We start from the raw sequence: 230,686 nt of genomic DNA, 5'->3' as shown, positions 1-230,686 counted from the left end.
GCGAAGGTGACGTTGGGGTCGTCCGGGGTGCCCGGCGGCTGTGCGGGCTTCTCCAGAAACTGGGTGATCTTGCCGTTCGCGTCGCTGTCGATGCAGCCGAACGCGAATGCCTCGCTCCGCGGCACCCGGATACCTGCCACGGTGACACCGGCGCCGGAATCGATGTGCTGCTGCACCATCTGCTCCGGATCCATCCGATACACGTGGTCGGCTCCGAAGACCACGATGTACTCGGGGTCTTCGTCGTAGACGAGGTTGAGTGACTGGAAGATTGCGTCGGCGCTTCCCGTGTACCAGCGCGGACCGAGTCGCTGTTGAGCCGGCACCGGAGTGATGTACTCCCCCGCGAAACCGGACAGGCGCCAGGTCTGCGAGATGTGTCGGTCCAACGAATGCGATTTGTACTGGGTCAGCACGCAGATCCGGAGATAGCCGGCGTTGACGAGGTTGCTCAGAACGAAGTCGATGAGTCGGTAGGCGCCGCCGAACGGGACGGCCGGCTTGGCTCGGTCCGCGGTCATAGGATAAAGGCGTTTACCTTCACCCCCGGCAAGCACGATTCCGAGTACGTGCGGTTGTGTCCTCACGTGCCCAACCTATCCGCACCGGATGAACCTTGCTAGCAGTACACGCGCTTCGGCGAAGGAATGTAGGTTGACAGCTGTGCGCGTGGCAATGATGACGAGGGAATATCCGCCTGAGGTCTACGGCGGGGCGGGTGTGCACGTCACTGAACTTGCAGCCCAATTGAATGCGCTGTGCGAGGTGGACATCCATTGCATGGGCGCTCCCAGGGATACGGCGCAGGTCCATGACCCGGATCCAGCCTTGGCGGGCGCGAACCCCGCGTTGACGACGCTCTCCGCGGAGTTGCGGATGGCTGCTGCTGCAGCCGGGGCCGATGTCGTGCACTCGCACACTTGGTACACCGGCCTTGCCGGGCATCTCGCGGCCGAGCTGTACGGCGTCCCGCACATTCTCACGGCGCACTCGCTCGAGCCCCGGCGGCCGTGGAAAGCCGAGCAACTGGGCGGCGGATACCGCATCTCGTCATGGTCGGAGAAAAACGCCGTCGAATACGCAGACGCCGTCATCGCAGTGAGCGAAGGCATGGCGAAGGATGTCCTGGACGCATATCCGCGCCTCGATCCAAGTCGAGTTCACGTGGTGCGCAACGGAATCGACACCGCGAAATGGCACCCCGGCCCTGCGGCCGATCCGTCGGATTCCGCGCTGGCAGAGATCGGCGTCGATCCGAGCAGACCGATGGTCGCGTTCGTCGGACGCATCACCAGGCAGAAGGGCGTGGGCCACCTGATCGCGGCGGCCCATCACTTCGATCCGTCGATTCAGCTGGTCCTCTGCGCGGGCGCGCCGGACACACCGGAGATCGCTGCGGAAACGGAGCGCGCGGTCGCCGAACTGGCTCGGCAACGTTCCGGTGTGTTCTGGGTTCGAGACATGCTGCCTACCGAAAAGGTTCGCGAGATTCTGTCGGCAGCACGAGTGTTCGTATGCCCGTCGGTGTACGAACCGCTCGGGATCGTCAACCTCGAGGCCATGGCCACCGACACCGCCGTGGTCGCATCCGATGTCGGCGGAATTCCCGAGGTGGTCGTCGACGGTGTGACGGGCCGGCTCGTGCACTACAACTCGTACGAGCCACAGGTTTTCGAACGTGCCCTCGCGGACACGGTCAACGAGGTCGCCCTCGACCCGGACACCGCGAGCGCGATGGGCACGGCCGGCAGGGCGCGGGCCGTCGCCGAATTCTCGTGGACGGCCATCGCACACCAGACCATGGAGGTCTACCGGGCTGCGCTCGCCGCCCGCGGTCACACCGCGCGGTAGATCCCGACTGTCACCGACGCGGTGACCTCGACGCGGTCCGGCAGATCTCCGATGGCGGTGTCTCTCGCGGCGTCGGTGGTGTGCCGCGCCGACGGCCCCATCTCGACGAGGTTCCGGGCGTCGGCGTGCGTGAGCAACATCGGAAACTCGAGCACGCTCTTGGTAACCGATTCGAATCGGCCGGACAGCGTATCGCCGAGCCGCCGAGCCTTGTCCTCGTCGACGCCGATGAGTCCGAGCGGGCCGATCAGCTCCCGTTGGTGACGTTCGGTGGGAGTCACGACGACGAGTGTGCCGCGGGGCGCGAGAACGCGGTGCAGCTCGGCCGCATTGCGTGGGGAGAACACACACGTGACTGTGTCCAGCACACCCGACCGCACCGGCAGCCCGTGCCAGACATCGGCGACGACCGCACCGACCCGTGGATGCGCGCGGGCGATCCGTCTGGCCGCAGCCTTGGACACGTCGACGCCGATCCCGCGCCCACCGGTGTGCTCGAGGACAGCGGCGAGATAGTGACCGGTTCCGGCGCCGACCTCGAGAATGCTCCCGCACTTCCCCACTGCCGCAACCACCGCGTCGACAATCGGATCGAAATGGTGCCCGTCGAGGAAACGAACCCGCGCGGCCAGCATCTCAGCAGAATCCCCGGTGATCTTTCCCGCGCTGCCCGGCAACAAGCTGACGTAACCCTGCCTCGCCACGTCGAAGGTATGGCCCCGGTCGCACAGCACGGCGCCGTCCTCGGTGTCCAGATCGGCGCCGCAGTGCGGGCAAGCCAGCAGATCCATCACATCGGAGAGCATCGACTCACCACATCACGACTGTCCACATCACAAAGCCCCGCCTGCCGGTTCGGCAAGCGGGGCTCGGCGTCGAATAACAAGCAGTTAACCGGTGACGCCCTTCAACTCTTCACCGAGGGCAGCCGCCTCGTCAGGGGTGAGTTCGACGACGAGGCGCCCACCGCCTTCGAGCGGTACTCTCATGACGATCCCTCGTCCTTCTTTGGTTGCTTCGAGGGGACCGTCACCGGTCCGGGGCTTCATCGCCGCCATCCTCTGCTCCCTCCAGATCTGCGCCACCAGCTCGAGCGCGTCGGCAAAATTTGATGCTCTCGCCCGCGGCGAGAAATGTTCTCCCGTCTATTCTTCCCTATCGCCGCTCATACCGGGAACTGGAGTCGGTATTCGTAGGCTCGACGAGACAACCCGACAGGTGATCGTCGACCATTCCGGTGGCCTGCATCAACGCGTAGGCCGTGGTGGGCCCGACGAAGCGCAGCCCCCGACGCCTGAGCTCTCTCGCCATCGCCGTCGATTCCGCGGTAATTGCGGGGACCTCGGCGGTCTCATGCAGCCTGCGCACACGGGGCGTGGGGGCGAAAGACCAGAGCAGGGCGTCGAGGCCCGGTTCATCCAGTTCTACGATGACGCGAGCGTTCCCGACCGCGGCTTCGATTTTCGCCCTGTTGCGCACGATCGAGGCGTCGTTCATGAGGCGCTCGATATCGGCTTCACCGAACCGGGCCACTTTCTCGGGGTCGAACCCGGCGAACGCCGCCCGAAAGTCCTCCCGCTTACGGAGAATCGTGATCCACGAGAGCCCCGATTGAAACGCCTCGAGACTCAGCCGCTCGTAGAGGGCGTCTCTGCCGTGGACGGGCCGTCCCCATTCGGTGTCGTGGTACTCGCGGTAGAGATCGTCCGGGACGGCACCCCACGGGCAGCGGGGCCTGCCATCCGGGCCCGCAACAGCTGTCACTGCTCAGTCGTCGCTTTCCTCGGCGCGGCCGTGCTTGCCGTGCGCGCCCAGTTCCTCGAAATTGCCCGGGCCGTCCACGGCCGCGAGCCGTGATCGGAGCAGGTCGATTTCGGCACCCAGTCGGTCGAGCGCCCAATCGACCTCGCTCTGGTTGTAACCACGCAGACTCTGCTGGAAGCGAAGCATTTTCACGTCGTCTCCGGTCACGCCCTCGGCGGGCAGTACCGTCGCCGTCGTGCCGTCCGGGAGCGGCGCCAATTCTTCACCGCGTCCGAACACAGCACTTGCCACGAAGAAGAGCAGGGCTGCGATGACCGCGATGATGATGACGTACAGCAGAAGCGTCAGCATGGCACGATGATCTCACGCAGCCCTGCCCGTCACATACGCAAGCTGTCTATCGCGGGGCGGTCGGTGAGTGAGACCTCCGTCGAGAACGAGACGAACGAGTCGCCGTCGACCCGGAACTGCGTCAACCCGGCGCCCGAGTCGACCATCCCGCAACGATTGAGCATGGTCCCGACGATCTGACGGCTCATCGCCCCCAGCTCGACGAGCGGGCGATTGCGATGCTTGCGCACGCCCAGATTCACCTGGCCGATAGCGCTGAGCCCGAGCCGGTCGTAGGTGTCGAGCAACAGCCCGATCTCCACGCCGTATCCCGGCGCGAAAGGAACTGCGGACAAGAGCTCTCGTGTACCCGCGTACTCCCCTCCGAGCGGCTGGATGACGCCCGTCAACTCCGGTCGCATCGCCGCGAGCATGGGACGCGCGACCAGCTCGGTGACACGCCCTCCGCCGTTGGCGTCCTCGCTACCACTTGTCCGCAGCGGGCGACGGTAATAGCCCTTCACCAGATGGATGCCGTCACCCATCAGCAGAGGCCCGAGCAGCTTCGGCACGAACGCCGGATCGGGATTGATCAGATCCGAATCGACGAAGGCGATGAGATCGCCCGTCGAGGCCGCGACGGCGCGCCACAGCACCTCGCCCTTGCCTGCCACCGGATCGAGACCCGGGATCGCTTCCTCCCGGCTGATGACGCGTGCGCCGGCGGCCGTCGCCCGCTCGGCAGTGGCGTCGGTGGATCCGGAATCGAGCACGATGAGCTCGTCCACGAGTCCGCCCAACAGGGGGTGGATGGTGTCCACCACGGCCGCGACGGTTTCTTCTTCGTTGAGCGCGGGCAGAACCACAGAGACGGTGCGGCCGGCTTTTGCGGCTTCGAGTTCCGCGAGCGACCACGACGGTTCGTCCCAACGATTCGAATCCGCCCAGGATTGCATCACTGATGTTCGGTCGGCGAGTGTCATGCGAGCCCCCTTGTGGTTCGCCTCGGCAACCTCGTCCCCTGTATCGCCGCCACCATGTCCACGACTCTTCTGGTCGACGCCACCTCGTGCACCCGGAACATTCGGGCGCCGCCTGCTGCGGCCAATGCTGTCGCTGCCAATGTTCCCTCCAACCGGTCGGCCAGTTCCACCCCTAGAGTCTCCCCGATAAAGTCCTTGTTGCTCAGCGCCATGAGCACTGGCCACCCGGTGTTTACAAGAACGTCCACGCGACGCAACAACTCGAGCCCGTGATAGGTGTTTTTGCCGAAATCGTGAGTCGGATCGATGAGAATCGAGTCCGTACGGACGCCGGCTGCGACTGCTTTCTCGGCCGCCGCGGTCACTTCCGCCACTACATCGGCGACGACATCGGTGTACCGAACTCGATGCGGCCGAGTCCTGGGCGTTGCGCCACCGGTGTGCGAACAGACGATTCCGACGCCTTCCTCGGCCGCGACACCGACGAGATCGGGATCGGCGCCGGCCCAGGTGTCGTTGATCAGATCGGCGCCCACCCCGACCGCGAGGCGAGCGACTTCGCTGCGCCAGGTGTCCACGCTGATGAGCAGGTCCGGGTAGGCAACTCTGATCGCCTCCACGAACGGAACGACGCGGCGGATCTCCTCCGCCGCGTCGACGAGCACACCCGGTCCCGCTTTGACTCCCCCGATGTCGACCATGTCGGCACCCTCTGCGACCGCCCGATGAACCGTCGCCATTGCGGCGTCGTCGGTGAAGTTCACACCCCCGTCGTAGAACGAGTCGGGAGTGCGGTTGACGATCGCCATGACGAGGGCACGGTCGCCGGCCACCGGCTTACCGCAGAGGGTGCTCATACATTCATGGTTACACGCTGTCAGTGACGTGGTGCCTTACCTGCGGCCACCTCGTCGACGAATCCCTCGTAGGCCTTGTCGTAACCATGGGACTTGCCGCGCAACACATAGAGCTCGCTGTTCGAGTCGTCGCTGTATCCGAGTTTGCGCAGTTCGACTTTCTGCTTCTTGAACGTCGAGGTCTGCTCGAGGCTTTCGACGATGCGGACGAACAGCGGGACCGCGTAGGTCGGCAGCTTGTCGTACAGATGTTCGGCGAGTGCCTGGCCGTCGAAGGTATGGCCGTCGCGGAGCGTCACCGCGGCCATACCGGCCTTGCCGTCGGTGCCCTCGATGTCGACTCCGTAGACGACGGCGCCGTCGACGGAACCGTGTCCGCCGAGCGCGCCTTCCACCTGGGTGGTCGCGACGTTCTCACCCTTCCATCGGAAGGTGTCGCCGAGTCGGTCGACGAATGCGACGTGCAGCCAGCCCTGCTTGAGGACGAGGTCGCCGGTATCGAACCAGGCATCGCCGGACTTGAAGCCGTCACGGACGAGCTTCTTCTCCGTGGCCTCGTCGTCGGAGTACCCGTCGAACGGTGCACGGGCGGTGACCTTGGACAGCAGCAGACCGACCTCGCCGGTGGCGACCTTCGACAGCTTGCCGTCGGAGCCACGCTTGGCCTTGCCGCTTTCGTCGTCGTACTCGACGACTGCGTACGGCAGCGGGCACACGCCCGCGGTCTTCTTCACGTTGAGCGCGTTGACGAACGCGATGTTGCACTCGCTGGCGCCGTAGAACTCCGCGACCCGAGAGATACCGAAGCGCTCGGTGAACTCTTCCCAGATCTCTGGACGAAGTCCGTTGCCGACCACGAGCTTGACCGTGTTGTCGCGATCGGTGGGCTTCTCCGGCTGCGTCAGCAGGTAGCGGCACAGCTCACCGATGTAGGTGAAGGCGGTTGCCTTGTTGATCGCGATGTCGTCCCAGAACCTGCTGACCGAGAACTGCTTGCCGATGGCCATGGTGGCACCGCCTGCGAGCACGGACGACAGCGTCACCGTCAGGGCGTTGTTGTGATAGAGCGGTAGGCAGCAGTAGATGACGTCGTCACTGCGCAGGCGAACGCCCATGTTACCCAGGCCGGACATCGACTTGAGCCAGCGGAAGTGGCTCATCAAGCTGGCCTTGGGCATGCCGGTGGTGCCCGAGGTGAAGATGTAGAACGCCTTCTCCTTGGCCTGGATCTCGGCGGTCACGGACGGATTGGCGGTGTCGGCCTTGCTCGCCAGCTCGGCCAGCTCCTTCATCGGCAACACCGACCCGACCTTCGGCTCCGAGTCGAGCGAATCCAGCGCCTCACGCGCGTTCTCGTCGAGCACCAGAACCTTGGCATCGAGGATGCCGAGGCTGTGCTCGAGGACGTCGCCACGCTGGTTGTAGTTGAGCATTCCGGCGACCGCGCCCAACTTCACCGCGGCCAGGGCAGCGAACAACGCCTCCGGACGATTCTTGCTGAGCACACCGACGACGTCGCCGCGCTGGACACCGCGTTCGGTGAACACGTTCGCATACTGGTTGACCAGTGCATTGGCATCGGCGTACGAGGTCGATACGCCTTCGAAACGTACGAAGGGATGGCTACCGTTCTTTGCTGCCGCGTCCTGGAACACCTGACCGATCGAGGCCTTGTGATCGGGTTTGCGAGTGAAACCAGCAAGACCCTTCAGCAGACTCGGCAACTCCGTCACCATTTTCGGCAACGCGACCGCGAGATCGGCCACTCCAATTTTCTGACGGGCATCGACAGCCATGAGCTCCCCTTATGTGCGATGTGAGATTAGTTACCCTACTCCAGAGTAACCTGGGGCGAACAGGCGTCGAGCGCCGCTTCCACGCTGTCCACCCTGACCAGGGTGTCGAGCGCTCTCTGCTGGACGAAACCGGTCGAGGCGAGACCGTCGACCCAGTTCAACAAACCATCGAAATGGTGCACCGGATCGAGCAGAACCACAGGTTTGGCGTGCATCCCCAGATACCCCGCCGTCCACGTCTCGAACAGCTCTTCCAGGGTGCCGATACCGCCCGGCAACGTGATGAACGCGTCGGCGCGGTCCTCCATGATTCTCTTTCGCTCACGCATGGTGTCGGTGACGATCAACTCGTCGGCGTCGACGTCGGCGACCTCCCGATGCACGAGCGCCTTCGGAATGACCCCGACGGTCCGGCCGCCCGCGGCGCGGGCCGACTCGGCGACGGCGCCCATCATCGACACGTTGCCGCCGCCGGACACCAACTGCCAACCACGGCCCGCGACCGCAGTGCCGAGTTCACGGGCCAGCTCGATGAACTGCTCGTCCACCGGCCCGGACGCGCAATAGACACAGACACTCCAACTCACAGAATTTCCCCCGTCGTTTCCACAACGATGCGGACGGCCTCGTCGACGCTGTCGGTGCAATGGATCAACTCGAGATCTTTGTGCGATACCTTGCCCTCGGTCACGAGGGTGTTCTTGATCCACTCGATGAGACCGGACCAGTAATCGGTGCCCAGAAGAACGATGGGAAAACGCGTCACCTTGCCGGTCTGCACCAACGTGAGTGCCTCGAACAACTCGTCCAGGGTGCCGAATCCCCCCGGCAGGCAGACGAATGCCTGCGCATACTTCACGAACATCGTCTTGCGGACGAAGAAATACCGGAAGTCGATGCCCAGGTCGACCCACTCGTTGAGCCCCTGCTCGAACGGCAGCTCGATGCCGAGGCCGATGGAATAGCCGCCCGCGTCGCACGCTCCACGATTGGCACCCTCCATGACACCTGGACCGCCACCGGTGATGACCGCGAAACCGGCCTCCGCAAGGGCCGCCCCCAGGTTGCGTGCCCGCTCGTATTCCACGTGGTCCTGCGGCGTGCGAGCCGAACCGAATACGGTAACCGCCTTGGGGACCTCGGCCAGAGCGCCGAACCCCTCGACGAACTCACTTTGGATACGCATGACGCGCCACGGATCGCTGTGGATCCAGTTTCCTGGGCCACGCCGATCGAGTAGTCGCTGATCCGAAGTCGAAGTCTCGGTATTGCGTCCTCGACGCAGAACCACCGGACCTTTTCGCCGCTCGGAGTTGCTAAGCGCGTCTGCGTTCTGCTGGTCCATGCGCACAGGCTATCCGGCGGTGAGATAGCCCCGAAGGACGCGGGTGACGTCGGTGATCTGCGCCGTAGGCACCCGCTCGTCCCGCTTGTGGGCGAGGTTCGGATCACCGGGGCCATAGTTCACCGCAGGAATTCCGAGCGCCGAGAAACGGGAGACATCGGTCCATCCGTACTTGGCGCGGACATTGCCGCCTGCGGCGTCGATCAGCGCCGCTGCCGCAGGGGCATGAAGTCCCGGTAGCGCACCGGCCGATGCGTCGGTGATTTCGAAGCCCAGACCGAGACCGTCGACGACCTCGCGCACATGGTCGAGAGCCTGCTCGACGCTCCGATCCGGCGCGAAACGGAAGTTGACGTCCAGCTCGGCTACATCGGGAACAACATTGCCTGCAACGCCACCTGCGATCCGCACGGCCTGGAGCCCCTCGCGATAGACGCAGCCGTCGATATCGACGTCCCTGGCCTGATAGCCCGCAAGGCGGTTCAGCACAGCACCGAACTTGTGAATAGCGTTATCGCCCAACCACGACCGCGCACTGTGCGCCCGCGTACCGCCTGCCGTCAACCGCACTCGCAAGGTGCCCTGACACCCAGCCTCGATGAATCCCCCGGTGGGCTCCCCCAGAATCGCGACGTCCGCCTGCAACCATTGCGGCAGCTCACGTTCGATCCGACCGAGCCCGTTCTTCGTCGCTTCGATTTCCTCGCAGTCGTAGAACACCAACGTCACATCGTGCGCCGGCTCGGCGATTGTCGCGGCCAGATGCAAAAACACCGCATCTCCCGACTTCATGTCGACGGTGCCGCACCCGTGGATGACATCACCCTCGGCGCTCTCGAGTTCACGACGACTCGGCACGTTGTCGGCGATCGGAACGGTATCGAGGTGCCCGGCCAGGATCACCCGACTGCGCAACCCTCGATTCGTGCGAGCCAGGACGGCGTTACCGTTGCGGACGATCTCGAATCCCGTGGTCTGCTCGCGCAGTGCGGCCTCGACGGCATCGGCGATGACGGACTCATCCTGCGACACGCTCGGAATATCGACCAACGCCGCAGTCAGGTCGATCGGGTCGGCGTGCAGATCCAGCGGGGGGTACGAGGTCACCCGAACAGAGTAATGCCCCGTATCCTCGATATCTGTGAGCGCACAGGGAGCATCTGCAATCGGAATTGCCAACATCACCACCGACGGAGTCGTCCTCGACACCTGGTTCCCGAGCCCGGAGCTCGGGGAGTTCGACGAGGCCGGCACCACGCGCCTCGAGGGCAGCGACATTCCCGACGAGTTCGCGGACCTGGTCGGCGCCGACGCCGCCCGCGGTGTCGAGGTCGTCGCAGTACGCACCACGATCGCCTCCGTGGAGGACAAGCCGCTCGACGCCCACGACGTCTACCTGCGCCTGCACCTTCTCTCGCACCGCCTGGTTGCGCCGCATGGAGTCAATCTGGACGGCCAGTTCGGCTTCCTCGCCAACGTCGTGTGGACAAACTTCGGACCAGCCGCAGTGGACGGGTTCGAAAAGGTACGCGCACGCCTGCGGGCCCGCGGACAGGTGACCGTCTACAGCATCGACAAGTTCCCCCGGATGGTCGATTACGTCGCCCCATCGGGTGTACGTGTCGCCGACGCCGACCGTGTCCGCCTCGGCGCGCATCTCGCGAGCGGCACCACCGTCATGCACGAGGGCTTCGTCAACTTCAACGCCGGCACGCTCGGGAACTCGATGGTCGAAGGTCGCATCTCGGCAGGCGTCGTCGTCGGCGACGGCTCCGATGTGGGCGGCGGCGCATCAATCATGGGCACGCTCTCCGGCGGCGGCAAGAACGTCATCTCCGTCGGCAAGAGTTGCCTGCTCGGCGCCAACTCGGGCCTCGGCATCTCGCTCGGAGACGACTGCGTCCTCGAGGCCGGCCTCTACATCACCGCGGGCACCAAGGTAACCGGACCCGACGGCACCGTCGTCAAAGCTGCCACGCTCAGCGGCAAGAGCAATCTGCTGTTCCGTCGCAACTCCGTATCGGGCACCGTCGAGGTAGTGCCGTGGAAGGGAACCGGCGTCGAACTCAACGCCGCATTGCACGCGAACGACTGACCCGGCCGTTCGGTCAGCCGATCTTCTTCAGGGACTCCAGAGTCTGCGTCACCGCACGCGCCGCCTCGGCACCCTTCTTCTGAAGATGATTGGCGAAGAACTCGTTGTGATCGGCGTGCTCATGGAAGTGGTGCGGGGTGAGCACGACCGAGAACACCGGCACATCGGTGTCCAGTTGCACGCGCATCAACCCGTCGATGACGGCGGTCTCGACGAACTCGTGGCGGTAGATGCCACCGTCTACGACGAGCGCCGCCGCGACGATCGCCGAGTACCGGCCGGTCCGCGCGAGTCGTTGCGCGTGCAACGGGATTTCGAATGCGCCCGGCACCTCGTACGTGTCCACATCGGAGCCGAACTCGGACACGAAACCCTGCCGCGCACGGTCGACCAACTCGCTGTGCCACGTCGCCTGGATGAAGGCCACAGTTCCGAGCATCTCGTTCGTCATGCCCTGATGCTAGTCGCCGAGAAGATCGAGAGTTCTTTCGTCCGGACGTCCGCCGAAGTATTTCTTCAACACCGATCCGAAGACGGCACTCTGCGGATCGGCTTCGGCGAACAAAGTCATCGACGAGTGCAACTTCAGGTCGTCTGGATACCCGAATATCTCGCCCACTTTCCTGCCTTCGATCTTTGCCACCAGAGACGACGCTTGCAGCAATCGTGGTCCCAGAACCTCGTGCGATAGATACAGTTTCGCCTCGCCGAGGTCGGCAATCGCGAAGTGCTGCGCGGTCGGACTGAGACCGAGACCGGCGAGCTGAGGGAACACGAACCACATCCAGTGTGTCTGCTTGCGTCCGGCCTTCAACTCGCCGCGAACTGTGGGCCACACGGGGTCCTGTGCGTCGATAAACCTCTGCAGGTCGTATTCGCTCATTCCGCCATTGTCCTGGTGTATCGATTACTCCTCGACACCGATGGCCTCGCGATCCACAGGCATGGCAAGCGTCGTGAGATCGCCGTCATCGGCGGATCTGATCACGACAGGCATATGCGCAGCGCTGATGTCGATCATCACTTCCGGCCCGACCGCGGAGGCAAGCGCCGGATAGAGCGTGGTCATCGCGAAAGACAGCTCCACATCCGGACCGGTCACGGTCGCGGCGAGTTCGGCTCCGGCAGATTCGGACACCGCGGCTACCGTCACCCGGCCTGCCTCGACTGTGACAGTGCAGAACTCGTGCTGATGATCCTCCAGCGCTCGGATCAGCGAGTTGCGTGAGATGACCACCCGGGTGACGACGGGCGGCAACCCGTCGAGCATGGCACGGTAGTCGGGAAACGAGTCGGCAAGGACACGGCAGCGCTGCGCCGCCTCGCTCTCCGGGACGAATGTCACCCCTGCCTCGCCGACGGACAGTTGCAGCCGGTGATGCCGCCGAACCATCGGAAGAATCGTGCGCAGGTCATCACCGTCGACGACGGCATCCCATGTCGATCGAGCATCAGCTTCGACCGACAGTGTTCGCGTCGACAACCGGAAGCGGTCGGTCGCGGTCAATGTGATGGTTGCGGTAGATAGTTCGAGATTGACCCCAGTGAGGATCGGGTGGTCGCGGTGGTGCGCGGTCGCGGTCAGTATCTGGTCCACCGCTGTGGCGAAAACGGGTCCGTTGATGGTGATCATGGTGGGGCCTTTCTCGGGGTGGAGGGATGCATCCAGTTCGGCGGCGGTGCTTCGAGCCCGCTGAGCATCGGCTTTCAGGTTGTCGACGTGTTGGTCGATAGCCGTTCGGTCACCGGCCAAGACAGCTGCGATCTTGTCGAGGGACATGCCGATTTCTCGAAGACGCCGGATGGTCACGGCTCGCTCGATCTGGTCCTTCGAGTAGTAGCGGTAGCCGGAAGATCGGTCCGTACTCTCCGGCACCAATATCGACCCGTCCGAATAGAACCGCAGTGCGCCGGGTGTCAGACCTGTTGCTCGCGCAAATGCACCGATCGTCATCAATTCTGGCGTGGCACGCTCTGTTGCAATCACCTCTTCATCATCGAGGTTCGTGTGGCCCGAAGGTCAAGTGCGCGCTCATAGTTCGGGTGGGTCGAAGTAGTGGTTGCCGTGTGGGTCGGTGGTGTGGATGACGTCATAGGGGAGTTTTTCGGTGGTCCAGAGTTTGCTGGTTTTGAGATTGTGGTGGGTGCGGCAGTAGGGGGCGAGGTTGGCGGCGATGGTCCGTGTGGGGGCGTGGTGGGGTGCCGCAGGTGCAGGTGCATTGCGGTGTGTGGGCGGTCGATCCTGACGGTGGTGGGGTCGATGGGTTCGGTGGTGGGTCGGGGTCGGTGAGATCGGTGAGGGTGTCGAGGTATCGGCGGCTGGTGGTGAAGATGATTTGCCAGGTGGCGTCTCGGGCGAGGGTGCGCAGGGTGGTGGGGTCGAGGGGTCCGTAACCGTGGAGGTAGGCGTTGCGGTTGTGCAGGCCGAGGATTGTTTCGAGGTCGGCGGTGATGTGGATGAGGGGGCGGCTGGCGGTGACGGTGGCTCCGTAGGGGTGACGGGTGGAGTCCGGTACCGAGGAAGTGGGCTGCGGCGGTAGTGCTCGCCCGCATGGGCAGTGCCCTGCCCCAGACCTGGAGCCCGACCCGGACTCACCACCGGAACCTCTGCCTTCGCCCGAGCCACTGCCTTCGTCCGGGCCACTGCTTTCGTCCGGGGCACTGCCTCCGCCTGGGTCGTTGCTGTCTCTGGCCGGGTTGCTGGGTGTGTCGTCGCTGTTCTGCTCGCCGGTGTTCTCGTCTGTGTCTGTGTCTGTGTAGGGGTGTTGGGCCTCGCAGTGAGGGTGTGTGCAGAGGCAGGTGAGGTGTCCGCCGCGGAGGAGGGCGGTGAAGGCGTCGGCGCGTCGGGTGTCGAGTGGGCGGGGGTCGAGGCCGCAGACGCGGGTGCATTCGGTGTCGAGGAGGGCGGTGAGTTCGGCGGCGTCGTGGGCGCCGAGGACCGCTGACATGCGGGCCATTCCTCGTGGGAGGTGACTGACGCGCACTTTTTTGGTGGTGGAGGCGGCGCGTCGGCGGGCGCGGGTGTCGAACTCGGGGTCGAGGGCGGTGATCATGGCGTCGATTTCTTTGCCGAGCCGGGTGGGGGTGAAGTGGCGTGTGGCGGTGATGATGTCGGGTTCGAGGGCGGCGATGACGGTGGCGGGTGCGCCCAGAGTGTGGTCTCGGATAGTGCGTAGAACCTCGAGGCTGATGGTGCCGGCGGTGAACATCTCGCGGTAGACAGGCCTGCTTCCCCACCAGATGTTCAGGTGTGTTTCCACGGTGCCGGCGGGACGGGTGGTGGCGGCTGCGATCTCGGCGATGGCGGAGGTGTGGGTGATGCGTTCGACGTCGAGGCGGGCGGGGATGGTGCTGGGGTCGATGTCGTTGATGCGGGTGTCGTAGAAGTGTGCGGCGGCGGTGATGGATGCGGCGAGGGCGGCGTTGGCGGCGCGGTGGGCGGCGACGGTGTCGCTGAGCAACCCCGCAATTGGGTCGGGTTCGAAGTCGAGGTCGCGGAGTAGGTCGTTGTCGATGCTCACTCGATGGTTCACCCCGATCTCGGCACATGCTCGAACGTTTGTTCGATTACCGAGAATGGTAGAGCACCCCACCGACAGAAACCTGACGCCGGTTCGGGCTGCGCACAGCCGAGAAGTCCGTTGCCTGGTTAGTGTTCGGAGACGACAAATCCCATTCAGGCCGGATGGATGCGCCGCAATCCGAACCATCTGCGGTCAGACGCCAGTTCAGACGTACTGCGGCCAGTTCTTTTCCTGCGGCACGGCACCCACCGAACCAGCCGGTACATTCGAGGCATGAGCATCGACTCCCCCGCCCGTCCGCGGCGGCGAACCGGCCGCCTCATCGCGGGAGTTCTTGCGGTGGTGGTCGTGATCGTCGGCGCGGTCCTGTGGATCGCTCCGAGTCGATATTTCCCGTGGGACACCGCCGCATTCCCCGAGGTGGACACCTCGACCTTGACCGCAGAGCAAGCAACGGTCGTCGATCTGCTTCGCCTCGAGCACGAGCGGCAACGGCCGGGCACCTTCTATTCCGAGGGCGTCGAGCAAGCGTGGTGCGCCAATTTCGTCAGCTGGATCATGCGCGAGGCCGGCCAGCCGCTGAGCAATCCGAACTCCGGAAGCTGGCGCATCCCCGGCGTGTACACGCTCACCGAGTTCTACCAGCAACAAGAGAGATTCGAACCGACCGGCTACGAACCGAGCGTCGGAGACGTTGTTCTGTACGACAACAGCAGCTGGACCGGCCAACACACCAATATCATCGTTGCGGTCGACGGTGACACCGCGACGACAGTGGGCGGCAACGAGTTCGGCAAGATCCGCGTACACACCGTGGACGTCCAGTCCGATTCCGCGATAGTCGGTTTCGGGACCTTGGCCTGATTTCAGCCCAGCTGCTTCTTCTGCACTTTGCCCATGGCATTGCGAGGTAGGGAGTCCACCACACGTACTTCTCGCGGCCGCTTGTGCATCGACAACTCCGAGGCCACCAGGTCGATCAGCACTCGCTCCTCGACACCGGACCCGACGACGAAGGCAACTATTCGCTGACCGAGGTCCTCGTCCGGTAGGCCGACCACAGCGACCTCGTCGACACTGGGATGCGCCAGCAGCACTGCCTCGATCTCGCCCGCGCCGACGCGATATCCACCGGTCTTGATGAGATCGGTCGATGCCCGTCCGACGATGCGGTGAAAGCCGTCGGGCTCGATCAGGGCGACATCTCCGGTGTCGAACCAACCGTCCTCGGTGAAGGACTTCGACGTCGCCTCTGGGTTGTTGAGGTACCCGTCGAACAACATGGGTCCCCTGACCTGAAGTGCCCCGATCGTTTCCCCGTCGTGCGGCAGGATCTCCCCCGACTCGCCACACAACCGCGTTTCGACGCCTGCCACCGGCGTTCCGACGGAGCCTGGCCGTCGTTCACCGTCGGCGCGGGTACTGATCGTGATGAGAGTTTCGCTCATGCCGTAGCGCTCGATCGGCGCCTGCCCGGTGAGTTCGCGAAGCCTGTCGAACACAGCAACCGGCAGCGGCGCACTGCCGGAGACCAGCAGACGCGCATGTGAGAGGGCTCGCGCCGAGTCCTCGTCGGCAGCAATGCGCGACCACACCGTCGGAACCCCGAAGTACAGCGTTCCTGCCGCAGCGGCATACCGTTCCGGCGTGGGTTTGCCGGTGTGAACCACCGGGCTCCCCACCCGAAGTGGCCCCAGAATGCCGAGGATCAACCCGTGAACGTGGAAGAGCGGAAGGCCGTGCACCAACGTGTCTTTCGACGTCCACTGCCAGGCCTCCGCAAGCGCGTCGAGACCGGCCGCAATTGCCTGCCGTGAGAGCAGCACGCCCTTCGGCGGACCGGTGGTGCCCGAGGTGTACAGCACGAACGCGATGGACGACGGATGCGGATCGGGGTAACTGTGCCACGACCGCGCGTGCTGGCGGACGGGTAGCACCTGCAGACCCGCGGTGTTCTCCGGGGCGTCACCCAGCCAGGCTTGCGCGCCCGAATCACGCAGGATGTGCTCGACCTCGGCCACGCCGGCATCCGGTGGCACAGGAACCACCGTCACACCCGCGATGAGGCATCCGACGACGGCGAGGACAGTCTTGACCGACGGGGTCGCCAGCACAGCGAGCCGCTCAGCCTGCGAGATCCGCTCGGCAACCGATGTCGCGGCGCCGAGAATATCGCCGCGTGAGAGGGAAATATCCCCGATTGTCACGGCGTCGGGGATGTCGTGTCCGCGGGCGACGGCGAGTGGATTCAAGGAACGAAGCAGCACATGGTTACCGTACAGACATGGATGCCGACGGAATCGACACCGGCGACTACGCCGAGTACATGACGGTGGCGGCCGGGGATCTTCAGCCTGGTGTCTACCTGATCGGGACGGATGCCGAGCACGATGACGACATCGAAGAAGAACTCGAGCGCAATCTGGACACCGCTGGCATCGACGAGGACGAGGACGACCCCGATGCCGCACACGTCTCCGACGGTGCACCGCGGCTCGTGTACTCGGTGCAGTCCGATGACTTCTGGACGCGAGTGGAGCTTGCCGACCTACGTGCGTCACAGCTGTACGAGGAAGCCCATGCCCGCAATCCCTCGGAGAACGCCGAACCGAAACGCTTCACGACGGTCGAAGCTTTCGGCAGCACCGAGCTCGTCTACATCCTGCGCATCAGACGTGGCGGCTGGGACATCGGCTAGTGCATATCCCTAGAACGACGACGCGACCGTACCGACGCCGAGTGCGGCGAGAATTCCCGCGCTGATGCGGTCCAGCCAATCGGTCACCTTGGGGCGTCGCAGGAGTGCGACGGCCCGCGACGCGACCACGGCGAACGCACCCATGACCAACGCCGCCACGACCACTTCGACGATGCCCAGTGTCATAGCGCCGGCGAACGTCACGACGGTCAGAAATTGCGGCACCACGGCCAGGTAGAACAACCCGACCTTCGGATTGAGCGCACACGAGAGAACTCCGGCACCGAATGCCGAGCGGACCGAGGCCGCCACCGGAGTGATCGATTCACCGTCGACCTTCTTCTTGCGCCGGGTCCTGAGTGCACGCACACCCAGGTACAGCAGGTAGAGCCCGCCGAGGATCTTGATGACGCGGTAGGCGGTGGCGGATTGCTCGACGATCGCAGCCAAGCCGACCGCGACCAGCGCCGCCCAGAACAGACCACCGATGGCGACCCCCATCGCCGCCGCCAACCCGGGACGGAGTCCTCCGATGCTGTAGCGAAGCACGAGGAACGAATCCGGGCCCGGCAGGATTGCCAGCAGGAAGCACACACCGGCGAAACTGAGCAGCAGGCCGAGAGACATGCGGGAATGGAACCACCCGGGCCGAGCCACCGCAAACTGTATATTTCGGCGAGGCCGCCTACCTCGAAGACGAATCTTCCGACTGTGCTGCCAACGCAAGGCAGAAGACGAATGCACCGGTAGCGGCAAAGGCCCAGCCCGGCGGATCACTGATGCCGAGTATCCGAAGTCCAACTGTGATTATGAGGAGCACCAAGATTTGAATGGCGAACGCTGTCCCATATCTGAGCAGCAGAGATCTCACATTCCGAGCAGAGAACTTTTGCACTAAGGCGCCAAACGCTCCGCTGCGGCGTGGATGCGTTCGTCGGTAGCGGTCAACGCGATACGGACGTGCTGCGATCCGGATGGGCCGTAGAACTCGCCTGGGGCGGTCAGGATGCCACGCTCGGCGAACCAGTCGACAGTAGTGCGGCACGGTTCGCCGCGGGTGACCCAGAGGTACAGCCCGGCCTCGGAGTGCTCGACGGTGAATCCGGCTCTCTCGATGGCAGCCTTCAACTCGATTCTTCGCGCGCGGTAACGCTCGCGCTGCATCTTCTCGTGCTCGTCGTCGTTCAGCGCGGCGGTCATCGCCGCCTGCACCGGCAGGGGCACGATCATCCCTGCGTGTTTGCGTACCTCGAGGAGGTCTTTCACGAGTGACGGGTCTCCGGTGACAAAGCCCGCTCGGTAGCTCGCCAGGTTCGAGGTCTTCGACAGCGAGTGCACTGCGAGCAGATTCGTATGGTCTCCGTCGCAGACGCGAGGGTCGAGGATCGAGACGGCTTCGGCGTCCCAGGTCAGTCCGAGGTAGCACTCGTCGGAGACGACGACGGCGTCCCGTTCACGTGCCCATGCAACGACCTTGCGCAGGTGCTCGATCGGAAGCACCTTGCCGCTGGGGTTGGACGGTGAGTTGATGAACACCAGCGCGGCGTTTTCCGGGCCGAGCCGGTTGAGACCGTCGGCCCGGGTGATACGTGCACCCGCGAGCAGTGCACCGACCTCGTAGGTCGGGTAGGCCAGTTCGGGGATGACGACGAGATCGCCTGCGCCGAGTCCGAGGAGCGTCGGCAGCCAGGCGATCATCTCCTTGGTCCCGATGGCGGGGAGGACCGCGTCGGTACCGATGCCCGTGACACCGTAGCGACGCCCGAGCGCGTCGACGGCGGCCGTGCGCAACTCGACGGTACCGATGGTGGTCGGGTACCCGGGTTCGGCGGAGACGGACGCCAGTGCGTCGCGGATGATCTCGGCAACCGGGTCGACGGGTGTGCCGACCGAAAGATTCACGATGCCGTCAGGGTGCGCCTGGGCTGTGTTCTTGGCGGCCGTGAGCGAGTCCCACGGAAAATCGGGCAGAGAGGCCGCGACCGAAATTCTGGCCACTCTCAGATCTCACCCATCAGGACTCGCCCATGGGAGGCAGTGCCTTGATGAACGGCGGATCGTAATCGACCTTGCCGAGCTTGCCGGCTCCACCGGGTGAACCGAGATCGTCGAAGAAGTCGACGTTGGCGCTGACATATCCGTTCCACTGGTCCGGAACATCGTCCTCGTAGAAGATTGCCTCGACGGGGCAGACCGGCTCACACGCGCCACAGTCGACACACTCGTCCGGGTGGATGTACAGCATTCGACCACCCTCGTAGATGCAGTCCACCGGGCATTCTTCGATGCACGCCTTGTCCAGTACATCCACGCACGGTTCTGCAATCGTGTAGGTCACTGCTGCCCTCTGCCTTTCGCATAGTCGATGCCGTAGTCCCGCTGGCCTTCGAGCGCCCTGAGCATCTTAGTATCGCGACGAAGATTTCAGGCAACCAGTGCAGGGTGTCCTCACTTGCTGAGGCGCGCTGTCGGAATGGTCTCGTGGTCCGCCACCCATCGGCGTCCCTGCTCCGCAGCCCGAGACAGTGCGCCGCGTTCGCCGAAGTAGCTGGCGACTCCACCGACCAGCGGGATCGCCGAGATCATGCGGAACACTGCCCTGCTGTGCGGCCGCTTGGCCAGTTCACTCGACACATCTCTGAGCACTGAAGCAACGTCCCACATCGCTCGCAGTAATGCGAACGGACCCCAACCGCGCTCGGGCTTCGGCTCTTCCTCGGCCTCGGGTGTATCCGGGGCTGATGGGTCGATCTCACGTTCGCACAGCGCCGAGGCCAACAGTTGCACATGCGCCGACCGATCGGTGACGCCGGCCTCTCGCGCGACTGCGACCAGCACCATGGCCTGGTTGGCAAAGCCGAGGAGGTCCTGCAGCGGCAGCCTGTTCATCAGTACTCCGAACACGCCGGGGAATGCGACAGCGACAGTGTTGAGCGCGCCGATACGTGCGACCCACCAGTCGGAACGGGCGTCGGAGTCGAGCTTCTCCCACGCCTCGGTACCCGGAAAATCTGTGGCGTTCAATGCCGAAGCGAGCGCCCCGAGCACTTTGTCTACGACGGAATCGTCAGCGGTCGCAGTTCTGTGAGTGCGTGCTTTCAGGCCCAGGGGGTCGCGGGCGGCGAGGACGTCCAGCACTGGGTCGATGATGGCGACGGCCCGATAGAGGGCAGAGGCGACGGTGCGATCGTCCATTGCCATCAGAGAAGTCCCACTGCGGGGACGCGGTCCACGAGACCGTAGGTGGTGGTGCGTTCGCGGGCCGACCGGCCGATGCCTGCCGCGATGTCGTGCAATTCGGCCACGGTCTTCTCCGAACCGTTCTGACTGCCTGCCATGCGTGAAATCGTCTCCTCCATCAGGGTTCCACCGAGGTCGTTCGCTCCCCCGTTCAACATCACCTGTGTACCCGTGGTGCCCAATTTGACCCATGACGTCTGGATGCTGTCGATCCGGCCGTGCAGCATGATCCTGGCCAGCGCGTGGACGGCGCGGTTGTCGCGATTGGTCGGGCCGGGACGCGAGGCACCGGCGAGATACAGCGGCGAGCTCTGGTGCACGAACGGCAGCGGCACGAACTCGGTGAACCCACCCGTTCGATCCTGGATTCGTTTGAGCACGTTCATGTGCCCCACCCAGTGCGACGGGTTGTCGACGTGGCCGTACATCATCGTCGACGACGAGCGCAGTCCCACCTCGTGCGCCGTGGTGACCACTTCGATCCATTCGGCTGCGGGTAGCTTGCCCTTGGTCAACACCCAGCGCACCTCGTCGTCGAGGATCTCTGCCGCCGTTCCCGGGATGGTGTCGAGCCCCGCGACCCGCAGTTCGGTCAGCCAATCGCGGATGGACTGCCCGCCCCGCGATGCCCCGTTGACGATCTCCATCGGGCTGAAGGCGTGCACGTGCATCGACGGCACACGCTCCTTCACCGCCCGCACCAGATCGGCGTAGCCGGTGACGGGCAACTCGGGGTCGATTCCGCCCTGCATGCACACCTCGGTCGCGCCCGCGGCGTGCGCTTCCCAGGCGCGGTCGGCAACCTCGGCGGTAGAGAGGGTGAAAGCGTCGGCGTCGCCTTTGCGCTGCGCGAACGCACAGAAGCGGCAGCCCGTGTAGCAGATGTTGGTGAAGTTGATGTTCCGGTTCACCACGTAGGTGACGGTGTCTCCGTTGACCTGCTTGCGCAGATCGTCGGCCAGCGCGGCCACCGCGTCCATACCGGGCCCCTCGGCTGTCGCCAGCGCGAGATATTGCTCGTCGGACAGTCCCGCAGGATCTTTCTCGGCAGCTGTCAGCGCTGCCACCAGATCGCGGTCGACGCGCTCGAGGCCGGCAAGATCGCGGACCTGTTCACGAATGGACTCCCAGTCGCCGAAGGCATTGGCCAAGTCCGAACGGGTCTCGGTGTTTCGGCCGTCGGTGTCGATCTCGGTGTTCAGATCGACGCGGCCGGAGGACACCCATTCCTCGTCGGGTTCCTGCCAGGGCAGTCCCGTCGGTGTCACCTCGGCGCGCGCCATCCCCGTCTCCGGATCCGTCAACGCTCGCACGTGCGCTGCGATGCGCGGATCGATCCACGGCGACCCGGCGAGCACGTACTGAGGTTGCGCCGCTGTGCGTTCGACGAGGGTGTAGCCCGCTGCCGAGCTGAGCTCGGCGAGGGTGTCGAGGTTGGGCCACGGGCGCTCCGGATTGACATGGTCGGGGGTCAGCGGAGAGACACCACCCCAATCGTCGACGCCGGCTCCGAGCAGAGCCGCGGTCTCCGCCGCTTCCACGAGGTTCGGCGGCGCCTGAATCCGCATCGCCGGTCCGAGCAGGAGACGGGTCACGGCGATGGTGGCGAGAAATTCTTCCAGTCCCGCGTCAGGTGTGCCACGCATCGCAGTGTCGCTCTTGGCCAGAAAATTCTGCACGATGATTTCCTGCACATGCCCGAAAGCTTTGTGTGCCTTCCGGATAGCCATGATCGACTCGGCGCGGTCGCGGATAGTCTCTCCGATGCCGACGAGAATGCCCGTCGTGAACGGGATGCTGAGCCGTCCGGCGTCGGTCAGCGTCCGTAGCCGGACCTCGGGGTCTTTGTCCGGGCTGCCGTAGTGGGCCTGCCCTTTTTCTTCGAACAGACGCCGCGAGGTCGTCTCGAGCATCATGCCCATCGACGGTGCGACGGGCTTGAGCCTGGACAGCTCCTGCCACGACATCACCCCCGGGTTCAGGTGCGGCAGCAGACCCGTCTCCTCGAGCACCTTGATCGCCATCGCGCGCACGTAATCGAGCGTGGAGTCGTACCCGCGCGAATCAAGCCACTCCTTCGCCTCCGGCCAGCGATCCTCGGGCCTGTCACCGAGAGTGAACAGTGCTTCTTTGCAACCGAGTTCGGCGCCCTTGCGGGCCACCTCGACGATTTCGTCGGGGTCCATGAACAGGCCGTGGCCCCCAGAATCGACGCCAGCGCGAATCTTGCCGGGCACCGTGACGAACGTGCAGTAGTGGCACTTGTCCCGGCACAAGCGTGTGATCGGGATGAACACCTTGCGCGAATAGCTGACGGTCTTGTCCCGACCCGCCTCCAGCAGACCCGCATCACGAACCCGCGAAGCCGACGCCATCAGATCCACCAGATCCTCGCCCCTGGCGTGCAGCAGCACGGTGGCCTCGTCGACGTTGAGAGCGACACCTTCACGGGCGCGGCGCAGAACGCGACGCATGGCGGACGGGGCGGGAGCTTTCTCTTCATCGCGTGCAGTTACAGATGCGGGATCGGGCAGCATGGTCACCAGTCGATCATGCTCCTCCGACACTCGGGCGTGCCACCGGAGGGGGTAGTACCACTACGTTGTAGGCATGATCACGATGACCGACCCAGCGTGGCGTCCGAGTCCCCGTGCGAAGCAATTGTGGGCGATCAATGCAGCTCTGATGTGGCTTCCGCTGTTCTTGGCTCAGCTCGTGTGGGCGGTGATCATCGGTGATGTGACGACGTGGCCGCACGTGGCCGTGTTCGCAGCGTCCGTGGTTGTGGCCGCCGCGCACATCATCGTCGTGCCGGTGTGGCGGTATCGCGTGCACCGCTGGGAAATCAGCGACTCCGCCGTGTACACGCGAACCGGCTGGTTCGATCAGGAACGACGTATTGCGCCTATCTCGCGGGTACAGACGGTCGACACCGAGCGCGGTCCCATCGATCGCATGCTCGGCCTCTCGACGGTCACGGTGACCACCGCGTCGTCCGCGGGCGCGGTCAAGATCACCGCACTGGACAAAGATGTTGCCGACAGGACAGTCGCGCAGCTCACCGACATCGCCGGACGGACCCTGGGCGACGCAACGTGAGTACCGACCCCGAACTACTCGCCGCCGAGGAGCAACAGCCCTGGCTACGTCTCGACAAACGGATGCTGCTCGTCCATCCCGTGACCGAGGCCGTCAAGGTCCTGCCGATTCTGCTGGTGTCGTTCGTCGTCGGCACACAGAGCGGCAATCATCTATGGGGCCTGGGCGTTCTCGTTCTGGTGCTCGTGTTCGCGGTGCTTCGCTGGTTCACCACCAGCTACCGCATCGGCCCGGTCCACGTGCAGCTCCGCTCCGGGGTGTTCCAGAAGAAGCTTCTGTCGGTGCCGCGTAGCCGAATCAGGTCCGTCGACATCGAGGCCGGCGTGCTGCATCGGATTCTCGGGTTGTCGATCCTGCGCATCGGCACGGGCCAGCAGGCCGACCAGGGTGAGAGGTTCGAGCTCAATGCCCTCGACGCCACGGCAGTGCCCGAACTCCGCGAGCTGCTGCTGCAGCGCGTGACCCGTGCATCCGACATTCCTGGGACGCCGCCGCCCGTCGAAACAGAGATCGCGCATTGGCGAACGTCCTGGGTGCGGTACGCGCCGTTCTCGTTCACCGGAGTCGTCACCATCGCCGCTGCAGTCGGTGTGCTCTTTCAGTACGGCCTCGGCGAACGCCTCGCCGACTCGACGGTGATCTCCCAGGGCATCGACTCAGCCGAGCGGCTCGGCATCGCGGTGGTCATCATCTTCGGCCTTGTCCTCCTGCTGATCGTGGCGAGCCTGTTCGCCTGTGCTCGATATCTGATCGCATACGGCAACCTCACGGTCACCGACGACGGCACCCGCCTGCACGTGGCGCACGGCCTACTGCGGACACGATCGACGACGCTCGATCGAAACCGGCTCCGTGGAACGTCGCTTTCCGAGCCTCTGCTCCTTCGGGTTGCGAAGGGCGCGAGGCTCGATGCCATAATGACGGGCGTCAGCGCAGAGAAGAAGGAATCCTCGCTGCTCCTTCCCCAGGCACCCGCGGACGAGGCTCGACGCATGATGACCGTCGTGCTCGGCGAGGCCGGCATGCACGCCGATGCACGCAAGCCGTTGCAGTCCCACGGCCCAGCGGCCCGGCAGCGACGCTACGTCCGCGCAGTCGTCCCCGTCCTCGTGTTGGCCGCCGGTCTCGGCGTCGCCAGGGCTTTCGGGGCACCGATCCCGCCGCTGGTATGGGCGACGACGATGCTGTTGCTCATCGGGGCAGTACTCGTCGGGTGGGATCGCTACCGCAGCCTCGGTCATGCAGTGCTGCCGGGCTGGCTGATCACCCAACACGGCTCGCTCGACCGCAAGCGGCACAGTGTGGAGGCCGCGGGCATCATCGGTTGGACGGTGCGGCAGACCTTCTTTCAGCGACGCGCCAGTGTGGCGACCATCGTTGCTGCCACGCCCGCCGGCGTCGGGCACTACGAGATACTCGACATCCCCATCGAGCAGGCATGGGCACTCGTCGAGGGCGTCACACCGGGCGCGGGAGACATATGGGCGCGGTGACGAGTATCGAGGAACTCGATGCTGCCATCAGCTCGTGCCGCGCATGCCGCCGACTCGTGCGCTGGCGTGAGAAGGTCGCCGCCGAGAAGCGACCTAGCTCGCGCGACGAAACATATTGGGGACGAGCAGTACCCGGATTCGGTCCACCGGACGCGAGCATGCTGATCGTCGGCCTCGCCCCAGCCGCACACGGCGCGAACCGCACAGGACGCATGTTCACCGGCGACCGCAGCGGGGACGTGCTCTATGCCGCGCTGCACGCCGTCGGACTTGCCAGCCAGCCCACCGCAACACACATCGACGACGGGCTCACCCTGAGGGGTGTGCGCATCACCGCTCCGGTGCATTGCGCTCCCCCGGACAACAAGCCCACCGTCGCCGAACGCGATCGCTGCCGCAAATGGCTCGACACCGAACTCCGCCTGCTGAAGCCGACACTACGATCGATCGTCGTGCTGGGCAGTTTCGGGTGGCAGTCGCTGCTACCCGTTCTCGGCAGCAACGGCTCGGAGATACCGCGGCCACGTCCGAAGTTCGGTCACGGTGTCGAACTACAACTCGGCACCGTCCGGTTGTTCGGCAGCTTTCACGTCAGTCAACGCAATACATTCACCGGGCTGCTGACCCCGTCGATGGTCGAGGACGTGCTGCGGGCCGCGGGTTCGCATGCGGGGCTTCTGTAAGGCTTTTCAGTCTCCACGAAAATAGGAGCAAACCCGGGGGCAGCAGCCCACCGAGCAGCAAGAAGCCCGTCCGCCAGTCCGCGAGGAGGAGGACATCCCCGCCTGGGCCACCGAACATGCACAGCAGTACAGCTGCACCCCAGCCGATCAGTGGCGATGCGATGGCCAGCGACGTATCGGCGACCTTGCGCGCGGCGAACAAGAGCATCACGTTCGCGATGCCCGCCAGCAACGCACTCACAGGGAACGGCACCGGACCGAGATACGTCGGAAGGAAGAAGACCGCCAGAATTCCGCAAAGGAAGCCGTCGAAGATGAGTACGGCGAGCGTTGTCCTGGACACGAGGACGACAGCATTGGATGCGGCCTTCGAGATCATGCACCAATACTGACGTATCGAACCCGGTCAGGAGATCGGCGGGTATCCCAGAGCAGTCAGCAGATTGCTGAGCGCGGAGGCCATGTCCGTCAGCCCCTGCTGGTAGAGCATCTCGTGATGCGGGAAATCCGGCTTCAGCGAATCGACGAATGCGGCAATGGCGTCCTGCACGCTCCAGTTGTACATCTGTATTCCACCCCTGCTGTCAGCCATCCGGGACATCACCTGTTCAGTGATCCACGTCATACTCTAGTACGCCAGAGAACAGGTCACGTTCCCTACCCCGCTCATCCACCTCGCCCAGCTTGCCCTGCACCAGAACGTACTGCTCGTCCGGCAGAATCGGCTGCACGATGTTGTTCGACAACGCGTAGTCCACACCCGACGGCGCCACGGCCACCTGCGTCGCATGAGCGCGCAGCGCATCGCGCTTGCGGGCGAACACAGCGCGCACATCGACCGACGTCGTGATGTCGCGCTCCGGGATACTCGGCAACTCTCCTGGCTCGGGCATCCGCCATCCCGCCGGTATTTCCGCGATCGACGCGAGAGAGTCACGAAGCTGGTTCTCACCGGTGACCGTCCAGTACAACTTCTGCGGCGTCCACGGCTCGCCTGCCGCGGCGAGCACGTCACTGCCTGCGACCTCGAACGCCTCGGTGACCAGGGTGTGCACGTGCCGATGGTCGGGATGCCCGTAACCACCTGCTGGGTCGTATCCGACTACGACGTGCGGACGCACTGCACGGACCGCCGCGACCATGGCCGAGAGCACCTCGTCGTGGTCGGCATTGACGAAGGCACGAGGGTTCGACGCCGCCGCGGTCCCCTCCATCCCGGAATCTCGCCAACGGCCCGCTCCCCCTAGGAATCTCGGCGGGCGAGCACCGAGCGCGTCCAGCGCCCTTGTCAGTTCGAGTATCCGGTAGCCGCCCAGTTGATCGGCCTGATCGGCGACGAGACCCGCCCACCGATTGCCGATCACTTCGCCTTCCTCGCCCAGCGAGCACGTCAGCACCGTGACCTCTACTCCGGCCTGGGCATAGTGAGCGATGGTCCCACCGGTGGTGATCGTCTCGTCATCCGGATGCGCGTGAACGAGCAAGAGTCTCACTTGTTTTCGACCCTCGTCCAGTAGGCCACGTCGTCGAAGATGCCAACCTCGATCGGCCCTGTCAGCGACGCACCCTCCACGTCGGCCCCGATCGCGACAACAGAGGAATCCTGCACGATCGGCAGGACCGCCGACAGGTTCCACAGTTTCGACTCCGCCTCGGCGACAAGCAACTCGGCCGAAAGGTCACCTGTCAGAGCATGCTCGAGCGAATCCTCGAGTTCAGGCACGCACAGACCCGACAGGTTACTCGGCGCCCCCAGCGGACCGATCGCCTCGGGCTCGGACTCGGGGTCGGACTCGGGGTCGGTGGACGTCGCTGCGCTGCAACCGAATCGGGAGGCCATGATGGTCGCGGGATCGGATCCGACAGCCGTCCAACCGACCACCGCGTCGACTTCTCCCTCGGTGACCGCCGAACCGTACAACTCGTCCGGCGCGAGCGGCGTCACCGTCGCGGCGATACCGGCACCGGCCAACTCGTCTGCGGCGGTGTTGGCGACGGCGAGTGCGGTCGCGTCGTTCTCGACTGCACCGATCGCGAACTCGACTGCAACACCGTCTTTTTCGAGAACACCGTCCACCGAAAGCACGAACCCGGCCTCCCCGAGGAGTGTCATCGCAGCTTCGCGACCGATCGGCGCGGGCGCGGTCGGTGAGTACCATCGGTCCGAGGGACTCGAAAGTTGCGCTCTGGCTGGAAAGTTGGCGGAACCCGATCCGGCGGCAACCGTCGCGAGCAACATCGGGTCGATCAATCCGATGACGCCGCGCCGGACGGCCGGATCCGTCAGTAGGGGCGCGCGACCGTTGAGCGTGAAATCAAGCACCCGCGGCTGAAATCTCATGTCCGTGCGGACACCGGGAATAGCGGAAAGCTGCGCCTCCGTCGCACTACTCGCCCGTACCTGAGCGAGCTGAGCATCCTTCGAACGCAGTGAATCGGCAAGCTGGGCCGGCGTACCACCACGCCTGAGCAGGATCGAATCCGCCAGCGCCGGTTCACCCCAGAACCGATCGTTGCGTTCGAGCAGAATCTCGTCCCGTCCCTTGTCGAGAGAGTCGATCTTGAACCGATTGGCCGACACGGGGACGTTGTCGGTCAGCCCCGTCGTGAATCCGCCCGGTGAATCCTTCAACAGGTGACTCGGCAACAAATCCGTGAAGAGCCTCTGCCAGTGCGGGTACGGCGCGCGGAACGTCACGTTTACTGTTTTTCCGCCACCGGCCGACGCGACGTTGTCGATGAGGGCATATCCGGCCGGGTCGACGACACCGGGCTGCGAGATCATCTGCTGCCACAGGTAATGAAAGTCCTCGGCCGCAACGGGCGCACCGTCCGACCACTGCGCCTCGGGGCGAAGCCGGTAGGTGACCGTGAACGGTGCTTGCGAGGTCACCTCAGCCGAGATGAGCACGGCAGGATCGAGCAGCATGATCGTCGCTGCCGGATCAGCCGGATCCAGGGCGGGCCGAAACGGACTCGGCAGGACCAGCGCGCTGACGGCGGATGTTGCGGGCGACTGGTCGGCGAGAAGGTGCGGGTTGAATCCGATGCCGATGTCGTCGACGGCCACCACCACGAGGTTTTCACTCTCGACCACGGGGGCAACCGTCGTCGTGGTGACGGTCGGCTCGCTCTCGACCGGGGGCGGCGGGTCGGCTGTGCATCCCGCCAGGAGCAAAGCGGCGACACCGACAGCGGTAGCGCGCCGAGCAGTCGAACGCACCTGCATAGTGCTACTGCTTCGCACCGGGCCGCTCCTTCGTCGAGGCTCGTGTTCGCGTGGTCCGTACACAAGACGGACCACGCGAACACTTCGCATGAGTAGCGAAGTCTACAGAGCAGCCTTGTCGCGCGACTTGCTGCGCGAACGCTCGCGCGCACGCTCATTGGAGTCCAGGTGCACCTTGCGCACACGCACGACCTCGGGGGTGACCTCGACGCATTCGTCGCCCGCGCAGAACTCCATCGCCATTTCCAGGTCCAGCTTCTTCGGCTTCGCCAGGGTCTCCATCACGTCGGCGGAGGACTGACGCATGTTGGTCAGCTTCTTCTCTCGCGTGACGTTGATGTCGAGGTCCTCCTGACGCGGGTTGATGCCCACCACCATGCCCTCGTAGGTGTCGGCACCCGGCTCGACGAAGAACGTGCCACGGTCCGCGAGCTGGATCATTGCGAACGGCGTCACGGTGCCATTGCGGTCCGAAACGAGCGAACCGGTGTGGCGGGCGCGGATCTCGCCGGCCCACGGCGCGTATCCGTGGAACACGGCGTTCGCGATTCCGGTGCCGCGCGTATCGGTGAGGAAGTCCGTGCGGAAGCCAATGAGGCCACGCGAGGGGACGATGAACTCCATCCGAACCCAGCCGGCGCCGTGGTTCGTCATCTGCACCATCTTGCCCTTGCGCGCGGCGAGCAGCTGCGTCACGCCACCGAGGTACTCCTCCGGGGTGTCGACGGTCAGCTCCTCGAAGGGCTCGTGCAGCTTGCCGTCGACCTGCCGGGTGACCACCTGCGGCTTGCCGACAGTCAGCTCGAAGCCCTCGCGACGCATCTGCTCGACGAGGATGGCGAGCGCGAGCTCACCACGACCCTGCACCTCCCAGGCGTCGGGCCGGCCGATGTCGAGCACCTTGAGCGAGACGTTACCGATGAGCTCCTGGTCCAGACGGCTCTTGACCATGCGGGAGGTCAGCTTGTGTCCGCTGACCCGTCCGACGAGCGGGCTGGTGTTGGTGCCGATGGTGACCGAGATGGCCGGCTGGTCGACGGTGATGCGCGGAAGCGCGACCGGATTCTCGAGGTCGGCAAGGGTGTCACCGATCATGATGTCCGGGAAACCGGCGACGGCGACGATATCGCCTGCGACGCCCTTCTCACCCGGCACGCGCTCGACGCCGATGGTGTTGAGCAGCTCGGTGATCTTGGCCTTCTGTACGACGGGCTCGCCGTCGACCTCACGCATCCAGCTGACGGTCTGGCCCTTGCTGAGCTGACCGTTGTGGATACGAACCAGGGCGAGGCGGCCGAGGAAGGCCGACGCGTCGAGGTTGGTGACGTGGGCCTGCAGCGGAGCGTCGACGTTGCCCTTGGGAGCGGGGACGTAGTTGAGCAGAACCTCGAACAGCTCGTCGAGGTTCTCGGCGTCGGGAGCGTTGCCGTTCTCGGGCTTGACCTTCGATGCCTTGCCCTCGCGACCGGAGGCATAGAGGACAGGCAGGTCGAGTGCCAGCTCGGCCGCCTCGGAGGCCTCGTCGTCGAGGTCCGATGCCAGGTCCAGCAGCAGGTCGTGGCTCTCGGAGACGACCTCCTCGATGCGCGCGTCGGGACGGTCCGTCTTGTTGACGACCAGGATCACCGGAAGCGAGGCGGCGAGCGCCTTGCGCAGCACGAAGCGGGTCTGCGGCAGCGGGCCCTCGGAGGCGTCGACGAGCAGGACGACACCGTCGACCATGGACAGTCCGCGCTCGACCTCACCGCCGAAGTCGGCGTGGCCGGGGGTGTCGATCACGTTGATGACGGTGATGGTTCCGTCGGCGTTGCGTTTGTGGACGGCCGTGTTCTTGGCCAGAATCGTGATGCCTTTTTCTTTTTCGAGGTCGCCCGAGTCCATGACGCGGTCGATCGCTTCGGCGCGTTCCTCGAACGCTCCGGACTGCCGGAGCATGGCGTCGACCAGCGTGGTCTTGCCATGGTCGACGTGTGCAACGATGGCTACGTTGCGGAACGTGGTGGTGGAATCGATGTTGTCTGCACTGCTTGGGGCACTCACGCGAAAAATTCTCCTGGGTCTAATGCGGGCTCTTGTTCGCTAGCGGGCTTATGTCGCTAGAGAAGCGCGCTGCACCGCGAGATTCTCGCGACCGGCCGAGTTTACCCGCTGGCACAGGGTGACCTGCACCACGCAGTAGTCTTGCCCGTAAGTTCACCCAAAGTTATCGAAATCCGGAGTAGTTGCATGGGCAAGGTCAAGGCCAAGGACGTTTCGGGCCTCAAGCCCAAGAAGAAGTGCTGCCGCAAGAAGACGCGATGCATCACATGCCCCGTCGTCATCATGCGAATGAAGAAGCTCGAAGCGTCCGGGGCCAGCAAGAAGGAACTCAAGAAGGGTCTCGAGCACGCCCGGGGGAAGTGAGTATGTCGAGCAGTTCGGGCATCCATCCGCGATCTGCCTCGACCAGGTCGATTTCGCGCAGGCCGTCGGCGTCGACCCACCTGAGATCGGAATGCTCCAACGGCGCCGGCGTCCCCGAGACCAGTTCGACGCGATAGGCCCGCAGTATCGATGCGCCCGGCAGCGCCACTTCTCCGCCCAGTGGTTCGGTCACCGCCGTCTCGACGCCGAGTTCCTCCCGCAGTTCACGTTCGAGCGCACTTTCCTCGGACTCGCCCGCTTCGACCTTGCCGCCGGGTAGCTCCCACCGGCCGGCGAGCTCCGGCGGGGAGGCGCGCTGCGCCAGCAGCAGTCGGCCATCGGAGACGATTGCGCCCGCGACGACCACTCGCTGATCGGCCGTTTCAGTCATGCCACCACTTTCGTTCGTGTCACTATCGCTGCATGAGTGAACTTCTTACCAACTCCGAGATCGACGACGCCCTCACGGACCTGCCCGAGTGGGCCCTCGCCGGCGACGCGATCACCCGCACAGTCCAGGCACCGACATTTCCGGCGGCGATCGATCTGGTGGCGCGCGTGGCTGCTTCCGCGGAGGCGGCCGACCATCATCCGGACATCGACATCAGGTGGCGGAAGCTGACGTTCACACTGTCCACCCATTCTGCGGGTGGACTCACGGTGAAGGATGTGAATCTGGCGCGAGAGATCGATTCTCTGCTTTCTGCCCTTTGAGTCGTCCTCGTCCCAGACGGATCGTCCAGCCGTAGACCAGCAGTACTCCCACCATGTCCACGGCGCCGAGCCATGCCAGCAGTCCGGGCCGAGAGACGAGCCAGATCGACTCCTGGAAGAAGCTCAGAATCCATGGGATGCCGACGACGACGGCAACGAGCCAATATCCGGCGACCAGTCGGGTTCCCAGCAGATGCCGGTCCGGTCCGTGCAGCAGCCACACGAGCAGCGGCAGCACCCATACCCAGTGGTGGGACCATGAGATCGGTGACACCGACAGTCCCAGCAGTTGGACCACGAGCAACGTTCCGAGTCGATCATTCGTACGGAGCGCCCGCCAGGCGAAGAACGCGAGAACGCTCACTGCGAGCACGCCGACAAGCCACAGCACAGACGAATCGATGTCGCGTCCTGCGATGCGACTCATCGCTCCACGCAGGGATTGGTTCCATACCGAGCCGACTGGGCCGATGCGGTCGGCGTCGCCCAGTAGCTCGGTGAAGTAGGTGCCCGCCTGCCGGCCCAGCACCAGGTAACTGATGGCGACGGTCGCGCCGAACGCGACGGCGGAGAAAGCGGCGGCCTTCCACCGTTTCGTCGCCAGGAAGTACAGGCCGGTGATCGCGGGGGTCAGTTTGATTCCGGCGACGAACCCGACGATGCCCCCGGCGATCCACCAGCGCGTGCTGCGGATCGCCACGATGGCGGCGAGTGCCAGGAAGACGTTGACCTGCCCGTAGTCGAGTGTGGTGCGTACGGGTTCGGTCCACAGCGCCAACGCCGTCCACAGCATCGCCACACGCGTCCAGTCGGTCGTGCTCCCAACCGCATCCGGCCTGAAGTCGAGGACGAGTCCGATGGCGAGCCGGATCAGCAGGAACATCGCCGCCATCGTCGCGAGCTGCCAGCACACGCCGACGATCGTGAACGGCAGGTAGTGCAGTGGGAAGAACACCAGGGCAGCGAACGGTGGGTAGGTGAAGGGGAGCGGGAAATCCGGTGTCTTTTCCGCGTAGGTGAACTCGTACAGGTTGCCTTGCAGGAGGGCCGCCGCCCCATCCACGTAGACGTGCAGGTCGACGAGGTTCATGCCGTTGGGCGTCGCGAAAGCCCACACAAGCCGCGTGATCACGGACAGGGCGAGCAGGAACGGGGCGTATCGAACCAGGCGGTTCACTTCTTCACAGCTCCCGTTTCAGTGTGCGTTGGGCCGATTGCGCGGAATCGACGGCTGAGCCTATAAGGCAATTGTGAAATGGCCCGAACAGGTGCCCCAGCGGGGGTCGGAATTCCCACATTCACGTATCACGAATAACATTTGTATCACCAACCACACTGATCACTTCCGTAACAGGCTACTGTCCACTTGCGGTGAACGCTGGTACCGGCTGTACAACGTCGAGTCGGATACATAGAGTGACCCCTCGAGCCAGCAACCGATTCACGGCCCGCTTTTCGATCAGGATGGGGAAAACAAGTGTTACGTAACGGTGTAACGCGCAGGACCGTCACAGCCCTAGCAGTGGCAGTCGCCGCCGCGCTCGCTGTGCCGACCGTTGCGTCCGCAGAACCAGCACCACCCGCAGTGGAACTGCCTCCTCTTTTCCTCCCCACTCCTGATCAACCGCTTCCCGACTACGCACAGGTCGAAGCACTCGCCGCGTTCGCGCCGGCCATCATGGGTGCCGCAGCGGGGCCGGCCGACGCCGCTCCCACCACCCAAGCCGATCTGCTCGCTCAGGCACGCATGCTCTTGGAGTCCTCTGCACTACCCGAGCAGGTCAGGTCCATCCTCGAGCGGGTCATCACGTTCCTCGACGGCTCCGGCGGCGGCGGCCCGGAGATTCCACCCGCGGACGGCCCGGTCATCGCGCAGTTCCTGTACCCGACCATCGGCAAGGGATGCATCTCCGATTCCGCCGATTCCGTCGGCACTGCACTCGCTGTGCCGGGACCGGCAACCCTGCCTCCCCCCGGCCCCCCGGCCGGCCAGGCGGGCTTCGTCTTCACGGCCCTCGGAACGCAACCCCTCGCGCAGACGCAGGAAGCGCCGCTGACCGTATCGTGGCTCAACCTGGACAACCGCCGCACCGGCGCTGTGGACCTGACCGGCGCTGCGAACATCAACCCCGGAGGGCCCGCAACTCTGTCGACCATCGCCGACACCGGCCCAGGTCGCGTTCTTGCGGTCGTCTCAGGATCGATCACGACCCAGTCGAAGGAAGATCCGACAGCACCGGCTCGCTCCTGCAGCTTCCTGCCGACGATCGGGACCGTTTTCGTACCGTGAGCGTCTGACCGATAGCACGGGTAAGGTCTGCTCGTGCGCAGACCTCTGGCTTTCGTCGCGATCGCATACGCGTTCGCAGTAGCGATGCTGGGCACGACGATGCCCACCCCCGTGTACTCGCTCTACCAGGCCGAATTCGGGTTTTCCGTCTTCGTAGTCACGATCATCTTCGCCGCCTACGCACTCGGGGTGTTGGCAGCACTTCTCGCGTTCGGCCGATGGTCCGATTCGCTGGGCCGTAGACCGATGCTGCTCGCCGGCATCGGTCTCGGTATCGCCAGCGCAATCGTGTTCATCAGCGCCGGCTCCCTCACTGCGCTGTTGATCGGACGAGTCCTCTCCGGGCTCTCCGCCGGAATCTTCGTCGGGACCGCGACGGTGACGCTGGTGGAACTGGTACCGGACAAGTGGCGCTCCCGGGCTCCATCCATCGCCACCGCAGCCAACATCGGCGGACTCGGCCTCGGCCCCCTGCTGGCGGGCCTGCTCGTCCAGTACATGCCACAACCGATGCGTCTGACTTTCGCAGTCGACATCGCGCTGCTGCTGGTCGCCGCCATTGCTGTGTACTTCGTTCCCGAGCCGGTCGCTGTGGCGCGCGGCGCCCGCCCACACATGCAACGACTGTCCGTACCCGCTCCCATACGAGGTACCTTCGTTCGCGCCGCGACCGGTGGTTTCGCAGGTTTCGCCGTACTCGGCCTGTTCACGGGCGTCTCACCCGGGTTCATGACGCAGGTTCTGGGGATCGACAATCATGCCGCGACCGGCGCCGTGGTCTTCGTGATCTTCGCATCTTCCGCGGCCGCCCAGATCGGCCTGCGCGGCCTCGGCGATACCTTCGCACTCCGGGCCGGGTGTATCACGCTGGTTGTCGGCGTTGCTGCGCTCGGAGTGTCACTGCTACTCGAATCTCTGCCGCTACTCGTCATCGCCGCGGTGGTGTGCGGCGTCGGTCAGGGCGTCACATTCAGCAAGGGGATGGCCTCGATCACGGCCGAGCTTCCCACCGATCGGCGCGCAGAGGTGACCTCGACGTTCTTCGTCGTGCTCTACATCGCCATCTCGGTGCCGGTCATCGGAGCCGGTGCCGCGGCCAATGCCTGGGGGCTCGTCACCGCGGGAGTGGTGTTCTCGGCGGCTGTAGCCGCGCTGGCCCTGATATCGCTTGCTCTGCTGTTACTCGAGTCCAGGGACTTTCACGAAGAAAAGGCGTCGGAGAACAGCTCGTAGAAATAGCCGGCGATCAAATAAATTACATCGATGAGATTCATTCGATTACCCTCTCAGGCCGCGGACCACTGACCGTAATCGGAGGCAAGAATGACATTGATGTCGACGGTGACCCCATCGATTTCGTCTTTGTCTATTCGGACCTGATGCAAATGCGCACTGGGGTGCCGATATCCCTTCGGCGTTCCCCAATTGTGCTGCCAGTACCACTGACCGAGACCGGCGATCGAGGCCAGTTCGATGGTGGGTGAGTTTGCGTAGATGCCGGTGTTCTCCGGGCCCACAACAGACTCCCACCCCAGGATGTACGGCGCGATCATGGTCGCGAACTCCACCGCGGTGGGATTGTCGTCGATCGAGGCGTAGATCGGCCGATTCGCCGGACCGCCGGCAGCCGTGTGCAGTTCGAGGCCCCGCTTGGCATGTTTGACCCCCGCCGCGTAGCCACCCCTCCAATCGGAGGTGTCCCCCTTGCCGTACTGGTAGTTCGACACCACCTCGAGACCTGCCGCCGCGAGGGCGTCGGCCTCGGACTCCTTCAGCGGCTTGCCGATCATCCAGTCGGCGCCCGGCCGACGATCCGAGACGTACCGGACCGCACCGAGGTGGCCGGCCGCAGCAATTGCCGCCGCTGACGGAACACCACCTGAGTAGTCGACGAGAGTGCCCAGTCCGTCCGCTCGTGCCGCCGTCGAATTCACGGCAGCCAGACCCATTGCCGCGGCCGAACCGACCGCGGCGTACTTGAACAGCTCTCGTCTCGAAACGTGCACGGTGCAATCCCCATATCGATCGATCGGTCACCTCGGCGTGTCGCGCACAATTCGATCGGTGACGCTGGTAGCTTGGCGCGTTTCGCTATTGCACCACAATCACTTGGGTATCGCTAGTCACATCACTCGCACAGGTGTCACACGACCCATCCGCCCCACGCTCGCCAATTCGGCCGTTCCCCTACTGTGGAGTCGACAGCAGACACGATCGAAAAGGAGTTCCAGATGGGCGTCACGCTGGCCAAGGGCGGAAACGTCTCGTTGTCCAAGGAAGCACCCAACCTCACCGCCGTGTCCGTCGGTCTGGGTTGGGACGTACGCAACACCACCGGCGGGGACTTCGATCTCGACGCGAGTGCGATAGGGCTGCGCGCCGACAAGAAGTCCGTGGGTGATCAATTCTTCGTCTTCTACAACAATCTGCGGTCCCCGGACGGGGCCATCGAGCACACCGGAGACAACCGCACCGGTGAAGGCGAAGGTGACGACGAGAGCATCAACGTCGACCTCACCGCCCTCTCACCCGAGGTCGAGTCCATCGTCTTCCCGGTATCGATCCACGACGCCGACGTCCTGGGGCAGAACTTCGGGCAGGTCATCAACGCGTTCATCCGTGTCGTCGACCGCGCTGACGGCCGCGAGCTCGCGCGATTCGACCTCACCGAGGACGCCTCCACAGAAACCGCCATGGTGTTCGGCGAGCTGTACCGGCGCGGCCAGGAGTGGAAGTTCCGCGCCATTGGTCAGGGGTATGCTTCCGGCCTGGTGGGGATCGTTCGCGACTTCGGGATCAGCGCAAGCTGACGTATCGATTGAATAACCGTGCCGCCTTCTCCTTGGAAAAGCGGACATCGGTGTGGCCCCATCACCACATCAGTAACTTCGGCCACATCAGTCTCAGGAGTCACACAATGTCTCGTCGTCTCAGTCGTGCAGCGGGTGCAGTCGCACTGTCCTGTGCCGCACTCCTCGCCGTTCCGGCAACAGCCGCCGCGGACCCCGCTCCAGTCTCCGATCCGCTGTCGCAGGCCGTGGCAACACTCCAGGGGCAGGGCGATTCGACCGCTCTCGCAGCTGCCGAGGCGATCTCGAACTCGCGCACCGAGGTTGCCGACCCCGTGGACGCCAACCCACTGGCAGCACTCGAGACCGCCAATCGGATCCTGACCGACGCCGGCATCACGCCGTTCTTCTACCCGACTGCGGCAATCAACTGCTCTGCAACACCCGGCGCACCGTTGGGAATCGTGCCGGGTGTCGCAGGCGGCGCGGCCGGGCCGTGGCCCAACCTCAGCATCCCGACGCTACCCCCGCTCAACGCGGTGGAAGCTGGCGAGACGATGTTCGCATTCGTCCCAGCCGGAATCATCGACGACTCGGGTGACAAAGCCGGTATGCAGGTTGCCTGGTTCAACGTCAACACCCTCCAGGGTGGATTCGCCGAGATGGGCGGTGCCACCAGCGAGCTCGTCGACGCCATCCTCGACAACCTCGACGTTCTGCCCGTCGTGAAGGAACTGGCGCGTGGACCGATCACCGAAGCGTTGGCCGCTCTGCCATCCGCAGGTGCGCGGGCGGTGCCGGTCGAAACCGGATCGGGCACCGTGCTCGCAGCCGTGTTCGGCAACGTCACCCACAACACTGCCGACGGTGCGAAGACTTGCTTCTTCTTCCCGACGGTCGGCTTGGTCAACGTCGCCTGATTCGAAACCTCGTATCACCTGTGCCGCCGCGTCGAAGTCTCACGCGGCGGCACAGTTCGTTGCATCCCACTGACGCTCAGACGTACTGGATTTCGTCGAAGATCCCGAACGATCAGTTTCTGCTCTACTGCTTCGACACCGACAGCACCGCCGAGCCCGTTCGCAGCGAGGTGCTGCGCAATGCCGCAGATATCGAACAGTTGCAGCTTCGAATCGCCGACGTCCCACTCGATCTCGGATACCCGCGGACGAGATCGATGCGTCTCGACGCCGCGCATGTGCTCGATCACGGACAACCCGGCGACTGGGGTGCGTGCCTGAGCGAGCTCGGCACGTTGCTACGGGAACAGCTCGATCAACACGAAACAACCTGGCGGCTACACCTTTTCACCGCTGTCACTGGTGCACCTCGATGCACCGGTGCGGCTCTCGTTGCGGTCCTGCAGATCTCACACGCGCTCGGTGACGGCAGGGTCGCGTCGTCACTTGCACGGCGACTGTTCGGCGACGCCGACACTGCTGTCTTCGACCCACCGGCACGTGGACGGTTTCGTCCCATCGAGTTCATCCGAAGATCGCGGCGTGCACACGAACTCGATCAGCGCCTCGCTGCCGACACCGATGCCGGGAAAGTACCGGCTCAGGCACCGCCCCGGCCGAGAACCCGACTCAACGTCGCCCCCTCCGAAGCAGTATCGATCCGCACGGTCGTTCGCGATCGCGCCGATCTCACGGCCCCGGGCATCAGTGTCACAGCCGGCGCACTCACCGTCGTATCGGCGGCCCTGTCTCGATACCTCGAAACACACGGTGACCGTGTTCCGTCCGACCTCGGCGCCGAGGTGACCATCGCAAAACCCGGTGAGCGCTGCGCCCGCAACCACTTTCGCAATGCCGGGGTCGGACTCTTCCCCGAGACGGACGACCTGCTCGAACGCGCCGGTTCGATCGCCGCTGCACTGGCCGATCGCCGCGCGCGAGCCGAGCATCCGGCAATGGCGGCGGGCGCGCTGGCAACCGAGATGGTTCCCGCCGTCCTGCTCCACTGGGGAGTTCGGCAGTTCGACGCCACCGCCGTACCCGATGCCGTCACCGGGCACACCGTCGTATCCAGTGTCGCTCGGGGTGCGGCCACTCTGCGGCTCGGCGGCGGCCCGGTGCGGTTCACCGCGGGCTTCCCCGCGCTCTCCCCCGTCATGGGACTCACCCACGGTGTACACGGGATAGGAGACACGGTGACTTTCGGGATCACCTCGGCCGCGTCGGCCGTGCCCGACCCCGATGTCTACGAAACGATCCTGCGCGAGGCTGCCGACGACGTTGCCGGCGCATTCGGCTGATTGCCAGACTCTTCTCAGCATCGACAGGGTGCGGGTCTCAGATTCCTCGATCACAGTTGGGTCATGACGCACATGACAGTCCTGGCGGTGGGCGGCACTGGCGAATCTCACCCCGACGACCACCGGACAGTTGTCACCGGGCTTCTCGGCAGCGTGACGACCCACCTCGACGATCGGTTCACGTCCAGGTGGGTGGGCTACCCCGCGTCCTACGGACCTGTTGCTGTCGGTGGCCTGAGCTATCGGCAGAGCACCCAGGCCGGTGTCCGCAGGCTGATCGCCGCGATTCGGCGAGCGGACGGGCTCGTGGCGTTGATCGGTTACTCACAGGGATGTTCGGTGATCAGAGAACTGCTCGGCATGATGGCGACGGGAACCGTCTGGTTGCCCACCGTCGTCACCGCTGGGCTGATCTCGGACCCTCAGCAGCCCGCCGGGGTCGTCGCCGGCTGCTCCGGCAGTGGCGTCGCCGGTGACGGACCGGCCGTACCGGCGTCGGTGGAGGTGATGTGGATCGGACACCCCGAGGACATGATCTGCAACGCCAGCGAGGACAGCTACATTCGCGACATCGCGGACATCACCCGCTTCATGTCGTTTCGGACACCGAAGCTGTGGCTGAGGCAGGTCTGGGCGTTGCTGCGCAGCAATGGCTTCCAGAATGCCGCCAAGACACGACTGTCACCTCGCCAATGGGTCACAGATGTCCGACGGTTGCGCGTCGCGGCCCGTGAGCTGGGTGGCTACCTGCCTCGCACCCTCGCCTGGCGAGGGATGCGGGTGGCCAACCCGTCGGGCGACCGGCACATCGCCTACGCGAGCGAGCCACTCGACAAGAGTGGACTGACTGGTTGTCAGATCCTGGCCCAGTGGCTCCAGGTGAACGCCACCTTCGGACACTACGAACTTGTAGCGTGATCAGGCCTTCTCTGCCTCGATCTTCATTTTGGCGAGGCCCTTCTCGAAGTCTTTGCCGACCAATTTGTCCATCGGGAAGACCTTGCCGACGAGTCGGAAGAACAGATTGTTCTTCCCGGTCATCGCCCAGGTGACCTCGGAACCGTTCGGCCCCGGCTCGATGGTGAAGGTAGTGACGTTCTGAGCTTTGAACGGTTTGGTGAACACCAGGTCCAGTACGACGATCTGGCCGGGCTTCGAATCGGTGATGACCATGCTGCCCGCACCGGCCTTCCGATTGCCGGACCAGGCGTACGACGCACCGACGCCCGAATCCGGACCGGAGTAGGTGCGCTTCAGCTCAGGATCGGCATCTTCCCACGGCGACCAACTCCGCCAGTTCTGGAAGTTGTCCAGCAACGAATGAATCTTCTCCGGCGATGCCTGGATCACCGTCGAGCGTTCGACCAGGAAGCTGCTATCCGATGCCATGAGCGAATGATAGTCAGTCGCGCCGACACAGGCAGAACAAGTGGCCGACCGGATCTCGGAACACCGAGAATCCCGCGTGGTTCTCGTTGCCTTCGATCTTTCTCGCGCCGATACCGAGGACGTACTGCTCGGTCGCGTCCATGTCGTCGACGACAAAATCGAGGTGGATCTTGATTCCCTCGGAGGGCCACTCGATCGGGACGAAGTCGGCGGCCTTCTGGAATGCAAGGCGCAGTTCACCCGGGCCCTGCAGCACTGCCCAGTCGCCCTCGGATCGGGTGATCTCCCAGCCCAGTACCTGCTGGTAGAACTCCGCGAGCGCGGCGGTGTCGGGGCAGTCGAGAACGGTGTAGTCCATGTCGATCTTCGGGGCTGTCATATTCCCGGACATTAGCCGCTCAGCATGAATGGCACATTGCAACGGTTAGACAGTTGCAATGTGCCATTCATGCCGGAGCTTGCGGGCTTATGCGGGGCTACTGACCCAGGGCAGGCGCGAACGTGGTGAACCACGCGTCGTGCAGGTGCTCTTCCCAGAAGTTCCACCAGTGCGTGCCGGTGCCGGTGATGCGAACCTGGGGGTTGTTGCCCGTACCGCGCAGCGCGGCGACGTACGCGCGGCTGCTCAGTCCCGACGCGGTCTCGAGCGGGACCATCTGCGCGAACTTGACCGGGTCGAAGCTGGCACTGACGGGGTTGACGGTCGGGTCGGTGAGCGGCGATCCGGTTCCGGCAGAAACGAACACGGAGGTGTTACGCAGTTTTCCGACGTTGAGCAGTGGGTCGTTCGCGAGCCACGACGCCGACGGCCATGCGCCCCACATGTTGCGAGCGTTTCCGCCCATCTCGCCGACCGAGACCTGAATGCCCTGCGCGTATCCGGGGCTGCTGGCCGAGGGGTAGCCGCTGAACGAGGCCACTGCCTTGTAGAAGTCGGGGTGATTCGCGGCGAGGTTCAGCGCAGACGTGCCGCTCATCGACAGGCCGGCGACCGCGTTGTTGACGCCGTCGCTGCCGAACTGGGCAGCCATGACCGGCGGGAGTTCCTGAGTGAGGAAGGTTTCCCACTTGACGACGCCCAGCTTCGGATCGGGGCGCTCCCAGTCGGTGTAGAACGTGCCGCCGCCGCCGAACGGGATGACGACGTTGACGTGCTTGTCGGCGAAGAACTGCTCGACATCGGTCTCGATGAGCCAACCGTTGTTGTCATCGGGTGCGCGGAGGCCGTCGAGCAGGTAGATGGTCGGCGCGGGGCCGTCACCTGCTGCCGTCAAGACCTTGACGGGGATGTCCTTGTTCATCGCGTTCGAGTGAACGTAGATGAGTGCGGAGTCCGCTTGCGCGACGCCGGTGCCCACGAATGTGGCAGCGAACGCTGCGATCAGTACGGTCACGACACCCAGCACGAGGCTGCGCGCACGAGAGAACAACATCAAAGAATCCCTATCGTCCGAATCTGATCGACCTTCGGTGGGAGGGTAACAGGGAAATAACGGTTTTGCGTGGCCTGGATCAGACCATCCACCATGCTGCGTAGGGCGGAAGCCAGACGCGACCGTCGTGCAAGACCACGCTGTGTTCGGAAAGCACCTCGTGCGGATCGGTGAGCCCCAGCTCGAGCAGTCGGTCGTACGGGAATGCTCGATGTTCACTTGTGACATTGAACACACCGACCAAAGTGCCGCTCGGATGACGTCGTACCAACACCAGGAGTCCATCCTCGGTGTCCGTCAGTACCTGCACAGGGGCTTCGGAATGCAGCATCGGCAACCCTCGGCGCACCCGCGCGATGTGCGCGATGCCGTCGAATGCTCTCTGCGCGTCAGTCCCCTGCTGGAGGCGTCGGGCACGGTCTTCATCGGTGACGCGGGGACGGTGCACCCACCTGTTGTCGTTCTCGTGACCTGGTTCGCTCGCCCAGTTCGGGTCGCCGGGTGAGGCGATCTCGTCACCGCTCCACACGACGGGGATGCCGCCCCACGCGGCGACGATCGCGTGGGCCAGGAACATGCGCGCGAACGCACCGTCGGCATCCTTCCTCGACGGCCCCAGCCCGCTCAACGCCGCCGAAGTCCCACTGATGCGTCGATCGCCGGTATCCGGGTTGTACTGAAACACCAGACCCTCTGCCCAGGATCCATCGAAATCGCCCGAGTACCAGTCCGCCAGAAAGTGCCGATGCCCGGCGCCGGTCACCCCACGGGCGGCGGCGTCACCGTCGTCGATGGCCCAGCCGATGTCGTCGTGGCACCGTACGTACGTCACCCAGGTGCCACTGGGCGGCGTCGGCGGCAGTGAAGCGAGTGCGTGAACAGCCAATTCGCTGCTGCCCGAGGCCAACATGGACCAGATGTGCACCATCAGCGAGTTGTGATAGGCGATGTCTGAGACCCTGCCGGTGTGGCGGCCGAGGCCCAGATACGGCATCAGGTCACGAGGACCGACGATCGCCTCGGCCTTGAACAGCGTTGCGGGAGCAGCGAGCCGGCATGTGGTGCGTAGTGCCTGCGTGATCGCGTGGACCTCGGGCTGGTTTTGACAATTGGTACCGAGTCGCTTCCACAGAAACGCGATGGCGTCGAGACGAAGCACCTCGATACCCAGGTTGGCCAGGTGCATGACGATTCCGGCGAACTCTTCCAACACGGCGGGGTTGGACCAGTTCAGGTCCCACTGCCACGCGTTGAACGTCGTCCACACCCACTCGTCGAGTTCGGTGTCGAGAGTGAAGCTGCCGGGCGCAAAATCCGGGAACACCTCGGGAAGGGTGCGCTCGAATGAATCTGGGGTCTCCCGGTCGGGGTAGATATGAAAGTAGCTGCGATATCTCTCATCACCCCCACGTGCCTTCTCCGCCCATTCATGTTCACGCGCAACATGATTGAGAACCAAATCGACAACGGGGCTGATCCCGCGGGCCCGCAGCGTCGTCGCGAGATTTCGCAGATCCTCGTTGGTGCCCAAATCCGGTCGAACCGAGTAGAAATCCTTCACGGCGTACCCGCCGTCATTGTCACCCTCACGTGGTGTGAGCAGCGGCATCATATGCAGGTAGGTCACGCCCAGATCGGCGAGATGGTCGAGCCGCTCCCCCAACCCCTCCAACGTGGTGCCGTAGCGGTCGACGTAGCAGGCGTACCCGAACATGTTGGGGCGCTGAAACCAATCGGGTTGCAGGAGCCTGCGCTCGTCCAAACGATGGAGGTCGTCGGAGCGTTCGGCGAAACCCTGCGCTGCGATGGCGACGAGATTGGCGGCGACCGCGTCGGGCTCGTCGTACAGGGCGGTGACAGCATCGTGCAAGTCGGGCCACCACTGCTCGAGTCGGAGCTCGAACGTCTCGCGCCGATGGGCGGGCATGCCGGCGAGAATGTCCCGCACCTCCGGAGTCATGACTGCATCATGACACGGGTTGCATTGCCAGATTCCTGATCTGCCGGGAGAGTGCGATGCCTTGGATTTTCCGGGACAGAACGCCGCTATATCCAGGACTGATCGCACCTGGTGAAGTAGCGTTCGGAAACGTGCCACCCAGTCTTGTTTCCGTCATCATCCCGGTGTACGACGGCATGCCCCAACTCGACTTGCAGCTCGAAGCCCTCGCGAATCAAGACTACGACGGTGAGTTCGAGGTCGTCGTCAGCGACAACGGCGCGAACGGCGATCTTCGTCGGCACCTGGACGAACTGGGGTTGAAACTGAGTGTTCGGTGGATCGACAGCTCCGGCGAGAGAGGGGTCTCGAACGCGAGGAATATCGGCATCGACGCTGCACGAGGTCAGTTTCTCGCTTTCACCGACCATGACGACGCGGTACACCCGAACTGGCTGAGTGCACTTGTTCGCGCGGCCGAGGACTTCGATGCAGTCGGCGGTGGGGTCGATGTATGCACACTCAACTCGGATGAAGTCGCGACGTGGCGGTCACTGCCACCACCCGAAAAACGATTCGAAACGCCGTACTTGCCCTACGCATGCGGCAACAACTTCGGCATGTGGTCCAGAGTTGTGGACAAGGTGGGGTACTTCGACGGGCAATTCCTCGGCGGAGGTGAGGATGTCGACTACTCCTGGCGCATCCAAGAGGCAGGGTTGACGCTGGGCCACGTCCCCGATGCAGTGGTCGCATACAGGCTGCGTACCACCTTGCGCGCGTCGTTCGTACAGGGAATGCGCTACGGGTGGACGTCCGTGGAATTGACTCGCAAGCACAGCGTCCACGGTTGCCCCAACCCGTCGGCTCTGCTGCAAGTGCCGGCCCATGTGGCGACGATCCTGTATCTCGCGACGGTCAGAAATCCATGGCTTCCGAGAGCACTGAACCCGCCACCACGCGGGCTGTGGGCTCATCTCATCGGGCAACAATATGGCGCACTGAGAATGCGGTTGCAACTCCTGGCCCGAGGACACAAGCGTTGACGAGTGAACGCTGGCTCGGCGAGCGCACAATGTGTTGGTGAAGATCACCGACGAGCAGCGCCGGGCACGTCTCGTCGCACGCCAGTTCGCGAGCGCGTCAACCGTAGAGGACGTCGTTTCGTCTGTACTGGCCCTGCACGCAACCGACCCGGCGTCGGTGTACCTGTCGGTTCTCGCGCGCGCTCGATCACTGACGATCGAGGACGTTCGGGCCGCAATGTATACCCGTCGTAGTCTCGTTCGCCTCATGGCGATGCGTCGGACCATGTTCGTCATCGCCCATGACGATGTTCCGACGGTTCATGCCGCGGCCAGCCTCGGCGTCGCTCGCACGATGCGAACCCGGCTGCTCAAACAGGTAGCCGCCGGGCCGACCGAGCCTGTTGTCGACGACGTCGACGCGTGGGTCGCCGCGGTGGAACGGGACACCGAGGCTGCGCTGCGGGCCGCCGGAACCGCTACCGGCGCGGAATTGTCCAACGCTGTTCCCTTGTTGAAGACCGCGTTTCTACCGACCACCGACAAGGTGTACGACGTCAAGCGCTATGTCACCTCCGAGGTGCTGACGATGATGGCCGCCGAGGGCCGCCTGGTCCGCGTCGAACCGCGCGGGGCATGGACCTCGCGGCGGCATGCATGGGCGCCGATCGAACACTGGTGGCCCGAAGGAATTCCCGTTCTGGACGAGGCCGAGGCGCGTCGCGACCTGGTTCGTCGGTGGCTCGAGGTGTTCGGACCGGCCACGTTCGACGACCTGCAATGGTGGACGGGGTGGAACAAGACGCAGACCCGCGCCGCTTTGGCCGGGTTGGATCTCGTCGAGGTCGAATTGAGCGTGGGCGAAGGGATGATGTTGGCAGGGACTGGTTTTGATGATGCCTTCGATAGTTCAGGACCTTCGGTGATGCTCTTGCCTGCATTGGATCCGACGGCGATGGGATGGAAGCACCGCGACTGGTATCTCGGTGATTACAAGAAGCCGTTGTTCGACACCTTCGGCAACATCGGGCCGAGCATTTGGGTGGACGGACGCATCGTCGGTGGCTGGGCCGTCAGCCCCTCCGGCGAGGTGGTGACGGAGTTGTTCGAAAACGTCAGGCCGGCTGAGGTTGCAGCCGAGGCCGGGCGGCTGACCGATGTGCTCGACGGCTCGGCGGTGGTCCCCAGCTTTCCCACACCGCTGGAGAAGCAGTTGCGGGGGAGATAGCTCGTTGCGGCGCAGCTGCGATGCCGAGGGTGTTGTATCAGTTGCGGCATGATTGCCTCATGACGCAGCAAGCGCTCGAATCGATACGAGACGAGTCTCGTGCGGTGATGCGTCGTCACACGGCTCCTGGAGATCGCGTCGCTCTTCTGGATTTTCCCAGCTACGACAACGCTGGTGACTCCCTGATATACGCGGGTGAAACCGAATACCTGGAGGAATCAGGGGTCCGCGTCGAGTACATCTCGGACCTGAACACTCACGACGATGCGCTGGCCAGGAGACGAGTAGGCACAGGCACCATTTTCCTGCAAGGCGGGGGCAACTTCGGTGACCGTTGGCCTGCACATCAGGAGTTTCGCGAAAGGGTGGTCGCCCGGTTCCCGGACAGCAAGATCGTCGGTCTCCCCCAGGGCATGGACTACGCCGATTCCGATGCCCTGAAGAGGACCGCAGCGATCTACGCGGCACATCCGGATCTCACGCTGTTGCTGCGCGAGAAGCGTTCGTACGACATCGCGCTCGCAAGCTTTCCTGACAACAATGTCGAGTATTGCCCTGACATGGCATTCGGAGCCGAGATCGCGAACAACCCTGGCGATTGCGCTGTCGATGTCGTGAAACTCCTTCGCGTAGATTCCGAGAGGCTCGATCGCGGAGCCGTCGACATCGACGCCTCGTCAGTCCAATTCGACTGGGGCCTGCGCGGCAAGGACTTGGCCATATGGCAGGTGATTACGCTCCCGACGAGAATTGCCTCCAACTTTCCCAAGACCACCCGGCTGCTCTACCCGGCGCTCGCCCGCTCCTACCCACGGGCCGCGGCGCTCAATCTCCGTGTAGCTCAACGGATTCTGAGCAAAGGTCGGGTCGTTCTGACGGACAGGCTGCACGCCGCTGTACTGGCCGCAATGATGGGCAAGCGGGTCGTCGCGATGGACAACGCGAACAAGAAGGTGTCAGGCATTTACAGCGCCTACCTTCACCGATTCGACAACGTTCGCTTCGCGGCGACAGCAGCCGAAGCCGCCGAGCTGGTAGCCGAGGCTGTAGCGGACAGCCGATAGCGCGAGGTGTCAGCTAGACGTTGAACCTGAACTCCACGACATCCCCGTCGACCATGACGTAGTCCTTGCCTTCGATACGGACTTTGCCCGCGGCCTTGGCTGCGGCCATGGATCCGGCGTCGACGAGGTCCTCGAAGCTGACAACTTCGGCCTTGATGAAGCCACGCTCGAAGTCGGTGTGGATGACGCCAGCTGCCTGCGGTGCCGTGTCGCCCTTGTGGATGGTCCAGGCGCGCGCTTCCTTCGGCCCGGCTGTGAGGTAGGTCTGCAGTCCGAGGGTGTGGAAACCGGCGCGGGCCAGGGCGTCGAGACCCGGTTCGGTCTGTCCGACGCTTTCGAGCAGCTCGGCTGCGGACTCGGCGTCGAGTTCGAGGAGCTCGGATTCGATCTTCGCGTCGAGGAACACTGCATCCGCCGGGGCGACGGAGCGGGCAAGTTCGCCCACCTTCACGTCGTCGGTGAGGACGGCCTCGTCGGCGTTGAAGACATACAGGAACGGCTTGGTGGTCAGGAGCTGGAATTCTTTGAGCAGTTCGAAGTCGAGCTTGGCCTGCGCCGAGAACAGCGTCTTGCCCTCGTTGAGCACTGCCTGCGCGGCGATGGCGGCGTCGAGCGCGGGTTTGCGGTCTTTCTTGATCCGCGCTTCCTTCTCCACGCGCGGGATTGCCTTTTCGAGCGTCTGCAGGTCCGCGATAGCGAGTTCGGTCTCGATGACCTCGATGTCGGCGGACGGGTCGACGCGGCCGTCGACGTGCACCACATCGTCGTCGGCGAATACACGAACGACCTGACAGATGGCGTCGGCTTCACGGATGTTGGCGAGAAACTTGTTGCCCAGCCCGGCACCTTCGGATGCACCCTTGACGATGCCGGCGATATCGACGAACGACACCAGCGCGGGCACCAGCTTCTCGGAACCGAAGATCTCGGCGAGCTTGCCGAGCCTCGGATCAGGAAGCGGAACCACACCGACGTTGGGCTCGATGGTCGCGAACGGGTAGTTCGCGGCCAGCACGTCGTTCTTGGTCAGCGCGTTGAAGAGGGTGGACTTGCCGACGTTGGGCAGTCCGACGATTCCGAGGGTGAGGCTCACGGTCTATGGAGTCTACTTTGACGTGGCCATCAGTTCGGACAGTGCCCGGCCTGCGCCAACCGCCGATGCACCGAGCGGACTGAGCTCCACATGATCCGCGCCCTCATCGAGGTGCTGGTGCACGCGCTCAGCGATGTCTTGGGCGGTGCCCCAGGCCACGACTGCATCGACTAGTCGGTCACTGAGGTGGTCGATCTCGTCATCGGTGAAGCCCATGCGGAGGAAATTCTGTCGATAGCCCGCAACCCCCGTCAAGAAAGACAGTGGTTCGCGCGCAGTTCGTCGAGCGCTGTCAGGATCGGTGTCGAGCACGACGAACTGGGAGATGACCAGCACAGCATCGCCGAGAATCGCCCTGGCCTGGGCCGTGTAGTCGGGCGTCACGAGCAGCGCGATCGCACCCGCGGCCCTCCGCCGCGCCATCTCCAGCTTCTTGGGCCCGAGGGCCGCGAGGAGAGTGCGGTCGGCGGGAACGTCGAGTTCGTCGAGGTAGGTCTCCAAGCGCGCGAGAGGCCTGGCGGTTTGCGGGCCACCGAGCCCGAGGACGAAGCGGCCGATTGTTCCGAGTCCGAGTGTGTCCATGCGTCAACGCTAAAACCTCGAGCATTGTCGAGGTCAAGTCCGCATGTGAGTGGAAATACGTGTCCTGCTATGTATTTCCGCGCACGTGCGCGAAGCGCCTACCAGGTGCTCGTATTGATCAGGATCGCGAAGAACACCACATAGAAGGCAATGAGCACCACGAAAAACGCGACCCACACCCACAGTGCGATTTGCCCGAGCTTCTTGGCCCGATCCGACGCGTACTGCGCACCCTGAAAATCGCCCATTGCCCAGCGCGGATAGACGTTCGAGGAGTGAGTGAAGGCCGAGAACGCGAGCGGCCAGAAGAACAGCACCGCCGCCACTGCCCATCCCACGTTGGACGGCGGAGGCGGTGGCGGCGCGTACTGCTGATACGGCTGATTCGGGTCTGTCATGGACGCAGCGTAGTACCTACTTACGCGGTTGTCTTCAGCGTCGATGTGGCCTCGGCCAAGGTGGTCAGAGCATCCCAATCCTCGTTTGCCACCGCGGCGGCCGGAGTGAGCCAAGAACCCCCGACGCATCCGACATTCGGCAGCGCCAGATACGTCGACGCATTGGCGGTGGAGATTCCGCCCGTCGGGCAGAAGCGTGCGGCAGGGATGGGTGAGTGAATGGACTTGAGGAAGTTCGCACCGCCGGAGGCCTCGGCCGGGAAGAACTTGAGTTCGGTGTACCCGGCCTCGAGGAGCGTGAGCACCTCCGAGACGGTCGCAGCGCCGGGCAGGTGCGGCAACCCGGTATCCCTCATGGCCTTGGTCAAAGCCGGGGTGCAGCCCGGTGACACCAGGAACTGAGCGCCCGCATCGGCAGCCTGCTTCGCCTGCCCCGGCGTCACGATTGTGCCTGCGCCGATCAGGATCTCGGGAACCTCCGCAGCGATGCGCTCGATGGCGTCGAGCGCCACGGGAGTCCGCAGGGTCAGTTCGATGACCGGCACTCCACCCTTGACCAGGGCGCGGGCGATCGGTACGGCGTGATCGAGGTTGTCGATGACGACGACGGGGATGACGGGAACGCGGTCGAGCAGAGATGCAGTCAAGTTCTTGCCTTTTTCTAGAGTCAGTGGGGGTCAGCGCATCACGAACATGGCGCCCTCGTCGGCTGGGCCGACCATGGCGCGCATGCCGGAGAACAGGTCGCGGCCGGTACCGGCCCATTCGTCGTCGGTGAGCACCCGGCCGGTGACCGGGCGAGCCTCGAACTCGCCGAGGGGAACGCCGATGTCGAGCGTGCCCGTATTGGAGTCGAGCGTGATCATGTCACCGTCGAGTATTTTCGCGATCGATCCGCCGTTTGCGGCCTCGGGCGTGAGGTGAATTGCGGCAGGCACCTTTCCGGACGCGCCGGACATGCGGCCGTCGGTGATCAGTGCGACGCGGTAGCCGCGGTCCTGCAGGATGCCGAGTGCCGGGGTGAGCTTGTGCAGCTCGGGCATTCCGTTCGCCTTGGGGCCTTGGTAGCGCAGCACCGCGACGAAGTCTCCTTCGAGCTGCCCGGCCTCGAACGCTGCCAGGAAGTCCGCCTGGTCGTCGAAGACCTTGGCCGGCCCGGTCACCGCGCGATGCTCGGACGCCAGAGCTGATGTCTTGATGACGGACTTGCCGATCGGACCGGTGAGCATCTTCAGTCCGCCGTCGCGACTGAAAGGCTCGTCGGCTCCGCGCAGCACGGTGTTGTCGCCACTGATGCGCGTGCCCTCGTGCCACATGACGCCGTCACCGTCGAGCTTGGGCTCTTGGGTGTAGCGCTGCAGTCCCCTACCGGCGACGGTGTCGACGTCCTCGTGGAGCAGACCGGCGTCGAGCAGCGACCCGATGACGAAGCCGAGCCCGCCGGCGGCGTGGAAGTGGTTCACATCGGCTTTGCCGTTGGGGTAGATGCGCGCCATGAGCGGCACCACTGCAGACAGCTCGGACAGATCCTGCCAGGTCAGCGTGATACCTGCGGCCTTGGCGATCGCGACGAGATGCATCGTGTGATTGGTCGACCCGCCGGTGGCCAGCAGCGCGACGCATCCGTTGACGATCGCCTTCTCGTCGACCAAGCGTCCGACGGGCGTGTACTGATCACCGAGAGCCGTCAGACCTGTCACGACGTGTCCGGCCTCGCGAGTGAGGGCGTCGCGCATCGCGGTTCCCGGATTGACGAACGAAGACCCGGGTAGATGCAGGCCCATGACCTCCATCAGCAGCTGGTTCGAGTTGGCGGTGCCGAAGAAGGTGCACGTGCCGCTGCCGTGGTACGACGCAGCCTCGGCGTCCAGCAGTGCTTCACGTCCCACCTTGCCCTCGGCGTAGAGCTGACGGGCTTTCGCCTTCTCCCCGTTCGGAAGCCCGGAGGTCATCGGACCGGCGGGGACGAACACCGCGGGTAGGTGACCGAAACTCAGCGCGCCGATGAGCATGCCGGGGACGATCTTGTCGCACACACCGAGCATGAGGGTGGCGTCGAACATGTCGTGCGAGAGGGCTATGGCCGTGGACATGGCGATGATGTCGCGGCTGAAGAGCGAGAGCTGCATGCCCTCACGCCCCTGGGTGATGCCGTCGCACATGGCGGGAACACCACCGGCGAACTGTGCAATGCCGCCCGCGTCGATGACCGCCGCCTTGAGGGTGGCTGGGTAGGACTCGAAGGGTTTGTGCGCGGACAGCATCTCGTTGTAGGCGGAGACGATCGCGATGTTCGGTTTGACCATGCCGCGCAGCGCCTGCTTGTCGGCCTTGCCCGATGCGGCGAAGCCGTGGGCGATGTTGGCGCAGGCGAGGCGGCCGCGGGCGGGACCGGCGTCTGCTGCAGTGTCGATTCGATCGAGGTAGGTGGCCCGTTCGGACTGGCTGCGGTCTGCGATGCGGTCGGTGACCTGACGCAGGACCGGGTGGATTGTGTCCATGAGGTGTTCCCCTTTTCGGTCTCAACGGCCAGCCTAGGGCCACTTAGGTGTGCGCACAACCCAACTTATGTATTTGAAAGTTATAAGTGGGTGAACTTGCGTTGTTGCCGCAACAGTTGCGAATTGATTGAATGGCAGATATGCGACCGCCCCTTCCGAGCGCCCCACCTGCGACAGCGGGTGAAATCTTCGCGCTCGTGCGGGACGGCGAGGCCGACACACGAGCCGAACTCGGCAAGATCACCGGGCTCTCCCGCTCCGCGATCGCCTCGCGAGTCGCCGCACTCACCGCGCTCGGCCTCATCCTCGAAACCGAGGACACTCAGTCCACCGGGGGACGCCCGCCGGCGCGCCTGTCCTTCGACGTCGACGCCGGCATCGTCCTCGCCGCCGCCATCGGACGCAGTCGATCGCAACTCGGCGTCTTCACCCTCGGCGGAGAATTTCTCGCCAACGACACCGTCGATCAGGAAATCGGCGTCGGACCGAGTGAGCTGATGCCACAGATCACCAAACGCCTCGAAGCGCTCATCGATGACACCGGACGCCTCGGCCACCGCATCCTCGGCGTCGGACTCTCCATTCCCGGCACCGCGGACACCGCCCGCGGCTGCAGCCTGGATTCGCCCATCATGCACGGCTGGGACGGCGTTCCCCTGGCGCCGTTCTTCGCCGACACCACCTCAGCACCCGTCTTTCTCGACAACGACGCGAACGTCATGGTGCTCGCCGAGCGCCGCGACAATCACACGCACTTCAACGATGCACTCCTGGTCAAGGCGTCCACCGGACTCGGCGCGGGCATAGTGGCAGGCGGGGTTCTCCAGCGCGGATCATTGGGCGCCGCAGGCGAATTCGGCCATACCAAAACCGCCGCAGCTGCGGGCGTCGCCTGCCGGTGCGGCGACAGCGGATGCCTCGAAGCCATCGCCGGCGGCTGGGCCCTCGTGCGGGCCCTGCAGAACCAGGGCCGCAGCGTCGGGCACATCCGGGGTGTTGTCGACCTCGCGATCAGCGGTGACCCCGAGGCCCGACGCCTCATCCGCGACAGCGGTAGGCACATCGGTGAAACACTCGCCGGGGCGGTCAATCTGCTCAACCCCGAGGTACTCATCGTCGGCGGGGACATGGCAAAGGCCTACGACATCTTCGTGGCGGGTCTGCGTGAAACCGTCTACGGCAACGCAACCGCGTTGGCCACCCGCGCGTTGACCATCCAAGCCACCACACATGGCGATCACTCGGGCGTGATCGGCAGCGCCGCGATGGTCCTGGACCAAGTATTGAGCGCGCGGGCCGTCGACCAGGCACTCGGCGCCTGACGACCGTGTCCGATTTCCGCTGGATACGGGCACGCGGGAATGACACAGTAGAGCTCATGGAGTTGGATTTCGAGCGGTGCTACCGGGCCGTGTCCGCGCGCGACACACGGTTCGACGGCCAATTCTTCACAGCCGTGCGCACGACGGGAATCTACTGCCGCCCTTCGTGTCCGGCAGTGACCCCCAAACCGCAGAACGTCTCGTTCGTACCGACCGCAGCGGCAGCCCAACAGAACGGCTACCGCGCTTGCCGACGATGCCAGCCCGATGCCACCCCCGGGTCGCCGCACTGGAATATCAACTCCGATCTCACCTCCCGCGCGATGCGACTGATCTCCGACGGAGCCGTCGAACGCGGCGGCGTCGAATCCCTCGCGCACACGCTCGGATACTCCAGCAGACAGCTCACCAGGGTGCTGACCGCGCAGATCGGCGCGGGACCACTCGCCCTCGCACGCGCACATCGCGCGCACACCGCGAGGACGCTGATTCAGACGACCACGATGTCCATGAGCGACATCGCCTTCGCGTCCGGGTTCTCCAGCGTTCGTCAGTTCAACGACACCGTGCGCGCTGTCTTCGCCGTCAACCCGACGACGTTGCGTGAGGAGGCCACGCGCAAGAAGACCGTTTCGAGCAGCGGCACAGTGACGGTCCGCCTCCCCTATCGACAGCCGCTGGACAAGGCCTGGCTCGAATGGTTCCTCCGCGGTCACGTGGTGCCAGGTCTCGAGACTTTCGACGACGAGTCGGGTCTGTATCGCCGTTCGCTGCGTCTGCCGCACGGGCATGCCGTCCTCGGGATGCGTATCGAGGACGGATACGTGGAGACCACGATGAGCCTGCAGGATATGCGGGATCTCGCCCCCGCCGTCGCCCGTGTCCGTCACCTCCTCGATCTCGACGCCGACCCGGTGGCCGTGGACTCTGCGCTGATGCAGGATTCGGCGTTGGCACCGAATGTCCGCGCCCGCCCAGGAATCCGCGCACCGGGAAGCATCGACGGCGACGAGATGCTCATGCGCACGATGATCGGTCAACAGATCTCGTTGCGCGCCGCCGCGACACACACCGCTCGCCTCGTCGACGCCCTCGGCACCCCGATCGACGATCCGCTCGGCGGCGGAATAACCAGACTGTTCCCCGGCGCCGACGCGATAGCCGAACGCGGACACGAGGTTCTCGCCGGGCCGAGTGCGAGAGTGAAGGCGATCATCGGCGTCGCCGATGCCCTCGCGAGCGGCAAAGTGGTTCTGCACGCAGCGATGACACCCGAGGAACTCGAAGAAAGCCTGCTTGCGCTGAAGGGAATCGGGCCGTGGACGGCACGCTACGTCGTCATGCGAACACTCGCCGACCCCGATGTATTGCTCGATACCGACCTCGTCGTGCGTCAGGGCGCAGACCGCCTCGGTATGCCGCTGACCGACTCGCACCGCTGGGCACCATGGCGTTCCTACGTCTCGATGCACCTGTGGAACATCGAACTCGAAAGTAGAGGAAAATGATCGCCACTCACGCCACCGTCTTCACTCCGATCGGACCGTTCACCACCATCGTCGACGCCGACGGAGTGGTTCTCGCGTCGGGATGGACTGCCACCGTCGACGATCTCACGCCCCTGATACACGCGACGTTGCGTCCGAGGTCCGTGCGTGAAGCGGCCGATCTGGGTGCGGTCACCGAAGCGGTGGTCGCCTACCACCGCGGCCGACTCGACGCCATCGACGACGTCCCCGTCGCCCAGCAGTCCGGGGAATTCCTCATGCATGCCTGGAAGATTCTGCGCGAGGTACCTGCCGGGTCCCCCATCACCTACTCGGAGCTCGCGGCACGCTCCGGTCGGCCGGCGGCGATCAGGGGCGCAGCGTCCGCCTGCGCGCGAAACGCCGCAGCGTTGTTCGTACCGTGCCATCGGGTGTTTCGGGTCGGCGGCGCACTGGGCGGCTTCCGGTGGGGCCTGCCTGCCAAGACGTGGCTGCTCACCCACGAATCCAGCGAACGCTGACAGGGCCGAGCATCTGCTCGGTTGGCAGGTATGTAGCTGGACGCCGGGCATAGAGTCATTCGGTGATCCGAATGCTTCACCCGCGCAGTGACCTGCAGAGGAATTTGTGACATGACCGAACAGTCGGCGTCGAACGGTAGAACTGGTCGCGATCGGGGTGACCTCATCGGTGCGGGCGGACTGTGGTTGGCGAAGTGGTCGCTCATCCTCGTCTCCGTCTCTGCCGGAGCGTGGGTTGTGGGTTGGCTTATCTCAGCCCTGTGGGTCGTCGTGCTGCCGGTGCTGCTGGCGATCATCGTTGCCACGGTGTTGTGGCCACCGACCAAATTGATGATGCGAGTCGGGTTTCCGCGTGCCGCGTCCGCTGCCACGGCGCTGGTCGTGTTCTCCCTCATCGTCGTCGGGGTGGTCACCCTGATCGTGCCGTCCGTCGTCGATTCGACGCCCGAACTCGTCGACAAGGCATCGGACGGGGTGTCTCAGGTACAGAACTGGCTCAAGGGTCCGCCGGTCAACCTCCAGGACGAGCAGATCGACACTGCCGTCTCCACGATTCTGGAGCGGTTGCAGGACAGCGGCGCCGCAATCGCCTCCGGCGTGTTCAGCGGGGTGTCCACTGCCGGTTCGATTCTGATCACTCTCACCCTGATGCTGGTGCTGACCTTCTTCTTGCTCAAGGACGGCGTCAAGTTCGTTCCGTGGCTGCATGGAATGACCGGCTCTCGCGTCGGCCGTCACTTCTCCGAGGTGCTGGGCCGTATGTGGGTGACGCTCGGCGGATTCATTCGCACCCAGGCGGTCGTCAGTTTCGTCGACGCGTTCTTCATCGGCCTCGGTCTCGTTCTCCTCGGTGTGCCGTTGGCGCTCGCGCTGGCAACTATCACGTTCATCGGCGGCTTCATCCCCATCGTGGGTGCGTTCGTCGCGGGTGCTCTGGCAGTGTTGGTCGCGCTGGTGGCGAACGGGCTGCCGACGGCGTTGATCGTGCTGGCGATCGTCGTCGTGGTGCAGCAGCTCGAAGGAGATGTGCTCCAACCAGTGATGCAGAGCCGCAGCATGAATCTGCATCCGGTCATCGTGTTGCTCGCGATCACCGGCGGCGCATCGGTGTTCGGGATCGTCGGCGCATTCCTCGCGGTGCCCGCAGCCGCAGTCGCCGCAGTGCTGATTCGCTACCTTTCGGAGCAGATCGACCTGCACTCGGCCGAGCCGGATCAGGCTGGACCGGATCAGGCTGGACCGGATCAGGCTGGACCGGATCAGGACGTGGCGAACAGCTGAAGAGTGGACCCGTCTCGATTGCGGATGACGTGCAGCCGGCTGGGGATTCTTTGACGCATCTCATCGACGTGGCTGACGATTCCGACGACTCGCCCGCCTGCCCGCAGTTCGTCGAGGACTCCCATCACGGCCTCGAGGGTATCGGCGTCGAGGGTGCCGAAACCCTCGTCGATGAACATGGTGTCCAGCACCACCCCACCGGATTCGGCCGCGACGACGTCTGCGAGCCCGAGGGCCAGTGAGAGCGAGGCCAGAAACGATTCGCCACCGGAGAGCGTCTTCGCCGAACGCACGACCCCGGTGTAGTCGTCGCGGATGTCGAGCCCGAGTCCACCTCGGCGACCACGGGCTTCGGCCTCGTCGGAGTGAACGAACTCGTAGCGGCCTGCGGACATACGGCGAAGCCGCGACGACGCCGACTCCGCGACGTCTTCGAGCCGCGATGCCAACACGTACGAGCGCAACGACATCTTGCGTGCGTTCTGACCGCGTCCCGCAACGACATCGGCGAGGGCAGCGAGTTCATCGTGCGTGGCCTGCATGGGAGCCGCGCGGTCCACGGCGGCCCACAGCTGCAAAGCCAGGTCTTCGAGCTGTTCGGTTTGCCACCGGCACTCGGCGTTTCGGGCCACCGCATCGTGCAGGCGCACCGCGGCAGCATCGACGGCCTCCCGGAGCGGACCGAGATCGACCGGTTCGAGATCTCCAACAGCGGCGATCGCAGACTCGGCCAGCACCTGCTCGGCGTGGGCTCGGAGATCGCCGGCATCGACGAGCTGCTTCTCGATCGAGGATGCTCGAGCCGCAGTGACGACATGAGAGGCTGCGGCCTCGGCGGAGGTGAAACCGGAATCGGCCACCCTCCTCGCAAGCGTCTCGTCGAGACCTTGCACCTCGACGGTGACGCGCGCGGCATCGGCCCGCCGGTCGAGCAACTCCGTCGACAGTGCGACCAGGCGTTCGAGGCGGTTGGCGCGTTCGTCGATGTCGCCTCGACCGTCGAGTGCAGCCAGAATGCGCTCGCGGATCTGCGCTGCGGACTTTCGAACGTGTTCGGCCTTCGCATCGAGTCCTGCGATAGTCGACTGTTCCTCTGCCAGGACCTTCGACAGCCGCTGGTCCTGCGATCTCAGCCGATCCAGTGCGGCTTCACGCTCGGTCGACTGCGCTGCGGCGGAGCGAGTTTCGGTGAGCGCTACTGTCACACGATCGAGTGCTTCGACGAGTTCACTGCTGTCTCGACCGTCCGAACGGTGGACGAGGACGTCGACGACGCGGGTCAGCTCGGCCGATTGCGCGGCCGTCCGATCGACCGCGGCGCCCGCCCTCTGCTCCCGCTCAGCGGCCGCGTCCTCATCGTTCTTGGTGACGGTGGACTCGGCCGCGCGGGCCGGATCGGGGTGCGTCTGCGATCCACACACGCTGCACGGGTCACCCGGGGTGAGCCTGGCGGCCAGTTCCGCAGCCATCCCGGACACTCGCCGCTCGCGCAGATCCAATGTATGTGTGCGGGCGTCGTTGTGAGCTGCCCGGGCGTCTTCGTGCGCTCGTGTGGCTGCGGCGAGCTTCGTACGGGCCTTCGCCAACTCCACGGCAGCCTCGACCGCGCTCGTGATCCGGGCGGACTCAGCGCTCAACGCGGGGAGCTCTGCCGCCGCTCGAACCGCAGACTGCACCGCGGTCTCGGCCTCGGCGATCTGGGCCGGCAACGCGGCCCGATCCGCCTCCAGCTTCTCGATACGCCCTGCCACCGCGGCACGCTCGACCTCGAGTGTGCGCACGGTCTCTTCCTCGGCATCCGCGCGTTGCGCCAGAGCCCGCAGTTCGTCGAGTGCACCGATCTCGGTGGTCCACCGGCGCACAGCCTCGGCAACGACGGCTCGGTCGGCGGCGACGTCTGCCGGATCACAGCCAGCGCTGGTGAGTCCGGCCACGACAGCATCCGCGCCGTCGAGTTCTGCGAACGCTCGGTGCGCGGCATCTCGGGCTGCATCGGCCTGAGTCTTCCTGCTCGTTGCCTCGGCGAGGTCGGCAGCCAACGCGGCGACCGGTCCTGCGGCAGCCGACCGCTCGAGCTCGAGACGCAGCGCCGCGTGCACCGGTGCGTCCCGATGAAACTGTGCGAGTTGCTGCTCCGCGATCGCCCTGCGTTTCTGCAACTGCGACGTGGTTTCCATCTTTGCGAGCTCTGCTACCGCGGCGTCGGATGCGGCACGCGCCGCATCGAGCTGTGTCGCCGACTGCACTGACGCCTGGCGCGCAGCCTCCAACACCTCACTCGCCCAATCCACCGGCGCGCGATCGAGCTGCTCCTCGACACCCGAGGCAGTCGATATCCGTCCCTGCAGCTTGTCGATGGCAATCCGACTCGATTCCAGTGCGGCGGCGCTCGTGCGCCGCGCATCGGCGAACCACTCCTCGATATCTCCGAATCTGGCGGTGTCGAACAGTCGCTCGAGGAGATCTCCGCGCTCGTCACTGCCCGCACGCAGAAAGCGCGCGAACTCGCCCTGCGGCAGCAGCACCACTTGAAAGAACTGATCGGCGCTCATCCCCAGGGCCGCACTGACAGCGTCACCGATCTCGTCCAGGCGCGTGAGGTTCTGGCTGCGGCCGTCGATCCAGGTCAACGTCGCCTTCGCGTTCTGCTTCGTGGTCCCCGTGCCACGTTTCTTCGGGCGGAAGTACTCGGGACTGCGGACGATACGAACGCGCCGGCCACCGAGCGTCGCCTCCAGCGAGACCGTTGGAACCGCACCGGGCTCGGCGTGATCGGACAACAGCCGTTTGCCCTCCCTGCGGGCACCGGGAACCGTGCCGTAGAGCGCGAAGGCCACCGCGTCGAGAATCGTGGTCTTGCCGGCTCCCGTCTGCCCATGCAGCAGGAACAGCCCGTCCGCGCCGAGCGCATCGAAATCCACGGACTCGCAACGACCGAATGGACCGAAGGCCGACATTTCCAGCTTGTGCAGCCTCATGCAGTTCGACCCAAAAGGTCGTCCGGAGAGCCTGTTTCGGGAGTACCGGCAATGTCGGCGGCGACATCGTCACGCTGGACTGCGGCCAGCGCGCGCTCGAGCAGCCGTGTCTCGCTCGGAGTGGGCGCGCTGCGCATATCGGTGACGAACGAGGCCATGATTTCGCTGTCGCTGCGACCTCGAACGCGGTCGCGGTAGCGCAGCCCCGATTCATTGGACGGGCTGTTCCACTCGAGATGAACGGCATGCGGAAAGCGGGTCCGCAACGACCGCATCGCATCGACCGGCCGCACCGCGTCGGTGAGCACCGCAGAAACGTAGTGAGTTTCGGCTTGGTCGAATCTTTCCTCATGGAGCAGTTCGTCCACGGTGCCCTCGATGCGACTCAGACCGCGAACCACGGGCAGGTCCACTCGCTCCACCGAGTGCAACCCGTCGGCGTCCAGTTCGACGACCCACACAGCTTTGCGATGGCTTCGCTCGCCGAAGGAATAGGGCAGCGGCGAGCCCGAGTAGCGGACGCGCTCGGTCAGCGTCTGCGGCGAATGCAGATGCCCCAGTGCGACGTAGTCGGCACCGTCGAACGCGGCGGCAGGCGCGGTCTCGACCCCGCCGACCGAGATGGACCGCTCCGAACCCGTGGCCTCACCGCCCACGACGAAGGCGTGCGCGAGCACTACGGACCTCACCCTGCCACCAGCCGCACGGCGTTCACCGAGATCGGTGGTGACGCGATCCATCGCCGCGGTGAGAACCTCCTCGTGTGTCCGCGCCGACGGAATCTCCAGCTCGATTCGGGTGGTCTCGGGCTCGAGGTAAGGAATCCCGTAGAACGCAACGGAACCGAACTCGTCATCGACGACGACGGGGCTGCCGACATCGGCCACTCGCGTCATCAGGTGCAAGCCCCCGGCCGAGGCGAACGCGGCACCGGCACCGAGCCGTGCAGGCGAATCGTGGTTGCCAGATGTGGCGACGATGACCGCACCTGCGCTGCGGATCGCCTCGAGGCCCCTGTTGCACACCAGCACGGCGTCCGCGCTGGGTACCGCGCGGTCGTAGATGTCCCCCGGCACGACCACGACGTCGATGCGCTGCGCCGCAACCAGATCCGCGATGGCCGTCAGCGCGGCAGCCTGATCGGCGAGCAGATCGACACCGTGGAAGGTGCGGCCGATGTGCCAGTCCGAAGTGTGCAGGATCCTCATGACTGACGACGCTAACGGAGCCCACCGACAATCTCGGCGAAGCGCCGCGGGGACGGTTCGTGTCGGTGCGCTCGGGCATCATCTGCGCCATGAACGTACTCACCGCCCTGGGCATGCTGTTCGCCCTCGCGCTCGGCGTCGCTATCGGTTGGTTGGCGCACGCCTCGCGGGCCGGCGACCGCGCCGTGCGCGCCGAAGCTCAACTGGCCGCGCTCCGCGACAACGAGGCACTGCTTCATCGCTCGCTGGCCTCGGTCAACGAGGATTCCGCACGCCGCCACTCCGGCGCCATCGGGCAACAGGTGTCGCACTTGGTCGAACCACTGCACGACGCGGTCGATGCATTGACCGAGCATGTGCGGCAAGTCGAACACAATCGCATCCGCGCCTACGCGGGTTTGACGGAACAGGTGTCCGGGATGCACCGAGCCTCCGTTGCGCTCTCCACTCAGACCTCGCAGTTGGTCACGGCTCTGCGCGCTCCTCAGATTCGCGGTCGCTGGGGTGAGATGCAGCTCGAACGGGTCGTCGAACTCGCGGGCATGGTCAAGCACTGCGATTTCGACACGCAGGTCACCCGCGACGGAGTTCGCCCCGACATGATCGTGCGGCTCGCCGGAGGCAGACAGATCGTCGTCGACGCCAAGGTGCCGTTCGCGGCGTATCTCGACGCCGCGCAGGAAGAGGATGCATCGGCTCGCACGGAGCTCATGTCGCGGCACTCGCGCCAGCTGCGCAAGCACGTGGACCAGTTGGCTGCCAAGGAGTACTGGCACTCCTTCGAACCCACGCCGGAGTTCGTGATTCTGTTCGTGCCTGGGGATCCCTTTCTCGACGCAGCCCTGACATCCGACTCGTCCTTGCTCGAGTACGCGTTCAGCAAGAACGTGATTCTGGCCACCCCCACCACGTTGGTCGCGTTGCTGCGGACCGTCGCGTACACATGGAAGCAGGAGTCCCTGGCCGAGGACGCCGCCCGCATTCAGCAACTCGGACGCGAGCTGTACACGCGACTCGGTGTCGTCTCCTCTCACCTCGACAAACTCGGTGCTCATATGGGTAAGGCCGTCGACTCCTTCAATGCCACGGTCTCCTCGGTCGACACTCGCGTCGGCGTCACGGCGAGGAAACTGCACGATCTCGAACTGTTCGACGCTGACGTCGTCGAGGTACGACGAGTTCATACACGCCCGCGATCAGCCGATTCGTCCGGTTTGCTGGGCAAGTTCGGTCATGTCGACGACGCAGTGAGCTGAACAGCCGCTAACCTCGGGGGGTGTCTACCTCCCAACGCGCCCGCTCCGGGGTACCGCTGGATCAACGATCAGCGCTCGCATCCGTGCCCGGTGTCCCTGCATGGGGAGCAGTGGCCATCGCCGTCGGCGCTACATTTCTGGGCTTCGTCATCGACGCCGCCCGCGGGACCGAACTGACGTCCGCCTTCGCATGCCTGTACTTGATCGGCGTCGTCGCCGCCGTCGTGCTCGTCCGCTATCGAGGCCTGTTCACCGCGGCGGTCCAGGCACCGTTGATCTTGTTCGTTGCGGTGCCGCTTTCGTACCAATACTTCACCGAAAGCCCCGGGTCGGGCCTGCGCGACATCCTTCTCAACGTCGCTATTCCGCTGGTCAACCGCTTCCCGCTGATGCTGCTCGGGACGGTACTGGCGCTTGCTCTCGCCGGAGCGCGAGTCTTCCTGACCAAGCAGGCCAGTCACGCACCCGCGGGCGCCGCCAAGCGGTCCATCCTCGACCGCGCGAAGGAAACGCGTGAGCGAGCCAAGCAGAGCCGCGATCGGATCCGAGAGAATCGCCCTCGCGCCGAGGAGGCCCGGCCTCGTCGGGCGACCGCAGCAGGAGCCAATCACCGCGACACGGCCGACGGACGCACCGCAAACCGCGATACGTCCGCACGGCGAAACCGGTCGGATGGCACTCCCCCGGCCGAGGGCCGCCGCGCTCGCCGTGAACGCGAACAATCCACGCCCGAGCGACATCGCGCCCGAGGCGGCACCGACCGATCCCGCACGAGTACCTATCGGCCAGACCGCGAATATCGGCCAGACAGTGCACCAAGAAGAGACCGTGAACCGAGGCCGGACATGTCGGCCCGTCCCGCAGCTCGTGCGGTACCCACCGCACGGTCGGAACCAGCGCCGCGCAGTCAGCCGCCGCGTGTTCAGCCGCCTAGAACTCCGCGGCCACCGCAGGTGGATCCGTACTCAGCGCCGCACGGGGGCGTACACATCCCGCCGCACCCGGTTCCACAGGTTCGCTACCGAGATCGCGGCGACGCCTGAACCCAGGCGTCGCTACGTGAGACTTCGTCAGGCTTTGGCGGGGCGTAGCTCGCGCGGTAGCGAGAAGACCAGCGTCTCGTTCGCCGTTGTCACCGGCTGAACGTCCGCGAACCCATGGTCCGCGAGCAGGTCGATGACGCCCTGCACCAAGATCTCCGGTACGGACGCTCCCGAGGTGATACCGACGGTGGTGACGCCGTCGAGCCAGGACGTATCGACGTCCTTGGCGTAGTCCACCAGATAGCTGGCCCTCGCTCCTGCCGTCAGGGCAACCTCGACCAATCGAACGGAGTTGGACGAGTTCTGTGATCCGACGACGATGACGAGATCGCATTCGGGAGCCATCGTCTTGACGGCCACCTGACGGTTCTGTGTCGCGTAGCAGATGTCGTCGCTCGGCGGATCCTGCAAAGTCGGGAAACGCTCGCGCAGGCGCGCCACGGTGGTCATGGTCTCGTCGACACTCAACGTGGTCTGCGACAGCCAGATCACCTTGTTCTCATCGCGCACCGTCACCTGGTCCACAGCATCAGGACCGTCCACGAGCTGGACATGCTCTGGGGCTTCGCCTGCAGTGCCCTCGACTTCCTCGTGTCCCTCGTGACCGATGAGCAGAATGTCGAAGTCGTCACGCGCGAATCTCTTGGCTTCCTGGTGCACCTTGGTGACCAACGGGCAGGTTGCGTCGATGGTGCGCAACTGCCGCTCAGCGGCCGAGGCGTGCACAGCGGGCGACACGCCGTGCGCGGAGAACACCAGAAGGGACCCCTCGGGGACCTCGTCGGTCTCCTCGACGAACACGGCACCGCGGTCGGCCAACGTCTCCACGACGTGCCTGTTGTGCACGATCTCCTTGCGGACGTAGACGGGCGCACCGTGCTTTTCGAGTGCCTTCTCGACCGTCTCGACGGCTCGATCGACTCCTGCGCAGTAGCCGCGAGGCTCGGCGAGGAGTACACGTTTGGCGCCCGAGTACGAAGCGGCAGCCTCGCCCGATGGACGTGTGATTCCGAGATTCAAGGGGACAGCCGAAGACATACCAATAGGATACTGGTCCTAGCCGCACCTCACCGATGAGCATGTCGGCTACCCAAACGTGCCGACTTCAGGCATGGTGGTGCGCATGACTCGTGTCCCGTTTGCTGCACGTGTCGCTGCCGGTGTGGCTGTGACCGTCGTCGAGGAAGCTCGCAAGCTCCCCAACACTGCCGTCACCTTTCCGATGACTGTGGTCAGCGAGGTTCTGGCGGGCACGATGCGGTTCCAGCAGCAGGTCACGGCGCTGGCCATCAAGGGCGACCAAATCATCGCCGTCCTGCCCATCATCGGCACTCCGGACGAGGCGCAGCCGTCGTGGGCGGTTTTCGATGACGATGAGGACGCCGGGCCGGGCCGCGACTTTCCGCCCGCTGATCTCCCCGACCTCACCAACGGCGACGTCGACGTGCCTGATCGCGAGGCACCCGCCGCGACCGGCAGGTTCGCGCTGTACTCGACACCACCCAACGGCATCGCCTCCGAAGCCGAGGCCGCAGCGCAGTCGGGACCGTCAGTCGCCGTCGATCGTCCCGAGATCGTCGAACTGGTCGATTACGACACCCTCGCGCTGGCACAGCTGCGGGCACGTCTGCGGAGCCTCTCGCTCGACGATCTCGAGACCCTCCGCGCATACGAGAGCGCTTCACTGGGTCGCGCGCCGTTCCTGACGATGCTCGAGAACCGAATCACCACTGCGAAAGCAAAGTGACCGCCAGTACCGCCGAAGAACCATGGCCGGTACGGACCGTCGCGATGAAAGTCGCGGGGTGGATCGACCGGCTGGGTAGCGTCTGGGTCGAGGGCCAGCTGACCCAGATCAATGCGCGACCGGGCACGAGGACGGCATTTCTCGTGCTTCGGGATCCGTCTGCCGACATGTCCCTGTCGGTGACCTGCTCACCTCAGTTGCTCGACCGCTCACCCGTCCCCCTCACCGAGGGGGTGCGGGTGATTCTTTACGGGAAGCTGTCGTTCTACACCGGCCGCGGGACCGTATCGCTGCGCGCGACCGACATCCGCGCAGTTGGCGTCGGGGAGCTGCTGGCCAGGATCGAACGGCTACGGGCACTGCTTGCGGCGGAAGGACTGTTCGATCCCCGGCTCAAGCGGCCACTGCCCTTCCTTCCACGCACGATCGGACTGATCACTGCGCGAGCTTCCGCTGCGGAGCGCGACGTGCTGACCGTCGCGCAACGACGCTGGCCCGCGGTGCGCTTCGCCGTCGAGCACACACCTGTCCAGGGCCCGACGGCAGTTCCGGCAATCCTCAGCGCTCTGGAGAGACTCGACGCAGACGAGGGCGTCGACGTCATCGTGCTGGCTCGCGGCGGCGGCAGCGTCGAGGATCTGTTGCCGTTTTCCGACGAGGCGCTGTGCCGCGCGATTTCCAAAGCCACCACGCCGATCGTCAGCGCGATCGGTCACGAACCGGACAGTCCGCTCAGCGATCACGTCGCAGATCTACGAGCGGCGACGCCGACCGACGCGGCCAAACTGGTCGTCCCCGACGCGGTCGCGGAGCAGAATCTCGTTGCCGATCTGCGGTCGCGGACCGCCGCCGCCCTGCGCAACTGGGTGGCACGGGAAGCACGCGGACTGGAGATGATCCGGCACCGCCCAGCGCTCGCCGACCCCGTCGCGGGCATCGATCAGCGAGGCGAAGAGATCGAAAGACTGGTCGACGCCGGTCGTCGGGACGTGCTTCGCGAACTCGCCAAGCAGGACACCCTCGCCCTGCACCTGCGTGCGCGACTGCAAACTCTCGGTCCCGCGGCGACACTCGCGCGCGGTTACGCCGTCGTGCAGCGTATGGTCGCCGGCGGCGATCCCGAAGTACTGCGTTCGGCGGAGGACGCGCCGCCGGGAACGCAGATCCGAGTAAGAGTGGCCGACGGTGCCGTCACGGCGGCCGTCATGGGCAAAGTCCGATAGGAGGATCAACAATGAGCGATACACCTGTGTCCGAGATGGGTTACGAGGCCGCGCGCGACGAACTGGTCGACGTGGTCAAGGTGCTCGAACAAGGCGGGTTGGATCTCGACGCCTCCCTCGCTCTCTGGGAGCGCGGCGAACTTCTGGCCACTCGGTGCGAGGAGCACCTGGCCGGAGCACGCAAGCGAGTCGAGAATGCCCTTGCGCACATCGCGAAGGAAGACAGCTAGGGCGTCAGGGGTTCGGCGCTCGTCGTCGCGGCAGCGAGCGTCGTGAATTCCTCGGCGGTCCCGCTGCCGGTGATGAGCAGACGCACGTCATCGAGGTCGGTGACCCACACCGGTTCGTCGCCCTGACGCTCGTAGACCACCCACTCGGTGCCGTCGACCGTCTCGGTCCCCGATGGGTAGCGTTCCTCGCCCTCCACCACGTACCGGACCAGTACGGTCTCGCTCGCATCGGACTGAGTCAACCTGTTGTAGCGGCCGGAGTCGGAGATGTATCCGACGTTGCTCACGTCCCCGCCCTGATCCCCCGAGATCGTCCGGCTGCTACCCGAGTTGGGCGTCCAGTCCGCGGGGACCTGCGGATTGCGAATGGGGAAATCGAGCTGGGTCGCGTCGAACTGCAGCGCCGCGTCGACATCGAAGTTCGGGATGGGTCCCTGTGTGGGGCCACCCGGGCTGAGCGTGCACTGGCTGGCGATGCCGGCTATCAACAGGCATGCGATCACAAGCGGAATCAGTGACCACACCATGTCGCGGTTGTTGTTGAGGATCCGGGGTTTGCTGTTCGCCACAGCACCAGTATCCCCACTCGACGACGGAGCTCTGTCGGCGCATGCCCTCCGTCCCACCCGTAGCTTCGCCAATGAGATAATCGCCACTGGGTAACACCCCACCTACCAGGAGGCTACAAACCGATGACGGCCAGCACCGAGTCCACTCGCGCCATGGCGCCAGATCGCAACCTCGCCCTCGAACTCGTACGCGTCACCGAGGCCGGTGCGCTCGCCTCGGGACGCTGGGTCGGTCGCGGCGACAAGGAAGGTGGCGACGGAGCAGCCGTCGACGCCATGCGTCAGCTGGTCAGCTCGGTTTCTATGCGCGGAGTCGTCGTCATCGGCGAAGGTGAGAAGGACGAAGCGCCGATGCTCTACAACGGGGAAGAGGTCGGCAACGGCAACGGCCCCGAGTGCGACTTCGCCGTCGACCCCGTCGACGGAACCACCTTGATGGCCAAGGGCATGCCGAACGCGATCTCGGTGTTGGCAGTCGCCGAGCGCGGCGCGATGTTCGACCCGTCCGCTGTCTTCTACATGAAGAAGATCGCCGTCGGACCCGACTTCGCCGACGCCATCGACATCACGGCACCGGTCGCGGAGAACATCGCCCGGGTCGCCAAGATCAAGAAGGGATCCACCTCCGACGTCACGGTGTGCATCCTCGACCGGCCCCGGCACGCCGAGCTCATCCAGCAGGTGCGCGATACCGGCGCCCGTATTCGCCTGATCTCCGACGGTGACGTCGCCGGTGCTATCGCCGCCGCCCGACCCACCTCGCCCATCGACATCCTGATGGGTACCGGCGGAACTCCCGAGGGCATCATCGCGGCTGCCGCCATGCGCTGCATGGGCGGCGCTCACCAGGGCATGCTGGCTCCGACCGACGACGACGAACGCCAGAAGGCGATCGACGCCGGACACGACCTGGATCGGGTCCTGTCCACCGAAGACCTGGTCTCGGGCGAGAACGTCTTCTTCACCGCGACCGGCGTCACCGACGGCGACCTGCTCCAGGGCGTCCGGTACTCCGGTGGCGGCGCGCACACTCAGTCGATCGTGATGCGCTCGAAGTCCGGCACCGTCCGCATGATCGACGCGTACCACCAGCTCAACAAGTTGAAGGAGTACTCGTCCGTCAATTTCGACGGCGACACCTCCGGCGCCATCCCGTCCTTCTAAGCCTCGAAACCCCAACCGACCCAACGACTGGCAAAGTAAGGCTCATGACGCAGACAGACGAACAGCAGTACCGCATCGAGCACGACACCATGGGAGAGGTACGCGTTCCGATCGACGCCCTCTGGCGTGCACAGACTCAGCGTGCGGTCGAGAACTTCCCGATCTCCGGTCGCCCACTCGAGCGCACTCAGATCCGCGCGATGGGTCTGCTCAAGGCGGCTTGCGCGCAGGTCAACAAGGACCTGGGCTTGCTCGACGGCACCCTCGCCGACGCCATCGTCGCTGCCGCCACCGAAATCGCCGACGGCAAGCACGACGATCAGTTCCCCATCGACGTCTTCCAGACCGGTTCGGGCACCAGCTCCAACATGAACGCCAACGAGGTCATCGCCTCCATCGCGAAGGCGAACGGCGTCGAGGTGCACCCCAACGACCACGTCAACATGTCCCAGTCGTCCAACGACACCTTCCCGACGGCCACCCACGTCGCGGCCACCGAAGCTGCGGTCACCTCGCTCGTGCCGGCACTGAAGCACCTACACGGGGCTCTGGCAGCCAAGGCGACCGAGTGGAAGACCGTCGTGAAGTCCGGTCGCACGCACCTCATGGACGCCGTGCCTGTCACGCTCGGCCAGGAGTTCGGCGGCTACGCACGTCAGATCGAAGCAGGCATCGAGCGTGTGGAAGCGACCCTGCCTCGGTTGGGCGAGCTGCCCATCGGCGGCACCGCCGTCGGCACCGGCCTCAACGCTCCCGACGGCTTCGGCCCCAAAGTCGTTGCGGAACTGGTCAAGTCGACCGGCATCGATGCACTGACCGCGGCGAAGGACTCGTTCGAGGCCCAGGCCGCGCGCGACGGACTCGTCGAGGCCTCGGGCGCGCTGCGCACCATCGCGGTGTCACTGACCAAGATTGCCAACGACATTCGCTGGATGGGATCGGGACCGCTCACCGGGCTCGGCGAGATCACCCTCCCCGACCTGCAGCCGGGTAGCTCCATCATGCCCGGCAAGGTCAATCCGGTTCTCCCCGAGGCTGTTACACAGGTGGCAGCTCAGGTTGTCGGCAACGACGCGGCAACGGCATTCGGCGGCGCGTCGGGTGCCTTCGAGTTGAACGTGTACATCCCGATGATGGCACGCAACGTTCTCGAATCGTTCAAACTGCTCGCCAACGTCTCGGTGCTGTTCGCCGACAAGTGCATCGTCGGGCTGGAAGCGAACACCGATCGCCTCAAGACACTCGCCGAGTCCTCGCCGTCCATCGTGACGCCGCTGAACTCCGCGATCGGCTACGAGGAAGCAGCTGCCGTCGCCAAGCAGGCGTTGAAGGAAAAGAAGACGATCCGTCAGACCGTAATCGACCGCGGACTCATCGGCGACAAGCTGAGCGAGGAAGAGCTCGACAAGCGCCTGGACGTGCTGGCCATGGCGAAGGTCAAGGACTAGTCAGCTAGCTGGCCCCCATCGCATGGATGGGCCATCGCAACGGTCAGACGGTTGCGATGGCCCATTCATGCCAAGCGGTGGGGCGCACTCAGGCCAAGTGAGCGATCTCGTCGCGAGCTTTCTTGCCCTCGTCGCCGAGGTCGTCACGGTCGAAGAAGTTCCACCGCGCCAGAACAGGCTTGAACACCTTCTCGCGCTGCTGGTCCTCGTCGTAGATCCCCGCAGCGGCGAGCGCCTCGGTGCTGTTGGCCTTGCTCGGCAGGTCGACGACGGGGATGGCGAAGCCTTGGATACGATCGGCGATCGCACGCGCCATCTGGTCCGGAACGACACCGAATGCCTCGTCGGCGATCTTGGCGAACACCTCGGCCTGACGCGTGTCGTCGACGACGATCTTCGACAGAATCTTTGCGAGCACCTCGTCGCCGCCGAGTGCGATGGTGTTGTTGTTGCGCACCGTCGCCGATGTCTCGATGAGCGCGAATTCCGCGAGGATGTCGAGAACGTGCAGGCTGGGGGCGTCGTAACCTCTGGTCATCTCCTCCATGCGCACCCGCTCGAGAGCGACGGGATCCACCGCGCGGGTGAGCACCATGTAGTCGCGCAGGACGATCGCCTGACGGTTCTCCTCCGACGTCCAGCGTCCGGTCCACCGCCACCATGCCCCGAGGTCGGTGAGCGCCCGGGCGAGCTCGCGATGGTAGGACGGCAGGTTGTCGGCGACGAGAATGCTCACCGTTGCCGACAGTATTTCCACGTCGCTGAGGTGCGACTGCTCCGAAGACCAGTCCTCTCCGCCGAGGAAGGCGAAGTTCCGTCCGTCATCCCACGGCGCGAAGTCGTGGGGATGCCAGTCCTCGGCTTCTTCGATGTGACGACGCAGTGTCTCTTCTACGGCAGGCTCCAGTTGGAGCAACAGGTCGCCGTCCGTCATGTTCGTAGGCATACCCGCAACCGTATCTTCTCGACGTGCCCGCCGAGTTCGGGCCCCTGACGTCTGTGATTTCTCCCAAAACTGCATCTCTGCAGGTCTAAGCTCTGTGCAGCTACTCACTTCGAGGAGAGGGCTCGCGATGATGCGGTCTGGCCGAAAACTGCTGTCTCTTGCTGCCGCGACGATCATGATTGTCGCGGCAGGATGTTCCTCGGATTCGACCGAATCCGAGGAACCGTCCACGTCTTCACCGCCGCCGACCGCGGACTCCGAACTCTCGCCCGGCCAAGTGTCGGGAGTCGACGTGCCCGACGGACGCATCGACGATGCCGTCGGGCAGCTCGACGGCATCGCCCAGGAACTGATGGAGTCATCCAACATTCCCGGCATGGCCGTCGCTGTCGTGCACGACGGCGAGGTGGTGTATTCGGAGGGCTTCGGCGTGCGAGAAGTCGGTACGGACGAGTCCGTCGACGGTGACACCGTCTTCCAGCTCGCTTCCTTGTCCAAGCCCGTCGGTTCGACCGTCGTCGCCTCGCAGGTCGAAGCCGGTGTCGTCGACTGGTCGACTCCGGTGAGTTCGGAGCTCCCGTGGTTTGCGCTGTCGGACCCGTGGGTGACCAGCAATGTCACCGTCGGCGACTTCTATGCCCACCGCAGCGGCCTGCCCAGCCACGCAGGCGACCTGCTCGAGGATCTCGGATACGACCGTCGGCAAGTGCTCGAACGCCTTCGCGAAATACCCCTCGATCCGTTCCGGTCGACTTACAACTACACCAACTTCGGTGTGACGGCAGCGGCCGAGGCCGTAGCGCAGGCGTCGGGCAAAGACTGGGAGACGCTCAGCCAGGACGCCCTCTACGGACCCCTCGGGATGACATCGACGAGTTCGCGGTTCTCCGACTACATCGACCGCGAGAATCGAGCCGTCCCGCACGTGCTCGCGGACGGCGAGTACGAGGCGAAATACCAGCGCGAGCCCGACGCGCAGACGCCGGCGGGCGGGGTCAGCTCCTCGGCGAACGACATGGCCGCATGGATGACGATGCTTACCGAGGAGGGAGTGTACGACGGCACCCAGATCGTCGACGCCGATGCACTGATCCCCGCCGTGACGGCGCAGATCGTGTCGAGCCCGTCGTCGACGCCCGATACGCGCGCCGGGTTCTACGGCTACGGGTTCAATGTCTCGACGAACGCCGCGGGGCGCACGACGGTGAGTCACTCTGGAGCGTTCGCCCTGGGCGCGGGCACGAACTTCCTGTGGATTCCCTCGCTGGACGTGGCGATCGTCGCGTTGACCAACGCCGCACCGATCGGTCTCGCCGAGACACTCACCGCCGAGTTCGCCGATCTCGTACAGTTCGGCGAGGTCCGCGAGGACTGGCGGACGTTGTACCAGGGTGCATTTGCATCGATGAGCGATCCCGAAGGCGAACTGGTCGATGCAACCGCACCGGAAAACCCCACCCCCGCGCGGCCGCTACCGTCGTACGCCGGGGTATATCAGAACGAATTCTGGGGTCCGGCTACCGTCGAGGAAGCCGGCGGCGCACTGATGCTCTCGCTCGGACCGGATGCGACGTCCTTCGAACTCACCCACTGGGACGGCGATACGTTCACCTTCGTGCCGACCGGCGAGAATGCCCCCGATGGATCGATATCGCAGGCTACCTTCAGCGGCGATACGGTTACCCTCGAGTTCTTCGACAAGAATGGGATGGGGCGATTCACCAAGTGACCGAGACACTGCAGGCGGCAGCAGCCGTGCAGGGCATGTTCGACGCGGCAAACCGGGGCGATTTCGACGACGTCATCGCGCGACTGGGTGAGGACGTGGTGTGGCACAACGTCGGTATGCCCAAAGTGCGCGGTATCTCCCGGGTCGGCAAGTTCATGCGGTTGTTCAACAAGCCGCAGTACGGCTTCGAGGCCGTGATGCACAACATTGCCGCGAATGGGGACGTCGTGCTCACCGAACGCACCGATGTGCTGATCTGGCGCAGGTTGCGAATCGAGTTCTGGGTGTGCGGGACCTTCGAGGTCCGCGACGGCAAGATCGTCGTGTGGCGCGACTACTTCGACAACGTCGACTTCTTCAAAGGTCTCGTGAAGGGCGCGTTCCGCGCCATGTGAGTGGAAATACACACTGGGACATGTATTTCCACTCACATGTGCCGCTAGGCGCCTGCGGGACCGAACTCTTCGAGCATCTCGGTCACCAACGCGGCGATCGGGGAACGCTCACTGCGGGTCAAGGTGATGTGCGCGAAAAGCGGGTGCCCCTTGAGCTTTTCGATCACGGCGGCGACGCCGTCGTGCCGTCCGACGCGCAGGTTGTCGCGCTGCGCGACGTCGTGGGTGAGCACGACGCGTGAGCCGCTGCCGAGGCGGGAGAGAACCGTCAGCAATACGTTGCGTTCGAGGGACTGCGCCTCGTCGACGATCACGAACGCATCGTGCAGGGAACGACCGCGAATATGCGTCAGCGGCAACACTTCCAGCATTCCGCGCGCGATGACCTCCTCCATCACCTCCGGGCTTGCCAGGCCATCGAGGGTGTCGAAGACCGCCTGCGCCCACGGCCCCATCTTTTCGCTTTCGCTACCGGGCAGGTAACCGAGCTCCTGACCGCCGACCGCGTAGAGGGGTCGGAACACAATGACTTTCCGGTGTGTCCGGCGCTCCAACACCGCATCGAGCCCGGCGGTCAGTGCGAGCGCAGACTTACCGGTACCCGCCTTGCCGCCGAGTGAGACGATTCCGATGCTCTCGTCGAGCAGCAAATCAAGCGCAACACGCTGTTCCGCGGACCGACCATGCAGACCGAACGCTTCACGCTCACCGCGTACCAGCTGGACTTGCTTGTCCGGAGTGACCCGACCGAGCGCAGACGATCGTCCACCGAGCAAACGAACGCCCGTGTGGCAGGGCAGTTCTCGAGCACCATCGAGGTCGACGACGCCGTCGGCGAAGAGTTGGTCGATGTCGCTGGCCTGAACCTCGAGCTCGGCCATGCCCGTCCAGCCGGACGGAACCACGTCGTGTGCGTGATACTCGTCGGCGGGGAGTCCGACTGCACCTGCCTTGACCCGAAGCGGAATATCCTTGCTGACCAATACGACGTCTTTGCCTTCGGCCGCCAGGTTCAGTGCACAGGCAAGGATCCGCGAGTCGTTGGAGTCGGTCCTGAATCCGACCGGCAGGACTGCAGGATCGGTGTGATTGAGCTCGACTTGCAGTGTGCCACCGTCTGTTCCGATAGGAACCGGCTGGTCGAGACGCCCGTGCGCGACACGGAGGTCGTCGAGCATGCGCAAGGATTCCCGCGCGAACCATCCGAGCTCATGATGATGGCGTTTACCCTCCAGTTCGCTGATGACCACCAGCGGAAGGACCACATTGTGCTCGGCGAAACGAATGACTGCCCAAGGGTCCGACAGCAGCACCGAGGTATCGAGCACGAATGTCCGGAAAGGGGCGGAAACGGAGCGTGAAGTGGTCACGTGGGGCTCCTATGTCCGGCGCGGCACCGCGCGGACGTACATATCGCTCGGCCGGTCGGTCCCGAAGTGTCAGTTGACACGAGGACCGGGTGCCGGCCCTCTCGCGCTCACTTGCTCAGTCACGTATCAGAACCTCCCGCACAGGCAGCTTCCCCGCTGTCTGTTGCTGCCGACGCTACCGCCAAAACCAAGGATCGGCTTCCCGACTGCGGGGCGTGTCGGTGAACAACGCGTTAACCGTGCCCGGGACGCAGGCCCCTCGACGCATGAATGGGCCACCGCAACCGTCTAACCGTTGCGATGGCCCATTCATGCGTCAAACGAGCTAGCCCAGCAGACCCCAGTCCTCGAGTCCGTCGTACAGCGGCTTGCTCTGGGCGAGCTTGACGACGCGTTCCTTGAGCGCATCGCTGGCTTCACCGGTGGCGAGGGCGGTGCCGATGATGTCGGCTACCTCGGTGAACTCGGCTTCGCCGAAGCCGCGAGTCGCCAGTGCCGCGGTCCCGATGCGCAGGCCGGAGGTGACCATCGGCGGCCGGGGGTCGAACGGAACAGCGTTGCGGTTTACGGTGATGCCGACCTCGTGCAGCAGATCCTCGGCCTGCTGGCCGTCGAGCGAACTGTTGCGCAGGTCGACGAGCGCGAGGTGCACGTCGGTGCCGCCGGTGAGGACGGAGATGCCCTTCTCGGCGACATCGGCGCCGTTCAGACGCTCGGCCAGCAACGACGCGCCGAGCAGGGTGCGCTCCTGACGTTCCTTGAATTCGGGCGTCGCGGCGATCTTGAAAGCGACGGCCTTGGCGGCGATGGCGTGCATCAGCGGTCCGCCCTGCTGGCCGGGGAACACCGCGGAGTTGAGCTTCTTGGCCCACTCCTTCTTCGCCAGGATCATGCCGGAGCGAGGGCCGCCAAGGGTCTTGTGGACAGTGGTGGACACGACGTCCGCGTACGGGACAGGCGAGGGGTGCACACCGGCGGCGACGAGCCCGGCGAAGTGCGCCATGTCGACCCAGAGGAGCGCGCCGACCTCGTCCGCGATGGAGCGGAAAGCCTCGAAGTCCTGGTGACGAGGGTATGCCGACCACCCTGCGATGAGTACCTGCGGCTTGGCTTGGACGGCCTGCTTGCGCACCTCGTCCATGTCGATGCGGTGGTCTTCCTTGCTGACGCCGTACGACTCGACCTCGTAGAGCTTGCCGGAGAAGTTGAGCTTCATGCCGTGTGTGAGGTGACCGCCGTGCGCGAGATCGAGGCCCATGATCTTGTCGCCGGGGTTGATCAGTGCCATCAGCACTGCGGCGTTGGCCTGCGCACCTGCATGCGGCTGGACGTTGGCGAACTCGGCGCCGAAGAGCTCCTTGGCGCGGTTGCGCGCGAGGTCCTCCACGACGTCGACGTGCTCGCAGCCGCCGTAGTAGCGACGACCCGGGTATCCCTCGGCGTACTTGTTGGTCAGCACGCTGCCCTGAGCCTGCAACACCGCGCGGGGCACGAAGTTCTCGGACGCGATCATCTCGAGGGTGTCGCGCTGACGGCCGAGCTCACCCGCCAGCGCCTCGGCGACCTCGGGGTCGAGTTCGGCGAGCGACAGGTTGTTGACGTCAGTCATAAAGGGGGTCTCCAAGAGAACGCAGCAAGGTGGACCTGGACAGTTTAGAAGACGCGCTCGTCCGTCACCTAAGCGCGCTCGGAATGAGGGGTTCGTCGAGCAGCCTGCCGAAGAGAGCGGACCGATCGGCCACCGTCACGCCCTGGTCCAGCCAGCCGCCGAGAAGCTTGTAACCCTCGACGTAAGTGCTGATGTACGCCCGCCACAGCGGGGAGGAGAGGAACTTCAGGCTCTGACGGGCCCGCTTCGGCGAGGCCAACGCCCACCTCTCGAGGTATGCGGCCACATCGTCGTGACTGCGGTGCTGATCGTGCAGCAGCAGCGCTGCGTCCTGACGCACGCCGAGAAGCTGACCCGAGGCCTCCGAGAGCCGTTCCGCCTTCTCTCCGTCGAAGCGCAACCCCAGATCGGCGTAGATCTCCTGCGCCCACAAGCCCCACCCGGGTCCGACGATCGACTTCAGCGCTAGATCGGCGAGCCCCTCGGCCATCAGGCATTGCGGGGTGTTGACGAGGAACAGTGTTTGTTCGCGCTGACCCGCGGCGACGAGACCGGCCTCTTTTCTGCAGTGTTCGGTGTGGTGGCCGGGGTACGCCTCGTGCGCGATCAGATGCGGCAGGCTTGCCATCTGCTGCTCCAGGTCGGAGTTGATCGCCACGGTGGAGGTGAAGTTGCCGAGGTAGTAGTTGAAACCCGACCACGGCTTGTCGCCGACGACCTCGTAGTTCACCTGTTCGGACTCCGGCAGCGTGTACTCCGCGCGCACTCGGTCGCGCAGTGCGCTAGAGAAGGCGTCGACGCAATCCTGGAGCCGATCGGCGGGGACAACGTCACTTGCGCGATGCGCCGCCAGCCGTTCGGCCAGGGTTCCCGGCCCCGACAGGACCTCGTCCATCCGGCGGTGCGCGTCCCGGTAGTCGTCCTGGTTGCCCGGTTCGATTTGCACATCGAAGTAGGCGAACACTTCGTCGACGAAGCCGATGTCCTCGCCGGCGAACTTGCGTCCGGAGCATTCCAGTGCCCGCAGGTGCACATCGATGAATTCGGCGCGTTGAGCCGGCAGGTCGGTATCGGCGATCGCCGCGCGCAGGTCGGCGGCTTTGCGTGCGAGGGCACGCGGCTCCGGTGCGGGCGCGTTCTCGGTGCGAGAACGCAACTCGGGGTCGCCGGTATAGGCGTCGACGAAGCCTTCCTCGAGCCGGTCGAAACTCAGACCGAGGAGGAGATATTCATCAACGAGAGAGTCGGCGTTCATGACACCCGACGATAATGGTTGCGCGAATGGAGCCTGCGGAATGACCCCGCCCGAGCGAGTCACGGTGCCAGCGAGCACAATCTGAAGTCATGCGACTCGCGCTCCTTCGGAGCTCACGCCTGCTGGGCCACCGCGTCATGCCTATCGCGTGGTGTCGTCAATGAGCGAGTCCAGCCCCTATGTCGAGTTCGACAGAGCGCAGTGGCGCATGCTCCGGCAGTCCACGCCGCTGGTTCTCACCGAGGAGGAACTGGTCGGGCTTCGTGGACTCGGTGAGCAGATCGATCTCGACGAGGTCGCCGAGGTCTACCTTCCGCTCGCCCGTCTAATCCACCTTCAGGTCGCGGCCCGACAGCGGTTGTTCGCGGCAACTGCGACGTTCCTCGGCGAGAAGCACCCCGATCGTCAGGTTCCGTTCGTGATCGGGGTCGCCGGAAGTGTGGCCGTCGGAAAATCCACGACCGCCCGCGTGCTGCAGGCACTGCTCGCCCGCTGGGAGCATCATCCGCGCGTCGACCTGGTCACCACGGACGGGTTTCTGTATTCGACGGCGGAACTCATGCGGCGAGGGATTCTGCATCGCAAGGGGTTCCCGGAGAGCTACGACCGACGCAAGCTGCTGCGCTTCGTCACCGAGGTCAAGTCCGGCGCGGAGGAGGTGGCCGCCCCGGTGTACTCGCACGTCTCGTACGACATCGTCAAGGGCCAGTTCCACATGGTGCGTCAGCCGGACATCCTCATCGTCGAGGGCCTCAATGTGTTGCAGACCGGTTCGCGACTGATGGTGTCGGATCTGTTCGATTTCTCGATCTACGTCGACGCGCGGATCGAGGATATCGAGGCGTGGTACGTCAAGCGTTTCCTGGCATTGCGGAAGACCTCGTTCGCCAACCCCGAGGCACACTTTCATCATTACGCGAATCTGTCCGACGAGCATGCCCGCATCGCTGCCGAGGATCTGTGGCACTCGATCAACCTGCCGAATCTGGTGGACAACATCCTCCCGACGCGGCCGCGCGCGACGATGGTGTTGCGCAAGGACAACGACCACGCCATCAACAGACTTCGGTTGCGGAAGCTGTAGGCGCCTGGCGGCGCATGTGAGTGAAAATACATAGCCCTCTATGTATTTCCACGCACATGCGCGAAGCGCCTAAGCGCCGAACCGCCGGTGCCGGGCGGCGTAATCGCGGAGGGCCCGGAGGAAGTCGACTCGCCGGAACTCGGGCCAGTACGCCTCGGTGAACCAGATCTCGGAGTATGCGCTCTGCCACAGCAGGAAGCCCGAGAGCCGTTGTTCGCCGGACGTGCGGATCACCAGATCGGGGTCCGGCTGCCCGGAGGTGTAGAGGTGGCCGTCGATGCCGCTGACGTCGATCGATCGCACCAACTCCTCACCGGTGAGCCCCTCGGCGATCTTGTCGCCCACCAGCGATTGCACGGCATCGGCGATCTCCTGCCGACCGCCGTATCCGACGGCGACGTTGACGTGCGTGCCGGTGCGCCCCGAGGTCAGTTCGGCTGCTTCCTTCAGGCGCCGCGCAGTCGCGGCCGGCAGCAGGTCGAGCGTTCCGACGATCTTGACGCCCCAGTTCTGGCCAGGGCCGCAGATTTCCTCTACGACGTCGGTGATGATCTCCAGCAGTGCGTCCAGTTCGTCGGGGTCGCGCTGGAGGTTCTCGGTCGACAACAGATAGATCGTCGCCATTTCGATACCCGCAGCGTCACACCAACTCAGCATCTCCGCGATCTTCAGCGCACCCATCCGGTGCCCGTGCGCGACGTCGGTGAAACCGTTCTGCCGCGCCCATCGCCGGTTTCCGTCGCACATCACAGCGACGTGACGCGGATGCGCCACACCGTCGAGTTGCGTCAGCAAACGACGCTCGTACACGTTGTACAGAACGCCGCGAACCTTGGTCGGGAGAATCTTCACCGAGACATCACCACGGAGGACAACCTTACGCCGCCGCTTCCGCTCTACTCACCGGTAGAGTGAGCGGCGAACCTACGGGAGCGTAGGTTCGCCGCGCGCAGAGGAGGTCATCCGCATGACGATGTTCGGTCTGAACGAGCTGCCCGTCAAACCTCGTATGCGCGGCTGGATTCACCTGTACGCCTTCGGCGTGGCAGTCGTCTCCGGGATCGTTCTGGTGACCCTCGCCTTCACTCTCGTGTCGGTCAGTGCGGGAATCGCGACGACTGTGTACGCGATCACCGTCTGTGGCGTCTTCGGAGTCAGTGCGACATACCACCGCGTGCAGTGGAGCAACCCATCGCACCGCATGTGGATGAAGCGGGCGGATCACTCGATGATCTTCGTGTTCATCGCGGGCAGCTATACCCCGTTCGCAGTGCTGGGCTTACCTGAGAACACCGGCCGGACATTGCTGATCGTGGTGTGGGCGGGCGCCCTCGGCGGCGTCGCACTGAAGATGCTGTGGCCGCAGGGCCCGCGCTGGGTCGGTGTTCCGCTCTACCTCATCCTCGGCTGGGCCATCGTCCCGGTCGCACCAGCACTCATCGACCAGGTCGGCTACGCGCCGTTCCTACTGCTACTCGCCGGCGGAATTCTGTACAGCATCGGCGCGATCCTGTACGCCACCCAGTGGCCCAACCCCTGGCCGACGACGTTCGGTTTTCACGAGTTCTTCCACGCATCCACCGTGCTCGCGGCGGTCTGCCACCTCGTTGCCGTGTGGTTGGTCCTGTTCTAGCTGCCAGATTTCAGCGCTGGAGTGCCTCGACGAGTTCGAGCTCGGTAGTAACCGGCCGGTCGCAGACGAAGCCTCGGCACACGTACGCGGCATCCCGGCCGTCGACGATGGGCCGATCCGCCAGCAGCGGTGCCGAATCGACGACGCCCGCGACCACGACGGTTCCGCCGGGAGCATGTCTGCGGGCAACCGTCAGGAGCGGGCTTTCCGCCCCGGACGTAGCTGTCGAGACGGCAATCTGCAGAGGGCCGCGCACGGATGCTTCGGCGACGGTCAACCAGTGTCCTCCCGAACGCGGTGAGCGCTCGAGCACGATGGCCGCGACCGCCAGCCCCGCTGCTGCCAGTTCGCTGTAACGGGCGGCGTCATCGGCCGGGACGAGCGTGGCTGCCGTCAGCAAAGCTTCGGTGATGGTCGAGGCACCCGACGGTGTCGCATTGTCCAACGGGTCCCGTGGCCGGGTGACCAGAGCTTCGGCGTCGTCGGCTGTATCGAACCAACTGCCCAGGTGGGCGGGGTCGGCGAAGTGCTCGATCGCCGCGTCGAGAAGTTGCTGGGCACGCTCGACCCACACCTGTTCACCGGTCACCTGAAACAACGTCGACGACGCGACGGCCATGCATGCGTAATCCTCGAGCACTCCCGTCGCGTCACCGACATGGCTTCCAAGGGAGGCACGCCGCAGTCGGCCGTGCTCGAAGTGGGTGGCGAAGATCTGCTCGGCGCATTCGACGGCAGCGTCGATCCAGTCGGGGCGTCCCAGTGCCGCGCCGGTCTCGGCGAGGGCGGTCACGGCAAGCCCATTCCAGGCCGTCACCACTTTGTCGTCGCGGCCGGGTTGCGGGCGACCATCACGCGCCGCCATCAGGTTCCGGCAGACGCGCTCGAACCGCTCGGCATCCTCCGGATCCTCCGGCAGCTGCAACACTGACGTCCCGCCTTCGAACGTGCCGGCACTGCTGACGGCGAAGAGACCGGCGGCCCACACACCGTCCTCGAACCCGAGAACTTCGACCAACTGCTCCGGGGTCCACACGTAGGTCGACCCCTCGACCCCCTCGGTGTCGGCGTCGAGGGCGGACGCGAAACAGCCTGCTTCGGTGCGGAGTTCGCGCAGCATGAAATCCGCGGTGGCGTCGGCGACCCGGATCGCCAGTGAGTCTGTGGCAAGTGGGTCGGCGGTGACACGCGCGAGATGACCGTAGAACCTCAGGAGCAGGGCATTGTCGTAGAGCATCTTCTCGAAGTGCGGAACGATCCATTCGGCGTCGACGGAGTACCGAGCGAAGCCGCCGCCGATCTGATCGTGAATTCCACCCCTGGCCATCGCGTCCGCGGTCCGACTCGCGGCGGACAGCGCCTCGGATGATCCGGTGCGCTCGTGGTGGCGAAGCAGACCTTCCAGCAACGCGCCAGGCGGGAACTTCGGGGCACCACCGAAACCACCGAATTCGAGGTCCTCGTCACCGAGCACAGACGCGACTGCCTCGGCGAGCAGGTCTGCGTCGATCGAACGCTCCGATGCCGGCAGCCGTCCGGAGTTCTCGCGCAGGGCGGTGGTGATCGCGGCGGAGGCGTCGAACACTTCGCTGCGACGGGTCGTCCACGTCTCGGTGATCGCGTCCAGCAGCTGAGGAAACGACGGCAGTGTGCCGAGCGGACGCGGCGGGTAGTAGGTGCCGCAGTAGAACGGTTCACCGTCCGGGGTGAGGAAACACGTCATCGGCCAGCCGCCCTGACCCGTCATTGCGACAGTGGCGTTCATGTACACCGCGTCGAGGTCGGGCCGCTCCTCGCGGTCGACCTTGATGCAGACGAACCCCGCGTTCATCGCAGCCGCGGTGGCCTCGTCCTCGAACGACTCGTGCGCCATGACGTGGCACCAGTGGCACGCCGAGTACCCGATGGAAAGCAGAATCGGAACGTCGCGGTCGCGCGCGGACTGCAACGCCTCGGCCGTCCACTGCTGCCAGTGCACCGGATTATCGGCGTGCTGACGCAGATACGGACTCGTCGAATCGCCGAGGGTGTTGCGGCCGGTCACCGTTCAGCTCTCGTCGCGCTCGGGCTTTCGAACCGCACCCCGGTCGGTACCTTCGTCGAGCTCCTGATCGGGCGTCGGATCCTCCTTTTCGAAGGTGTCCGGCAGCTTCTTGATCTGCTTGTTCATCGACCAGATCAGCAGCGCCGTGCCCAGGAGCAACGCCACGATGATGACCAGACCGATGGGAGAGGATTTACCGAACTCCGGGCCCGGGGCACCTTGGGCCAACAGTGAGACGATCACTCGGACTTCTCCGACTCGATGCCGGCGAACAGATCCGTCTCCGGGATCGACGTCTTCACCCGCGTGCGAGCGAGCTCGTATTCCTCGGTCGGCCACAGCTTCTGCTGTACCTCGACCGGGACCGCGAAGAACGCGCCGTTGGGGTCGATCTGCGTCGCATGCGCGCGCAACGCATCGTCGCGCTGCCCGAAGTACTCACCGACCGTGACCTGGGTGGTGATGCGTTCCATGATCTCGTCACGATCGCTGCTCCAGCGCGCGAGCCAGTCGACGAACGGGCTTTCCTCACCCCGATCGACGAACCAGTCGTTGAACAGCTGCATCCGTTTACGCAGGAAGCCGTGCGAGTAGTACAGCTTGAGCGGCGTCCACGGCTCACCCGCGTCCGGGAACTTCTCCGGATCCCCCGCCGCCTCGAACGCGGCAACCGACACCTCGTGGCAACGGATGTGATCGGGGTGCGGATAACCGCCCTTTTCGTCGTATGTGGTGATCACATGCGGCTTGAAGTCCCTGATCACCTTCACGAGCGCCTCGGTCGACTCCTCCAGCGGCACGAGGGCGAAACAGCCCTCGGGTAGCGGTGGCAGTGGATCGCCCTCGGGAAGACCGGAGTCCATGTAGCCGAGCCACGTGTGCCCGACGCCGAGGATGCGCGCCGCCTCCGCCATCTCCTCGCGACGCACCTCCTGGATGCGTTCGTGAACCCCCGGGATGTCCATCGCCGGATTGAGGATGTCTCCTCGTTCACCGCCGGTGAGGCTCACCACGAGCACATCGTTTCCCTCGGCCGCGTATCGAGCCGTCGTCGCAGCGCCCTTGCTCGACTCGTCGTCGGGATGGGCGTGCACCGCCATGAGCCGTAGTCCGCTCACGATCTTCCTCACCTCAGCTTCGCCTGATTCTTCCCCTCCCCCTATAGTTCCACTTGGCACCGACACAGCGCGCACCGGCTGCCGTAGACCACGAAGGTTCCGCTCACGACGAAAGTTCGTATGACTGCCACGCTCCCCGAGGGCCGCTATCCGGCGTCGGCGTCGCGCCGCCCTGTCAGCCGACGCATCCAGACGCTTCTGTTGGCGCTCGTGCTTGTCGTCGGACTGGGTATTGCATTCGTCGGATATCAACGCTTCGCGGTCGCCGATGTCGAGGCCACGGCCCTGACATTCGATCTGGTCGACGACAGCACATTGTCCATCACCTTCAGCGTCACGCGTCCGGATTCGGAGCGCGACGTGGTGTGCATCGTGCGGGCCCGCTCTCGTGACGGGTCGGAAACCGGCAGACGCGAGCTTCTCGTACCGGGCTCGTCGGCCCGAGAAATCTCGGTGACGTCCATCGTGCGGACCTCCCAACCACCCGCTGTGGGTGATGTCTACGGATGCAGCACGAACGTTCCCGAATATTTACGGGCCAGCTGACTGCTCGCTGCCCCGTGGTAAGATAAGCCGGTACACGGTTCCGAACTGGAGCCGTGTATTGCTGCATTGACGGCCGGAGTGACGGTTGACGGTGCCGAGAATGCACCCTCGCTGCGGCGGCTCAGGAAGCGGGCCGATCCCAGGTTCCGGAGCGAAATGGAACTTGCGAAATGACCGTGAGCGAGAGTCGGGCCCGCGATATGACCGGGTTCGGGTCTTCCCGCATATTCGTGCGTTCGTCAGCAACAGACCGGGAGCCCACCGCGGCTTCGACTACAAGGGAGTGATCGAGATGACCGAGACCCAGGTGACCTGGCTAACCCAGGAATCCCACGACAGGCTCAAGAGCGAACTCGACCAACTCATTTCCAATCGCCCGGTCATCGCCGCCGAAATCAACGAGCGACGCGAAGAGGGCGATCTGAAAGAGAACGGCGGCTACCACGCTGCACGCGAGGAGCAGGGCCAGCAGGAAGCGCGCATCCGACAGCTTCAGGAACTGCTCAACTCGGCGAAGGTCGGCGAAGCCCCGACTCAGTCCGGTGTGGCGCTGCCCGGATCCGTCGTGAAGGTGTACTACGACGGTGACGAGTCCGATACCGAGACCTTCCTCATCGCGACTCGCGAAGAAGGTGCGCGTGACGGCAAGCTTGAGGTCTACTCCCCCAGCTCGCCTCTCGGCGGTGCGCTCATCGACGCGAAGGTCGGCGACACCCGCGAGTACTCGCTGCCCAACGGCAAGACGATGAAGGTCACGCTGATCAGCGCTGAGCCGTACCACACGTAAACTTCGTGTTCGAAGAAAGAACCCCCGGCCGCTTGCGGCCGGGGGTTCTTTTCTTACGTCCTCAGGCAGTGAGGGTTTTCTCGTACTTGCGCACCGACAGCGGCACGAAGATGACGAGGAACAGTACGACCCAGATCAATGTGTAGAGGATGGGATTCTGCAGCGGCCACGCATCCGGCGCCGGTGCCAGCGGGTTCGTGTTGCCGAAGAGTTCACGCACCGCCTGCACCGTCGAGGAGATCGGATTCCACTCGGCGATCACCTTGAGCACGGTCGGGAAGTTGTCGATCGGCACGAACGTGTTGGCGATGAACGTCAGCGGGAAGATGACGATGAACGATGCATTGTTGAACAGCTCGGGCGAGCGAACCAGCAATCCCATGTACGCCATGACCCACGAGATCGAGTACGCGAACAGCAGCAGCAACACGTACCCGGCGAGCGCTTCGAAGAACGACGAGGTGATTCGCCATCCCACGATGAGTCCGGTGATCGACATGATGGTGATGGTGACGATGTTGTTGCCGACATCGGCTGCGGTTCTACCGATCACGACGGCCGAGCGTGCCATCGGCAGCGATCGGAATCGATCCATCACGCCCTTCTGCAGGTCTTCGGCGAGCGAGGACCCGGTGATAGTGGCCCCGAAGATCATGGTCTGGACGAAGATTCCGCCCATCAAGAAGCTCTTGTAGTCCACTCCGGGAATGTCGATGGCACTACCGAACACGTACGCGAACAGCAGCACGAACATGATCGGCGACAGCGTGGCGAAGAACAGCAGATCGGGAACGCGCTTGAGCTTGATCAGGTTTCGCTTGGTGATGATCAGGGAATCGCGAGCAACGCTCATTTCTCTTCCTCCGCTACTACGTCGACCTCGGCGGTATGACCGGTGAGGGTGAGAAACACATCGTCGAGATTGGGTCGCCGCAGTCCGACGTCGACAACCGAGATATTCGCCTGCTTGAAGCCGAGCAGCGCGGTGGTGAGGTCGTCGGCGCCGCCGCCGACGGGCATACTGATTCGGCGTGTCTGTGCGTCGTAGGTGGGTACGTCCAGCCCGATGGGCGTCAGGATCTCGACCGCCCGGTGATGGTCCGCGGGGTCCGTCAGCACGAACTCCACCCGCTCACCCCCCACCTGGGACTTGAGCTGGTCGGCCGTGCCCTCGGCGATGATCGACCCCTTGTCGAGGACGATGATCTTGTCCGCCAGGCGATCGGCCTCCTCCAGGTACTGCGTCGTCAGAAGTATGGTCGTTCCGTCCTTCACCAGGTCGCCGATGAAGTCCCACATACCCATTCGGCTTCGCGGATCCAGCCCGGTGGTGGGTTCGTCGAGAAAGACGACCTTCGGTCGACCGATGAGGCTGGCGGCGATATCGAGCCGGCGACGCATACCTCCCGAGTACTGCTTCGCCGTCCGGTCGCGCGCGTATTCGAGATCGAAGCGAGCCAGCAACTCGTCGGCGCGCTGGCGAGCTTCGGACTTCTTCAGGCCGAAGAGCCTGCCGACCATCTCCAGGTTCTCGTACCCCGTCAGATATTCGTCGACGGCCGCGAACTGTCCGGTCAGCCCGATCATCTTTCGGACATCGTTGGGCTTGTCCCCCACATCGACGCCGTGGATCTTCGCCGTCCCCGATGTGGCCTTGAGCAGCGTTGCGAGAATGCGCACCGCAGTAGTCTTTCCTGCGCCGTTGGGCCCGAGTACGCCGAGCACCGTGCCCTCCGGCACCTGAAAACTGACGCCGTTCAGAGCGATGTTCTTGCCGTACTCGAGTACCAGATTCTCGACTTCGATGGCGTTCGCCATACTGTGCTCCCCATTTCCGTTCGGTGCTGTGCATAGAAGCAGACTCGAAACCCGTCGAAGATTAACCGGTCGGACGCCGGCCCTGCCATCCGCGCCGAAACGGCGACGCGCCCGTCAGGGCGCGATGGAGACGACATATCCGCTGGCAGCGAGGGCTTCGAGCACGTCCTGGCGGTGCACCGGCCCGCGGGTTTCGACGGTCAACATCACATCGACTTCCTCGAGTCCCAACTGTCCCCCGGTGCGGGAATGGACGACGTCGACGACGCTGGCGCCGTGTTGCTTCACCACTCCCAGCAGGTCGAGCAGACCACCCGGTCGATCCGAAATCGTCGCACGCACTGCCAGATAGCGGCCCGCCGCGCGGAGGCCATGGGTGATGACGTGCGTCAGGAGCAACGGGTCGATGTTTCCGCCGGACAGAACCGCGCAGACCGGGCCTTCGAGTCGAAGGTCGTCGCGGGTCATCAGTGCCGCCACGGCGGCAGCACCGGCCGGTTCGACGATCAGTTTCGCGCGTTCGATGCACAGCAGCAACGCGCGCGACAACGCATCCTCGCTGACCGTCACCACATCGTCGACCCAGTCCGTCACATGCGCGAACGGCACGGTCCCCGGAAGGCCTACCGCGATACCGTCGGCCATCGTCGACATCGCCTCGGCGGCGATCGGGTGACCTGCGATGAGAGAGGCAGGCCAGGCGGCTGCCCCCTCGGCCTGGACGCCGATGATCCGCACTCCGGGCTTACGCAGGTGCGCGGCCGCGGCGACGCCCGCGAGCAGTCCTCCGCCCCCGGTCGGAACCACGATCGTGCCGACCTCCGGCATCTGCTCGAGCACCTCGGCGCCCAGAGTTGCTTGCCCGGCGACGATGTCGATGTGATCGAACGGGTGAATGAGGGTGGCGCCGGTGCGGTCGGCGAAATCGCGTGCGCTCGTCAATGCCTCGTCGACGGTTGTCCCGACGAGTGTCACATCCGCGCCGTAGGCCTTGGTGGCCACCAACTTCGGCAACGACACACCCGTCGGCATGAACACCGTCGCCGATATACCCAGCTGTGTGGCGGCCCAGGCGACGCCCTGTGCGTGGTTTCCCGCACTTGCGGCGACCACACCTCCCGCACGTTCCGCCGCGGACAGTCGGGCGATCCGGAAGTATGCACCGCGTGGTTTGAACGAACCTGTGCGCTGCAGGTTCTCGCACTTGAGTCGGACCTCGTGTCCGGTGAGATCGGACAGAATGCGTGAGGCGACGACCGGGGTCCGGCGCATCACCGGCCTCAGCAGCGTCTCGGCATCGGTGATGTCCGCGGCGCTCAGGCGGGCATCATTCACGCGGCAAACCGATCTTGGCGCGCATCTTCATGACCGCACCAGCCTTGCCCCCACCGACGACAGCCGTAAGAATTCCGTCACGAACGTAGTATGCCAGGAACTTTCGACCGTCGTCCTCGACGATTTCGACACAATCTTCGCTCGACGGCGTGCCCAGCGCCTGGATCTTGACGTCATACTGATCACTCCAGAAGTACGGCACCCGAGGACGTGACGGACCGGGCTCGGAACCGAGCATCGCAGGAACCATGATCCGCACCTGATCCGCTACATTGCTCCAGTGCTCGACGCGGGTGCTGTGGGCGCCGTCATTCCACGCCGCAACGTCGCCGACCGCCCAGATGTGTTCATCGCTCGTGCGTCCCACGGAGTCGGCCAGGACGCCGTCGCCGAGCTCGACACCCGAGCCCTCGAGCCAGTCGGTGACAGGTGTCGACCCGACTCCGACCACGACGACATCGGCCTCGAGCTCCGCACCATCGGTGGTGACCACGTGGGTGACTCGGTCCGTGCCGCGCAACGACTCGACGCCGACCCCGGTGCGCAGCTCGACCCCTTCCTCGGTGTGCAGCCTGGCGATCAGCGCACCCACCTCGGGCCCGAGTACCGACGCCAGCGGAGTTGCCTGCGGTTCGACCAGGACGACGTCGACACCGAGATGCCGCAAGCCGGCCGCGAGCTCGCAGCCGATGAAGCCGGCACCGATCACCACCGCCTTGGACGCAGAGGCGGCATCGCGTCGCAGCGCGTCGGCGTCGTCGCGGGACCGAAGTACGTGCACGCCCGCAAGATCGGGTAGCGACGCCAACTTCCTCGGCCGCAGTCCGGTCGCGACGACGAGGTGGTCGTAGTCGAGCGCGGTGCCGTCGGCGAGTTTCAGCCGCCGCGCAGCGGGATCGACCGAGGCGACAGGCGATCCGAGCCGCAGATCGATCTTGTGCTCGGTGAAATAGTCCTCGGTTTCGAAGGTCGTGTCGTCTCGTTCACCGCGGATGACTTCCTTCGACAGTGGCGGCCTGTCGTACGGGAGGTGATTCTCGTCGCCGACGAGCACCACCTCCCCGTCGTACCCGAGCTTGCGCACCTCCTGCGCCGTCCGTAGTCCTGCCAGTCCCGCTCCCGCGATCACGATCGTCATGTGAAGATCTCTACCAGAAAAGAACACGTTGCAGTCGACTTGTCTGGCACGTTCTCGCGTCTACGATCGACAGCATGACCACGGACCACCGGATGCGCGAAGCCCACTCCTTCGGGGATGCTCGCCGACGGACCCGGTGAGCGCCCCTGCCGCATTCCCGGACGACGCGATTCCCCCGGCCGAGGAACGCGGAACCCTCGTCGTCAAGGAACAGGCCGTTGCACGCGTGGCCACTACCGCTGCACTGACGGTTCCGGGGGTCATCCGCCAGGTCGGTGGCCTGCCCCGCCTCACCGGGAAAGAACTCCCGCGCGCGGATGTATCGGTCGGCGACCATTCCGTCTCGGTCAACCTGTACGTCGCGGTCGCGTGGCCGTGTCTCATCCCCGCGGTCGCGGAGTCGATCCACGACGCCGTCGGGCGGGCCTTGACCGACACGATCGGGCTGCCGCTACACCGTCTCAACGTCGTTATCGCGCATGTCGTCAGCGCCCCTGTTGTTGTCGCCCCTGAGAAGCCAGGCACCGCCGAACAGGCCGTCACGTTTTCGGCGGTCCATCCGGTCGTCGAGCCGCGCCCGCCGACAGCAAGCCCGGCAGCGGTTCCGCTGGCGATCGTTCTCGCGCTGGCTCTGCTCGCTCTCACAGTGGTGGCAGGACGGGAATTCCTCATCGTGCACGAAGGGGTCACCGGGTTGCCATGGATCGGAACTGCGCTCGAGCGAATCGCCGAAGTGCAGTGGTCGTGGTGGCTTTTCGTTGCGTGCGCAGCTGCGGCGGCAGCCGGGCTCGCGCTGGTCGTGCTCGGACTGAAGCCGAGGACGAAAACTCACAGCGGCGCGACAGCTACAGCCTCCTCGGTCCCGATCGTGTGGTTGCGGCCGACGGACGTGGCGCGAGTATGCAGCGATCATGCCGGAGTGATCGCCGGCGTCGAATCCGTGCGGACCACCGTTACGCGCAAGAGGGTCGAGATCGACGTGCGCCGGCTGGTCGACGGGAACGTCGGCGACGAAGCCCTCGCGGAGGATGTGAGAACCGCGGTCGCGCCCACCCTCGCCGTACTCGCCCACACAAGAGACGTAGTGGTCCGCGTCAGATGGTCTCGATCGTGAAGCGCGCAACCTCACTGATCGACCGCATCCTTGTCACAGTCCTCGGTCTTGCGCTGCTCGCAACCGGAGCCTTCGGCCTCTTGTGGTACTTCGACGTTCCGTTCGCCGTGGATGCATGGTCGCGCTTCGACCGGGAGGAATTCGCCGCGCTACCGACGCAATCCTGGTGGAATGCAGCGCTGGCGGCCACGATCGTGGTCAGCGCACTCGTCGCGATCGGGCTCCTCATCGGTAACCTGTCGCCGCGGCGCACCGGGACCCTTGTCATCGCCGATGACGAATCGCTCGGTATCCGAGTCGAACTCGACCCGCTGGCGCGCGCGGTGGCCGCCGAGATCGCGCAGTTCCCCGGCGTCGACTCCGCTCGCGGTCGGGCCATCGACGATCGAGGAACCGCGACCCTCGCCATCGCCGTCCACGCTTCCCGCCACCTGGACGTCCAGGCCTTCACGAACTTCGCGCATGCTCGGGCCGCCTTCGTCGCCGACGCGGTCGAGGGGCGAGCCGTCGCACTGCGTGTCCAACTGCACGTCTGACCCGCAGCAGGTCAGAGTCGCGGATCCACCGGTTCGGACTCCATCGCCAGCACCGCGAACACCGCCTGGTGCACACGCCAGAGCGGCTCCTTGTCGACCCATCGCTGCAACGCTTCGATACCGAGTGCGTACTCGCGCAATGCCATCGACTGCTTGTGTGCAAGTGTCCGCTCACGCAGCGAAGCGAGCTGCCCCGGTTCGGTGTAATCCGGGCCGTAGATCAGTCGGAGATAGTCGCGCCCCCGGACCTTGATGCCCGGCTGCACTTTCCCGGTAGGTCCGTTTGCCGCCGGTTTGACGACCATGCCCTCGCCGCCGGCCGCGGTGAGTTCCTCCCACCACCGTGCGCCCGCGAGCACCGACGCCTCCGAGTCGAGGTCGACGGTGATCCGCTCGGTTCCGGTGAACAGGGTGGGATCGGCATCGGCAAGCCTGTCTGCGAGGCCGAGGTGCCATTCGTGTGGCCGGTCGACGAGCAGTTCGTTCGCCGTGGCCAACACCTGGAAGGGTGCCAACGAAACGCCTTCCAATCCGGCAGTGGGCCAGACGTAACCGCGGTACGCCGCAGCGAACCTCTCGATGTTCACCGACCGCCGGGCCTGCCGGTCGACTCGATCTCCCACCGGCAGACCGCGCGCCGCTGCTCTCGCGAGCAAAGCGCCCTCGGCCGCCAGATCTGCCCGAGCGGCGGCACCGACCGCAGCGTACTGACTGCGAACCAGCCCTTCTGCTTTGACGGACCACGGCATCAGCTCACAGTCGACGATCACCGATGATGAGTCGAGCTCGTTCCACAGACCGGCACGCTCGAAGGCCTTCTCGGCTGCGGTGACGAGTTCCCGGGTGAGATCCTCGTCGAACACACGCCGCCCCGTCCGCGTGTAAGCGATCCCGCCGGACCCGCGGTGAAGTACGAGCACGACCCGCGATCCCATGTGCTTTTCCTCGCAGATCACCGTTCCCACACCGAGTTTTCGATAGGCGTCGAACGCCTCGGTCGGGTACTCGAGGTACCCGTCGCGGGTGGAGGACGAACATGGCGCCATCGTCGGCGGAAGGTACGCGAGCCAGTGCGGAGCGACGGCATAGCGACTCATCACTTCGAGTGCGCCGGCCGCGTTCTCTGCCCGAATGCTCACACGTCCACGCAGTGCCGTCTCGACTCCGGTCGGTCCGATGACATCGGTCAGATCGAGTGAATCGGTCTCGCGCACGAATTCGCCGAGCGGCTTTGCCGGCGCGTACCACTGCCGCTCCGCCGGTACGGATACGATCTCCCGCTCCGGGTACCGCAGGGCCGTCAGCTTCCCGCCGAACACGCACCCGGTGTCGAGGCACATGGTGTTGTTCACCCACTCCGGCTCGGGGATCGGCGTGTGCCCGTAGAGCACCATCGCCGGCCCCCGGTAGTCCTGCGCCCACGGATAGCGAACGGGAAGTCCGAACTCGTCGGTCTCGCCTGTCGTGTCACCGTAGAGCGCAAAACTGCGAACCCGCCCGGACGCCCGATTGTGGTACTTCTCGACGAGCCCGGCGTGCGCGACGACGAGACGGCCGTCGTCGAGTACCAGGTGGGCGACGAGACCGTCGCAGAACTCCAGCACCTCGCGTCGAAACTCTTCGCTCTCGTGCTCGAGTTGGGCAAGCGTTTCGGCGAGGCCATGCGAGGCGTTGACCTTGCGGCCCCGAAGCGCCTGAACCAGCTTGTGCTCGTGATTGCCCGGCACCGCGAGAGCCTCGCCCGCGGCCACCATGCCCATGACGAGCCGCAGCACCGCGGCGGAGTCCGGTCCCCTGTCCACGAGGTCACCGAGGAACAGTGCGGTGCGCCCCTCGGGCGGGACGGCACCGACGGCGCGGCCCTGCTCGTCTCGTCGAATGGCATAGCCGAGTGTGGTGAGCAGGGTCTGCAGTTCGCCGAGGCAGCCGTGAATGTCACCGATGACATCGAAGGGACCCCGCGCGTCGCGGCGGTCGCTGCGCAACGGCGTGCGCACGAACTGCGCTGCCTCGATCGCCTCGACACCATCGAGCACATGCACCGTTCGGAAGCCTTCTTTGGTCAACCCGCGCATCGACCTCGTCAGTTGCTGGTGCTGACGTCGCAATATATCGCGGCCGAACGTCCTGTCCACGCGGGTTGCGTTGCGCTCGGCACAGATCGGCTCCGGCACATCGAGAACGATCGCCACTGGGAGGACGTCGTGCTCGCGCGCGAGTCGAACCAACGACTTTCGCGAGGCAGGTTGCACATTGGTGGCGTCGACCACGGTCAGCAACCCCGCTGCCAACCGCTTGGCGACGATGAACTCCACCAGTTCGAAGGCGTCCTTCGTCGCGCTCTGCAAGTTGGGATCGTTGCTGACCACACCCCGACAGACATCGCTCGATACGGTCTCGAACGGATCGAACTGTGTTGCGGCGAAGGAGGACTTGCCCGATCCACTGATCCCGACCAGCACGACCAGCGACAGGTCGGGAATGTCGTACGGCGTCATGCTTTCTCCTCTCGGGTGAAGACTGCCATCTGAGTGGGGGAACCGAGCGCCTCGTCCACCGGCCCGATGCTCTCGTACCGCACTGCGTATCCGTCGCGCTCGGCAACGTTCGTCGCCCAGTCACGGAACTGCGCACGGGTGAACTCGAATCGGTGATCCGGGTGCCGAAACTGGCCATCCGCAACACCGTCGTACAGTGCGTTGTATTCCGAGTTGGGCGTGGTCAGCACCACGTGCATCGGTCGCGCTTCCCGGAACACCGACCGCTCAAGTGCCGGAAGCCGGTCCATTTCGACATGCTCGATCACTTCCATGAGCACCACCGCGTCGAAACCCTTCAAGCGAGCATCCCGGTACGTCGCGGAGGATTGAAAGAGCTGAACACGTGTGCGCTGACGGTCGGGAAGATCGTCGAGTCCCAGCCGTCGCTCCGCCGAAGCCAGGGCTCGCGCCGAGACGTCGACACCGACAATCGCCTCGAACTTGTTTTCGGAGAACATCTCTCGCAGCAGTCGCCCTTCTCCGCAGCCGAGGTCGACGACGGACTTCGCTCCCAAGCTCTTCAACTCGGCGATGACCGCAGTGGCCCTGCGCTCTGCCAGGTTCGGGTCCCGCCGGCTCGGATGCTGTGACTGCGAATCAGGGTCGAGGCGATCGACGACCGATGCGACCAGGTCGCGTCGATACTTGAGGTAGCGCTCGGTGATGAGCTCCATCCTCGGGTGTCCGGCCAGCCACTCGCCCGCCGCGCGCACCAGTTTGTCGGCCTCGTCTGCGCCGACCCAGTAGTGCTTGACGTCATCGAGAACCGGCAGCAGCACGTACAGGTGCTTCAGTGCCGAGGAAACGGTGAAGGAACCGGTGAGAGTGAGATCGACGTACACGGAATCGCCCCAGCTGGGGATCTTCTCGTCGAACGGCAACGGACGTGCTTCGACGTTCCACCCCAGCGGTCCGAACAGTTCCTCGGCCAGTTCACTGCCACCACGGCACGGCATCGCCGGCACGGTGATCGTGAGATCGAGTGCACGGTCTGCAAGTTCGGGGCGCGCTTTGCAGGTTCCGGCGATGGCCTGCTTGAACAGTCGAGACAGCGCGACCGCCAGCAGCGATGCACCCGCGTAGGGCCTGTCGTTGACGTACCTACCCAGCGCGAACTCGCTCGATGAACATCGCGGCTGCGTCCGTCCGAGCTCGACTGGATCTATGTCGAGAATTATTGCGGCACAGGTCGATCGGGAGTCCGCTTCGGGGTAGAACACCGTCGCCGAACCGACGGAGAGTCCGAAGGTCTGGACTCGGTCGGGATGTTTGTGCAGCAGAAATCCGAGATCCGTCGCATCCGGGAAATCGGTTGTCGCATCAGCGGCCAGAGTCATGAGCACCGCTGCGACGTTACTTCACCTCACTCACTTTGCGCTCTGACATTTTCTGGCCGCCTGCCCTCTCGGACACAGCAAAGCGGCGCCCACCCGAAGGTGAGCGCCGCTGTGTGGAGCTGGGTGAAACTAGATCACTTGATAATCGCCGTAGGCGGAGCCTGCGGAGACTACTTGATGATCTTGGTGACGCGACCGGCGCCGACGGTACGACCGCCCTCGCGGATAGCGAAACGCAGGCCCTCGTCCATGGCGACCGGCTGGATCAGCGTGACGGACATCTCGGTGTTGTCACCGGGCATGACCATCTCGGTGCCCTCGGGGAGGGTCACAACGCCCGTAACGTCCGTGGTACGGAAGTAGAACTGCGGGCGGTAGTTGTTGAAGAACGGCGTGTGACGGCCGCCTTCGTCCTTGGACAGGATGTAAGCGTTGCCCTCGAACTCCGTGTGGGGAGTCGTGGTGCCCGGCTTGATGATGACCTGTCCACGCTCGACATCTTCACGCTTGATGCCACGCACGAGCAGACCGACGTTGTCGCCAGCCTGGCCCGAGTCGAGCAGCTTGCGGAACATCTCGATGCCGGTGACCGTGGTCTTGGTCGAGCCGGGGCGGATGCCGACGATCTCGACCTCTTCGTTGACGTTGACCGAGCCGCGCTCGATACGTCCGGTGACGACCGTGCCACGACCGGTGATGGTGAAAACGTCCTCGACGGGCATGAGGAACGGCTTCTCCGTCTCACGGACCGGGTCCGGGATGGAGTCGTCGACGGCCTGCATGAGCTCGGCAACGCTCTCGGCCCACTTGGGGTCACCCTCGAGTGCCTTGAGTGCGGAGACCTTGATGACCGGTGCGTCCTCGTCGAAGTCCTGCGCAGCGAGAAGCTCGCGGACCTCCATCTCGACGAGTTCGATGATCTCTTCGTCGTCGACCATGTCAGCCTTGTTGAGTGCAACGAGGATGTACGGCACGCCGACCTGCTTGGCGAGCAGCACGTGCTCACGCGTCTGCGGCATCGGGCCGTCCGTAGCTGCCACGACCAGGATTGCGCCGTCCATCTGAGCCGCGCCGGTGATCATGTTCTTGATGTAGTCGGCGTGACCGGGGGCATCGACGTGCGCGTAGTGACGCTTTTCCGTCTGGTACTCGACGTGGGAGATATTGATCGTGATACCACGAGCCTTCTCTTCCGGCGCCTTGTCGATCTCGTCGAAGGCCGAGGCCTCGTTGAGGTCCGGGTACTTGTCGTGCAGAACCTTCGTGATTGCTGCAGTCAGCGTCGTCTTGCCGTGGTCAACGTGACCAATGGTCCCGATGTTGACGTGCGGCTTCGTCCGCTCGAACTTCGCCTTCGCCACTGTGTGTCCTCCTGGACTGTTTGGTGCTTGCGTGAAATGCAGCAGTGCGGTTGTCTCGTACAGCTCTTGTGAACTGCATGGTCGTACGGTGTTACAGATCCAGCGTGTCCAGCTTGCGGAGAACTATTCTCCGGTCGCCTTCGCGATGATTTCCTTCGCGACGTTCGCAGGAACCTCGGCGTAGGAATCGAACACCATGGAGTAGTTAGCGCGGCCCTGAGTCTTCGACCGAAGGTCTCCGATGTAGCCGAACATCTCCGACAGCGGAACCAGTGCCTTGACGATACGGGCACCGCTGCGTTCCTCCATGGCCTGAATCTGACCACGGCGGGAGTTCAGGTCGCCGATGACCTCACCCATGTAATCCTCGGGCGTGATGACCTCGACGGCCATGACGGGTTCGAGAATGACAGGGCCGGCCTTGCGGGCGGCTTCCTTGAACGCTTGTGAGCCGGCGACCTTGAAGGCCATTTCCGACGAGTCGACATCGTGGTAAGCACCGTCGAGCAGTGTCACCTTGACGTTGACCAGAGGGTATCCGGCGAGGACACCGTACTGCATGGCGTCCTGAGCTCCGGCGTCCACCGAGGGGATGTACTCCCTGGGGACACGACCACCGGTGACCTTGTTCTCGAACTCGTAGGTAGCACCATCCTCGCCCTCGAAAGGCTCGAGCTTGATGATGACCTTCGCGAACTGGCCGGAGCCACCGGTCTGCTTCTTGTGGGTGTAGTCGTGCTTGTCGACCGTCTTGCGGATGGTCTCGCGGTACGCGACCTGCGGCTTGCCGACGTTGGCCTCGACCTTGAACTCGCGACGCATGCGGTCCACGAGGATGTCGAGGTGCAACTCGCCCATTCCGCCGATGACGGTCTGGCCGGTGTCCTCGTCCAGCTTCACCGAGAAGGTGGGATCCTCTTCGGCGAGCTTCTGGATAGCTGTTCCCAGCTTCTCCTGGTCGGACTTGGTCTTCGGCTCGATCGACACCTGGATGACCGGGTCCGGGAAGCTCATGGACTCGAGGATGATCTGGTTCTGCGGATCGCAGAGCGTGTCACCCGTCGTGGTGTCCTTGAGCCCGATCACGGCGTAGATGTGACCGGCAGACGCGGTCGCGATCGCGTTCTCCTTGTTGGAGTGCATCTGGAAGAGCTTGCCCAGACGCTCCTTCTTGCCCTTGGTCGAGTTGATGACCTGAGCGCCGGAGTCGACCTTGCCCGAGTACACGCGCACGTAGGTCAGCTTGCCGAAGAAGGGGTGCGTCGCAATCTTGAACGCGAGAGCCGCGAACGGCTCGTCTGCGGACGGCTTGCGAGTGATCTCCTTCTCCTCGTCGCCGACGGCGTGTCCGATGGTCTCGGCAACGTCGAGCGGGGACGGAAGGTAGTCGATGACTGCGTCGAGCATGGGCTGAACGCCCTTGTTCTTGAACGCGGAGCCACAGAGAATCGGGTACAGCTCGCTGTTGACGGTCATCTTGCGGATGGCTGCCTTGATCTCTTCGATCGTGAGCTCTTCGCCGCCGAAGTGCTTCTCCAGAAGCGCCTCGTCGGACTCGGCCACGGTCTCGAGCAGCATGGTGCGGTACTCGTCTGCACGCTCTTTGAGGTCTTCCGGGATCTCCTGGATCTCGTACTTCTCACCGAGCTTGGTCTCGCCGCTCCACACGAGCGCCTTCATCTGCACGAGGTCGATAACGCCCTCGAACTCGTTCTCAGCGCCGATCGGCAGCTGGATGACCAGCGGCTTGGCCCCGAGACGATCGATGATGGTCTGCACGGTGTAGTAGAAGTCCGCGCCGAGCTTGTCCATCTTGTTGACGAAACAGATGCGCGGCACGTCGTACTTGTCGGCCTGACGCCACACCTGCTCGGACTGCGGCTCGACACCCTCTTTGCCGTCGAACACGGCAACTGCGCCGTCGAGCACGCGGAGTGAACGCTCGACCTCGACCGTGAAGTCGACGTGACCGGGCGTGTCGATGATGTTGATCTGGTTGTCGTTCCAGAAGCACGTCGTGGCAGCAGAGGTGATCGTGATGCCACGCTCCTGCTCCTGCTCCATCCAGTCCATGGTGGCTGCGCCATCGTGAACTTCACCGATCTTGTACGAGATACCGGTGTAGAAGAGGATGCGTTCGGTAGTGGTGGTTTTACCAGCATCGATGTGAGCCATGATGCCGATGTTGCGGACCTTGTTGAGGTCGGTCAGCACGTCCTGTGCCACGAGTTAACCCGCCTTGGTGTTGGAAGAGGTATTACCTGAGCTGGTCAACGCTTCGGCGGCACCGGATGTTTCTTCGATGCCGCCGAAGCGAGGAGATCACCAGCGGTAGTGCGCGAACGCCTTGTTGGCTTCAGCCATCTTGTGCGTGTCCTCGCGACGCTTCACAGCGGCACCGAGGCCGTTGCTCGCGTCGAGCAACTCGTTGGCCAGACGCTCGACCATGGTCTTCTCACGACGTGCACGCGAGAAGGTGACCAGCCAGCGCAGTGCCAGCGTGGTGGAGCGGCCGGGGCGAACCTCGACGGGCACCTGGTAGGTGGCGCCACCGACACGACGGCTGCGAACCTCGAGGGCCGGCTTGACGTTGTCGAGTGCACGCTTGAGCGTGACGACGGGGTCGGTGCCGGTCTTCTCGCGTGCCTGCTCGAGAGCCTGGTAGACGATGCGCTCGGCGGTGGACTTCTTGCCGTCCATGAGGATCTTGTTGACGAGCTGCGTGACCAACGGCGATCCGTAGACCGGGTCGTTGATCAGCGGCCGCTTGGGTGCTGGGCCCTTGCGTGGCATATCAGCTCTTCTCCTTCTTGGCGCCGTAGCGGCTGCGTGCCTGCTTGCGGTTCTTGACACCCTGGGTGTCGAGCGAGCCGCGAATGATCTTGTAGCGCACACCCGGGAGGTCCTTCACACGACCACCGCGAACGAGCACCATGGAGTGCTCCTGCAGGTTGTGGCCTTCACCGGGGATGTAGGCGGTGACCTCCACTGCACTGGTCAAGCGCACACGCGCGACCTTACGCAGAGCGGAGTTCGGCTTCTTCGGAGTGGTGGTGTACACGCGAGTGCACACACCACGGCGCTGGGGACTGCCCTTGAGGGCAGCGGTCTTGAGCTTCGCAACCTTGTCGGTGCGACCCTTGCGGACCAGCTGGTTGATAGTTGGCATGAACCGGCTTTCTTCGTGTCGCGAGTCTTTACTTGCAAAGACTCAGGGATCTAGCAGTTGGAGCAAGAGAACACTGCTCCTCACCCGGTACTGCTGCTGCTCCAGTACTTCTACCGCGGGTCTCTTGCACCCCGAGGTCGGGTGTGTCGCATACCCCCACACGGCAGCCGTTGCGCTTGCTCTGAATCGGAACATGAGCACGGCTGTACCTCGCATAGGCACACAGACGGACCGGCCAGGCCGGACACGACCCATAACGATACCCGGCGGCGCGGCCTCGGGTCAAAACGCCCCCTGTTGTGTTAGTAGGCGGCTATCGACTCACGTCGATCGTCAAGTCCATCAACGCAAGTGCGGCCTCGCAAGGATCAGGCGTCGGAGACCCGGGCTCGTACTGCACCCACCATCCTACGATTCCCGAATCCGGCGATCCGGCGGTGACACCACAGGATGCGGGATCGGCGGGCGGCTGCGTCCGCAAGGCTCTTCGCCCTTGCACGGTGATATCGGAGACCGTGTACTCGAGCCCCTCGTTGGCCTCACGTTCGACCTCGAGCGAACCGTTCTCGAACCAGTTGAACGTGACCTTGACGATGCCGTCTCCACCGGCGACGTCCCATCTGCAGATGGCGCCGAAGAAGCCGCGAGCGATGGCGTCGCCACCCACTGTCTCGGCGATCGTGTCGTCGGCGACGGCGTCGCATTCGGTGAGCAGGTCGGTGAACTCCGAGTCGATCGAACCGTCGAACGATTCGGCTCGAGGCGTGCCCTCGACGGTGGTGCTGCAGCCGGCCAGCAGCACCACTGCCCCTGCCAACGCCACTGCCACCCAGGCCCGCCTCACCGCGCACGCTCGACGGTCAGTTCGGCCAGTTGCATCGCGACGTCACAGGGATCTGCCATCGGGGTCAGATCCCCGTAGGTGACCGACCAGTGGATGAAATCGTCCCCGTATTGCACGCCGATCTCGCACAGGTAGTCCTCGGTCGCGGCGGCGAAGCCCACCTGCCCGTCGATCTCGATGTCCTGAGCCGGACGGCCGATCAGTTCGGATCCCGATCGTTCGCGGTCGATGGGACTGCCGCGGTACCAGGAGAAACTGACCGACGGACCCGTGAAGCCCGCGGTCTCCCATTCGCAGCCGACCGAGTTGCGGGTGATGGAGGTGAACGCCTGCACAGCGAAGGCGTCGAGCACCTCCTGATCGCCCACCGAACCGCACTGGCCGAAGAAGGCACCCGATCCGCCGGAGCCGCTCGCGTCCTCCGCCGGCGCGGCGTCGCCATCACTGGCTCCGCAGGCCGACAGCGTCACCGCGAGAGCAACGCCCACAAGCACTTTCACTCGCATCATTCGACCCTAATGGAGGCGTCGTCCCTGTACGTACACCTCGGTGATCGCGGGCTCCCGCATGGCCATCAGCAACCGGAAGAGTGTCTGGTCGCGGGCGAGTTCGGGGTCCTCGGACTGCACGCCGTGCTCGAGCAAACCCGCCAACGGTGGCCACTCCGCAGGGTCGACGACAACGAAATCGGCTTCTTTGCCCACGTCGAAGTTGCCGATGCGATCCTCCATGTCGAGTGCACGCGCCCCGGCGAGAGTGCCGGTGAACAACAGCTCGGCCGGGTGCAGCGATACAGCGTCCTCCCCCGCCTCGGACATGTGGACCTTGAAGGCGTCGCCGAGCACTCTCGTCAGCAGAAACTCGTCCCCACCGCCGTAATCGGAACCGATGGCGATGTTCACCCCGGCAGCGACCGTCCGCTTCCACGGCATGGTGCCGGAACCGAGAAATTGCTGCGAGGTCGGACAATGCGAAATCGACGTCCCGGTCTCGGCCATCCGCGCGAGTTCGGTGTCCTGACAGTGCACGGCGTGTGCCAGGATGCTGCGCCTACCGAGCAGACTCTTCCCGCCGACGGCCGAGCCGGGCATGAACTTGCCGTCGTAGGTGTCGAGATACGTTTCGACCTGATAGGCATCCTTGGTGGTGGCGACCTCGCCGGACCCGGGCCGATCGTTCTCGTTGAGGTGACTGTGGAAGTACACCCCGCGATCGCGCACCGAGTCGTAGAGCTCGCCGAGATTTTTCAACGTTTCTCTTGTCACCGACAGGGAGAACCGAGGTACGACGGCCACATGCAACAGAGCGGTGCCGACGTCTCCGGTGTCGGCTGCGTGCCATTTCTCGATCTCCTCCGACACCAGGCGAACAGCATCACCCTCGCTGGTCACGAGCGCCTGGGCCGAGTCCGGGCCGGTGGTCTGCACTCCGCGGCCACTGACCACCCGCAGACCTCGCCGCCACGTCTCCGCGAACAGAGCGTCCTGGGCGTGCGGAAATGCCGAGCCGAACACCATCGCCTGCGTCGTGCCGGCGGCGATGCGTCGATCACAGAAGGCGACGGCGGCTGTAGCTGCAAAGCTCGGGTCGGCGAGCAGCGTTTCGGAGGGGAAAATGCACGCATCGAGCCACTCGAGCAGTTGGCCGCCGCCGTAGGCGTCACCGGCGAAGGTCTGCGGGAAGTGCACGTGGGTGTCGACGAAGCCGGGCAGCAGAAAGCCGGGCCGGTGATCGAAAACCTCGAAACCCCCGACCTCCGAATCCCCGGCCTCGACATCGGCGAATGGGCCGCAGTACGTGACGCGGTCACCGTCGACGACGAGTGCGCCGTCCGGGATGGACACCAACGCCTCGGCCGCACCGGTCACCGTCGGAGATCCCCCGATGTGGAAGATATGGCCCCGGTGTATCTGCCTCGTGTGTATCTGCCTCACGGTCAGAGCGAACCACGACGCACATATTCTCGCTCAGCGAGCGGTCTCAACCGCCTGAGGCTACTACTTCGGTCCGAACCCTCAGACTGGTTTCGAGGACACCGGCCCACGCGCGGACGATCTCGCTGCGCCTGCGTGAATCGTCACTGAGAACGTCGGCGAGACCGAGACCGCGAGCCAGGTCCAGCGTGGCCTGCACCAGGCGGTGGGTCTGTGGGTCCCTGTCGTCGACGCCGAGTTGTTCGACTGCCATGCGGTGCGCGACGCGCCCGAACTTCTCCTCGAGCGGGAGCACGCGGGCGCGCATCTCGGGGTCGGCGGCCGCGGCGGTCCACACTTGCAGCGCCGCCTTGAAGGTAGGCCCCGTGTAGTACTCGACCAACCGTTCGACGACGGCCTCGGTCCGAGCGGGCCCGTGCGGCAGATCGGAGGACTCGCGTCGGGCGTCGTCCATCCGGGTGTCGAACATGTAGTCCAGGGCGGCGGTGATCAGGTCCTCACGCGTCGGGAAGTGATGCTGCGTCGCGCCGCGAGAGACCCCGGCGCGTTCGGCGACGACACCGACCGTCGTGGCCGACCACCCCTGGTCGGCCAACGAATCGATGGTCGCCTCGAGCAGTCGAGCTCGCGTGGCCCTACTGCGATCCTGCTTGGGTTCACGCGCCGTCACCATCTTCGCTACTTCTCCCCTGAACTCCCAGCCACCCAACTGGGCGGTCTTTTCTGCAGAAAGGACATCATCCCCTCTCGCGCCTCCGCTGATGCAAACAGGCTCGCAGAACGGTCCGACAGCTCGGCGCCGCGCGCGTCGAAATCGTCGACAATTGCGGCGGTGGTCAGTCGTTTCGACTCGGCAAGTCCCTGCGGCGAGCCCTGACGAAGAGCACTGAGCAGATCCTCGACGGCGGAGTCCGGGTCGGCCGAGGCCAGGGTGATCAGCCCCATGGTCTCGGCCTCGTGGGCACCGAACTTCTCACCCGTGACGAAGTATCGACTTGCCGCTCGCGAGGTCATCCGAGGAAGCAACGTCAGCGAGACGATCGACGGCGCCAAACCCAACCTGGCCTCGGTCAACGCGAAGGTCGAACCCTGCCCTGCGACGACGATGTCGCAGGCCCCGACCAGGCCCATTCCTCCCGCTCGCACGTGGCCGTCGATCTTTCCGACGACTGGTTTCGGGGTCTCGAGGATCGAACGCAGCAGCCCGAGCATCTGCGCCGTTCGACCTTCGACGGTGCCGCCTGCCTCGCTGAGGTCGGCTCCCGCGCAGAATGTGCCGCCGGTGTGGGTGAGCACGATCGCACGCACGTCCGGGTTCTCGGTCGCGGCGGACAATCCAGCGGTGAGTTCTTCGACGAGCTGCGTCGAGAGTGCGTTCCTGTTGTGCGGGGTGTCGAGAGTGAGAGTGGCGACTCCGTCGGCGATGCCCACCTCGACCGCCATCAGTACGACCTCGGCAGCCCCAGCGAATGCTGGGCGACGAAGTTGAGGATCATCTCTCGGCTGACCGGTGCGACACGCGCGATCCGCGCTGCACCGAGCATCGCAGCCAGGCCGTACTCCTCGGTCAGTCCCGCGCCGCCGTGGGTCTGAATGGCTTGATCGAGGGCTTTGATGCTGGCCTCGGCGGCCGCGTACTTGGCCATGTTGGCGGCCTCCGCGGCACCGAAATCGTCGCCGTTGTCGTAGAGCACCGCTGCCTTCTGCATCATCACCTTGGCGAGTTCGAGCTCGATCTTCACCTGCGCGAGGGGATGCGCGATGCCCTGGTGCGCCCCGATCGGGGTCTTCCACACCGTGCGCTCGTTGGCGTACTTCACTGCCGCGTCGAGGGCGTACCTGCCCATGCCGACGGCCATTGCCGCGCCGAGGATGCGCTCGGGGTTCAGACCGGCGAACAGCTGCATCAGCGCCGCGTCGGGCTCACCGACCAACGCCTCCGCCGGGAGTCGGACATCGTCGAGGAACAGCGTGAACTGATGGTCCGGTTCGATGATGTCCATCTGCATCTGTGTCTTCTGGAAGCCCTCGGCGTCGGTGGGCACGATGAACAAAGCAGGCTTGAGCTTGCCCGTCTTGCTGTCCTCCATACGAGCGACGATCAACACGGCATCGGCCTGGTCCACGCCGGAGATGTAAATCTTGCTGCCCCGGACGAGCCAATCGTCACCATCACGACGCGCTGTGGTGGTGATCTGGTGCGAGTTGGAACCGGCGTCGGGTTCGGTGATGCCGAAGGCCATGATCTTCGAGCCGTCGGCGAGCGCGGTGAGCCACGTCTGCTTCTGATCCTCGGTGCCGTACTTGCCGATGATGGTGCCGCAGATGGCCGGGCTGACCACCACCAGCAGCAGGCCTGCGCCGTGGGCGGCGAGCTCTTCCTGCACGAGCGCCAACTCGTAGATCCCGGCCCCACCGCCGCCGTATTCCTCGGGGAGGTTGACACCGAGGAAGCCGAGCTTGCCTGCCTCGTTCCACAGTTCGGTCAGCGGTTCCCCGCGCCGCGCGTTGGGCAGGACGTAGTCGATGTAGTTGTACCGCTTGCCGAGCGCGGAGACGGCAGCGCGCAGCCCCTTCTGCTCCTCGGTTTCGATGAAGCTCATGCGTTTTCTCCTTCTGATTCCGCGGACGCTGTCACTACTGCCAGGACTTGGCCGACCTCGACCTGTTGTCCCGCCACCACGTTGAGCTCGGCCACTATCCCGTCGGCGGGTGCTGTGACGGTGTGTTCCATCTTCATGGCTTCGAGCCAGAGGATGGGCTGGCCGGCGGCGACGGCATCGCCCTGGGCAGCTGCCACTCGCACGACACTGCCGGGCATCGGCGCGAGCAGTGAGCCGAGTGCTACTTCCTCGGTGGGGTCGACGAATCGCGGAGCCCTGGTCAGCCTCACGGGGCCGAGTGCCGAGTCGACGAAGACATCGTGACCGTACTGCGCGACCTTGAATGTTCGACGAATCTTGTTGTCGTCGAGCGTCACCTGTGTCGGCGTGTTCTCCACGAGCGAGACACCGTCGAGATCGGTCTTCAGTCCGTAGCGACCGAGGGTGTATTCGACGGTGATGTCGCTGTAGGTCTTTCGTTGGGGTTGCGATGGGAGGTTGCGCCACCCGCTGGGCAGTCCCTTGTTGACTCGCGCGCTGCGACGGTTGGTCGCCGCGTCGGCCAGTGCGGCCGCGAGTGCCGACAATTCGAGAGCACGGCCCGACGTGATGGGCTGCGCCAACACGTCGAGGCCGTGGGTGTCGAAGAACGCGGTGTCGGTGTCGCCGGAGAGGAAAGCCGGATGCTTCAGGATGTTGACGAGCAAGTCGCGGTTGGTGAGAAGGCCGTGAATCGTCGCTTTCTGCAAGGACTTCGCGAGCAGGTTCGCGGCCTGGTCGCGGGTCGGGGCGAACGAAATGACCTTGGCCAGCATCGGGTCGTAGTGGACACCGACAACACTGCCGGATGCCACCCCTGAATCCACCCTGATGCCAGTTCGGTCCAGCACGGTGAACTGCTGACCGGGAATCTCGAACCGGTACAACGCGCCGCTCTGCGGCCGCCAGTCCTGCGAAGGGTCCTCCGCGTAGAGCCGCACCTCGATCGAGTGTCCGCGGGTGGAGGGCTGATCGGCGGGTAGAGCTTCCCCCGCGGCGACCGAGATCTGCAGCGCAACCAGGTCGAGACCCGTCGTGCACTCGGTGACAGGATGTTCCACCTGCAAGCGGGTGTTCATCTCGAGGAAGAAGAAGTTGCCCCTCTCGTCGGCGAGGAACTCGACCGTGCCGGCGCCCTCGTAGCCGATGGCCTCGGTAGCGAGCCTGGCTGCCTCGAACAGGCGCTCGCGCATGCCGTCGATCCGTTCGACGAGCGGTGACGGCGCCTCCTCTACGACCTTCTGGTGCCGACGTTGGATGGAGCACTCGCGCTCTCCCACCGTCCACACCGTTCCATGGCGATCAGCCATCACCTGGACCTCGATGTGGCGGCCGGTTTCGATGTAGCGCTCACAGAAGACCGTCGAATCTCCGAAGGCCGACAGCGATTCGCGTTGCGCTGCTTCGATTTCGGACTCCAGGACGCCCAGGTCTCGCACGATGCGCATACCGCGGCCACCGCCACCGGCGGAGGCCTTGATCAGGACCGGAAGTTCGTCCTCGGTGATCGAGGCGGGGTCGAGCTGCGTGAGCACGGGAACGCCCGCGTCGGCCATCATCTTCTTGGACTCGACCTTCGAGCCCATCAACTCGATTGCCTTGGTGGGGGGTCCGATCCACGTCAGGCCCGCGTCCTGCACCCGACGCGCAAACTCGGCGTTCTCGGAGAGAAATCCGTAACCGGGGTGGATGGCGTCGGCCCCCGCTGCGGTGGCGGCGGCGATGACGAGCTCACCCTGCAGGTATGTCTCCGAGGAGGAGTTGCCGGGCAAGTGGACTGCGGCGTCGGCGTCGCGGACATGGGGGGAGTTCGCGTCGGCGTCGGAGAAGACGGCGACGGTATCGATTCCCAGGCTGCGGCAGGTGGCGAAGACACGGCGGGCGATTTCGCCGCGGTTGGCGACCAATACAGACTGGACAGGAGCGGAGCCTGCGGAGTGACCCAATTGGGCATTCACGTGCGTCTCACATCCGGAAGACACCGAAGTTGGCGGTGCCTTCGATCGGGGCAGAGGCGATGGCCGACAGGCACATTCCTACTACCGTGCGGGTGTCACGGGGGTCGATGACGCCGTCGTCGTAGAGGCGTCCGGAGAGGAACATCGGCAGCGACTCGGCTTCGATCTGGTTTTCGATCATGGCGCGCATTCCGGCATCGGCTTCTTCGTCGAATGCTTGGCCGCGGGCTTCGGCGGCGGCGCGTCCGACGATGGAGATAACGCCGGCGAGCTGGGCGCCGCCCATGACGGCCGATTTGCTGGACGGCCACGCGAACAGGAAGCGCGGATCGAACGCGCGGCCGCACATGCCGTAGTGGCCGGCGCCGTACGAGGCACCGAGCAGGATGGAAATGTGCGGGACCTTCGAGTTGGAGACGGCGTTGATCATCATCGAGCCGTGCTTGATCATGCCGCCTTCCTCGTATTCCTTGCCGACCATGTAGCCGGTGGTGTTGTGCAGGAACAGCAGCGGTGTATTCGAGCGGTTGGCCAGCTGAATGAACTGCGTGGCCTTCTGTGACTCCTCGCTGAACAGCACACCGCGGGCGTTGGCGAGGATGCCGATGGGATAGCCGTGGAGTTCGGCCCATCCGGTGACGAGGGATCCGCCGTACATGGGTTTGAACTCGTCGAAATCGCTGCCGTCGACGATGCGCGCGATGACCTCGCGGGGGTCGAAGGGGATCTTCAGATCGGTGGGGACGATGCCGAGCAGATCCTCGGGATCGGCAAGCGGTTCGATGACCTCTGCGCGCGGCTCGGGGCCCTTCTTCTTCCAGTTCAGCCGGGAGACGATGCTGCGGCCGATGCGGATCGCGTCCTGTTCGTCGACAGCGAAGTAGTCTGCGAGGCCGGACTTGCGGGCGTGCATTTCGGCACCGCCGAGGGATTCGTCGTCGGAGTCCTCACCGGTGGCCATCTTCACCAGCGGCGGTCCGGCGAGGAATACCTTGGAGCGTTCCTTGATCATGACCACGTGGTCGGACATGCCGGGAATGTAGGCACCGCCCGCGGTGGAGTTGCCGAACACGAGGGCGATGGTGGGAATTCCGGCGGCGGACAGCTGCGTCAGGTCGCGGAACATGCGTCCACCGGGGATGAATACTTCCTTCTGCGTGGGCAGATCGGCGCCACCGGATTCGACGAGTGAGATAACCGGGAGGCGGTTCTGCGTCGCGATGTCGTTGGCGCGGAAGCCCTTCTTCAGGGTCCACGGGTTGCTGGTGCCGCCGCGCACCGTCGGATCGTTGGCGACGATGAGGCATTCGACGCCGCTGACCACACCGATGCCCATGACGGTGCTCGCCCCGACGGGGAAGTCGCTGCCCCAGGCCGCGAGCGGACACAGCTCGAGGAAGGCGGAGTCCTCGTCGATGAGCAGTTCGATGCGTTCGCGAGCGAGCAGTTTTCCGCGTTTCTTGTGCCGCTCGATGTATTTCTCACCGCCGCCGAGAAGCGTCTTGGTGTGCTCGGCGTCGATCTCGCCGAGTTTGGTGTTCATGACCTCGGTCGCACCGGTGAACTGCTCGGATGCGGTGTCGAGGGTGGACTTGAGCACGCTCATGCCTGATACCCCAATCGTTTTGCTGCCAGTCCTGTCAGGATTTCCGTGGTGCCGCCGCCGATGCCGAGGATGCGCATGTCTCGGTACTGCCGCTCCACTTCGCTCTCACGCATGTAGCCGAGCCCGCCGAACAGCTGGACGGCCTGGTTGGCCACCCACTCCCCTGATTCGACGGCGGTGTTCTTCGCGAAGCAGACCTCGGCGATGAAGTCCTCGTCGGATTCGAGGGATCGTTCGACGATGTTGTGGGTGTACACGCGGGCGATGTCGATCTTGCGGGCCATCTCGGTAACGGTGTTCTGTACCGATTGACGAGCGATGAGCGGTTTGCCGAACGTCTCGCGATCGCGGACCCACCGCAACGTCAGATCGAGGCAGCGTTGCGCACTCGAATAGGCTTGTGCGGCAAGGGCAATGCGTTCGCTGAGGAACGCCTGCGCGATCTGCGCGAACCCGGAATTCTCGGCGCCTACGAGATTGGCGACGGGGACCCGGGCGTCGACGAAGGACAGTTCCGCGGTATCGGATGCGCGCCAGCCCATCTTGTCGAGCTTGCTGGTGACCTCGAAGCCCGGTGTGCCGCTCTCGACGACGAGGAGGGAGACACCGCCTGCCCCGTCGCCTCCGGTTCGGACTGCGGTGACGACGAAGTCCGCGCGGCAACCCGAGGTGATGTAGGTTTTCGCGCCGTTGACGACGTAGTGGTCACCGTCCTTGACCGCCTTGGTGCGTAGGTGTCCGACGTCGGATCCACCGCCGGGCTCGGTGATGGCGAGCGAGCCGATCTTCTCGCCGGCGAGGGTGGGGCGAACCCACTTCTCGATGTGCTCGGGATCGCCGGCCGCGACCAGATGCGGCAGCGCAATACCGTTGGTGAACAGGGACGCGAACAGCCCGCCCGACGCACCGGCCTGATGCATCTCCTCGCAGATGAGGATGGCGTCCGCCAGGTCACCGCCTTCGCCGCCGACGTCCTCGGGGAAGCCCGCGCCCAACAGGCCCAGTGCCGCTGCCTTCTTGTGCAGTTCCCGAGGAATCTCACCGTCTGATTCCCACTGGTTCAGATGTGGCAAGATGTCCTGTTCGACGAAGCTGCGCACGGTCTTTCGGAGCTGTTCGCGCTCCGGGGTGGTCCAGATGCTCATACGAGATCTCCCTTATAAGCCAGGGTTTCGGGGATGTCGATGTGACGCGACCGCAGCCATTCGCCGAGCCCCTTGGCCTGCGGATCGAAACGCGCCTGCGACGCGACGCCTTGGCCGAGGATGCCCTCGATGACGAAGTTGACGGCTTTGAGGTGCGGAAGGACGTGCCTGGTGACGGTGAGTTTCTCTGCCTCGGGCAGCATCTGTTTCACCCTCTCGGTGGTCAGTGCATGTGCCAGCCAGGCGAATTCGCTATCGGTGCGAACCCAGACGCCGACGTTGGCGCTGCCGCCCTTGTCGCCGCTGCGGGCGGCGGCGATGGTGCCGAGGGGGACGCGAACGGTGGGTTCCTCCGGCCTCGGCGTCGGGAGTTCGGGGTCATCGAGTGGCTCGAGCTCCTTCGTTTCCGATGTCGGGGCGATCGGTGTGCGAGTTCCATCGGGGAGCACGGCGGTGTGCGGGACCTCCTCGGCTGGGACGAACCCAGCGGTGAACACACCGTACGGTGCGCCGTTGCTGGGCGGCGCGGTCAGCGAGAAGCCGGGGTAACTGGCGAGTGCGAGTTCGACGGCAACCGAGGAGAACTGACGGCCGACGAGGTTCGGGTCGCTGTCCCGGGCGACACAACGCAGTAGCGCGCTCGCTGTTTCCTCGGTGTCGGCGTCGGGCTTGTCGGTGCGAACCAGAGTCCACTCCAGCTCAGCCGGGCGCTGCGGCAACCAGGACTCGAACTGCTTCTGTGCGAGTTCGGCTTTGGCTTCGATGTCGAGACCGGTGAGGATCGTCGTGAACTCGTTGCGAAAGCCTCCGAGCGAGTTGAGCGAGACCTTCAGGGTGGGCGGAGGCGGCTCGCCCTTCGTGCCGCTGATGCGGACGCGGTCGGACCCGTCCTGCGTCAGGACCGCCGTGTCGATACGCGCGGTGACGTCGGGGTTCGCGTAACGACCACCGGTGATCTCGTACAGCAACTGCGCGGTGACGGTGCCGACACTGACCGCTCCGCCGGTGCCCTCGTGCTTGGTGATGACCGAGGAACCGTCGGACTCGATCTCGGCGATCGGGAAGCCCGGGCGGCTCATATCGGCGATCTCGGTGAAGAACGAATAGTTGCCACCGGTCGCTTGAGTGCCGCATTCGATGACGTGACCGGCGACGACGGCCCCCGCCAGGGCGTCGTAATCCGTTCTTTGCCAACCGAAATGATGGGCGGCCGGCCCGAGGATGACCGAAGCGTCGGTGACGCGGCCGGTGACCACGACATCGGCGCCGGCGCTGAGACATTCGACGATCCCCCAGCCGCCCAGGTAGGCGTTGGCAGTGAGGGGGCTGCCCAAGCCTAGTTTTTCGGCGCGCGCGAGCAGGTCGTCGCCCTCGACGTAAGCGATTTTCGCGCCGCTGTCGAGCTTTTCGAGTGCCTCGGCCAGTCCTCGCGGGTTGAGGCCACCGGCATTAGCGACGATCTTGACGCCCTTGTCGAGCGCGAGACCGAGGCAGTCCTCGGCCTGACGCAGGAACGTTTTCGCGTAGCCGCGGGTGGCGTCCTTCATGCGGTCGCGGCCGAGGATGAGCATCGTCAACTCGGCCAGGTAATCACCGGTGAGGTAGTCGAGTTCGCCTCCTTCGAGCATCTCGCGCATGGCGGAAATGCGGTCCCCGTAGAAGCCGGAGCAGTTGCCGATTCGTACTGTCATTGCTTGTCTCGTCCTGGTCCGGGAGGGCCTGCGAAGGCTTGGGCGATGGTGAGCCAGTGCTCGGCGTCGGCGCCGACGGCGTGGATGTCGAGATTCTCGCGATGTGCGCGCTGGGTGACCAGCAGGCAAAAGTCCGCCGCCGAGCCGAGGACGCGCTGGGACGCGTCCTCGGGGCCCCAGGTCCAGAGCTCACCCAAGGGGGAGGTGAGCTCCACCCGGAACGGCTCGGACGGCGGAGTCTGTTGGTTGACAGCGTATGCGAAATCCCTTGTGCGGACGCCGATGTGGGCGACGCCTCGGATTCGATCGGTCGGCTCGCGGGTGACGCCGAGGGCATCGGCGACGTCCTGGCCGTGCGCCCACGTTTCCATCAGGCGTGCGGTGGCCATCGAGGCCGCGCTCATCGGTGGTCCGAACCACGGGATCTTCACCCCGGACGGAACTGTCGACAGTGCGTCGGCCATGGCGTGACGACGGGTGCGCCAGGTCGGGACGAGGTCCGGTGCCTTAGCTTCCTCGGCGGCAGCGACGTCGACGAAACCGGTGGGATCGGCCCAGGCGAGTTTCAGCGTGGCGTCGAACTCGGCGGCGGCAGCGGGGTCGCCGGCCGCCCCGGACGTGGTGCGCTCGGCGACGTTGTCGGTCCAGGACAGGTGCCCGATCTGATGGGCGACGGTCCAGCCCGGCGCGGGCGTGGGCATCGACCACTGCTGGTCGGTCAGGTCTGCAACGAGGGCATCGAGGGCATCGCCCTCTGCGCGTAGATCTTCGACGATGGAGGCAAGGTCGGCCATGTGAACAGCTTCACACCGTCGATGCAAAAAAGCAAGCACGCCTGCTTGTTAATTTGCCTGCTGTTCAAGTAGCTCACCTACCGTCCTCGACGTGAAACTCGTCGGAGCACTCGGAGTTGTTGTCCTCGTCTGCGCACTGACCGGGTGCGCGCCCACCGAACAGCAACCCACCTCGGTGCGTGTGGCCACCTTCAATGCCAGCCTCAATCGCGCTTCCGAGGGACAGTTAGCGGCCGATCTGAACGGCGAGAACGCACAGGCCCGCGCCGTCGCCGACGTCATTGCCGAGAATGCACCGGACATCCTGTTGGTGAACGAGTTCGACCACTCCCCCGCGGCCGTCGAGTTGTTCCGAGAGAACTACCTGGACGGCGTCTACCCCCACTCCTTCACCGCGCCCGTCAACACCGGTGTGGACTCGGGCTTGGATCTCGACTCCGACGGCTCGCTCGGCGGCCCGAACGACGCGTACGGATTCGGGGTCTTTCCCGGTCAGTACGGGATGCTGGTGCTGTCGAAGTATCCGATTTCCGTGGAGGGCGTGCGAACCTTCCAGGACTTCCTGTGGAAGGACATGCCGGACTCGCTGTTGCCGCGCGAGTACTACGGGGAAGCAGCGGACGCGCTTCGACTCTCCAGCAAATCGCACTGGGATGTGCCCGTCGAGGTGAACGGAAAGACACTGCACGTGCTGGCCTCGCATCCCACCCCGCCGACCTTCGACGGCCCGGAGGATCGCAACGGAAAACGCAACCACGACGAGATCCGGCTGACGGCGGACTACATCGATGGAGCGGAGTATCTGTACGACGACAACGGCGTTCGAGGCGGCCTGGCCGACGGCGAGTCATTCGTCGTACTCGGCGATCAGAACAGCGACCCCATCGACGGTGATTCCGTCGACGGTGCGATTGCGCAGTTGCTGGACCAGCCGCGCGTGCAGGACCCGGCTCCCACATCTGCGTCATACGGCACCGATACAGCCGACTTCGCCGATCCTGTGCCGGGTGACCTACGGGTGGACTACGCACTCCCGTCCTCCGAGCTGACCGTCACCGGTTCCGCGGTGTACTGGCCCGCCGACTCCGAGCACCCGTCGGACCACCGATTGGTGTGGGTGGATCTGGAAATCTGAGAAGCTGAGGCGATGGAGGATCTACCCATCGTCGAGTTCGCGTTTCCCGGCGAGTTGAGAGATTCGCTGGTCGCGCTGGTCCTGTCCGGACGAAAGACAACCACCACCGGCCTGCTTGTCGACTACACACTGCAGAACGAACCGCTTCCGGTGGTCGGTGGCTGTTTCGGCATGGTCGACTCGAACGGCGCGGTGGTGGGCATCATCGAGACAGTTGGGGTCGATGTCACGCGGTTGCGAGATGTCACCGTCGAACATGCACGGGACGAGGGCGAGGGGCATACGACGGTGGCTCAGTGGCGGGCTGCCCACGAGAGGTTCTGGCATTCGGACGCGGTGCGGTGCGAACTTGGGGACCCGACCTTCACCGTCGACGATGACACCCCGGTGGTACTCGAGCGATTCCGGCTGGTTCGGTAGCCGAGGGCAAGGAATCTGTCGGTGCGATGGTGTATCGGCCGTTTCCCTCGATAGTTGCTGGTGTGCAACAGTTTTCGCTTGACCTATTCGATTTCCCGGCATATAGTCGAACATACGTTCTAAGATTGTTTGACGCGATGCTGGGGGCACAGGTCATGTCGGTTGGGTACGGAAGAGCTTTCGCGTCGTACGCGGGTCCACAGAAGAAGCCCGTGATAGATAGCTCTCTGCTGCGTGAGATATCCGAGGTCGCGTGCCTGGAGAACCAAGCCTGCGCCCGAAAAGTCGCGCTGGCAGCCGCCATCTGGGACTCGTGCGTCCATCAGACCGTTCAGATCGGTGAGCACATCATGGATGCCGGAAACTACGCCGCCTCGGAAACCGCCAAGGCCCTGGGGTGCTCCAAGACAGTTGCCGACACGCTCGCCGATGTGGGCATGGACCTGCGGCTTCGACTTCCTGCGGTCAAGGCAGCGTTCGAGGCGGGTGAGCTCGACCTGGCCCGGGTGCGAGCCATCTACCGAACGACGAACTGCTACTCACTCGAGGCCGCGCAGCGCGCGGAATCGGAAATCCTCCATGCTGCGCGACGCATGTCCTCCGGTCCACTCTCGACCGAGATCGCCGCGACCATGCAGCGCATCGCCCCGGACGAGACAGCTGAACTGCGCAAGAAGCTGGCCAGCCTGACGCGAGTTCGTTACCGCCACAAGGACGTACTCGCCACTATCGAGGCTGATCTGGAAGCCGCCGATGCCGCAGCCTGCTGGCAACTGATCAACGAGATGGCCGCCACCGTGTGCAACCGGGATCCCCGCACGCGCAACCAACGACTCGCCGCGGCATATTCGGCGCTGCTGCGCCGCGAGGAGTACCTGCCGTGCAGCTGTACGGAAGACGAGGACCACCCTTGTTCGGCGAAACGGGAGGTGCCGGACAGGCGCGCACCGCTGACCACCGTGACTATTGACCTCACGACCCTGGCGGGCCTGTCGGACCTGCCCGGTTATCTCGCGGGACACGGACTCATCGATGCCGAGTACGCGCGAGAACTTGCCGCCAACGGAGACTGGCAGCTCATGCTGACCGAAGCCTCGAACCTGGCAGCAAAGCTGGGGGTCGATGGCGACAAGGCGGCCGGTCTTGCTAGCAGCGTCGGTTTGGGTGGCGGTGGACCGGCGGGCACTCCTGTCACCTTCCATCCGCTGGGCAGGGGGCGGCGACGGCGCGGCTCGAGTTTTCCAGAGCGCGCAGCGTCGGGATCACTCGATCGCGGCCCGAAGGTGCCTGTCGGTGGGTGCTATCGCGGTTCGTACACGCTCATCGCCGCAATGGAGGCCGCTATCGCGTCCAATCCCGCGCTGGCGGAAGCGGTTCACCCCGATGGCCACGGGGGTTTCACCGAACCGCCCGCAGGCGCGCTCAGCTACCGGCCCAGCGCTGCCCTCGCCGACTGTGTACGTCACCGCGACCGCACGTGCCGTCATCCAGGCTGCGACGTACCCGCAGCCAGTTGCGAAATCGACCATGTAGTGCCCTATCGTCACCGAGATCCAGCGCGGGGAGGCTGGACGGTATCGACCAATCTGCACTGCCTGTGTCGCTACCACCACATGCTGAAAACCATGGGTGTGTGGATTCCAAGGATGTTGGCCGGCGGGGCCGACTACTGGGTGTCGAGCTCGGGGACAACCACAATCACGTTGCCCGGCAGCGTGGTCGGCACTGCGGATCTGTCCGGCGAATCCCTGATCCCGCACATTCCGCGAAAACGGCGAACGAAATGCGGCACAGATCCCGCCGAGCCGGCCGTCGCGAGCGCAACAGCAGCCGCCGGTTCAGCCGCAGACACCGACGATCCGGCGCCGTTCTGATGTGCCGTGCTGATGTGTGTCGGCCACTACCGGTCACGAAAGCGCTGCAGAACCTCGCGCATCGTGTGCGGATAGATGCCCTCCTCCGCCAGTTCTTTGCGTGTCGAACGACGGGTAAGCAGAACGCCGACGATCGCGATGAACCACACCGGGTACTGGGCGAGAAACGCCACCCGGAAAGCCTCGAAGGTATACCCGCCCATCACTTGCAGAACCCCACCGATGGCCGCGATGACCAGGAGCGAGGCCAGAAAGCCGCCGACATTGACCATGCCCTGCGCGGTGCCGAGATTCGCACTCGGATTGAACGTACGCGCATAGTCGAACCCGATGACGCTGCCCGGGCCACCGACCGAGACGACAACCACCAGCACCACCAGCAACCACAGAGGAGCCGGGCCTGGCAGCGCCAGCACAACAGCCCAGATCGCGGCATTGCTGACCATGATCGTGAGCACCAGCCACGACCGACGCATCGGGTACCGGCCCGTCAGAATGCCCAGTCCGATACCGGAGATGACCGCCGAGATCACCGACAGCGACAGCAGCGTTCCTGCCGCAGTGGTCGACAACCCCTGCGCCGTGGTGAGATACGGAATTCCCCACAGCAGCGCGAACACCGTGATCGAGAACTGAGTCCCCATGTGCGTGAAGAAGCCGAGCTTGGTGCCCGGCCGCTTCCACACCCGACCGATCGTCGCCAGCGTTTCCCGTATCGTGGTCGGCTCGGTCAATACTTCGGCACCGGGCGGGGAATTGCGGATCAGCGCCAGCGCCAGCACGAACGCCAACAATCCGAGCGAGGCCGCACTCGCGAAGGCGAACGTCCAGCCCGACCCGTGCAGAATCATAAGGAACGGCACCGCCGAGAGAATCTGCCCCGACTGCCCGAGCAAGCCGGTCAACTGCGACACGATGGGAACTCGCCGGTTGTCGAACCACTGCGGTACGAGACGAAGCACCGAGATGAACGTCAGGGCATCACCGACCCCCACGAGCGCTCGAGCACCGACCGCAACCGGCAGGGACGCCGTCGTCGCGAGCACGAGCTGCGCGATCACCATCAACAGGGCCCCGAGCGCGATCATCTTGCGCGAGCCGACCCGATCGAGGATCGCACCCGCCGGGATCTGCATCCCGGCGTAGACGACGATCTGCAACACGACGAACAGGGAGAGCAACGACGGGCTGACTGCGAAACGGTCGGCGGCGTCGAGACCCGCGACACCGAACGAGGTCCGGTGCAGAACCCCGACGATGTAGGCGAACACACCGACGCCCCAAACCACCCACACAGTTCTCACTGCAATCATTGTGCCGGGTGCGCTGTGAAAAGATTGCAGCCTGCGCGACTCGACCACGAGAAAGTGAGCAGACGACATGGCCGACGGACACATCCTGCTGTTGAACGGGCCGAACCTGAACATGCTCGGTACCCGTCAGCCCGAGGTGTACGGCCAGGAAACGCTCGCCGACGTGGTCGCACTGTGCCAGCAGACCGCCGCTGCACACGGCCGCACAGTCCGCGCCGAACAGTCCAACCACGAGGGCCAGCTCATCGACTGGATCCACGAGGCCCGCGGAGTGGCTTCGGGCATCGTCATCAATCCCGGTGGCCTGACGCATACGTCGGTCGCCCTCCGCGACGCCCTCGTCGTTCCGGAGATCCCGATCATCGAGGTCCACATCAGCAACGTCCACGCCCGCGAGGAGTTCCGGCACCACTCCTTCGTCTCGCCCATCGCCAGCGGTGTCATCGCAGGCTTCGGCGTGGCCGGATACGGCTACGCGATCGAACGGCTCATCTCACTCACCTGACCGGCCTTCACTTGACCGGCACTCACAGCCAGGGCTCAGGTTCGTACCCCTATCCTGGCTTAGGACTTGGACGAGTTCGGCGAGCAAGGGACCTTTCGCAGTGAGCAACAACAGCAAGAAGAAGGCACAGGCGGCCACGGCGGCTATGCAGGGCAAGAAGGACAGGGGCAGCCGCACGCTGATCCAACTCGGCGTCGCGGCGGTACTCATCGCCCTGATCGCGGTCATCGGTTTCAGTATCGCCTCCAAGAACTCCGATGACACCGCAACCGGTGCCACCCCGTCGGCGGTCACCGCGGACGGGGCCATCAGAATCGGTGATCCCGACGCCGACGTCGTCGTCACGGTCGTCGAAGACTTCCAGTGCCCGGCGTGCAAGCAGTTCGAAGCCCTCAGCGGGGACACGCTCTCCGAGCTGACCGCCGACAACACGATCGCCGTGGATTACACGCCGATCTCGATCCTGGATCGAGCGTCGTCGACCAATTACTCCACTCGCGCCGCCAACGCCGGCATCTGCGTCGCCGAAGCCGACATGGCCGCGTGGCCGAGCTGGCACGAGGCAATGTTCGCGCAGCAACCCGCTGAGGGCGGCGCCGGACTGAGCGACGACGAGCTGATCGCCATCGCCGAGACAGCAGGGGTCGACAGCTCCGAACTCGCGAGCTGCATCACCGACGGCAGCTACAACGACTTCGTGGCGACTACGACGCAGACCGTGCTCGAGTCCGGCGTCACCGGCACCCCGACCGTCTCGGTCAACGGCACCGTGGTGGCCAACCCGAGTCCGGACGGCCTGCGCACCGCAATCGCCGACGCGAAGTAGGCCCCGCAGTGAAGCCTGCCCGCGCCACCGCCTGGGTCCTCACGGTCGGCGGATTCCTCGGTCTGCTCGCCGCACTGGCGTTGACCATCGAACGCATCGAGCTCCTCCAGGACGCCTCGTACGTGCCGTCGTGCAGCCTGAATCCGGTCCTCTCGTGCGGCACGGTGATGACCACGGAGCAGGCCGCCCTGTTCGGATTCCCCAATCCGATCATCGGCATAGTCGCATTCACCGTCGTCCTCGTCACCGGTGTACTGACGCTCGCACGCATCGCTCTGCCGCACTGGTACTGGCTGGGCCTGACCTTGGGCACCCTGCTCGGCGCAGTGTTCGTACACTGGCTGATCTACGAAAGCTTGTACGTGATCGGCGCGTTGTGTCCGTACTGCATGGTGGTGTGGGCGGTGACGATGCCGATCCTCGTGGTCGCGCTCTCACAGCTGGTCGGCAACTCACGGGTGGGCGGCCTGTTCGTCGAATGGCGTTGGACGATTCTCGCCGTCTGGTACGCGGTGGTGATCGCAGCGATCGGAATCCGCTTCTCCGACTACTGGGCAACCCTGGTGCCCTAGCCACAGCGACCGGACCTACAGCACCGCTACCGCCTCTATCTCGACCAGCAACTCAGGCATCGCGAGACGAGCGACCTCGACGACGGTCTGCGCTGGTCTGGTCTCGGGGAACAGCTCGCCGAGGATGCCGGTGTAGATGTCGAGGTCGCCGATATCGCGGAAGTAGACCGTCAACTTCACGACGTTGTCCAGCGCACCGCCCGCCGCGTCGAGGATCAGCCGGATGTTCTCGAACGACAGGCGAATCTGCGCGTCCACGTCCCCGACGCCGTCGAAGCTACCGTCGGCTGTGATCGCGGTCTGCCCGGACAGGTAGAGCGTCCGCTCGACGTCGCGGACGACCACGCATTGGGACAACAACTGGGCACCCGGATCCCACACTGTGCTTGGTGACAGCACCTGCTTGTCGATGACGCGCTCCTTCTGTGACGAATACGAATCTCAATGTAACGGTTCACAGAACTGGTACGCGTTCTATAACGCTCCGCAATCCGCACCGACAGTGCATGATGATGTGAGCCAGCTCACTGAGATGAGTTCGGTACGACAAGGTCGGGGAGAGCGCGAGCACCAGGAGTTGTTACATGGCAGGCGACCCCATCGCAGTCATCGTTGCGGTAATCGTGTCCGCCGCAGGAGTGGCAGCAGGCACGGAACTACCCCCGGAGATCGCGGACGGTGCTGCAGGTATTGCCGCATCCGCGGAAGAATCGGCACCTGCACTGCAGAAGCAACTGGACGACATGCTCGGCGCACTACCCGAGCCGGCTCGTGAGACCGCCGAGACAATGCTCGAGGACGCAGCAGCCGCCGTCGAGGGCGCGGCCGAACCCCTGCTACCCCCGGCGCCCGAGGACGCAGAGCCGTCCGACCCGGCGGACCCGGCCGAGTCCGAGAGCGGGCCGCCCGCCGAGCCCGCGACGACCAACTCCATCGTCTCCACTGCCGCTGTCTCCGCGACGGTTCCCTCTGCAGGAGCGGCGTTCTCGTCGATCTTCCCGAGCAGTGCAGGCGGCATGCAATTCGGCACATCGACCTTCTCTCTCGGCGAACTCGCGTCCCAGACCGCGTTCATGCCCGCCGCCGAAGCCATTCGGCGTGCACTGTTCCCTGGTATGCCCGCCACGTTCACCGGAGTCTCGACCTCCCCCATCGGCGCGATCACCGCCTTCGTGCCGTGGCTGATGAAAGCCGGTGCCATCTGCGACGGTGTCAACGCCCCTACCATCGCCGCCCTCTACGCGGCCGAGAACGGGTTCCGTCACGGGCCCACCGCCCCGGTATCGAGCAGCGGAGCCCGAGGCCCGGGCCAGTTCATGCCCGGCACCTGGGCCAAGTACGGCAAGGATGCCGACGGAGACGGTGTCGCCGACGTCAACGGCATTGCCGATTCCGTCATGGCTTCGGGCAACCTGCTCTGTGACATCAACAAGCAGGTCGAGCAGTGGAAGTCGCAGGGCCGGGTATCCGGCGATTCCCTGGATCTGACCCTGGCCGGTTACAACGCCGGCGCCGGCGCTGTGCTTCGGTCGGGCGGAATGCCCTCGGGCCTACCGGACTACGAGAATCAGACCAAGCCATACGTGGCGAAGATCCGCGCCACCGAGAGGCAGTTCGCGGCGCTGCTCAACCCGTTCTCGTCCCTCGATCTCGGCACCATCGGGGCCCGCGCGGTCAACTCGGCGATGGACTACCTCGGCCTCCCCTACGTCTGGGGCGGCGGCAACATCAACGGTCCGTCCGGCGGCGGGTTCGACTGCTCCGGCCTGACCTCGTATGCGATGTACCGCGCGTCGGCCGGTGCCGTGACGCTCCCCCGCACCTCTGAAACCCAGTGGAATGTGGGCACCGAGATTCCGCTGGAAATGGCGCAGCCGGGCGACCTGCTCTTCGGGAACTGGCAGTCGGCCGGCCCCGGGCACGTCGCGATCTACATCGGCAACGGTCAGATGGTCCACGCACCCCAGCGCGGCGACGTCGTCCGCGTCGGCGACGTGTTCGACGGCATGAAAGCGCGCCGGGTGCTCTGACGGAAGGCTCCAGGGATTGCTCTGACGGAGTCAGGGGGTAGGTTCGAGCGCGAGCACCGACCCCGAGACGAGGAGCACGCCTGTGACCACCGGAGCCGGCACCGAACCCCAGAGCTTCACCGACGAACTTGCCCCGCCGCCCCCGGTCGGCGAAGGATTCGAGACGGGCTGGACCGTTCGCACCGCCGACGTCGATCCCGATAATCGCCTGCGGTTCGACGGCATCGCCCGGTATCTCCAGGACATCGGCTCGGACAACCTCGACGCGACGCCGTTACATGCCACCGATCCGTTCTGGATCGTCCGCCGCACGGTCATCGACGTCATCGAACCGGTGCACTTCCCGGACCGGGTGCACATGCGACGCTGGTGTTCCTCGATGTCGACGCGATGGTCGAACATGCGCGTGCAGATCTCCAGCGGCAAGGGCGCCTCGATCGAGACCGAGGGGTTCTGGATCAACATCAGCGCAACCACCGGAATGCCCACGCGCATCAGCGACGAGGCTCTGGAATTGTTGGCCCGCACCACCGACGAGCACCGACTTCGGTGGAAAGCATGGCTCACCGAACCGGTGCCCGACGCATCCGAGACCGACACACCGTTCCCGTTGCGCGCCACGGACATCGACTCGTTCAACCACGTCAACAATGCCGCGTACTGGCATGCCGTCGAAGAGTTCCTGGTCACTCACACCGAGTTGGTGCGCGAGCCGCACCGAGCCGTGATCGAGTATCTCTCGCCCATCCTCGCGAGCGAGCACGTCATCATCCGCCACCGCTACGAGGGCGGCGCGCTCACCCTGTGGTTCGTGGTGGACGGGTCCGTGCGCTCGGTGGCGAAGGTGGCGCCCAAGCTGTGACGGTCGAGCTTGCCGCGCGGAGTGTGCGGAAGCTCGTCGACGACGAGTATGCGTGCGGGCATGCTCGGGCTCGGCAGCACAGCACGAAGATGCCTACGGATATCGGCAATCTCAGGCCGCTGCGGGCCGAGCACCACCGCCAGTCCGGGTACCTCACCCATCCGCTCGTCCGGCACCCCGATGCAGGCCGCCTCGGCGACCCCGGGCACCTCGAGCGCCGCCGCCTCGATCGGCGCCAGTTCGACTTTCAGTCCCGAGCGATTGATCACCTCACTGCCGCGCCCCAGTAGCGTCAACGCGCGGCCGTCCACCGTCCCCCTGTCGCCCACCGTCATCCACCCGTCCACCGGCCCGCCTGTCACACCGGATTCGGTGAGGTAGCCGTCGAAAAGCATGTCGCTGCGAACATGGACGATGCTGTCGCGAACGTCGGCCTCGACCCCGTCGAACAAGGTTCCGGCTCCGGGATCGACGCCACGATCGTAGGAGACGAAGCTCAGCTCCGAGGCGCCGTAGAAATGCGTGAGCGACGCGTTCGGCAGCACGGTCTGCAGTGCGACTCGGCCTTGGGTCGGCCAACGCGCCGCGCTCGAGAGCACGGCGCGGACACTGGGAACGGAGTCGACGCCGGATCGGACGAGATCCCACGCGATGGTCGGCACCGAATACAGATGGGTCGGCTCATCGGCCACCGCCGCGACGAGGGGGCGCACGTCGACCGTCGCACCGCACGTCAGCCCGTGCAGCGCGCCGTAGAGGAAGTGGGTGTGGTCGAGCACACCAGGGGTGCAGAGTCGATCACCGCGGCCGATGTCGAACACCTCGTCGCTGCGATCCAACGTGCGCGCCCACGACAGCTGGTTGCGGACGAACAGTTTCGGCTCACCCGTCGTACCCGAGGTGACACCGAGAAGCATCTCGTCGCCGGGCTCGGCTCTCCCGTGCGAACCGTCTGCATCGAGACCAGCCACCGGGTCATCACACCCCCACTGCCGCAACCGTCGGTGCTGACTCGGCGCCGCCAGTACCGCGGCCGGGCGGGCGAGATCCATCACCCGCGTGAACTGTTCGGGGAGAAGGTGCCGGTGCAGTAGCACCACCCCGGTTCCCGACGCCATCGCCGCGGCGACCGCCACGAGCGAGGAGACATCCGACGTCGGCAACACCGCTACCCGCGCCATGCCGCGCATCCCGGCCGCGGTGCGCGTGACTCGGTGCCAGAACTCGGCGTACGTCACCACTTCCCGGCGATCGACAACAGCCGCTGCATCCGGGATCTCGACGACGCGACGGGCAATGCGGTCGGTCAACAATTCGGACATGGCACCTCACACACTCTCGTCATCCCAGTCATCCTCGTCCCAGTCGTCGTCATCCCAGTCATCGTCGACGCCGCGCGCGACGAGTGCATCGCCCATCGCGTCGGCGGTGCGCAATGCCCGCACGAGGACGGGTGTGGCCAGCGCCGTCATCGACCACTGCAGCCCGCGGGCTTTGCGTGCCTCCGAGACCTCGTGCACGATCGTCGCCAGCATGGGGATGCAGCGGATCGCCAGGGCGAGCATGAGACCGACCCGCTCGGGATCGACGCCGAAACGGCGCAACGGCCCGAGTGCACGGGTAACGGTATCGAGCATGGCGGTCACGCGGGTGGTGACGGTGACCAGCGCGGCGAGGGCCACCGAGATGAGCAGGACTCCGCAGACGACGACGGCGCGTTGCCAGGAGGTGATGATCAGCTGGAACGTCCCGATGATCAACAGCATCCACAGCACCGGACGCAACTGCGCCACCGCGATTTTCGCCGGGATCCGCGCGACCGCGAACAGCGCGGCAACTGCGGCGGCCACCGCCAGCACTTGAAGTGGAGTTCGCACCAGAATTGCCACCGCGAGAATCGTCGTCACCAGCAGTATCAGTTTCGCCCCCGCAGGGAGCCGGTGTATCGGGGACGTGCCCGGCCGGTACAGACCTATCAACTGACACGGCCGATCATTCGACGAGCTCCCGGTATGCGGGAACAGCGTCGCTCGGCGTGCCGTCGAACGCGACGAGCCCATCGTCTATGACGACGACACGCTCGAAGCCTTCCAGCAGCGCGAGCTGATGGGTGACGACGATGACCTGCTGGTCGATCGAGTCGAGGGCCTGCGACACGACGCGGGCATTGCGCAGGTCGAGCAGAGTGGTCGGCTCGTCGGCGATGACGACCTCGGGCCTGCGGATCAACACCGCGCCAATCGCCAGCAACTGCTTCTGGCCTCCGGAGAGCAAGTGAGCAGGGTGCTCCGCATGGCCGGCGAGCTGGAATCGAACCAGCATTTCCTGCACCCGATCCGCGATCTCTACCTTGCTCAGTCCGGACCGCCGCAACGAGAAGGCAAGGTCCTCGGCCACCGTCGGCATGACGATCTGAGTGTCCGGGTCGGTGAACACGAAGCCCACCTTCTTGCGAACCTGGGCGCCCTTTTTCGCGGGGTCGACGCCGTCGACGGTCACGGTGCCGGAATCGGGTGCCAGCAGTCCGTTGACGGTGCGGGCCAACGTCGACTTGCCGGAACCGTTGGAGCCGATGATGCCGACTCGCCGCTCGGTGATCCGCAGGCTGATCCCGCGCAGCACCTCGCGCTCACCGAAAGCATGGCGCACCGAATCGAACACGATCTCACTCACCACGCACGCTCCACGATCATCGCTATCCCTTGGCCGCCGCCGATGGCACACGCCGCCAGGCCCAGTTCCGGGCCGTTCTCGGTGAGCATCTGACGCGCCAGTCGAACGAGCAGAACGGCTCCCGAGGCACCCCAGGGATGACCCATCGCGATGGCGCCGCCCTGCGGACACAGGGTGTTCTCGTCGATGCCCAACCGGTCGGACACCGCCAGCACCACCGAGGCGAACGCTTCGGTGATCTCGACGATCCCGATATCGGACAGTGCGATTCCCGTACGGCGCAGTACCTTCTCGATCGCCGGGACAGGTCCGAGCCCGGGCAGTGCTGGATCCGATCCGGCCACAGCCGACCCGAGTACCCGCAGCGCCGGCAGGCCTTTCGCCAGAGCCTCCGAGGTCACCGCTACCACTGCGGCCCCGTCGGAGATGCCGCACGAGTTCCCTGCAGTCGCGGTGCCGTCGGCGGTGAAGCTGGGACGCAGCCGCGCGAGCCGAGCCTGCGTCATGTTGGGGCGAATACGTTGATCGCGTTCGATGCCCGCGACCGGCACGATCTCACCCGTGAAATCCGTCGCCGCCGCCAGTGCGTGCGAGCGGGCAGCGTACGCGTCCTGCCGCTCCCGCCCGATCCCGCAGGCCTGCGCCAGAGCGTCGGCGGCGACACCCATGTCCGGGTCCGGGAAACCGGACGGAGCGAACGGCGCGCGCGTGTATCGGATCGGTTCCGCTTCGCCCTCGGGCGGCCAGAAGCGCCACGGAGCTGTGCTCGCGGATTCCACTCCGCCCGCAAGGATCAGTTCTTCCTCGCCGCTGCGTACGCGCATCGCCGCCTGCATGACCGCATCGAGCCCGGAACCGCACTGTCGATCCACCGTCACACCGGGGACTTCGGCGCCCAGTCCGGCGCGCAACGCCGATACCCGTGCCGGATCGCCGCCCGGCCCGAGGCAGTTGCCGAGAACGACATCGTCGACGTCCGCGTCACACCCCGACTCCAGCAGCGTCGCCAGCGTGGCGGCCAGGACCGGGGCAGCGAGATCCGTCGTCGTCAGTGCCGCGAAGCCGTGACCGGCGTTGCCGATGGGCGTACGCCAGGGAGCGACGAGCATCGCACTCGAACCGAACGCGTTAGGGCTGGCGGTCATGAATACGAGTCTTTCACCCGGCCGCGGGCGATCTTGCCACTGCCGGTACGTGGTAGCTCCTCGACGACGGTCCATCGCCGCGGCAGGGCTGTGCTCTGCAAGCGTGCTCGAGCCTGCTGCTTTATCGGCTCCAGGCGTCCGCCCGGCTCGAGTTCGATCACCGCCGTCACCGTCGCACCGAGCACGGCATGAGGAGTGGCGATGGCCGCTGCGGCGCGGACACCGTCGATATCACCCAGGACCCGTTCGACATCCTCGGCGAGGACGGTCGTTCCGCCCACGTCGATGGCCGCATCCCCGCGGCCGTGTACGACGAGTTCGCGGCCCGGGCCCAGCTCGGCGATATCGCCGACGCCGACCCACTCGTCCGTCCCCAGCGCTGCGTACGGCGAGCGTACGAAGAGGAGTCCGTCGCGGACCTCGGCTTCGACGTCCTTCAACAGGGTCAGTGAAGACGGAACGACGCGGGCAGCGACGAGGGAGAGTTCCGCGGCGCCGTAGTACTCGACAACCCTCAGGCCGTCGGCTTGCTGCTCGGCGGCTCGATCGAGACCTGTCCCTGCGACGATCACCGTTCGAAGATCGGGTGCAGTCCCGAGGAGCAGCTTCCTGAGCACTGCAGGTACGGCATGCGCTGCCGTGGCAGTGGCAGGGTTGTCGGTGACGCAGGCCCCGAGCCACAGCGCGTGAACGGCGCCGAAGAGATGCATCGTGGCGTGCAGCGGTCCCGTCACGAGGACTTTATCGGCCGGGGTGAGACCGACGAGGGAGCTGAATTCTTCGAAACTGCTCGTCCACGACGCGGCGGTCCGCGCGAGCGGTCGCGGGGTACCGGTGGATCCGGACGTGCCGACGAGCAGGAACGCTCCGTCGGGCACGGAAGTTCGGTGTGGCCGGGCGGCCGGATCTTCGACATGGACGACGGCGCCCTGCCGGGCGGCGGCGAACACGCAGACGAGCGCCTCGGGTGGTGACAGCTCCGAAGCGTCGTGCACGGCCGCGGCGGGCCAGCGATCGACTGCCTCGTCGAACTCGGCGTAGGTGAGCACGGTGCCGGCCCAGTCGATCGCCGGGTCCCGCCCCGAGCCGCCGAGCCTCACTTGGTGATGAGGCCCGGGTACGCGCGATGAACGCTCTTCGCCACGACGGTGGCAATGACGACCTTCGCCAGGTCGCCGGGAACGAATGCGAAGTTGGTCGAGATCGATGCCCACACCGCGAGGTCGGTGCGCAGCAGCAACCCGATGGTGCCGAACACGTAGATGACCACGATGCCGCCGAGCGCGTTGATCAGCAGGCCGAGTGCGAGGGGATACTTCGGCAGGATGCGCGCGGTGAGCAGTCCGATGACGAAGGCTGCGGGGATCCAGCCGATCAGGTATCCGGCGCTCGGACCGGCCAGAGCGGTGAGTCCGGTGCGACCGCCGGAGAGCAGCGGCAGCCCGATCAGCGTCAGCGCGATGAACACTGTGACGGCGGCGGTGCCCTTGCGGGCGCCGAGGATGGCTCCGGCGAGGATGACGCCGAGGGTCTGCAACGTGATGGGGACGCCGCTGAAACCGACGGTGATGGCACCGGGCAGCCCCAGAGCGGCGATCAACGCGGCGAACACCGCGATCTGCGCCATGTCTCGGGCAGAGAACCGCACCTTCGAGACCATCGACTTCTTGCCTACTGATTGCTTCACTGCGCCCACCGTGACTCCTCGTCGTCAAAACTTGAACGGCGTTCAAGGTAGCAGGTGAGCCGACCCGGTAGCCAACGAGCCAACACCGTTTACGGTGGAGGTATGGAGAAGACCAGAACTCTCGTCCTCATGCGACACGGCAAATCCGGGTATCCCGAGGGCACTCCGGACCACGAGCGCCCCCTCGCGCCGCGCGGTCGACGAGAAGCCGGTCTCGCCGGGACCTGGATCACCGAGCACGTCGGCGTCGTCGACGCGGTGCTCTGCTCCACGGCCCAACGCACCCGCGAAACCCTCACAGCCACCGGCCTCGGCGGGGCTGCCCGTTTCGAGAAAAAGATCTACGGCGGGTCGGCCGACGAGATCATCGAGGAGATTCTGCTGACGGACTCCGAGGTGAGCACACTGCTCGTCGTCGGGCACGAACCCGGAATACCCTGGACCGCCTTGGAATTGGCCGAGGACGACGACTCGGAACTGGCCCGAACCATCCGGCATCGATTCCCCACATCGGCACTCGCCGTGCTGACCACCGACCGCGACTGGGCGGACCTGGTGGCGGGCACCGCCACCATCACAGACTTCTGCATCCCCCGCGCAGAAAGCTAGCTCAGCTGCGGACCTTCGCGACGACGAAGCCGACGACGCCCAGAGCGATGAGTAGCAGCAGCGCAGTTCCGAACCCGGCGAGCCACCACACGACCGCGAAGACGACCAGCGCCGGCGCTGCCGCGATCAATGCGATGCCCGGGTTCTCCCGGACGGTTTCGAGTGCCGTCTGCGCGTGCACTCTGTCGAGCTTCTTGCCAGCCATCGCCAACCTCCATCAGTCCGGTATGTCTATTTCTCCACAGTAGCTCGCAACGCCATCGAAAGATCGATCAGCGCGGCGTCGGACTCGAACAGTGCATCACGGTCGTAGGTGGACGTCGAGGCCAGAATCTCGTCGGCGCCGGTGCGCTGGATCAGCTCGACTACTCGGTCGGCGACCTGATCCGGTGTGCCGTGCAACCCTGTCGCGATCGATTTCTCGACGCGCTCGCGCATCCTGGCCGGTGCCGCGTCGAGGTCGATATCCCGCGGCGAGGTCAAGGGCGGGAACTCCCCCGTCTGCCTCGACTGCGCCATCGCCCAGGCCTCCGGCAGCACCAACTCGCGGGCACGTTCTTCTGTCCGAGCGACCGTGATGTCCAGGGAGACGATGACGGTGGGGTGCGGGTTCTGCTCGGTCGATCGGAAGTCGCGACGGTACTGCTCGAGCGCGGCCCCGTCACCCTGCAGGATCGGACCGCCGACCACCACTGGCAGGCCGGCTTTCGCTGCGATTTCGAGACCCTGCCCGGTCGCGAGAACGAACATCGGCGGCTGCGTTGTCCATTCAGGCGGAACTGCCGGCCGCACGGTCACCGGGCCGGTGCCGGTCAGGTAGCTGAGTAGTTCATCGATGTCCTCGGCGAAGGCGTCGGGTTCTTCTCGGCCCGAACGCAAGGCCTTGCGAACAGGCTCGGTGAATCCGAGCGAACGCCCCAGTCCGACGTCGACGCGTCCGCGGTAGAGCGCTTCGAGCATCGCGAACTGCTCGGCCACGACGAACGGCTGATGGTTGGGCAGCATCACTCCGCCGGACCCGATTCGGATGCGGGAGGTTCTCGCGCCGATCGCGGCCAGCAGCACCGGCGGCGAGCCGCTCGCGATACCTGGAACGCCGTGATGTTCGGCCACCCAGAAGCGGTGGTAGCCCAACATTTCCGCGTGGGCTGCCCGCTCGATCGTGGCCGTCAGCGCAGCCGCGTCCGGAAGTCCGATACGGGTGCGGGAGCGATCGAGGATGGAGAGAAGCACCCTTGCCACAACCTCGATTGTGAGACGCATATTTCTTGGGTTCGAGGACCGGAACTGTCCGCAATCGACGAGATAGTTGTTCTACACCGACCTGAGGAGAACAGCATGGACATGAAACTCGAGCTCGTCATGATTCCCGTCTCGGACGTGGACCGCGCGAAAGACTTCTACACCGGCATCGGATTCGTTGCCGACCACGACGCCTGCCCTTCCGAGGACATCCGCTACGTCCAACTGACGCCTCCGGGTTCGGCGTGCTCGATCGCCATCGGCAAGGGCATCACCAAGGCAGTGCCCGGCAGCGTCGAGGGGATGCTCGTCGTCGTCGACAATGTCGACGAAGCCCGCGACCACCTGGTCGCAGCAGGCTTGGACATCGCTCCCGTCGAAGACCTCGGTTGGGGCAAGTTCGTGTTCTTCAGCGATCCCGACGGCAACGAGTGGGCCGTCCAAGAACTGCCCAAGCCCTAGAGCAGGAGGGCGGCGCGGAGGCCGCGGTGATCCGAACCCGGCAGGTCGACGGTACCCACCTCGGTCACGGCGGCCCCGCGCACGAGGATGTGGTCGATCGCGATGAGCGGCGGAATCCGCATGTCGGCGTGGTAGGTCGCGAGATGGCCGGCGCCCACCTCGATTGCCGCGTCTCGGTACGAGCCCGTCAGCAAGTTTCGGTAGAGCTTGTGATCGAAAGTCGCGTTGAAGTCACCGCCGACGATGACGGGGCCGTCCTCGGCTGGAATTTTCGCGAGCATCTGCCGGATCGACGCCAACTCCCGTACCCACCCCTGCGGTGATCGCGGCCACGGCGGGACCGGATGAAGCGCGAAGACCAACGGCGTCGGTCCACCCGGCACCTCGACCCGGGCCGAGAGCTGTTCGGCCGCATAGCCGTCGTGACGCATCACATCGTCGAGCGGATGCTGCGAATAGATGCCCGACCCTTCGCCGCCGCCCGCCAGACTGACGAACGAGTACGGCAGATGCTCGGCCAGGCCGGCGGCGAGGAGCCTCTCGTGCGCGCTCGGCGTCAACTCGACGACAGTGAGAACGTCCGGGCGGTGACGCTCCAGCAGTGCGACGATGGCGTCGGCGTCGGCTCCGCCGAGCAGAATGTTCGCGTGCAGCACGGTGAAGGGCGTGCCCAGCGTGTTTGTGTCCCGGACCGATTCCTTCGCCCGGAACCGTCGCGCGACGAGCGGCCACTGCGTCCACGCTGCCGCCGCCATGACGGCCAGGCCGAGGAGCGCCCCCACCCAACCCACTCCGATCGTGAGCAGCACCGTGCCGGGCACGGAAGCCCACATGGGGGTGCGGGCCAATGCACCGGCCACCAGCACGCTCTGGCGCGTCGAGTCGACGAGGTGGACCGCGATGGCGAGGATCGCGGCCGTCACGAAAACCGCACCTATAACGATGTACATCACGGTGATTCTGTCACCCCCACCTGTGGAGGGCCTGGGAGGTTTCACTGTTTCAGTGACGCTCGGTCGCTTTTCCTCGGTCGGGTAAGGAACAATGACGATCGAGTCGGGTTCGAGCGCAGGGGATATACACAACGTGAAACGTAGGAAACTGCTTCAACTGGCGGCTGCGGGTCTGGTCGGTCTGACCGTTCCTCCGCTTGCGACGGCCGGGCGCGCGGGAGCGTTGCCCATCGGCGTCGACTCCATCCGATTACTGGTACCGGAATTATGGGCCGACCCGCCGCGCCCGCCCGATCACACCCCCGTCATCGTCATCGGTTCGGGCTTCGGCGCCAGCGCTGCCGCGCTTCGTCTCGCACAGGCAGGTACCGACGTCACCGTCCTCGAACGCGGCCTACGCTGGCCGCGCGATCCTCGGCGTGAGATCTTCACCGCCGATATGACCGCCGACGGTCGTGGTCTCTGGCGACAGACCTCCTTCACCAACATCACCGGCCTTCCCGTCGGACCGGTCGATTACTTCGGCGGGGTACTCGATACGACCCGCTACGAGAATCTGTCCGTGTGGCGAGCGGCCGCCGTCGGTGGTGGCTCGGTTGTCTACACCGGCGTCACCATCGCCCCCGATCGCCGCTACTTCGACCTCTCGTTCGGTGGCCGACTCGGTTACGACGAGATGGAACGCACCTGGTACCCGAAGGCGCGCTCGATGCTGCTGCCGTCGATCATGCCCGCGGACATCTACAACAGTCCGAGCTTCACGCACTCACGCGTCTGGGACGACCACGCCCGCCGCGCTGGTTTCACGCCCGAGCCCGTGGACGGCAACTGGAACTGGAATGTCGTGCGTGACGAGATATCTGGGCACTCGCGACCGTCGGCGACCGTCGGCGCCAGCACCTTCGGCAACTCCAACGGCGCCAAGCACGACCTCACCCAGAACTACATCCCACAGGCGGAGGCCACCGGTCGCGCGCGTGTGTGCCACAGCCACGAGGTCGCCTCCATCGGCACCGAATCCTCGGGCCGCTACCGCGTCGAGGTTCGACGGCTCTCCCCCGAGGGCGAGGTGCTCGAAATCCGTACTCTGACATGCGACAAGCTCGTACTCGGCGCCGGATCGATCGGCACCACCGAACTCCTCATGCGCGCTCAGGCCACGGGAGCTCTCGCCAATCTCAACGAGTTCGTCGGTCGGGGCTGGGGCACCAACGGTGATGCCACGATGACCCGCTCCCTCGGCCCGATCGCGGCCGTCTCGCAGGCGTCGCCGTGCGCTTCGCGAATCACCGACGAGACCAATCTGCCACTGACAGTGGAGAACTGGTACGTTCCGGGAGTGCCCACGGACCTCGGCTTCCTCGCCTCTCTGGGGATGACCATCGACCCACTGCGCGCGGACTTCCGGTTCGACACCGCCACCGACTCCATGTCACTCTCCTGGCCCAAGGGCGGCAGCCGCGACACCGTCGAATCGCTGCGTGCAGTGAACAACAGGATGGCGCAGGCAGGTCGCACCGTCGTCTCGGCGGAGCCGTTCACCCGCGATGTGGACGACACGTTCACCGCCCACCCCCTGGGCGGTGCAGTGCTCGGCGACGTCACCGACTCCTACGGACGCGTCCAAGGACACCCCGGCCTCTACGTCGTGGACGGAGCGCTCATCCCCGGGAGCACGGGTGCGGCGAACCCGTCGTTGACCATCACCGCCCTCGCGGAACGCAACATCGCAAGAATCATCGCCGACGGAGAGTAGAGAATCGATCTCGATGACCACCGTGTATGTGTGGACCGTGAGTCTGCTGCTCTTCGTCAACGAACTGATGATCCTGACGGCACTCGCATTCGCCGGGTATCGACTCAGCGGCCGCGGCACCGTCGGCTGGGTGGTTGCGGTGCTCGCCGTTCTCGCGGCCGCGACGCTGTGGGGGCTCTTCGCCGCGCCGAAGGCAACGTTCGACATCCCGGCCATGGTGTGGGTGGTGAAGCTCGGACTCTACGGAGGTGCCACCGTGCTCCTCGCCGTCGCGGGTGCGCGCACGTCCATCGTGGTGGGCTTCGCCGTGTTCTCGGTAGTCATCAATGCCCTCGCACTGATTCCACCGGTGAGCACCGCGACGCTGTAGTTCCGGGACCCTACTGAGATGAGAAAAGCCCCGCACCCTCGAAAGAGGTTGCGGGGCTTTCCAATGTGAGTGGAAGTACATAGCGGGCCATGTACTTCCACTCACATGCGACGAAGTCGCCTAGCGGTATTCGTTGGAGAAACCGTAGTCGTCGAGCGGCACTGCGGCACCGGTGTTGGCTCCGAAGCCATCCGGGCTGTAGTACTGATCGTCGTAGGACGGCACCGCGTATGCCGCGGCACGTGCCTCCTCGGTGGGCTGCACCTGGATGTTCCGGTACCGGTTGATGCCGGTACCAGCCGGGATGAGCTTACCGATGATGACGTTCTCCTTGAGACCGATGAGCTTGTCCGAGCGGGTGTTGATCGCCGCATCGGTGAGCACACGAGTGGTCTCCTGGAAGGACGCTGCCGACAGCCACGAATCGGTCGCCAGCGACGCCTTGGTGATACCCATCAGGACCGGACGTCCGGCTGCGGGCTCGCCGCCCTCGGACACCACGCGGCGGTTGGACGCCTCGAACTCGCTGCGCTCGGTCAGTGAACCGGGCAGGAACTCGGTGGAGCCGGAGTCGATGATCGTCACACGACGGAGCATCTGGCGCACGATCGTCTCGATGTGCTTGTCGTGAATCGACACACCCTGACTGCGGTACACCTCCTGGACCTCGTTGACCAGGTGGATCTGAACCTGGCGAGGACCCATCACACGTAGAACCTCGTGCGGATCGGCAGCACCTTCCATCAGCTGCTGGCCGACCTCGACGTGGTCACCGTCCGCCAGCAGGCGCTCGGTGCCGTCGTCGTGCTTGAACACGCGCAGACGCTGACGCTTGGAGAGCTTGTCGTAGACAACCTCTTCGCCGCCGTCGTCCGGGACGATGGTGATCTTGTAGAAACGATCGCCGTCCTCGAGCTGGATGCGTCCCGACACGTCCGCGATCGGAGCCTTGCCCTTCGGCACGCGTGCCTCGAACAGTTCCTGGACGCGAGGCAGACCACCGGTGATGTCATCTCCGGCGACACCACCCTGGTGGAAGGTACGCATGGTCAGCTGGGTGCCGGGCTCACCGATGGACTGTGCGGCGACGATACCGACGGCCTCACCGATATCGACGAGCTTGCCGGTTGCCATCGAGCGGCCGTAGCAGGTGGCGCAGACGCCGGTGCCGGTGGTGCAGGTGAGCACGGAGCGCACCTTGACCGACGTGATGCCCGCTTCGAGCAGCGCGTCGATGGCCGGATCGCCGAGGTCGTGTCCACGAGCGACGATGACCTTGCCGTCCGCGTCGACCGCATCGCTCGCCAATGTGCGGGCGTACGTGCTGGTCTCGACGTGAGCGTCACGAATCATCGTGCCGTCGGCCAGCTTCTCCGCGATGGTCGTGTTGATGCCGCGCTCGGTGCCACAGTCGGTTTCCCGAACGATGACATCCTGCGAGACGTCGACGAGACGACGCGTCAGGTAGCCCGAGTCGGCGGTACGAAGCGCCGTGTCGGCCAGACCCTTACGAGCACCGTGCGTGTTGATGAAGTACTCGAGGACCGTCAGGCCTTCCTTGAAGGAAGACTTGATCGGACGCGGGATGAACTCACCCTTCGGGTTGGTCACCAGGCCCTTCATACCGGCGAGCGACCGCACCTGCGTCATGTTTCCGGCGGCACCGGACTTCACGATCATCGGGATGGGGTTGTCGTCGGGGAAGTGCGCCTCCATGGCCTTACCGACCTGCTCGGTCGCGTCCTGCCAGATCTTGACCAGTGCAGAATTGCGCTCGACCTTGTCGAGGGCGCCACGCTGGTACTTCTTCTCGATCTGATCGGCCTGAGCCTCGAACGTCTCCATGATCTGCGGCTTCTCCGGCGGCACGAGCACGTCGGAGATCGAGATGGTGACACCCGAACGCGTGGCCCAGTAGAAGCCGGCGTCCTTGAGCTTGTCGACGGTCTGCGCGACGACGATCATCGGGTAACGCTCGGCGAGATCGTTGATGATGGTCGCCTGACGCTTCTTCGGCATCTGCTCGTTGACGAACGGGTAGTCCGCCGGGAGCAGCTCGTTGAAGAGAACGCGTCCCAGAGTGGTTTCCGCGATCCAGGCCTCGCCGCGACGCCAACCCTCGGGGAACCGCTCGGTCTCGATGTCGCGCGGCGGACGCTGGTGCGTCAGCCGAACCTTGATCAGTGACTGCACCGTGAGCGATCCACGGTCGACAGCCATCTGAGCCTCGGCCGGGCTGGAGTACGCACCGAACTCGGCCACGTCGGTCTTGGCATCGGCACGTTCACCGATGGCACCGTCGTCGAGACGCGTCAGGTGGAACAGGCCCGTGACCATGTCCAGACGCGGCATGGCGAGCGGACGACCCGAGGCAGGCGAGAGGATGTTGTTCGAGGACAGCATCAGGATGCGAGCCTCGGCCTGAGCCTCGGCGGACAGCGGAAGGTGGACAGCCATCTGGTCACCGTCGAAGTCGGCGTTGAACGCCTCACAGACGAGCGGGTGCAGCTGGATGGCCTTGCCCTCGACGAGCTGTGGCTCGAACGCCTGGATGCCCAACCGGTGCAGGGTAGGTGCACGGTTCAGCAGCACAGGGTGCTCGGCGATGACCTCTTCGAGAACGTCCCACACCTGCGGACGCTGACGCTCGACCATGCGCTTGGCCGACTTGATGTTCTGCGCGTGGTTCAGATCGACCAGACGCTTCATCACGAACGGCTTGAACAGCTCGAGAGCCATCAGCTTCGGCAGACCACACTGGTGCAGCTTGAGCTGAGGACCGACGACGATCACCGAACGGCCCGAGTAGTCCACGCGCTTACCGAGCAGGTTCTGACGGAAACGACCCTGCTTGCCCTTGAGCAGATCCGACAGCGACTTCAGCGGACGGTTACCCGGTCCGGTGACCGGACGTCCACGACGGCCGTTGTCGAACAGTGCGTCGACCGACTCCTGCAGCATCCGCTTCTCGTTGTTGACGATGATCTCGGGCGCGCCGAGGTCGATCAGTCGCTTGAGGCGGTTGTTGCGGTTGATGACACGGCGGTACAGGTCGTTGAGGTCGGACGTCGCGAAACGTCCACCGTCGAGCTGCACCATCGGACGAAGCTCCGGCGGGATGACCGGAACGGCGTCGAGAACCATGCCCATCGGCGAGTTGCGCCCGGCCTGGAATGCTGCCACGACCTTCAGACGCTTGAGCGCACGAAGCTTCTTCTGGCCCTTGCCGCTACGAATGGTCTCGCGCAACGACTCGGCCTCGGCGTCGACGTCGAAGGTCTGCATGAGCTTCTGGATCGACTCGGCACCCATGGCGCCGGTGAAGTACTCGCCGTAGCGGTCGATGAGCTCGCGGTAGATGAGCTCGTCGACGATGAGCTGCTTCGGCGTCAGCTTCGTGAAGGTGGTCCAGATCTCCTCGAGACGATCCAGTTCACGCTGCGCGCGGTCACGGAGCTGACGCATCTCGCGCTCGCCACCATCCTTGACCTTGCGGCGCACATCGGACTTCGCGCCCTCGGCTTCGAGCTCGGCGATGTCGGCTTCGAGCTTCTGCGCGCGGGCCTCGAGGTCGGCGTCGCGCTGATCTGCGACGGCCTTCTTCTCGACCTCCATCTCGGCCTCGAGCGTCGAGAGCTCGTTGTGGCGGAGCTCGTCGTCGACCGTGGTGATGACGTAGGCGGCGAAGTAGATGATCTTCTCGAGATCCTTCGGTGCCAGGTCGAGCAGGTAGCCCAGGCGCGACGGAACGCCCTTGAAGTACCAGATGTGCGTGACGGGTGCGGCCAGTTCGATGTGGCCCATGCGCTCACGGCGAACCTTGGCGCGGGTGACCTCGACGCCACAGCGCTCGCAGATGATGCCCTTGAAGCGGACACGCTTGTACTTACCGCAGTAGCACTCCCAGTCCCGGGTGGGGCCGAAGATCTTCTCGCAGAAGAGGCCGTCCTTCTCGGGCTTGAGCGTGCGGTAGTTGATGGTCTCCGGCTTCTTGACCTCGCCGTAGGACCACTGACGGATGTCGTCCGCAGTGGCAAGGCCAATGCGAAGTTCATCGAAGAAGTTGACGTCGAGCACGTAACTTCCTTTCCCCGTTTATGGGTGTTGTGCTGGAAGAGCAAATGAGAAAAACGCCTGCCGGACCTGCGCTGAGCAGGTCCGGCAGACCGAGAACTACTGCGCTAGGTCGTCGACGGTCGCAGCTTCGTTGCGGGAGAGGTTGATACCCAGGTTGGCTGCGGCGCGCTCGAGATCCTCGTCGTCACCGTCGGCCATCGTGATGGCAGCACCGTCCGAGGACAGCACCTCCACGTTGAGGCACAGCGACTGGAGCTCCTTGAGGAGCACCTTGAAGGACTCGGGGATACCGGGCTCCGGGATGTTCTCGCCCTTGACGATGGCTTCGTACACCTTCACGCGTCCGACGACATCGTCGGACTTGATGGTGAGAAGCTCCTGCAGCGTGTATGCGGCGCCGTACGCCTGCATTGCCCAGCACTCCATCTCACCGAAGCGCTGACCACCGAACTGAGCCTTACCACCGAGGGGCTGCTGCGTGATCATCGAGTACGGCCCGGTCGAACGCGCGTGGATCTTGTCGTCGACCAAGTGGTGCAGCTTGATGATGTACATGTAGCCCACCGACACCGGGTACGGGAACGGCTCGCCGGAACGACCGTCGTACAAGGTGGCCTTTCCGTCGGAGCCGACCATCTGCTCGCCGTCGCGGTTGGGGATGGTGCTGCCGAGCAGGCCGGTCAGCTGATTCTCCTTGGCGCCGTCGAACACCGGGGTGGCGATGTTGCTGTCCGCCGGTGCCGAGAGCATCTCCTCCGGCAGACGCTCGGCCCAATCGGGCCTCGTGCCGTCCGCCGCGATCTGCACGTTCCAGCCGGTCTTGCCGATCCACCCGAGGTGAGTCTCCAAGATCTGACCGATATTCATACGACGCGGAACACCGTGGGTGTTCAGGATGATGTCGATCGGGGTGCCGTCGGGCAGGAACGGCATGTCCTCCTGCGGGAGGATCTTGCCGATGACGCCCTTGTTGCCGTGGCGTCCGGCCAGCTTGTCGCCGTCCTGAATCTTGCGCTTCTGGGCGACGTAGACACGAACGAGCTCGTTGACGCCGGGAGGCAGATCGTCGTCGTCCTCGCGTGAGAACACGCGGATGCCGATGACCTTCCCGCTCTCGCCGTGCGGCACCTTCAGCGACGTGTCACGAACCTCACGCGCCTTCTCACCGAAGATGGCGCGCAGCAGGCGCTCCTCGGGGGTCAGCTCGGTCTCGCCCTTGGGCGTGACCTTTCCGACCAGCACGTCGCCGTCACGAACCTCGGCACCGATACGGATGATGCCGCGCTCGTCGAGGTCCGCGAGGACCTCGTCGGAGACGTTCGGGATGTCACGGGTGATTTCCTCGGCACCGAGCTTGGTGTCGCGGGCATCGATCTCGTGCTCCTCGATGTGGATCGAGGTGAGCACGTCCTCTTCCACGAGGCGCTGCGACAGAATGATCGCGTCCTCGTAGTTGTGGCCCTCCCACGGCATGATCGCCACGAGCAGGTTCTTGCCCAGTGCCATCTCACCGTCTTCGGTGCAGGGACCATCGGCGAGGACCTGACCGGTCTCGACGCGCTGCCCCTCGTCCACGATCGGACGCTGGTTGGCGCAGGTGCCCTGGTTCGAGCGGGCGAACTTGCGCATCCGGTACGTCTTGCGGCTGCCGTCGTCGGCCATGACCGTGACGTAGTCCGCGGAGACCTCTTCGACGACGCCCGTCTTCTCACTGATGACGACGTCACCGGCGTCGACAGCGGCACGCAGTTCCATGCCGGTACCGACGAGCGGGGACTCGCTCCGCACCAGCGGAACGGCCTGACGCTGCATGTTGGCACCCATGAGTGCACGGTTTGCATCGTCGTGCTCGAGGAACGGAATCATCGCGGTTGCGACGGACACCATCTGGCGAGGCGAGACATCCATGTAGTCGATGTCGGAGGACGAGACGAACTCGACCTCGCCACCCTTACGACGGACGAGAATCTTGTCCTCGGTGAAGCGGCCGCTGTCGTCGATGAGCGCGTTCGCCTGTGCGAGCGTGTGGCGATCCTCTTCGTCTGCCGTGAGGTAGCTGACATCGTCGGTGACCTTGCCATCGACGACCTTGCGGTACGGAGTCTCGATGAAGCCGAACGGGTTGACCCGCGCATACACCGACAGCGAACCGATCAGGCCGATGTTCGGGCCCTCAGGGGTCTCGATGGGGCACATACGTCCGTAGTGGGACGGGTGCACGTCGCGGACCTCGAGGCCGGCGCGCTCACGAGAGAGACCACCCGGTCCAAGAGCCGACAGACGACGCTTGTGCGTCAGACCCGACAGCGGGTTGTTCTGGTCCATGAACTGCGACAGCTGGGAGGTTCCGAAGAACTCCTTGATCGCCGCGACGACGGGACGGATGTTGATCAGGGTCTGCGGCGTGATGGCCTCGACGTCCTGAGTGGTCATACGTTCGCGAACGACGCGCTCCATGCGGGACAGGCCCACGCGGATCTGGTTCTGGATCAGTTCGCCCACCGTGCGGAGACGACGATTGCCGAAGTGGTCGATGTCGTCGACCTCGACGGGAACCTCGACGCCACCGGGAGCCGTCATCGACGTGTCACCGCCGTGCAGACGCACCAGGTACTCGATGGTGGCGACGATGTCTTCCTCGGTCAGGGTCGACGCCACGATGGGCTGACCCGAGTTGAGGCCGAGCTTCTTGTTGATCTTGTAGCGACCCACGCGAGCGAGGTCGTAGCGCTTGTCCTTGAAGAACAGGTTCTCCAGAAGAGTCTGCGCGCTCTCCTTCGTGGGCGGCTCGCCCGGACGCAACTTGCGGTAGATGTCGAGAAGCGCCTCGTCGGTTCCGGCGGTGTTGTCCTTCTCGAGGGTGGCCATGAGGATCTCGGAGAAGCCGAAGCGTTCCGTGATCTGCTCGGTGGTCCAGCCGAGAGCCTTGAGCAGCACCGTGACGGGCTGGCGACGCTTGCGGTCGATACGAACACCGACCGTGTCGCGCTTGTCGACGTCGAACTCGAGCCAGGCACCGCGACCGGGGATGACCTTGACGCTGTGCAGGTCCTTCTCCGTCGTCTTGTCGACCGAGTGGTCGAAGTAGACGCCGGGGGAACGGACGAGCTGCGAGACGACGACGCGCTCGGTTCCGTTGATGATGAAGGTGCCCTTGCCGGTCATCATGGGGAAATCGCCCATGAAGACCGTCTGGCTCTTGATCTCACCGGTGTTGTTATTGATGAATTCGGCCGTGACGAACAGCGGAGCCGCGTACGTCATGTCCTTGTCTTTGCACTCGTCCATCGAGGCCTTGACCTCGTCGAACCGTGGATCGGAGAAAGACAACGACATCGAGCCCGAGAAATCCTCGATGGGAGATAGCTCGGTCAGGATGTCCTCGAGACCACCGGAGACACTGCTGTCTCCGCGTGCGGCGGCACGGTCGCGCCAACTCTGCGCACCTACCAGCCATTCGAAAGAATCCGTTTGTACATCGAGGAGACCGGGTACCTCCAACGGCTCGCGAATATTCGCGAACGAAACCCTCCTCGGGGCTCCCGGTGTTCCGACAACTGCCTTGGTCTGGCTAGAGACTGCCAAGATGCGTCCTTCCAGCACCTCACGCGGGCCGCTCGTGCAGTGCGACCGCCGCTGTATCTGCTTGCTTTATGTGGGGCGAATTCGCTGGTCGCGACCAGACCGAATCCCCACTGCAACATCGGCAAAGCAAACGCTTTACAGACAAGCAATCGAGAGGTGGACAGGAGGCAGCCAGCGCAACGTCCAAAGGTACCCCAAACGCGCACACAGTGCAACAGGGGCATCAAAAGTAGCACCCGAGATCAGGACCGGCGTGGCCATGAGAGCGGCGTGTCGCGGGCCCAGCGACCGGTGCATTCCGATCGCCGCGGGGTGCTTTCGAGACAAGAGTGACCCCTGCACGCGCGCGCGTCAAGAGGAAAGGGCCGAACAGTGCGAACTCGCTCGGCCTTTCGAAGCGGGGCGTAGCCGGAGAACTCCCCCGGCTACGACCCGTGAGCAGGGCTACTCGGCCTCGCGCCACCGTGTCGCTTCGGCCAACTCGAAGCCGTACCGGTCGGCCAGTACACCGAGCCGCTCGACATTGGCGGTGTCGAGCGCAGTGCCGATACTGCGCAGATCGAACTCGCCGGACAACGACAGCAACATCGTCTCGGCGAAGCATGCGTACGTCAGACCCGGTGCAAGACCGAAATCCAGACCGAAATCCGAGCCGGCAGGCAGCCGCACGATGCCGCCGTCGAACACCGTGACATCGGGTCGTATCCGTCCGACATCGTGCGGGATGTTCGGCGGTTGCGCGACATCGCAGACGATCGCGTTCGGCGCGAGGTCCGCGGCGTCGATCAACGCGTGCGGAGCCGAGGTGGCCGCGATCACGATGTGCGCGCGAGCCACCCCCGCGGCCGGATCGTCGAAGAACTCGAGGTGGCCCGCCGCGACCAAGTCGTCGACGGACCCGCCCGCCGCGGCAGCAGCCAAACCACCGCGGCCACCGCGAGCTGCGGCCGCGATCTCTCCCGCCGCATCCCACAGCTTGGGCGCGATCTGCCCCTGCTCGCCTGGACGTCCGACGAGAGTCACGCTGCCCACATCGGGAGCCAACGCGCGTGCGATGGTCCGCCCGATCGCCCCAGCCGCACCGAGTACGGTCAGCCGGATATCGCTCAGGTCGATGCCACGCTCCGCGCACACACGTCGCACCGCGCGAATACTTGCTGCCGCGGTGAACGAGTTACCCGTCGTCAGCACTCCGGCCATCTCCCCCAGCGCCAGTCCGTTGGTGGTGACCACCGACGAGTAGCCGCCGAGACCGACGACCGTCGCGCCTCGTTCGAAGGCGAGATTTGCCGCCGCTGCCACGGCAGCAACCGCAGCGTCGGCGGGCAACTTCAACAGAGCCTTCGAGGTGAACGGAATGCCGATGAGGTTGCCGTGGGCGGCGCCGTGGTGCGCTGTCACGATGCGTCCGCTGCCTATGACGAACGGTGACGGATTCAACTCCGAGGTGGCCGATGCGAACCGGTCCAGTAGTTCCGCGCGCTCGCTGTGCGAGAAATCGACCAGCGAACTGTCGAATGCCTCGAACACCTCGAGATTCAATGGATGCGCGATGAAGCCGAACCTGTTGTCGCCTGTCATCGCGGGGACGGCAGGCAGCCGCCGACCCACGTTCGACACCTGCATCGGTGCCTGCGCCGGCGCCCTGCCGACCAGGTGCCCGACGAGACCGCTGAGATCACCCGCGGCCACGAAGGCCAAGGCCCGGTCCAGGGCTGCGACGAGTCGCCCGCATTCCGAATCCGTCACCGTCAGTGGCGGTTCCACCCGCAGCACACGCGCCCCGAACAGGGTCGGTGCGATGCGAATGCCCTCCACCCGAGACAGATACGAGGACAGCATCACCGCGAGGTTCTGCTGATCGGCTATCGATCCCAGCAGCCCCTGACGGCCGAGGAAATTGATGTCGTCGGTGACCTCCACCCCCAGGAGCAGACCGCGGCCACGTACATCGGTGACGACGGAGGGGTACTTCAGTGCCAGCTTCTGCAGCTCGAACTTCAGAACCTCGCCGACCTCCCTCACCCTCGTCACCAACGCCTGACCGTGTGCGGTGAGTTCGTCGACGACAGCGATACCCACACGTGCGGTGAGCGCATTTCCGGCGAACGTGGACGTGTGCCGGAGCGCGAAACTCTCGGTTACGAGCTCGGGCTTGCAGAGCACCGCACCACTGGGAAGTACCCCGCCCCCCAACGCCTTTGCGAGCGCCAGAATATCCGGCACGACCCCCTCGTGATCGCACGCGAAGAGCTGTCCGGTTCGTCCCAATCCTGTCTGCACCTCGTCGACGGCCATGAGAACGCCGTGCCGCGAGCAGATCTCGCGCACCCGTGTCAGATAGCCCTCGGGCGGGGTCACGACGCCACCCTCGCCCTGAATGGGCTCGACGACGAAGACCGCGAAGCGTTCACCCGACGCGCGGAGCGTCTCCTCCAAGGCGTCGCTGTCACCGAACTCGATGGTGTCGAATCCGTCGACCGGCGCCCCGAAGCCGACCTGGTACCTGTTGTTCCCGGTGGCCGACAGCGCACCCAGCGTTTTTCCGTGAAAACTGTTGCGCGTACTGAGAATTCCGAGCCTGCCGGTCGCGGCGCGCGCAATCTTGAACACGACTTCCATCGCCTCTGCGCCGCTGTTGACATACGTCACCCTGCCCAAACCTGGCGGAGCGACTGCCACCAATTTCTCCGCGAGTTCACCAGCAGGATGCAGCACGGAAGGCTGCACGAAAATGGCTTCTCGCCGCTCGCGCACAGCGTCGATCGCACGCCACACGCACTGTGGATCGTGACCGAACGGCAGTGCGCCGTAGGCCCCCGCAAAGTCGAGATGCGTTCGCCCGAACGTGTCGTACAGCTCGGTGCCTCGGCCGGATACGTATTCGATATCGAGATCGACTGCCTCGAGCAGTCGAAACAGTTCAGGATTGACCCTCTCCGCATATCCCCTGCGGCCAGGAGCAAACCGGGTGGAAGGTCTTCCGATGGTTGTGTCGGTCATCAGTACTCCGTGTCGTCGCGAAACCGCCTCCGGCCACGCGAGGAGGCCCGGAGGCGATCTCGCGCAACCAGAGCTCGCCCCACATCGGGACGCATGCGCGATCGTAATTGCCCCTCGTGCTTCGTTCCGGACGCAAAAGATTCGGGGCTCACGTCGACATCGACAATTTCGGACTTTCAGCCCGCTTCGAGCGTCGACCGACAGGACTACTTCAACTCGGTTGCCGACACGACCCATCGACCGTCGAGGGTCTCCATGTTGACCACGATCGGGAACATGACGCTGTCGTACGCCACCCCGGCGCGCGTGGAGCTGACGTTCATGTTCGCGAGCAGCTCGGCCCGATCGGACTCCAGCCTGACCAGACCGATATCCATCACATCGACCTCGGTGGCCGTCTGCGTCTGCTCAGCGCCCGACTTGATCGCGTCGAGGAACTGATTGGTCTCCTCCTGCAGATCCGGGCCCATGAATGCACGAGCCGACTCCAGGTCCTCGTCGATGGTCTCCCAGTTGTAGCGATACAGAGCCGTCAAACCCTCCGACGCCGCCCTCGTCACCTCCGAGGACGCACCCTGATCGACCCACGCCATGTTGTCGACCTCGGTGCCCGGCTTCACCGCAGCCACCGCAGCGAACGCCACCAGGACGACAGCGACCGCGCCGACGACAATCGCCGGCACCCAGTTCGTCCGCCCCGAAGTGGCCGGCTCAGAAGCGGTCGGCTCAGAAGCGGCCGGGCCGGACACGGCTTTGGTGTCGGCGGCGGTGTCGGCGGTGTCGGTGTCGGCGGCGGCGGCGGCGGTGTCGGTGTCGGTGGCGGTGTCGGCGGCGGTGTCCCGGGCCGGCTCGGACTTCGTGAGGTCCGGAGTCTCGACGGCGCCCGGGACCTGCGTGGCCTCGGGCTTGCGTCCCGAGCCCGCAACCTTCTTCCGCGCCTTGCTCGTGGTGGTGGGGGGAACGATTTTGCGACGCTGTGGTGGCACTGGAAGGACAACTCCTCGATTACGTCTACTGCGAAAAACTCTGATGCAAGACCCGACGGACTCCGACAATGGAAAACGCTTTTACGGACCGGCGGGAGTCTCGGGCTCGGAAACCTCGGGCTCGGTGGCGTCACCCGGTGGCGGCGAATCGGAACCGGCCTCCGGATCGACCGCATTCGGGTCGGCCGTCGGGTTGAGCGGAACCGGGTTGCCGACGGGCGCCGCCCGCGATGCCTTCCATGTCCCGTCGACGTCCTGCATGCCGACCTCCATGACCAGTCTCTGACGAGACGGATCGAAGCCGTCACGCGTCGTGGTGGTTGCCACTACGACCACAGCTTCGGCAGTGCCGTCGTCTGCGGAGAGCTCGGTGAGGGCGCCGGTCAACAGTTCTGACGTCGTCTTGGCCGACAGATCGCGTTGATCCTCGGTGAACGAGGTGCGCATGTCCTCGATGAACTGGTTCATCTCCTCGCCCGTCACGGACGTCAGAATCGTGTCGAACGATTCGTCGAGATTCGCCGAGTCCAGCGTCGTCATGTTCAGAACAGCTTGCTGTGCCCCCGTCAGAGCCGAATCCCGCGTCTGCGCCATCTGACGATCATCGATCGCATCCTTCCACCCGATGCCGAACCACACACTCGCGGCCAACGCGAGCACCGCCACGATGGACGCCACGATCAATACTGGCTTTGCCTTGTTCTTCGGCCCGGTGTTCTCCGGCCCGGAGCCCGACGCAGTCGAATCTCGGACCTCGGTGTTTGACATCACACAACCAACCTTACCCTCCGGTAACACGTACTCGATCCCGCGGATGCGACCGCTGACACCACCCGATGACGAAAATGGCGGCGGGCCTGCCGTTTTCCGACAGTACCGCCGCCATCGACGTACCTCGACCGACTACTTCGGGGTCACTCCGATCAACGGAGCGAGCTGCGACGCGATCGGGTTCAGGTTCAGCTTGTCCGGATCGACCTTGGGGATGTCGTCCCACGGCTGCGGGATCTCCGGATCGGCGAACACGATGCGGTTCGCGCTACGAACACCCGTCACGCTGCCCTGCGGGGTCGTGCAGTTCGCCTCGAGGTTCAGCGGGTAGTTCTCCTCGGTGAGATCGAAATTGGGGTTCTTGGCCTTCTCCTCGTCGAGAATCGCCTGCGAGCCCTCGTATCCGATCGTGCATGGCGGCGGGTTGTTCGTCTCCAGCAACAGGCCCTGATGGATGGTGCCGTCACCGGGAACAAGTGTGCCTGCACCGGACGAGAGAGCGGGCAAGAAGATCAGCAGCGGCTTGAGCGCGAGCGTCTTCGGGGCCGCCAACGAGGTCAGCGCATTGATATTGGCCAGATCCGTGGTCAACGACGGACCGGCCTCAGCGATGAGAGCTCCGATCTGATCGCTGGCAGCGGTGCCGGTGTTTATCAGGCGCCTGATGTCCGGATCGTTGCTGCGCAGCTGCGCGGTCACCGCGTTCAGATCGGTACTGAACTGCCTGATCGCCGACGACTGCTCGGACTGCGTGTCCAACACCGTTCGGCTGTCGCGGATCAACGCCAGCGTCTCCGGAAGTGCCTCGTCAGCCGTTTCGCTCAAAGTCCCGAGCGAATCGACGAGAACCTGAAGGTCCTCGCCCTTGCCGTCGAAGGCCGCTCCCAATTCCTGCACCACCGTCGTCAAGCTCTCCAAGGGGACCGAGCTGACGAGCTGATCGGTGCTGGCGAGCACTTCCTCGATCGGGACCGGAGTCTCGGTGTCCTCGGTCGCGATGACCGAACCCTCTTCCAGATAGGGCCCGGCATCACTCGGTGGCCGCAGATCGACATATTGCTCACCGATCGCCGATCTGTTGGCGACGACAGCCAGCGCCGAGGCCGGAATGTCCGGCCCCCCGTCGTTGAGCATGAGCCGGACGTTCACGCCGTCCTGGGTCAGCGACAGCGGCCCGACCGTTCCCACTGGAACGCCCCGATAGGTGACCTCAGCATTGGTGAAGATGCCACCGGAATCGGCAAACCGGACGTCGACGGCGTACTGGCCGAAACCGAGCAGATTGTCGATGCGGACATACTTGCCGCCGACGTACAGGATGCCGAAGACGGCGACCAATACGAACGCGATGAGCTGAAATTTGACCAGCCGCGATCTCACAGCCCACCTCCGAGTTGTTCGATCAGATCGTTCAGTGGCGCGAACGGCGTCGGTGGGGCGGCTGCCGCATCGACCAGCTCATTGTCCGGCTCCGTCCCAGGGGCCACAGGGACGCCGGGCGCAGGCGTCGGGGCCGGAATGATCGGCGGGAGGGGCAGCAGCGAAATGGTCGGCCACCCCGGGCGTGGCCCGTTGCCGTTGTAGTAGGGGTTCGCCGGATCTACCAACGGAATACGGGGCCCGAACTTCGGCTGGATGTAGACCGGATCGCCCTCGCCCACACCGAAGTTGCGCAACGCGGTTCCGATCGACAGATCGAGCGAAAGGTACAGGTTCGCGGAGTTGCCCTGAATGACCTTTTCGACGCCATCCGGGAACGGCAGCGTCAGAACCAGTGGCAACGAGGTGACGATGTCGTCGCCCGAAGCCGCAAGCGCCTGCAGCGTGGGCCGCAGAGCGCGAAGGTCCGCGATCAAGTCGTCCCGGGACTGGTTGATGACATCGGTTCCCACTGCACCGAGTCGGTCGAGCTGGCCGAGCATGGCGGTCAGCTGCGGCCGCTGCTGCTCGAGCACCTCGGTCGCGATGGGGAGATCCTGGAGGACGCGATCGATCTTGTCTGTCTGTGCACTGACCTGGGTGGTCAGCACGTCGAGACCGTCGAGAGCCCGCGTGATGTCCTCACGCTGCTGCTCGAGCCCGGTGATCAACGTGTTGGCTTCCTCGAGCAGCTGACGCGTCGTACCCTCGCGACCGTCGAAGGCTGCGTTGAGCTCCTTGACGATGGGAGCCAACTGACCCACGCCGCCGCCGTTGAGCAGCAGCGACAACGCACCGAGAACCTGCTCGATATTGGTGGTGGCCGATGTGCGAGCCAGCGGAATCGTGTCACCGTCGGTGAGCTTCTCCGGATCAGCGTCGCCAGCGGGAACGGTCAGCTGAACGAACTTCTCACCGAGAATGTTCGTCTGCTCGATCCCCGCGATTGCGTTGGCGGGCAGATCGACCGAATCGTTCATGATCACACCGACATTCGCCGTCCACTCATTGTCCGCGACGGAGATCGAATCGACCCGCCCGACCTCAACTCCGTCGACCTTGACCGTCGACTGAGGCACCAGGTCCAACACGTCCTCGAACTGAATGGTCAGGCGCATCGGGTTGTCGCCGAGGTCGGCACCACCGGGAAGCGGGATGGCGTAGATGCCCTGCGAGCACGAGGCGACGGACAACGTCACCAGGGACGCACCGACGATCGCCACGAGCGGACGCTTGACCTGCCGTGCTGCACGCGATGACCGTTCACTCGGTGACGATGCACCCGAGGAAGATCCCCAGAACGACGGTGTCCTCAGCGGGTTCACTGTCCCCCTCCAATCGATTCTTGCAGACCAGGCATGTTGTTGTTCTCGGCCAGCCGCTCCGAGACAACACCAGGAACGGTCCCCGGCACGACATTGCCCTGTTGTGTCTCGTTGGTGAGAACGCCGAACGGAAGGACCAGATTCGACTCCCGTACCGGCCCCTGAACCAACGTCGCGAACTCGTTGCAGCGATCGATGACGGGCTGAATCTGCGCGCCGAGTTGTTCGAATCGCGGATCACCCGGGACCAGCTTGCCGAGATCGATCAGGCGACACACGATGCCGAGCGGATCCTGGGTCTCGTCCTGCAGGTTCGCGCGGGTCGCGAGCGTGCCGGATTCGGCGTCGTACGAGTTGACCAGGTTGCTGATGGCGAGCGGAAGAATCGTCAGTGTCTCGACCAGATTCTCTCTGCCGTCGGCGAGCGTCTGAGTCGGTTGAACCAGTCCGTCGGCCGCCTGCACCAACTGATCCCGGTTGTCAGCCACGAACTTTGCGACATCGCCCAGCGATATCGACAGCTGATTCAGCGCTACCCCGAGATCGTCGCGCTCACCGTTGAGGAAGCTCGTGAGATTGCTTAGCTGGTTGTTGAACTGGCGTACCTGCTGATCGTTGGCCGCGAGAGCCGAGACGAAAACCTGCAGGTTCTTGACGGTGTCGAACAGATCCCCGCGAGAATCGCTGAGCGTGCGCGAGGCATCGGAGAGCTGCGTGATCGTCTCTCCCAAAGCCGCGCCGTTGCCCTCGAGATTCGCCGCCCCGGTGTTGACCAGATCGGTCAGCGCACCGTTCGCGTTCGCGCCGTCCGGCCCGAGCGCCATGGACAACTCGTCGATGCTTGCGTAGATCTGATCCACCTCGACGGGGGTCGCGGTGCGTTCCCGTGGGATCACCGCACCATCGGCCATCGTGTCGCCACCGGAGTAGGCGGGGGCGAGCTGAACGTATCGATCGGACACCAGGGACGGCGTTATCTGCACGGCCTTAGCATCGGCTGGGATGTCGATGCCCCGATCGACCCGAAGTTTGACCTCGACCTGATCGCCCTGCGGGACCACCGAGGTGACCGAACCGACCTGCACGCCGAGCACACGCACGTTCGAGCCTTCGTAGATACCGACCGACTTGTCGAAGTAGGCGGTGATCTCGGTTGTTCCGGCACGGTTGAACAGCCACCAGAGACCGCCGGCGACGATGAGCGCAGCCACCACGACACCTGCGATGACGGCGCGCGAGCCGCCCGTCTTCTTCACGTTGTCTCCGCTGTCGGTCGTCAGTTGGTTGTCACTCATCAGTTGGCTCCCACATCTTGCACGGGATTGCGCAGGTCCTGAGCCGGCTCGCGGTACCCCGGAATCAGCGGCAGGCCAGGAGGCGCCAGGTTGGCCAGCGTGATGTCGAGCCAACGCCCGTTTCCGACGACGTTTGCGTACAGGCGGACGAACGGCGCATAGAGTTCGATGCCGCGCACGAGGGCGTCGTTGTTCTCGTTGAGAATGTCGATCACACCGTTGAGCTGCTGCAGCATCGGCGTGATCTGCTCTTCGTTGTCACGAACCAGACCGGTCAATTGCTGAGACAACCGCTGCACACCTGTCAGCAGCTGCGATATCGACTGCTGACGATTGTTGAGTTCCTCCAACAGCGGACCTGCGTCGGCGATGAGGCGATTGAACTCCTGGTTCCGGTCCGCGAGGACGCGCGAGGTCGCGCCGGTGGCCTCGAACAGCTGCTGCAGCTCGGTGTCGCGGCTCGCGATGGTCTGTGACAACCTGCTCACCCCATCCAGCGACGCGCGAATATCTGCGGGTGTTTCCGAGAACGCCTGCGAGAGCGTCTCGAAGCTCGACGCCAACTGATCGGTGTCGATATCGGTGATGGTCGAGGCGGCATCACTGAACGCGTCGATCACGTCGTACGGCGAGGTGGTGCGCTCGAGTGGGATCGGATCCTTGGGACGGAGCACTTCGTCGCCGCGCGGCTCGATGGCCAGATACTTCTGGCCGAGAAGCGTCTTGATCTGGATCGACGCCGACGAGTTGTTGCCAACCCAGGCATCCTTCACGCGAAAGGCGACGTCGACCTTGTCGCCATCGAGCTCGACCGAATCGACGACGCCGACTTTGACTCCGGCGATACGCACTTCGTTGCCGGGTTCGAGGCCCGCAGCTTCCTGGAAGTGCGCTGTGTAGTTCGATGCAGCTCCCAGAATCGGGAGCCGCTCCAACGAGAACACTGCCATCGTCGCGAGCAACACGATCATGATTCCCAAGGCGCCTGCCACCATCGGGCTACGCTTGTTCATTCTTGGATCCCCCCAGCTTTGCAACGCTCCGCCGAGTTCGTGTACAGCGGCTGATTCACAGTCGGGAGCCCCGTCGGAAGATTGAGATTCGGTGACGTGCCCGGACCGGCCTTGATGTCGAGCCCGCAGAGGTAGAACGTGAACCACGAACCCTGCTGTGCGGTACGAATCAGCTTGTCGAGCTTCTTCGGCAAGGTCTGGACTACCTTCGTGAGGTCGTCCTCTCGCGCGTTGAGTGTCGTGGCCAGCGTATTCAGGGCCGCGACCGAACCTTGGATCGACGGCCGAGTGGGCTCGAGCAGACCTGCGGTGGCGTCGGTGAGTCCGGCGAGCGAGGTGACCGCCGAGCCGACGACATCACGATCAGCGGACAAGCCCGAGACCAGTTGCTGAGTGTTGACGATGAGCGAATCCAATTGGTCGTCGTTCTGGTTGACCGTGTCCAGCACCGTGTTCAGATTGGTGATGACCGCCCCGATCACGGCGTCCTTGTCCGCCACCGTGTTGGTGAGACTGGATGTACTGCGCACGAGTTCGGAAATGGTGCCTGACTGCCCCTGGAAGACCTGGATGATCTGGTAGGAGAGCTTGTTGACATCGTCGGCGCTCAGCATCTGGAACAACGGCCGGAAGCCATTGAACAAAGTGGTGAGGTTGACCGCCGGGTTGGTCTGCGACAGCGGGATCGTGTCGCCGGGGTTGAGCTTGCCGCCCTGATCCCCGGCACCCTGCTCGATGTCGATGTAACGCTGACCGACAAGGTTGCGGAACCGCAGGTTCGCGGTCACCGTCGACGGCAGCCAGTCGCGGCCGTCTACCGAGAACTCGACCTTCGCTTCGCGCTCGTTGACGATTTCGATCGACTTCACATCTCCAACGCGGACGCCGGCAATGCGCACCTCGTCGCCCTTCTGCAGGAGCGTGACGTCACTGAAGATCGCACTGTAGTTGTTTCCGCCGCCTCCGCTGATGTTGGCGATCGAGAACGCCAACATTGCCGTGGCGAGAATGGTCACCACTGCGAACACGACCAGTTTGACGAGCGGCGCAAGAAGTCCCCTCATTTGATTGTCACCTCCACCCCTCTAAGCGCCGGCGCTCCCGCCGATGTCACCCACGACGGAACCTCTGTCGGAGATGTTCCAGTTGCCTGGCCGTAGATCACGGCCAGCGTGTCACGTTCGAAGTCCGAGCCCTCGTAGCTCGCCGGGGCCGCGCCACCGGGCGCACCCACCAGTGACCCGGGAATTGCTGAGTACTGCGGCGCCGGAAGCTCAGGGATGTCCTGCGGACCGGGGTTGCGCGAGGGAACCTGGTAGGAGCCGTCGTTGGGCGAGCCTCCCGGGTACTGCGGGAAGAACTCCCCCGCCTCGGTGTCGGCCGGTGTGTAGCAACGCGGTCCACGATCGTCGAAGAGCCTCGGCTCGTCCTGGTTGGGCAGGTAACGGCCCTTGGGGTTGACCACCGGTATGTGTACGTTGATGCCTCGGTATTCGTCGCCGACACCGATGACCGTCTGAGCGCGTTCGACGATGGGGACGAACTGCGAGAACGTGCACCCGAACGACGGCGAATACTGTGCCAGCAGCTCGAGCGCCTCACGGGAATCGGCCGAGATTCGAATCAGGTTGTCCGCGTTGGCCTCCAAGAAGTCCGCCGTCGACGCACTCGTCGCCGTGAGCGAGCCGATCAACGTATCGACCGCCGGACGCTGCTCCACGAAGGTGTTGCCCGTGACCGACAGATTGTCCAACGCATCGATCAACTGCGGCCCCGCATCGGCGTAGGTCTGCGAGAAGTCCGCGAGACCGCGCAACCCCTGCTGAATGTTCGGCAACTCGGTGTTCAGGCCGGCGAAGATGTTCTCGAGCCGATCGATCGTCAACCCCAACTCCGCGCCGCGACCGTCGAGACCCTGGGAGAGCGCGCCGAGCGTGTTCGCCAGATCCTGCGGCGGAATCGCTTCGAGCAACGGCAACAGATTGTCCAGCAACTGACCGACCTCGATCGCGTTGCCACTGACATCCTGTTGCAGCACGGTGCCGTCGACGACCGGCGACGCAGAGTTCTTCTCCGGCACCATCAATGCGACGTATCGCTCACCGAACAACGTCTTCGGCAGCAACCGGGCGGTGGTGTTGGACGGAATCATCTCCGCCTTGTCCGGATCGATCGCCATCCGCGCGGTCACCACACCGTCGACCGCCGAGGTCGAGCGAACCTCGCCCACGATCAGACCGCGAACCTTCACATCGGCGTTCAGCGGCAACGCATTACCCACCGAATCGGTGATCAGATCCACACTGACCACCTCTTTGAACGTCTTGTTGTAACTGGTGATCGACCAACCCAGAAAGAGGATCAAGACCAAAAAGAACGCAAGGCCCAGTAGCAGTCGTCGCAAACGCGACGTCGAGTCGATCATCCCGCAACCCTGACTGTGGTGGTGGTTCCCCAGATCGCGAGACTGAGGAAGAAGTCCAGAACCGCAATCGTGACGATGGCAGTTCGCACGGCGCGACCCACTGCCACGCCCACGCCCGCGGGTCCGCCCGACGCGTGAAACCCGTAGTAGCAGTGAATCATGATGAGAACGAAGGCGAAGATCAGCACCTTCAGGAACGAGTAGAGGACGTCCTCGGGGGGCAGGAACAGATTGAAGTAGTGATCGTACGAGCCCCCCGATTGACCATTGAAGATGGTACTGATTCCGCGGGAGGCGATATACGACGCCAGCAGACCCACGATGTACAGCGGGATGACAGCGACGAAGCCAGCGATCATGCGCGTGGTGACCAAGAACGGCACACTCGGGACGGCCATCACCTCGAGTGCGTCGATCTCCTCGGAAATTCGCATGGCGCCGAGTTGGGCGGTGAACCCTGCGCCTACGGTCGCCGACAGCGCCAGACCGGCGACGATGGGCGCGATCTCTCGGGTGTTGATGTACGCGGACAGGAAGCCGGTGAGCACCGAGCTACCGAGCTGTTCGAGTGCGGCGTAGCCCTGCAGACCGACGACCACACCGGTGGCACCGGACATCATCACGATCACGCCGATGGTGCCACCGATGATGGCCAGTGCGCCCGTGCCGAAGGTGACCTCAGCGAGCAGTCGCAGAACTTCCTTCTTGTAATGGACCAGGGTGCGCGGGACCCAGCCGATGGCGCGCACGTAGAACGACATCTGCTCGCCGGCACTGTCGAGAATGTTCAGTGGCGCGCTCGCAACGCGTTTTGCGCGCAGGAGAGTACGGTCGCCACGACCTTTGGCGATGGTCATTGCGGTCAGCTTCCTCTCGCGGGCACGACCTGGAGGTACACCAGGGTGAGAATGAGATTCGCGAAGAACAGCAGCAGGAAGGTGATGACCACCGTCTGATTCACTGCCTCGCCGACGCCCTTGGGCCCAGGGTTGGGGTTGAGCCCCTTGTAGCAGGCGATGATTCCGGCGATGACACCGAAGATTGCGGCCTTGAGCTCCGCTACATACAGGTCCGGCAGCTGCGCCAGTGCGGAGAACGACGCGAGGTAGGCGCCGGGTGTTCCGCCCTGGAGGATGATGTTGAAGAAGTAGCCGCCGGTGATGCCGACAACTGAGACGAGTCCGTTGAGGAGCACCGCAACCAGAATCATCGCCAGCACGCGGGGCACGACGAGCCGGTGCACCGGATCGATGCCCAGCACCCGCATGGCGTCGATTTCCTCGCGGATGGTGCGTGAGCCCAGGTCGGCAGTCACCGCGGATCCAGCAGCTCCTGCGATAAGGAGCGCCGTCACGATGGGACTGCCCTGCTGGATGACGGCGAGCACGCTGGCCGCGCCAGTGAACGATTCCGCGCCGAGCTGCTTGATCAGCGAACCGGTCTGTAGCGACACCACTGCACCGAACGGAATGGCCACGAGAGCCGTCGGGAGGATAGTGACGCTGGCGATGAACCAGGCCTGCTCGATGAACTCACGAAATTGGAACGGTCGCCTGAACGTGGCTCGCACGACGTCCATGAACAGTTCGACGATGTTTCCGGCTTGCGTCAGTGCGGCGCCCGCCGGAGCGAGAGCTGATTTCTTGGAACCACCCATAATCCTTACTGTCCCCGCCCTTGCGCAGGGCCCTGGCCCTGGCCCTGATCGCGGTGTCCGGCTTCGTACCCCGAATTGTCGTAGCCGGTCTGGTCGTATCCCGAACTCGCGTAGCCCGCCTCGTCGTATCCCGAGTTGGCGTAGCCGGTGTTGTCGTAGCCGGTGTTGTCGTAGCCGGTGTTCTCAGGCGCCGCGTTCTCGTAGCCCGCGGCCTCGTACGAGTGGCTGCCCGCTTCGCTGTAGGCGGGAGTCGGCTGCCCCGGGTCGGTGTTGTCGAGGCTCTCCTGAATGGCCACCTGCGCGCTGTGCGGCAACGTGTGCATGATCTGGCGCACCCTTTCCTGGCGACGTCCGACCGCCTGACGCACCGGCATGCCGGGCGTTGCCTTCATCTGGGGAACGATGCCTTCGACGTCTTCGACACCACCGGCGTGGTGCCCGGCATCGACCATCGCCTGCTCCTGCGCCATCTGCGCCTCGTCCTTCTCCTCCGACATGCCGATCGGCCCGATCATCGTGCCGTTCAGGAACTGCTTGACAACCGGCTCGTCGCTGGTGAGCAGAACTTCACGCGGACCGAACATCACCAGTTGGCGCCGGAACAGCATTCCGATGTTGTCCGGAACCGTTCGGGCGAGGTTGATGTTGTGCGAGACGATGAGAATGGTCGCATCGATTTCGGCGTTGATGTCGATCAGCGTCTGCGAGATGTAGGTGGTGCGAACGGGATCGAGTCCCGAGTCGGGCTCGTCGACGAGGATGATCTCGGGATCGAGCACCAGCGCGCGGGCCAGGCCTGCGCGCTTGCGCATACCGCCGGAGATCTCGCCGGGTAGCTTTTCCTCAGCACCGATCAGACCGGTCAGCTCGAGCTTCTCCATGACAATCTTGCGAATGTCCGACTCGGACTTCTTGGTGTGCTCGCGAAGTGGGAACGCGACGTTGTCGTAGAGATTCATGGAACCGAACAACGCGCCGTCCTGGAACAGCACTCCGAACAGCTTGCGGATCTCGTACAGATCGCGTGACGAGCACTGCAGGATGTCGGTTCCGTCGACGAAGATCTTGCCCTGCTCGGGCCGCAACAGTCCGATCAGTGACTTGAGGAACACAGACTTTCCCGTGCCCGACGGTCCCAGCAACGCGCTGACCTCACCGGACGGCAGCGTCAAGGAAACGTCCTGCCAAATCTTCTGTACACCGAAAGACTTGGTCAATCCCTCGACCGAAACCTCGACTCCCACTCTGACCTCCACAGTTCGTACACATCGACCCGGATGTGGGTTGGGTCACTCTATCGCACGTGAGTGTCCCCACCGACACTGGAGCTTACTGCCCGGTAAGAACTTCTCCGAGTCGGGCTTCGATCCCCGGAACAGTGTGTCTCATCTCACCGCGACACGCTCGAGACTCGCCCGATTTGTGAACAATTCCAATTCGCGATGTTTGTGTCGTCGCACAGTTCGATCGACAAGAGACAGGGAAAGAACACAGAACAGACAAAGACGAAGGGCCACCCCCTTGTCGGGGATGGCCCTTCGTACGAGCTCCGGCAATGACTACTTGACGGTGATCTTCGCGCCGGCTGCTTCCAGCTTCTCCTTGGCAGCCTCGGCTGCGTCCTTGGCGACCTTCTCCAGGATGGCCTTCGGAGCGCTCTCGACGAGGTCCTTGGCTTCCTTCAGACCCAGTCCGGAGACGACCTCACGGACGACCTTGATGACCTGGATCTTCTTGTCGCCGGCCGACTCGAGGACGACGTCGAACTCGTCCTGCTCTTCGGCAGCCTCAGCCGGAGCACCGGCTGCGCCGGCTGCTGCAACTGCGACGGGAGCGGCTGCGGTGACCTCGAAGGTCTCCTCGAATGCCTTCACGAACTCACTGAGCTCGAGGAGGGTGAGCTCCTTGAACTGGTCGAGCAATTCTTCGGTGCTGAGCTTCGCCATGGTGGCGGGTCCTTCCTATATGTACCGAGTCGCTGATCCGCGACACAGGTTCGGGTGTGGAGCTGTCGCTGTGTGCGGATCAGCTTTCGGCGGGAGCTTCTGCTTCTGCCGGTGCTTCGCTGGCCTTCTTCTCTGCCAACGCTGCGGCCAAACGTGCAACCTGCGATGCGGGAGCATTGAACAAGCCTGCAGCCTTGGACAGGTTGCCCTTCATGGCACCTGCGAGCTTGGCCAACAGGATTTCGCGGGACTCGAGATCGGCGATCTTGTTGATCTCGTCCACGGACAGCGTGACGCCGTCCATGTAGCCGCCCTTGACGACCAAGGCCTTGTTGTCCTTGGCGAACGCCTTGATGGCCTTCGCTGCGTCGACCGGCTCGCCCTTGATGAAGGCAATTGCGGTCGGTCCGACGAACAACTCATCCAAGCCGGTGATGCCGGCGTCGGCAGCAGCGCGCTTGACCAGGGTGTTCTTGGCGACGGAGTACGTGGCACTCTCGCCGAGCGCACGCCGCAGCTGTGTCAGGCCGGATACCGACAGTCCGCGGTATTCCGTGACGACAGCAGCCGTCGAACCCTTGAACTGCTCGGTGATCTCGGAAACTGCCGAAACCTTTTCGGGCTTTGCCATACTTCGCCTCCTCTCGTATGTAGTCGTGTCGGTCGCGATAGGGCCGAAGAAACGACGAACGCCCCGGTGCAGAAGCACACGGGGCGTGAACGAGTACGCAGCTGTAAAGCCAGCTGCACAGCAAGTTCCCTACCTCGTTCTCCTGCGTGGGCCGTCCGGAGCGAATCCGAACCTTCAACCGCGTATCCGTCAGGAGAATCCATCGAGAAGGCGGTGACCAACGGTCTTGGGTAGAACTTGATTGGGCGGTACCGAACTTCGAAGCTCGTTCACACGAGCAACTCATTCCGAACCGTCGACCAGACTACAACAGGTACAACACCAACTCCAAAACGACGCTTGTACGGCCCGAACTACCGACCTCCCGCCAGTGCCGCGTTCGGTTCGGATTCCGGTTCCGATGCAGGAACGCTGCGCGACCCCGGCCACCAGTTGCGGGCCCCGAACAGCTGCATCATCGCGGGCACCAGCATCATCCGCACCAGTATGGCGTCGAAAAGCACGGCAACGGCCAACGCGAAGCCGAACTGCTGCAGTTCGAGTACATCGGCGGTCAAGAAGCTGCCGAACACCGCGATCATGATCGCCGCGGCGGCCGTGATCGGCCTCGCAGTGTGTTCGATCCCGTCCACGATCGCGGCCTCGTTGTCCCGTCCCCTGACGAACACTTCGCGCATCCGTCCGATGAGGAAGACCTCGTAGTCCATCGACAGACCGAACACCACCGCGAACACGGTGACGGGTAGATAGACCTGGATGTACCCGGAACTCTCGAAGCCTAGAAGATCAGAGCCCCAACCCCACTGGAACACTGCCACGGTCAAGCCCAGTGCCGCACCGGTGACGAGAACGTTCATCGCCACCGCCTTGATCGGAATCACCAGGCTGCGGAAGACGAACGCCAGATAGACGAACGAGAACGCCAGCACCGCCGCGATCACCCACAGCAGCTTGCCTGCGATCTCGTCGGAGGCATCGACGACGAGCGCCGTCGTGCCGCCGACGGACGCGTTCGTGCCGTCGATACCGCGCAGGGCATCGGCCTGATCCCGTATGTCCACCACTAGTTCGGAGGCTGCGTTCGAGTCGATCGGCACCGACGGCACCACCACGAGCATGGAGCGTCCGTCTTCCTGCTGCGCCAGTGCATAGGCGACCCGGTCGTCGGAGCGAACGGCGTCCGACAGGCTCGCGACAGTATCGGCTTGTTCGGAGTTCAGCGGTCCGTCGTCGGACCCGGTGAACACCACTGTGATGGGCGAGATCGTCCCGGCTGCGAACTTGTCGGTCAGCACCGCGTTGGCGCGCCCACTGGGTTCGGCGCTCAGTGCACCGCCACCGAGGTCGACGCCGTACTGGATCGAGCCGATCGGAACCATGCAGGCGAGCAATATCAGGGTGGTCAGAGCGGTGTAGCGCCAAGCACGCTTCATCACGTGTCGAGCCCACCGCGACCACCAGGTAGGCACTGTGTCCTCGCCGCTCGCCAGCGGTGGCTGAAATCGCTTCGGGATCGGTACCTTGCCGACGGCAGGACCGAGAATCGCGAGAATCGCCGGCAGAAGCGTCCACGCCACCAGCACGACGCACGACACGGTCAGTGCCACCACGAGCGAAATACTGCGCACTGCAGGAACTTCGACGATGGTCAGGGCACCGAGAGCGATGAGTACTACGAGTCCGGAGATGACAATGGTGTGCCCGGCTGTGCCCATCGCAACCCCGACCGCTCGCTCGATCGATTTTCGGTCCTGCCGCGAGGTAACCGAGTTTCGCACGACTTCTTCACGGAAACGGCTGACGATGAACAAGGCGTAGTCGATTCCGAGCCCCAGCCCGATCATCGACGCGACCGTGGTGACCAGCACGTCGAACGTCATCACGTTCGATAGCAGTGAGAACACCCCGAAGGCGGTGAGCACGCCGATGCCGGTGGAGACGAGCGGAACGATCCCAGCGACCACGGCCCCCAGCGCGACGACGAGCACCGCGAATGCGATGGGCAGGCCGATGCTCTCTGCGCGAAGAGCATCGGCGGATTCCACCCTGGTCAAATCCACCGTCATCGGTGAGTAACCGGTGAGTGCCACCTCGATGCCCTCACCCGATGTGCCCGACAGCAATTCTTGAATGCGCTCGGCCACAGCAACCCGCTCACTCGGGCCACCACCGACGCCGACGAGCGCCACCGCCGACGTGCCGTCCTCGGATAGTTGCGGGATGAGCCCGAATGTCTCGTACGGGTCGACGACGCGAATGACGTCGGGAGACTGCCGCAGCGAGGACACGACCTCGCGAACGCGTTCCCGATACACCGCGTCCGAGGTGGTCGCAGAATCCGAGGTGAACGTGACGACGAGTTGCTCGGACCCGAACGAGCTGAAATGGCGTTCGACCAGCTCGTCCGCTTTGCTCGAATCCGTACCGGGAACCGAGAAGTTGACACCGACGAGACTGTTCTGGAACGACGGGTACATCAGGGCTGATCCCACGGCCAACACCGCCCAGACCGCCAACACGATCCAACGATGCCGTGCGATCAACCGGCCCCATCGGTCACCGACGCCCGTACGGTCGGTGCCCGTCCGCACCGGCGTCGCGGTTACGGTCACGACCCACCACCGGGGATCGTCGACAGATCGCAGTTGTAGATCCGGTAGGTGCGATGTGGTGTGTGCTCGACCCGAGTGAGCACCGAACCCTTCATCCATGGACTGTCATCGAGCACGGGGGCGGCCTCGACCCGCGTGTAGCCACGATCGCGCATCCGCTGTGACAGCTCCATGATCAACAGCGACGCCACCGCCTTGTCCGGGCATTCTGGATCGACGAACAGCATGTCCACCCGGACACCGTCGATCACTGGAGATTTGCCACGACGTTTGACGTGCCACAGCGTGGCAGCCGCTCGCATCCATCTCGACGAGAATCGAGCTGCCCGAGACGCCGCCACGTTCGCATCCGGTATCGCCATCAGGAATCCGACGGGCTTGCCGTGCAGTTCGGCCAGTAGCGTGAGCTTGCGATCGAGGATGGGCAGCATCATCTTCAGCAGTTCGAGGAACTCGACGTACGACAGCGGTGAATATCCCCAGAAGTTCGTGAACGTCTTGTTGTACAGACCCTGCACGATCCGCGCATCGCGTCGCAGCGACCGATATTTCATGGGTCGAAACGTGATTTCCGAACGAGCCCGAATCTTCTCGAAAATCTGCATGTGCCGGGCGTACTCGGGGCGGTTGTAGATCATGCACGGGTCGTCGAACAGGTAGCTGTAGAAGTCCTTGATGCCGACCAGCCCCCACTTCTCGAAGTGGTTCGCGTAGTACGACGGGTTGTGCGGCATTCCGATCAGTGGAAGTTTCGCCACCTCGTCGACGACGATTCCTGCGCTGTAGAACATCGAGGGACCGAAGGGACCCGACATGGAAGCGAGCTTGCGCCCGGAAAGCCACTGCGCGGCAGCGTCGAGCAGACTGTCGGCGACCACCTGATCGTCGATCGCCTCGTAGAAGCCGAAGAATCCGATCGGTTCTGCGGTGTAGCCGGTGAAATTCAGATCGTGGATGGCAACGATTCGGCCGACCGGTTCGTCGTCGGAGTAGGCGACGAACGCGCACGTTCGTCGGGTGGATGCGATGGAGGACGGCGGGTCGATGAGGACACGATCGAGATCGATGGTCTCGTCGGGTAGTCCGAACGGATCGTCTCGGTAGATTCGGTGTGCGACGGTCTTGAAATCGGTCCAGTCACGAGTTGTCTCGACCTGTCGAACTGTTCTCATGCTTCCTCTTCGAGTAAGGGGCCTTCAGCAACTGCAATCGGTGACCGTGCCACCACCGATTGCCCTGCGAACACGTATTGCCCGGGTGTCACGGTGACCTCCTCGACCAATTCGTCGGGGAGGAACACATCGCACTGTGAACCGAAACGGATCATGCCGTACTGCTCGCCACGCGAAACTTCTTGGCCCACTGCAACGTTGGCGACGATGCGGTCGACCCATAGATCGGCTATCTGCGTCACGGTCAGGACCGACCCCGACCGATGAGTGATTGCGATGGTCAGCCGCTCGTTCGTGAGGATGTAATCGCAACCGTCGTCGTACGGGGTGTGGCGAGTGAGCAGGTTTGCTCCCACCCGGGCCATGGACTTGTTGAACGGCGCCGCGGATCGATGCTGCCGGAAGCTGACGATCCCCGCCACCGGAATTCGATTGCGGTGCACCGAATACTCGGACATGTAGATTCCGATGAGGTACCCACTCGCCGAGGAGTTCATACTGGTGAACTCCTCGAGAGGGATCGAACGCCCCTTCTTTGTGGCGTGCGGAATCGCCCCCCGCTCCACGCGTTTGACGTAGGTGACGAACCCGTCGGCCGGCGCGACGACAGCCCTCGTGTCGGCCGGCGGCTCGCGGTGCGGATCCCTGAAGAAGAAGCGAAGACGCCAGTACAAGAACAGCCCGAACAAGCCCGCCAGCACTGCCCCCACACCGACGGCCCACCGGAGCAGAACGTTCACGTGTATCGCCTCTCGTCGACGGACTCGGACCAGCTGACAAAAGCATTCGCCAGCCGATCTCGGATCCGACGAGGAAACAACCCGATCAGCAGGCACACCACATAGAAGCCCAGCGAGAGAACGGCATTGACGAGTTCAGCTCGAATGGGAGTCTCGCGCAGACGCACCGAGGTCGGCTCTCGCGGGGGCACCACGTCACTCGACCGAAACAGGACTGAGAGTCTTCAGCTCCGCCTTGTCGAAGTACAGCTCGAACAGCCGACGGTGGTCACACCACGAGGTGTCGTGATCCAGCGGAAAGATGGCTTCGGGCTTGTGCACGAGGCGCATGAGATTGTCGATATTCTCGGAAAGCATGGTCTTGGCGAACTTCGGGGAAATGCGGTCGCTCACGCGCTGAACGAATTCTTCCCAGCTCACCAGGTCGAGGCCGAGAAGGTCGGCATAGAGATCATGTCCGTAGCCCGTGGGGTTGCTCGGGAGCAGACGCGTCATGGGGTGAGTGCGCAGTGCGTTGCTGGCCATCACCTCGGTGATGACGTCGACCGGAACGTAGTTCATGCCGGGGCCGTCCCAGATCGCTTCCACGGCGATCGCGAGTTCGATGATTCGCCAGAAGCTGTACGCCCGTCCGGGATCGAGGCCGAGGTCGGTCCGGCCGAGAATGTACGGGGCCTCGCACACGGTCACCGAGTAGGTGTCCGTGTGCGAGAGCCATCCGAGCAAGGCCGCGTTCACCCACTTCATCTGGGCGTAGCCGGAATACCACCACGAGTCGGGGCGACGGAAGTCCTCCGGCTTCTGGTACAGGTGTCCCCCGATGCTGCCCACATAGGTGAGGTGCTTGCGGGTGGAGGTGATGCTGAACTCGAGAATCCGCAGGACGCTGACGAACCAGTCTTCACGCAGATCGACGTAGCTCTCGGTGTAGTCGGTGGAACTGGCGCAGTTGAAGATCTGCCCCACCCCCGCCGCCAAATCGAAGTAAGAAGCCTTGTCCAGCCCGAAGCGGAAGGCGGTCGGTGTGCCCTCGACGATCCGGATCTTGCTCGAGTCGACCGTGATCTCGTAGCGGTCGAAAGTACGTTGCAGCCGCTCCTGCGCGGTCTCTTCCTCGGTAGGTCGCACCATCGCCCACACGGTCTCCACGAGTGGATCCGAGGTGAGTCGACCGATCAGGTGAGCCCCCAGAAATCCGTTGGCTCCGAGCACCAATGCAGTGTCCAGCCGCGGCGGCGGCATCGCCGCCACGCGCCGACGTGTCTCCTCGTCGATCTGCGGGCGCAGCGCCGTCGGGTCGCCGGTGCTCAGAGCCACCACATCGGCGTACTTTCCGTTGAAGCGCAGACCCGGACATTCGTTGGTGATCAACGCATCTGCGTGCGGCCACAGCGGTCGCAACGATCCTTCGCGCCACATCTGTTCTACATTCATCCGGTTCCCCCTGCTGCACTTCGTCCGATTGGTCGACGTTCGGGCACAAAATTACAACGGCAATTCCCGCATCCGGACGAGTACTGTGGATCTTTGAGAACCCCCACTGCAAACCCTCGAGTATGTAAAGACGTTTAACAAAGCAGACCGGTTGCAATGATGATGGTCTACAACGCAGATGCTACTGCGGATAACCAGACTCAACCCGAGTCGATAGTCTTGCCTTGCCGGCCAAACAGCGCCTCTGACTGTTCAGTAGAATAGAAGACCCTAATGCATCACCCCTTTTGCACGACATAGTCATCGACACCGATCACCCCAGCTTTCTCGTTGTCCCCCTGCTCGGCGACCCGAGCTGGTAAGAGGGATACATGCAGTCGTGCACCGGCTTCGCGCCGTCCAACGGAATCGAACTCGCCTACGAGGACATGGGCAATCCTGATGACCCGGTCGTCCTGATGATCATGGGCCTGAGCGCCCAGATGACGCTGTGGCCGAGGCAGTTCTGCGAGCGCATTGCCGAGCAGGGATTCCGAGTGATCCGGTTCGACAACCGCGACATCGGACTGTCGACGAAGATGAACGGTCAACGCATCGAGGGGTCCGCACTGCTGCGGCTCCTGCGAACCGAGCTCGGGGCGTCCAGCAGGGTTCCGTACACGCTCAAAGACATGGCCCTCGACGCCAAGGGCCTACTCGACCACCTCGAGATCCGACAGGTCCACGTCGTCGGAGCATCGATGGGCGGGATGATCGCGCAGGTCTTCGCCGGGCTCTACCCCGAGCGCGTTCTCAGCACGGCCGTCATCTTCTCGAGTACCAACGAGGCGTTTCTACCGCCGCCGGATCCGCGGGCGCTGCTCCCGCTCATGAAAGGCCCCGGCCCGGACGCATCGCGCGAAGAAATCGTCGCCCACTCGGCCAACACTCGTCGCATCATCGGCAGCCCGGCGTACCCGACGCCGATGGACGAACTCCTCCTCACCGCGGGCGAGATGTACGACCGCAACTACAACCCCGCAGGGGCGCTGCGTCATATGGCTGCCGTCACCGGCACCGGCAGCCTTCGTCGTATCGCCGCGCAGATCTCGACACCGACCGTCGTCATCCACGGCCTCGCCGACCGACTCATGCGCCCCAGCGGGGGCCGCGCCGTCGCACGTGCAGTCAACGGCTCCACGCTGCACCTCATCGACGGCATGGGCCACGACCTGCCGCGTCAACTGTGGGACGAGATACTCGGAGAACTCGGCTCGAACTTCGCGAGAGTCTGAGCACGAAAGAAGCCGGCCCCCGTGGGGGCCGGCTTCTTTCGATTCGTACGAGGCGAATTACGCTTCCGCACCGTCATCATCGAGGAGGTTGCGCGTGCGGTTCGGGTCGACGGGGACACCTGGTCCGGTCGTCGTCGACACGGTGACCTTCTTGACGTAGCGGCCCTTGGCGGAGGACGGCTTCGCGCGAAGGATCTCATCCAGCGCTGCACCGTAGTTCTCCACCAACTTGGTGTCGTCGAACGATGCCTTGCCGATAACGAAGTGCAGGTTGGACTGCTTGTCGACGCGGAAGTTGATCTTGCCGCCCTTGATATCGGTAACGGCCTTGGTCACATCGTTGGTGACCGTGCCCGTCTTCGGGTTCGGCATCAGGCCACGCGGTCCGAGGACACGTGCGATGCGGCCGACCTTGGCCATCTGGTCAGGGGTGGCGATCGCGGCGTCGAAATCCAGGAAACCGCCCTGGATGCGCTCGATCAGATCTTCTGCACCGACGACGTCGGCTCCTGCTGCCTCTGCTTCAGCAGCCTTCTCACCAGCGGCGAAAACGATGACCCGAGCGGTCTTGCCGGTGCCGTGGGGAAGGTTGACGGTGCCGCGCACCATCTGGTCTGCCTTGCGAGGGTCGACGCCGAGACGAACGGCGACCTCGACGGTCGCGTCGAACTTGCTCGACGCTGTTTCCTTGGCGAGCTTCGCTGCCTGGAGAGGGGTGTACAGATTGTCCGCGTCGATCTTGGCTGCCTGCTCGAGGTAGCCCTTGCTGCGCTTTGCCATGTCTTACTGTCCTTAAATTCGGTTCAGTGTGGTTGACGGGCCTGGCCGGCCCTCCCACGTTCTGTGTCTTCTGGTCGCTCCGCAGGGGTAAATCAGCCTTCGACTGTGATGCCCATCGAACGAGCAGTGCCGGCGATGATCTTCGCGGCCTGGTCGATGTCGTTGGCGTTGAGGTCTTCGGCCTTGGTCTTGGCGATCTCGCGCACCTGATCCATGGTCACCTTGGCGACCTTGGTCTTGTGCGGCTCGCCCGAACCCTTGGCGACACCGGCTGCCTTGAGCAGCAGCTTGGCAGCGGGCGGGGTCTTCAGCTTGAAGTCGAACGTGCGGTCCTCGTAGACCGAGATCTCGACCGGCACGACGTTTCCGCGCTGCGACTCGGTCGCGGCGTTGTACGCCTTGCAGAACTCCATGATGTTGACGCCGTGCTGACCCAATGCGGGGCCGACGGGAGGAGCGGGGTTGGCCGCTCCGGCCTGGATCTGAAGCTTGATGATCCCGGCTAGCTTCTTCTTCTTCGGGGGCATTTCTTTTTCCTTGTATTCGCTCGGGTTTCTTGCGGTTCCTACTGCAAGTGTGTGCGGCTCTCGCTGAAGTGGCGCCGGCTAAATCTTGGCGACCTGCGTGAAGCCGAGTTCGACCGGGGTTTCACGGCCGAAGATCGACACCAGCACCTTGAGCTTCTGCTGCTCGGCGTTGACCTCGCTGATGCTGGCGGGCAAGGTCGCGAACGGACCGTCCATGACGGTGACCGACTCGCCGACCTCGAAATCGACCTCGATGGTCGGCTTCGACGTAGCTTCGCCCTGCTCACCGGTGGACTTGGAGTCCTTCGCGTCCTTCTTCGTGCCTTCCTGCGGCATGAGGAACTTGACGACCTCGTTGATCGTCAACGGCGACGGACGGGACGTGGCACCGACGAAACCAGTGACGCCTGGAGTGTTACGCACCGCGCCCCAGGACTCGTCGTTCAGCTCCATGCGGACCAGGATGTAACCGGGCAAGACCTTGCGGTTGACCTGCTTGCGCTGCCCGTTCTTGATCTCGGTGACCTCTTCGGTCGGAACCTCGACCTGGAAGATGTAGTCGCCGACATCGAGGTTCTGCACGCGTGTCTCGAGGTTCGCCTTCACCTTGTTCTCGTAACCGGCGTACGAGTGGATGACGTACCAGTCACCGGGGGCGCGACGCAGCGCGGCCTTCATCTCGGCAACCGGATCCTCGGGCTCTGCCGAGACATCGGCGTCGTCCGCGGAGACTGCATCGTCAGCGGGAACTGCGTCGTCGCCTGCAGCAGCAGCCACATCGGCGGCGATGGCCTCGTCGGTCTCGCGGTCCTGAGCGGCCTGCTCCGCTTCGAGGCCCTGTTTGGTCGCCTCGACATCGGCGTCGAATGCGGCCACTTCGGTGGCGTCGTTGTGCGGCGTGCTCACAGCAGGCACCCTTTCTGTCGTTTGAAGCAAGTTGTGGAGATCATCGCGAAAATCGAACGCCGTTCGTCAGCCGAACACCCATTCGATGCCGCGGATGAACGCCATGTCGGCCCCGCTGATGAAGGCGACCATGAACGCCACGAACACGAGCACGACGCTCGTGTACGTGACCATTTGCTTGCGGTTCGGCCAGATCACCTTCCGCAGCTCGGCGATGACCTCACGGAGGAACTTGCGCAAGCGCTTGAAGATATTCATGCGCTTGGGCTCGCGAGAGACCTCGCGCGTGCTCAGAGCCGAGCGCGAAGTCGAGGCGCCCGCAGCAGAGGAAGACTTGGAGATGGAAACCTTGGCTCCGGACGGATCGCTGTCCGACGCCCCGCGTCGACGAGCTGTCCGCTTACCGGTCGGCTTGACCGCACCGACATCGGAGGACGCAGACGCCCCCGTTTGGGGAGCAGCTCCGGCCTCGGTGTTGCCGGGCGTCGGCGAACCTGGCGCCGACGAGTCGGACGCTGACGAGTCCTCGGACCCGTCTTCGCGCTTACCGCGCTCCTCGCTCACCGTCGTTCCTCTCAGTAGCTGACACCATCGCCGCCCTCGCCGTGAAGGCGAGGCGCGAGCGACTTGGGCAGGGGCGACAGGACTTGAACCTGCAACCTACGGTTTTGGAGACCGTTGCTCTACCAATTGAGCTACGCCCCTTCGGACCCGTCCGAGACGGACAGGACCGTCCTGCGGTCACACAACATACGCGCTACCCGTCAGCTCCATGTTCGGGACGAACCCGATGGAGCTATGGCAGCGCGCAGCGCTGAACGACCACAGAAATCTCAGTGTACTGCACAGGCTGGGGAACCCCGAAATCCCCGTCGGACCGCCGGCGTCCGGGCCCGGTCGTCCGAGTCAGGCCAGACGGACGGTGGCCGTCGCGCGACCGAAGATCTTCTTGCCCTCGGACTTTGCGATGATGGCGATGACCGCTGACTTCGAGTCCGGATCCACGGACTTGACCTTGCCGGCGAACTCGACCGACGCAGCCGAATCCGCGGGCACGTAGACAGAACTCGTGAAACGAACGTTGTACTCGGTCACTGCGCCAGGATCACCCAGCCACGATGTGACGAAGCCAGCACCGAGTCCCATGGTCAGCATGCCGTGCGCGATGACATTGTCCAGACCCGCGAGCTTGACGACCTCGTCGCTCCAGTGGATCGGATTGGGGTCGCCGGAAACACCGGCATAGTTGACCAGATCGCCGCGAGTCAGCTTCACCACGCGTTCAGGCAGTTCCTCGCCGACGGATACATCCGCGAATCTACGAAGCGCCATGCATGATCACTTCCTTGACAGCGTGGGCGATGTTCTCGTCGACTTCGCCGCCGGTACGCGCCACCAGAGTGGTCCACGTGGTTTGCACGAGCTCGCCGTTCTGATCGGTCACGATGTTCTTGGTGGTGATGATGTCGCTGCCGCTCATCTGACGGAACGAATCGAGAAAGACCTCGCAGGAAAGCTCGTCGCCCACCGAGATGGGCTTGTGGAATTCCAAGCGCTGATCGGTCTGAAGAATCTGGCTCGGGTCGTAGCCGGTGATGAATTCCTTGAACATCCGCTTCTGCGCGATGATCCCGACCAACGAGATGAACGTCAACGGGGCGAGCAGTCCGTCGTAGCCGAGGCTCTGCGCCGCGTCCTCGTCGTGGTGCGCCGGATGCCAATCCTGAACGGAACGCGCATACTCGCGAACCTTCTCGCGGCCGACCTCGTAGACGTGCTCCACCTTGTAGTGGTGACCGACCATCGAGGCCGCATGCGCCGCCGGATCCTGCAGCGACTCGGAATTCTGCTCTGACTCACTCACGCCGAAAGAAAACCTTATCTACCCAGGACGCAAACGCGTTAGGGCAGGAGTAACAGGCCTAACGCGTGGCGTCGACTCCGAACGAGAACCAGCAGCCGAGGGGGTCGCAGCTAGCGAGACTCGCGGTGCGCACGATGCGTTCCGCAGTTCGAGCAGAACTTCTTCAGCTCGAGGCGGTCGGGGTCGTTGCGACGGTTCTTCTTCGTGATGTAGTTACGGTGCTTGCAAACGTCGCAGGCCAAGGTGATCTTGGGCCGCACATCGGTGGAGGAGGCCACTGGATGCCTACTTTCGGGTAAATCTGATCCGGTTAATCAGGACTGTGCAGTTTTCTTGTGTAGCGGTGACCGGACTTGAACCGGCGACGCAACGATTATGAGTCGTTTGCTCTACCAACTGAGCTACACCGCCTCAGGTGCTCACCCCTACACCCTCTCACTGCAGAAGGCGCGAAGCGAACTATCCAATCCAGCGAGCCCCCTAACGGAATCGAACCGTTGACCTTTTCCTTACCATGGAAACGCTCTACCGACTGAGCTAAGGGGGCGTGCATCTGCGCACGGACAAGCTGTGCGCCGAAGCCTTCAAGAGGTTACACATTCCGAACGCCGACTGCCAAATTGCATGCTCAGCGGCCATCTTGCGATCCTCTTCGAAAGTAGAAACCCCAGCGGGAGGTCATCTCGCTGGGGTTCCTGTGTGGCAGATGTAGGATTCGAACCTACGTAGGCATAAGCCGACGGATTTACAGTCCGCTCCCATTGGCCGCTCGGGCAATCTGCCGTGTGCACCCGAAGAGATTCACACTCTTCGACGCGGAGAGAAGAATACAACGAACGGCCCCCGGGAACGCAAACCGGGTGGATAGCGGGGGTGCGGACCGGCTAACGTCGGGGCCGAAGTCCGAAAAGCAATCGATTCGACACAGGAGTACTCAGTGGCAGATTCTTCCTTCGATGTGGTGAGCAAGGTCGATCGTCAGGAGGTCGACAACGCTCTGGGTCAGGCAGCGAAGGAGCTGGCGACTCGCTATGACTTCCGCGGGTCGGGCACCGTCATCGAGTGGTCCGGCAGCGGCGATGCGGAGGTGATCGTCATTACTTCCGAGAGCGAAGAGAAGGTGAAGGCGGCACTCGACGTCTTCAAGGAGAAGCTGATCCGCCGCGACGTCTCGCTCAAGGCCTTCGAGGCCAACGATCCGGCAGCCTCGGGCAAGGTCTACAAGGTGACCGGCAAGCTCGTCCAGGGCATCTCCACGGAAAATGCCAAGAAGCTCACCAAGAAGATCCGCGACGAGGGGCCCAAGGGCGTCAAGGCGCAGATCCAGGGCGACGAGTTGCGCATCAGCAGCAAGAAACGCGACGACCTCCAGGCCGTTCAGCAGCTACTGAAGTCCGAGGACTTCGACCTCGCCCTTCAGTTCGTCAACTACCGGTAGGCGCTGTGCGCATGTGAGTGGAAATACGTGACGGACTATGTATTTTCGCTCACATGCGGCGAAGCTGCCTACAAGCCGCGCGCCATCCGCTCGAGACGGTCGATGCGGTCGGCCATCGGCGGATGCGTCGCGAACAGCCTGCCGACCTTCTCCCCCGCCCGGAACGGGCTGGCGATCATCAGGTGCGCCTCCGCTGCGATGCGCGGCTCAGGGGGCAGCGGGGCCGCCTGCACGCCGCGCTCGAGCTTCCTCAGCGCCGAGGCCAACGCCAACGGGTCCCCAGTGAGCTCCGCGCCAGACTGATCCGCCTGGTACTCCCGTGAGCGGGACACTGCCAACTTCACCACGGTGGCCGCAATCGGGCCCAGCATCGACACCAGCAGCAGCGCGAGGGGGTTGGCGCCGTTGCCACCCCGACCGCCGAACATCGAAGCGAACAGCGCGAAATTGGCGAGGCCGGAAATGACAGCAGCCATCGCGCCGGCAACCGAGGAGATGAGAATGTCGCGGTTGTAGACGTGGCTGAGCTCATGGCCCAGCACGGCACGCAACTCACGTTCGTCGAGGATCTGCAGAATTCCGGTGGTGCAACACACCGCAGCATTGCGCGGGTTCCGACCGGTCGCGAACGCGTTGGGACTGTTGGTCGGACTGATGTAGAGGGCAGGCATCGGCTGGTGGGCGGTGGTCGCGAGCTCACGCACGATTCGGTACATCGTGGGCGCCTCGACCTCGGTGACCGGTTGCGCGTGCATCGAGCGCAGAGCCAGCTTGGCGCTGTTGAAGTAGACGTAGCCGTTGACGCCCACCGCAAGCGCAACCGACAGGAACAGAATCGTCGGACTGTCGAACAGCGATCCGATGAAGACTATGAGCGCCGACATTCCGATCAACAGACCGAAGGTCTTGACACCGTTTGCGTAGCTCATTGCCGCCTCTTCCCGGGACTACCTCGATATCTCGAGGACAACTCTCGAGATATCAACGATCGCGGCACCTTGTCGGGTTCCCGAGCAACTGCTCAGCCGACCCGCTCGACCGTGTAGTTCACCAACCGGCCGAGCGCGTCGTTCGCCGCACCCTGTGGAAGTTTGTCGAGCTCGGCGCGGGCCTTCGCAGCGAAGTCTCCGAGCGTGGCCTTCGCCTTCGTCATTCCGGGTGAGCGGTCCAGCAACGTCAGGGCCTCCGCCAGTGCTTCCTCGTCGGTGACCGGGCCATCGAGCAGCTCACGCAACCGGTCGCCGTCGGCTCCCGCTTCGCCGAGCGCATACAGAACCGGCAGCGTGTGCACGCCCTCCCGAAGATCGGTGCCCGGAGTCTTGCCCGACTGCTCCGACGCCGACGAGATGTCGATGATGTCGTCGGAAATCTGAAACGCCGTGCCGACAGCGTCGCCGAGACGCTCGAGCGCGGCGACGTGATCGGCGTCGCCACCGGAGAACGTTCCACCGAATCGACCGCACGCAGCGATCAGCGATCCGGTCTTCTCCCACACCACCCGGAGGTAGTGCGCGATGGGATCCTCGTCCCGCTTGACGCCGATCGTCTCGCGCATCTGACCGGTGACCAACTCCGCAAAGGTCTCGGCAATGATGCGTACCGCCTCGGGGCCGAGAGTGGAGACCAGACGCGAGGCATGCGCAAACAGGTAGTCGCCGGCCAGGATGGCGACGCTGTTGCCCCAGCGCGAGTTGGCGGACTCCGCCCCGCGGCGCATCGTCGCCTCGTCCATCACATCGTCGTGGTAGAGCGTGGCCAGGTGGACCAGTTCGACGACGGTGGCGGCGGTGACGATGGATTCGTCTGTCGGTTTCGGTCCGAGCTGGCCGGTCAGGACGGTGAACAGCGGACGGAACCGTTTTCCTCCCGCCTTCGCGAGATGAAGAGCTGCCTCGGTGAGGAAGTCCTCGCCGTCGGACAGCTCGGAGATCATCAACTTCTCGACGCTCTCCAGTCCGGCGGCGACGGTTCGTGCAAGCTCCGGATCGACGAGATCCACCCCGGCAACGACCGTCGATCCGGCCGCGTCGTCTGTGCTCACGATTGTTGGTCCTGTCCTGTTCGTCCTGCAACGGTTTCACTGCGATCCCGACGTACCCCCGCACTACCGTAATGAACCTAGTGTGCCGTGCAGAGGGAAGGTGCCCCAGACCACTGCAGATCCCACGCCGGCAGCGCTGCTTTACTGGATGGGTGACTTCTCCCCGATCCACCGACGTCCTCGTCATCGGCGCCGGTCCGGCCGGGTCGGCCGCCGCGGCATGGGCCGCCCGAGCGGGTCGAAGCGTGATCCTCGCCGATTCGGCGACCTTTCCCCGCGACAAGACGTGCGGCGACGGCCTGACCCCGCGTGCCATGGCCGAACTCGACCGACTCGGGCTCGGTGAGTGGACGCGGGGGCGCGCGGAGAACCGCGGGCTTCGGTTGTCCGGATTCGGACAGGAGCTGCAACTCGAATGGCCGGGTGGATCACTGCCCGTCGTCGGGAGTGCTGTTCCCAGAGCCGAGCTCGACGACCGGATCCGGCGCGTCGCAGTCGAATCCGGCGCGGCGATGGTGGAGGGCGCCAAGGCAGTCGGCGTCGAACGCCGGGGCAACGCAGTCACCTCGGTCGTGTTCGACGGCGGTGACGAGATCCGCTGCGACAAGCTCGTCGTAGCCGACGGGGTCCGCTCCTCGCTCGGCAAGCAACTCGGCCGACAATGGCACCGCGACACTGTCTTCGGAGTAGCTGCACGAGCGTACATCGGTTCGGAACGGTCCAACGAGGAGTGGATTTCCTCGCACCTCGAACTGAGGGACGGCAACGGCACACTGCAACCCGGGTACGGGTGGATCTTCCCCCTCGGTACCGGCGAGGTGAACATCGGCGTCGGGACCCTCGCGACCGCGAAGCGGCCCGCGAACGGGTCACTGCGGCCCCTACTGGATCTCTACACCGATCAGCGGCGCGCCGACTGGGCTCTCACCGGCGACCTACGAGCGGTGGCGTCCGCGCTGCTGCCGATGGGCGGAGCCGTGTCGAACATCGCGGGCGAGAACTGGGCGATCATCGGCGACGCGGCGGCCTGCGTCAATCCGCTCAACGGCGAGGGCATCGACTACGGCCTCGAAGGCGGCCGCATGATCGCCGATCTCCTCGACGAGAGAGATCTGACCCTGGCGTGGCCGAACCTGCTGCGCGAGCACTACGGGCAGGCGTTCTCCATCGCTCGGCGCCTGGCAGGTCTGCTGACGGTGCCCCGATTCCTCCCGGCGACCGGTCCCATCGGCATGCGCTCACGCGCGCTGATGACCGTCGCAGTTCGTGTCATGGGCAACCTCGTCACCGACGCCGATACCGATCTCGTCGCGCGGGCATGGCGTGCGACCGGCAGTGCGTCGTCGAGAATCGACTCCCGGCCCCCGTTCACATGATGCAGTTCACATGATGCCGCGCTAGCGCACGGCGCGGTGCAGCGCGACGATCCCGCCGGTGAGGTTGCGCCACTGCACAGAGGACCATCCGCTCTCGGCGATGGTGGCAGCCAGCTGCTCCTGCGTGGGCCACGCACGGATCGACTCGGCGAGGTAGACGTACGCGTCGGGGTTGGACGAGACCGCGCGCGCGACCGCAGGCAACATCTTCATCAGGTACTCCATGTAGACCGTCCGGAACGGCGCGAACACCGGCGTCGAGAACTCACACACGACCAGGCGTCCACCCGGCTTGGTGACGCGAGCGATTTCGCGCAGTCCGGCGCGGAAGTCGGAGACGTTGCGCAACCCGAAGGAGATGGTCGCTGCGTCGAAACTCGCATCGGCGTACGGCAGATGCATCGCGTCACCGGCGACCATCGGGATCGGACGCTGCGAACCGGCCGCCAGCATGCCCTTCGAAAAGTCCGTTGCCACGCACCACGCACCGCTGCGGGCGAGCTCGACGGTCGAGACGCCGGTGCCGGCGGCGAGATCGAGCACCTTCTCCCCCGGTTTCGGGTTCAACGCCTCGCGGGTGAGCTTGCGCCAGCTGCGATCCTGGCCGAAGGACAGAACCGTGTTGGTGATGTCGTATCGACGGGCGACGCCGTCGAACATCGACGCGACCTCGTGTGGTTCCTTGTCGAGCGTTGCACGCGTTGTGGACACGAATTCGAGCTTACGTCAGCACGCATCCGCTCAGAATCAGGCGGATCGGAGCGACCGACGAGACTCCCAGCCGAGTACCTCGCTGTAGTGACCGAGCAGTTCGTCGCAGATCGCCGGCCAGGTGCGGTGCAGGACGGACTTGCGTGCGGCTTCACCGAACCGGGCTCTCATCGACGACGAGGCCAGCGCGGTCACCGCGCTGGGGAGCAGTTCGGTGAAACGGTCCACGGGCAGCAGGTACCCGTTGCGGCAGTGCGAGATCAGGTCGCGCGGCCCGCCCGCGTCCGGCCCGATGACCGGGATGCCGCTGGCGAGGGCTTCCTGCACGGCCTGGCAGAAAGTCTCGTGCTCACCGGGATGCACGAACACATCGAAGCTCGCGTACGCCTGCGCGAGATCGTCGCCGCCTAGCTGGCCGGTGAATATCGCCGACGGCATCAACTGCTCCAGGGAGGCGCGGTCGGGGCCGTCGCCCACCACAACGATTTGGATGTCGGGGTTGTCTGCGATAGCGGCGAGCCGCTCCACGTGCTTCTCCGGTGCCAGCCGTCCGACGAATCCGACGATCAGCTGTGCGTTGCCGTCACCGAGCCACTGCCTGCGCAGGGACTCGCGGCGAGCGGACGGCGCGAATCGGATCGCGTCGACGCCCCTGGCCCATCGGTGCACGCGAGGGATTTTGTGCTGTTCGAGTGCGTCCACAGCGGACGTGGACGGGGCGAGGGTTCGGGCGGCGCCGCGATGCACTCGCCTGGTCCAGCGCCACGCGGCACGGGATGTAAGTCCGAGGCCGTAGCTCTCGGCGAATCCAGCGACATCCGTCTGGTAGACGGCCACTGCTGGAACGCCGAGGCGGTTGGCTGCGGCGAGCCCGCCGGCGCCGAGTAGAAACGGCGATGCCAGGTGAACGACGTCGGGATCGAACTCGCGCAGCGTCGACGTCAGACCGGGGCCGGGTAGTCCGACGGGCAGCGAACTGACCTTGGGCACCATGACGGCCGGTACCCGGTGCACCGGGGTGCGCCCGTGTTCGACTGCCGCACGAGGCTTGCCGGCCGGGGTGTCCGGCGCGACGACCATCGCCTGATGGCCCGTTCTCTCCAGATGTTCGAGGACTCGGAGCACCGAGTTGGTGACGCCGTTCATGTTGGGTAGGAACGATTCCGCAACGATGGCTACTCGCACGATCCCCAGTGTGGGCAGCCGTTCCGGCCATTTGGGAGCGAGGACGTTACGAGTGGGCGAAGTTCGCGCGAATCATCTGATCGCGTTCACCTCACTGCTTGCGTCTGAGCAGAAACATGAGCGGGCCGGCTATTGCCCATGTCACGACCACGACGGAGGCCGCTGGGACGACGGCCACGGAGGCGTTGCGTCCGGATACTCGAACGAGATCCGGTTCGGATCGCGCGTACTCGACGTCGATGTTCTGACCGGCGATGAGATTGGTGGGGTAGAGGACGCCCAACTCGGGGTTGTGGGTCACGCCGTCCGGGGTGACGAAGCTGATCGCCGACCTCAGTTTCCCGGCGGAGAGCACTTCTGCCGTCGCTCGCCCCTCGTCGGAAGTGATGGTGCGATCGTTCTGCCACGCAGCGACGACGAGCAGGAAAGCCAGCACCGACAGACCGACTGCCACCACGAACACCGAGGCCCTCGCCCGCCGCCGAATCTTCGCGGTGCGCTCGTCGATGTTCACGCTGCGAGTACTCACGCCCCCAGACGTTACTGGGCCGCTGTAGACGACCGCTCCGGTAGCGTTGCTCGACATGTCTCGCGACTTCGAGTTCACGATCAATTCCGAGTACACGCCGGCCGATGTGCACGAGGCCCTCACCAGCACGGATCAGTGGCTTGCGCGCTTCGCGAAGGCCGAGAAGGTCGACGGCTACGCGTTGACGGCACACGGGAACGGCGGGTTGACCGTCGAGATGTCCGAGGAGGTCGGTACCTCGGAACTGCCCGGGTTCGTCAAGAAGGTGGTCAGGGGCAAACTGCTCATCACTCGAACCGACTACTGGGGCCCACTCGACGGTGACCGCGCCGACGGGACCTTGCAAGGCGGGGCGACGGCGGTCGCAGCGCGGGTGCAGGGCACGATGACGCTGCGTCCCGGCGGATCCGGAACCGTGCTGACGGTCAGCGGTATCTCGACGGTGAAGATCCCGCTGATCGGCGGCAAGATCGAGTCGCTCGTCAACGACATGATCAAAGACATGGTCGACCGGGAAACACGGGAGACGGTCGAGTGGGCGCGCGAGCAGGACGGGATGACACCCAACAGCTAGAGGCGCGTGCGAATCCCGGCGTGGAGTTCGCGCAGCCCCGAGCGTTCGGTGGTCACTTCGAGGACACGGATCTCCTCGGTGCCCTCGCTCAGCGCCGCAGCCAGGGACGACACGTCGACGCTGCGGTGCTCGATCCGGTATGCCGCACACAAGGCCGCGAGATCCATCCCGTGCGGCGTCCCGAACACCCGCTCGAACGCCCCCGCGTACTGCGGATCGCCCTGCTCGAGCAGTTCGAAGATTCCGCCGCCGTCGTCGTTGGCCACGACGATGGTCAGATCGCTCGGCCGCGGCTCACCGGTACCGATCAGCAACCCCGCCGCGTCGTGGAGGAATGTCAGGTCGCCGAGAAGCGCGATGGTGCGACCCGAACCGGAGAGCGCCGCGCCGACGGCCGTCGAGACGGTCCCGTCGATGCCCGCGACGCCGCGGTTCGAGAGCACCCGCACCCCGTGCGTCGGATAGCTCACCAGGGCCGCATCGCGCACCGGATTGGACGCTCCCAGCAGGAGCTGATCGCCGTCTCGGAGCGAGGACATCACCGTCGCCGCGACGTGCAGGCCAGTCGGCTTGGGGTGCGCCGCGAGTTCGTCGCGCACAGCCATGTCGGCGCGCGCGGACAACTCCGTGCAGCGCTCGAGCCAGCCGCCACGGGGGCTGCCCGAGGTGATCGCCCTGGTTCCCGTGGCGAGGACGTTTCCGGAGACATCCGGCCAGCGCGGGCCGGTGGTGAGCGCGATGACCTCCACCGACGGGTTCGCCAGCAAGGACGACACCTCTCGATGCAGCGTCGGCCGGCCCGTGATGATCGCCTGCCGGGGTTCGAGTTGTGCCAGAGCAAGCGGGTGCAGCGGAACACCGTGCAGCGGAGCCGTCGGCTCGGCCACCGTCGGCAGACCGGCGAGCTCGGGACGCAGGGCCGCCCCGTGGCCGGAGACCACGATCGTGTCCACACTCAGGTCGACGTCGACAGGCACGTCCAGCGTCGCCATCTGCGTCGTGGTCCAGGGAGCGCCGCCGGCCCGGCCCTGCGGGGCAGGCGTGCGGTCGGTGAGATCGGGAACCAGTGGTTCACGAAGCGGGATATCGAAGTGCGCCGGGCCGGCATTGCCCGAGCGGGTGCCACGAGCAGCAGCGAGGACTCGGCAGACCGCACTGCGCCACTGACTGTTCTGACCGTCGCCGTCCTCGGCTAGACCGAGACTGATGGTCGCGCGGACCTGGCTGCCGAACAACCCCAACTGCTCGATGGTCTGGTTGGCGCCGGTGCCGAGCATCTCGTACGGACGGTTCGCGCTGAGCACCACCAGCGGCATCCGGGCGTAGTTGGCTTCGAGCACCGCCGGGCCGAGGTTCGCCACCGCGGTCCCCGAGGTCATCACAACCGGCACGGGCCGTCCACCGCTGCCCATGATCAGCCCCAGTGCCAGAAAGCCTGCGGTGCGCTCGTCGATCCGCATGTGCAGCCGGAGCCGACCCGAGGTGTCCGCGTCCTGCAGGGCGAACGCCAACGGCGCATTGCGCGAACCCGGGCACAGTACGACATCGCGAACACCACCACGAACGAGTTCGTCGACGACAGTTGCGGCCTGCGCGCTGGACGGATTCACCTCTCCAGATTGTCAGATTCTCGTCGCGTCGACCCATTCGGCCCGCGGGCCGTGCTGATCACCGCACGAATGTTTGACACGATAACGGTGTGCGCACTGTCTTCGACCCGTCAGAAATGCCGCCCGGCGGCCTGTATCCCCTGCTCACCGCCTCGGTCGTGCCTCGGCCCATCGCGTGGGTGTCCACCGTTTCCGCCGAGGGGGTCGCCAATCTCGCTCCGTACAGCTTCTTCTCGGTCTCCTCGCCCAACCCGCCGGTGGTGCAATTCACCTCAGTGGGACGCAAGGACAGCCTGCGGAACATCGAGGCAACGGGCGAGTTCGTGATCAATCTCGCGACGGCGCACATGGTCGAGCAGATCAATGCGTCCTCCGCCGGTTACGAACACGGCGTCAGCGAACTCGAAGCCCTCGGCATCGCGAGTGAGCCGAGCGAGAAGGTTGCCCCGCCTCGCGTCGCCGAATCCCCCGTTGCCATCGAGGCCACGCTGCATCGAATCATCGAGGTCGGCAATTCCTTCGTGGTGATGGGACGCGTCGTCGCGATCGCCGTGCGCCCCGAGTTCCTCGCCGCGGACGGCCTCCCGTCGTTCGAGGCCATTGCACCGCTGAGCCGTCTCGGCCGAACCGAATGGGGCATGCCGCCGGAGGTGCGTACGATCGATCGCCCCGGCGTCCCTACTTGACCCGCTGGCTCACCCTTGCCCTGATCACCGTCGTAGCCACGGCCGGGGCTTCTTGGCTCGCGGTTCCGTCCGCGGGCCTGTTCGTCGCACTGTTCGTTGCGCTGGTGTTCGCGCTGGCCGGGTGGGCACCGAAATCGGGCGTACCGCGCCGCTGGGGAATCGCCGCACAGGCAGTGCTCGGCGTCGAGATCGGCACTCTTGTCCAGCGCGAGGCCCTGGCCACTCTCGGTGACGCCTGGGTGCCCGTAGTCGCGGCGTGCGTCGGGACGCTGGTGCTCTCCATCGCCGCGGGAGCATTGCTCGGACTGCGTCGGGACGTGGACTCGCTGACCGGCGCGCTGGCACTCGTCGCCGGCGGGGCGTCGGGGTTGGTGGCGATCGCGCAGGAACTCGGCGGCGACGAACGCATCGTCGCCGTGGTGCAGTACCTGCGAGTCGTGCTGGTGACGACGACGATGCCGATCGTCGCGATCGTGGTGTTCTCCGCGCACGGGAACGGTGACGCCATCATCGACACCTCGGACGCGGGCGCACCGTGGTTGCTCGATCTTGCCTTCGTGGCGATCTGCGCGGCCGTCGGTTACTTGCTGGCCCGTCTGATCAGGTTGCCCGCCCCGGGCTTGCTCGGGCCGATGATCGTGGTGACGGCCATCGACTTGCTGGGAGTCTCCATCGATGGCAATGTGCCGGCGCTGCTGCTCACCGCCGCGTACATCGGCATCGGCTGGCAGGCCGGACTGAAGTTCACGATGGATAGTCTGCGCACGATCTCGCGGATACTGCCGACCGCCCTGCTGTTGATCATCGGCATCACCGTCGGGTGCGCAGTCCTCGGACTCGCGCTGGCCGCCACGACGTCCATGTCGGCGTACGACGGCTATCTCGCCACCACCCCGGGCGGTGTGTATGCCGTCCTCGCAATTGCGGCCTCCACCGGCGCCAATGTCACGTTCGTCGTTGCCGCGCAAGTGATCAGGGTGTTCATGATGCTCTTCGCGGTCCCGGTGGGCGCCAAGATCGTGCGCCACTATCGACGGCCCTGACTCGATGCGGCCGTGGCAGGACTTAGAGTTCAGCTATGCCCGATACTCGCTTCGGCCACGCGGTAGGTCCCGCCGTCGGTGATGACGATCGCAAGTCCTACGCCACACTGCGGGCCAGGACAACACCGCGCGCAGAGCGGTACCAACTGGGAAGATCCCTACGCGAGAAGGTCTCTCGCGAGTCCATGGGCGAGTGGAACCCGCCCCTCGATCGCCTGGATCCGATCCGTCAGATCGAGTTCTCCCACGAGGGCCGCATCGATTGGCTCATCCCGGTCCGCGTCGAACGCATGATGGAGTCGCCGTACGGCTTCCTGCGCGGAACCGCGATCGTGATGGCGCGCGACGTTGCGCTGCTGCCGTCGACAGGTATCAATCCCGTGGTGAGCGGCGACTCCCACCTCGGCAACTTCGGCTTCTACGCCTCCCCCGAGCGCGACCTGGTGATCGACCTCAACGATTTCGACGAGGCCCACCCCGGTGCCTGGGAGTGGGATCTGCGACGCCTCGTCGCCAGCATCTGGGTGGCGGGCCGTCAGAACGGCCACAGCGAATCGCAGTGCGAGGATGCCGTCGCCGCCTGCGTTCGGGCATACCGCATCGAGGTGTCGCGGCTGGCCGACGAACCGCTGATGTCGCGTTCGTTTCAACGGTTGACGGCCGAGAAACTGCAGGCCGACGCCACTGAGGGCTCGCTCCGCAGAGAGATCAAACGGGCGACGAAGAAGGCCCGCCGACGCACCAGCGACCGGGTACTGCCGCAGTTCACCGAGGAGCACGAGGGGACACGGCGACTGGTCGAGGAACCGCCGATCACCACGCGGATACCCGAGCGCGACGAGAACCTGCTGGCCGAAGGCCTCGACGAGTACCTCAAAACCCTCTCGCCGCATTGGCGCCGGGTACTGGGCGGCTACACCCTGATCGACGTCGCGCACCGAGTCGTGGGTGTGGGAAGCGTCGGACTGCGGGCGTACGTGGCGCTACTCGAGGGCAGCAGTCCCGACGACGTGGTGTTCCTGCAACTCAAGCAGGCCAGACGGTCGGTCCTGGCGCCCTACGTGCACGGCGAGGACGCCTGGCACGCACATCAGGGACAACGCGTCGTCGAATACCAGCAGGACCTGCAGACCGTGAGCGATCCGCTACTCGGGTGGACGACGATAGACGGTCGGCAGTACTACGTACGACAGTTCCGCAACATGAAGGGCACCATCGATCTCGGTTCGATCGATGCGCCCGCGCTGGTCGACTACGCGGGAGTGGTCGGGCGTCTGCTGGCGAAGGGCCATGCCCGCACGAGTGGGGCGTCGATGATCGCGGGCTATGCCGGGGATTCCGATGCTCTGGACACGGCGCTGTGCCGATTCGCTCGGCTGTACGCCGACCAGACCGAGGCCGATCACGCGCAGCTGGTGCAGGCGGTCAAGAACGGCCGCTTCGCCGGCATGTGAGTGGAAATACGGGCCCTGCTGTGTATTTCCACTCACATGCGCGTAGCGCCTATCCGGCGTACTTGGTGACCAGTGCGCCTACACGCGGAAGCGCCTCGACGACGTTCTTCTGCGCCGAGCCGCGCAGGCTGCCGTAGAACTTCTTGACGACGCTCTTGTCGGTCTCCTCGATGCGCGAGTCTGTCACCGACAGCAACGCGTTGGACACCTGGTCGGAGTTGGCGACGAGGTAGTCCGAGAACGACCCGGCGGGCGCGGCGTTGTACGACTGCCAGAACGGTTCTAGCTGGGCCACGAAGTCCGGCCAGAGCGCCTCCACTGCCCGGTCGATGTACGAGGGTCCGACCTTCTTGACAGCCCCGTATCCGCCCTTGACGGCGAGGCCGCTGGCGCCCTTCTTGTCCGCAACCTCGGCGTCGATCAGTGCCAGAATGTCCGGCATCAGCACATCGCGCTTCGACTCGTCGAGCAAAGATTCCTTCAGTGCAGCAACCACTTCGATTTCCTCTCGGATGGTATTTTTTCGGCCACGCGAACCGGGGAAGAGTACTACAGGAGGGTGAAGCACCGCCGGACTCGATCGTGCCACCACGCCACCCGATCCTCCGATGCGGCCAGGGCCTGCAGCCGCTCCGGATCGGGCACCGCGACAGCAGCAGCCAACGTACCGTCGACCAGTTCGGCGTGCTCGCACACGTCCTGTGTGAACAGACTTCCGGTGCCGAGCCCGCAGGCGAATTCCAGCTTGGGGATCGCCGCGGCGGCGGCGAGGCCCGCAGCCATCCCGACCGCCGAGTCGAGAGCACTGGAGACAACCACCGGCACACCGTATTCGCCGAGCTCTCCGGCCAATTCCAACAGCGCGCGCATGCCCCCGAGCGGAGCGACCTTCAGCACGGCGACGTCCGCTCCCCCGGCTCGGACGACCCGTAGCGGATCCTCGGCGCGCCGGATGCTCTCGTCGGCCGCGATACGCACACCCGGCAGACGCCGGCGAACCTCGACCAACTCGGGAACCGTCGCGCACGGCTGTTCGGCGTACTCGAGCTCGCCTTCTTCGAGCAACGCGGTGAGCGCGGTGACTGCCTCCTCGACGGACCAGCCCCCGTTGGCGTCGACGCGCACCCGCGGGACGCGGGCCCGTACGGCCCGCACTCGGGCGATGTCCTCGGCGAGGGTCTGCCCCTTTTCGGCAACCTTCACCTTCGCCGTGTCGACGCCGGCGTAGCGCTCCAGAATCCCCTCCACCTCGTCGGGCGAGACCGCGGGGACGGTGGCATTGACGCGGACGCGTTCGCGATACGGCTTCGGTGGGCCCTCCCAGGCTGCCTCGATGCCGGCCCGCAGCCACGCCGAGGACTCCTGATCGTCGTATTCGACGAACGGTGCGAACTCACCCCATCCGGCCGGCCCCTGGAAGAGCACGACCTCGCGGGTGCTGATTCCGCGGAACCTGGTTCGCATCGGGAGCGCCAGCACGTGCGCCCCATCCAACACATCCTCGACGGAGGTGGCTGTCACTGCTGGCCCTTCAGCAGCTGAACCATCAGCGCCTCGCAGTCCGCGAGGACGTTGCCTTCGGTGTCCTTCAGTACCGCGCTGATGAACGTCTTACGCCCCTCGACACGATCGACGCTGCCCTCGATGACCAACTCGGTGTCCAGCGGAGTGACCTTGCGGTAGTTGATGTGCAGGAAGGCTGTGCGACTGATGGGGCGCCCGTAGGCGTGCTGGATCATGCCGAACAGGTCGTCGAAGAGCAGCGGCAACGTGCCCCCGTGCGCCGCGCCGTTTCCGCCGAGATGGAAACGACGGAACGTTCCGCGGCTGCGCACACCCTCCGGATCGAACTTCTCCAGCGTCCACGGCAGCATCAGCAACGAGCCACGTCCGGGAAGAGACATCACACGCCCGGCAGGGGCCTGCCCCTCCGGCACCTGGTACGGCGCCAGCAGCTCGTTGAGCGCCTCCACCTTCTCGGCCACCTCGACGGTCAGCTCGGGCGTCGGCGCGGCGCTGACAGCCAGATCCTGCAGTCTGCGAAGGGCCTCGACGAGTCGACCGAATTCCGGCCCGACGTCGGCAGCGGTGTACTTGGGGAATCCACCATGATGCTCGTACTCGTCCTGGCCTGCCTTTTCACTCATGCCAGCACCGTAACCCGTGGCGCGGCACTCTATCGTGGCGGGCGTGACCTTCACTCCTGCGCTGTGGCGACCCGTTTCCGGCTTCGACGACCTCACCGACATCACGTACCACCGGCACGTCACGGACGACACCGTCCGTATCGCGTTCGATCGGCCCGAGGTACGCAACGCGTTTCGACCCCACACGGTCGACGAGCTCTACCGCGCCCTCGAGCACGCCCGCGTCAGCTCGGACGTCGGCACGGTGCTGTTGACAGGAAACGGGCCCAGCGCGAAGGACGGCGTGTGGTCGTTCTGCTCGGGCGGCGACCAGCGTATTCGCGGCCGTAGCGGCTACCAGTACACGGAGCAGGATGCGAGCACGGGCCAACCGGGAGAGACCGCCGATACGGTCGACAGGGCCCGCGCGGGACGGCTGCACATCCTGGAGGTGCAGCGTTTGATTCGATTCATGCCCAAAGTGGTCATCTGCCTGGTCAACGGATGGGCTGCAGGCGGTGGGCACAGCCTGCACGTCGTGTGCGACCTGACGCTCGCAAGCCGCGAGCACGCCCGCTTCAAGCAAACCGACGCCGATGTCGGCAGCTTCGACGGCGGTTACGGCAGTGCGTATCTAGCCAAGATGGTGGGACAGAAATTCGCGCGCGAGATATTCTTCCTCGGCGATACCTACACGGCCGAGGACATGCACGCGATGGGTGCCGTCAACCGCGTCGTCGACCACGCCGAGCTAGAGAACGTCGCCATCGAGTGGGGCAGGAAGATCAACGGAAAATCCCCGCAGGCGCAACGGATGCTCAAGTACGCCTTCAACCTGCAGGACGACGGTCTGGTGGGCCAGCAGCTGTTCGCGGGCGAGGCCACCCGGCTCGCATATATGACCGACGAGGCCGTCGAGGGCCGCGACTCCTTCCTCGAGAAGCGCGACCCCGACTGGTCACCGTTCCCGCGGTACTTCTAGAAGCGAGTCCATGTCCCCGGCCCGAACCCCGCCAGCGCACCGCCGCCGAACGCCCGAAGGCGGCGGTGCGGCGATCATCGAGTGGTTCGTACAGCCTCATGACTACGAGTGGATGACCGAGTTCCAGAACTCGCACCCATCGGGGAAGATCATCCGCGTCATCGTGGCGTTGTCGCTGATCAACATCAGCGGCATGTCGGCGATGTCCCTGTTCGCAGAGGGCGGCCCCGCGGGCCCGTTCGGGACGACGCTGACACTGCTGCTGTGCGCGTCGAATCTGGTGATCGCCGCGCTGTGGCTGCTACGACCGTTTCCCGGGCGTCTCGGCGTCATCGCGTTCACGGTGTACGCAGACATCGGGGTGGCAGCCGCGCTGGCCGTTCTCGACCTGCGCAACGCGCTGCTCGGGTGCGTCGTGTTCGCCGTCATCGGCGCGTTCGCGACTTTCTTCGTCAGCCCGCGCTGGGTAGTGGCACACCTGATCTTCGCGGCGTCGGTCGTGTCGACCTTCGCGTTCCTGCTTTATCTCCGTGGCGACATGGACACCATCACCTTGCTGGTCCAGACCGACGTGGTGCTGATCGGCATCATGAGCGTTCCGGTCACGTCCCACATCTTCCTCACCACCCTGTCCGCGGACGCTCGAAGCTCCGCACTCGACCCGCTGACCGGACTGCTGAACCGCCGCGGCCTCGATGCGGCGATCTCGGAACTGTGGCCACAGGGTCGACTCGAGGGCCAGTGCGCAGCCGTCATCGTCGTCGACATCGACAAGTTCAAAGCCGTCAACGACCTGCACGGCCACGACGAGGGCGACAAAGTCATTCGGCGAGTAGCCGATCGATTGTCCGGACACCTGTCGCGGTACGGCGTCCTCGGCCGCACCGGAGGCGAGGAGTACCTGGCAGTGGTGATCACCTCGCGGCTGCACATCGACGCCCTGATTCACGGCATCCGACGCGCCCTGCACGACTCGAACGACGCCGTCCCCGTGACGGTGAGTGTCGGCGCGGCAATTCTCTACGCCGAATCCCCGCTGTGGACAACGGACTCGGACACCGTCAGCACCGCGACCCGCGCTGCCGATTCGACGATGTACCAGGCCAAAGCGGCGGGCGGCAACAGGGTCGTCACGACGCTCATCTGACGACTGCGCGGCTGCAATACTGGCGCTGTGGAGATTCTGAGCGGTAGAACGATCCTGCGCCCCGCCGATTACGAGCGAACACTCGCCTTCTATCGGGACGGTCTCGGTCTCGCCATCGCCCGTGAGTATCGCGCCGGCACGGTGTTCTTCGCCGGGCAGTCGTTGATCGAGATCGCCGCGCACGGCGGTTCCGAAGTGCCGACCATCTTCGACGGCGCACTGTGGCTGCAGGTCCGCGACATCGATTCCGCCGTCGCCGAGCTCGAATCCCGAGGCATCCCGATCGAGCGGGAAGCGCAGCAGGAACCCTGGGGACTTGTCGAACTTTGGCTCCGTGACCCGGACGGGGTTCCCATCGTGCTGGTGGAGATACCGGCCGAACATCCGCTCCGCCGCGACGTGCGAAAGAACTGACGCCGCTACTGCCCCGCCGCTATCCCTCGTCGCCTGGGGTCTCCTCGCGTGGGGTCTCGAGCATCCGGCGCACGGCGACCGCGGATTGGGGACGTGACCACAGGAAGCCCTGCGCGAACGTGCAGCCGAGTTCCAAGGCGATATCGGCCTGCTTACGCGTCTCGATGCCTTCTATCACCATCGACATTCCCAGATCCTGCGCGATCGAGGACAGCGCTTTGAGCACAGCGCGGCCCCTGGTCGTGTCGATGAATCCGGTGAGGTGGCCGTCGATCTTGATTCCGTCCGGTTCCAGCGTCACGAGTCGCTCGAGCGAGGACCAGCCGGACCCGAAGTCGTCGAGCAGAACTCTGAAGCCGAGGGCGTGCACGTCGTCGATATGTCGACGGATGAGTGGCCCGTCGTTGACCGAGGACGTCTCGGTGAGCTCGAGTGAGATCAGACGCGGCTCCATCGAGGACAGCGCAAATGCACTCTGCAGCTGCGCCACCGCGTCGGGATGCGCCAGATGCCGTCCGGACAGGTTGACGGAAAGACGCAGACCGGGGCGCAACTGTTGCCACAGCTGGGCTTCCTTCACCGCCAGTCGCAACACCTCGAGATCGATGTCGATGATCAGTTCGCTGGACTCGGCGAACGGTACGAAATCCCCGGGCGAGACGAGTCCTCGCGTGGGGTGATGCCATCGCGCGAGGGCCTCGAAGCCGATGACCTTCTCGGTGCGCATATCCACCACCGACTGAAACCACGGCACGATCTGCCCGGCATACAAACCGCCGGCAAGGTCGTGATCGTTGTCCAACTTCGCCGGGGTGGAACCGATTCGGCGGTGCAGCTCGAGCTGTTCCTCGAGCACGGAACCGTACTGCTCGAGCTCCTGCAACTGGCCATCGCTCAACTCACGTGGCATCCGGTCCAGCAGGCACAGCGACCCGACGACCAGACCTTCACGCCCACGCAAGGGCACCGACGCATACGCGGCGATGCCGTTCTGATCGAGAATGCCGCGCTGACGCACGGTGGCCTCCACCCGATTGCGTGCGACCACGGACGGTCTTGCGGTGCGCACCACGTCGTCGCAGAGCGTGGTGGAGCGCTCTACCGTCGACACAGGTGGCCCACCTATGTTGACCAGCGTGTACTGCATGGTTTCGTCGAGCACATTGAGCTGCGCGATAGCGAAACCGACACTGCGTGCGGCCAGCTCGACGGTGGTGCGCAGCGCCGGCGTGGTCGCCTCGATATCGAGGTAGCGGCGGGCGGAATCGCTCTGTCTACGGGCGCGGGAACGACGATTCGGCAGCGTCGCGTCGTGTTCCACGCATGCCCCCTCCCCGACAGCTGCACGGCGGCGGTCCGGTGCCTCGTCCTGCGATGAGCTTAACCGCGAGGCGCCGCCTTCGGGCCGACGAGCGAGGTTGTCTTCTTTACAGGCTGGGCATTTGGGTGTGTAACAAACGGTGCCGCAACAGAGCGGCGCCGAGGCGCACTCCGTCGGGCGACGGGACCGTTGTGGAGCTGCCCCGGCGGGTGGCGTCGTAGGTGAACGCACCGAGCGCGGTGAGATCGGCGAGAACGTCCCCGGCGAGCGGCCCGACACTCTCGCTCGGGACAGGTCCACCGTGGTGCGTCCACCCCTCGGCGGTGAGTATTTCGGTGAGCAGCTCGGCCTCCCCCGCAGGAGGTGCGCCGCGGGCGATATCGGCGAACACGACTTCCGCGGCAATGGTGTCCGGGTGGTAGGCGGTGCCGACGAATCCGCCGATCAGTGTCGTCCACATGCGGTCGGCGCTCATTCCGCGTGCCCTGGCCGTCGGCAGCAGTCGGCCGTGATGCCGACGGACCAGACCGAGCCTGCGCAACAGCCGTCGCACCCGCAGTACGGGCACGGTGTCGATCTCCTCTCCCGGCGGGAAGGGCCACTCGCTCGGCGTCCACAGGGTGCCGAGGGCTCGCTCGACCACGGCGCCGGGCAGATATCCGCGCTCGGTCAGGTCGATACCGTCGCCGACGAGGGCGAGCAGGCCCTCGAGTCTTCGCACACAGGAGTAGGCCGGTTCGACGGCCTCGTGCAGCACTTCGGCTGTATCGCGGTAGAGCTCGATCCGCGGCGGGCTGTATCGCGTCCACAACATGATGCGGTGATCGAGTAGCTGCTCGATGAGTACGCCGCCCGCACGTTCGGAGCGCAGCACCGAATCGGTGAGGCGGCGACGCTTGGCAGCGACCGCGCCATCGCGAAGAGGCCGTCCGCCGACTCGGCTCGGCGCGAACTCACCCGCAATCGTCGCCACTTCGAGGGTCTCACCGATCAGACTCACGACGGCCAGTTCGGGACCCTCGGGAGTGTCCTGCCAGGTGATGAGATCGGTGTCCGGCGGGCCTATTCCCGACGCGGCGACCGCGTCGGCGATCTCCGACTGCCTGCCCGCGTCATCGGTGTTGTCGAGGAGTGCCCGGGTGCGTGGGCTGCGAGCGATGTCCGCGTAGCGCGCATGCCCCAGACGGTCCAGCAGCTCGGCGAGCGCCAGCGCGATCTCCCAGGCCCGCTCGGGGTCCTCGGCGATCTCGACGAGGTGTTGCCAGAGAAATGTCTGCACCGAGCTCTGCGTCGGTCCGGCCGGGGGCGAGAGGCCGCGCAGCCCCTCCCACCCGAGTTGGGCATCGGCCGCCGTCGCCGGATCGATCGAGTCCAGAGACGACAACGCGGCAGCGACCGCCTCGTCGATGCTGCTGCGACCCCCGCCGATCTCGTCGAACTCCACGGTTCAACTGTCCCACAGCTCGCGTCTAGGCTGGTCCGAGTGAGCATGCTCCGTGAAATGTCCGTGCCCACCGGCCCGGCTGTGGCGGAACTGCTGCCGCAACTCTCATCGATTCTCGACGGGAACTCCGAGGCGGTGCTGCCGGTGCCCGCCGGTGACGAAAGAGAAGCGGGACGTCTGCGCGGCGCGCTGTCTCCCGGTTCGCCGATCCAGCCCGAGGCCGCGCTCGTCGTCGCGACGTCCGGTACCACCGGGACCCCCAAGGGTGCGATGTTGTCGGCCGACGCACTACGAGCGAGCGGCACCGCTACACACGATCGGCTCGGCGGGCCGGGCAGTTGGGTGTTGGCCCTGCCGGCTCATCACATCGCGGGATTGCAGGTGCTCCTGCGCAGTGTTCTGGCCGGGACGCGGCCCGAGATACTGGACGTCTCCGACGGTTTCGACCCGTCGCAGTTGCCGGCGGCGGTCGCGCGGATGTCGGGGCGTCGGTACACGTCCCTGGTGCCGACGCAGCTGGTCAAGGCGCTCGGCGACCCGGCGGCGACGGAGGCGTTGGCGGAGCTGGATGCGGTGCTGCTCGGCGGGGCCGCTACACCGGTGCCGTTGCGAGAACGCGCGGAGGCGGCCGGGATCAACGTGGTGCGTACCTACGGCATGAGCGAGACCGCAGGCGGGTGTGTCTACGACGGTGTGCCGCTCCGCGGGGTGAAGATCTGGATCGTCGACGGCCGGGTGGTGCTCGGCGGCTCGACGGTCGCGCTCGGCTACCGCGGGATGCCGAATCATCCGGCTTTCGCCGACGCAGGGCGTTTTCGCACGGACGACGCCGGAGTGCTGAGCGAGGGTGTGCTGTCGATTACCGGCAGGCTCGACGAGGCCATCTCCACCGGCGGACTGACAATCGTGCCCCAGGTCGTCGAAGCCGCGGTCGCAACGCATCCTGCGGTGCGCGAATGCGCGGTGGTCGGCTTGCCCGACGAACGCCTGGGCGAGCGAGTCGCGGTGGCGATCGTCGCTTCGGCGGCAGTGACGTTGGCGGACCTGCGCGCACATGTGGCGCTCACGCTCGACGCCACGGCTGTGCCGCGGGAGTTGTACATCGTGGAAACGCTGCCCACCAAGGGGCCTGGAAAGATCGATCGGTCGGCGTTGCGGGCAGCGCTCGCGCCCCGCCGGCCCGCGGTGTGAATCACCACCGAGTGACCTGAAAGCCCCGGGCGTGGAAGCATCGCGTACATGAGCACACTGGTCTGCTTCCATGCCCACCCCGACGACGAGGTCTTCACCACTGGCGGGATCATGCGCCTGGCCGCGGATGCAGGCCACCGCGTCGTGCTGGTCACTGCCACCGACGGCTCGCGCGGTGAGAGCCCCGAGAACATTCTCGCCGAGGGCGAGACTCTGGCCGAGCGGCGGGAGAACGAGTTGGCGAGGTCCGCTCAGGCGCTGGGAGTGCACCGCATCGTCCTGCTCGGCTACCCCGATTCCGGCATGGCGGGCACGCCCGAGAACGACGACCCCGCTGCGTTCTGCAATGCCGACGTCGACTCTGCGGCGCGCAAGCTCGCCGATGTACTGCGGGAGGAGAACGCTGACGTCCTCACCATCTATGACCCCAACGGAGGATACGGCCACCCCGACCACATCAAGGTTCACTTCGTCGGCCTCCGCGCCGCAGAGTTTGCAGGTACCGAACACCTCTACGAGACGACGACCAACCGCGATCACATGAAGCAGTTGATCGCGGCGAATCCGTCCTGGTCGGAGGAGGATGCTCCCCAGGATGTGGAGACATTCGGGCTGCCCGCATCGGAGATCACCACCATCGTCGACGTCAGTAGCGTCATGGGGCCCAAGCGGCAGGCCATGGAGGCGCACGCAACGCAGATCGGCGACTTCGGGCCATTCTTGGCCATGCCACCGGAGACACTCGAACTCGTCTTCGGCCGCGAGTGGTTCAGGCGAGTCGGCGGCGGCCCCGGACTCACGGAGACGCAATTGCCCCTGTAGCCCTTGGTGGTTCCACGCTGGCACCCGAACACCCACAGACGTACCGGTAGCAGGCACTGTTGCGTCCTTTCAGTATGTTAAGGATCGGAAAACAGACTGTGAGACGGTATGGTGGGCCGGAATGCAACGCGGAGATGCGCTCAGTTGCCGCGCACGAATGGGGATGGGAGGCCACGAGCAGCCATGATGTCGTCGGTCGGCATGTCCATGGGCTCGAGCGGAATCCGCGCGGTCCGAACCTCCGACGGGCAGGAGTTCTCGGTCGAATGGTTCCCGTTCGCGGGGCCGGTACCCGATGCAGAGGATGTCGCGCACGCCATCCGCACGATCGTCGACCGTCCCGATGCTCCGCATTCACTCGGTGTCGCATTCCCCGACCCCGATCACAGCGCGAAACTGAAGACCGCGCTGGTCGAGGAATACGTCTCCGAGGTACACATCATTTCGGAGATAGCCGGGACGATCGAGAAGCTGCGAACGGATCCAGATTTCGCGTATCGCACTGTCGCCATCTACGACTTGGGTGCATCCGGGCTCGAGATGACGATCGCGGACGTCGAGAGCGGCACCATCTACGCGGCGACTCGGTTACGTGATTTCAGCGGAGCCCACATCGACGACACTGTCCGCGACCACCTGTTGACGCTCGACATACTCGCGGTGCCGCGCACGTCGGAGGAAGAGAACTCTCTCCTCGATTTCAGCCGCGAGATCAAGGAAGCCCTCTCCACACACCAGGCGACGCAGACCTCGGACGGTCGGTTCCGGCTGATGGACCGGCGCATGTTCGAGCTTCAGATCATCCGCTCCGCGGAGCGGTCTGCGATAGCACTGCGCGATCTCGCCGAGATGAGTGAGATCCCTCCCGAGGTGGTCGTGACAATCGGTGGTGGAGCACACATCCCCCTCATCGAAGAGGTACTGCAGCGTTACCTCGGCATTCCGGTTTTCGCACCGCCCGATCCGGAGTTCATTGCCGCGCAAGGCGCCGCTTTGTATGCCAGCCGGGTGGATGGAACGCGTCCGGTTGCCCCCGCCACCTCACGCAGAAGCGCGAAAACCATGTTGACGCCATTGCTGCGGTTCGGGCTGCCGTCGATAGTCGCTCTCGGGTTTCTGTCCTGGATACTGTGGCCGTCGCCTCCGGCGGATCACTCGGTCACCGGAACCCCCGACACCTCCGTCGAGGACGCGGTAACCGTCGGGACCAGCGCGTCGACCACCCGCGCCACGTCGTCCACGAGCTCCCCTGCCGCCGACACACCACCGCCGGCTCCGCCGCCGCCCACTCCGCCACCGGCGCTCGACGGCAAAGTGGCAGGCGATTCCGGAGGCTATTCCTCCGGAGGCTATTCGTCCGGAGGCTATTCGCCCCGGGGGTATATCGCGCCCGCAGGCCTCCCCCACCGCCACCGCCTGCGTTCAACCTGCCTCGAATAGACGTACCGCAGATCCAGCTGCCGCACATTCAGCTACCCCCGCCCCCTCGACTACCGTTCTCCTGAGCCGGGACCTCTTGCGTAGCGCCTGTTCCCGATACGCAAGGATCAACGCATGGCCACCACTGCTGAATGGATCGAAGGCGCACGCCCGCGCACTCTCCCCAACGCCATTGCTCCCGTCCTCGTCGGAACCGGTGCGGCAGCCTCACTCGGGGATGCGGTGTGGTGGAAGGCGCTACTGGCACTGACGGTCTCGCTGGCGCTCATCATCGGCGTCAACTTCGCCAACGACTACTCCGACGGCATTCGCGGCACCGATGACGACCGGGTCGGGCCGATGCGGCTCGTCGGCTCGGGTGCAGCGACTCCAGCATCGGTCAAAGCCGCCGCCGTTGGATGCCTCGCAGTCGGCGGCGTCGCCGGTCTGGTTCTCGCCGCGACGACGGCGTGGTGGCTCGTCCTCGTCGGCGTCGTGTGCATCGCGGGTGCGTGGTTCTACACGGGAGGGAAGAAGCCGTACGGGTACAGCGGGCTCGGCGAAGTTGCGGTCTTCGTATTCTTCGGTCTTGTCGCAGTGCTAGGAACCCAATTCGTGCAGGCAGAGCGAGTCGACTGGGTGGGTCTCGTCGCTGCGATCGCCGTCGGGTCGTATTCCAGCGCGGTACTGGTGGCGAACAATCTGCGTGACATCGACACCGATCCCGCCTCCGGCAAACACACCCTCGCGGTGCGGTTGGGCGATGCCCGCACGCGGATGGTTCATCTCGCGCTGATGATCATCCCGTTCGCGGTGACGGTTGCACTCGTCGCGAGGACGCCGTGGGCGTTGGTGGCGCTGCTCGCGCTACCGCTGGCAGTACGCGCGAACAAGCCGGTACGTGCCGGCGAGACAGGGTTGGCGCTCATTCCTGCCCTCCGCGACTCCGGGCTCGCGATGTTGGTGTGGGGTCTCGCGACTGGAGCTGCGCTGGCGTTCGCCTAGCGCTTGTCGGGAACGAATGCCCCCAGCAGGAAGTTCACGATCGAGATGATCAGTGCGCCCCAGAAAGCCGCTCCGAAGCCGGTGATCAACAGTCCGTAATCGGTCGCCGTCGAGATCCACGCCGTCAACATCAACATCAGGGCATTGATGACGAGGGTGAACAACCCGAGCGTCAGAATCAGAAGCGGAAGTGAAAGCAACTGCACCACCGGCTTGATGAAGGCGTTCACGATGGTGAACACCGCCGCAATTCCCGCGAGGACGATCAAATCCCAGCCGGTACCGCGCCCGGAGCTGCTGAGGTCGATTCCGTCGACCCACTGCGCTGCAAGCCAGATCGCGACTGCGTTGATGACGAGCCGTACGAGAAATGTCATGCCAGAGACCCTAGTTGGTGAGGGCCGCGGTAGCCATGGATGGCCGCCGGGACGGTGCCACTACGGGACCAAGGATTCGATCCGCTCGCGCAGCCGATCAGGCTGGCGCACGATCTCGAGGAAGCCTTCGTCAGCGCCTCGAAGCAGGCCGAGCAGCAGGTGCTCACAGCGGATTTGCGAATCCTTGTGCGCGATAGCCTCACGCAACGCCAGCTCCAGTGCCTTCTTCGCGCCCGACGCGAATGCGATGTGCCCCGACTTTCGACGCAGCCACCCCCGCTTCTCGTCGGCGGGTCGGTCGAGCGCACCTTCGCCGAACGTGGCTTCGAGGCTCGCGCGGACCGCATCGAGATCGATACCGATCGATTCCAGCGCCTTCGAATCACCGTCACCCAGCGCGATTCCGTCGGACAACCTCGATCTCACCGACTCGGAGGTGTACCCCTCACCTTCCAACGCGTCACGGAGCCCAGGCTTTGCCGATGCGATGACACCCAGAAAAACGTGAACGGGTTCGATTCGTGTCGCCTTCAGGTGTCGCGCTTCCCGCTGGGCTGCGATGACAGCCTCACGCGCATCACTCGTGAACTTCTCGAACATTTTTCTCGCTCCTAGTTTCCGTTGTGCTTCTTGTGCACGGCTTGCTTGCTCACTTCGAGCGAGTCGGCGATCGATTGCCACGACCACCCCTGCCGTCGGGCGTTGCGTACCTGAATTGCCTCCAGTCGCTCGAGTAGACGACGGAGCGCAAGGACGGCCCGTAGACCCTCCTTCGGATCCGGACTACCGGCTGCGGCCGCGAGTGTTGTCGCTTCGGTCATGAGTGTCAACGTACGTTGACACCCGGGTTCCGTCAACCTTGATTGACGTGCCGGTGCGAACCGGTGACGACGCATACCCTGGAACTCGTGAATACTGCGAACCTCACCCGGACCGAGACACGACGCCGATCGCGCCACATCACCAATGTCGCCTATCGCGTCGAGTTGGATCTGCGAGGCGCAGCCGATCCCGAGACGGACACTTTCGCAACGCGAACCACCGTCACGTTCGACGCCACCACCGCGTCGACCTGGTTGGACTTCATCGGCCCCGAGGTGTCGGCGGTTACCGTCAACGAAGCGTCCGCCCCGGTGGATCACGATGGCTCACGCATTCAACTCGTCGGCCTGGATGCACACAACACCGTCGTCGTCGACGCCCTCGCTCGGTACAGCAGATCAGGTGAGGGACTGCATCGTTTTTTCGATCCTGTGGACGAGAACGTGTACCTCTACACCCAGTACGAACCCGCCGATGCCAGACGCGTGTTCGCCGGGTTCGAGCAGCCCGACATCAAGGCCACGTTCACATTCGAGGTGAGCGCCCCCGCGGAATGGGAGGTGCTCTCCAATCGGACCGGCACACGGTCGGGTGAAACTGTCACATTCGCCCCGACGCTACCCATCTCCACGTACATCACCGCCATCGCCGCAGGGCCCTATCATCGCGCCGAGTCCTCATGGACGAGAGGTGATCTGACCGTCCCGCTCGCGGCTCTGTGCCGCGCCTCGCTGGCAGAACACTTCGATGCCGATGACATCTTCGACATCACGGCCCAAGGACTGGACTTCTACCACGACACATTCGGCTTTCCCTACCCGTTCGGAAAGTACGATCAGATCTTCGTTCCCGAGTACAACCTCGGTGCGATGGAGAATCCAGGGCTCGTCACCTTCACCGAGTCGTACGTCTTTCGTTCTGCTGCAACGCAAGCGCAGTACGAGCAACGCGCCAACACCATCCTGCACGAGATGGCACACATGTGGTTCGGCGATCTCGTCACCATGGAGTGGTGGGACGATCTCTGGCTCAAAGAGTCGTTCGCGGACTTCATGGGCGCCTACACCTGCGCGCATGCAACGCGATTCACCGATGCGTGGGTGAGCTTCGCCAATCGTCGCAAAGCGTGGGCGTACCTGCAGGACCAACTCCCGACCACGCATCCGATCGTCGCCGACATCCCCGACCTCGAAGCCGCCAACCTGAACTTCGACGGCATCACCTATGCCAAAGGCGCAAGCGTCCTCAAGCAGCTCGCCGCATACGTCGGCGAGGATGCATTCTTCGAAGCGTCACGCCGATACTTCGCCGAGTTCGCCTTTTCCAACACCACACTCGCGGATTTCCTGACGCACGCCTCGGCCGCGTCGGGACGAAACCCGGACGATTGGGCCGCCGCGTGGCTGCAGACCAGCGGCGTATCGACACTGTCGTACACGGGCTCGTCGATCGAGCAGAGCGATCCGCGTCCGCATCGCCTCGCTGTCGGCCTCTACGACTTCGATTCCGAAGGCGATCTCGTCCGTACCGAGCGCCGCGAGATCGACATCACCGCCGCAAGCACCCCGATCGAATTGCCGAGCGCCGCACTCGTTCTACTCAACGATGACGACCTCACCTACGCCAAGATTCGTCTCGACGACCGTTCGCTCCGGACGATTCGATCCTCGCTCGACCGCGTCACCGACCCTCTTGCCCGCGGGTTGATCTGGTCGGCTCTGTGGAACGCCACCCGCGACGCCGAACTCGACCCGCGGACCTACATCGAGATCGCGTCGACCTTCGCCGCCGCGGAGAACAAGGTCGCACTCCTCGGCGCTGCGGTCACCAATACTCGCTACGCACTCGATCACTATCTCGACGAGCCCGAACAACCGGCGCAGGATTGGCTGGCCACCTGCTGGACACATCTCGAAACGGCCGATCCCGGCAGCGACGAGCAGATCACCTGGCTTCGCGCGGTGGCCGCGGCGGCGCAGGTGTCCGATGCACGGTCCGGCCAGATCGATCGCGTACTCGACGGCACCCTTCCGCTCGAAGGCCTCGACCTCGATCCCGAGCAGCGGTGTATGCTACTGAAGTCGCTGAGCGCGAACGGACTGGCCACCACGAGCAGACTCGACGGTGAACTCGAAACGGACGGAACGGCCTCCGGACGGAACTCGTATCGGGCGGCGATCGCTGCGCAACCCACACCCGAAGCGAAAGCGCGGGCGTGGTCCGACCTGATCGATTCCGACGGGTTGTCCAACGACGCGGTCGACGCCACCGTCGAGGGCTTTCGAGCAGGAGGACGGCGCGATCTCCTTGCGCCGTACGACAGGCGGTACTACGAGGTGATTGCGCGATTGTGGTCGAGTCGGAGCATCGAGATCGCGCGTCGGCTCGTCATCGGGCTGTTCCCCCAACAGGACTCGACCTCAGCCGCGGATGCGTGGTTGGATGAACACGAGTGGGCGCCCGCTGCACTGCGCCGATTGGTCATCGAGCAACGAGATCACCTGGCCCGGTCGCTTCGCGTACGCCGAGCGTTTCCGCCACCTACATCTCTGTGACATCTCGGAACTGGCTGCGCCGGCGTAATGGCCGGCGCAGCCAGGGGATTCAGGCTCCGAGAACCATACTGGCGACGGTGGTTGCGCTCTCGGCGCTGCCACTGCTGATCAGCTGAATGATGACCTCAGCGATGATCTTTGCGATCAAGTCCATAGTTACTCCCATGTGTGAAGTACCCCCCGACGGGATACCGGCGGACCCAAAACTGTTGAGGCCGTTTGTGCTCGGCCACAACGCATGGAATGTAGCAGCTGTATTTTGTCCAATCTCCGAGGTTGGTCCCCGACTATGGGGCTGACCAGTACCGTTGCGCGGTCCAATGATTTGACTCACACGTGGGATTGGCGGTGGTGGACCCGAGGACAACGAGCAGACTCACCGTTCTCCTACCGTACGACTACGCTGTGGACGCATGGCACACAATGCGATCTCGACGTCGACTCTCGCCACTTCCGTACTCGCGGCAGGTGGCCTGTTGGGCGGGTTCGCCGTGGCACGCCAAACCGGGAACAGGCAGCTCGGCGGCGCCGTGCTTGCCACAGTCGGGGTTGCGTGCACGACCTCGTGGAACGCGTCCTCGGGCCCGAAGGTGGCCGGCGCTCTTCTCGGCACCTACCTGTTCGGGTTCGGCGCCTCGCACCCGCTGGCGAAGCAGATCGGCGCTTGGCCCGCTGTGTGCGTGGCAGCGGGAGCGACGGCAGCAGCGTCGGTCGTACTCACCAGCCGCGACTAGGCGCCCTGGACCTCGAACTCTCCGGTCCGAGCGAACTGCTCGAGCACCTCGGTCGGCCCGGCCAATTCCATACCTTGCTCTGCCACCCAGGCGTCGTCGAAGTACGTCCCCGCGTACCGCTCGCCACCGTCACACAGCACGGTGACGACGCTACCGCTGCGGCCGGCGGCGATCATCTCGGCGATCAACACGAACGCACCCCAGATATTGGTTCCCGTGGACCCGCCCACGCGCCGACCCAGGACGGTGGAGACATAGCGTGCCGCTGCCACCGAGGCCGCGTCGGGCACACCGATCATTCGGTCGATCACTTGCCCCACGAACGACGGTTCGACGATGGGTCGGCCGATGCCTTCGATTCGTGAGGATGCACCGGTTGTGATTGTGGAATCGCACTTCTCGAATCCACCCAGGAACGCGGAATTCTCCGGGTCGACCACCGCCAACCGTGTGGCGTGACGCCGATATCTGATGTAGCGCCCGATGGTTGCGCTGGTGCCACCGGTTCCCGCTCCGACGACCACCCAGGTGGGGATGGGCGAGTCCTCACAGGCGAGCTGGCCGTAGATCGACTCGGCAATGTTGTTGTTGCCGCGCCAATCGGTGGCGCGCTCGGCATGAGTGAACTGGTCCATGTAGTGCGCGTCGGGTTCCGCGGCGAGGCGGTGCGCTTCCGAGTACATGGCAGCGGGGTCGTCGACGAAGTGGCAACGGCCGCCGTGGGATTCGATCAACGCGATCTTCGCCGGGCTGGTGTTGCGCGGCATCACGGCAACGAAACGGAGACCGAGCAACCGAGCGAAGTAGGCCTCGCTGACGGCGGTCGATCCGGACGAGGCTTCGATGACGACGGTGTTCTCGGTGACCCAGCCGTTGCAGATGGCGTAGAGAAACAGCGACCGAGCAAGCCGGTGTTTGAGACTGCCCGTGATGTGGGTGGACTCGTCCTTGAGGTAGAGCTGTACGTTCCATGCCGACGGCAGCGGGTAGCGAAGCAGGTGAGTGTCGGCAGAGCGCTGCGAGTCGGCCTCGATGAGCCTGACCGCGTTGTCGACCCATTCACGGGAGGCGGATCGGTCGACGATTCGAGTCATTACTTTTCGTCCTCGCCGCGGAGTTTCGCCTGCAGATCAGCGCGGGCGCGTCGGCGTTCCTCGTCCACACCGGCGATCGATTCGTTGACGCGAATGCGGAGAGACTTGAACAACACGAGCGAGAGCGGCAGCGAGATCAGTACGCCGAAGACTGCCGCGACCAGAACGGGGACCTCGACTCCGACGAGCAGGCCGACCCCGATGATCACCGCAGAGATGACGATGACCAGTAGCAATCTGGCGCCGCTGTAGAGCGCCACGTCTCGGAACAACTGTCCCTTCGTGGCAGTGGGCACCGGGGGAGTCTCGCGTTCGTTCACGCGCTCCAGGCTACCGCCCGGCCCGTTGCCGCCCCCTGCCGTCCCGACGAAAGTGCCCGATTCGGACAGTCCCGCTTATCCGATTTGTCCATTACCTCCCCTTTACCAACAGAAGATCAGTCGAGTACCTAGGGGTTCGAGTGCCACCATGGGTGTCGATCACTTAGTTGCTACATCCATTGTTCGGCAGTGAGCGTTCTCGACGAGCTCCCCACTGCACAGAACACAGCATGCAGGAGGACACGACAAAGATGAGCGCACCAACTCTGCACACCGCTCAGGATTCACTTCTCACCCCTGGCCAGGTAGCCGCGCTCTTCCATGTCGACCCGAAGACGGTGACCCGCTGGGCACACGCAGGCCGACTGGGATCATTGCGCACACCCGGTGGACACCGCCGGTTCCGCGAGGCCGAGGTAATGCAACTGCTCACCTCGCTGACCACGGAGGCAGCCCAGCGCTAGAGCGCTGACCGAGCGCGCCCAATTCTCAGGAAACTGCGAGGCCGCGTGGGGTGCACACCGCATCCCCACGCGGCTAGTCTGGTATCAGAGGAGGTGCGTCGTGATCTATCTTTTGGCGTTGATCGGCTTGGTGGCAGTGATCGTTTTGTTTTGGAAGGCGTTCGGACCCACAACACAGGCACCCGCGGGAAGGGTCGTCGGACCCGATGACGATCCGGAGTTCTTGTGGCGAATGAACCGTGATTCCCGCCGGTCCGGTCCGGGAAGTCAGGACACCGGAAAACACGATTCGACCGAATAGTCGAGTCACCACCGGCCAAGCAGCCCGTTTCGTCAGAGACGGGCTGCCCTCATCTGGTCAGCGAGTTCGCTCGATCAGCGATAGAGATGCCCACCCGGCCGCGCACTCGGAAAACCAGATGCGACGGCTGCGGCCAGCTCCAACACTGCTGCACGCGTGCCCCTCTCGAGTCGGTTCAGGTCCACCTCCGCGCCCTCTTCGAGGTGCGGGTCGAACGGAATCACCACCACCTGCCGGCAGCGCTGCTCGAAATGCTCCACCACCTTCACAAGGTCTACCTTCGCAGCGCGCGGGCGCACCGCGTTGACCACCGCGACCGAGGATCGAACCAACTCCCGGTGGCCGTGTGCATCGAGCCAGTCCAACGTCGCCGAAGCGCTCCGAGCGCCGTCGACCGAACTCGAACTGACCACGACGAGGGCGTCCGAACCCTCGAGAATGTTGGTCATCGCCGAATGCATAAGGCCCGTACCGCAATCCGTCAGCACAATGCTGTAGAACCGCTCCAGCAAAGACACCGCTCGGTCGTAGTCCTCGCCACTGAATGCCTCGGATACGGCTGGGTCGGTGTCGGAAGCAAGTACTTCCAGCCTGAAGCTGTTCTGTGAGGTATACCCGCGAACATCGCTGTAGCGGTGCAGGTCGTCGATGTCCCGCAGCATGTTTCGCACCGTCGCCGGGGTCTGCAGCGGAACCTTCTGGCTCAGCGTTCCCCGGTCGGGGTTGGCGTCGACGGCGATGACGCGGTCACCGCGAATATCGGCGAACATCGAGCCCAGGGCGGCCGTGGTCGTCGTCTTTCCGACGCCGCCTTTGAGGCTCAGCACCGAAATCCGGTAGCAACCCACGAGATGCCGATCCACCTGCTGGGAGAGCCGATGCTCCCGCTCGTCGCGAGTCGAGTTTCCGAGGTTCAGTCGCCGTCCACTCGCGGCGTAGAGCCACCTGCGCCACCCCGACACCGGCGGCGGCTCCTGCTGCTTGACGAGCAACGCGTTGGTCAGATCGAGAGCGGACGCAGCCAGCGAGGACGGCGGCGGCTCGTACAGCGGGGGCTCGTGTTGACGGAACGGCGCCACTGTTCCTTCCACCGGCATCGGCACCGGAACAGACCGTAAGCCGGTACCAGCCGACATGCCGCCCGGCTCGGAACCGGACTCGGGCTTGTCCGACAACGCCTTCTGCTGCCCAGAACCCGGCCCAGACTTCACCGGGTCGGACTTGACCGAGTCGGCTTTACGCGCACTCTTCGGCTCGGGCTCTGCCGGCTGTACCGGCTGCCACGAATTCTGTTGCCACTCCCCCACGACATTCCCCCATCGCCGACGACCGAGCCGAAAAGCTGCGGCCTCCCCACGGCCTGCTAGTTCTGGCCAGTTAGTTCAGACCCGCGTAGGAGTGTAGTCCCGAGACCACCATGTTGATGATGAACAGGTTGAACAGCATCGCGGTGAAACCGGCGATGTTGATCCACGCTGCTCGGGTGTTTCGCCACCCCGCCGTTGCCCGCGCATGCAGGTACGCGGCGTAGATGATCCAGGTGATGAAGGACATCGTCTCTTTGGGGTCCCAACCCCAGAAACGTCCCCACGCGGCCTCGGCCCAGATGGCTCCGAGGATGACGCCCGCGCCGAAGAGCGGGAACGCGATGATCGTCGTCTTGTATGCGAGCCTGTCCAGGGCCTGCGCGTCGGGCAGCTTGGAGGCGAAGCGCCCCCAGAATCCCGCGCTCTCCGATCCCGCCTCCTGCTTGATGCGCAGCAGGAACAACAGGCTCGCGACACCCGACACCAGGAAGATGCCGCTGCCGACGCTCACGATCGTGACGTGAATCGGCAGCCAGAACGAGCGAAGTGCGGGCACGACGGGTGCCGCGTCGGCGTAGAGCATCGTGGCTGCGAGGAACATCAGCACAATGATCGGCGCGAGCACGAACACCAGCATCGGCCGCATCGAACGCTTACGGAGCAGCAGAATCGAGGTCAGGGCGGCCGCAGCGGTGGCCATGGCCACGAACTCGTACATGTTGCCGAGGGGGAACCGCTCGGTGGCGAACCCTCTCAGCACGACAGACGCGATGTGCAGAACAAGGCCCAGAATGAGCAGTGCGAAGCCCATCCCGGACAGACGCTCCGAAAGCGGGCGTTTCGGTGTCTCGACCACGCGGCCGGGAACACCCTCACGCGCAACGGGACCGCCGCTGCCCACCAGTTCCTTCTCCTGCACGGCCGTGGCTCGCGCCGACGCATACTGCGCGATGAGCAGGACGAACGCGAGCACATAGATCGCAAAGGCGGATTCGAAAGACCAGTCGCTGTACTGCGAGAGTGTCTCGTTGATCGGCATCTATCGGTTCTCCTGGTCTTTCTCGACGCTCGTGTTTGCAGCGTCTCTCGGATGTGCTCCAGCCGTCAGTCGCTCGCAGAGCCTGTCGAACTCGTCTCCCCAGCCCGCCTGATCGGTTCGGGCCAGTCCCCCAAGTTCTACTACAGTACGTCGTGTGTCCGCGTCGGAGTGGAGTCGGACCCACACTCGGCGCCTCTTGACCACCAGCGAGACGAGAAGTCCGCCCATCATCGTCAGCGAGAACAGCAGAACCCATGTCTGTGCTGGGTCGTGCGAGACCTGCAGGTTGACGAACTCTTCTGCACCGTCGAACCGGACGTTGGTTCCATCGGACAGCGTCGAGCTTTCGCCCGGCATCAGGTTGACACGGTCCTGCTTCACCAACCGGCCCTGGTTGATCATTTCCTGATTCAGCGAGAACAGCGATTGCGGGTAGCCCGTGTCGAGTCCGGTATCGCCACGATAGATGTCCACAGCGACAGCCGGGTCGGTCATCGCCGGGAAGCTCGACGACAGCAGATTGCCGTGGAAGGACGCCGTCGGCGCGAACAATCCCTCGATCGCGATCTGGTTGCTGCGGCGATCGGCCGGCTCGGGGTACAACCCGCCCGGTGGGTCGATGCGGAGCACCCCGCTCGAGAGGAATGTCGTGGCATCGGTCGGCTGCCACTGGATGGTCTCGGTCCGCGTCTCACCGTTGGGGAAGGTCACCGTGAACGTGGGCGCGTAGCCGTGTCCCTGCAGATAGACCCGGTCGCCCGCGACCCGAAGCGGATGGTTGACCTGCAGTACCTCCTCGCGCCAGACGTTGTTCGTCAGATCCTCGCCGGCCTGGTATTCGATGTTGGAGGTGAACATCTCGGCCTGGCCGTTCTCGAGGTAGTCGGCCTTGAAATCCTTGACGCGGATGCACAGCGGTTCGAGCCCGGTGCCGTCGACCAGCTGGCCCGCGCGGAACCCGTCGTAGATGGCCGGGGTCGTGCTGCAGAAACCGGGACCGTCGTTGGCGATGACGATGACGTTGCCCTCGTAACCGAACACCTTCCCGAGCGCAATGGCGGCGAGCAGGCCGACGAGCGAGAGGTGGAAGACAAGGTTGCCGAACTCGCGGAAATAGCCCTTCTCGGCCGAGAGCGTCACCTCCTCGCCTGAGGCGCGGCGCGCCACTCGCCACCCGCGCAGCTGGCTCTCGATCTCGTTCGCCGATTCCTCGACACCGTTGTCGACGGTGTAGCGACGGTGATGCGGCAACCGCGAGAGGTTGCGGGGGGTGGGCACCGGCTTGGTGCGCAACGCACGGCCATGTTCGATACAGCGCGGAACGATGCAACCGATGAGAGAAACGAACAGCAGCGCGTAGATGGCGGTGAACCAGAAGCTGGAGAACACATCGAAGAGTTCGACCCGGTCCATGAGCGGCCCGAGCGTCGGCCGCGCCGCGATGTACTCGTCGACCTTCCCCTGGTTGAGGCTGCGCTGCGGAACCAACGCGCCGGGTATCGCCGCCAAGGCCAGCAGGAACAGCAGCACCAACGCGGTACGCATGCTCGTCAGGCTCCGCCACGTGTTGCGACCCAGCGCGACAACCCGACCCACCGCCGACTGACGGGGCGGCCGGGGCTCGGGCCGCGTGTCCAAGGCCGTCATAGAGCTACCTTTCTCATATCGGCAGCACCACATCGGAGACGAACGCGTCGCGAATCCAGCTCACGAACACGTCCCACGCGCCCGTGACGAGCGCAATTCCCACTGCTATCAACATGATTCCGCCGAAGACCTGTACCTGTCGTGCATGTGTGCGGAGCCAACCGACTCCGCGGAGCGCACTCACCGAGCCGTACGCGAGCAGTACGAACGGCAATCCGAGGCCGAGGCAGTACGCGATGATGAGGATCACTCCCCGCGCGGCCGTCGCGCCTTCGGTTCCGGCCGCGAGCGAGATGACGCCGGCGAGGGTGGGGCCCAGACACGGCGTCCACCCGAGCGCGAATACGCCGCCGAGCAGTGGCGCCCCTGCGAGAGAGCCCACGCGGCGCGGCTCGAAGCGCACATCGCGCTGCAGCGCGGGAACGAGACCGATGAACACCAGTCCCATTGCGATGGTGACAACGCCGCCGACCCGCATCAGCAACTCGCGGTTGACCTGCAACACCGAGATGGCGCCGAAAACAGTTGCAGTGGCGAGCACGAACACGATGGTGAACCCGAGTACGAACAATCCGGCCGCTCCCGCGACCCGCAGTCGACTGGACGCTCGAACCTTCGTTTTCGTCGCCTCGGAAGCGGTCACCGCGGGCTCGTCTGCGCCGACGACGCCGGCGAGGTACGAGAGGTAGCCCGGTACCAGCGGAACCACACACGGTGACGCGAACGACACCAGCCCGGCCAGCACGCAGACTCCGATGGCTAGGACGAGGGGGCCGGTCGACGCCGTCGTTTGGAAGCTCTCACCTATACCCGCGAGATAGGAAGTATCGGCGAGATCGTTCGTGCTCACTGCTGCTCAGGCTCCTCGCGCGCGACCCGCTCGACGACGGGCTGCAAGTCCTCGGCGAGAAGCTCCCGAAGGAACACTGCGGCGACGCGGTGCTGCCTGTCGAGAACGACCGTCGTGGGGACCACTGAAGTCGGGATACCGCCGAGGGCGGTCAGAGTGCGCATCGGCGGGTCGTAGATCGATGGGTAGCTCACGTTGTTGTCGATGACGAAGTCCTGCGCCTTGTCCTGAGCGTTGTCGCGCACGTTGATACCGAGGAACTGAACGCCCAGGTCCTTCGTGTTCTCGTAGACCTCTTCGAGATCATCGGCCTCGCCGCGGCACGGACCGCACCACTGACCCCAGACGTTGAGGACCACGGCCTCGCCCTCGAAGTCCGACAGCGAGGTGGTAGCGCCCTCATCCATCAGGTCGGGACCGGACAACTCGCCGACGGCACCGCGATCGGAAGGCGGATCGTAGAAGATGTCGGTCTGACCGCCCGGGGAGACGAAGTCGAACGTTCCCCCGGTTGCCACCGCGTCGGTACCCGTCGCACATCCGGAGACGAGCGCGAGTGCCGAAGCGGCGGCAGCAGCGGAGACGAGAAACCTATGCACCGGCTACCGTCGGATCGCTCGCACCGGCCGGCTCCGAGTACACGATGTCGACCAGAGTGTCACCCTCGTACACCAGTGAGGTCAGCGAGGCCAGGCTGCACTGACGATGCCGGGGGTCGTGCCAGAGACGGTCGCCCTGCAGGAAACGACGCAGGGTCCACACGGGCAACTGGTGACTGACGCAGACCGCTTCGTGCCCGACGGCGGCGACGCGGGCCGAGTTGACCGCGGCCAGCATGCGGTGCGCGATCTGCAGGTACGGCTCGCCCCAGGACGGGGTGAACGGATCGCGAAGCTTCCACCAGTGCCGCGGCCGACTGAGCGCTCCGTCGCCGACGGCAACCCGCAATCCTTCGAATTGGTTACCTGCTTCGATGAGTTTGTCGTCCTCAGCGATGCTCAGACCGTGCGCGGCCGCAATGGGTCCCGCAGTTTCCTGCGCGCGCTGCAACGGAGAGGCGACGACATGCGTGATGTCATGCCCGGCCAGCGAGTCCGCGACGGTCCTGGCCTGCGCCTGTCCGGTTTCCGAGAGATGAAACCCGGGCAGGCGTCCGTACAGAATGCCCTTCGGGTTGTACACCTCGCCGTGCCGGAGCACGTGGACGATGGTGCGCGTGCTCTGGTGCGGATGCGTATCGGCGTTCGAATCGGGAGGGGTGCTCACGAGGTTCCTGCTTCTGCTCGGGCCGCGGCGCGCGCGGCGTCGGGAAGGGCGTCGGCGATGATCGAGAATGCGTCGTCATCGAGGGCGGCCGATACGAACCACGCTTCGAACGCGCTGGGCGGCGGGTACACCCCGCGCGAGAGCAGACCGTGGAAGAACGCTGGGTATCGCCAGGTCTCCGCGGCTTTGGCGCCCGCGTAGTCGGTGACCGGCCCGTCGGAGAAGAACACGCTCACCATAGTGCCCGCGTACTGGACGTGGTGTTGCACGCCGGCCTCGGTCAGGGCGTCTCCGAGCAGTCCCCCGAGCCGCTCGGAATTGCGCTGCAGCTTCTCGTAGACGGCGGCGTCGGCGAGCTGAAGGCTGGCGAGACCGGCTGCCACCGCAACGGGATTACCGGAGAGTGTGCCTGCCTGATAGACCGGCCCGGCCGGTGCCAGATACGCCATGACGTCGGCTCGACCGCCGAAGGCTGCGGCCGGGAGACCGCCGCTCATGACCTTGCCGAAGGTGTAGAGATCGCCGGCCACGCCGTCGATGCCGAACCAGCCGGCAGCGCTGACGCGAAAGCCCGTCATCACCTCGTCCATGATCAACAGTGCGCCGTTCTCGGTGGCCAGGCGCCGAAGACCGGCGTTGAAGCCGCTGACCGGTGCGATCGCACCCATGTTTCCTGCGGCTGCTTCGGTGATGATGCAGGCGATCTGTCCGGGATTCTCGGCGAACGCCGCTTCGACGGCAGCGAGATCGTTGTACGGCACCACGATGGTGTCCGAGGCCTGCGCACCGGTGACGCCCGGTGAGGTGGGGAGACCGAAGGTGGCGAGGCCGGACCCGGCGTCGGCGAGCAGCGCATCGACGTGACCGTGGTAGCAGCCGGAGAATTTGACGATCTTGGTGCGCCCGGTGAAGCCGCGCGCCAACCGGACCGCGCTCATCGTCGCCTCTGTGCCTGAATTCACAAGCCGGACCTTCTCCACCGGCCCGACTCGACCGACGATTTCCTCCGCGAGCTCGATTTCACGCTCGGTGGGAGCGCCGAACGACAGGCCGGTCGACGCCGCCTTCTGCACTGCCTCCACCACGACCGGGTGGGCGTGCCCGTGAATCATCGGGCCCCACGAGCAAATGAGGTCGACGTAGTTGTTTCCGTCGGCGTCGATCATGGTGTATCCGCTGGCCTCGGTGATGAACCGTGGAGTTCCGCCGACCGAGTGGAACGCGCGGACGGGCGAGTTCACCCCGCCGGGAATGACCGCGCTCGCGCGCTCGAAGAGCTGGGCCGAGATTGGGGCTTCGTCGCCGGTGGAAACAGTCACAGCTTCCAGTGTTCCAGGTTCACCGGGGTCGCCAACTACAGGGCGTAATATTTCAGCCTTTTGCGCCCTTCTTGTCCTTCTTGCCCTCGTCCTCGTCCTCGTCGTCGTCCTCGTCGTCGTCGTCGGGCACGAAGATCATCGCTACGAGAATCAAGGCCCAGATACCGAGTGGCCACATCGGCCAGAACTCGTTCGCCTGGCCGTCGGACACTGACTGGAACCCCCAGATTCCGGTCATGACGACGAAACCGCCGAACCACCAGCGCCACTCGTCGAAGTACTCACGCCAGTTCTTCGCAGTTTTCGATTCGACCGGAGCCTTCGCGCCGGGCAGACCGGGAAGGTCGTCGGTCACCACCGCCAGTTCGCCTCGCGTGGAAGAACTCCAGACTGCGTCGAGACGCTGTTCGTACTCGGCCAGGGTCAACCGACCCTCCGCCATTGCAGAGCCGAGCACCCTTGCGACCTCCTCGCGTTCGGCCGTGCCGACGCGCAGCTTCCCGGTCCTGTCGATGTCGCCGTCGCCGCTCATCTTCCCGCCCTGCCTTGTCTTCGGTACCGTCCGTCCTGTTCGAAAAGCCAGATTACCGCCGCGGTTGCCGACGGTCACGGGTTGTCGCGGAACCGTACGCAGTCGTGCGCGGTAGGGTTCGATCCGGTGTGGCCGGTACCTGCTCGTTCGGTGGCCCCCACCGTGACCCGAACGACGCGAGCCTAGGACGCACTGTGCCCCGTAGCCTCTACCGCACCATCGTCGAGGCGACGCGCAGCCGGATGAGCACGTGAAGCGGTTCGTCCCACGTCGCACGAAAACCGAGCGTGTGGATGTAGCCGCGCTCGTGGCGTCGGCGACGCTGCGCATTCCAGACCCGGCTCTCGGCCCCGCCCGCGCGATCGCCCGACGCATCCTCATGGCTGTCGCCGCCCTGTTCCTCGCGGCCGGCGTCGTGTACCTGGGCAGGTCGGGCTACCGCCATGTCAACGGCACGGAACTGACATTCGTCGACGCGTTCTACTACGCCACCGTGTCGTTGTCGACCACGGGCTACGGCGACATCTCGCCGATCACTCCGAGAGCACGGTTGACCAATATCGTGGTCATCACTCCGCTGCGCGTGGTGTTCCTGGTGCTGCTGGTCGGCACCACCCTGTCTGCACTGACGGAAACATCGCGTCAGATCACCCGCATCAAACGGTGGCGACGGCGGGCATCCGGCCACACGGTCGTCGTCGGGTACGGCACCAAGGGCCGAGCAGCCGTCGACGCGGTGCTGGCCGCAGATCGAAAGGCCAAGGTGGCCGTCGTCGATTCGCATCCCCCTGCGCTCGAGGCGGCGTCCGCGCGCGAGCTGACGACCATTGCAGGTTCGGGTTCTCAACGGGGAGTGTTGGCGGCGGCCGCGGTCGATCGAGCCGAATCGATCATCGTTGCCGTCGACCGCGACGACGCCTGCGTGCTGGTGACCCTGACGGCGCGGCAGCTGGCACCCTCGGCGCGGATCGTCGCCGCGGTCCGTTCGTCTTCCAGCGTCAAGATCTTGAAACAGTGTGGCGCAGATACCGTCGTCGTCTCGCAGGAGACAGCCGGGCGGCTGCTCGGGGTGGCGACGAGTTCACCGACCGTCGTCGAGGCCTTCGAGCACCTGCTTTCTCACGAACGCGGCGCCTTCATCACCGAACGAGCAATCGGTGCGCACGAGCACGGCCGGTCGCCGATCGATTGCGAAAAACACGTGCTCGGCGTGGTGCGCGAGGGAGTGCTTCACCGCCTCGGGCGCTCTACCGACGACCGACTCGCACCGGGCGACCGTCTGTTGTACCTACGTTCCGACCAGGGATAACAACCGTCGCCATCAGCGCGAGGAGAACGAATCGATGATGGTAGGTATGATCATCCACTGGTGCGCCGGGAAGTCTGGTCGGCAACAATTTCGCGCTGCGCATTGTCCTCTAGGGCCTGGCGTAGCACCTCGACCGCAATTTCAGAAAGGCCACAATCCGTGACCGATCCTGCCAGTCCGCGCCGCAGCATTCCGCTGTTTTCACGCGGATCATGGTCCGAAACCGACCGCATTGCAACCATTCTTCGCAAGGAGACAGTCGGCGGGGCATTGCTGCTCCTCGCGACCGTTATTGCCTTGATCTGGGCCAACTCACCGTGGTTCGAGTCCTACAACACGCTGATGGCGACGACAGTCGGACCGTCGGCACTGCACCTCGATCTTTCGCTGTCGACGTGGGCTGCGGACGGTCTACTGGCCATCTTCTTCTTCGTCGTAGGGCTCGAACTGAAACGCGAGTTCGTCGCAGGCGATCTGCGTGACCCCGCGCGAGCGGCCCTGCCGATCGCCGCGGCAGTCGGTGGTATGGCCATCCCAGCGCTCATCTTCGTGCTGGTGAACCTTCGTACCGGCGACGGTGCTCTGATGGGTTGGGCCATCCCTACCGCCACCGACATCGCGTTCGCGGTGGCCGTTCTCGCGGTGATCAGCACCCACCTTCCCGCGTCCCTGCGTACGTTTCTGCTGACGCTGGCGGTGGTCGACGATCTGTTGGCCGTCACCATCATCGCCGTCTTCTACACCGACGAGATCAACTTCGTCGCGCTCGGCTTGACCATCATCCCCCTTGGACTGTTCACACTGGCCGTCCAGAAGCGCATCAGGTCGTGGTGGATCCTCATCCCGCTCGCCGTGATCACGTGGGTTCTGATGCACGAGTCCGGCGTCCACGCCACCGTCGCCGGAGTGCTCCTCGGATTCGCGGTGCCGGTCATGCGCAGCAAGGCTGCCGGCGGTCCCGACGCAGGACCGGGTCTCGCCGAGCACTTCGAGCACAAGGTGCGACCGATATCGGCAGGGATCGCGGTGCCGTTGTTCGCGTTTGCCGCCGCCGGTGTCACAGTCGGTGGATTCTCCGGTCTGATCAGTGCGTTGACCGACCCGATTGCGATCGGCATCATCGCCGGCCTCGTCATCGGCAAGACCATCGGTATATTCGGCACGACCTACCTGGTCTCGAAGTTCACCCGGGCACAACTCGGCGCCGGGCTGAAGTGGCTCGACGTGGTCGGTGTCTCGATGCTCGCCGGTATCGGATTCACGGTGTCCCTGCTCATCGGAGATCTGGCCTTCGGCGAAGGCACTCAGCGCGACGACCACGTCAAGGTAGGCGTTCTGGCCGGCTCGTTGATCGCGGCGACGCTCGCCGCACTGATCCTTCTGAGTCGAAACAAGGCGTACCGCTTGATTCACATCGAAGAAACGCGAGACGACGACCACGACGGCATTCCCGACGTCTACCAGCAGAAGAACGACTGACAGCGAGATACGCCCGAATCCGAATACCGATTCGGGCGTATTGCGTTCTCAGTGCTGCGCGGGGATGTCGATCAGTGCCGACCGATCACCGAGTTGTTCGGGGGGAGATGACGCTCGAGCTCCCGAACCACATGAGCGCTCGGGTACCCAGCTGAGCTTCACCGGGCCCCGGTCGAACGCGCGAGGCGTCAGGGTGCCCGGTGATCACCAGGCAGGCGGTGGGAGTCGGTGCCGCGTCGGTTGTCGTGGGCGTCGTCCGATGCAACCATTTTTTCGGCTGCGTCCTTGTCGACGTCACCGGCGCCGGAGCGCTTCTTGACGTCCGGATCCAACTTGTTGGCGCGCTCGTATTCAGCGTCGAGCTCGTCGCGCGAGCTGGCTGCGTCGCCCATGTGGGTATCGGCTTGCAGGCTGAGCCTACGTGCCTCGGCAGCCTTCGCCTCGGAGTCTGCCTGCGCACGACGAGCTCGCGCAGCACTCTCGTCGGCCAGGGCTTGGCGCTCCTCGACCTCCGGTGTGCGTTCGGCCGCATTCTCGCGGATATGCGCCGCCTCGACGCGTTTGTGTGCCTGCCGCTTGCGTGCGATCGCCAGCGCAACGGCGACGATGAGCAGAACAACCACGACAGCGATAACGATCCATACTGCTGTGTCCATTTCGAGCCCCCAGCCTTTGTAGTCGGATAGCTCGGTTACCCGCCACCGGGTTCCGCAAACGAACCGCTGGAGTTTGCGCCACGAACAAGGCCGCTGGAACATGTTTCAACCGTGTTACCCCTGCATTACACTGGCTGTATGGAGGCACAACACGAACCGGCACGGTACTCCTGGCCCGACGGCTTCCGGGAGCACCTGATCCGCGAATTCGACGGCTTCAGTCCACTCGTCACGCGCGCGCTCGAAGACAACGGCGCATCCCTCTTCCACGACGGCCCCTACGGTCGAAGTACGTTCTGGGCGCGGCTTCGACACTTCGGTCGCGAATACCTCTGGCCCGCCTGAAAGAACCGATCGACGCATGTGACCTCGCAAGATTCTGCGGCAGGTTACCGTCGAGTATGACAACCACAACGGATCACCTCCGCAACACTTTGGATGGCCGCTGGCGTGATGTGAAGAACGAAGCCCGCGCACAACTCGCGCGGGAGGAGTTCCGTCCGCACTACACACCCAACACCGCGATAGCCCGCAGCAAAGCTTTCGAGCAGATGAAGATTCTCGCTCAGCACGGGGCAGCACAGGACGGCTTCAAGAAAGAACACGGCGGCACCGGCGATGTCGGCGCTGCGGTGACGATGATCGAAACGCTCGCCATGTCGGACCTGTCGTTGATGGTCAAGGCAGGCGTGCAATGGGGTCTGTTCGGCGGGGCCATCGAAAATCTCGGCACCGAGCGTCACCACGACGCCTACGTTCGCCCGCTCATCGATTTGGATCTGCTCGGGTGCTTCGCGATGACCGAGACGGGTCACGGCAGCGACGTCCAGGCACTCGAGACAACGGCGACGTTCGATCCGGCGACCGACGAGTTCGTCGTGCACTCACCGACACCGTCCTCGCGCAAGGACTACATCGGCGGCGCAGCCGAAACGGCCACCGTGGCAGTAGTCTTCGCACAGCTCATCACGGCGGGACCGGGCGAGGAGCCGCAGGGCCACGGGGTGCACTGCCTGTTCGTGCCGCTGCGCGACGAGAACGGTGACGACCTGCCAGGCGTGACCACCTCGGACTGCCAGTACAAGGGCGGCCTCCCCGGCGTGGACAACGGCAGAATCATGTTCGATCAGGTCCGCATTCCCCGGGAGAACCTGCTCAACAAGTACGCCGATGTGGCCGCGGACGGCACCTACACATCCCCGATCGAGAATCCGAGCCGCAGGTTCTTCACGATGCTCGGCACCCTCATCCGTGGGCGGGTCACGGTTGGCGGTAGCGCAGCCGCTGCAGCGCGGGTCGCGCTCGACATCGCCACTCGCTATGCGTTGCAGCGTAGGCAGTTCTCGGCGCCGAAGTCCGAGGAAGAAGTGCTCATCATGGACTACTTGGCGCACCAGCGACGACTGTTCCCGCTGATCGCGAAGTCCTACGCACTCCAGTTCGCGCAGAACGAACTCGTCGCGAAACTGCACGAACTGCAGACAACCGACAATCCCGACGCGGAGGAGCAGCGCGAACTCGAATCGCGTGCTGCCGGACTCAAGGCCGCCAACACCTGGCACGCCACGCGCGCGATCCAGGAAGCCCGCGAAGCATGCGGTGGCGCAGGGTATCTCGCCGAAAACAGGCTGATCTCCTTGAAAGCCGACACCGACGTGTTCACCACCTTCGAAGGTGACAACCACGTCCTGACGCAGCTGGTGGCCAAGGAACTTCTCACCGCCTACGCCGACGACATCAAGGGCATGAGCCCTGTCGAGTGGGTGCGATTCGCGGCGGAGTTCGCGGGCGAGCGTGTCATCAAACGCACTGCGGCACAGACGATCATGCAAACCATCCTCGACACCCGCCAGGACAACGAGGAAGAGGGATCACTCTTCAACCGCGGCACCCAGGTCAAGATGTTCGAGGACCGCGAGGACTACTTGTTGGCCACGGTTGCTCGGCGACTGCAGAGCAAGTCGAAGGAGACGAGCGAGTTCGACGCGTTCAACGCCGTGCAGGATCACGTTCTGCACGCCGCGAGCGCACACATCGACCGCATCATTCTGGAGGCGTTCGTCGCGGGTATCTCCTCGTGCGAGAACGACGAGGCGAGAGAGCTTCTCGAGCAGGTATGCGACCTGTACGCGCTGTCGGTGATCGAGGAGGACAAGGCCTGGTTCATCGAACATCGCTATCTCTCGACCGAGCGCTCCAAGGCCGTTACCCGTGGGATCAACGAGCGGTGCCGAACTCTCCGCCCGCACGCCCGCACGATGGTCGACGGCTTCGGTGTGCCGGAGGAACTCCTCGGTGCTGCGATGCTCGGTCATCCGCAGGCCGGGTCCAACGAGGAGTCGGCCTCGAACCCGAGCAAAGCGTAGCGTTGCTCGCGCTATGGGGTGAGGCGAAGGATCTGGTCGGCGCCGTTTCCGTTGTCCGTCGTGAGCAGGATGGACCCATCGTCGGTGGTGGTCAGCGACCGTAACCGGCCGTACGCACCGGTCAGCGCTTCCGCCGACTCGACCACCGCTGTGCCGTCGTCGGACAGCTTCAGCAAGAGCAGCTTCTCGGCCTGTTGGCTGGAGATGACGGCAGCGCCGTTCCAATCTCCCCACCGATCGCCGTCGAGGAACGTCAGTCCTGGTGTGGCGATGGTGGGTGACCCCGAGCTCCACACGGCTTCGATGGCGCCCGGAACACGCTCGGGGTCGGTCATGGGCACGGACTCGTCGTAGATGAGCGGCGTGCGATCGGGCCGCCAGCCGTAGTTGCCCCCGGGAACGAGCAGATTCATTTCGTCGTCGCGAGTCGAACCCTGCTCTACCTCGTAGAGGCGATCGGTGCCGGGTGCAAACGCGAGCCCCTGGACGTTGCGGTGACCGAGGGTGAACACTCGACCCGGCGCGTCGGCAGCCGCCGAACCGTCGGCGTCGACATGCAACACCTTGCCGCCCAACGACGCCGGATCCTGCGGTACAGACGGGTTCGCGGTATCTCCCGTTCCGACGAACAGGGTGCCGTCAGGTGCGGCGAGGATGCGGCACCCGCCGTGGCGGCCGCTGCTCGCGACCGGGATGTCGTCGATGACGGTCTGCATCCGCGTCAACCTCGTCCAGTCCTCGTCCACCGTCCACCGGAAGACGGCGATGCTGTTGCCGCTCTCCCCCTCGCTCCCGGATCCCAGCTCGCCGCCGCTAGTGTCCCCACCCAGCACGCCCTGGCAGGTGTACAGGGCACGCGATTGCGCGAAGTCATGCGCCAGTTCGAGTCCCATCAGTCCGGTCTCGCCCTGGGCATACAGGTCGCTCATGTCGGCCTCGACCTCGGCGACGGTGCCGTCCGCCTTCTTCACCACGAACCGGCCACTGCGTTCACCGGTCAGGATCGCGCCATCGGGCGCCTGCACCACATCCCACGGCTTGCTGAGGCCCTCGGCCTCGACCGTGACCTCGAACTCGGGTGGCGACGCAGTCAACTGAGCGTCCACCCCGGACGAACAGGCGATCGTGAGGCACAGGCAAGAGACGAGGGCGCCGGTACAGGTCGACAGTCTGTTCACGATCACTCCTGGGTCCGTGGCTACGTGAGGCCACCGCTAGCCGACGGCGGACGCCAGCCGATATCCGGCCTCGGCGACCGCTGCCTCCACCGAGGCCTCATCCAACGCGACAGCGCTGCCGACGACGACGCTTCCGGTACCCAAGTCGACCTCCACTTTGTCGACGCCGTCGATCTCCGAGATCTCCTCGGTGACCGAGGCGACGCAGTGCTGGCAGGTCATTCCCTCGACTATGTAGGTCTTGTCCACGATGGAACCCTTCTTGTCCGAGTTGGTCAGGATCGAACGAGTCTCGCGATGGCGTCCGACGCCTCTTTCACCTTCGCATCCGCCTCGGGGCCACCGTGCCTGGCAGCCTCCACGACGCATCCGGCGAGGTGCGCGTCGAGCAACTTGAGCGAGACCGACTGCAGCGCTTTGGTTGCCGCCGAGACTTGAGTCAGGACATCGATGCAGTAGCGATCCTCGGCGACCATGCGCGAGATGCCCGCTACCTGCCCCTCGATACGCCGCAATCGCTTCAGCAGGTCGTCCTGCTCGCTGGTGTAGCTACTCATAGCCACGATCATACCCCTACCCGGTAGGGGAACGACCTAGCACCGTCAGTCGAACGGCATCGACCGTCAACAAGCTCGCGACGAGCAACAAGGCCGTGGCCGCCGCGATCCACGAACCCGAGTACCTGGTGGAGACGAACTCGGGCGGACCGTCGGGCTTCGCCGCGAACACGGTATCGCTGACTCCGGTATTCCAACACACAACCGCCAGCACCAGTAGAACCACAGCGCCGAGCACCTCACCGAGCCGCCTCACGACTTCTCCGCCACGACCTGCTCGAGCGCCTCGCGCAAACCGTCGTCGTCCCTGGCCCAGGCCTGCACGAGAGCGCCGCCGACCAGCCGAAGACCGATGGCATACCGTCGCCGCGGGACGCCGGTGAGCTCACCGAGTACGCGCGCGGTCTCCCACCGCTTCGGCTCGTAGTCACCGTCGGAATAGTCCGCCGGCGGCAGCACCTCCGCGATGTCGACGATGTCGATACTCTCTGTCCCCTGGCGCAGTTGCGTCGGCGTGAGCTCGACGCTGACGTGCTGCCGCGCTGCGGATACCTGCACGTACGTGAATCCCATCAGCAGCAGCGCAAACAGGCTCAGCGCAAAATAGTGCACCACCGGGCCGGTGTACAGCTCGATCACCAACGCCACCAGACAGAAGATCGGGCCCCACGCAAGAGAGCGCCAGCGTCCGCCGGGTTCGTAGAACAACGCATTCGGCTCATCCACGAGAGAACCACTCCCGCACCGAAGGTCGATACACCAGCGCGCATGCCACCAGCGGCACGTACGCGGCGACGACACGCGGTCGGCGCTTCGCCGGGATCGGGGACTTCACTCGTTCATAGTGCCGGGTCGCAAGCAGAGGCAGCGCAGTGGGTTGGAAAGGCAACGGGCTGGAACGGCAACGGGCTGGAACGGCAATGGACCGGTCAGGCGGTGACGACTGCGGGCAGCAGAATGGCAGCAGCGGCAAGCACACCCATGGCAACCACGAGCCCGATCATCAGCAATTCTCGGGTGACGCCGTGTTGGACATGCACAGTCCTGCCCTCGCCGCGATCACGGCGGCCTTTCGGCGGAGTGCCCCGGAATTGTGCGCTCGACTGCATGCGACTCCTCAACGAATCGTCTGTGACGACTGTCACGCTACACGGAGGGTGCGGCGGGCCCAAATGCAGGCGATGCTCACGCCGCGCTGAAGCCGAGGACAATGATGAACAGCGCTACCGACACCGCGGCCAGCAAGCCCAGCAGAGCCCACACCGGTCGACCCGCCTCATCCTCGCCTGCGCCAACGGGCCGCGCGACGCGCTGCGGCGGCGGCGTCGAATGTTGTCCGGTCACCGGTCCAGTAGTCATGGTCTCGATCCGTCCACTCGAAGGCCCCCACCGACAGTGATACTAGTCACATGTTACTGGTGTGACGGGTGTGACACGCGCGAATGTGTACGTCTCATCGGAAACAGGTCAGGGAGTGCGTGACGCCACGAAGTACGTGTTCGATTCCTTGCGGTGCATCAAGTAGATGGCCCCGGCAGCCAGGACACCCTGCAAGATCGCCGCCACACCGGCCAAGACCGAGACCGCGCCACCGTCGACACCGAATGCGAACAGCTGAGGCAATGCCATCACCACTGTGACGGTGCCGATCATCGTCAACACCGTCCTCGCCCACATGCGCCCGTGCCGCATCTTCTCCACCCAGTAGACGAACAACGCCGCGAATCCCACCCCGAGGATGAACATCACCACCAGCGCGCCGATCAGGTAGCTTTCCGCCGTCTCCAGCGTCAAGGACAACGACGCATCCTGGGCGCGCACATCATCGATGAGTTGCTGAGCGAAGACCGACCTCGCCCCACTCACCGCGAGCAGCGTCAGCACCAGCGAAATCACTCCGAGCCCGGCGACACCCCACCACAGATGACGCGCTGTTTCGACATCGACAGGAGCCGGTCGCGGGGGCGGCGGCGCATCGAAGGCCGGCTTTCCGAAGGCATGCGCACTGTGCTCGGCTTCCCACCGCTGCCAGTCGGGCTGATGTTCGTTCCCGGGTTGTCCTGGATTGCTCACAGCCAGCCTGCCGCTTCGCTCGCCCAATAAGTCAGAACCACATCTGCGCCCGCACGCCGGATGCTCGTCAGAGATTCGAGTATCGCCGCGTCGCGATCGATCCACCCATTCTGTGCCGCGGCCGTGATCATCGCGTATTCACCCGAAATCTGATACGCCGCAACGGGCACCGACGAGATCTCCGCTATGTCACGCAGGATGTCGAGGTAGGACATTGCCGGCTTGACCATCACCATGTCCGCGCCCTCGGCCAGATCGAGCTCGACCTCGTGCGCCGCCTCGCGCCGGTTGGCGCAATCCTGCTGATACGTGCGCCGATCCCCCTGCAGCGACGAACCGACTGCTTCACGGAACGGGCCGTAGAAAGCCGAAGCGTACTTCGCGGAGTACGCGAGTTGGCCGACCTCGGTGTGGCCGGCCGCATCCAGGCCGTCGCGAATGGCCGCGACCTGGCCGTCCATCATCCCGCTGGGACCGAGCAGGTGTGCGCCGGCCTCGGCCTGCGAGCACGCCATCTCGACGTATCGCGCGAGGGTGGCATCGTTGTCCACGACACCGGCATCCGTCACGACCCCGCAGTGCCCGTGGTCGGTGAACTCGTCGAGACACGTATCGGACATCAGAACGGTCGAATCACCGAGATCGGCCTTCAACCGCCGCAGGCCTCTGTTGAGGATCCCGTCCGGGTCCGAAGCCAAGCTGCCGTCGGCATCCTTGTCCTCCGGGCGCGGTACACCGAACAGCATCAGTCCACCGACGCCCGCGGCCACCGCCGCCTCCGCCGCCTTGCTCAGCGAATCGAGAGTGTGCTGAACCACGCCGGGCATGGACGAGATCGCGCGGGGCGAGTCGATACCGTCCGCGACGAACATCGGCAGCACCAAATGGCGGGGTTGCAGCGAGGTCTCGGCAACCAGGCGTCGTAGCGCAGGGGTTCGACGAAGTCTGCGCGGGCGGTCTACGGGGAACAACTCAAATGCCTCACTTCGTTCGGCATGTGAGTGGAAATACATAGTCCTCTATGTATTTCCACTCACATGCGCGTCAGCGCCTGCGGGACTTCTTACGCGGCGGAGGCAGAGCACCCTCGGCGCGCAACCGAGCGGCGTGCTCGGCGAGTGCTTCGATGAGCGGGCCCACCTGCGCCGTCTCCGGCTGCACATCCACCCGCAGTCCGAACTCGACAGCAGTCTCAGCGGTCTTGGGACCGATGCACGCGACGAGAGTGCGCGCATGCGGCTTGCCTGCGATCCCGACGAGATTGCGGACAGTCGAGCTCGACGTGAAGCACACCGCGTCGAATCCGCCGGTCTTGATCATCTCGCGGGTCTCGGCAGCGGGCGGCGCGGCACGCACCGTCCGGTAAGCGGTGACGTCGTCGATCTCCCAGCCACGCTCACGCAGACCCTCGGCCAACGTTTCGGTCGCGATATCCGCGCGCGGCAACAGGACCCGGTTGACCGGATCGAACACCTCGTCGTACGGCGGGAAGTCCTCGAGCAGACCCAGCGAGGACTGATCACCCGACGGCAGCAACTCCGGGTTGATGCCGAACGAGCGCACCTTGGCCGCGGTGGCCTCGCCGACGCAAGCGATCTTGACGCCGGAGAACGCACGCGCGTCCAAGCCGAACTCCTCGAACTTCTCCCACACTGCGCGCACAGCGTTGGTGGAGGTGAAGACGACCCACTGGTAGCGGCCGTCCACCAAGCCCTTCACCGAACGTTCCATCTGCGCCGGACTACGGGGCGGCTCGACGGCGATCGTCGGCACCTCGATGGGAATGGCGCCGTGCGTGACGAGACGGTCGCTCATCTCGCCTGCCTGGTCCTTCGTGCGCGGCACGAGAACGGTCCATCCGTAGAGCGCACGAGATTCCCACCACGACATTTTGTTTCGTCCGGAAACAACCTTGCCGACAGTGACGACAAGTGATCCGACCAGCTCGCTTCCCGCGTCGTTCAGTGTCGCGAGAGTTGCCTCGACGGTGCGCTGCTGACGAGTGGTACCGCGGACGGTGATGGCGGCTGGAGTCTGCGGTGCCAACCCGTGCTCGACGAGTGCGCTGGCAGTCTCTGCGAGGTGCCCCGAGGTCGCGTGCAACACCAACGGGCCGGGGGCGGCGGCAAGCGCTGCCCAATCGACCTCGCCGCGCACGTCGGCCTCGGTGTGCCCCGAGCCGAGTGCCATGCCCGCGTAGCTCGGCACCGCCGAGCCCGAAGGCAGACCCGGCAGGACCTCGAACTGCACGTGAGTACGGGCGACGGCGTTGACCTCGGCGATGACGGAATCGGCGGTCAGCGGATCTCCGGAGACGAGCCGTACGACGTCGTGACCGTTCTTGGCTTCGGCGAGGAGCGTCTTGGCCACCTCGGCCGGCTCGCCGAGAGCAGGCCGGACGTCGACTCCGTTCTCCCCGGTCTCCGGGTCGCGAGGCAGGTCGTTGCCGACGAGCGCCACCACACCCTTGTCGACGTCGGGATCGGTGAAGGCCAACTCGGCGGTGCCGAGCACCTCACGCGCCCGAACGGTGAGCAGAGCCGGGTCCCCTGGCCCGGATCCCACGAACAGGATCCGTCCGTTGGCGTTCTTGCGGACTGGGCTCATCGGTTGTTCTCCAGTGCTGTCTTGTGTGGGTAATGCAGTTCGATTTCGGTCGCGGGTCCTCGTTTGGGGATCAACCGCGAGGTAGCGATCTTGCCGCCTTGCACGGGTGGCCGAGAGGCTTTGCGTTTGGCGCGTCCGCGCGTGGGCGCAGTGATCGACCTAGACATGGGTAGCTCTCCCGGTGTTCGCTGAATCGGTAGCTGGTGCGGCAACCGCCGGTTCGGTGATCGCCACGAGGTCGCGAGCACCGAGATCGAGTAGCTCGCGGGCCAGCTCGCGGCCGAGTTCCTCAGCGCCCGAGAGCGGTCCGACGATGGATGCGCGGATCGAGTCGCTGCCGTCGATGGCCGCCACGCATCCGCGCAGCGATATCTCGTCGAAGATCCGTCCGTCCTCGTCGATCGATTCGACGACATCGGCTACCGCGCCTACGGGGGCCGTGCAACCGGCCTCGAGTTCGGCGAGCAATCCACGTTCGGCGGCGACGGCCGCTCGCGCGTTGGCGTCGTCGAGCGTGCGGACCACGTCGATGAGATCGGTGTCGCCCCTGCGGCATTCGATCGCGAGAGCGCCCTGAGCCGGCGCGGGCAGCATCTGCACGGGGTCGAGCGATTCGGTGACGACGTCGAGCCGATCGATGCGCGCCAGACCTGCGCGGGCCACGACCACGGCGTCGAGTTCACCGGAGGCGACCTTGCCGATGCGAGTGTCGAGGTTGCCGCGCAACGGCAGCACGTCGAGTCCTTGACCGAGCGCGCGCAGCTGGGCTATACGCCGGGGAGCGGAAGTGCCGATTCGCGAGCCTGCAGGCAACTCGCCGAGTACAAGACCGTCTCGCGCAACGAGTGCGTCGCGCGGATCTTCTCGCTCGGGAACAGCGGCGATGACGAACCGCGCGTCGGGAGCCGTCGGAAGGTCCTTGTACGAGTGGACGGCGACGTCGACCTTGCCGTCGGTCAGAGCCTCGCGCAGCGCTGCGGTGAACACTCCGACACCGATGGTCTGCACCGGCGCGGCCGACAGGTCACCTGCGGTCTTGACGATGACGAGCTCGGCTTCGAGCCCGGCAGCGATCAACCCACGGCGAACCGTGTCGGCCTGCGTCGTCGCCAACAGCGACCCGCGTGTCCCGATCCGGACAACCTTCTTATCTGTCTCGCTCACTCCGCCTGTCCTTTCCGGACATCGACTCGGCTTGCAGTGAAGTCGTCCACCAGTTCCATTCCGTTGATTTCGATCGGGCTTGCAACCGCCTCGACTGTGCCGGGGCTGAGCTCGAAGAGCTCGCGCAGCGCAGCCGCGTAGGAGTCGCCACCCGGGGTGGTCGCGAGTTGCTTGACGCGCACTGTGGGCGAATGCAGAAGCTTGTCCACCACTCGGCGGACCGTTCGGGCGACCTCGTCGCGCTGCGGTGAATCGAGCCCGGGCAGCCGAGAATCGAGACGCATCAGCTCGCCCTCGACGACCTCCGCCGCGCGCTGACGCAAGGCGGTGACGGTCGGAGTCACCTCGGCGAGACGCTGGCCGGCGAGGTAGCCGGACAACTCCGCGGACACGATCTCGCGGGCCGCCGATGCATCCGAGGACGCCGCACCCGCGGCCGGATCTCGCTGGAGCGACTCCATGTCGAAGACACTGACACCGGGCAGACCGGCGACAGCGGATTCGACGTCACGGGGCAAACCGAGATCGCAGATTGCGAGCGGCCGACCCATCTCACGCTGCGCGAGCGCGGTGTGAGCATCCGCCAGCGACACGACGGCACCGACAGCGCCCGTGCAGGTGACGAGGACGTCAGCGTCGGACAGAGCCACGGCCAGCTCGTCGAAATCGGTCACCGTCGCATCGACACCCGCCGACATCGCGGTCTCCGCCAGGTGTTGCGCCCGCTCACGAGTGCGGTTGACGACGATCAAGCGGCCGATACCGGCGCGGCCGAGGTGCGCGACGGACAGTCCGCCCATCGCACCAGCGCCGAGCACGACCGCAGTTCGGCCACCGAGACTGCCGTCGAACAGGGCAGCAGCACGGTCGAGGGCAACGGACACCACGGATGCACCAGCGGAGTCGATACCCGTCTCGGAGTGAACACGCTTGCCGACGCGCAGCGCCTGCTGCGCGAGCTCGTGCAGAACGCGGCCCGACGCCTGCCGGGTGTCCGACGCGGCGTAGGCGGCTCGGATCTGTCCGAGGATCTGCTGTTCACCGATCACCATCGAATCGAGACCGCTGGCCACGGCGAACAGATGCTCGACTGCGGCCTCGCTGTAGCGCACGTACGCATGCTTGGTCAGTTCTGGAACCTGCAGACCCGAATGCTCCGACAGGATCTCGCCGACGGAGGCGAGCGCGCCGTGGAAAGCGTCGACCACCGCGTACACCTCGACGCGGTTACAGGTGGAGACCACCATGACCTCGGAAATGTTGCCGCTGGCCATCAGCTTGTCGGTCAGCTTGGGGCGATCGGTGTCGGTGATCGCGACACGTTCGAGGACAGCGACGGGAGCGCTACGATGCGAAATCCCGACGAGGAGGACACTCACGGTGCAATCACCGATCCGTTTCTGGTCGAACCACCGACGGTCGAACTACCGGCAGTCGAGCTACTGATAGGCGGGCTGATGGTGGTTCCGGCACCAACTCCGGTGCCGGGCATCGACCCCGGCGTCACTCGCGGCCCTCGACTGCGGCCCAACCGAGCGGGTCCGGTTCGCGGTGAGGGTGGTGCGCTCTCGTCACCGGCTGCGCTACGGCCGCTAGCTTCGTTGCGCGAGCTGTTGAAAGAGAGAACCTGCATCTCGACGGCTAGGTCCACGCGGCGTACCTCTACCCGATCCGGCACGTCCAGAGTCACCGGAGAAAAGCTGAGGATGCATTCGACCCCGCCCGCAACGAATTCGGCCGCTACGGCTTGCGCGGCTTCGTCCGGGGTGGCGATGACGCCGATCGTCGCTTCCAGTTCGCGGCAGGCGAGTGCGAGTGAGTCGACGTGTTGGACCAAGAGACCGTCGATGTCGAGGCCCACCCGGTCCGGATTACGGTCGAACAACCCCACCATCGAGAATCCGCGACGCCCGAATCCGCCGTACCGAGCCAGCGCCTCACCGAGGTTGCCGACGCCGACGAGCACTACTTTGTGTCCGCGGTCCAGTCCCAGAGCACTCTCGATCTTCGCGCGCAGACGCATCACGTCGTATCCGACACCACGCACGCCATTGGGTCCGAGGAAAGACAGATCCTTACGGAGTTTGGCCGAACCGACACCGGCCGCGTTGGCCAGTTCCTCACTGGAGACGATCAGAACTCCGTCGTCGGCGAGTATTCCGAGCACCCGCAGGTAAGTCGCCAAACGCGTCACCGTAGCCTGTGGAATGACTCGTTCGGGGCTGCCGGAGCGGCTGAAATCCGCTGCACGGGCGATGCCAGGTGACCGTTCGACACCAACCGGCACGGCCGGGCGCTCTTCGGTCACGTTCATGGCTCCTCGTCCGAGCGGCTGCGATGCCGGTCTTCACGCTGATCCGTCGGTTGGTCATAACTGCTTTGGTTCCACCACGGTAACTGCTTGTGAACGAATGAACAAAGTCACTGCACGCGTGCTAGAGGGCCTCTCACCTGCGCAGCGAGAGCAATCACACGTTCTTCGGCCCCCTCCGGGCGGCCAGGTCGACCCGGAGCCGAGCTTCGTCGACCTCCCAATAGCTGTGTTCGCGGCCGTCCACGAGCACCACCGGAACGCGGTCACCGTACTCTGCGCGCAGGTCAGGGGTCGTACGGGCAGCCTCGTCGACATCGACGGACGTCGGTGTCAGGCCGAACTCCGCGCACACCGCCTTCAACCGGTCGAACTCGACGACACATGTATGGCAGCCCGCGCGGGTGAGAAGAACCACGGAAGGTTCGGCAATTTCCATGACCCCACTGTCGCACCCCGGCAGATATGACGAAGGTCACAGGCGGGGGTGCGGTCCAGCCCTCTCCTGGTCGCGAGCAACTTGCCTTCGCGCCACCTGCAAGGGCGGCGAACGTCCAGGGACTAGGGTTGGGCCAGTGCTCGAGCATGGAGGTGCGCGTGATGAGCGACGGGGGTTCCGAGACACCTGTCGTCGGTGAATCCGACGAGTCCGCAAAGACGGTGGATCTGCCGATTTCGGACGTTCCCGACGAGGACATGGTCGACACCGTCGACCCGATCGCCGACAAGCAGCGCAAGCGTCGCCTGCGCAACCCGTTCGGACCGACCGACGCGCAGGTCCGCGCCAACGTCGCCGGCGAGGCCAGTGCCGACGCCGCCATCGCGCTCCACGCCGAGAGCGGAAGCGCGGTTCCGCTCGATCTGACAGCCGCCGCTTTCTTCGACGTGGACAACACTATGGTGCAGGGCGCGTCCATCATCCACTTCGCCCGCGGCCTGGCCGCCCGCAAGTACTTCACCAGCGGCGACCTCGCGCAATTCGCATGGCAACAGGTCAAGTTCCGAGTCAGTGGCAAGGAGAGCAGCGAGGACGTCGCCAGCGGACGCGAGAAAGCACTCTCCTTCATCAAGGGCAGGCCGACCGCGGAGCTCCGATCACTCGGCGAAGAGATCTACGACGAATTGATCGCCGACAAGATCTGGCCCGGCACAGCGGCTTTGGCGCAGATGCATCTCGACGCCGGACAGCAGGTGTGGCTCGTGACGGCGACTCCACTGGAACTGGCACAGATCATCGCCGACCGCCTCGGACTCACCGGAGCCCTCGGTACCGTCGCCGAGAGCAAGGACGGAATATTCACCGGACTACTCGTCGGCGATATCCTGCACGGCCTGGGCAAGGCACACGCCGTCCGGACGCTTGCCGTCAGGGAAGGTCTCAACCTCAAGCGGTGCACCGCCTACTCGGACAGCCACAACGACGTGCCGATGCTTTCGCTGGTGGGCACGGCCGTGGCCGTCAACCCCGACGCGGATCTGCGTGAACTCGCCAAGAACCGCGGCTGGGAAATCCGCGACTTCCGCACCGGCCGAAAGGCAGCCAAGATCGGCGTGCCCACGGCATTGGCTCTCGGGGCAGTCGGCGGCGGGCTCGCAGCTGTGTTGGGTCGGCGCCGGGCTTCCTGACCACCGGAGCTTCTCGCGAGTCAGAGGGTGCGTTGCATCAGCGTCAGGTCGAGCCAGCGGCCGAATTTGATACCCACCTCGGGCATCTGACCGACGGTGACGAATCCGAGTTTCTCGTGCAGCGCAATGGACGTGGTGTTGCGTGATTCGATGACACCGACGAGCGCATGGATGCCCGCAGACCTCGCACGCTCGATCAACTCCGTCAGCAACGCGCTGGCGATGCCACGTCGGTGAAATCCCGGGGCGACATACACCGAATGCTCGACGGTGAGCCGGTAGCCGCTTTTCGGACGCCATTGCGCGTACGAGGCGTATCCCGCGACGTGGCCGTCGACCACTGCCGTCAACACAGGATTGCCGGCGCGTAGGCGTCCGTTCAGCCACTCCATCCGTTCGTCGAGGCCGACCTCGGTCTCGTCCCAGATCGCCGTCGTGTTCCTGATGGCGTCGTTGTGGATGTCGAGGATCGCAGGCAGGTCCTCGGTGACGGTGTCTCGAATCAGCACCGTCGCCAGGTTACCTCTCAGCCGAGAAAGACGTTGCGGCGCTTGGCCAACAGTCGGTACAGGGTGTGCTGGATGGTTTCGCGCACATGGTCGGTGAGCTCGAACAGCACCATCGGATCCTCGGATGCCTGCGCATCGTAGGAGTCGGTATGGATGGGTTTGCCGAACTCGATGTACCACTTCGACGGGAGCGGGATCAGGCCGAGCGGACCGAGATGCGGGAAGAACGGCGTCACCGGGAAGTAGGGCATCCCCATCAACCTGGCGAGCGGGGTGATGTCGCCGATCTTCGGGTAGATCTCCTCGGAGCCGACGATGGAGCACGGAATGATGGGCGCGCCGGTCTTCAAGGCCGCGGACACGAAGCCGCCACGGCCGAACCGCTGCAGCTTGTATCTCTCACTGAACGGTTTACCGATCCCCTTGAATCCCTCCGGGAACACCGCAGCGAGTTCGCCCATCCGCAGTAGACGCTCGGCATCAGGGTTGCAGGCCAGCGTGTGCCCGGCTTTGCGCGCGATGGTACCGACGCCGGGCATCTCGAATGCCATGTCGGCGGCCAACATTCGAAGTGGACGATTCGCCGGATGGTGATCGCGGACAGCGACCGACGTCATCAGTGCGTCGACGGGTATCACTCCCGCATGATTGGCGACGACGAGTGCGCCGCCGTCGTTCGGGATGTTCTCGACACCTTTGACTTCGACCCTGAACCACGTGTCGAACAGCGGGCGAAGCAGCGGCAGCCACACCGCGTCGGCGAAGTGCGGGTCGTAGCCGAACTCGTCGACGGTGTAGTCGCCGGCAAGTCTGCGTCGGAGAAACTCCGCCGTGCCGGCGATCTGCTCGACGATCTTGGCCTTGACCGCATCGACCTGGGAGGGATCTGCCGACGCAGGCGACGCAGTGACCTCCGAAGCCGTCCCCGTCGGCGGGATCAGCTGCGTCGGCTCCGCGAACGAGGACGGATGCCTACTGCGGCTCGCGTCCGCGTTGCTCCGGTCGTCACCGTTCTGGTGGGAACGCTTCTGGTCGGAACGCTTGTGGTCGGCAGCCTTGCGGTCGGGACGGGGGCGACCGGAACCGGTGCCGTGCAAGGGAATCACCTTCGCCACCTCGTTCACCTCTTCCATCCTGATGTCGCAGCGGATGCGAGTCCTGCGGTCGCGTCGACAGCCGAGAGCAAACGGCTCTCCACCGAGTCGATCCACTCGGTGCGAAGCACCGGGCGAAGCGCAGCTCCGCGCACGAAGTCGTCGAAGGCCTGAACGGTGGTCCATCGGGGTTCGAACCCGAGATCCGATTTCATACGTGTGGTGTCCAGGCCGCAGCCGAAGTGGAAGTAGTCCAACTGTTCGGTGGTGAACTCGCGCATCATCCCGCCCATCAACGCTCTGCCGACGCTCTTGAACAGGGCGAACGGGACCGGTACTTCGATACGTCCTGCTCTGCGGATAGCCTGGGACAGCATGACGGTGCCGTCGGCGCCGACGTTGAACGTGCCCGCGGGCCCGCTGACGGTTGCCCGCTCGAGCGCGGCGAGCGCATCCTCCTCGTGCAGCAACTGCATGCGGGCGTCGCGGCCCACGATGCTGGGGATCAACGGAGACGTCATGTAGCGAGAAATCGTCCCGTTGAGCCGCGGCCCGATCAGGGGCGCCATGCGCAGAATCGAGACAGCGATGTCCGGTCGACGACGTCCCATGCCGCGGATATAGCCCTCGATGTCGATGGTGTCGCGTGCGAAAGCTCCCGACGGTGGGCGTCGGGCACTCATTTCCTCGGTGAACTTGACCGGATCCTTGGCGCTGCATCCGTACACCGACGACGAGGACCGCAGCACCACCTTGCGCACCGTGGGCGCCTTCTGGCACACCGCGAACAGCTGCATCGCACCGATGACGTTGAGATCCTTCATCGTGGCGCGGCCACCGGACCTCGGCGGCTTGGTGATGGTGGCAGCGTGCACGACAGTGTCGACGCCTGCATTTCTGATGACCTTGCCGATCAGGGGATTGCGGATGTCTGCACGAACGAATTCTGCTCGGCCCATGCGGCGCAGGAGATCCTTGCTCGGTGAACAGGAGTCCACAGCGATGACCCGTTCGATGGCCGGGTTCTGAGCCAAACGGGTAACGAGGTAGCCGCCCAAAAAGCGGCTGGCTCCCGTCACCAGGACGACTTGAGGCACCGCCACGCCCCGCTCGTTCGAGTTCACTCACACCCCCGTAGATGGCCGCAAACTGCAGCTTACTGGAATACCACCGAGATGCGAGCGGACTCGAAAAGGCACTCTGTGCAGGAAGGATATGTGCGTATACAAGACCACAGATACATCTGGTCGCAGAGACACGAAAAGTCCGTCACCACTAAGGGTGACGGACTTTTCGAAATGGCACGGTGGCCGAAACGGCCCTACCGGCCGAGTAGCTCTATTTGCCGAGTTTCCTGCGCTGGACCCTCGTGCGACGAAGCAGCTTGCGGTGCTTCTTCTTCGACATGCGCTTGCGACGCTTCTTGATCACTGAACCCATAGCGGGTGTTCCTCACGTTCTTCTCTAGCGTTTTCGCGCACGCGAAGTTGCGTACGCCTACCTGGCAGCCTCGCACTTCGCTCGACTCGAACGCCGACGACGACGTTCGAGCACGCCTGATGTTCGGCACGACGAAGTACCACCCTACCGGGGCGGACAGCGATCCACGAAACCGGCTCGACTTCGCTCGTCGTTATCTGTGCGCTACTCAGCCCGCGTCGAAGTACGAGGTCTCGAGGTAGTCGTGCACAGCCTTGGCGTGTACACGAAACGATCGACCCACTCGTACCGCGGGCAATTCTCCGCTGTGCACCAGGCGGTACACAGTCATCTTGGACACCCTCATCAGCGATGCCACTTCGGCCACTGTGAGGAATTGCGTTCCAGCTATCGCTGGCTGACCGTCCGGGGACGAACCCTTGGACGACTTGTTTGCAGGCGCCATCAATCCACTTACCTCCGGCACGTCTCGCGCGGCAGGCTTCCCCTCCTGCCGAACAGACACGCACGTGCTACCTATGAGCTTAGCGGGACCAATGGGGTTACTGCGACGGGTGTAGGCAATTGAATTTTTATTCTGCTGTGACGCCCATCTCAGTAGACCGGGCCTTCGCGGCATCCAAAGCATCGAAAAACGCTGTTCGGAGCCCGTTTTGTTCCAGTTTTCGGACCGCAGCGGCGGTGGTCCCACCCGGGGACGTCACGGCATACCGAAGCTCGGTCGGAGTCTCATCGGAGCGATCCATCATCACGCCGGAGCCGATCATTGTCTGCACGACGAGCGCAGAGGCGATATCGCGCCTGAGCCCGAGCGCAACACCGGCGTCGATCATGGCCTCCGCGACGAGGAAGAAATAGGCCGGCCCCGAACCCGAGACCGCGGTAACCGCGTCGAGCTGATGCTCCTTCACCGTCACCACCTTGCCGACCGAAGACAGAATCGTCCGCACGAGTTCGATGTGTTCGGCCTTGGCGTACTTCCCGGGCGCTAGAACGCTGACGCCCTCGCCCACGAGCATCGGGGTGTTCGGCATGACCCGGACCACGGGGAAGCCCGCGGGCAGCTTCGGCTCGAACTTCGACGTCGGAACACCCGCGGCGAGGGACACGATCAGCTGCTCCTGCTCTCCGTCCAGGTCGATCTTGGCAATTTCGGTGACAACGGAATCGACATCGCTGGGCTTGACTGCCACGACGATGACATCGGCGTTCTCTGCTGCATCCGCGATGCTCGCCGTCAGGATTCCGAAGGTCGACGCCAACTCGGCGGCGCGCGACTGGTACTTCTCGGCCACCACCAGGTCGCGCACGGCATGTCCCGATTCGAGCAGTCCGGCGATGAGCGCCTCGCCGATTCGTCCGCCTCCGATTACAGCAATTCTCGTCATGCGCCCAAGCCTAGATGTGGCTCCGGCTGGCGCTACCTCGGCACCATCGCCAGCTGTCGACTCTGCACGACGACCGCTCCGGTCGAGTCGAGGACAAGATGGTCCTCCTCGAACCAGGTGTCGCCGATGAGCGTGCTGCTGGCCGCGACACGAAGCCAGCCGGGAGCAGGCAGCTTGCGTAGATAGGTCGTCAACTGCACCGTCGGTGCCCACCCGAACATGCCGCGGTTCATCGTCACCGGCGCCGAGATGTCGCCCGTCATCAGCGCGAAGTACACGGCGGTATCCGGATCGGCGGAATCCCCGGCGTACGGGCGCACCCACATCCGCACCTCGAGTTCGCCGTGGCGGCCCGACAGGAAGTGCGCGGACGATGGATCGATTCTCATGTCGCAGCCCTGGGAGACGTGCACGACCGACGCCATCGGATGGTCGCCGCCGATCACGTGGGCGTCGGCGGGCGGTTCCGCGGGCATGGATGCAAGCGAGGAGGCAACCTCGTGCCGCGGGGCCTCGACATCCGGCCGTCCGAGAGTGACCACGGCCCGGACTGCGACGCGCTCCCCCTGGGTCATTTCGACATCGACGTGCGAGACCCGCTTGCCCCGCTTGCGGACGATGGCGGTCAGCGCCACTTCACCTGGGTCGGGCGCATTGAGGTAGGTGACGCTGACTGCGAGAGGCTGTACTGCGGCGTCTGATGCAGCGTCGCCGGCGCCTTCACCGAGTTGTGCTTTCGCGGCTGCAGCGCAGACGGCGAGCATGGTCCCACCGTGCACCTTGGATCCGATGGTCCAGGTGGAGCCGATGACGGCTGAATAGGAGCCTTCCAGCTCGGTTCGCTCGACCGTCTGCACTGTCGTGGCGGCGCGGAAGGGGCTGGTCATTGCTCGTGCCTTTCGTCGACCTCGTCATGAGGGTGGTCGTGGGGGTGATTGGAAGGAGATGCGATGTCCTGGTGGGCCAGGCGTCGCAACGCGGTGATGATCGGCTCGTAGATGGCCGTGCCGAGGACGGCGTACGGGACGGCGTCCTCGACGCTCGCAGGCATCAGCGCGAGGTCGTATTCGGCGATACCGCGGATGTGTCGCCCGTACACCTCGAGCCGCTCGTCCGTCATGGGGATACCCACATCCTCTGCCGCCCGGAGAGCTCGCTCGAGTTGTGCCACCGCGACGAACCGCGGGTCGAACACCTGACCGAGCTTGTCGAGCGCCGCTTCTGCCCGCGGGAACTCCGCCGACGTCGCCTCGTCGAGGTAGGGCGGCAGCGCTGCGATGGCGCGGCCCAGAGACTCGAACAGCGAGCATTCGGGGTGCTCGATCAGCGCGAGCACGGTTCGAATGCGGTCGATCGGCAGACCGGCTCCTGCGAGCGCCTTGATCAGCGCCAGTCGTTCGAGGTGCGCGTCGCCGTAGCTCGCCTGCGTCGCGCTGGTGGCTACGCCGGGCATGAGCAGACCCTCGCGTAGGTAGTACTTGACGGTCGCGAGAGGAACGCCGGATTCGGCAACGAGCTCGGATACGCGCATGCAAGCCCCCTGACGGCCAAATTGGATAGCGAAGGTATCCGAAAGACTTTAGCGCATCGAAGAACGTGCCCCGCCAGGCGTCAGTTCAAATACTCCCGAGCGAAAGCCAGAGCCTGCCCGAGCATCGACGCGCGCTCGGCGAGCGTGCGCGCGTTCTGAGTGTTGATCTCGACCACTGCTTGCCCGGTGAATCCACGTCGCTTCAGCTCCGTACACACCTCGGCGCACGGCTGATTTCCGTGGCCGGGTATGAGGTGCTCGTCCACCGACGCTCCCCTACCGTCCGCGAGATGCAGGTGGGCCAACCCGTCGCCCATGCGGTTCATCATCTCCACCGCATCCGAACCCGCGGTTGCGGTGTGCGAGAGGTCGAGCGTGTAGTGGGCGTGACCGGAATCGGTCGGGTCGTAGGACGGCGCGAAAGCGGACACTGCCGCACCCGGGCCGCCTCGTTTGCGCAACCTCGCCGCCGACCCCTCCTTTCGCCCGAAGAATCGGTCGGCGCGCATGGGGAACATGTTCTCGACGGCCACGACGACATCCGACCGGTCCTCGAGCTCCGCTACCTGCTCGCCGAAGCCTTCGGCGTACTTCTTCTGCCACCGAAACGGTGGATGAATGACGACAGTGCCCGCACCGAGCTTCTCGGCCGCCTGCACCGACCGTTCGAGCTTCGCGGCCGGATCGGCACCCCACACTCGCTGCGAGATCAGCAGACAGGGCGCATGGATGGCCTGGACCGGAACACCGAACTTGCGCGCCATCGCGGCGACTGCGACGACATCCTGACTGACCGACTCCGCCCACACCATCAACTCGACACCGTCGTATCCGAGTTCTGCGGCGTAGCGAAAAGCGGCCTCGGTGTTCTGCGGATATACCGAGGCCGTGGACAGCCCTACCGCAACGCGACCATCCTTGTTCGCCACCCGATCAGCCTGTGCTCAACTGGAACGCCAACGGCCCCAGGGTGACGAACACGCCGACGACGATCGCAATCACCATGCTGAACATGTCGTCGGTCCGACGCAGAATTCGCACCATTGCAACCAGCCCGACGATCACCAGGACGGCCAGAATCAACGCGACCCAAGGCAGCATGTCCCAGAGTCGCTCGAAACCCTTGAAGAGCAGCGCGCCCACGACAACCGCGATCACACCCTGGCCCAGCAGCGCGAGCCACTGCTTGACGGCATCCTTCCTGCCCGCCCGGCTACCGTCCGATTTCTCCGCTTCCGGTTCGGCTTCGGGATCCGTGACGGCTTCGACAACGGCAGTGGCGTCGTCAGCGGTCTTGTCCTCGCTGTCGCTTTCGGGGGCGGGGGCG

231 protein-coding genes, 4 tRNA genes and 1 pseudogene (1 of these 236 cut by a window edge) are annotated in these 230,686 nt (G+C 64.7%); 72 read left to right on the top strand and 164 right to left on the bottom strand.

Annotated elements, in window-relative coordinates; genetic code table 11:
- Positions 1-587, bottom strand: partial view of a glucose-1-phosphate adenylyltransferase gene (gene glgC / locus J1M86_RS08060; protein WP_206509460.1) — the beginning only. The gene continues 628 nt to the left of window position 1, outside the view; only the first 587 of its 1,215 coding nucleotides appear in the window; it begins with the start codon at positions 585-587; its stop codon lies beyond the left edge, outside the window.
- A 76-nt stretch (positions 588-663) separates the two neighbouring features.
- Between glgC and glgA the strand changes: the two genes are divergently transcribed.
- Positions 664-1,851 carry a glycogen synthase gene (gene glgA, locus J1M86_RS08055; protein ID WP_206509990.1) on the top strand — a complete coding sequence of 396 codons (1,188 nt, stop codon included), beginning with the start codon at positions 664-666 and terminating at the stop codon, positions 1,849-1,851.
- Here glgA and J1M86_RS08050 read toward each other — a convergent pair.
- The 10 genes from J1M86_RS08050 to dapE form a co-directional block, all read right to left on the bottom strand.
- Positions 1,836-2,657 carry a putative RNA methyltransferase gene (locus J1M86_RS08050; RefSeq protein ID WP_206509459.1) on the bottom strand — a complete coding sequence of 274 codons (822 nt, stop codon included), beginning with the start codon at positions 2,655-2,657 and terminating at the stop codon, positions 1,836-1,838. The two genes, glgA and J1M86_RS08050, sit on opposite strands and share 16 nt — an antisense overlap.
- Positions 2,658-2,741: 84 nt before the next feature.
- Complete coding sequence (locus J1M86_RS08045) at positions 2,742-2,909, bottom strand: DUF3117 domain-containing protein (RefSeq protein ID WP_068369835.1); 168 nt, start codon at positions 2,907-2,909, stop codon at positions 2,742-2,744.
- Positions 2,910-3,006: 97 nt separating this feature from the next.
- A complete protein-coding gene (locus J1M86_RS08040; protein WP_206509458.1) occupies positions 3,007-3,615 on the bottom strand; it encodes a DNA-3-methyladenine glycosylase I in 609 nt (202 codons plus the stop codon).
- 3 nt (positions 3,616-3,618) lie between these two features.
- Positions 3,619-3,966 carry a DivIVA domain-containing protein gene (locus J1M86_RS08035; RefSeq protein ID WP_075839657.1) on the bottom strand — a complete coding sequence of 116 codons (348 nt, stop codon included), beginning with the start codon at positions 3,964-3,966 and terminating at the stop codon, positions 3,619-3,621.
- 29 nt (positions 3,967-3,995) lie between these two features.
- Positions 3,996-4,928, bottom strand: a complete 933-nt coding sequence (locus tag J1M86_RS08030; RefSeq protein ID WP_206509457.1) for a glucosyl-3-phosphoglycerate synthase — start codon at positions 4,926-4,928, stop codon at positions 3,996-3,998.
- Entirely contained in the window at positions 4,925-5,785 is an 861-nt protein-coding gene (folP, locus tag J1M86_RS08025) for a dihydropteroate synthase (protein ID WP_206509456.1), read from the bottom strand. The genes J1M86_RS08030 and folP overlap by 4 nt, the downstream gene beginning before the upstream one ends.
- Before the next feature lie 20 nt (positions 5,786-5,805).
- Positions 5,806-7,581, bottom strand: a complete 1,776-nt coding sequence (locus J1M86_RS08020) for a long-chain-acyl-CoA synthetase (RefSeq protein ID WP_206509455.1) — start codon at positions 7,579-7,581, stop codon at positions 5,806-5,808.
- A 35-nt stretch (positions 7,582-7,616) separates the two neighbouring features.
- A complete protein-coding gene (locus J1M86_RS08015) occupies positions 7,617-8,168 on the bottom strand; it encodes a TIGR00730 family Rossman fold protein (protein WP_206509454.1) in 552 nt (183 codons plus the stop codon).
- Entirely contained in the window at positions 8,165-8,926 is a 762-nt protein-coding gene (locus J1M86_RS08010) for a TIGR00730 family Rossman fold protein (protein WP_206509453.1), read from the bottom strand. The genes J1M86_RS08015 and J1M86_RS08010 overlap by 4 nt, the downstream gene beginning before the upstream one ends.
- Before the next feature lie 9 nt (positions 8,927-8,935).
- Positions 8,936-10,033 (bottom strand): succinyl-diaminopimelate desuccinylase, encoded by a 1,098-nt coding sequence (gene dapE, locus J1M86_RS08005; protein ID WP_307786568.1) that lies wholly within the window; start codon positions 10,031-10,033, stop codon positions 8,936-8,938.
- Positions 10,034-10,067: 34 nt separating this feature from the next.
- On the opposite strand from dapE, the gene dapD reads away from it, so the two are divergent.
- Positions 10,068-11,021 (top strand): 2,3,4,5-tetrahydropyridine-2,6-dicarboxylate N-succinyltransferase, encoded by a 954-nt coding sequence (dapD, locus tag J1M86_RS08000; RefSeq protein WP_206509452.1) that lies wholly within the window; start codon positions 10,068-10,070, stop codon positions 11,019-11,021.
- A gap of 13 nt (positions 11,022-11,034) precedes the next feature.
- Here the strand turns inward: dapD and J1M86_RS07995 are convergent, their stop codons facing one another.
- The 4 genes from J1M86_RS07995 to J1M86_RS07980 all read right to left on the bottom strand — a co-directional run bounded on the left by J1M86_RS07995 (position 11,035) and on the right by J1M86_RS07980 (position 14,542).
- A complete protein-coding gene (locus J1M86_RS07995) occupies positions 11,035-11,472 on the bottom strand; it encodes a 6,7-dimethyl-8-ribityllumazine synthase (protein WP_075839661.1) in 438 nt (145 codons plus the stop codon).
- A 9-nt stretch (positions 11,473-11,481) separates the two neighbouring features.
- Positions 11,482-11,904: a DUF1810 domain-containing protein gene (locus J1M86_RS07990; protein ID WP_206509451.1), complete on the bottom strand. Its 423-nt coding sequence runs from the start codon at positions 11,902-11,904 to the stop codon at positions 11,482-11,484.
- A 24-nt stretch (positions 11,905-11,928) separates the two neighbouring features.
- Positions 11,929-13,008 (bottom strand): MerR family transcriptional regulator, encoded by a 1,080-nt coding sequence (locus J1M86_RS07985; RefSeq protein ID WP_206509450.1) that lies wholly within the window; start codon positions 13,006-13,008, stop codon positions 11,929-11,931.
- A 103-nt stretch (positions 13,009-13,111) separates the two neighbouring features.
- Complete coding sequence (locus J1M86_RS07980) at positions 13,112-14,542, bottom strand: DUF222 domain-containing protein (protein ID WP_206509449.1); 1,431 nt, start codon at positions 14,540-14,542, stop codon at positions 13,112-13,114.
- A gap of 276 nt (positions 14,543-14,818) precedes the next feature.
- Here J1M86_RS07980 and J1M86_RS07975 point away from each other — a divergent pair, with 276 nt between their 5' ends.
- On the top strand, positions 14,819-15,409 hold the full coding sequence (locus J1M86_RS07975; protein ID WP_206509448.1) for a CHAP domain-containing protein: 591 nt from the start codon (positions 14,819-14,821) through the stop codon (positions 15,407-15,409).
- A gap of 2 nt (positions 15,410-15,411) precedes the next feature.
- Here J1M86_RS07975 and J1M86_RS07970 read toward each other — a convergent pair whose 3' ends face one another.
- Positions 15,412-16,812 carry an acyl-CoA synthetase gene (locus tag J1M86_RS07970; RefSeq protein WP_187346815.1) on the bottom strand — a complete coding sequence of 467 codons (1,401 nt, stop codon included), beginning with the start codon at positions 16,810-16,812 and terminating at the stop codon, positions 15,412-15,414.
- Positions 16,813-16,829: 17 nt separating this feature from the next.
- Here J1M86_RS07970 and J1M86_RS07965 point away from each other — a divergent pair, with 17 nt between their 5' ends.
- On the top strand, positions 16,830-17,243 hold the full coding sequence (locus tag J1M86_RS07965) for a hypothetical protein (RefSeq protein WP_206509447.1): 414 nt from the start codon (positions 16,830-16,832) through the stop codon (positions 17,241-17,243).
- Between the two features lie 9 nt (positions 17,244-17,252).
- Here J1M86_RS07965 and J1M86_RS07960 read toward each other — a convergent pair whose 3' ends face one another.
- The 5 genes from J1M86_RS07960 to J1M86_RS07940 form a co-directional block, all read right to left on the bottom strand.
- On the bottom strand, positions 17,253-17,870 hold the full coding sequence (locus J1M86_RS07960; protein ID WP_206509446.1) for a LysE family translocator: 618 nt from the start codon (positions 17,868-17,870) through the stop codon (positions 17,253-17,255).
- 267 nt (positions 17,871-18,137) lie between these two features.
- Positions 18,138-19,241 carry a succinyldiaminopimelate transaminase gene (gene dapC, locus J1M86_RS07955; protein WP_206509445.1) on the bottom strand — a complete coding sequence of 368 codons (1,104 nt, stop codon included), beginning with the start codon at positions 19,239-19,241 and terminating at the stop codon, positions 18,138-18,140.
- 16 nt (positions 19,242-19,257) lie between these two features.
- Positions 19,258-19,581, bottom strand: coding sequence for a ferredoxin (gene fdxA, locus J1M86_RS07950; protein WP_075840339.1), 324 nt, complete (start codon positions 19,579-19,581; stop codon positions 19,258-19,260).
- Between the two features lie 110 nt (positions 19,582-19,691).
- Positions 19,692-20,444, bottom strand: a complete 753-nt coding sequence (locus J1M86_RS07945) for a hypothetical protein (protein ID WP_241259725.1) — start codon at positions 20,442-20,444, stop codon at positions 19,692-19,694.
- Positions 20,444-23,020, bottom strand: a complete 2,577-nt coding sequence (locus J1M86_RS07940; protein WP_206509987.1) for a bifunctional FO biosynthesis protein CofGH — start codon at positions 23,018-23,020, stop codon at positions 20,444-20,446. Before J1M86_RS07940 ends, J1M86_RS07945 begins: the two co-directional genes overlap by 1 nt.
- 73 nt (positions 23,021-23,093) lie before the next feature.
- On the opposite strand from J1M86_RS07940, the gene J1M86_RS07935 reads away from it, so the two are divergent.
- The 3 genes from J1M86_RS07935 (at position 23,094) to J1M86_RS07925 (ending at position 25,758) form a co-directional block, all read left to right on the top strand.
- On the top strand, positions 23,094-23,582 hold the full coding sequence (locus J1M86_RS07935; protein WP_206509444.1) for a PH domain-containing protein: 489 nt from the start codon (positions 23,094-23,096) through the stop codon (positions 23,580-23,582).
- 62 nt (positions 23,583-23,644) lie between these two features.
- Positions 23,645-25,075 (top strand): PH domain-containing protein, encoded by a 1,431-nt coding sequence (locus J1M86_RS07930; RefSeq protein ID WP_206509986.1) that lies wholly within the window; start codon positions 23,645-23,647, stop codon positions 25,073-25,075.
- The gene (locus tag J1M86_RS07925) at positions 25,063-25,758 is read left to right on the top strand and encodes a uracil-DNA glycosylase (protein WP_206509443.1); all 696 of its coding nucleotides are present in this window, start codon (positions 25,063-25,065) and stop codon (positions 25,756-25,758) included. The genes J1M86_RS07930 and J1M86_RS07925 overlap by 13 nt, the downstream gene beginning before the upstream one ends.
- On the opposite strand, the gene J1M86_RS07920 is transcribed toward J1M86_RS07925, so the two are convergent.
- The 5 genes from J1M86_RS07920 to typA all read right to left on the bottom strand — a co-directional run bounded on the left by J1M86_RS07920 (position 25,685) and on the right by typA (position 31,027).
- On the bottom strand, positions 25,685-26,137 hold the full coding sequence (locus tag J1M86_RS07920; RefSeq protein ID WP_206509442.1) for a hypothetical protein: 453 nt from the start codon (positions 26,135-26,137) through the stop codon (positions 25,685-25,687). The genes J1M86_RS07925 and J1M86_RS07920 overlap by 74 nt on opposite strands.
- A 27-nt stretch (positions 26,138-26,164) precedes the next feature.
- A complete protein-coding gene (locus J1M86_RS07915; RefSeq protein ID WP_139318245.1) occupies positions 26,165-26,350 on the bottom strand; it encodes a hypothetical protein in 186 nt (61 codons plus the stop codon).
- A gap of 16 nt (positions 26,351-26,366) precedes the next feature.
- Positions 26,367-27,251: an N-acetyl-1-D-myo-inositol-2-amino-2-deoxy-alpha-D-glucopyranoside deacetylase gene (mshB, locus tag J1M86_RS07910; RefSeq protein ID WP_269418104.1), complete on the bottom strand. Its 885-nt coding sequence runs from the start codon at positions 27,249-27,251 to the stop codon at positions 26,367-26,369.
- Positions 27,248-28,987: an ABC transporter family substrate-binding protein gene (locus J1M86_RS07905; protein ID WP_206509985.1), complete on the bottom strand. Its 1,740-nt coding sequence runs from the start codon at positions 28,985-28,987 to the stop codon at positions 27,248-27,250. The genes mshB and J1M86_RS07905 overlap by 4 nt, the downstream gene beginning before the upstream one ends.
- Positions 28,988-29,089: 102 nt before the next feature.
- Positions 29,090-31,027, bottom strand: coding sequence for a translational GTPase TypA (gene typA, locus J1M86_RS07900; protein ID WP_075840331.1), 1,938 nt, complete (start codon positions 31,025-31,027; stop codon positions 29,090-29,092).
- Positions 31,028-31,213: 186 nt separating this feature from the next.
- Between typA and J1M86_RS07895 the strand changes: the two genes are divergently transcribed.
- Complete coding sequence (locus J1M86_RS07895) at positions 31,214-31,390, top strand: hypothetical protein (protein ID WP_206509441.1); 177 nt, start codon at positions 31,214-31,216, stop codon at positions 31,388-31,390.
- On the opposite strand, the gene J1M86_RS07890 is transcribed toward J1M86_RS07895, so the two are convergent.
- Entirely contained in the window at positions 31,356-31,781 is a 426-nt protein-coding gene (locus tag J1M86_RS07890; protein WP_206509440.1) for a (deoxy)nucleoside triphosphate pyrophosphohydrolase, read from the bottom strand. The genes J1M86_RS07895 and J1M86_RS07890 overlap by 35 nt on opposite strands.
- A gap of 32 nt (positions 31,782-31,813) precedes the next feature.
- Here J1M86_RS07890 and J1M86_RS07885 point away from each other — a divergent pair, with 32 nt between their 5' ends.
- Positions 31,814-32,104 carry a 4a-hydroxytetrahydrobiopterin dehydratase gene (locus J1M86_RS07885; protein ID WP_075840329.1) on the top strand — a complete coding sequence of 97 codons (291 nt, stop codon included), beginning with the start codon at positions 31,814-31,816 and terminating at the stop codon, positions 32,102-32,104.
- Here the strand turns inward: J1M86_RS07885 and J1M86_RS07880 are convergent.
- Positions 32,046-33,281 carry a mannosyltransferase gene (locus J1M86_RS07880; protein ID WP_206509439.1) on the bottom strand — a complete coding sequence of 412 codons (1,236 nt, stop codon included), beginning with the start codon at positions 33,279-33,281 and terminating at the stop codon, positions 32,046-32,048. The two genes, J1M86_RS07885 and J1M86_RS07880, sit on opposite strands and share 59 nt — an antisense overlap.
- 345 nt (positions 33,282-33,626) lie before the next feature.
- On the opposite strand from J1M86_RS07880, the gene J1M86_RS07875 reads away from it, so the two are divergent.
- Together J1M86_RS07875 and J1M86_RS07870 are read left to right on the top strand one after the other, a co-directional pair.
- Positions 33,627-34,394, top strand: a complete 768-nt coding sequence (locus J1M86_RS07875; protein ID WP_230556664.1) for a hypothetical protein — start codon at positions 33,627-33,629, stop codon at positions 34,392-34,394.
- Between the two features lie 33 nt (positions 34,395-34,427).
- A complete protein-coding gene (locus tag J1M86_RS07870) occupies positions 34,428-35,627 on the top strand; it encodes an MFS transporter (RefSeq protein WP_206509438.1) in 1,200 nt (399 codons plus the stop codon).
- A 53-nt stretch (positions 35,628-35,680) separates the two neighbouring features.
- Here the strand turns inward: J1M86_RS07870 and J1M86_RS07865 are convergent, their stop codons facing one another.
- A complete protein-coding gene (locus J1M86_RS07865; RefSeq protein WP_230556666.1) occupies positions 35,681-36,400 on the bottom strand; it encodes a DUF1906 domain-containing protein in 720 nt (239 codons plus the stop codon).
- A 225-nt stretch (positions 36,401-36,625) separates the two neighbouring features.
- Here J1M86_RS07865 and J1M86_RS07860 point away from each other — a divergent pair, with 225 nt between their 5' ends.
- The 4 genes from J1M86_RS07860 (at position 36,626) to J1M86_RS07845 (ending at position 40,361) form a co-directional block, all read left to right on the top strand.
- A complete protein-coding gene (locus J1M86_RS07860; protein WP_206509437.1) occupies positions 36,626-37,204 on the top strand; it encodes a TerD family protein in 579 nt (192 codons plus the stop codon).
- Positions 37,205-37,311: 107 nt separating this feature from the next.
- Positions 37,312-38,103 (top strand): hypothetical protein, encoded by a 792-nt coding sequence (locus J1M86_RS07855; RefSeq protein WP_206509436.1) that lies wholly within the window; start codon positions 37,312-37,314, stop codon positions 38,101-38,103.
- 59 nt (positions 38,104-38,162) lie between these two features.
- Positions 38,163-39,443 carry a WS/DGAT domain-containing protein gene (locus tag J1M86_RS07850; protein ID WP_206509435.1) on the top strand — a complete coding sequence of 427 codons (1,281 nt, stop codon included), beginning with the start codon at positions 38,163-38,165 and terminating at the stop codon, positions 39,441-39,443.
- Positions 39,444-39,506: 63 nt separating this feature from the next.
- Entirely contained in the window at positions 39,507-40,361 is an 855-nt protein-coding gene (locus tag J1M86_RS07845; RefSeq protein ID WP_206509434.1) for a PE-PPE domain-containing protein, read from the top strand.
- Here the strand turns inward: J1M86_RS07845 and J1M86_RS07840 are convergent, their stop codons facing one another.
- The 4 genes from J1M86_RS07840 to J1M86_RS07825 all read right to left on the bottom strand — a co-directional run bounded on the left by J1M86_RS07840 (position 40,362) and on the right by J1M86_RS07825 (position 44,225).
- The gene (locus tag J1M86_RS07840) at positions 40,362-40,832 is read right to left on the bottom strand and encodes an SRPBCC family protein (protein ID WP_206509433.1); all 471 of its coding nucleotides are present in this window, start codon (positions 40,830-40,832) and stop codon (positions 40,362-40,364) included.
- A 13-nt stretch (positions 40,833-40,845) separates the two neighbouring features.
- A complete protein-coding gene (locus tag J1M86_RS07835) occupies positions 40,846-41,211 on the bottom strand; it encodes a VOC family protein (RefSeq protein ID WP_206509432.1) in 366 nt (121 codons plus the stop codon).
- A gap of 97 nt (positions 41,212-41,308) precedes the next feature.
- The gene (locus tag J1M86_RS07830) at positions 41,309-42,265 is read right to left on the bottom strand and encodes an alpha/beta hydrolase family protein (RefSeq protein WP_206509431.1); all 957 of its coding nucleotides are present in this window, start codon (positions 42,263-42,265) and stop codon (positions 41,309-41,311) included.
- A gap of 79 nt (positions 42,266-42,344) precedes the next feature.
- Positions 42,345-44,225: an alpha-amylase family protein gene (locus J1M86_RS07825; RefSeq protein WP_206509430.1), complete on the bottom strand. Its 1,881-nt coding sequence runs from the start codon at positions 44,223-44,225 to the stop codon at positions 42,345-42,347.
- Between the two features lie 131 nt (positions 44,226-44,356).
- Here J1M86_RS07825 and J1M86_RS07820 point away from each other — a divergent pair, with 131 nt between their 5' ends.
- Genes J1M86_RS07820 through J1M86_RS07810 form a run of 3 tightly spaced genes read left to right on the top strand, consistent with a single transcriptional unit; the run spans position 44,357 to position 47,521 of the window.
- Complete coding sequence (locus tag J1M86_RS07820; protein ID WP_206509429.1) at positions 44,357-45,250, top strand: glycosyltransferase family 2 protein; 894 nt, start codon at positions 44,357-44,359, stop codon at positions 45,248-45,250.
- A gap of 37 nt (positions 45,251-45,287) precedes the next feature.
- On the top strand, positions 45,288-46,457 hold the full coding sequence (locus tag J1M86_RS07815) for a winged helix DNA-binding domain-containing protein (protein WP_206509428.1): 1,170 nt from the start codon (positions 45,288-45,290) through the stop codon (positions 46,455-46,457).
- 59 nt (positions 46,458-46,516) lie between these two features.
- Entirely contained in the window at positions 46,517-47,521 is a 1,005-nt protein-coding gene (locus tag J1M86_RS07810; RefSeq protein ID WP_206509427.1) for a polysaccharide pyruvyl transferase family protein, read from the top strand.
- Positions 47,522-47,534: 13 nt separating this feature from the next.
- On the opposite strand, the gene ychF is transcribed toward J1M86_RS07810, so the two are convergent.
- The 5 genes from ychF to edd form a co-directional block, all read right to left on the bottom strand.
- On the bottom strand, positions 47,535-48,614 hold the full coding sequence (ychF, locus tag J1M86_RS07805; RefSeq protein ID WP_075840322.1) for a redox-regulated ATPase YchF: 1,080 nt from the start codon (positions 48,612-48,614) through the stop codon (positions 47,535-47,537).
- Positions 48,615-48,626: 12 nt separating this feature from the next.
- Positions 48,627-49,196, bottom strand: a complete 570-nt coding sequence (locus J1M86_RS07800) for a hypothetical protein (RefSeq protein ID WP_206509426.1) — start codon at positions 49,194-49,196, stop codon at positions 48,627-48,629.
- Between the two features lie 98 nt (positions 49,197-49,294).
- On the bottom strand, positions 49,295-49,594 hold the full coding sequence (locus J1M86_RS07795; RefSeq protein ID WP_206509425.1) for a CD225/dispanin family protein: 300 nt from the start codon (positions 49,592-49,594) through the stop codon (positions 49,295-49,297).
- Between the two features lie 20 nt (positions 49,595-49,614).
- Positions 49,615-50,241: a bifunctional 4-hydroxy-2-oxoglutarate aldolase/2-dehydro-3-deoxy-phosphogluconate aldolase gene (gene eda / locus J1M86_RS07790; RefSeq protein ID WP_206509424.1), complete on the bottom strand. Its 627-nt coding sequence runs from the start codon at positions 50,239-50,241 to the stop codon at positions 49,615-49,617.
- A 30-nt stretch (positions 50,242-50,271) separates the two neighbouring features.
- On the bottom strand, positions 50,272-52,095 hold the full coding sequence (gene edd / locus J1M86_RS07785; protein WP_206509423.1) for a phosphogluconate dehydratase: 1,824 nt from the start codon (positions 52,093-52,095) through the stop codon (positions 50,272-50,274).
- 140 nt (positions 52,096-52,235) lie between these two features.
- On the opposite strand from edd, the gene J1M86_RS07780 reads away from it, so the two are divergent.
- From J1M86_RS07780 to J1M86_RS07765, 4 genes are all read left to right on the top strand, one after another.
- Positions 52,236-53,417 (top strand): ROK family transcriptional regulator, encoded by a 1,182-nt coding sequence (locus J1M86_RS07780; protein ID WP_075840321.1) that lies wholly within the window; start codon positions 52,236-52,238, stop codon positions 53,415-53,417.
- 56 nt (positions 53,418-53,473) lie between these two features.
- Entirely contained in the window at positions 53,474-54,925 is a 1,452-nt protein-coding gene (locus J1M86_RS07775) for an AlkA N-terminal domain-containing protein (RefSeq protein ID WP_206509422.1), read from the top strand.
- A complete protein-coding gene (locus J1M86_RS07770) occupies positions 54,925-55,425 on the top strand; it encodes a methylated-DNA--[protein]-cysteine S-methyltransferase (protein WP_206509982.1) in 501 nt (166 codons plus the stop codon). Before J1M86_RS07775 ends, J1M86_RS07770 begins: the two co-directional genes overlap by 1 nt.
- 111 nt (positions 55,426-55,536) lie before the next feature.
- Positions 55,537-56,706 carry an AI-2E family transporter gene (locus tag J1M86_RS07765; RefSeq protein ID WP_206509421.1) on the top strand — a complete coding sequence of 390 codons (1,170 nt, stop codon included), beginning with the start codon at positions 55,537-55,539 and terminating at the stop codon, positions 56,704-56,706.
- Here J1M86_RS07765 and J1M86_RS07760 read toward each other — a convergent pair.
- Both J1M86_RS07760 and J1M86_RS07755 read right to left on the bottom strand, forming a co-directional pair.
- Entirely contained in the window at positions 56,685-59,684 is a 3,000-nt protein-coding gene (locus J1M86_RS07760) for an AAA family ATPase (protein ID WP_206509420.1), read from the bottom strand. The genes J1M86_RS07765 and J1M86_RS07760 overlap by 22 nt on opposite strands.
- On the bottom strand, positions 59,681-60,892 hold the full coding sequence (locus tag J1M86_RS07755) for an exonuclease SbcCD subunit D (protein WP_206509419.1): 1,212 nt from the start codon (positions 60,890-60,892) through the stop codon (positions 59,681-59,683). Before J1M86_RS07755 ends, J1M86_RS07760 begins: the two co-directional genes overlap by 4 nt.
- 89 nt (positions 60,893-60,981) lie before the next feature.
- Between J1M86_RS07755 and J1M86_RS07750 the strand changes: the two genes are divergently transcribed.
- A complete protein-coding gene (locus J1M86_RS07750; protein WP_206509418.1) occupies positions 60,982-62,148 on the top strand; it encodes a DNA recombination protein RmuC in 1,167 nt (388 codons plus the stop codon).
- A 20-nt stretch (positions 62,149-62,168) separates the two neighbouring features.
- Positions 62,169-63,191, top strand: a complete 1,023-nt coding sequence (locus J1M86_RS07745) for a DUF6542 domain-containing protein (protein ID WP_206509417.1) — start codon at positions 62,169-62,171, stop codon at positions 63,189-63,191.
- Between the two features lie 27 nt (positions 63,192-63,218).
- Here J1M86_RS07745 and J1M86_RS07740 read toward each other — a convergent pair whose 3' ends face one another.
- Complete coding sequence (locus J1M86_RS07740; protein WP_206509416.1) at positions 63,219-64,229, bottom strand: 4-hydroxy-3-methylbut-2-enyl diphosphate reductase; 1,011 nt, start codon at positions 64,227-64,229, stop codon at positions 63,219-63,221.
- A gap of 85 nt (positions 64,230-64,314) precedes the next feature.
- Here J1M86_RS07740 and J1M86_RS07735 point away from each other — a divergent pair, with 85 nt between their 5' ends.
- From J1M86_RS07735 to J1M86_RS07725, 3 genes are read left to right on the top strand one after another with little or no spacing between them, the layout of a single operon-like run.
- Positions 64,315-64,938, top strand: coding sequence for a lipid droplet-associated protein (locus tag J1M86_RS07735; RefSeq protein WP_206509415.1), 624 nt, complete (start codon positions 64,315-64,317; stop codon positions 64,936-64,938).
- Positions 64,935-66,161 carry an exodeoxyribonuclease VII large subunit gene (gene xseA / locus J1M86_RS07730; protein ID WP_206509414.1) on the top strand — a complete coding sequence of 409 codons (1,227 nt, stop codon included), beginning with the start codon at positions 64,935-64,937 and terminating at the stop codon, positions 66,159-66,161. The genes J1M86_RS07735 and xseA overlap by 4 nt, the downstream gene beginning before the upstream one ends.
- Before the next feature lie 11 nt (positions 66,162-66,172).
- Entirely contained in the window at positions 66,173-66,391 is a 219-nt protein-coding gene (locus tag J1M86_RS07725; RefSeq protein WP_075840315.1) for an exodeoxyribonuclease VII small subunit, read from the top strand.
- Here J1M86_RS07725 and J1M86_RS07720 read toward each other — a convergent pair.
- Complete coding sequence (locus J1M86_RS07720) at positions 66,388-66,960, bottom strand: DUF4245 domain-containing protein (protein ID WP_206509413.1); 573 nt, start codon at positions 66,958-66,960, stop codon at positions 66,388-66,390. The two genes, J1M86_RS07725 and J1M86_RS07720, sit on opposite strands and share 4 nt — an antisense overlap.
- 123 nt (positions 66,961-67,083) lie before the next feature.
- Here J1M86_RS07720 and glpX point away from each other — a divergent pair, with 123 nt between their 5' ends.
- The gene (gene glpX, locus J1M86_RS07715; protein ID WP_075840313.1) at positions 67,084-68,124 is read left to right on the top strand and encodes a class II fructose-bisphosphatase; all 1,041 of its coding nucleotides are present in this window, start codon (positions 67,084-67,086) and stop codon (positions 68,122-68,124) included.
- A 44-nt stretch (positions 68,125-68,168) separates the two neighbouring features.
- The gene (locus tag J1M86_RS07710) at positions 68,169-69,572 is read left to right on the top strand and encodes a class II fumarate hydratase (RefSeq protein ID WP_075840312.1); all 1,404 of its coding nucleotides are present in this window, start codon (positions 68,169-68,171) and stop codon (positions 69,570-69,572) included.
- An 88-nt stretch (positions 69,573-69,660) separates the two neighbouring features.
- Here the strand turns inward: J1M86_RS07710 and J1M86_RS07705 are convergent, their stop codons facing one another.
- The gene (locus J1M86_RS07705) at positions 69,661-70,518 is read right to left on the bottom strand and encodes an acyl-ACP desaturase (RefSeq protein ID WP_206509412.1); all 858 of its coding nucleotides are present in this window, start codon (positions 70,516-70,518) and stop codon (positions 69,661-69,663) included.
- Positions 70,519-70,648: 130 nt separating this feature from the next.
- On the opposite strand from J1M86_RS07705, the gene J1M86_RS07700 reads away from it, so the two are divergent.
- Together J1M86_RS07700 and J1M86_RS07695 are read left to right on the top strand one after the other, a co-directional pair.
- Positions 70,649-72,247: a serine hydrolase gene (locus J1M86_RS07700; RefSeq protein WP_241259845.1), complete on the top strand. Its 1,599-nt coding sequence runs from the start codon at positions 70,649-70,651 to the stop codon at positions 72,245-72,247.
- The gene (locus J1M86_RS07695; RefSeq protein WP_307786567.1) at positions 72,244-72,642 is read left to right on the top strand and encodes a limonene-1,2-epoxide hydrolase family protein; all 399 of its coding nucleotides are present in this window, start codon (positions 72,244-72,246) and stop codon (positions 72,640-72,642) included. The genes J1M86_RS07700 and J1M86_RS07695 overlap by 4 nt, the downstream gene beginning before the upstream one ends.
- A 44-nt stretch (positions 72,643-72,686) precedes the next feature.
- On the opposite strand, the gene J1M86_RS07690 is transcribed toward J1M86_RS07695, so the two are convergent.
- The 3 genes from J1M86_RS07690 to J1M86_RS07680 form a co-directional block, all read right to left on the bottom strand.
- Positions 72,687-74,012, bottom strand: a complete 1,326-nt coding sequence (locus J1M86_RS07690; RefSeq protein WP_206509410.1) for a PhoH family protein — start codon at positions 74,010-74,012, stop codon at positions 72,687-72,689.
- Positions 74,013-74,337: 325 nt separating this feature from the next.
- Positions 74,338-75,621, bottom strand: a complete 1,284-nt coding sequence (gene glyA, locus J1M86_RS07685; protein WP_206509409.1) for a serine hydroxymethyltransferase — start codon at positions 75,619-75,621, stop codon at positions 74,338-74,340.
- 64 nt (positions 75,622-75,685) lie between these two features.
- Positions 75,686-76,876: a DUF885 domain-containing protein gene (locus tag J1M86_RS07680; RefSeq protein WP_206509408.1), complete on the bottom strand. Its 1,191-nt coding sequence runs from the start codon at positions 76,874-76,876 to the stop codon at positions 75,686-75,688.
- A gap of 151 nt (positions 76,877-77,027) precedes the next feature.
- Here J1M86_RS07680 and coaA point away from each other — a divergent pair, with 151 nt between their 5' ends.
- Positions 77,028-77,960, top strand: a complete 933-nt coding sequence (gene coaA, locus J1M86_RS07675; protein ID WP_075839267.1) for a type I pantothenate kinase — start codon at positions 77,028-77,030, stop codon at positions 77,958-77,960.
- A 69-nt stretch (positions 77,961-78,029) separates the two neighbouring features.
- Here coaA and J1M86_RS07670 read toward each other — a convergent pair whose 3' ends face one another.
- A complete protein-coding gene (locus J1M86_RS07670; protein WP_206509407.1) occupies positions 78,030-78,812 on the bottom strand; it encodes an isoprenyl transferase in 783 nt (260 codons plus the stop codon).
- A gap of 115 nt (positions 78,813-78,927) precedes the next feature.
- Between J1M86_RS07670 and J1M86_RS07665 the strand changes: the two genes are divergently transcribed.
- On the top strand, positions 78,928-79,593 hold the full coding sequence (locus tag J1M86_RS07665; RefSeq protein ID WP_206509406.1) for a hemolysin III family protein: 666 nt from the start codon (positions 78,928-78,930) through the stop codon (positions 79,591-79,593).
- A gap of 10 nt (positions 79,594-79,603) precedes the next feature.
- On the opposite strand, the gene J1M86_RS07660 is transcribed toward J1M86_RS07665, so the two are convergent.
- From J1M86_RS07660 to mca, 3 genes are read right to left on the bottom strand one after another with little or no spacing between them, the layout of a single operon-like run.
- Entirely contained in the window at positions 79,604-81,637 is a 2,034-nt protein-coding gene (locus J1M86_RS07660; RefSeq protein WP_206509405.1) for a thioredoxin domain-containing protein, read from the bottom strand.
- A gap of 3 nt (positions 81,638-81,640) precedes the next feature.
- Complete coding sequence (locus J1M86_RS07655; RefSeq protein ID WP_075839228.1) at positions 81,641-81,880, bottom strand: hypothetical protein; 240 nt, start codon at positions 81,878-81,880, stop codon at positions 81,641-81,643.
- Positions 81,877-82,755: a mycothiol conjugate amidase Mca gene (gene mca / locus J1M86_RS07650; protein WP_187346743.1), complete on the bottom strand. Its 879-nt coding sequence runs from the start codon at positions 82,753-82,755 to the stop codon at positions 81,877-81,879. The genes J1M86_RS07655 and mca overlap by 4 nt, the downstream gene beginning before the upstream one ends.
- Before the next feature lie 120 nt (positions 82,756-82,875).
- Between mca and J1M86_RS07645 the strand changes: the two genes are divergently transcribed.
- Both J1M86_RS07645 and greA read left to right on the top strand, forming a co-directional pair.
- Positions 82,876-83,301: a DUF4307 domain-containing protein gene (locus J1M86_RS07645; RefSeq protein WP_075839230.1), complete on the top strand. Its 426-nt coding sequence runs from the start codon at positions 82,876-82,878 to the stop codon at positions 83,299-83,301.
- 292 nt (positions 83,302-83,593) lie between these two features.
- Positions 83,594-84,088 (top strand): transcription elongation factor GreA, encoded by a 495-nt coding sequence (greA, locus tag J1M86_RS07640; RefSeq protein WP_075839269.1) that lies wholly within the window; start codon positions 83,594-83,596, stop codon positions 84,086-84,088.
- A 61-nt stretch (positions 84,089-84,149) separates the two neighbouring features.
- Here the strand turns inward: greA and J1M86_RS07635 are convergent, their stop codons facing one another.
- From J1M86_RS07635 to J1M86_RS07620, 4 genes are all read right to left on the bottom strand, one after another.
- Positions 84,150-84,941 carry an ABC transporter permease gene (locus J1M86_RS07635; RefSeq protein WP_075839231.1) on the bottom strand — a complete coding sequence of 264 codons (792 nt, stop codon included), beginning with the start codon at positions 84,939-84,941 and terminating at the stop codon, positions 84,150-84,152.
- Positions 84,938-85,906 carry an ATP-binding cassette domain-containing protein gene (locus J1M86_RS07630; RefSeq protein ID WP_206509404.1) on the bottom strand — a complete coding sequence of 323 codons (969 nt, stop codon included), beginning with the start codon at positions 85,904-85,906 and terminating at the stop codon, positions 84,938-84,940. The genes J1M86_RS07635 and J1M86_RS07630 overlap by 4 nt, the downstream gene beginning before the upstream one ends.
- Before the next feature lie 114 nt (positions 85,907-86,020).
- A complete protein-coding gene (ilvA, locus tag J1M86_RS07625; protein WP_241259839.1) occupies positions 86,021-87,178 on the bottom strand; it encodes a threonine ammonia-lyase in 1,158 nt (385 codons plus the stop codon).
- A gap of 55 nt (positions 87,179-87,233) precedes the next feature.
- Positions 87,234-88,379: an NAD(P)/FAD-dependent oxidoreductase gene (locus tag J1M86_RS07620; RefSeq protein ID WP_075839232.1), complete on the bottom strand. Its 1,146-nt coding sequence runs from the start codon at positions 88,377-88,379 to the stop codon at positions 87,234-87,236.
- A gap of 136 nt (positions 88,380-88,515) precedes the next feature.
- Here J1M86_RS07620 and J1M86_RS07615 point away from each other — a divergent pair, with 136 nt between their 5' ends.
- Positions 88,516-89,493, top strand: coding sequence for a DUF6286 domain-containing Asp23/Gls24 family envelope stress response protein (locus J1M86_RS07615; RefSeq protein WP_206509402.1), 978 nt, complete (start codon positions 88,516-88,518; stop codon positions 89,491-89,493).
- On the top strand, positions 89,490-90,029 hold the full coding sequence (locus tag J1M86_RS07610) for a hypothetical protein (RefSeq protein WP_075839270.1): 540 nt from the start codon (positions 89,490-89,492) through the stop codon (positions 90,027-90,029). Before J1M86_RS07615 ends, J1M86_RS07610 begins: the two co-directional genes overlap by 4 nt.
- An 11-nt stretch (positions 90,030-90,040) precedes the next feature.
- Here J1M86_RS07610 and J1M86_RS07605 read toward each other — a convergent pair whose 3' ends face one another.
- The 17 genes from J1M86_RS07605 to J1M86_RS07525 form a co-directional block, all read right to left on the bottom strand.
- Positions 90,041-92,527, bottom strand: coding sequence for a polynucleotide kinase-phosphatase (locus tag J1M86_RS07605; protein ID WP_206509401.1), 2,487 nt, complete (start codon positions 92,525-92,527; stop codon positions 90,041-90,043).
- Positions 92,524-93,906 carry a 3' terminal RNA ribose 2'-O-methyltransferase Hen1 gene (locus J1M86_RS07600; RefSeq protein WP_206509980.1) on the bottom strand — a complete coding sequence of 461 codons (1,383 nt, stop codon included), beginning with the start codon at positions 93,904-93,906 and terminating at the stop codon, positions 92,524-92,526. Before J1M86_RS07600 ends, J1M86_RS07605 begins: the two co-directional genes overlap by 4 nt.
- A gap of 170 nt (positions 93,907-94,076) precedes the next feature.
- Positions 94,077-95,267, bottom strand: coding sequence for an elongation factor Tu (gene tuf, locus J1M86_RS07595; RefSeq protein WP_075839234.1), 1,191 nt, complete (start codon positions 95,265-95,267; stop codon positions 94,077-94,079).
- Between the two features lie 123 nt (positions 95,268-95,390).
- Entirely contained in the window at positions 95,391-97,493 is a 2,103-nt protein-coding gene (fusA, locus tag J1M86_RS07590; RefSeq protein ID WP_075839235.1) for an elongation factor G, read from the bottom strand.
- A gap of 96 nt (positions 97,494-97,589) precedes the next feature.
- Positions 97,590-98,060 carry a 30S ribosomal protein S7 gene (gene rpsG, locus J1M86_RS07585; RefSeq protein WP_072690599.1) on the bottom strand — a complete coding sequence of 157 codons (471 nt, stop codon included), beginning with the start codon at positions 98,058-98,060 and terminating at the stop codon, positions 97,590-97,592.
- 1 nt (position 98,061) lies between these two features.
- Positions 98,062-98,436: a 30S ribosomal protein S12 gene (rpsL, locus tag J1M86_RS07580; protein WP_075839236.1), complete on the bottom strand. Its 375-nt coding sequence runs from the start codon at positions 98,434-98,436 to the stop codon at positions 98,062-98,064.
- Between the two features lie 313 nt (positions 98,437-98,749).
- Entirely contained in the window at positions 98,750-99,265 is a 516-nt protein-coding gene (locus tag J1M86_RS07575; protein ID WP_307786563.1) for a DUF3558 domain-containing protein, read from the bottom strand.
- An 11-nt stretch (positions 99,266-99,276) separates the two neighbouring features.
- A complete protein-coding gene (locus J1M86_RS07570; RefSeq protein WP_206509399.1) occupies positions 99,277-99,789 on the bottom strand; it encodes a DUF3558 domain-containing protein in 513 nt (170 codons plus the stop codon).
- Positions 99,790-99,795: 6 nt separating this feature from the next.
- The gene (locus J1M86_RS07565; RefSeq protein ID WP_187346744.1) at positions 99,796-101,148 is read right to left on the bottom strand and encodes an amidohydrolase family protein; all 1,353 of its coding nucleotides are present in this window, start codon (positions 101,146-101,148) and stop codon (positions 99,796-99,798) included.
- Positions 101,149-101,260: 112 nt separating this feature from the next.
- Positions 101,261-101,887: a TetR/AcrR family transcriptional regulator gene (locus tag J1M86_RS07560; RefSeq protein WP_206509398.1), complete on the bottom strand. Its 627-nt coding sequence runs from the start codon at positions 101,885-101,887 to the stop codon at positions 101,261-101,263.
- Between the two features lie 5 nt (positions 101,888-101,892).
- Complete coding sequence (locus tag J1M86_RS07555) at positions 101,893-102,657, bottom strand: enoyl-CoA hydratase family protein (protein ID WP_206509397.1); 765 nt, start codon at positions 102,655-102,657, stop codon at positions 101,893-101,895.
- The gene (locus tag J1M86_RS07550) at positions 102,657-103,817 is read right to left on the bottom strand and encodes an acyl-CoA dehydrogenase family protein (RefSeq protein WP_206509396.1); all 1,161 of its coding nucleotides are present in this window, start codon (positions 103,815-103,817) and stop codon (positions 102,657-102,659) included. Before J1M86_RS07550 ends, J1M86_RS07555 begins: the two co-directional genes overlap by 1 nt.
- Positions 103,814-105,814: a biotin carboxylase N-terminal domain-containing protein gene (locus tag J1M86_RS07545; protein ID WP_206509395.1), complete on the bottom strand. Its 2,001-nt coding sequence runs from the start codon at positions 105,812-105,814 to the stop codon at positions 103,814-103,816. Before J1M86_RS07545 ends, J1M86_RS07550 begins: the two co-directional genes overlap by 4 nt.
- A 7-nt stretch (positions 105,815-105,821) precedes the next feature.
- On the bottom strand, positions 105,822-107,420 hold the full coding sequence (locus tag J1M86_RS07540) for an acyl-CoA carboxylase subunit beta (protein ID WP_206509394.1): 1,599 nt from the start codon (positions 107,418-107,420) through the stop codon (positions 105,822-105,824).
- Positions 107,417-108,565 carry an acyl-CoA dehydrogenase family protein gene (locus J1M86_RS07535; protein WP_206509393.1) on the bottom strand — a complete coding sequence of 383 codons (1,149 nt, stop codon included), beginning with the start codon at positions 108,563-108,565 and terminating at the stop codon, positions 107,417-107,419. The genes J1M86_RS07540 and J1M86_RS07535 overlap by 4 nt, the downstream gene beginning before the upstream one ends.
- Positions 108,562-110,256, bottom strand: a complete 1,695-nt coding sequence (locus tag J1M86_RS07530) for an acyclic terpene utilization AtuA family protein (RefSeq protein ID WP_206509392.1) — start codon at positions 110,254-110,256, stop codon at positions 108,562-108,564. The genes J1M86_RS07535 and J1M86_RS07530 overlap by 4 nt, the downstream gene beginning before the upstream one ends.
- On the bottom strand, positions 110,253-111,050 hold the full coding sequence (locus J1M86_RS07525) for a TIGR03084 family metal-binding protein (RefSeq protein ID WP_206509391.1): 798 nt from the start codon (positions 111,048-111,050) through the stop codon (positions 110,253-110,255). The genes J1M86_RS07530 and J1M86_RS07525 overlap by 4 nt, the downstream gene beginning before the upstream one ends.
- A 91-nt stretch (positions 111,051-111,141) precedes the next feature.
- On the opposite strand from J1M86_RS07525, the gene J1M86_RS07520 reads away from it, so the two are divergent.
- The 3 genes from J1M86_RS07520 (at position 111,142) to J1M86_RS07510 (ending at position 114,479) form a co-directional block, all read left to right on the top strand.
- Positions 111,142-112,185 (top strand): endonuclease/exonuclease/phosphatase family protein, encoded by a 1,044-nt coding sequence (locus tag J1M86_RS07520; protein WP_206509390.1) that lies wholly within the window; start codon positions 111,142-111,144, stop codon positions 112,183-112,185.
- A gap of 12 nt (positions 112,186-112,197) precedes the next feature.
- The gene (locus J1M86_RS07515) at positions 112,198-112,605 is read left to right on the top strand and encodes an ASCH domain-containing protein (RefSeq protein ID WP_206509389.1); all 408 of its coding nucleotides are present in this window, start codon (positions 112,198-112,200) and stop codon (positions 112,603-112,605) included.
- Between the two features lie 212 nt (positions 112,606-112,817).
- On the top strand, positions 112,818-114,479 hold the full coding sequence (locus tag J1M86_RS07510; protein WP_307786561.1) for a DUF222 domain-containing protein: 1,662 nt from the start codon (positions 112,818-112,820) through the stop codon (positions 114,477-114,479).
- Positions 114,480-114,505: 26 nt separating this feature from the next.
- Here the strand turns inward: J1M86_RS07510 and J1M86_RS07505 are convergent, their stop codons facing one another.
- Complete coding sequence (locus tag J1M86_RS07505) at positions 114,506-115,792, bottom strand: nitrate/nitrite transporter (RefSeq protein WP_206509978.1); 1,287 nt, start codon at positions 115,790-115,792, stop codon at positions 114,506-114,508.
- Between the two features lie 67 nt (positions 115,793-115,859).
- On the opposite strand from J1M86_RS07505, the gene aroQ reads away from it, so the two are divergent.
- The 3 genes from aroQ to J1M86_RS07490 all read left to right on the top strand — a co-directional run bounded on the left by aroQ (position 115,860) and on the right by J1M86_RS07490 (position 117,695).
- Positions 115,860-116,297, top strand: coding sequence for a type II 3-dehydroquinate dehydratase (gene aroQ, locus J1M86_RS07500; protein ID WP_075837626.1), 438 nt, complete (start codon positions 115,860-115,862; stop codon positions 116,295-116,297).
- Between the two features lie 100 nt (positions 116,298-116,397).
- Positions 116,398-117,123 carry a thioredoxin domain-containing protein gene (locus tag J1M86_RS07495; RefSeq protein WP_269417441.1) on the top strand — a complete coding sequence of 242 codons (726 nt, stop codon included), beginning with the start codon at positions 116,398-116,400 and terminating at the stop codon, positions 117,121-117,123.
- 8 nt (positions 117,124-117,131) lie between these two features.
- Entirely contained in the window at positions 117,132-117,695 is a 564-nt protein-coding gene (locus tag J1M86_RS07490; protein WP_075839242.1) for a vitamin K epoxide reductase family protein, read from the top strand.
- Positions 117,696-117,710: 15 nt separating this feature from the next.
- On the opposite strand, the gene J1M86_RS07485 is transcribed toward J1M86_RS07490, so the two are convergent.
- Positions 117,711-118,094, bottom strand: a complete 384-nt coding sequence (locus tag J1M86_RS07485) for a RidA family protein (protein ID WP_307786560.1) — start codon at positions 118,092-118,094, stop codon at positions 117,711-117,713.
- Positions 118,095-118,279: 185 nt separating this feature from the next.
- Here J1M86_RS07485 and J1M86_RS07480 point away from each other — a divergent pair, with 185 nt between their 5' ends.
- On the top strand, positions 118,280-119,725 hold the full coding sequence (locus J1M86_RS07480) for a bifunctional lytic transglycosylase/C40 family peptidase (RefSeq protein WP_206509388.1): 1,446 nt from the start codon (positions 118,280-118,282) through the stop codon (positions 119,723-119,725).
- Between the two features lie 82 nt (positions 119,726-119,807).
- Positions 119,808-120,587, top strand: coding sequence for an acyl-[acyl-carrier-protein] thioesterase (locus J1M86_RS07475; protein WP_075839243.1), 780 nt, complete (start codon positions 119,808-119,810; stop codon positions 120,585-120,587).
- Here J1M86_RS07475 and J1M86_RS07470 read toward each other — a convergent pair.
- From J1M86_RS07470 to J1M86_RS07445, 6 genes are read right to left on the bottom strand one after another with little or no spacing between them, the layout of a single operon-like run.
- A complete protein-coding gene (locus J1M86_RS07470) occupies positions 120,506-121,909 on the bottom strand; it encodes a class I adenylate-forming enzyme family protein (protein ID WP_206509387.1) in 1,404 nt (467 codons plus the stop codon). The two genes, J1M86_RS07475 and J1M86_RS07470, sit on opposite strands and share 82 nt — an antisense overlap.
- Positions 121,910-121,915: 6 nt before the next feature.
- A complete protein-coding gene (locus J1M86_RS07465) occupies positions 121,916-122,566 on the bottom strand; it encodes an energy-coupling factor transporter transmembrane protein EcfT (RefSeq protein ID WP_206509386.1) in 651 nt (216 codons plus the stop codon).
- A gap of 13 nt (positions 122,567-122,579) precedes the next feature.
- The gene (locus J1M86_RS07460) at positions 122,580-123,260 is read right to left on the bottom strand and encodes an energy-coupling factor ABC transporter ATP-binding protein (protein ID WP_075839245.1); all 681 of its coding nucleotides are present in this window, start codon (positions 123,258-123,260) and stop codon (positions 122,580-122,582) included.
- Positions 123,257-124,405 carry a thiolase family protein gene (locus tag J1M86_RS07455; RefSeq protein WP_206509385.1) on the bottom strand — a complete coding sequence of 383 codons (1,149 nt, stop codon included), beginning with the start codon at positions 124,403-124,405 and terminating at the stop codon, positions 123,257-123,259. Before J1M86_RS07455 ends, J1M86_RS07460 begins: the two co-directional genes overlap by 4 nt.
- A complete protein-coding gene (locus J1M86_RS26820; protein ID WP_206509384.1) occupies positions 124,402-125,505 on the bottom strand; it encodes a synthetase in 1,104 nt (367 codons plus the stop codon). The genes J1M86_RS07455 and J1M86_RS26820 overlap by 4 nt, the downstream gene beginning before the upstream one ends.
- Positions 125,502-126,032: a biotin transporter BioY gene (locus tag J1M86_RS07445; RefSeq protein ID WP_230555283.1), complete on the bottom strand. Its 531-nt coding sequence runs from the start codon at positions 126,030-126,032 to the stop codon at positions 125,502-125,504. The genes J1M86_RS26820 and J1M86_RS07445 overlap by 4 nt, the downstream gene beginning before the upstream one ends.
- A 162-nt stretch (positions 126,033-126,194) precedes the next feature.
- Here J1M86_RS07445 and J1M86_RS07440 point away from each other — a divergent pair, with 162 nt between their 5' ends.
- Positions 126,195-126,701: a histidine phosphatase family protein gene (locus tag J1M86_RS07440; RefSeq protein ID WP_206509383.1), complete on the top strand. Its 507-nt coding sequence runs from the start codon at positions 126,195-126,197 to the stop codon at positions 126,699-126,701.
- Between the two features lies 1 nt (position 126,702).
- Here the strand turns inward: J1M86_RS07440 and J1M86_RS07435 are convergent, their stop codons facing one another.
- Both J1M86_RS07435 and J1M86_RS07430 read right to left on the bottom strand, forming a co-directional pair.
- Entirely contained in the window at positions 126,703-126,906 is a 204-nt protein-coding gene (locus tag J1M86_RS07435; RefSeq protein ID WP_075837621.1) for a hypothetical protein, read from the bottom strand.
- A gap of 26 nt (positions 126,907-126,932) precedes the next feature.
- Entirely contained in the window at positions 126,933-127,934 is a 1,002-nt protein-coding gene (locus tag J1M86_RS07430; protein ID WP_206509974.1) for an MsnO8 family LLM class oxidoreductase, read from the bottom strand.
- A 105-nt stretch (positions 127,935-128,039) separates the two neighbouring features.
- Between J1M86_RS07430 and J1M86_RS07425 the strand changes: the two genes are divergently transcribed.
- Positions 128,040-128,405 (top strand): VOC family protein, encoded by a 366-nt coding sequence (locus J1M86_RS07425; RefSeq protein WP_206509382.1) that lies wholly within the window; start codon positions 128,040-128,042, stop codon positions 128,403-128,405.
- Here the strand turns inward: J1M86_RS07425 and J1M86_RS07420 are convergent.
- The gene (locus J1M86_RS07420; protein ID WP_206509380.1) at positions 128,402-129,355 is read right to left on the bottom strand and encodes an endonuclease/exonuclease/phosphatase family protein; all 954 of its coding nucleotides are present in this window, start codon (positions 129,353-129,355) and stop codon (positions 128,402-128,404) included. The genes J1M86_RS07425 and J1M86_RS07420 overlap by 4 nt on opposite strands.
- Before the next feature lie 136 nt (positions 129,356-129,491).
- Between J1M86_RS07420 and J1M86_RS07415 the strand changes: the two genes are divergently transcribed.
- Both J1M86_RS07415 and J1M86_RS07410 read left to right on the top strand, forming a co-directional pair.
- Positions 129,492-131,114 (top strand): GMC oxidoreductase, encoded by a 1,623-nt coding sequence (locus J1M86_RS07415; RefSeq protein WP_307786559.1) that lies wholly within the window; start codon positions 129,492-129,494, stop codon positions 131,112-131,114.
- 13 nt (positions 131,115-131,127) lie between these two features.
- Positions 131,128-131,484, top strand: coding sequence for a DUF2568 domain-containing protein (locus J1M86_RS07410; RefSeq protein ID WP_206509378.1), 357 nt, complete (start codon positions 131,128-131,130; stop codon positions 131,482-131,484).
- A gap of 120 nt (positions 131,485-131,604) precedes the next feature.
- On the opposite strand, the gene J1M86_RS07405 is transcribed toward J1M86_RS07410, so the two are convergent.
- The 21 genes from J1M86_RS07405 to J1M86_RS07305 form a co-directional block, all read right to left on the bottom strand.
- Positions 131,605-135,561 (bottom strand): DNA-directed RNA polymerase subunit beta', encoded by a 3,957-nt coding sequence (locus J1M86_RS07405; protein ID WP_206509377.1) that lies wholly within the window; start codon positions 135,559-135,561, stop codon positions 131,605-131,607.
- A 96-nt stretch (positions 135,562-135,657) separates the two neighbouring features.
- Positions 135,658-139,164 carry a DNA-directed RNA polymerase subunit beta gene (locus J1M86_RS07400; RefSeq protein WP_206509376.1) on the bottom strand — a complete coding sequence of 1,169 codons (3,507 nt, stop codon included), beginning with the start codon at positions 139,162-139,164 and terminating at the stop codon, positions 135,658-135,660.
- A gap of 426 nt (positions 139,165-139,590) precedes the next feature.
- On the bottom strand, positions 139,591-142,149 hold the full coding sequence (locus J1M86_RS07395; protein WP_206509375.1) for an aminotransferase class III-fold pyridoxal phosphate-dependent enzyme: 2,559 nt from the start codon (positions 142,147-142,149) through the stop codon (positions 139,591-139,593).
- Between the two features lie 206 nt (positions 142,150-142,355).
- Positions 142,356-143,135, bottom strand: coding sequence for a hypothetical protein (locus J1M86_RS07390; RefSeq protein ID WP_206509374.1), 780 nt, complete (start codon positions 143,133-143,135; stop codon positions 142,356-142,358).
- Positions 143,136-143,216: 81 nt separating this feature from the next.
- On the bottom strand, positions 143,217-143,906 hold the full coding sequence (locus tag J1M86_RS07385) for a hypothetical protein (protein WP_206509373.1): 690 nt from the start codon (positions 143,904-143,906) through the stop codon (positions 143,217-143,219).
- 132 nt (positions 143,907-144,038) lie between these two features.
- On the bottom strand, positions 144,039-145,286 hold the full coding sequence (locus J1M86_RS07380) for an MlaD family protein (protein WP_206509372.1): 1,248 nt from the start codon (positions 145,284-145,286) through the stop codon (positions 144,039-144,041).
- Positions 145,283-146,548: an MCE family protein gene (locus tag J1M86_RS07375; protein WP_206509973.1), complete on the bottom strand. Its 1,266-nt coding sequence runs from the start codon at positions 146,546-146,548 to the stop codon at positions 145,283-145,285. Before J1M86_RS07375 ends, J1M86_RS07380 begins: the two co-directional genes overlap by 4 nt.
- A 98-nt stretch (positions 146,549-146,646) precedes the next feature.
- Complete coding sequence (locus J1M86_RS07370) at positions 146,647-147,945, bottom strand: MCE family protein (RefSeq protein ID WP_075837616.1); 1,299 nt, start codon at positions 147,943-147,945, stop codon at positions 146,647-146,649.
- Positions 147,945-148,958 carry an MCE family protein gene (locus J1M86_RS07365; protein WP_206509371.1) on the bottom strand — a complete coding sequence of 338 codons (1,014 nt, stop codon included), beginning with the start codon at positions 148,956-148,958 and terminating at the stop codon, positions 147,945-147,947. The genes J1M86_RS07370 and J1M86_RS07365 overlap by 1 nt, the downstream gene beginning before the upstream one ends.
- Positions 148,955-150,022 (bottom strand): MCE family protein, encoded by a 1,068-nt coding sequence (locus J1M86_RS07360; protein ID WP_206509370.1) that lies wholly within the window; start codon positions 150,020-150,022, stop codon positions 148,955-148,957. Before J1M86_RS07360 ends, J1M86_RS07365 begins: the two co-directional genes overlap by 4 nt.
- Positions 150,019-151,383 (bottom strand): MCE family protein, encoded by a 1,365-nt coding sequence (locus J1M86_RS07355; RefSeq protein ID WP_206509369.1) that lies wholly within the window; start codon positions 151,381-151,383, stop codon positions 150,019-150,021. The genes J1M86_RS07360 and J1M86_RS07355 overlap by 4 nt, the downstream gene beginning before the upstream one ends.
- The gene (locus J1M86_RS07350) at positions 151,380-152,240 is read right to left on the bottom strand and encodes an ABC transporter permease (protein WP_206509368.1); all 861 of its coding nucleotides are present in this window, start codon (positions 152,238-152,240) and stop codon (positions 151,380-151,382) included. Before J1M86_RS07350 ends, J1M86_RS07355 begins: the two co-directional genes overlap by 4 nt.
- Before the next feature lie 5 nt (positions 152,241-152,245).
- Positions 152,246-153,040 carry an ABC transporter permease gene (locus J1M86_RS07345; RefSeq protein ID WP_206509367.1) on the bottom strand — a complete coding sequence of 265 codons (795 nt, stop codon included), beginning with the start codon at positions 153,038-153,040 and terminating at the stop codon, positions 152,246-152,248.
- Positions 153,041-153,045: 5 nt separating this feature from the next.
- On the bottom strand, positions 153,046-154,284 hold the full coding sequence (locus tag J1M86_RS07340) for an ATP-binding cassette domain-containing protein (RefSeq protein WP_307786558.1): 1,239 nt from the start codon (positions 154,282-154,284) through the stop codon (positions 153,046-153,048).
- Positions 154,285-154,599: 315 nt separating this feature from the next.
- Entirely contained in the window at positions 154,600-154,986 is a 387-nt protein-coding gene (gene rplL, locus J1M86_RS07335; RefSeq protein ID WP_206509365.1) for a 50S ribosomal protein L7/L12, read from the bottom strand.
- Between the two features lie 79 nt (positions 154,987-155,065).
- Positions 155,066-155,617 (bottom strand): 50S ribosomal protein L10, encoded by a 552-nt coding sequence (gene rplJ / locus J1M86_RS07330; protein ID WP_206509364.1) that lies wholly within the window; start codon positions 155,615-155,617, stop codon positions 155,066-155,068.
- Positions 155,618-155,970: 353 nt separating this feature from the next.
- Positions 155,971-158,229 carry an MMPL family transporter gene (locus tag J1M86_RS07325; protein WP_307786557.1) on the bottom strand — a complete coding sequence of 753 codons (2,259 nt, stop codon included), beginning with the start codon at positions 158,227-158,229 and terminating at the stop codon, positions 155,971-155,973.
- On the bottom strand, positions 158,226-159,401 hold the full coding sequence (locus tag J1M86_RS07320; protein WP_206509362.1) for a hypothetical protein: 1,176 nt from the start codon (positions 159,399-159,401) through the stop codon (positions 158,226-158,228). Before J1M86_RS07320 ends, J1M86_RS07325 begins: the two co-directional genes overlap by 4 nt.
- Positions 159,398-160,141, bottom strand: a complete 744-nt coding sequence (locus tag J1M86_RS07315) for a phosphatidylserine decarboxylase (RefSeq protein WP_307786556.1) — start codon at positions 160,139-160,141, stop codon at positions 159,398-159,400. The genes J1M86_RS07320 and J1M86_RS07315 overlap by 4 nt, the downstream gene beginning before the upstream one ends.
- Entirely contained in the window at positions 160,138-160,332 is a 195-nt protein-coding gene (locus J1M86_RS07310) for a serine/threonine protein phosphatase (protein WP_269417461.1), read from the bottom strand. Before J1M86_RS07310 ends, J1M86_RS07315 begins: the two co-directional genes overlap by 4 nt.
- A 4-nt stretch (positions 160,333-160,336) precedes the next feature.
- A complete protein-coding gene (locus J1M86_RS07305) occupies positions 160,337-161,575 on the bottom strand; it encodes an SDR family oxidoreductase (protein ID WP_206509361.1) in 1,239 nt (412 codons plus the stop codon).
- 371 nt (positions 161,576-161,946) lie between these two features.
- Here J1M86_RS07305 and J1M86_RS07300 point away from each other — a divergent pair, with 371 nt between their 5' ends.
- The gene (locus J1M86_RS07300) at positions 161,947-162,849 is read left to right on the top strand and encodes an alpha/beta fold hydrolase (protein WP_206509360.1); all 903 of its coding nucleotides are present in this window, start codon (positions 161,947-161,949) and stop codon (positions 162,847-162,849) included.
- 57 nt (positions 162,850-162,906) lie between these two features.
- Here the strand turns inward: J1M86_RS07300 and rplA are convergent, their stop codons facing one another.
- The 11 genes from rplA to J1M86_RS07245 all read right to left on the bottom strand — a co-directional run bounded on the left by rplA (position 162,907) and on the right by J1M86_RS07245 (position 167,709).
- Positions 162,907-163,629, bottom strand: coding sequence for a 50S ribosomal protein L1 (rplA, locus tag J1M86_RS07295; RefSeq protein ID WP_206509359.1), 723 nt, complete (start codon positions 163,627-163,629; stop codon positions 162,907-162,909).
- Between the two features lie 92 nt (positions 163,630-163,721).
- A complete protein-coding gene (rplK, locus tag J1M86_RS07290) occupies positions 163,722-164,156 on the bottom strand; it encodes a 50S ribosomal protein L11 (RefSeq protein ID WP_075839252.1) in 435 nt (144 codons plus the stop codon).
- Between the two features lie 78 nt (positions 164,157-164,234).
- Positions 164,235-165,062 (bottom strand): transcription termination/antitermination protein NusG, encoded by an 828-nt coding sequence (gene nusG, locus J1M86_RS07285; RefSeq protein ID WP_206509358.1) that lies wholly within the window; start codon positions 165,060-165,062, stop codon positions 164,235-164,237.
- Positions 165,063-165,128: 66 nt separating this feature from the next.
- Positions 165,129-165,626 carry a preprotein translocase subunit SecE gene (secE, locus tag J1M86_RS07280; protein WP_075839253.1) on the bottom strand — a complete coding sequence of 166 codons (498 nt, stop codon included), beginning with the start codon at positions 165,624-165,626 and terminating at the stop codon, positions 165,129-165,131.
- 68 nt (positions 165,627-165,694) lie between these two features.
- A tRNA-Trp gene (locus tag J1M86_RS07275) sits at positions 165,695-165,767 on the bottom strand.
- Between the two features lie 201 nt (positions 165,768-165,968).
- On the bottom strand, positions 165,969-166,394 hold the full coding sequence (gene hadB, locus J1M86_RS07270) for a (3R)-hydroxyacyl-ACP dehydratase subunit HadB (protein ID WP_075839254.1): 426 nt from the start codon (positions 166,392-166,394) through the stop codon (positions 165,969-165,971).
- Positions 166,381-166,866 (bottom strand): (3R)-hydroxyacyl-ACP dehydratase subunit HadA, encoded by a 486-nt coding sequence (hadA, locus tag J1M86_RS07265; RefSeq protein WP_187346746.1) that lies wholly within the window; start codon positions 166,864-166,866, stop codon positions 166,381-166,383. Before hadA ends, hadB begins: the two co-directional genes overlap by 14 nt.
- 170 nt (positions 166,867-167,036) lie before the next feature.
- Positions 167,037-167,204: a 50S ribosomal protein L33 gene (rpmG, locus tag J1M86_RS07260; RefSeq protein WP_075839256.1), complete on the bottom strand. Its 168-nt coding sequence runs from the start codon at positions 167,202-167,204 to the stop codon at positions 167,037-167,039.
- A 60-nt stretch (positions 167,205-167,264) separates the two neighbouring features.
- Positions 167,265-167,337: transfer RNA gene (locus J1M86_RS07255), tRNA-Met, on the bottom strand.
- A 63-nt stretch (positions 167,338-167,400) separates the two neighbouring features.
- Positions 167,401-167,473, bottom strand: a tRNA-Thr gene (locus J1M86_RS07250).
- Between the two features lie 153 nt (positions 167,474-167,626).
- Positions 167,627-167,709, bottom strand: a tRNA-Tyr gene (locus J1M86_RS07245).
- A gap of 154 nt (positions 167,710-167,863) precedes the next feature.
- On the opposite strand from J1M86_RS07245, the gene J1M86_RS07240 reads away from it, so the two are divergent.
- Positions 167,864-168,364, top strand: coding sequence for a YajQ family cyclic di-GMP-binding protein (locus J1M86_RS07240; protein ID WP_075839257.1), 501 nt, complete (start codon positions 167,864-167,866; stop codon positions 168,362-168,364).
- 68 nt (positions 168,365-168,432) lie between these two features.
- On the opposite strand, the gene htpX is transcribed toward J1M86_RS07240, so the two are convergent.
- The gene (gene htpX, locus J1M86_RS07235) at positions 168,433-169,293 is read right to left on the bottom strand and encodes a zinc metalloprotease HtpX (protein ID WP_206509357.1); all 861 of its coding nucleotides are present in this window, start codon (positions 169,291-169,293) and stop codon (positions 168,433-168,435) included.
- Between the two features lie 92 nt (positions 169,294-169,385).
- Positions 169,386-170,405, bottom strand: coding sequence for a polyprenyl synthetase family protein (locus J1M86_RS07230; protein WP_206509356.1), 1,020 nt, complete (start codon positions 170,403-170,405; stop codon positions 169,386-169,388).
- A gap of 152 nt (positions 170,406-170,557) precedes the next feature.
- On the opposite strand from J1M86_RS07230, the gene J1M86_RS07225 reads away from it, so the two are divergent.
- Positions 170,558-171,781 carry a geranylgeranyl reductase family protein gene (locus J1M86_RS07225; RefSeq protein ID WP_307786555.1) on the top strand — a complete coding sequence of 408 codons (1,224 nt, stop codon included), beginning with the start codon at positions 170,558-170,560 and terminating at the stop codon, positions 171,779-171,781.
- 21 nt (positions 171,782-171,802) lie between these two features.
- On the opposite strand, the gene J1M86_RS07220 is transcribed toward J1M86_RS07225, so the two are convergent.
- The 3 genes from J1M86_RS07220 to J1M86_RS07210 form a co-directional block, all read right to left on the bottom strand.
- Complete coding sequence (locus J1M86_RS07220; RefSeq protein ID WP_206509354.1) at positions 171,803-172,492, bottom strand: demethylmenaquinone methyltransferase; 690 nt, start codon at positions 172,490-172,492, stop codon at positions 171,803-171,805.
- Between the two features lie 36 nt (positions 172,493-172,528).
- Positions 172,529-173,677, bottom strand: a complete 1,149-nt coding sequence (locus J1M86_RS07215; RefSeq protein WP_187346745.1) for a glycosyltransferase family 1 protein — start codon at positions 173,675-173,677, stop codon at positions 172,529-172,531.
- Positions 173,678-173,768: 91 nt separating this feature from the next.
- Positions 173,769-174,164 (bottom strand): DUF3592 domain-containing protein, encoded by a 396-nt coding sequence (locus tag J1M86_RS07210; protein ID WP_139318126.1) that lies wholly within the window; start codon positions 174,162-174,164, stop codon positions 173,769-173,771.
- 97 nt (positions 174,165-174,261) lie between these two features.
- On the opposite strand from J1M86_RS07210, the gene J1M86_RS07205 reads away from it, so the two are divergent.
- Positions 174,262-174,780 carry a DUF2505 domain-containing protein gene (locus J1M86_RS07205; RefSeq protein ID WP_206509353.1) on the top strand — a complete coding sequence of 173 codons (519 nt, stop codon included), beginning with the start codon at positions 174,262-174,264 and terminating at the stop codon, positions 174,778-174,780.
- Here the strand turns inward: J1M86_RS07205 and menD are convergent.
- Positions 174,777-176,390, bottom strand: a complete 1,614-nt coding sequence (gene menD, locus J1M86_RS07200) for a 2-succinyl-5-enolpyruvyl-6-hydroxy-3-cyclohexene-1-carboxylic-acid synthase (protein WP_206509352.1) — start codon at positions 176,388-176,390, stop codon at positions 174,777-174,779. The two genes, J1M86_RS07205 and menD, sit on opposite strands and share 4 nt — an antisense overlap.
- A gap of 89 nt (positions 176,391-176,479) precedes the next feature.
- On the opposite strand from menD, the gene J1M86_RS07195 reads away from it, so the two are divergent.
- Genes J1M86_RS07195 through J1M86_RS07185 form a run of 3 tightly spaced genes read left to right on the top strand, consistent with a single transcriptional unit; the run spans position 176,480 to position 179,573 of the window.
- On the top strand, positions 176,480-177,076 hold the full coding sequence (locus J1M86_RS07195) for a flavin reductase family protein (RefSeq protein WP_206509351.1): 597 nt from the start codon (positions 176,480-176,482) through the stop codon (positions 177,074-177,076).
- The gene (locus J1M86_RS07190) at positions 177,073-178,119 is read left to right on the top strand and encodes an AbrB family transcriptional regulator (protein WP_241259718.1); all 1,047 of its coding nucleotides are present in this window, start codon (positions 177,073-177,075) and stop codon (positions 178,117-178,119) included. Before J1M86_RS07195 ends, J1M86_RS07190 begins: the two co-directional genes overlap by 4 nt.
- A 35-nt stretch (positions 178,120-178,154) precedes the next feature.
- On the top strand, positions 178,155-179,573 hold the full coding sequence (locus J1M86_RS07185) for a DUF2252 domain-containing protein (RefSeq protein ID WP_206509349.1): 1,419 nt from the start codon (positions 178,155-178,157) through the stop codon (positions 179,571-179,573).
- Positions 179,574-179,622: 49 nt separating this feature from the next.
- Here J1M86_RS07185 and J1M86_RS07180 read toward each other — a convergent pair whose 3' ends face one another.
- From J1M86_RS07180 to J1M86_RS07170, 3 genes are read right to left on the bottom strand one after another with little or no spacing between them, the layout of a single operon-like run.
- The gene (locus tag J1M86_RS07180; RefSeq protein ID WP_206509348.1) at positions 179,623-180,069 is read right to left on the bottom strand and encodes a hypothetical protein; all 447 of its coding nucleotides are present in this window, start codon (positions 180,067-180,069) and stop codon (positions 179,623-179,625) included.
- A gap of 53 nt (positions 180,070-180,122) precedes the next feature.
- Positions 180,123-181,094 (bottom strand): o-succinylbenzoate synthase, encoded by a 972-nt coding sequence (locus J1M86_RS07175; RefSeq protein ID WP_206509347.1) that lies wholly within the window; start codon positions 181,092-181,094, stop codon positions 180,123-180,125.
- On the bottom strand, positions 181,091-181,720 hold the full coding sequence (locus tag J1M86_RS07170; protein ID WP_206509346.1) for a PaaI family thioesterase: 630 nt from the start codon (positions 181,718-181,720) through the stop codon (positions 181,091-181,093). Before J1M86_RS07170 ends, J1M86_RS07175 begins: the two co-directional genes overlap by 4 nt.
- A 43-nt stretch (positions 181,721-181,763) precedes the next feature.
- On the opposite strand from J1M86_RS07170, the gene J1M86_RS07165 reads away from it, so the two are divergent.
- Genes J1M86_RS07165 through J1M86_RS07155 form a run of 3 tightly spaced genes read left to right on the top strand, consistent with a single transcriptional unit; the run spans position 181,764 to position 184,242 of the window.
- On the top strand, positions 181,764-182,681 hold the full coding sequence (locus tag J1M86_RS07165; protein WP_206509345.1) for a 1,4-dihydroxy-2-naphthoyl-CoA synthase: 918 nt from the start codon (positions 181,764-181,766) through the stop codon (positions 182,679-182,681).
- Positions 182,682-182,691: 10 nt separating this feature from the next.
- Positions 182,692-183,828 (top strand): GGDEF domain-containing protein, encoded by a 1,137-nt coding sequence (locus tag J1M86_RS07160; protein WP_241259717.1) that lies wholly within the window; start codon positions 182,692-182,694, stop codon positions 183,826-183,828.
- Between the two features lie 27 nt (positions 183,829-183,855).
- A complete protein-coding gene (locus J1M86_RS07155; protein ID WP_206509344.1) occupies positions 183,856-184,242 on the top strand; it encodes a VOC family protein in 387 nt (128 codons plus the stop codon).
- 19 nt (positions 184,243-184,261) lie between these two features.
- Here the strand turns inward: J1M86_RS07155 and J1M86_RS07150 are convergent, their stop codons facing one another.
- Positions 184,262-185,563 (bottom strand): EAL domain-containing protein, encoded by a 1,302-nt coding sequence (locus tag J1M86_RS07150; RefSeq protein WP_206509343.1) that lies wholly within the window; start codon positions 185,561-185,563, stop codon positions 184,262-184,264.
- A gap of 106 nt (positions 185,564-185,669) precedes the next feature.
- Positions 185,670-187,007 carry a hypothetical protein gene (locus tag J1M86_RS07145; protein ID WP_307786554.1) on the bottom strand — a complete coding sequence of 446 codons (1,338 nt, stop codon included), beginning with the start codon at positions 187,005-187,007 and terminating at the stop codon, positions 185,670-185,672.
- A gap of 39 nt (positions 187,008-187,046) precedes the next feature.
- Here J1M86_RS07145 and menE point away from each other — a divergent pair, with 39 nt between their 5' ends.
- The 4 genes from menE (at position 187,047) to J1M86_RS07125 (ending at position 191,444) form a co-directional block, all read left to right on the top strand.
- Positions 187,047-188,198 (top strand): o-succinylbenzoate--CoA ligase, encoded by a 1,152-nt coding sequence (gene menE, locus J1M86_RS07140; RefSeq protein WP_206509342.1) that lies wholly within the window; start codon positions 187,047-187,049, stop codon positions 188,196-188,198.
- A 48-nt stretch (positions 188,199-188,246) separates the two neighbouring features.
- Positions 188,247-189,020, top strand: a complete 774-nt coding sequence (locus J1M86_RS07135; protein WP_206509341.1) for a PIG-L family deacetylase — start codon at positions 188,247-188,249, stop codon at positions 189,018-189,020.
- A gap of 183 nt (positions 189,021-189,203) precedes the next feature.
- Positions 189,204-190,460 carry a hypothetical protein gene (locus J1M86_RS07130; RefSeq protein WP_241259716.1) on the top strand — a complete coding sequence of 419 codons (1,257 nt, stop codon included), beginning with the start codon at positions 189,204-189,206 and terminating at the stop codon, positions 190,458-190,460.
- A 114-nt stretch (positions 190,461-190,574) separates the two neighbouring features.
- Positions 190,575-191,444 (top strand): 1,4-dihydroxy-2-naphthoate polyprenyltransferase, encoded by an 870-nt coding sequence (locus J1M86_RS07125; protein ID WP_206509340.1) that lies wholly within the window; start codon positions 190,575-190,577, stop codon positions 191,442-191,444.
- Here the strand turns inward: J1M86_RS07125 and J1M86_RS07120 are convergent.
- From J1M86_RS07120 to J1M86_RS07110, 3 genes are read right to left on the bottom strand one after another with little or no spacing between them, the layout of a single operon-like run.
- Positions 191,441-191,821 (bottom strand): phage holin family protein, encoded by a 381-nt coding sequence (locus J1M86_RS07120; RefSeq protein WP_206509339.1) that lies wholly within the window; start codon positions 191,819-191,821, stop codon positions 191,441-191,443. The genes J1M86_RS07125 and J1M86_RS07120 overlap by 4 nt on opposite strands.
- A gap of 60 nt (positions 191,822-191,881) precedes the next feature.
- A complete protein-coding gene (locus tag J1M86_RS07115; protein ID WP_075839210.1) occupies positions 191,882-192,421 on the bottom strand; it encodes a Clp protease N-terminal domain-containing protein in 540 nt (179 codons plus the stop codon).
- Positions 192,422-192,432: 11 nt separating this feature from the next.
- Positions 192,433-192,642 carry a helix-turn-helix domain-containing protein gene (locus tag J1M86_RS07110; RefSeq protein WP_075839209.1) on the bottom strand — a complete coding sequence of 70 codons (210 nt, stop codon included), beginning with the start codon at positions 192,640-192,642 and terminating at the stop codon, positions 192,433-192,435.
- An 87-nt stretch (positions 192,643-192,729) separates the two neighbouring features.
- On the opposite strand from J1M86_RS07110, the gene pepN reads away from it, so the two are divergent.
- Entirely contained in the window at positions 192,730-195,198 is a 2,469-nt protein-coding gene (gene pepN, locus J1M86_RS07105; RefSeq protein ID WP_206509338.1) for an aminopeptidase N, read from the top strand.
- 413 nt (positions 195,199-195,611) lie between these two features.
- Positions 195,612-195,932 (top strand): hypothetical protein, encoded by a 321-nt coding sequence (locus J1M86_RS07100; RefSeq protein WP_206509337.1) that lies wholly within the window; start codon positions 195,612-195,614, stop codon positions 195,930-195,932.
- Here the strand turns inward: J1M86_RS07100 and J1M86_RS07095 are convergent.
- Both J1M86_RS07095 and J1M86_RS07090 read right to left on the bottom strand, forming a co-directional pair.
- Positions 195,929-197,026, bottom strand: coding sequence for a PLP-dependent cysteine synthase family protein (locus J1M86_RS07095; protein WP_075839207.1), 1,098 nt, complete (start codon positions 197,024-197,026; stop codon positions 195,929-195,931). The two genes, J1M86_RS07100 and J1M86_RS07095, sit on opposite strands and share 4 nt — an antisense overlap.
- Positions 197,026-197,346, bottom strand: coding sequence for a DUF4229 domain-containing protein (locus tag J1M86_RS07090; RefSeq protein ID WP_075839206.1), 321 nt, complete (start codon positions 197,344-197,346; stop codon positions 197,026-197,028). Before J1M86_RS07090 ends, J1M86_RS07095 begins: the two co-directional genes overlap by 1 nt.
- Before the next feature lie 251 nt (positions 197,347-197,597).
- Between J1M86_RS07090 and J1M86_RS07085 the strand changes: the two genes are divergently transcribed.
- Entirely contained in the window at positions 197,598-197,810 is a 213-nt protein-coding gene (locus tag J1M86_RS07085) for a BldC family transcriptional regulator (protein ID WP_075839226.1), read from the top strand.
- 100 nt (positions 197,811-197,910) lie between these two features.
- Positions 197,911-198,111 carry a hypothetical protein gene (locus J1M86_RS26255; RefSeq protein ID WP_230555224.1) on the top strand — a complete coding sequence of 67 codons (201 nt, stop codon included), beginning with the start codon at positions 197,911-197,913 and terminating at the stop codon, positions 198,109-198,111.
- Positions 198,112-198,185: 74 nt separating this feature from the next.
- Here J1M86_RS26255 and J1M86_RS07080 read toward each other — a convergent pair whose 3' ends face one another.
- From J1M86_RS07080 to J1M86_RS07045, 8 genes are all read right to left on the bottom strand, one after another.
- Positions 198,186-199,418, bottom strand: a complete 1,233-nt coding sequence (locus tag J1M86_RS07080; RefSeq protein ID WP_307786553.1) for an AAA family ATPase — start codon at positions 199,416-199,418, stop codon at positions 198,186-198,188.
- Between the two features lie 70 nt (positions 199,419-199,488).
- Positions 199,489-200,457 (bottom strand): c-type cytochrome biogenesis protein CcsB, encoded by a 969-nt coding sequence (gene ccsB / locus J1M86_RS07075; RefSeq protein WP_075839204.1) that lies wholly within the window; start codon positions 200,455-200,457, stop codon positions 199,489-199,491.
- A complete protein-coding gene (locus J1M86_RS07070) occupies positions 200,458-202,104 on the bottom strand; it encodes a cytochrome c biogenesis protein ResB (RefSeq protein WP_206509336.1) in 1,647 nt (548 codons plus the stop codon).
- Positions 202,105-202,117: 13 nt separating this feature from the next.
- Positions 202,118-202,954 carry a cytochrome c biogenesis CcdA family protein gene (locus J1M86_RS07065; protein WP_206509335.1) on the bottom strand — a complete coding sequence of 279 codons (837 nt, stop codon included), beginning with the start codon at positions 202,952-202,954 and terminating at the stop codon, positions 202,118-202,120.
- Positions 202,951-203,553 carry a TlpA disulfide reductase family protein gene (locus J1M86_RS07060; RefSeq protein ID WP_206509334.1) on the bottom strand — a complete coding sequence of 201 codons (603 nt, stop codon included), beginning with the start codon at positions 203,551-203,553 and terminating at the stop codon, positions 202,951-202,953. The genes J1M86_RS07065 and J1M86_RS07060 overlap by 4 nt, the downstream gene beginning before the upstream one ends.
- Complete coding sequence (locus tag J1M86_RS07055) at positions 203,546-204,220, bottom strand: histidine phosphatase family protein (protein WP_206509333.1); 675 nt, start codon at positions 204,218-204,220, stop codon at positions 203,546-203,548. The genes J1M86_RS07060 and J1M86_RS07055 overlap by 8 nt, the downstream gene beginning before the upstream one ends.
- Entirely contained in the window at positions 204,217-205,539 is a 1,323-nt protein-coding gene (gene hemL / locus J1M86_RS07050; protein ID WP_206509332.1) for a glutamate-1-semialdehyde 2,1-aminomutase, read from the bottom strand. Before hemL ends, J1M86_RS07055 begins: the two co-directional genes overlap by 4 nt.
- Positions 205,540-205,591: 52 nt before the next feature.
- Positions 205,592-206,071, bottom strand: coding sequence for a DUF1707 domain-containing protein (locus J1M86_RS07045; RefSeq protein ID WP_206509331.1), 480 nt, complete (start codon positions 206,069-206,071; stop codon positions 205,592-205,594).
- Between the two features lie 250 nt (positions 206,072-206,321).
- Here J1M86_RS07045 and J1M86_RS07040 point away from each other — a divergent pair, with 250 nt between their 5' ends.
- Positions 206,322-207,380, top strand: a complete 1,059-nt coding sequence (locus tag J1M86_RS07040; protein ID WP_307786552.1) for a potassium channel family protein — start codon at positions 206,322-206,324, stop codon at positions 207,378-207,380.
- 159 nt (positions 207,381-207,539) lie between these two features.
- Positions 207,540-208,859, top strand: coding sequence for a Na+/H+ antiporter NhaA (gene nhaA, locus J1M86_RS07035; protein WP_206509330.1), 1,320 nt, complete (start codon positions 207,540-207,542; stop codon positions 208,857-208,859).
- A 188-nt stretch (positions 208,860-209,047) separates the two neighbouring features.
- Here nhaA and J1M86_RS07030 read toward each other — a convergent pair whose 3' ends face one another.
- The gene (locus J1M86_RS07030) at positions 209,048-209,515 is read right to left on the bottom strand and encodes a hypothetical protein (RefSeq protein WP_241259715.1); all 468 of its coding nucleotides are present in this window, start codon (positions 209,513-209,515) and stop codon (positions 209,048-209,050) included.
- A 138-nt stretch (positions 209,516-209,653) separates the two neighbouring features.
- Here J1M86_RS07030 and J1M86_RS07025 point away from each other — a divergent pair, with 138 nt between their 5' ends.
- On the top strand, positions 209,654-209,860 hold the full coding sequence (locus tag J1M86_RS07025) for an inositol 2-dehydrogenase (protein ID WP_075839198.1): 207 nt from the start codon (positions 209,654-209,656) through the stop codon (positions 209,858-209,860).
- 56 nt (positions 209,861-209,916) lie between these two features.
- Entirely contained in the window at positions 209,917-211,881 is a 1,965-nt protein-coding gene (locus J1M86_RS07020) for an acyl-CoA dehydrogenase (protein ID WP_075839197.1), read from the top strand.
- A gap of 11 nt (positions 211,882-211,892) precedes the next feature.
- On the opposite strand, the gene J1M86_RS07015 is transcribed toward J1M86_RS07020, so the two are convergent.
- The 15 genes from J1M86_RS07015 to J1M86_RS06945 all read right to left on the bottom strand — a co-directional run bounded on the left by J1M86_RS07015 (position 211,893) and on the right by J1M86_RS06945 (position 222,210).
- A complete protein-coding gene (locus J1M86_RS07015) occupies positions 211,893-213,059 on the bottom strand; it encodes a sorbosone dehydrogenase family protein (RefSeq protein WP_206509329.1) in 1,167 nt (388 codons plus the stop codon).
- 36 nt (positions 213,060-213,095) lie between these two features.
- Positions 213,096-213,308 carry a cation transporter gene (locus tag J1M86_RS26250; protein WP_307786551.1) on the bottom strand — a complete coding sequence of 71 codons (213 nt, stop codon included), beginning with the start codon at positions 213,306-213,308 and terminating at the stop codon, positions 213,096-213,098.
- A gap of 26 nt (positions 213,309-213,334) precedes the next feature.
- Complete coding sequence (locus tag J1M86_RS07005; protein ID WP_075839222.1) at positions 213,335-213,616, bottom strand: metal-sensitive transcriptional regulator; 282 nt, start codon at positions 213,614-213,616, stop codon at positions 213,335-213,337.
- Positions 213,617-213,632: 16 nt separating this feature from the next.
- The gene (locus J1M86_RS07000; protein ID WP_075839196.1) at positions 213,633-213,872 is read right to left on the bottom strand and encodes a hypothetical protein; all 240 of its coding nucleotides are present in this window, start codon (positions 213,870-213,872) and stop codon (positions 213,633-213,635) included.
- Positions 213,869-214,342: a hypothetical protein gene (locus tag J1M86_RS06995; protein ID WP_206509328.1), complete on the bottom strand. Its 474-nt coding sequence runs from the start codon at positions 214,340-214,342 to the stop codon at positions 213,869-213,871. Before J1M86_RS06995 ends, J1M86_RS07000 begins: the two co-directional genes overlap by 4 nt.
- A 203-nt stretch (positions 214,343-214,545) precedes the next feature.
- Positions 214,546-214,725 carry a hypothetical protein gene (locus J1M86_RS06990; protein WP_206510066.1) on the bottom strand — a complete coding sequence of 60 codons (180 nt, stop codon included), beginning with the start codon at positions 214,723-214,725 and terminating at the stop codon, positions 214,546-214,548.
- A gap of 76 nt (positions 214,726-214,801) precedes the next feature.
- The gene (locus tag J1M86_RS06985; protein ID WP_206509327.1) at positions 214,802-214,975 is read right to left on the bottom strand and encodes a hypothetical protein; all 174 of its coding nucleotides are present in this window, start codon (positions 214,973-214,975) and stop codon (positions 214,802-214,804) included.
- Positions 214,976-215,083: 108 nt separating this feature from the next.
- Positions 215,084-215,689 carry a hypothetical protein gene (locus J1M86_RS06980; RefSeq protein ID WP_206509326.1) on the bottom strand — a complete coding sequence of 202 codons (606 nt, stop codon included), beginning with the start codon at positions 215,687-215,689 and terminating at the stop codon, positions 215,084-215,086.
- Positions 215,686-216,660, bottom strand: coding sequence for a porphobilinogen synthase (gene hemB / locus J1M86_RS06975; protein ID WP_206509325.1), 975 nt, complete (start codon positions 216,658-216,660; stop codon positions 215,686-215,688). Before hemB ends, J1M86_RS06980 begins: the two co-directional genes overlap by 4 nt.
- A gap of 73 nt (positions 216,661-216,733) precedes the next feature.
- A complete protein-coding gene (locus J1M86_RS06970; RefSeq protein ID WP_206509324.1) occupies positions 216,734-218,296 on the bottom strand; it encodes a bifunctional uroporphyrinogen-III C-methyltransferase/uroporphyrinogen-III synthase in 1,563 nt (520 codons plus the stop codon).
- Entirely contained in the window at positions 218,293-218,463 is a 171-nt protein-coding gene (locus J1M86_RS06965) for a hypothetical protein (RefSeq protein WP_206509323.1), read from the bottom strand. Before J1M86_RS06965 ends, J1M86_RS06970 begins: the two co-directional genes overlap by 4 nt.
- Positions 218,456-219,460, bottom strand: coding sequence for a hydroxymethylbilane synthase (gene hemC / locus J1M86_RS06960; protein WP_206509322.1), 1,005 nt, complete (start codon positions 219,458-219,460; stop codon positions 218,456-218,458). The genes J1M86_RS06965 and hemC overlap by 8 nt, the downstream gene beginning before the upstream one ends.
- Positions 219,457-220,839 (bottom strand): glutamyl-tRNA reductase, encoded by a 1,383-nt coding sequence (locus tag J1M86_RS06955; RefSeq protein ID WP_206509321.1) that lies wholly within the window; start codon positions 220,837-220,839, stop codon positions 219,457-219,459. The genes hemC and J1M86_RS06955 overlap by 4 nt, the downstream gene beginning before the upstream one ends.
- Complete coding sequence (locus J1M86_RS06950) at positions 220,836-221,774, bottom strand: redox-sensing transcriptional repressor Rex (RefSeq protein WP_206509320.1); 939 nt, start codon at positions 221,772-221,774, stop codon at positions 220,836-220,838. Before J1M86_RS06950 ends, J1M86_RS06955 begins: the two co-directional genes overlap by 4 nt.
- Positions 221,775-221,928: 154 nt before the next feature.
- Positions 221,929-222,210 (bottom strand): glutaredoxin family protein, encoded by a 282-nt coding sequence (locus J1M86_RS06945; RefSeq protein WP_075839192.1) that lies wholly within the window; start codon positions 222,208-222,210, stop codon positions 221,929-221,931.
- Positions 222,211-222,467: 257 nt separating this feature from the next.
- Between J1M86_RS06945 and J1M86_RS06940 the strand changes: the two genes are divergently transcribed.
- Positions 222,468-223,397, top strand: coding sequence for an HAD family phosphatase (locus J1M86_RS06940; protein WP_241259799.1), 930 nt, complete (start codon positions 222,468-222,470; stop codon positions 223,395-223,397).
- Positions 223,398-223,417: 20 nt separating this feature from the next.
- Here J1M86_RS06940 and J1M86_RS06935 read toward each other — a convergent pair whose 3' ends face one another.
- The 10 genes and pseudogenes from J1M86_RS06935 to J1M86_RS26245 form a co-directional block, all read right to left on the bottom strand.
- Entirely contained in the window at positions 223,418-223,906 is a 489-nt protein-coding gene (locus J1M86_RS06935; protein WP_075839190.1) for a GNAT family N-acetyltransferase, read from the bottom strand.
- A gap of 17 nt (positions 223,907-223,923) precedes the next feature.
- Positions 223,924-225,030, bottom strand: coding sequence for a lysophospholipid acyltransferase family protein (locus J1M86_RS06930; protein ID WP_307786549.1), 1,107 nt, complete (start codon positions 225,028-225,030; stop codon positions 223,924-223,926).
- Positions 225,027-226,097 (bottom strand): SDR family oxidoreductase, encoded by a 1,071-nt coding sequence (locus J1M86_RS06925; RefSeq protein WP_307786617.1) that lies wholly within the window; start codon positions 226,095-226,097, stop codon positions 225,027-225,029. Before J1M86_RS06925 ends, J1M86_RS06930 begins: the two co-directional genes overlap by 4 nt.
- A 241-nt stretch (positions 226,098-226,338) precedes the next feature.
- Positions 226,339-226,440 (bottom strand): AURKAIP1/COX24 domain-containing protein, encoded by a 102-nt coding sequence (locus J1M86_RS06920; RefSeq protein WP_003402602.1) that lies wholly within the window; start codon positions 226,438-226,440, stop codon positions 226,339-226,341.
- 208 nt (positions 226,441-226,648) lie between these two features.
- Positions 226,649-226,885, bottom strand: a complete 237-nt coding sequence (locus tag J1M86_RS06915; RefSeq protein WP_075839221.1) for a helix-turn-helix domain-containing protein — start codon at positions 226,883-226,885, stop codon at positions 226,649-226,651.
- A gap of 127 nt (positions 226,886-227,012) precedes the next feature.
- The gene (gene proC / locus J1M86_RS06910) at positions 227,013-227,828 is read right to left on the bottom strand and encodes a pyrroline-5-carboxylate reductase (RefSeq protein WP_206509317.1); all 816 of its coding nucleotides are present in this window, start codon (positions 227,826-227,828) and stop codon (positions 227,013-227,015) included.
- A 32-nt stretch (positions 227,829-227,860) separates the two neighbouring features.
- Complete coding sequence (locus J1M86_RS06905) at positions 227,861-228,715, bottom strand: thioesterase family protein (protein ID WP_075839189.1); 855 nt, start codon at positions 228,713-228,715, stop codon at positions 227,861-227,863.
- Complete coding sequence (locus J1M86_RS06900; RefSeq protein ID WP_075839188.1) at positions 228,712-229,359, bottom strand: MerR family transcriptional regulator; 648 nt, start codon at positions 229,357-229,359, stop codon at positions 228,712-228,714. The genes J1M86_RS06905 and J1M86_RS06900 overlap by 4 nt, the downstream gene beginning before the upstream one ends.
- An 80-nt stretch (positions 229,360-229,439) precedes the next feature.
- Positions 229,440-230,288, bottom strand: coding sequence for a sugar phosphate isomerase/epimerase (locus J1M86_RS06895; RefSeq protein WP_206509316.1), 849 nt, complete (start codon positions 230,286-230,288; stop codon positions 229,440-229,442).
- Positions 230,289-230,292: 4 nt separating this feature from the next.
- Positions 230,293-230,686, bottom strand: a pseudogene (locus J1M86_RS26245) (hypothetical protein); the annotation flags it as partial.

The sequence above is a fragment of the Rhodococcus sp. KRD197 genome (assembly GCF_017168235.1).
Taxonomy (GTDB): Bacteria; Actinomycetota; Actinomycetes; order Mycobacteriales; family Mycobacteriaceae; genus Rhodococcoides.
This window is presented reverse-complemented; position numbering and strand designations above follow the sequence as displayed.

Excerpts from the sequence above, each read along its gene's own strand:
- J1M86_RS08050 (WP_206509459.1), bottom strand. The coding sequence starts at position 2,657 with ATGCTCTCCGATGTGATGGATCTGCTGGCTTGCCCGCACTGCGGCGCC.
- J1M86_RS08045 (WP_068369835.1), bottom strand. The coding sequence starts at position 2,909 with ATGGCGGCGATGAAGCCCCGGACCGGTGACGGTCCCCTCGAAGCAACC.
- J1M86_RS08035 (WP_075839657.1), bottom strand. The coding sequence starts at position 3,966 with ATGCTGACGCTTCTGCTGTACGTCATCATCATCGCGGTCATCGCAGCC.
- J1M86_RS08030 (WP_206509457.1), bottom strand. The coding sequence starts at position 4,928 with ATGACACTCGCCGACCGAACATCAGTGATGCAATCCTGGGCGGATTCG.
- folP (WP_206509456.1), bottom strand. The coding sequence starts at position 5,785 with ATGAGCACCCTCTGCGGTAAGCCGGTGGCCGGCGACCGTGCCCTCGTC.
- J1M86_RS08020 (WP_206509455.1), bottom strand. The coding sequence starts at position 7,581 with ATGGCTGTCGATGCCCGTCAGAAAATTGGAGTGGCCGATCTCGCGGTC.
- J1M86_RS08010 (WP_206509453.1), bottom strand. The coding sequence starts at position 8,926 with ATGGACCAGCAGAACGCAGACGCGCTTAGCAACTCCGAGCGGCGAAAA.
- J1M86_RS07995 (WP_075839661.1), bottom strand. The coding sequence starts at position 11,472 with ATGACGAACGAGATGCTCGGAACTGTGGCCTTCATCCAGGCGACGTGG.
- J1M86_RS07990 (WP_206509451.1), bottom strand. The coding sequence starts at position 11,904 with ATGAGCGAATACGACCTGCAGAGGTTTATCGACGCACAGGACCCCGTG.
- J1M86_RS07975 (WP_206509448.1), top strand. The coding sequence starts at position 14,819 with ATGAGCATCGACTCCCCCGCCCGTCCGCGGCGGCGAACCGGCCGCCTC.
- J1M86_RS07965 (WP_206509447.1), top strand. The coding sequence starts at position 16,830 with ATGGATGCCGACGGAATCGACACCGGCGACTACGCCGAGTACATGACG.
- J1M86_RS07960 (WP_206509446.1), bottom strand. The coding sequence starts at position 17,870 with ATGTCTCTCGGCCTGCTGCTCAGTTTCGCCGGTGTGTGCTTCCTGCTG.
- J1M86_RS07945 (WP_241259725.1), bottom strand. The coding sequence starts at position 20,444 with ATGGCAATGGACGATCGCACCGTCGCCTCTGCCCTCTATCGGGCCGTC.
- J1M86_RS07940 (WP_206509987.1), bottom strand. The coding sequence starts at position 23,020 with ATGCTGCCCGATCCCGCATCTGTAACTGCACGCGATGAAGAGAAAGCT.
- J1M86_RS07935 (WP_206509444.1), top strand. The coding sequence starts at position 23,094 with ATGATCACGATGACCGACCCAGCGTGGCGTCCGAGTCCCCGTGCGAAG.
- J1M86_RS07930 (WP_206509986.1), top strand. The coding sequence starts at position 23,645 with ATGCTGCTCGTCCATCCCGTGACCGAGGCCGTCAAGGTCCTGCCGATT.
- J1M86_RS07925 (WP_206509443.1), top strand. The coding sequence starts at position 25,063 with ATGGGCGCGGTGACGAGTATCGAGGAACTCGATGCTGCCATCAGCTCG.
- J1M86_RS07920 (WP_206509442.1), bottom strand. The coding sequence starts at position 26,137 with ATGATCTCGAAGGCCGCATCCAATGCTGTCGTCCTCGTGTCCAGGACA.
- J1M86_RS07915 (WP_139318245.1), bottom strand. The coding sequence starts at position 26,350 with ATGGCTGACAGCAGGGGTGGAATACAGATGTACAACTGGAGCGTGCAG.
- J1M86_RS07905 (WP_206509985.1), bottom strand. The coding sequence starts at position 28,987 with ATGCAGGTGCGTTCGACTGCTCGGCGCGCTACCGCTGTCGGTGTCGCC.
- J1M86_RS07895 (WP_206509441.1), top strand. The coding sequence starts at position 31,214 with ATGGGCAAGGTCAAGGCCAAGGACGTTTCGGGCCTCAAGCCCAAGAAG.
- J1M86_RS07890 (WP_206509440.1), bottom strand. The coding sequence starts at position 31,781 with ATGACTGAAACGGCCGATCAGCGAGTGGTCGTCGCGGGCGCAATCGTC.
- J1M86_RS07885 (WP_075840329.1), top strand. The coding sequence starts at position 31,814 with ATGAGTGAACTTCTTACCAACTCCGAGATCGACGACGCCCTCACGGAC.
- J1M86_RS07860 (WP_206509437.1), top strand. The coding sequence starts at position 36,626 with ATGGGCGTCACGCTGGCCAAGGGCGGAAACGTCTCGTTGTCCAAGGAA.
- J1M86_RS07855 (WP_206509436.1), top strand. The coding sequence starts at position 37,312 with ATGTCTCGTCGTCTCAGTCGTGCAGCGGGTGCAGTCGCACTGTCCTGT.
- J1M86_RS07845 (WP_206509434.1), top strand. The coding sequence starts at position 39,507 with ATGACGCACATGACAGTCCTGGCGGTGGGCGGCACTGGCGAATCTCAC.
- J1M86_RS07840 (WP_206509433.1), bottom strand. The coding sequence starts at position 40,832 with ATGGCATCGGATAGCAGCTTCCTGGTCGAACGCTCGACGGTGATCCAG.
- J1M86_RS07835 (WP_206509432.1), bottom strand. The coding sequence starts at position 41,211 with ATGACAGCCCCGAAGATCGACATGGACTACACCGTTCTCGACTGCCCC.
- J1M86_RS07830 (WP_206509431.1), bottom strand. The coding sequence starts at position 42,265 with ATGTTGTTCTCTCGTGCGCGCAGCCTCGTGCTGGGTGTCGTGACCGTA.
- J1M86_RS07825 (WP_206509430.1), bottom strand. The coding sequence starts at position 44,225 with ATGACTCCGGAGGTGCGGGACATTCTCGCCGGCATGCCCGCCCATCGG.
- J1M86_RS07810 (WP_206509427.1), top strand. The coding sequence starts at position 46,517 with ATGACGCAGCAAGCGCTCGAATCGATACGAGACGAGTCTCGTGCGGTG.
- J1M86_RS07800 (WP_206509426.1), bottom strand. The coding sequence starts at position 49,196 with ATGGACACACTCGGACTCGGAACAATCGGCCGCTTCGTCCTCGGGCTC.
- J1M86_RS07795 (WP_206509425.1), bottom strand. The coding sequence starts at position 49,594 with ATGACAGACCCGAATCAGCCGTATCAGCAGTACGCGCCGCCACCGCCT.
- edd (WP_206509423.1), bottom strand. The coding sequence starts at position 52,095 with ATGGACACAATCCACCCGGTCCTGCGTCAGGTCACCGACCGCATCGCA.
- J1M86_RS07780 (WP_075840321.1), top strand. The coding sequence starts at position 52,236 with ATGCGACCGCCCCTTCCGAGCGCCCCACCTGCGACAGCGGGTGAAATC.
- J1M86_RS07775 (WP_206509422.1), top strand. The coding sequence starts at position 53,474 with ATGGAGTTGGATTTCGAGCGGTGCTACCGGGCCGTGTCCGCGCGCGAC.
- J1M86_RS07765 (WP_206509421.1), top strand. The coding sequence starts at position 55,537 with ATGACCGAACAGTCGGCGTCGAACGGTAGAACTGGTCGCGATCGGGGT.
- J1M86_RS07760 (WP_206509420.1), bottom strand. The coding sequence starts at position 59,684 with ATGAGGCTGCACAAGCTGGAAATGTCGGCCTTCGGTCCATTCGGTCGT.
- J1M86_RS07755 (WP_206509419.1), bottom strand. The coding sequence starts at position 60,892 with ATGAGGATCCTGCACACTTCGGACTGGCACATCGGCCGCACCTTCCAC.
- J1M86_RS07750 (WP_206509418.1), top strand. The coding sequence starts at position 60,982 with ATGAACGTACTCACCGCCCTGGGCATGCTGTTCGCCCTCGCGCTCGGC.
- J1M86_RS07740 (WP_206509416.1), bottom strand. The coding sequence starts at position 64,229 with ATGTCTTCGGCTGTCCCCTTGAATCTCGGAATCACACGTCCATCGGGC.
- J1M86_RS07735 (WP_206509415.1), top strand. The coding sequence starts at position 64,315 with ATGACTCGTGTCCCGTTTGCTGCACGTGTCGCTGCCGGTGTGGCTGTG.
- J1M86_RS07725 (WP_075840315.1), top strand. The coding sequence starts at position 66,173 with ATGAGCGATACACCTGTGTCCGAGATGGGTTACGAGGCCGCGCGCGAC.
- glpX (WP_075840313.1), top strand. The coding sequence starts at position 67,084 with ATGACGGCCAGCACCGAGTCCACTCGCGCCATGGCGCCAGATCGCAAC.
- J1M86_RS07710 (WP_075840312.1), top strand. The coding sequence starts at position 68,169 with ATGACGCAGACAGACGAACAGCAGTACCGCATCGAGCACGACACCATG.
- J1M86_RS07705 (WP_206509412.1), bottom strand. The coding sequence starts at position 70,518 with ATGCCTACGAACATGACGGACGGCGACCTGTTGCTCCAACTGGAGCCT.
- J1M86_RS07700 (WP_241259845.1), top strand. The coding sequence starts at position 70,649 with ATGCGGTCTGGCCGAAAACTGCTGTCTCTTGCTGCCGCGACGATCATG.
- glyA (WP_206509409.1), bottom strand. The coding sequence starts at position 75,621 with ATGACTGACGTCAACAACCTGTCGCTCGCCGAACTCGACCCCGAGGTC.
- J1M86_RS07680 (WP_206509408.1), bottom strand. The coding sequence starts at position 76,876 with ATGAACGCCGACTCTCTCGTTGATGAATATCTCCTCCTCGGTCTGAGT.
- J1M86_RS07665 (WP_206509406.1), top strand. The coding sequence starts at position 78,928 with ATGACGATGTTCGGTCTGAACGAGCTGCCCGTCAAACCTCGTATGCGC.
- J1M86_RS07645 (WP_075839230.1), top strand. The coding sequence starts at position 82,876 with ATGACTGCCACGCTCCCCGAGGGCCGCTATCCGGCGTCGGCGTCGCGC.
- greA (WP_075839269.1), top strand. The coding sequence starts at position 83,594 with ATGACCGAGACCCAGGTGACCTGGCTAACCCAGGAATCCCACGACAGG.
- J1M86_RS07635 (WP_075839231.1), bottom strand. The coding sequence starts at position 84,941 with ATGAGCGTTGCTCGCGATTCCCTGATCATCACCAAGCGAAACCTGATC.
- J1M86_RS07630 (WP_206509404.1), bottom strand. The coding sequence starts at position 85,906 with ATGGCGAACGCCATCGAAGTCGAGAATCTGGTACTCGAGTACGGCAAG.
- ilvA (WP_241259839.1), bottom strand. The coding sequence starts at position 87,178 with ATGCGCCGGACCCCGGTCGTCGCCTCACGCATTCTGTCCGATCTCACC.
- J1M86_RS07620 (WP_075839232.1), bottom strand. The coding sequence starts at position 88,379 with ATGACGATCGTGATCGCGGGAGCGGGACTGGCAGGACTACGGACGGCG.
- J1M86_RS07605 (WP_206509401.1), bottom strand. The coding sequence starts at position 92,527 with ATGACGCCGTACGACATTCCCGACCTGTCGCTGGTCGTGCTGGTCGGG.
- J1M86_RS07600 (WP_206509980.1), bottom strand. The coding sequence starts at position 93,906 with ATGACTCTGGCCGCTGATGCGACAACCGATTTCCCGGATGCGACGGAT.
- rpsG (WP_072690599.1), bottom strand. The coding sequence starts at position 98,060 with ATGCCACGCAAGGGCCCAGCACCCAAGCGGCCGCTGATCAACGACCCG.
- rpsL (WP_075839236.1), bottom strand. The coding sequence starts at position 98,436 with ATGCCAACTATCAACCAGCTGGTCCGCAAGGGTCGCACCGACAAGGTT.
- J1M86_RS07570 (WP_206509399.1), bottom strand. The coding sequence starts at position 99,789 with ATGATGCGAGTGAAAGTGCTTGTGGGCGTTGCTCTCGCGGTGACGCTG.
- J1M86_RS07560 (WP_206509398.1), bottom strand. The coding sequence starts at position 101,887 with ATGGTGACGGCGCGTGAACCCAAGCAGGATCGCAGTAGGGCCACGCGA.
- J1M86_RS07555 (WP_206509397.1), bottom strand. The coding sequence starts at position 102,657 with ATGGCGGTCGAGGTGGGCATCGCCGACGGAGTCGCCACTCTCACTCTC.
- J1M86_RS07550 (WP_206509396.1), bottom strand. The coding sequence starts at position 103,817 with ATGAGCTTCATCGAAACCGAGGAGCAGAAGGGGCTGCGCGCTGCCGTC.
- J1M86_RS07540 (WP_206509394.1), bottom strand. The coding sequence starts at position 107,420 with ATGAGCGTGCTCAAGTCCACCCTCGACACCGCATCCGAGCAGTTCACC.
- J1M86_RS07535 (WP_206509393.1), bottom strand. The coding sequence starts at position 108,565 with ATGAGCATCTGGACCACCCCGGAGCGCGAACAGCTCCGAAAGACCGTG.
- J1M86_RS07530 (WP_206509392.1), bottom strand. The coding sequence starts at position 110,256 with ATGACAGTACGAATCGGCAACTGCTCCGGCTTCTACGGGGACCGCATT.
- J1M86_RS07525 (WP_206509391.1), bottom strand. The coding sequence starts at position 111,050 with ATGGCCGACCTTGCCTCCATCGTCGAAGATCTACGCGCAGAGGGCGAT.
- J1M86_RS07515 (WP_206509389.1), top strand. The coding sequence starts at position 112,198 with ATGGAGGATCTACCCATCGTCGAGTTCGCGTTTCCCGGCGAGTTGAGA.
- J1M86_RS07505 (WP_206509978.1), bottom strand. The coding sequence starts at position 115,792 with ATGATTGCAGTGAGAACTGTGTGGGTGGTTTGGGGCGTCGGTGTGTTC.
- aroQ (WP_075837626.1), top strand. The coding sequence starts at position 115,860 with ATGGCCGACGGACACATCCTGCTGTTGAACGGGCCGAACCTGAACATG.
- J1M86_RS07480 (WP_206509388.1), top strand. The coding sequence starts at position 118,280 with ATGGCAGGCGACCCCATCGCAGTCATCGTTGCGGTAATCGTGTCCGCC.
- J1M86_RS07470 (WP_206509387.1), bottom strand. The coding sequence starts at position 121,909 with ATGTCCGAATTGTTGACCGACCGCATTGCCCGTCGCGTCGTCGAGATC.
- J1M86_RS07455 (WP_206509385.1), bottom strand. The coding sequence starts at position 124,405 with ATGACCGCCAGCCCTAACGCGTTCGGTTCGAGTGCGATGCTCGTCGCT.
- J1M86_RS07445 (WP_230555283.1), bottom strand. The coding sequence starts at position 126,032 with ATGGCGCAGATCGCGGTGTTCGCCGCGTTGATCGCCGCTCTGGGGCTG.
- J1M86_RS07440 (WP_206509383.1), top strand. The coding sequence starts at position 126,195 with ATGGAGAAGACCAGAACTCTCGTCCTCATGCGACACGGCAAATCCGGG.
- J1M86_RS07435 (WP_075837621.1), bottom strand. The coding sequence starts at position 126,906 with ATGGCTGGCAAGAAGCTCGACAGAGTGCACGCGCAGACGGCACTCGAA.
- J1M86_RS07425 (WP_206509382.1), top strand. The coding sequence starts at position 128,040 with ATGGACATGAAACTCGAGCTCGTCATGATTCCCGTCTCGGACGTGGAC.
- J1M86_RS07420 (WP_206509380.1), bottom strand. The coding sequence starts at position 129,355 with ATGTACATCGTTATAGGTGCGGTTTTCGTGACGGCCGCGATCCTCGCC.
- J1M86_RS07410 (WP_206509378.1), top strand. The coding sequence starts at position 131,128 with ATGACCACCGTGTATGTGTGGACCGTGAGTCTGCTGCTCTTCGTCAAC.
- J1M86_RS07395 (WP_206509375.1), bottom strand. The coding sequence starts at position 142,149 with ATGACCGACACAACCATCGGAAGACCTTCCACCCGGTTTGCTCCTGGC.
- J1M86_RS07370 (WP_075837616.1), bottom strand. The coding sequence starts at position 147,945 with ATGAGTGACAACCAACTGACGACCGACAGCGGAGACAACGTGAAGAAG.
- J1M86_RS07365 (WP_206509371.1), bottom strand. The coding sequence starts at position 148,958 with ATGAACAAGCGTAGCCCGATGGTGGCAGGCGCCTTGGGAATCATGATC.
- J1M86_RS07360 (WP_206509370.1), bottom strand. The coding sequence starts at position 150,022 with ATGAGGGGACTTCTTGCGCCGCTCGTCAAACTGGTCGTGTTCGCAGTG.
- J1M86_RS07355 (WP_206509369.1), bottom strand. The coding sequence starts at position 151,383 with ATGATCGACTCGACGTCGCGTTTGCGACGACTGCTACTGGGCCTTGCG.
- J1M86_RS07350 (WP_206509368.1), bottom strand. The coding sequence starts at position 152,240 with ATGACCATCGCCAAAGGTCGTGGCGACCGTACTCTCCTGCGCGCAAAA.
- J1M86_RS07345 (WP_206509367.1), bottom strand. The coding sequence starts at position 153,040 with ATGGGTGGTTCCAAGAAATCAGCTCTCGCTCCGGCGGGCGCCGCACTG.
- rplL (WP_206509365.1), bottom strand. The coding sequence starts at position 154,986 with ATGGCGAAGCTCAGCACCGAAGAATTGCTCGACCAGTTCAAGGAGCTC.
- rplJ (WP_206509364.1), bottom strand. The coding sequence starts at position 155,617 with ATGGCAAAGCCCGAAAAGGTTTCGGCAGTTTCCGAGATCACCGAGCAG.
- J1M86_RS07320 (WP_206509362.1), bottom strand. The coding sequence starts at position 159,401 with ATGAGAACAGTTCGACAGGTCGAGACAACTCGTGACTGGACCGATTTC.
- J1M86_RS07305 (WP_206509361.1), bottom strand. The coding sequence starts at position 161,575 with ATGAATGTAGAACAGATGTGGCGCGAAGGATCGTTGCGACCGCTGTGG.
- J1M86_RS07300 (WP_206509360.1), top strand. The coding sequence starts at position 161,947 with ATGCAGTCGTGCACCGGCTTCGCGCCGTCCAACGGAATCGAACTCGCC.
- rplA (WP_206509359.1), bottom strand. The coding sequence starts at position 163,629 with ATGGCAAAGCGCAGCAAGGGCTACCTCGAGCAGGCAGCCAAGATCGAC.
- rplK (WP_075839252.1), bottom strand. The coding sequence starts at position 164,156 with ATGCCCCCGAAGAAGAAGAAGCTAGCCGGGATCATCAAGCTTCAGATC.
- hadB (WP_075839254.1), bottom strand. The coding sequence starts at position 166,394 with ATGGCGCTTCGTAGATTCGCGGATGTATCCGTCGGCGAGGAACTGCCT.
- hadA (WP_187346746.1), bottom strand. The coding sequence starts at position 166,866 with ATGGTCGGTCACCACTACAAGGTGGAGCACGTCTACGAGGTCGGCCGC.
- htpX (WP_206509357.1), bottom strand. The coding sequence starts at position 169,293 with ATGAGCTACGCAAACGGTGTCAAGACCTTCGGTCTGTTGATCGGAATG.
- J1M86_RS07205 (WP_206509353.1), top strand. The coding sequence starts at position 174,262 with ATGTCTCGCGACTTCGAGTTCACGATCAATTCCGAGTACACGCCGGCC.
- J1M86_RS07185 (WP_206509349.1), top strand. The coding sequence starts at position 178,155 with ATGCCCGATACTCGCTTCGGCCACGCGGTAGGTCCCGCCGTCGGTGAT.
- J1M86_RS07170 (WP_206509346.1), bottom strand. The coding sequence starts at position 181,720 with ATGAGTGAAAAGGCAGGCCAGGACGAGTACGAGCATCATGGTGGATTC.
- J1M86_RS07160 (WP_241259717.1), top strand. The coding sequence starts at position 182,692 with ATGTCCCCGGCCCGAACCCCGCCAGCGCACCGCCGCCGAACGCCCGAA.
- J1M86_RS07135 (WP_206509341.1), top strand. The coding sequence starts at position 188,247 with ATGAGCACACTGGTCTGCTTCCATGCCCACCCCGACGACGAGGTCTTC.
- J1M86_RS07130 (WP_241259716.1), top strand. The coding sequence starts at position 189,204 with ATGATGTCGTCGGTCGGCATGTCCATGGGCTCGAGCGGAATCCGCGCG.
- J1M86_RS07125 (WP_206509340.1), top strand. The coding sequence starts at position 190,575 with ATGGCCACCACTGCTGAATGGATCGAAGGCGCACGCCCGCGCACTCTC.
- J1M86_RS07120 (WP_206509339.1), bottom strand. The coding sequence starts at position 191,821 with ATGACATTTCTCGTACGGCTCGTCATCAACGCAGTCGCGATCTGGCTT.
- J1M86_RS07115 (WP_075839210.1), bottom strand. The coding sequence starts at position 192,421 with ATGTTCGAGAAGTTCACGAGTGATGCGCGTGAGGCTGTCATCGCAGCC.
- J1M86_RS07110 (WP_075839209.1), bottom strand. The coding sequence starts at position 192,642 with ATGACCGAAGCGACAACACTCGCGGCCGCAGCCGGTAGTCCGGATCCG.
- J1M86_RS07100 (WP_206509337.1), top strand. The coding sequence starts at position 195,612 with ATGGCACACAATGCGATCTCGACGTCGACTCTCGCCACTTCCGTACTC.
- J1M86_RS07095 (WP_075839207.1), bottom strand. The coding sequence starts at position 197,026 with ATGACTCGAATCGTCGACCGATCCGCCTCCCGTGAATGGGTCGACAAC.
- J1M86_RS07085 (WP_075839226.1), top strand. The coding sequence starts at position 197,598 with ATGAGCGCACCAACTCTGCACACCGCTCAGGATTCACTTCTCACCCCT.
- ccsB (WP_075839204.1), bottom strand. The coding sequence starts at position 200,457 with ATGCCGATCAACGAGACACTCTCGCAGTACAGCGACTGGTCTTTCGAA.
- J1M86_RS07070 (WP_206509336.1), bottom strand. The coding sequence starts at position 202,104 with ATGACGGCCTTGGACACGCGGCCCGAGCCCCGGCCGCCCCGTCAGTCG.
- J1M86_RS07045 (WP_206509331.1), bottom strand. The coding sequence starts at position 206,071 with ATGAGCGGCGACGGCGACATCGACAGGACCGGGAAGCTGCGCGTCGGC.
- J1M86_RS07030 (WP_241259715.1), bottom strand. The coding sequence starts at position 209,515 with ATGGACACAGCAGTATGGATCGTTATCGCTGTCGTGGTTGTTCTGCTC.
- J1M86_RS07025 (WP_075839198.1), top strand. The coding sequence starts at position 209,654 with ATGGAGGCACAACACGAACCGGCACGGTACTCCTGGCCCGACGGCTTC.
- J1M86_RS07020 (WP_075839197.1), top strand. The coding sequence starts at position 209,917 with ATGACAACCACAACGGATCACCTCCGCAACACTTTGGATGGCCGCTGG.
- J1M86_RS07005 (WP_075839222.1), bottom strand. The coding sequence starts at position 213,616 with ATGAGTAGCTACACCAGCGAGCAGGACGACCTGCTGAAGCGATTGCGG.
- J1M86_RS06990 (WP_206510066.1), bottom strand. The coding sequence starts at position 214,725 with ATGCAGTCGAGCGCACAATTCCGGGGCACTCCGCCGAAAGGCCGCCGT.
- J1M86_RS06985 (WP_206509327.1), bottom strand. The coding sequence starts at position 214,975 with ATGACTACTGGACCGGTGACCGGACAACATTCGACGCCGCCGCCGCAG.
- J1M86_RS06970 (WP_206509324.1), bottom strand. The coding sequence starts at position 218,296 with ATGAGCCCAGTCCGCAAGAACGCCAACGGACGGATCCTGTTCGTGGGA.
- J1M86_RS06965 (WP_206509323.1), bottom strand. The coding sequence starts at position 218,463 with ATGTCTAGGTCGATCACTGCGCCCACGCGCGGACGCGCCAAACGCAAA.
- J1M86_RS06950 (WP_206509320.1), bottom strand. The coding sequence starts at position 221,774 with ATGAACGTGACCGAAGAGCGCCCGGCCGTGCCGGTTGGTGTCGAACGG.
- J1M86_RS06945 (WP_075839192.1), bottom strand. The coding sequence starts at position 222,210 with ATGGAAATTGCCGAACCTTCCGTGGTTCTTCTCACCCGCGCGGGCTGC.
- J1M86_RS06940 (WP_241259799.1), top strand. The coding sequence starts at position 222,468 with ATGGTCGACACCGTCGACCCGATCGCCGACAAGCAGCGCAAGCGTCGC.
- J1M86_RS06920 (WP_003402602.1), bottom strand. The coding sequence starts at position 226,440 with ATGGGTTCAGTGATCAAGAAGCGTCGCAAGCGCATGTCGAAGAAGAAG.
- J1M86_RS06915 (WP_075839221.1), bottom strand. The coding sequence starts at position 226,885 with ATGGCGCCTGCAAACAAGTCGTCCAAGGGTTCGTCCCCGGACGGTCAG.
- proC (WP_206509317.1), bottom strand. The coding sequence starts at position 227,828 with ATGACGAGAATTGCTGTAATCGGAGGCGGACGAATCGGCGAGGCGCTC.
- J1M86_RS06905 (WP_075839189.1), bottom strand. The coding sequence starts at position 228,715 with ATGACCAGCCCCTTCCGCGCCGCCACGACAGTGCAGACGGTCGAGCGA.
- J1M86_RS06900 (WP_075839188.1), bottom strand. The coding sequence starts at position 229,359 with ATGCGCGTATCCGAGCTCGTTGCCGAATCCGGCGTTCCTCTCGCGACC.